The following is a 228,371-nucleotide window of genomic DNA, read 5'->3' as shown; positions in this document are numbered from 1 at the left end:
GAGCGGGCCGGCGCCACGGTCGCCGCGATCGAGGTCGTGCTCGAGCTGGCCTTCCTCGAGGGACGCAGCCGTCTCGCGGGCCGGCCGGTCAACGCCATCCTCACCGTCTGATCACAGAGGGACCGCCTAGACTCTCTGCATGAGCGAGGACGTCCGCAACGAGCTGTCCACCCCGTCGCGGGTGCGCGCCCGTTTCGCCCGGTTCGGGGCCACCCGGCCGGCGGGCAACCCCGTGCTCGAGCCGCTCATGACGGCGGTGCGCCAGAACCACCCGAAGGCCGACCTCTCGGTCATCGAGCGGGCGTATGCCGTCGCCGAGAGCGCCCACGAGGGCCAGATGCGCAAGAGCGGCGACGCCTACATCACGCACCCGCTCGCCGTCACGACGATCCTCGCCGAGCTCGGCATGACGCCGCCCACCCTCGCGGCGGCGCTGCTGCACGACACCGTCGAGGACACGGCATACGGCCTCGACGAGCTGCGCCACGACTTCGGTGACGAGATCGCCATGCTCGTCGACGGCGTCACCAAGCTCGACAAGGTCACCTACGGCGAGGCCGCGCAGGCCGAGACCGTCCGCAAGATGGTCATCGCGATGGCGCGCGACATCCGGGTCCTCGTCATCAAGCTCGCCGACCGGCTGCACAACGCCCGCACGTGGCGCTACGTCAGCCCCGAGTCGGCCAAGCGCAAGGCCAACGAGACGCTCGAGATCTACGCCCCGCTCGCGCACCGCCTCGGCATGAACACCATCAAGTGGGAGCTCGAGGACCTCTCGTTCGCGACGCTCTACCCCAAGGTCTACGACGAGATCGTGCGTCTCGTCGCCGAGCGAGCCCCGGCCCGCGAGGAGTACCTCGCCGGGGTGCGCACCCAGGTCACCGAGGACCTCACGGCCGCCAAGATCAAGGCCGTCGTCACCGGCCGGCCCAAGCACTACTACTCCGTGTACCAGAAGATGATCGTGCGGGGCCGCGACTTCGAGGAGATCTACGACCTCGTCGCCGTCCGAGTCCTCGTCGACACGGTGCGCGACTGCTACGCGGCGCTGGGCGCCCTTCACTCGCGGTGGAACCCGGTCCCGGGCCGGTTCAAGGACTACATCGCGATGCCGAAGTTCAACATGTACCAGTCGCTGCACACGACGGTCATCGGACCCCAGGGCAAGCCGGTCGAGATCCAGATCCGCACGCACACGATGCACCGCCGCGCCGAGTACGGCGTCGCCGCGCACTGGAAGTACAAGGACCAGAGCAACGGCGGCGGCCCCGCCCGTCCCGGCGAGATCACGCCGCAGAACGACATGGCTTGGCTGCGCCAACTGCTCGACTGGCAACGCGAGACCGAGGACCCGGGCGAGTTCCTCGACTCGCTGCGCTTCGAGATGGGCAGCAGCGAGGTCTACGTCTTCACCCCGAAGGGCTCGGTCGTCGCGCTGCCGATGGGCGGCACGCCCGTCGACTTCGCGTATGCCGTCCACACCGAGGTCGGGCACCACTGCATCGGCGCGCGCGTCAACGGGCGCCTCGTGCCCCTCGAGTCGACCCTCGAGAACGGCGACGTCGTCGAGGTGCTGACGTCCAAGGCCGACGGCGCCGGCCCGTCGCGCGACTGGCTCCAGTTCGTCAAGAGTCCCCGGGCCCGCAACAAGATCAAGCAGTGGTTCTCCAAGGAGCGCCGCGAGGAGGCCATCGAGGCCGGCAAGGACTCGATCGCGAAGGCGCTGCGCAAGCAGAACCTCCCGCTCCAGCGGCTCATGAGCCACGAGTCGATGACCGCCGTCGCGACCGACCTGCGCTACCAGGACATCGAGGCGCTGTACGCCGCGGTGGGCGAGGGGCACGTCTCCGCGCAGCACGTCGTCGGCAAGGTCGTCGCGTCGATGGGTGGCGTCGACGGCGCCACCGAGGACCTCGCCGAGGCCACGGTCCCGACGCGGGCCGCGAGCCGGCGCAAGCCGGGCGACCCCGGTGTCGTCGTCGTCGGCACGGCGGACGTGTGGGTCAAGCTCGCCAAGTGCTGCACCCCGGTGCCGGGCGACCCGATCATCGGTTTCGTGACGCGCGGCAACGGCGTCTCGGTGCATCGCGTCGACTGCACCAACGCGGACCAGCTGACGGCCAACCCGGAGCGGCTCATCGACGTCGAGTGGGCGCCGAGCTCCGCCAGCGTCTTCCTCGTGCAGCTGCAGGTCGAGGCCCTCGACCGCAACCGCCTCCTCAGCGACGTGACCCGCGTCCTGTCGGACCAGCACGTCAACATCCTGTCGGCATCGGTCCAGACGTCGCGCGACCGGGTGGCCATCTCCCGCTTCACCTTCGAGATGGGGGACCCGGCGCACCTCGACCACGTCATGCAGGCGGTCCGCAAGATCGACGGGGTCTTCGACGTCTACCGTGTCAACGGTGGCAAGTCGACGATGTAGCCGTCGGCGTCTGGACACCGCACCACGCGGCACGCAAAAGGGCCCACCCGACGAGATCGCTTGTCGGGTGGGCCCTTTCGTGGGTGGGGCTGGTCGTCAGCCGCCGAACTCGGCGACGCCGGCGCGGGCCTGGTCGAGCCAGACCTGACGCGCGTCGAGCGCCTCGCGGGCCTTCTTGATCTTGCTCGCGCTGCCGGACGCCTCGGCCTTGGCGAGGTCGTCCTGCAGGTCCGCGACGGCACGCTCGAGCTGGTCGACCATGGCCCGGGCACGGGCCGCGACCTCGGGGTTGCTCGACTTCCACTTGCGGTCCTCGGCGTCCCGCACGGTCTGCTCGACGCGGCGCATGGCCTTCTCGACGCGCTCCATGTCGGACCGTGGGACCTTGCCGGCGGCATCCCACTTGTCCTGGATGACGCGCAGCTGGCCCTTGGCCTTCTCGAGGTCGGTCACGGGCAGGATCGCCTCGGCCTCGACGAGCAGGGCCTCCTTGACGGTGAGGTTGCCGCGGTACTGCTCCTCCTCGGCAGCGACGACCTCGTCCTTCGCCGTGAAGAAGGTGTCCTGCGCCGCCTTGAAGCGCGCCCAGAGCTTGTCGTCGTCGGACCTGCTGGCCCGACCGGCGCGGCGCCACTCGTCCATGAGGCGCTTGAACGCCCCTGCGGTGGCAGCCCAGTCGGTGCTCGTCGCGAGCTTCTCGGCCTCGGCGACGAGCCGCTCCTTGGCACCCTTGGCGTCGGCATGCTGCGCGTCGAGCCCGGCGAAGTGGCTGCGTCGTGCCTTGTCGAAGCCGTTGCGGGCGCTGCTGAAACGCTGCCACAGGTTCGACTCCGTCTCGCGGTCGAGGCGGGTGGCGGAGCGCTGGTGCGCCTTCCACTCGTCGAGCAGCTCACGCATCCGGGCGCCGCTCGTCTTCCACTGGATCCGGTTCTCCGGCTGGCCGGCGATCGACTCGGCCTCGGCCACGATCTTCTCGCGCTCGGCCGTGGCGGCCACCCGCGCCTCGGCGCGGTGCTGCTGCTCGACGTTGCGCTTGGCGGCGAGGCCGGACTGGATCTCGTCGAGCTTGGTGGCTAGGGCGTCGAGGTCGCCGACGACGGTCGCGTCCTTGACCTGTGCCGCGAGGGTCTTGAGGCCCTCACCGACGTCCTTCGACGGGACCTCGGGCTGCGACAGGCGCTGCTCGAGCAGCACCGCCGATGCGAAGAGCTCGTCGTACTTGCGCGCGAAGTAGGTCAGTGCCTCCTGGTCGCTCGCGCCGGGATAGGAGCCGACCTCCTGCTCCTCGCCGTCCTTGGTGCGGACGAAGACCGTGCCGTTCTCGTCGACGCGTCCGAAGGCCGCCGAGGCCGAGTGGTCGGTCGTGATCGGCGCCGGCGCGGCGGGAGTGACCGTCGGGTGCGGGACGGCCTTGGCGAGTGCCGCCGGTGTCGGGATCGACGAGGGCTTGGGGATGCTCCCCGGGGACGGCGCAGCGGGTGCCGCGACCTCCTCGCCCTCCGCGGCCTCCGTGGCCTCCGTGGCCTCCGTGGCCTCCGCCGGTGCCGCGGTCTCCGCCGGTGCCGCAGTCTCGCCGGCGTCACCGGACTCGGTGCTGCTGACCGACGCCGCGGCCTCCGCGGTCTCGACCGCGGCCGCCGCCGGCTCGTCTGCCGTCATCGCGACGGGCTCGGCCACGGCCGACTCGCTGGCCTCGGGCGTGGCGACGGGCGCCTCGGCCGCTGCCTCCGGGGCGGTGCCGGCCGGCTCGGAGCTCTCCGGCTCTGCCACGGCCACCGGCTCGGGCTCGACCACGGGCTCGACCACGGTCTCGACGACGGGCTCGACCACGGGCTCGACGACGGGAACGGCCTCGGCATCAGCCTCGACGCTCTCGGTCGTGTCGCCGGACTCGGTGGCCTCCACCGAGGCGACGGCCTCGGCCGTCTCGGTCGTCGCCGCAGGCTCGGACGGGGTGGAAGCGTCGGCCGTGTCGGCCGGCGCGGTGTCGTCGACCGTCTCGACGGTGTCGGCCGTGTCGGCCGGCTTGGTGTCGTCGACCGTCTCGACGGTGTCGGCCGTGTCGGCCGGCTTGGTGTCGTCGACCGTCTCGACGGTTTCCACGGTGTCGGCGTTCTCGGCCGCCGGTTCGATCGCGGCCTCGCTGGGCTGCTCCTCCGTCGCGGTGGCGGTGGTGTCGTCCGGCTCGGGCTGCTTGATGTCGGTCATGCCTTCTTCTCCGTCACGCTGACGCTGAGGATGCTGATCGGGGAGACGGGGGTTCCGTCCGTCGGGCTGGGGGGCAGGGCCTTGTTCGCGGCGATCTTGTCGACGATGTCGAGGCCCTTGGTCACCTTCCCGAAGATCGTGTAGCCACCGCCGTCGGTGGGCAACTGGGTTTCCTTGTAGGTGATGAAGAACTGGCCGCCGTTGCTGTTCGGGTCGGAGGTGCGCGCCATGGCGAGCACACCGGTGGGGTACTTCCCGTCCTTGGGCGCGTTCTCGATGCCGAAGGTGTAGCCCGGGCCGCCCTGACCGGTGCCCGTGGGGTCACCGCACTGGAGGACGTAGATGCCCTCGGTCGTGACGCGGTGGCACGGGCTCGGGGCCCAGAAGCCGGTCTTGGCCAGGTTGATGAACGAGGCGACGGTCTGCGGCGCCTTCGTCCCGTCGAGCTCGAAGGTGAGGTCGCCGCACGTGGTCCTGACCGTGGCGACGAAGGTCTTGCCGGCAGCCGTGGCCTTGGCCGGGACCTGCTTCTGCTGCTTCGGGGTGGTCTGGTTCGCCGGGGGAGCGGTGCAGCCGGCCGCGAGCTTCTGGCCCGCAGCGAGCCCGCCAGAGCTCGTCGGGGTGCTGGCAGGGGTCGTCGACCCGGCCGCGGGGGTGGCGGTGTCGGAGCTGCCGACGAGCTTGGGCACGACGATGGCCGCAGCGATGACGAGGATGACCGCGAGGATCACACCGAAGACCTGCTTGTCGCGCGTCGAGTCGCTCACCGGCGGCTTGGCGGTCTTCTGCTGTTCCTCGTGGCGGCGGCGCGCACGTGCGCGTTCCTGCTCTTTGGTCACGAACCTCTCCTCGTACGGGCCACATGGGCTGTCCCCGGGCGTTCGGTCATTTTATGGAACGACTGCGGCGCGCACGCAGCGGGACGGGTCACGAGTCCGTGACATCTCCCCTCCGACGCGCGGATTTGCGCCCGGAAGCCCTGCGGACGGCATACCCAGTGTGTCGGTCCCGAGTCCCGAGGGCGTATGCCGTCCGCCCCGGTGGGGGTGCGTCGCTAGGCTCCCAGCGTGCTGACCATTGCCTTCCCCGCCCAGGCGTTCGACACCAACTGCTACGTGCTCGCCGCGGGTGCCGGGGAGGAGTGCGTCATCGTCGATCCCGGGATCGGCGTGGAGGAGACGTTGCGCGAGGTGCTGACGGAGCACCGGCTGAGGCCGGCCGCGGTGCTGCTCACGCACGGGCACGTCGACCACGTCTACTCGGTGACCCCCGTCTGCGGCGCCGACACGGCTGCCTACATCCACGCGGACGACCGCTACCGCCTGCACGACCTGCTCGGACGCAGCAACCCGGGCCTCGTCGCGATGCTCGAGCAGCAGTTCGGCGCCGCGGCGACGTGGACCGAGCCGACCAACGTCGTCGAGATCACCGACGGCACCCGGCTGACGCTCGCGGGCATGGAGTTCGACGTGCTCCACGCCCCCGGCCACACCGAGGGCTCGGTCATGTTCGGCATCGACCGGGTGCCCGACGGCATCCGGGACCAGGTCGACGTCGACCGGACGATGGTGACCGGTGACGTGCTCTTCGCCGGCTCGGTGGGCCGCACCGACCTGCCGGGCGGCGACCCGGCCGCGATGCAGCGCAGCCTGCGCGACGTCGTCCTGCCGCTGCCTGACACGACGCTCGTGCTGCCCGGCCACTACCAGGCGACGACCATGGCCCACGAACGCGCCACCAACCCCTACCTGAGAGACTTGCCCGCGTGAGCACCCCGCAGCCCAAGGCCGCCAAGGTCATGCCGATCAGCGGCTTCCCCGAGTACCTCCCGTCCGAGCGCATCGTCGAGCAGCGCTTCCTCGACGTCATCCGGGAGACCTTCGAGCTGCACGGCTTCTCCTCGGTCGAGACCCGGTCCATCGAGCCGATCGAGCGACTCAGCGCGCAGGGCGAGGACGCCGACAAGGAGATCTACGCCGTGTCGCGCCTGGCCGGCGGCAGCGACGACGACGCGCGCTGGGGCCTGCACTTCGACATGACCGTGCCGTTCGCGCGCTACGTCCTCGAGAACGCCGGCAAGCTCGCCTTCCCCTTCCGCCGCTACCAGATCCAGAAGGCGTGGCGTGGGGAGCGACCCCAGGAGGGGCGCTACCGCGAGTTCACCCAGGCGGACATCGACGTCGTCGACGTGGGGCAGCTCTCGCCGCACTTCGAGGCCGAGATGCCGCTCGTCATCGCCGACGTCTTCAGCCGGTTCCCGGTGGGCGACTTCGTCATCCAGGTCAACGACCGCAAGATCCCCAACGGCTTCTACCAGGGGATCGGCATCACCGACGTCATCGGGACGCTGCGCATCGTCGACAAGCTCGACAAGATCGGTCCGGAGAAGGTCAAGGTGCTCCTCGTGGAGTCGGGCACGACGGACGAGCAGGCCGACCAGTGCCTCGCCCTCGCCGCGATCCGCTCGGCCGACCTCGGCTTCGTCGAGCAGGTCCGGGCCCTCGGCGTGGAGCACCCGCTCCTCGACGAGGGGCTCGACTCCCTGGCCAACGTCATCCGCACCGGCATGGCCCACGCCCCCGGCAAGCTCGTCGCCGACCTGCGCATCGCGCGCGGCCTCGACTACTACACCGGCACCGTCTACGAGACCCAGTTCGTCGGGCACGAGTCGTGGGGGTCGTTCTGCTCCGGCGGCCGCTACGACGCCCTCGCCAGCGACGGGAAGAACACCTATCCGGGCGTCGGCATCTCCATCGGCGTGACCCGCATCCTCGGCCTGCTCATCGGCCGCGGGCTCGTCACCGCGTCACGCTCGACGCCTGCCGCCGTGCTCGTCGCCCTGACCGACGACGAGTCGCGCGAGGGTGCGGTCGCCGTGGCCACGGCCCTGCGCCGCCGCGGGATCGCCTGCGAGGTCGCACCGTCGGCAGCCCGCTTCGGCAAGCAGATCCGCTACGCCGAGCGTCGCGGCATCCCCTACGTGTGGTTCCCCGGGGCGGGGGAGTCCGGCGACGAGGTCAAGGACATCCGCAGCGGCGAGCAGGTCCCGGCCACCGCCGACGCGTGGACCCCGCCGGCTGACGACCTCGTGCCGCAGGTCACGCGAGCCGACTGACCCGAGGTGCGCGACCGACCGCGTGCGGAGGTCAGGTGCCGGGCGGCGGGCGCAGGCCCTGGTCACGCAGCTCGAGCAGGGCGAGCTCCCGAATGACCTCACGGTCCTGGCGCCGCCACGCCCCGGCGGGGTCGTCGGAGACGCGGGCCAGTGCACGCATCGGCTGCGTCGCCATCGCACGGAGGGCGAAGAGGTCGAGGTCCTCACCGGCATCGATGAAGCGCTGCGACTGGGTCGCGTTGCGCACGAAGCGAACCCGGACGTAGAGCCAGACCGCGAGGACGAGGACGATCGGCACGAGCGCCAGGGCGATCCCGAGCCCGAGGGCGAGCGTGTCGACCGTGTCGGCCATCGACGTCCCGGCCTGCTGGAGCGTCGTGCCGGACCCGGCGGCCTGGGTCAGCCACGTCTTCAGCTGGTCACCCACGAGCGGCAGCTGCCCGGCCTGGTCGCCCGCGCCCGTGAGGGCCCCGTTGACGGACTTCCCGGCCGACGTGATCGAGTCCGCAGGGGCACGCAGCTGCTCGACCGTGTCGTGGACCTGGCGACCGGCATACACCCAGAGGCCGATCCACAGGAGCATGAGCACGTCGGACAGCAGCTGTCGGGTGCGTCGGGCGGGGGTGTCTGCGTAGAGCTTCACGGGCCCATGTTGGCGAAGACGACGACGAAGAACACGACGAGGGCGATGAAAGCGGCGAATCCTCCCACCAGGGAGGCCACGAGGAAGCCCCCCGCGAACGAGCGAAGTGCCGGGAGAGCCGTGGCCGCCGCCGCGACCGCGAGGCCGATCACGAGCAGCACGAACGCCTCGGGTGGCTCCACGCCCTGGAAGATCGGCCCCCAGACGGCTGCCACGGCGAAGAGCACGCCGGCGACGACGCCCTGGCGCCGCGTCAGCACGATGGCGCCCCCGCCCGGCCACCGCGCGGGCCTCCGCTGCCTCGGCGGCCGTGAACCGGCCGGCGCCACCGGCCAGCTGTATCCCTCGTGCGCCGGCGGATCGGTCACGGCCCCTCCTTCTCCGAGCTCGTCGGCCGCGGATGGCGGTGACCACACTGTGGCACGAGGCCGGGCCGGTCAGCGGCAGTTGCAGGAGGTCGTGACCGGGCCGTGACACCCATGGATACAGTGGGCTCGCGGCCCCTGCGGGCCTCTTCTCACCACGGCAACGGCGCCATGGTCGAGTCAGTCCGGAAGGAAGTGCAGCAGCATGAAGGTCGGCATCCCCCGCGAGGTCAAGAACCACGAGTACCGCGTGGCCATCACCCCCTCAGGCGTCCACGAGCTCACCGAGAACGGTCACGACGTCATCGTGGAGAAGGACGCCGGTGTCGGTTCGCAGATCAGCGACGACGACTACGTCGCGGCAGGCGCCCGCATCCTCGGCTCCGCCGACGACGTCTGGGGCGAGGCGGAGATGGTGCTCAAGGTCAAGGAGCCCGTGGCCGAGGAGTACCACCGGATGCGCGAGGGCCTGACCCTCTTCACGTACCTGCACCTCGCGGCCGACAAACCGCTCACCGAGGAGCTCGTCAAGCGCAAGGTCACCGGCATCGCCTACGAGACCGTGCAGCTGCCATCCGGGGCCCTGCCGCTGCTCTACCCGATGTCCGAGGTGGCCGGCTGTCTCGCCCCGCAGGTCGGTGCCCACGCGCTGATGCGCGCCCAGGGCGGCCGCGGCGTGCTCATGGGCGGCGTCGGTGGCGTGGCCAACGCCAAGGTCGTCATCCTCGGTGCCGGCGTGTCGGGCCAGAACGCCGCCAACATCGCGCTCGGCATGGGTGCCGACGTCACGCTGCTCGACACCGACCTCGACAAGCTGCGGATGTCCTTCTGGCGCTACGAGAACCAGGTCCACGGCCTCGCGTCCAACCGCCTCACGGTGCAGCAGCAGGTCCAGGAGGCCGACATGGTCATCGGGGCCGTGCTCATCCCCGGTGCGGCCGCCCCCAAGCTCGTCTCCAACGAGCTCGTCTCCCAGATGAAGCCGGGCTCCGTGCTCGTCGACATCGCCATCGACCAGGGCGGCTGCTTCGAGGACAGCCACGCCACGACGCACGCCGACCCCACCTACACGGTGCACAACTCGGTCTTCTACTGCGTCGCGAACATGCCCGGCGCCGTGCCCAACACGTCCACCTACGCGCTGACGAACTCGACGCTGCCGTATGCCGTGAAGCTCGCCAACCAGGGGTGGCGCGACGCGCTGCGCGCCGACCACGCGCTCGGACTCGGTCTCAACACGCACGACGGGCACGTCACGTACGCCGGCGTCGCGGAGGCCCACGGCATGACGTCGGTTGGTCTCGACGAGGCCCTGTCCTGACCGAGCAGGTCGTCACCGAGCCACCCGCGGCACGGCCCTCGCGCCTCGAGCGCGACGTCCGCGGGTGGCTCGACCACGTCCGCGTCGAGAAGGGCGCGTCCGACAACACCCTCAAGTCCTACGCCCGCGACCTGCGCTCCTACGCAGCGTTCCTGGCGGCCAAGGGGATCGACGACCCGAGCCGGGTCACCGAGGCCGACGTCACCGACTTCCTCGCCTCCCTGCGCGAGCGCGGGCTCGCGGCCTCGTCCGCGGCCCGCACGCTCGTCGCCGTGCGCGGCTTCCACCGGTTCCTCGCGCTCGAGGGCGAGGTCGCCGGCGACCCGGCGGCCAACGTCGCCCCGCCCAAGCCACCCGCCCGGCTGCCCAAGGCGATCCCGATCGAGGCCGTGGAACGGCTGCTCGCGGCGGCATCGGTCGGCGACACGCCCGAGTCACTGCGCGACCGTGCCCTCCTCGAGGTCCTCTACGGCGTCGGCGCCCGCATCAGCGAGGCCGTCGACCTCGACGTCGACGACATCGAGACCGCCGGACCCGCAGACGGCTCCGGGACCGCCCCGAACGGCGGGGGAGTGGCGTCCGTCCGGCTGCACGGCAAGGGTGGCAAGGAGCGCGTCGTCCCCGTCGGCCGCTACGCGGTCGAGGCCGTGACGGCATACCTCGTCCGGGGCCGTCCGGCCCTCGCCACGCACGGACAAGGGGGGCCGGCGCTCTTCCTCAACCAGCGGGGGGCGCGCCTCTCGCGGCAGTCGGCCTGGGCGATCATCCGCCGCGCCGCCGAGCGGGCCGACCTCACCGAGCACGTGTCGCCCCACACGCTGCGCCACTCCTTCGCCACCCACCTGCTCGACGGCGGGGCGGACGTCCGCGTCGTCCAGGAGCTGCTCGGGCACGCCTCCGTGACCACCACCCAGATCTACACGATGGTGTCGGTCCACCGACTCCGCGAGGTCTATGCGGGCGCCCACCCCCGTGCCCGCTGATAAGGTCACACGTGATCAGCGCGAGGCTGACCGCAGCATCCCAGGGCAAGGCCGAGCGGAGTGGAACACCCGGTGAACGAGGAGTCACACGACACCATGCAGTCCGTGCCGTCCGAGGACCTCGACCAGCCCCGACAGAGTCCGGTCGGTGCCGCCCCGCGGGTCGCCCACCTGCCCGGCACCGAGTCCGCCGGCTCCGGGGCCATGGGCCCGACCGGCCGTCCGCTGCCCGACTTCCCGACCCCCGTGCCGCTCTCGAGCCACGGGCCCGCGCGCATCATCGCCATGTGCAACCAGAAGGGCGGCGTCGGCAAGACGACGACGACGATCAACCTCGGTGCCGCGCTGGCCGAGCTCGGTCGCAAGGTCCTCGTCATCGACTTCGACCCGCAGGGTGCGCTCTCCGTCGGTCTCGGCGTCAACGCGCAGGAGCTCGACACGACGATCTACAACCTCCTCGTCGAGCGCGGCCACGAGATCCACGACGTCATCCAGCAGACGCGCACGCCCAACCTCGACCTCGTGCCGGCCAACATCGACCTGTCCGCGGCCGAGGTCCAGCTCGTCGGTGAGGTCGCCCGCGAGCAGATCCTCGCCCGCGTCCTGCGCCCCGTCGTCGACGAGTACGACCTCGTCCTCATCGACTGCCAGCCGTCGCTCGGCCTGCTCACGGTCAACGCCCTGACGGCCGCGCACGGCGTCATCATCCCGCTCGAGTGCGAGTTCTTCGCGATGCGCGGCGTCGCCCTGCTCATCGACACGATCGACAAGATCACCGACCGGCTCAACCCGCGCCTGCAGGTCGACGGCATCCTCGCCACCATGTACGACAGCCGGACCCTGCACAGCCGGGAGGTCGTGCGCTCGGTCGTCGACCACTTCGGCGAGCAGGTCTTCCACACGGTGATCAGCCGCACCGTGAAGTTCCCCGACGCGACCCTGGCCGCCGAGCCGATCACGTCCTACTCGTCCGAGCACTCCGGTGCCAACGCCTACCGCCAGCTCGCCCGTGAGCTCATCGCGCGCGGCGGCGCGGCCTGATCCGCAGTGATCTGATGACCGAGCAGGACACCGTCGACCGCCCCGCGGTCGACGCCGACGACGCTGCCGTGCCCCCGGACCCGATGGTCGAGGTAGCACCAGCCCAGGAGCTGACGCCCGGCGGTGTCATCACGCGACGCTCTGCAGCCCCCTTCGAGGTGCACCTCGACGTCTTCTCCGGGCCCTTCGACCTCCTGCTCGGCCTCATCAGCAAGCACAAGCTCGACATCACCGAGGTCGCCCTCGCCAAGGTCACCGACGAGTTCGTCGCGCACATCAAGACCGCCCAGGCAGCCAACAGCGACTGGGACCTCGGCCAGGCCTCGGAGTTCCTCCTCATCGCGGCGACCCTGCTCGACCTCAAGGCCTCGCGCCTGCTCCCGCAGTCGGGCCCCCAGGACGACGAGGACCTCGCGCTCATCGAGGCGCGTGACCTGCTCTTCGCCCGGCTCCTGCAGTACCGCGCCTACAAGGACATCGCGGCCACCTTCCGTGAGCGGATGGCCACGGCCGGCCGCATCACCCCGCGCCAGGCCGGTCTCGAGCCGGAGTTCGCGGCACTGCTGCCCGAGCTCGTCATCGCCATCACACCCGAGCAGTTCGCGATGATCGCCGCCCGGGCGATGACGCCGAAGGTGGCGCCCACCGTCGGGCTCGAGCACCTCCACGCACCGCAGGTCAGCGTCCGGGAGCAGGCGGCGATCATCGTCGAGCGCCTGCGCCACCGCGGACAGGTCTCGTTCCGCAGCCTCGTGGCCGACGCCGACAGCACCCTCGTCATCGTGGCGCGCTTCCTCGCCCTGCTCGAGCTGTTCAAGGAGGCGGCGATCGCCTTCGAGCAGGCCGAGGCGCTCGGCGAGCTCGACATCCGCTGGACGGGCACCGACGACGGCGACATCGCCATCGACGACGAGTTCGACGAGGACGACGAGGACGACGAGAACGAGGACGACGTCGAGGGCGCCGAGGGTGACGCGCCGACGCCGGACACCGAGCAGACGGGTGGCGACGCCACCTCACGAAGAGGAGCAGACGATGAGTGACCAGTCGGCGCAGGGGCCCGACGCGACCGTCGAGCCCGAGGTGCTCGGCGACCGCGAGGGTGCCGACGAGCAGATCGCCTTCGACATCAACGACTTCCCGGGCGGAGCCCGCTCGGCGCTCGAGGCCGTGCTCATGGTCGTCGACGAGCCGGTGACCGAGGTCGCCCTCGCGTCGGCACTCGAGCTGCCCGTCGACGACGTGCGGGTCCATCTGCACGCCCTCGAGGAGGAGTATGCCGCCGCGCAGCGCGGGTTCACCCTCCGCAGCGTGGCGGGCGGATGGCGCGTCTACAGCCGGTCCGACTTCGCGCCCGTGGTCGAGAAGTTCGTCCTCGACGGCCAGCAGGCCAAGCTGACCCAGGCCTCGCTCGAGACGCTCGCCGTCATCGCCTACCGCCAGCCGGTCTCCCGCGCCCGCGTCAGTGCCGTCCGCGGCGTCAACGTCGACGGCGTCGTCCGCACGCTGGCGTCGCGCGGCCTCATCGAGGAGGTCGAGGACGTGGGCGAGAGCGGTGCCATGCTCTTCCGCACGACCCCCTACTTCCTCCAGCGGATGGGACTGTCGTCGCTCGACGACCTCCCGGCGTTGGCGCCCTACCTCCCGGACGCCGACGTCATCGACGAGCTCATCGAGGAAGGACACGCATGAGCGAGTACTCCAGGTCCCCCCGCCAGCCGCGCAAGAAGGGGTCCGGGCCCACCGGAGGCCCCGGAAGCGTCGGCGGCGCCCGCCGTGGCGGCCGACCCGTGGCGGGCGGCAAGAGCGCCGGCGGCAAGACCGGCGGCAAGGGCTCCGGCCCGCGCTTCGCAGGCTCGACGAAGGCCAGCCAGCCCACCAGGCTGCCCGACCGCAAGCCCGCACCCGAGATCGACGTCCACGACCCCGACGGCGTGCGCCTGCAGAAGCTCATGGCCGCCGGCGGCGTCGGCTCGCGGCGTGTCTGCGAGAACCTCATCGAGCAGGGGCGCGTCGAGGTCGACGGCCAGATCGTCACGGAGCTCGGCGTGCGCATCAACCCGCAGACCCAGGTCGTCCACGTCGACGGCGTCCGCGTCAACCTCGACGAGGACCGCGTCTACCTCGCCTTCAACAAGCCCAAGGGCGTCGTGACGACGATGCACGACGAGCTCGGCCGCATCTCGCTCGAGGACTACGTCGGCAACCGCGAGCAGCGCCTCTTCCACGTGGGGCGTCTCGACGCCGACACCGAGGGTCTGCTCCTGCTCACCAACGACGGCGACCTCGCCCACCGGCTGCAGCACCCGGCATACGGCGTCCTCAAGACGTACGTCGCGACGATCCGCGGCCCGGTGCAGCGCGACGTCGGCAAGCGCCTGCGCGAGGGCGTCGAGCTCGAGGACGGTCCCGTCAGCGTCGACTCCTTCCGGATCGTCGACCACCAGCCGGGCAAGGCCATGGTCGAGGTGGTGCTCCACGAGGGCCGCAAGCACGTCGTGCGCCGCATGCTCGAGGCGGTCGGGCACCCGGTTCTCGAGCTCGTCCGCACCGAGGTCGGCCCGATCCGTCTCGCCGACCTCAAGTCCGGGCGCACCCGACGCCTCAACAAGGCCGAGATCGGGGCGCTCTACAAGGCCGCCGGTCTGTGATCCGGACGTCCCGGACCCGGGACGACCGGCTCGCTACGCTGACGGGGTGAGCACGCACGTCCGCATCGTCGGCGCTGGGCTGATCGGGACCAGTCTCGGGATCGCGCTGTCCAACAACGGATTTCGGGTGTCGCTGGACGACCCGTCACCGACGGCCGTCCAGCTGGCGCGCGACCTCCGGGCGGGCGAGATGGCCGAGGACGTGACGGACGCCCCGGACGTCGTCGTCGTCGCGGCGCCGCCCGACGTCGCCGCTCGCGTCGTCGTCGACGCGCTGGGCCGGTGGCCCGACGCAGTCGTCACCGACGTCGCCTCCGTCAAGGAGTCGGTGCTCCGCGTCGTCCTCGACTCGGGCGCCGACGCGAGCCGCTACGTCGGGTCACACCCGATGGCCGGTCGCGAGCGCTCGGGCGCCGCAGCCGCCCGGGCCGACCTCTTCGACGGCCGGGCGTGGGTCGTCGTGCCGCACGAGGCCTCGACCGACGCGGCGGTGCGTCGCGTGAGGGAGCTCGCCCTCGCCGTCGGCTCCGCCGTCCGGGTCATGCCGGCCCACGAGCACGACGAGGCCGTGGCAGCCGTCTCGCACGTGCCCCAGCTCGCGGCGAGCATCGTCGCCGCGTGCCTGCGCGAACTGCCCGAGTCCGCCGTCGGTCTCGCCGGCCAGGGACTGCGCGACGTGACCCGGATCGCGGCGAGCGACCCACGGCTGTGGACCCAGATCCTCGCCGGCAACGCACCCGCCGTGCGCGACGTCCTGCGCCACGTCCGCGACCAGGTCGACGACGTCGTCGGGGCCCTCGACACCCTCGTGGACGCCGACGGCGCCGGCTCGCTCGGCACGCTGAGCCGGGTCCTCGAGGCCGGCAACCTCGGCCACGCACGGATCCCCGGCAAGCACGGTGCGGCTCCCGCCGCGTACGAGGTCGTCTCCGTCGTCGTCCCCGACGAGCCGGGATCACTGGCCCGGCTGCTCACGGACGTCGGCCATGCCGGCATCAACCTCGAGGACCTCCACCTCGAGCACGGGCTCGGGCAGGCCGTCGGCGTCGCCGAGATCTCGGTCGTGCCCGCGTCCGTCGAGCCGTTGCGAGCCGAGCTGGCCCGCCTCGGCTGGCGCGTGCACGACTGACGGCGCCGCCCCTCGGGCGGGGCCGGGGACGGCCCGGTCGAGGCACTATCCTCGTCCGCATGTCGCAGACCCCCGAGGACCCCCTGTCCGGTTTCGTCATCGCTGTCGACGGTCCCTCGGGGTCCGGCAAGTCGAGCGTCAGCAAGCAGGTGGCCCGGTCCCTCGGCTACGGCTACCTCGACACCGGCGCGATGTACCGCGCCCTCACGTGGTGGTGCCTCCACGAGGGTGTGGACCTGACCGATGCCGACGCGATCACCGCTGCGGCGCAAGGCTTTCCGCTGTCCATCGGCACGGATCCCGACGCGCCTACCGTGGAGGTCGGCGGCACCGACGTCGCCGGTGCCATCCGCGAGACGGGGATCTCGACCAGCGTCTCCGCGGTCGCCACCGTCATCCCCGTGCGCGAGATCCTGCGGGTCCTCCAGCGCCGCCTCATCTCCGAGGCTGCCGCGGCCACCGGTGGCGTCGTCGCCGAGGGACGGGACATCACGACTGTGGTCGCCCCCGACGCGCCCGTGCGCATCCTGCTCACCGCGTCCGAGGAGGCCCGCCTCGCACGACGCTCGACCGAGCTGCACGGGGCCGCCGACGCCGACGCCGTCGCGGCGACCCGGTCGCAGATCGTCGACCGCGACAAGGCCGACTCCGCCGTGTCGGAGTTCACCGTGGCCGCCGACGGCGTCACGACGATCGACACGTCCCACCTCGACTTCGAGGGCTCGGTCGAGGCGGTGCTCCAGGTGGTCGAAGCGGCCCGGGCATGAGCCAGGCGGTCGCTCCCCATCCGAACCGGGCCCGGATCGGCCGCCCGATCGGCAAGGTCATCTTCAGCACCCTCTACCGGGGCCTGGCCCTGCACCCCGAGCGGGTGCCGCTCACGGGGCCGGTCATCCTCGTCGCCAACCACGCGGCGTTCCTCGACGGGCCCCTCGTCTTCGGCCTGGCGCCGCGCGCCGTGAGCTTCCTCGTCAAGCAGGAGGCCTTCTCGGGCTTCTGGGGCTGGACGATCCGCAACGTCGGCCAGATCCCCATCGACCGCTCCGTCGGGGACCGCGCGGCGTTGGCCTCGGCCAGCGCCGTCCTCGAGGGCGGGGGTGCGGTCGGGATCTTTCCCGAGGGCAACCGCGGTGACGGTGAGGTCCACCAGGTCAACCACGGGGCCGCCTGGATCGCGCTGCGCACCGACGCGCAGATCGTGCCGGTCGCGGTCAGCGGGACGCGCATCCCGGGCGCGACGAAGGACGACTGGCCGGCCTTCCGGTCGCGGCTTGTCGTCGACTTCGGGGACCCGTTCCGGCTCGTCGTCGACCCCTCTGCGCCCGGTCGGGACCGTCTCCGGCTGGCCAGTGACCACCTGCGGGACGCCCTCGCGTCACATGTACGCCGCTCGCGGGTGGAGAATGGTTCCTCAACAGACGTTCACTGATTCGAGGACACCGTGACTGACGAGACCGCCCGCCCCATCGACGAGGGCGCTCCGATCTCGACCGCCGACCCCTCCGTCGACGACGCCGCCGTGGAGCGCGCCCTGCGCGCCGGGCTCGACGACTTCGAGCTCAGCCCCGAGGACCAGGCGCTGCTCGACGCCCAGGGGCCGATCTCCGACGACGGCGCGGGGCAGGGCCCGCTGCCCGTCGTGGCCGTGGTCGGCCGACCCAACGTGGGCAAGTCGAGCCTGGTCAACCGCATCCTGCGGCGCCGCGAGGCCGTCGTCGAGGACGTGCCGGGTGTGACGCGTGACCGCGTCTCCTACGAGGCCGAGTGGGGCGGGCGCCGCTTCACCATCGTCGACACCGGCGGCTGGGAGGCGGACGCCACAGGCATCCACCTGCGCGTCGCCGAGCAGGCCGAGATCGCGATCGACCTCGCCGACGTCGTCATGTTCGTCGTCGACGCCACGGTCGGCGCGACGGACGACGACGAGGCGGTCGTCAAGCTGCTGCGCCGCTCCGGCAAGCCGGTGGTGCTCGTGGCCAACAAGGTCGACGACCAGCGCGGCGAAGCCGACGCGGCGATGCTGTGGAGCCTCGGCCTCGGCCAGCCGTTCCCGGTGTCCGCCGTGCACGGCCGCGGGAGCGGCGACGCCCTCGACGCCGTGCTCGAGGTGCTGCCCGACGTGTCCGCGCACGGCGCGTACGCCCAGGGTGGTCCGCGGCGGGTGGCGCTCGTCGGGCGCCCCAACGTCGGCAAGTCGAGCCTGCTCAACCGTCTCGCGGGGTCCGAGCGCGTCGTCGTCGACAACGTGGCCGGCACCACGCGTGACCCGGTCGACGAGCTCATCGAGCTCGGCGGCAAGACCTGGCGCTTCGTCGACACCGCCGGCATCCGGCGCCGCGTCCACCAGAGCCGGGGCGCGGACTTCTACGCGTCGCTGCGCACCCAGACGGCTTTGGAGAAGGCCGAGGTGGCCGTCGTGCTCATCGACGCCGAGGAGCCCATCGCCGAGCAGGACATCCGTGTCGTGCAGCAGGTCATCGACTCGGGCCGAGCCCTCGTCATCGCGTACAACAAGTGGGACACCCTCGACGAGGAGCGCCGCTACTACCTCGAGCGCGAGATCGAGAAGGAGCTCGTCCAGGTGCCGTGGGCACCCCGGGCCAACGTCTCCGCGCGCACGGGTCGTCACATGGACCGCCTCGTGCCCGCCATCGAGACCGCCCTCGAGTCGTGGGACACCCGTGTCCCCACCGGCCGGCTCAACGCCTTCCTCGGCGAGATCGTGGCCGCCCACCCGCACCCGCTGCGTGGTGGCAAGCAGCCCCGCATCCTCTTCGCGACCCAGGCCTCGACGCGTCCGCCGCGCTTCGTCATCTTCGCGTCGGGCTTCATCGAGGCCGGCTACCGCCGCTTCATCGAGCGTCGCCTGCGCGAGCAGTTCGGCTTCGAGGGCACGCCGATCGAGGTCTCGGTCCGCGTCCGCGAGAAGCGCCGGCGCTGACCTGCCGCTGTCCCGACGGGGCACACGGCCGCTCCCGGGGGCCGATTGGGACCAGCGGCATCCGGTGCGCTAATGTTCCTTTCGCCCCGAGGGGCATTCGGGCTGTGGCGCAGCTTGGTAGCGCACTTGACTGGGGGTCAAGGGGTCGCAGGTTCAAATCCTGTCAGCCCGACCGAACGACGAAGGGCCGCACTCTCCACGGAGAGGGCGGCCCTTCGTCGTGCCCTCGCTCGCGTGCTGGTCGCGCGTGCCGTCGACGGGGTCTGAATCTGCTTGTTGTGCAAGGTGTCCCGGCCGTCACTGCAAGGTCTCCGCCGTGGCCACAAGCAACCCGCAAGGTATGCGCAACGTTGTCCGAGGTGCCCCTGAATCGGCCGAAACGCGTGTCACTGTTCCCTCAGCAGCACACCAAGAACCGGTAAAGCCACTCGAGGGAAGGTCATGGGGATCACCATGCGCACTCAGAAGAAGTCCAGCTCCAAGAAGAAGAAGTCCGCAGCCTTCCTCGCAGCCGGGGTCATCGGCCTCGCAACCGCCGGCGGCGCCTACGCCTACTGGACGAGCCTTGGTGGCGGAAGCGGCACGGCCTCCACGCGGGCCGGCGCCGACAACGTCTTCCTCGTCACCGGCGGCAGCGCGACGGCGATGTTCCCCGGCGACTCGGCGCAGACGATCACGGCGACGGTCAAGAACACCGGCACCGAGAACTACAAGATCCAGGCGGTCAAGGCCTACGTCACGACGAACAAGTCGAACTGCGACGGCAGCGACTACAAGCTGAACGGCGCCGTGGCCCCGCTCACCGAGGCCACGGCCGTGTCGCTCTCCGTCGTTCCCGTCGACCTCGCGCCGGCCGCGACGACGACCGTCGACTACACCCTGCAGTTCAACAACAAGGCGACGAGCCAGGACGCCTGCAAGGGCGCCACGGTGACCATCAACTACATCGCCAGCTGAGACCCGGAAGGGGTGGGACGCCGCATCGACCCCGGCGCCCCGCCCCTTCCGCGTCCCTCGCAGGACCGCACAAAGCGCTGGCCCGCACCGACCACGACCGGGGGAGTCCCATGAAGACGCCGACGAACGCCAGGCACACCGCCCTGGCGCTGCTCGGCGTCTTCGTCGCGCTCCTCGTCACGGTCCACGGGATGCCCCGTGCGGCCTCGGGTCAGTCTGTCGTCAGCCCCGTCATCACCTCGCGTCCGGCCGACCCGTCAGCCAGCACGACGGCGACGTTCGCCTTCGCGGCCCTGTCGGGTGCCGCCTTCCGGTGCGCCCGCGACGGGTCCACCTTCACGGCGTGCGCGAGCCCGGTCACCTACACCGGCCTCACGCAGGGCAGGCACACCTTCAGCATCGTGACGGTCGTTGCCGGCACGGAGAGCATCCCCACGGCCTACGACTGGGTCGTCGACACCGTGGCACCGCCCGCTCCCGTGCTGACCACGGTGCCGGCGAACCCCACGAGCAACGCCACGAACACCGCGAGCTGGACCAGCGCCGAGGCGGGGGCCGCGTTCCGCTGCTCCCTCGAGAACGGCCCCTGGACCACGTGCACGTCGCCGCTGACGTGGGTCATCGACACCTCGAACAACGGACAGCACCAGCTCGCCGTCCAGGCCGTCGATGCAGCGGGCAACGTCTCCGCGACGACGGCCTACGCGTTCAAGTACCAGAAGGGCCTGCCCGAGAGCGGCGTGCCCTTCACCGTCGCGGGGAGCGTCGGTGACCTCGTGCCGGGCGTGTGGCGTCCCCTCTCGGTGACGGTCACGAACCCGAACCCCGTCACCATCAGGGTCTCGGCGCTGACGGTCGCCGTCGCGGCCGACAGCACCCCGCCCGGCTGCACCTCGGCAGCGAACCTCGAGCTGCGCCAGCCCTCGGTCACGACGAGCTCCGTGCTGCTCGTCGCGTCCCGCGGCTCGGTCACCCTTCCCGACCAGGGAGTGGCGACCGCGGAGATCCGCCTGCGCAACCTGCCGACCGTCAACCAGGACGTCTGCAAGAACAAGAGCTTCGCGCTCACGTGGTCGGGCACGGCGAGCAACTGATGCCTGCCCCGACACCCCCGAAGACGCGCGCACGCCGTGCAGCCCCGAGCCGCGGCGTGCGCGCCCTCCACGTCACCGTCCTGCTGGCGGTGCTCATGACGGTGTCCGGCACTGCCTGGGCGTCCTGGACCGTGACCGGACGCGGCGCCGGCACGGCCCCGACGGCAACCCTCACGGCCCCGACGTCGGTCACGGCCACGGCAGCCGCCGGGGCCACGACCGTGTCCGTCGCATGGTCCGCGCCGACGACGGGGGTGGCCCCCACGGGCTACCGCATCGACCGCACCGACGTCGGCAGCGCTGCCACCGTCGCCGCCTGCGGCACGTCGCCCTCCTCGCTCCTCGCCACGACATCCTGCAACGACGCGTCGGTGCCTGACGGGAGCTACCGCTACACCGTCGTCGCCGTGCGCTCCGGGTGGACGGCGACGAGCGCATCGAGCGCCTCCGTGACCGTCCTGGCCTCGGTTGGCACGACCACCTCGGTGACGTCGTCGGCCAACCCGTCGGTGGTGGGCCAGTCCGTGACCTACACCGCCACCGTCAGCGCGGCCTCCGGGACACCGACCGGGGCGGTCGCGTTCCGCGACGGCGGCTCCGCGATCACGTGCGCCGGCGGCTCCCAGACGCTCAGCTCCGGCACCGCGACGTGCACGGTGCCCCAGGCGTCCGCCGGCACCCGGTCGATCACGGCGGCGTATGCCGGGTCGGCACCGTACGCGGCATCGTCGTCGTCCTCGCTGTCGCAGGTCGTCGCCCCGGCATCGACGACGACGTCACTCACGTCGTCGGCGAACCCTTCGGCCGTCGGTCAGCCCGTGACCTACACGGCCAGCGTGTCGGTGTCCGCGCCCGGAGGCGGCGCCCCGAGCGGGACGGTCACCTTCAAGGACGGCTCGACGCCCCTGGCCTGCGCGGGCGGCACGCAGACCCTCGGCTCCGGATCGGCGACCTGCGTGGTGACCCACACCGCTGCCGGGACGCGCAGCGTCACCGCCGTCTACTCCGGCTCGGCCGACCACCTCACGTCCACCTCGCCGACCGTCAACCAGGTCGTCGGGCCGGCGGCCACGACGACCACCCTGACGACCTCGGCGCAGACGGTCCGGAGCGGCCAGAGCGTCACCTACACCGCGACCGTGGCGGCCACGGCTCCCGGCGGGGGAGTGCCGACCGGCACCGTGACCTTCAAGGACGGCTCGACCGTGATCAGCTGCTCGTCCGGCACACAGACCCTCAGCGCGTCGGGTGTCGCCACCTGCACGACGACCTTCACGACGACCGGCACCCGGTCGGTCACGGCGGCGTATGCCGGCACGACGAACCACTCGGCGTCGACGTCCGCATCGCTGAGCCAGGGGGTCGTCAACGGCCAGGCGGCTGGGCTCGTCTTCTCGAACGTCACCGTGGGTGGCACCTCGGTGACTCCGAGCTGCACCGGCACGGTTGGCTCCTCGTACAGCTGCACGGTGCCCGGCGGCAACAACGCGGTCGTCGTGGCGAACGTCGGGTTCGCGAGCAGCACGCAGGCGCCGGTGCCCTACAGCGGCGCGACCGAGAGCATCGGCTGGACCTCGTCGGGCAAGACCGCCGGCGCAGGGACCGTCACCGTGGCCCCGAACGCCACGACCTCGTCCGCCACGGTGACGGCGACGAAGAACGGCGTGAACCCCGCCTCCGTCACGGTGACGTTCACCGAGGCCGGTGGGTCGACGTGGACCGCGGTGCTGACGGTCTCCTGAGCGTCAGCCTCCCCGGAGTCCCCGGAGTCCCCGGAGTAGTCCGAGTCCCCGAGGGCTCAGGCGCGACGGGTCAGCGCGTCGGCCCTGGCCCGGACGGCCTTGAGGCTCCGGCGCGTGCGTCGGCGGGCGCCGGCGTAGATCTCGCGGCTCCGTGACGGCCTGCTGCCGGGGTCGACGGTCAGGGTCCAGTAGTCGGTCGACTTCTTGACCGAGGCCACGGTCGGCTTCCGGTAGGGCGGGTCGAGGGTGAGGTGCGGGCGCTCCCAGGCCACGTTCCGCTTGACGACCTTCGCCGGTGAGCCCGCGCCGACGACGTTGTTGGGCAGGGACCGCGTCACGACCGAGCGCATGCCGACGACGGTGCCGTCGCCGATGGTCACGCCACCGAGGACGCAGGCGCCGAGGCCGAGCCACACGTGGTTGCCGATGACGATCGACCTGGCCGCGTTGACGCGCTTGCCGGTGCGGACGTCGAAGATGGGGTGGCCGTCGTCGGCGCGGATCTGGATGTCGGACGCGATCATGACGTCGTCGCCGATCGTGATCGACGTGCCCTCCGCCGTCGACATGGCCACCGTCGTCGTCGACGACACGTTCTTGCCGATGCGCACCTGGCAGCCGTCCCCGACGCGGATCGCCGCGCGCAGACCCGGCACGCCGCGGCTGCTGCCGATCTCCACGAGGCCGTCGTCGCAGTCGAAGTCGACGAAGAGCTGGGCGATGTTCTGCTGGCTCGCGACACGCAGGACGTTGTTGCGTCCCTTGAACTTCACCCGGATGTTCTTGTCGACGCTCCCGCTGAACTCGATGCGGTTCCCCCGGTCGTCGTCGTACGCCTCGAGGGTCGTCACATGGTTCATGGCGGCGAGCCTAGTGGTTGCTGAGAACTGGTTGAAAGCCCGACGAGCGCGGGCAGACTCGAGCTGCGAGGTGACCTGCGCAGATGCCCGTCGCGGGTGGTGCCGGTCCCTCGGTGACGGCACGAACCGGTCAGGAGGAGGACATTCTCGAGCGTGCCTCGGCCCGCGTCGTGGGTGCCGGCGGCCCGCTCGCAGCCCGGACGAGGTCACCCGCGGTGGGGCCCTGGTGCTCCGACTCGTCGACCGTGCGCGGCTCACCCCGGCCGCGTCCGTCGCCGTCCACCGGCGCACGCGTCCGCGCTGCACCGACGGTGAGGGCCGCGACCGCCGTCGTGACGGGTACGGCGAGCACGAGGCCGATGGCGCTGGCGAGCGTGCGCACGATCTCCTCCGAGAGCGACTCCGTCTGGAGCATCTCGAGCACAGGCCGCTCGTAGAGGAAGAGGAGGAGCAGCACGGGTAGCGCCGCACCGGCATACGCGAAGACGATCGTGTAGATCGTCGAGGCGATGTGGTCGCGCCCGATGCGCATGCCCGACTGGAAGAGCGCCCGTCGCCCCATCGAGGGGGCCGCCGCACGCAGCTCCCACACGGCCGAGGACTGCGTGATCGTCACGTCATTGAGGACGCCCAGACCGGCCACGATGATCGCGCACGTCAGCAGCTCGCGCGGGTTCATCGTCGTGACGAAGGAGGCCAGGGTGGCGCCCTCGTCGTTGGCGACCCCGCTGAGGCGTGCCAGGTCGACGGCGAGCAGACCCAGACCGGCCGTGACCGCGACGCCGAAGAGCGTGCCGGCGAGGGCCGTGCTCGTCCGCACCGAGAGCCCGTGGGCGAGGTAGAGCACGACGAACATGATCGCCGAGGAGCCGATGAGGGCCACGAGCAGCCCCGACTGGCCCTCGAGCAGGGCCGGCAGCATGAACTTGACGACGACGAAGCCGCCGAAGACGAGACCGGCGAGAGCCAGGATCCCGCGCCACCGCGCGACCACCGCCACGACGACGAGGAAGAGCGCGAGCATGAGCGACAGGGGAGCCCCGCGCTGCACCTGGAGGAAGGAGTACGTCTCGGGCTGGGTGTCCTGTGGCGGGGTCCGCAGCAGCATGACGGTGTCGCCCTCGCGCAGGCCCGACGTGGAGACCGTGGGAGGCACCGAGACGGACACGACCGGACGCACGTCGCCGGACGTCGCGGTGGGTTGCTCGAGCTGCACCGTGATCGCGCCGCAGGTCGGGTTGCCATCGACGACGTCACCGCCCTGACCGCCGGCGGGGCCGGCCGCCGTGCTGCCCTCGGCACCCTCGCAGACCGGGAGGACCCGCTGGACCTCGGCGACGGGAAAGGTCACCCCGGGAGCCGCGAAGTCGGACGTGCCCACCCGGACGGCCGCCTGCGACTCCGCCGGCCAGTAGCGCACGAGACCGAAGATCGTGGCCGCGGCAGCGAGCGTGATCAGGAGGGTGAGGCCGACCCGGGCCAGCGTGCTGACGGCGACGGTGCCGGACGCTGCACGGGCTCCGTGGGCATGGCTGTGTGAGTGTCCGCCGGGCATGGTGCCGAGTGTGCCAGAGCAGACCGGCGGGGACGCACCCGCGGCACCGCCCCTCGCACGTTCCGCGCGGACTCCGTCCTCGCTCGACGAGGGGTCGTGTCCGGATCGATGCCGGGCACGCATCTCGGCCCCTCCGGACGCCCGTTAGGCTTGCCGCCGTGGAGGTCGAGAGAGCGGGGGAGCGCGAGCACGTCGTGACGGAGCGCCTGATGACGATCCCCAACGTGCTGTCGGTGCTTCGGCTTCTCGGCGTGCCCGTCTTCCTCTGGGCGATCGTCTCGGAGCGCGACGGGCTGGCCTTCTTGCTGCTGTTGTTCTCGGGCGTCACCGACTACCTCGACGGCAAGATCGCCCGTCGGTTCAACATGGAGAGTCGCCTGGGCCAGTTCCTCGACCCCATCGCCGACCGGCTCTACATCCTCACGACCCTCGTCGGGCTCATGTGGCGCGAGATCATCCCGGTCTGGCTCGTCGTCGTGCTCCTCGCCCGCGAGGTCGTCATGGCGCTGATGCTGCTCTACCTGCGCAGCAAGGGACAGCTCGGCCTGCCCGTTCACTTCGTCGGCAAGGCCGCGACGTTCAACCTGCTCTACGCCTTCCCCCTGCTGCTCCTCGCGCACCGTGACGACTGGCTCGGCGACCTCGTCCGCCCCATCGGCTGGGGCTTCGCGTGGTGGGGCGTCGTCCTCTACTGGCTCGCCGCCGTGCTGTATGCCGTCCACGCCCGCCTCGTGCTGGCGCAGCGCCCCCGGGTGGTGACCCCGTGAGCCCCGAGAGACGTCCGGACGAGTCGATGACGCTGCTGACCACGATGATGGAGCGGCCCCTCGACGCGGGCTACCAGGAGGCCGCCGACCGACGGGTCGCGGCCGGGCTGCCCGGAGCCACCTCTACGCGCACCGTCCTCGTCGTCGTCCTGGCGATCCTCACCGGCTTCCTCTTCGCCGTGGCGGCGCAGTCGCTGCGTCCGAAGCCGACCGCTGCCGCGGCCGTGAAGAAGGAGCTCGTCACGCGCATCGAGGCGCTGCAGAAGCATGGGACCGACCAGGAGGCCAAGGTGGCCGCCCTCGGCAAGCAGGTGCGTGACTACGAGGCCCTCGCCCTCCAGCAGTCGGGCGGCACCGACCTCACGAGCACCATCAAGGACCTCGAGGTCCAGGCCGGAGCCGTGCCCCTCACCGGGCCCGGGCTGACGCTGACCCTCGACGACGCCGCCTCGACCGACGCCGGCGCCGACGCGGGGAGCCGCCCGAGCAGCGGGTTCCAGGAGGGACGGGTGACCTCCGGCGACCTCCAGATCATCGTCAACGGCCTCTGGGGGGCCGGAGCCGAGGCCATCTCCATCAATGGGCACCGGCTCAGCTCCACGGCCGCCATCCGGTTCGCCGGACAGGCGATCATCGTCGACTTCCGACCGCTGTCACGGCCCTACGTCATCACCGCCCTCGGCGACTCCCAGGGCATGCAGCAGCTCTTCGAGCCCTCGTTCGCGGGGCTCTACCTCTCGCAGCTGACCGACGAGTACAAGATCCGGTCGATCATGGCCGGGAGCGACTCCCTGACCGTGCCCGGAGACTCGGCCGTGCGGCTCGAGGTCGCAGAACCCGTCGGTCCGCCCGTAGGCTCGACCGCGCCGGGCGCCACGACGCTGCAGCAGGGCACGACTGCCCCGAAGCGGAGCGCGGGTGCGGGTGTGGCCCCGACCGGCACGGGCACGTCGACGACGCGCTCGCCCTCGGACACCCCGAGCGGCACCACCGACTCCGGCACCGGCAGCCCGGCGTCACCGACCAGTCAGGAGAACCCTTCGTGATCCCAGTTCTCGGCCTTCTGGCCGGACTCGCGGTGGGGCTCTTCCTCGATCCCTCGGTGCCTGTGTGGCTCCAGCCCTACCTGCCGATCGCGGTCATCGCCGCTCTCGACGCCGTCTTCGGTGCCATCCGCGCGATCCTCGACGGCATCTTCAACGACAAGGTCTTCGTCGTCTCCTTCCTGTCCAACGTCGTCGTCGCCGCGTTCATCGTCTTCCTCGGCGACCAGCTCGGCGTCGGGTCGCAGCTCTCCACCGGTGTCGTCGTCGTCCTCGGCGTGCGGATCTTCTCCAACGTGGCCTCGATCCGCCGGCACCTGTTCAAGGCCTGAACATGGGCAAGCGCAAGAAGGGTCGTCCCGCTCCCACTCCTGTCGACCGGCCGGAGCCGCTCGTCGACGCCGCAGAGGGGAAGGCCACCGACAGCGCCCCGGCTCCGGAGACGCCGACCGAGCCGGTTCGTGAGTCGCTTCGTGAGTCGACTCCCGAGGCCACTCCCGAGCCGCCGACCGAGCCCGCGCTCGAGTCGCCCTTGGAGCCGTCAGCGCAACCAGCCGTGGTTCCGGCTCCCGTGCTCGACGCCGGTGCCGGCGATTCACGGTCGCCCGACGCACCGTCGTCCGAGGCGCCCTCGCTCGAGATCACGTCATCCGGCGCGCCCGAGACCGGGACGAGCCGGGTGCCCGTCGAGGGGCAGGCCGCGTGGACGCGCCTGCTCAAGATGAGCAGCCCGCGCGCCACCCGGGCCAACCTGCTGGCGGCCCTGCTGGCCGTGCTCCTCGGTGCCGGCATCGCGGCCCAGGTGCAGCTGACCAACCAGCGCGGGCTCGACGAGCTGAGCCAGACCGACCTCGTCCGGGTGCTCGACGACATCTCGCTGCGCTCCTCCCGCCTCGACCAGCAGGTGCGCGAGCTCGAGTCCACCCGCGACCGGCTCAAGAACGGCACGGGCACCGCGGCCGAGGCCCTAGAGCAGGCACAGAAACGCGTCGACACCCTCGGTATCCTGGCCGGCACCCTCGCGGCCAAGGGTCCCGGCATCACGCTGCGCATCACGGACCCGACCAACGCCGTGACCGGTCCGATCGTCCTCGACATCATCCAGGAGCTCCGGGACGCGGGCGCCGAGTCGATCGACGTCGGCGGTGTCCGCGTCGTGGCCTCGTCGTTCGTCGGCGACCGGGACGGCGAGATCCTCGTCGACGGGGTGCAGGTGACCCGGCCCCTCGTGATCAAGGTGATCGGTGACTCGAAGACGCTCTCGTCGGCGATGACGATCCCCGGCGGCATCGTCGAGTCCGTGCGGCAGAAGGGCGCCGAGGCCAGCGTCACCGAGTCGAGCCTCGTCGAGATCACCTCGCTGCACCGACCGGCCGAGATGACCCACGCGAAGCCCGTCGAGTGACGGCACCGGGGCGCCGGCGACGACGCGCGACCAACCGCTGCGGCACTCAGTGGGGCCCACTTCCTGCGCTCGTCGCGCGGGCATGGCATCCTCTCAGGTGCCACCGCATCGCCGGCGACACCAGCGCCCAGCAGCACGCGCATCCACCGCGACCCCGACCGGGGCCGTCCACTGACGAAGGAGCGACATGAGCGACCTGGACTACCCCTCCGACCTGCGCTACACCAGCGACCACGAGTGGGTCCGCGTCGGCGACGACGGAGTGGTCCGCATCGGCATCACGTCCTTCGCCCAGGACGCGCTGGGCGACGTCGTCTACGTGTCCCTGCCGGCCGTCGGCGACACCGTGACGCCCGGGGACTCGTGTGGCGAGGTCGAGTCGACGAAGTCGGTCAGCGACGTCTACGCCCCCCTCGAGGGCGAGGTGACGGCCACCAACGCCGCCCTGGACTCCTCACCCGAGCTGATCAACTCCGACCCCTACGGTGAGGGCTGGATGTTCGAGCTACGCCTGGCCGACCCCTCGGCCGTCGAGGGGCTCTTGGACGCCTCGACGTACACCGCGTCGCTGTCCTGACGCCCGACAGCAGCCTGTCCGCCGCCGTGCTGGGGCAGGCTCCGACCCGTCCGGGTCAACTAGAGTGGATGGACCCGAATCCGCCCGCACCACAGAGGAGGACCGCATGTCGAGCGACCTGCCCGACCCCGACGACATGAACGTCGAACCCCGCACCATGCGGTTCCAAGGCGTGCCGTCGCTGGACAGCGACCACGTCGACACCGTCGACGCCCGGGGCCTCACGGCCGAGGACCAGGCCACCATCGAGGCCCTGCGACCCGGGACCGCCCTGCTCGTCGTGCTCCGCGGTCCCAACACGGGCGCCCGCTTCCTGCTCGACGACCAGGAGGTGGCCGCCGGCCGACACCCGGACTCCGACATCTTCCTCGACGACGTCACCGTGTCGCGCAAGCACGCGGCGTTCGTCGCGCAGGGTGGCGGCTACGTCGTCCGCGACGCCGGCTCCCTCAACGGCACCTACGTCAACCGCGAGCGGATCGACGAGGCGCCCCTGCACCAGGGTGACGAGGTCCAGATCGGCAAGTTCCGCCTCGTCTACTACTCGTCCGGAGCGCCCCAGCAATCACCCGCATGACCGCAGCCACGGTGGCCGGCGACGGGGGAGCGCCGACACCCCGCCGTCTGACGATCGGCAAGGTGCTGGCGGCCCTCTCCGAGGACTTCCCCGACGTCACCGCGTCGAAGATCCGCTTCCTCGAGGCCGAGGGTCTGGTGCTGCCGCACCGCACAGCATCGGGCTACCGCACCTACACCGACGACGACGTGCGCCGGCTGCACTACATCCTGTCCGCGCAGCGCGACCGCTACTGGCCGCTCAAGGTCATCCGGGAGGCGCTCGACGCGCTCGACCGTGGTCTGTCGGATCCCGGCGGGGAGTCGGGTGGCCGGCCCCGGCCGCCCGCGCCCTCGGCCGACCCCGAGGTCCCGACACCGCACGACCTGGCGGCTCGAAGCGACGTGTCGCTCACGGGCCCGGAGCTGCGCGAGGCGACCGGCATCGACCGCGACACGATGCTCGCCCTCGAGACGTACGGACTGCTCCAGCCCGACGAGAAAGGCCACTTCGGCCACGATGCGCTGGCGATCGCCGCCGCAGCCCGGACCCTCGCCGGACACGGCCTCGAGGCGCGTCACCTGCGTCCGTTCCGCACCGCCGCCGACCGCGAGATCGGCCTCGTCGACCAGGTCCTGGCCACGCGTTCCGGGAGCGGCACGCGGGAGGAGCGAGCGGGCGAGATCGCTTCTGCCTGCATCGCGTTGCACGTCGCGCTGGTCCGCGCCGGCCTGTCCCGCTGAGGCCGTCCCCACCGTCCACGTGCCGGGGTACGGTGGAGGAGTGAGAGAGGTCGATGTCCTGGGCGTACGCGTCGAGATGCCCACGAACCAGCCGATCGTCCTGCTGCGTGAGCGGGACGGCGGGCGCTACCTGCCGATCTGGATCGGTGCGGCCGAGGCCGCGGCGATCACCTATGCCCAGCAGGGTGTCGTGCCGCCGCGACCGCTGACCCACGACCTCATGCGCGACGTCCTGTCGGTGCTCGGTCACGAGCTGACCGAGGTGCGGATCGTGGCCCTCAAGGACTCCGTCTTCCACGCGGCGCTCATCATCGACGGCAAGGCCGAGGTCAGCTCGCGAGCCAGCGACGCCATCGCTCTCGCCCTGCGCACGGGCGCCAAGGTCCTCGTCGAACCAGGCATCCTCGACGAGGCGGCCATCGTCGTCTCCTCGGAGGAGGACGACGAGGTCGAGCGCTTCAAGGAGTTCCTCGACCACGTGTCCGCAGAGGACTTCGAGGGCCCCGCGCCCGAGGAGGAGCAGGGCGACCGTCCCGACCTGCCGGATCGGCCGGACTGACCGTCGAGCCAGCACTCCGGTGAGACCTTCACCTTCACGTAGTACCTGAACGTTGCCGACGGCTTCTCGACACGCCGTCGGCTCGTGCCCGGGGTGATTGACCGAACGGGGGTAGCGGCCTACCGTCAGGAGAACGACGTGACTGTAGTTATCCGGTTGTCGTCTGCGCGCACGCACCACCGCGGCTCGCAGCCTGAGCAGGAGGAGGACGGCATGGCCGCCATCGAGGACGCGCACGACGCCGGTCGGGTCATGCCCGCCGGGTCCCAGGGCCTGCTGTTCACCGACGACCTGCCCGAGCTGTCCGAGGACACCGGCTACCGCGGTCCGACCGCCTGCAAGGCCGCCGGCATCACCTACCGACAGCTCGACTACTGGGCCCGCACGGGTCTCGTCGAGCCGTCCGTCCGCAGCGCGACCGGCTCCGGCACCCAGCGCCTCTACGGCTTCCGCGACATCCTCGTGCTCAAGGTCGTCAAGCGACTGCTCGACACCGGGGTCTCGCTGCAGCAGATCCGTGTCGCCATCAGCCACCTGCGCGAGCGCGGCGTCGAGGACCTGGCGCAGATCACCCTGATGAGCGACGGCGCCTCGGTCTACGAGTGCACCTCGGCCGACGAGGTCATCGACCTCGTCCAGGGAGGCCAGGGAGTCTTCGGCATCGCCGTCGGTCGGGTGTGGCGCGAGGTCGAGGGCGAGCTCGCCCAGCTGCCGAGCGAGCGGGCCGACGACGACACGCCGGCCGACCACCCCGACGACGAGCTGAACGCGCGCCGCCAGGCCCGGCGACTGGCCTGACCCGGGCACCTCGCCGACGACCGTTCGACACGGCCCGACCGGACACTCCGGCCGGGCCTCGTCCGTGCCGGGACCCCGGCCACCTGCTGGTAGATTCGGGGGTGCCGATCGACCCTGCGTGGGAGAGTCCTCGGGGTGCCCAGCACCTGCGAGGCGCCGAAGGGGCAACATCCCCGGAACCTCTCAGGCGCCAGGACCACGCGGGCGAGGCAACTCTGGAGGCACCCCTACGGTGCTCGACAGACGGGGAGCGTGTGTCGTCCGCTCGAACCCGTCAGGAGCCCGCATGTCGATCGACCAGCTCGTGCCCGTCACCACCGGAACGTCCACCGAGACCGTGATGGCCGACTTCGTCAGCCGTCACGTCGGCCCAGCCGGCGACGACGTGCGCCACATGCTCGAGGTCGTCGGCCAGCCGAGCCTCGACGCGATGTGCGACCGCGCCATCCCCGGTGCCATCCGGTCCGAGTCGCCCCTGCGCATCGAGGCGGCCGCCAGCGAGAGCGCCGTCATCGAGGAGCTGCGTGGGTTCGCCTCCCGCAACACCGTCCTCACCTCGCTCATCGGCCTGGGCTACTACGGCACCGTGACCCCGCCGGTCGTGCGCCGCAACGTGCTCGAGAACCCTGCCTGGTACACCGCCTACACGCCCTACCAGCCCGAGATCTCCCAGGGCCGGCTCGAGGCCCTGCTCAACTTCCAGACGGTCGTCACCGACCTGACCGGCCTCGACGTGGCGGGGTCCTCCCTCCTCGACGAGTCGACCGCCGCCGCCGAGGCGATGTCGCTCATGCGGCGTGCGAGCAAGGCGCCGGCCGACGCCGTCGTGCTCGTCGACGAGCGGCTCTTCCCGCAGACGATCGCCGTGATGCGCACCCGCGCCGAGGCGCTCGGGCTGCCCCTCGCCGTGGCCGACCTCCGAGCCGTCAGCGACGGCGACTCCCTCTCTGCAGCAGCAGGCGGCCGCGCCGTCGTGGGGGCGATGGTGCAGTACCCCGACGCCACCGGCGAGCTCGTCGACTGGGCCCCGCTGACCTCCGCCGTCCACGAGGCGAAGGGCCTCGTCACGGCCTGCGCCGACCTGCTCGCCCTGACCCTGGCCAGCGCGCCGGGGGAGTGGGGCGCCGACATCGCCGTCGGCAGCGCGCAGCGTTTCGGCGTCCCGATGGGCTTCGGCGGCCCGCACGCCGGCTACATGGCCGTCCACCGCGGCCTCGAGCGCCAGATCCCCGGTCGCCTCGTCGGAGTCTCGGTCGATGCCGAGGGGCACCAGGCCTACCGCCTCGCCCTCCAGACGCGTGAGCAGCACATCCGCCGCGAGAAGGCGACGTCCAACATCTGCACCGCGCAGGTGCTCCTCGCCGTCATGGCGAGCATGTATGCCGTGTGGCACGGTCCCGCGGGCCTCGTGGCCATCGCGCAGCGCATCAGCGGTCTGACGGCCGCGCTGCGTGGCGCCCTCGTCGACGGCGGGCTCGACGTCGAGACGACGGCGTTCTTCGACACCCTGACGGTCGTGCTGCCCGGTCGGGCCGACGAGGTCACGACGACCTTCGCCGACCGGGGCATCAACGTCTGGCGCGTCGACGCCGACCGTGTGTCGATGAGCCTCGACGAGACGTCCACGCCGGCAACGGTGCTCGCGGTCATCGACGCCTTCGGGGTGACGCCGTCGGACGACGTCACCGCCGGCGTGAGCGCGACCGGGGCACACGGCATACCCCAGGCGCTGACGCGCACGTCCGAGTTCCTCACGCACCCGGTCTTCCACGCGCACCACTCCGAGACGGCGATGCTGCGCTACCTGCGCCGTCTGTCCGACCGCGACTTCGCCCTCGACCGGGGCATGATCCCGCTCGGGTCGTGCACGATGAAGCTCAACGCCACCACCGAGATGGAGGCGGTGACCTGGCCGGAGTTCGCCAACCTGCACCCCTTCGCCCCGGCCGAGCAGACCGTGGGCATCCGCGCCCTCATCGACGACCTGTCGTCGTGGCTGTGCGAGATCACCGGCTACGACGCGGTGTCGCTCCAGCCCAACGCCGGCTCCCAGGGCGAGTTCGCGGGGCTGCTCGCGATCCACGCCTACCACCAGGCCAGGGGTGAGGGGCACCGCCGCGTCTGCCTCATCCCCGCCAGCGCGCACGGCACCAACGCGGCCTCGGCCGTCATGGCGGGCCTCAGGGTCGTCGTCGTCAAGACCGCTGCCGGCGGCACCGTCGACATGGACGACCTGCGCGCCAAGGTCGAGGCGCACCGCGACGACCTCGCCGCGATCATGGTGACCTACCCGTCGACGCACGGCGTCTACGAGGACACGATCACCGAGCTGTGCGAGCTCGTCCACGAGGCCGGCGGCCAGGTCTACGTCGACGGCGCCAACCTCAACGCCCTCGTGGGCCTCGCCCAGCCCGGCACGTTCGGCGCCGACGTCAGCCACCTCAACCTGCACAAGACCTTCTGCATCCCGCACGGTGGCGGCGGTCCCGGGGTCGGCCCGGTGGCCGTGCGCGCGCACCTCGCCCCGCACCTGCCCAACCACCCGCTCGCGGCGGAGGCCGGGCCCGAGTCCGGGGTCGGTCCCGTCTCCGCGGCCCCCTACGGCTCGGCGAGCATCCTGCCGATCTCGTGGGCCTACGTCCGGCTCATGGGCGGCGAGGGCCTGCGGCACGCCACCCAGATGGCCGTCCTCGGCGCCAACTACATCGCCGCCCGGTTGCGCGAGCACTACCCGGTGCTCTACTCCGGCCACGACGACCTCGTCGCGCACGAGTGCATCCTCGACGTGCGCCAGATCACGGCCGAGACCGGCGTCACCGTCGACGACATCGCCAAGCGCCTCGTCGACTACGGCTTCCACGCGCCGACGATGAGCTTCCCGGTCGCGGGCACGCTCATGGTCGAGCCCACCGAGTCCGAGAACCTCTACGAGCTCGACCGCTTCTGCGACGCGATGATCGCGATCCGCGGCGAGATCGAGGCGATCCGAGCCGGTGAGGTCGCCGTCGGCGACAGCATGCTGCGGCACGCGCCGCACACGGCCCTCAACATCGCGGGGGAGTGGGACCACCCCTACGAGCGCACCGAGGCCGCCTTCCCCGTCGGCATCAACGCCGCCGACAAGTACTGGCCGCCGGTCAGCCGCATCGACGGCGCCTACGGCGACCGCAACCTCGTCTGCTCGTGCCCGCCGCCGGAGGCCTTCGAGGGCTGAGCAGCCCCGCACGACACTGGTCACCACGGGGCCGAGGACCGGCCCCGTGGTGACCAGTCCGTGCGCGCCTCTCGCGCCGGGACCCCGAGTGTGGTTGTCTCGGCACGTGGGAGCCGACGTCGAGCAGGCCAGGTACACACGCGAGCAGCGGCAGCAGTACCGGGAGAAGGTGCGCCGCGACCTCGACGTGTTCGAACGCATGCTCGGCAAGAGCGAGTTCGAGTTCGACCGGCCCATGACGGGTCTCGAGATCGAGCTCAACCTCGTCAACGAGGACCTCGGGCCCAAGCTCGACAACAAGACGGTGCTCGAGCAGATCGCCGACGAGGACTACCAGACCGAGCTCGCGCGCTACAACATCGAGCTCAACGTCCACCCGCGCCCCCTGCCGGGCGACTCGGCCATCGAGCTCGAGCAGCTGCTGCGCGAGTCCCTCAACCGGGCCTCCGCCAAGGCCGCCGAGGCCCACGCGGGCATCGTCGCCATCGGCATCCTGCCGACGGTCATGCCCGAGCACTTCGAGGGCGACTGGATCAGCGAGAACATCCGCTACGCCGCCCTCAACAACGCCGTCCTCGACGCCCGCGGCGAGGACGTCTGGCTCGAGCTCGAGGGCCCGACGGGCGAGCGGATCGCCCGCTACTCCGACAGCCTCGCACCCGAGTCGGCGTGCACCTCGATCCAGCTGCACCTGCAGGTCCAGCCGGAGCGCTTCGCCGACCACTGGAACGCCGCCCAGGTCCTCGCTGGACCGCAGCTCGCCCTCGGCGCCAACTCGCCCTTCTTCCTCGGGCAGCGGCTCTGGGCCGAGACGCGCATCCCGCTCTTCACCCAGGCCACCGACACGCGGTCGGTCGAGCTGAAGAACCAGGGCGTGCGGCCCCGGGTCTGGTTCGGCGAACGGTGGATCACCTCGATCTTCGACCTCTTCGAGGAGAACGTCCGCTACTTCCCGGCCCTGCTGCCCGAGCTCTACGACGAGGAGCCCGAGGAGGTCTTCGAGCGGGGCGAGGTGCCCGAGCTCCGCGAGCTGCGCCTGCACAACGGCACGGTCTACCGCTGGAACCGCCCGATCTACGACATCGTCAGCGGCCGCCCGCACCTGCGCGTCGAGAACCGCGTCCTGCCGGCGGGTCCGAGCATCGCCGACGTCATGGCCAACGCCGCGTTCTACTACGGCACGATGCGGGTGCTCGCGGAGGAGGACCGTCCGGTGTGGACCCGGATGAGCTTCTCCGCCGCCGAGTCGAACTTCGAGGAGGGCGCCCGGCTCGGCATCGACGCCCGCACCTACTGGCCCGGCCTCGGCGACGTGCCCGCCACCGAGCTCGTCCTGCGGCGCCTGCTCCCGATGGCCCACGAGGGCCTCGAGCGGTGGGGCGTCTCGGCGGCCGTGCGGGACCGCTTCCTCACGATCATCGAGCAGCGCTGCCTCACCGGTGTCAACGGCGCGTGGTGGCAGACCGAGTGCGTGGCCCGCCTCGAGGCACGCGGCCTGACGCGTGACAAGGCCCTGCGCGAGATGCTGCGTCACTACATCGAGGGCATGATGGCCAACGAGCCTGTGCACACCTGGGAACTCCCCCGGGACTGACCGCAGCGGCGGGTCCCACTGCGCCACGGCGCAACCCGCGTATGCCGCGTGCCCGGGGACGCGGCATACGCCCTCCTTGCGCAGCGCTCAGTCGGAGAGCAGGCGCCAGGGGGAGAGGTTGTACATCCCGAGGCACCGGGTGGACCGGTGGTGCGTCAGCACGCTCATCGAGCCCGCGTCGAGGATGAGCTGCTGGCCGAACCGCGGGTCGAGCCCGAGGTAGGTCGCGGTGAGGACGCGCAGCGCGTGGCCGTGCCCGAAGAGCGCGACGTCGCCGTGCTCGAGGTCGGGCCAGACCTTGTCGATGACCTGCTGGGCCCGCGCCGACACCTGCTCGACCGTCTCACCGGGGGTGACTCCGGGCTGCACGCCGTCGACGAACACCTCCCACGGGTGGCCGATCTCGGCGCTGATCTGCTTCGTCGTGATGCCCTCGTAGGCGCCGTAGTCCCACTCGCGCAGCAGCGGCTCGACCTCGAAGTCCCCGAGGCCGGCGAGCTCGGCCGTGCGCTTGGCGCGCTGGAGGGGGGAGACGAGGACGCGCTCGAACCGGTGCTTGCGCAGCACGTCGGCGAGCTCACGTGCTGCGGCCTCGCCCTCGGGCAGGAGCGGGAGGTCGGTCGTGCCGGTGTGCTGTCCGCTCAGCGACCACTCGGTCTCGCCGTGCCGGAAGAGGTAGATGTTGCCGGGGACGACACCGTCGGGAGAGGCCATGCCGCCACAGTATCGGCGTGGCAGGCCCTTCGACCCTGCCGTCCGGGCCGGCGCTCGGGCACACTCGGGTGCATGGACCTGCCCTTCCACCTGCTCAACGTCTTCTCCATCGAGGGGGAGCCCTTCTCGGGCAACCCGCTGTGCGTCTTCCCCGAGGCGGGTGGACTCTCCGACGACGAGATGCTCGCGTGGGCGCGACAGTTCAACCTCAGCGAGTCGACCTTCGTGACGTCGCTCGGCGAGGGATCCACGACGGGTGACGCGGCCGTGCGCATCTTCACTCCCGGTCACGAGATGCCCTTCGCGGGGCACCCCACCCTCGGCACCGCGGAGGTTGTCGCGACGTTGGGCGGCGGCCTCGACAGCGTGCACCTCAGCATGCCGGCGGGACGCATCCCCGTGGGGCGGGTCGACGGCGGCTGGCGCCTCGCAGCCCGGCCGGCAACGGTGCGCGAGGTGACCTCGAGCGGCGCCGAGCTGGCCGAGGCGCTCGGCATCGACCGCATGCTCGTCGTGCGCTCGGACGCGTCCTGGGTCGACGCCGGGGTCGAGCAGCTGCTCGTGCGCCTCGACTCCGTCGACGCCGTGCGGGCCTGCGACCCCGACGCACACCTCATGGCCGTGCACATGACGTCCCCGCCGCGGGCACCGCACGTGTACGCGTGGGCGTGGACCGGGCCCAAGAGCATCGAGGCGAGGCTCTTCTACACCCAGGGTCAGGCGGTCCTCGAGGACCCAGCGACCGGGTCGGCGTGCGCCAACCTCGGTGGCTGGCTCGTCTCCCAGGGCGCCCGCAACGTCTCGGTGGTCGTCAGCCAGGGCACGGCCGTCGGACGCCCCTCGCGCCTGCTGCTCGACATCGACTCCGACGGGGCCGTCCACGTGGGAGGACGCGTCGAGACCGTCGGCCGCGGCACCTGCTCGCTCGGCGCGGTGGGGGCCTGACGTGCCGGTGTGGATCGGGTTCCTCCGCGCCGTCAACGTCGGCAAGCGGCAGGTGCGCATGGCGTCGCTGCGCACACTGCTCGAGGCGGACGGCTACGAGGACGTCGAGACGCACATCCAGAGCGGCAACCTCAAGGTCCGCTCGTCCACGCGGAGTGCCGCCAAGGTCGAGGCCGACCTGCGACGGGCCATCAGCGCCGAGTTCGGTTTCGACGTGCCCGTCGTCGTGCGCACGCCGGCGCAGCTGCGGACGCTGGCCGACGAGGCCGAGGCCCTCGACTCGCCCATCGCCGCGGACGCGAAGCGCTACGTGACGTTCATGACGGGCGACCTCGACCCCGAGGGCGTCGCCGCCCTGCACGAGTGGGACGTCGCCACCGAGGGCGCACGCGTCGTCGGCAACGACGTCGTGCTCTTCCTCTCCGACGGCGTGCAGGCGGCCAAGCTGTCCAACACCCGCATCGAGAAGCTGACGGGCGCGGTCGGGACGGCGCGCAACATCACCGTCGTCCGGGCCCTCGCCGAGAAGTGGGGCGGCTGACGCGGTCGCGTCAGAGGCGCGCGCGGCGGACGAGCTCGAAGCAGACGACCGCAGCCGCGGCCGAGACGTTGAGCGACTCGACGCCGGCGGCCATCGGGATCGACACCCACGTGTCGACGAGCTCGGCCACCTCGGGCGTCAGCCCGGCCGTCTCGCTGCCGAGTACGAACGCGACGGGCTCGGGCAGGTGGGCGGCGAAGAGGTCGTCGTCGCCGCCGGCATCGAGCCCGACGACGTGGAAGCCGGAGCGCTTGAGGTCGCTCACGGCCTCCGCCGCGGTGAACGCCTTGAGGATGGGCGCCCGGAACGCGACGCCGGCCGAGGCCTTGACGACGAGCGGGTCGAGGGAGGCGACTCCCTTGCGGGGGACGACGATGCCGTCGACGCCGGCTGCCGTGGCCGAACGCAGGATCATGCCGACGTTGGCAGGTGTCGTCACGCCGTCGAGCACGAGCACGGCGCGCAGCGAGCCGGCGTCCTCGGTGAGCGCCGACTCGAGAGGACGCATCCGGGGCGCGACGACGTCGGCGAAGACGCCCTGGTCCTGCCGTCCGTTGCCGGCGAGCTTCTTGACGCGCTCGGCGCTCGCGTACTGCACCTCGACGCCCCGGCGGCGAGCCGCCTGCTGGATCTCGCGCAGGCCGCTGCCACGGGCACCGTCGGCGATGACGACCTTGTCGACGAGGAGGTCACCGTCGAGGAGCACCTCGTGGACCGGGTTGCGGCCGTAGACCGTGATGAAGCGGTCCTTGGGGGAGATCTCAGCGCTCACCGCGACAGGATCCCACAGCACCGGCGGCGTGCCGGACCGCCCGGGAATGGGGGAGCCCCCCTCGATGTTCAGTATGATTGAATCGTCAATCAAAAGGAGCTGGGACACATGCAGTTCGGGATCTTCACCGTCGGCGACGTGACCACCGACCCCACGACGGGCCGTACGCCGACCGAGCACGAGCGGATCGAGGCCACCGTCGCCATCGCCAAGAAGGCGGAGGAGGTCGGGCTCGACGTCTTCGCGACCGGACAGCACCACAACCCGCCGTTCATCCCGTCGGCCCCGACGACGACGCTCGCGTACATCGCCGCCCAGACGGAGCGGATCATCCTGTCCACGTCGACGACCCTCATCACGACGACGGACCCCGTGCGGATCGCGGAGGACTACGCCACCCTGCAGCACCTGAGCAACGGGCGCATGGACCTCATGATGGGCCGCGGCAACACCGGCCCGGTCTACCCGTGGTTCGGCAAGGACATCCGCGACGGGATCCCGCTCGCCATCGAGAACTACGCGCTGCTCCACCGGCTGTGGCGCGAGGACGTCGTCGACTGGCAGGGGAAGTACCGCACCCCGCTCCAGGGCTTCACCTCGACGCCGCGCCCGCTCGACGGCATACCGCCGTTCGTCTGGCACGGCTCGATCCGCAGCCCCGAGATCGCCGAGCAGGCGGCCTACTACGGCGACGGCTTCTTCTCCAACCACATCTTCTGGCCGGCCAGCCACACGAAGCAGATGGTCCAGCTCTACCGCCGCCGCTTCGAGCACTACGGCCACGGCAGCGCCGACCAGGCGATCGTCGGGCTCGGCGGGCAGGTCTTCATGCGGAAGAACAGCCAGGACGCGGTGCGCGAGTTCCGTCCGTACTTCGACAACGCCCCCGTCTACGGCCACGGTCCGTCGCTCGAGGAGTTCACGAGCCAGACCCCGCTCACCGTCGGCAGCCCGGAGGAGGTCATCGAGAGGACGCTCGGCTTCCGCGAGTACGCCGGCGACTACCAGCGACAGCTGTGGCTGCTCGACCACGCCGGCCTGCCGCTCAAGACCGTCCTCGAGCAGCTCGACATCCTCGGCGAGGAGGTCGTGCCGGTCCTGCGCAAGGAGTTCGCCGCGCTCAGGCCCGCCCACGTCCCGGACGCCCCGACCCACGCGAGCCAGCTCGCCGCCGCAACCCCCGAGAAGGAGCTCATCCCGTGACCACCTTCCACCTCGCCGTCATCACGGCCGGCATCACGCAGCCGTCGTCGACGCGCCTGCTCGCCGACCGCCTCACCGAGGCCACCGTCCGGGCGCTCGCCCGGCACGACGTCGGCGAGGTCGTCGTCGAGGTCGTCGACGTGCGCGAGGTCGCGCACGACCTGACGAACCACGTCCTGACCGGCTTCGCCTCGCCCGACCTGCAGGTACGTCTCGACGCGATCACCGAGGCGGACGCGGTCGTCGTCGCCACCCCGGTGTATGCCGCGTCGTACAGCGGGCTGTTCAAGATGCTCATCGACGTGCTCCCCAAGGACGCGCTGCGCGACACCCCGGTGCTGCTCGGCGCGACCGGTGGCACGGCCCGCCACTCCCTCGCGATCGACCACGCCCTCCGCCCGCTCTTCGCCCACCTCGGCGCGCTCGTCGCGCCGGTGGCGGTCTTCGCGGCCAGCGAGGACTGGGGGAGCGTCGACGCCGGCCGGCTGGGCGAGCGGATCGAACGCGCAGGTGCCGCCTTCGCGGCCCTCGTGAGCGGTTCGCCGCGGGCCGATCGGGTCGACCCGTTCGAGCAGGTCACGCCCTTCGAGTCGATGCTCACCGACCTCCGCGCACGATGACGCGAGCACCCGGTCGGCCCTCCGGGGCCTGACCGGGTGTCGTCACGTCCGCAGCGACGCGACACGCTGGGGAGTCCTCCCCATGGCCCCGCCGGGCGGCTCCCACCTACCGTGGGGCCCACCGTCGACAGGAGGCCGCCGTGCTCTACCGCAAGGGTGCAGACCCCGAAGTCCTGGAGCGCACCGCTCGCGAGCTCACGGCGTGCGCCACCGAGGTGGACGGCATCCGTGCGACCGGGACCCGGGCGCTCGCGGTCATCGGCCGCTCGTGGGGTGGCGACGACGCCCAGTCGGCCCAGGAGAGCTGGCGCTCCACCTCGGCGGCCCTGGCGGACCTCGGCTCGACACTCGAGACGATGTCGCGGCGCCTCACCGACAACGCGCGGGCGCAGCGAGGCACGAGCGGCGCCGACGGGGTGCTGCCCGGCCCGATCGGCTTCCCACCCCCGTTCCCAGGCCTGGGCGGGTCGGGCTCCGTCGGAGCCGACGCCACCGCCGAGCCGACCCCGCTCGGTGAGCAGGTGCGCGGGACGTCACCACAGGCCATCGACCTCGAGCTCGCCCACGTGGCCGACAACGTCTACCACCCGAGCGCGGTCGACGGCTGGACCCCGCTCGACGCCGACGCCCTCGAGGGGCTCGGCATCGACCCGGACACCCTCCACCGCCGCGACGGCTTCGACGCGGCCGTCTATCGCAACGACGAGGGCCAGTACGTCCTCGCCTTCGCCGGCACGTCCTCCCTCGCCGACTGGGGCACCAACCTCCAGCAAGGGGTCGGGGCGCTCAGCGGTCAGCACCTCCAGGCGATCGCGCTGGCCCAGGGCCTCGCCGGGGCGGTGGGCAGCGAGAACCTGGTGATCACCGGTCACTCCCTCGGTGGCGGTCTCGCGAGCACCGCCTCCGTCGCCACCGACATCCCCGCCGTGACGTTCAACGCCGCGGGCGTGCACCCCAACACCGTGCTGGCCGCGGGCGCCCTCGGCACGGGGGACGCCGGCTACTCCCCGGGCCAGATCCGCAACTACCACGTGCGCGGGGAGCTGCTCACGACGCTCCAGAACCCGCTCGGCTCCTTCGTCGACCACGTGCCCTTCGTCGGCGACGACCCGCTTCCGAACGCCTTGGGCACCCAGATCGCGGTCGACCCCACCCACGGGCCCGAGATCACGGTCTCGAAGTGGGCGGGGCTCGCTGGCACCTTCGCGCCGGCCGTCGTCGGCATCGATGCCGGGCTCGACGTCATCGGTTGGTCCAAGGACGCCCATGGAGGCGACTCCGTCGTCGACGCCATGGAGGCGAGCACCTACTTCGGCAAGCAGTGACCGACCACCACCGAGGCGGGACGGCGGCCCTTCAGCCGAGGTCGAGCCGGTCGACGACGAGGTCCGCGATGGCGAGCGATGCGGTCGCTGCCGGCGACGGCGCGTTGCGGATGCACAGGACGGAGCCGACGCGACTGAAACGGAAGTCCTCGACGAGCGCACCGTCCCGATCCATCGCCTGCGCCCGGACGCCGGCAGCAGCCGGCACGACATCTGCGTCGCCGATCGCAGGGACGTAGCGCCTGACCCGCTCGACGAACGCGTGACGGCTCAGCGACCCCAGGACCTCGTGCACGCCTGTCCGCAGGTTGGCGCGGGCGAACCGCAGGAACCCGCGGGACGAGACGAGCTCCCGGACGACGTCCAGGTCGACGTCGCGACGGCGGTAGCCCTCGCGAGCGGTCGCGAGCACGGCGTTCGGACCGAGCAGCACGCTGCCGTCGACGCGCTTCGTCAGATGGACCCCGAGGAACGGGTAGCGGGGGTCGGGTACCGGGTAGACGAGCCCGCGCACGAGGTGCTCGGCCGACGGCACGAGCCGGTGGTACTCGCCGCGGAACGGCACGATCGACGGGCTGGGGCCGTCGCCGGCCAGTCTCGCGAGACGGTCGGCGTGCAGCCCACCCGCGAGGACGACGCGGTCGGCGACGATGCGCCGCCCGTCGGCGGCACGCACGTCGACGCGAGTGCCGCGGTGGTCGAGTCCCGTGACCTCGAAGCCCGTGACGACCACGGCGCCGGCGGACGCCGCGTCCGCGAGCAGGGCCGCGGCGACGAGGGCGAAGTCGGTGATGGCCGTCGTGGGGGAGTGCAGCGCGGCGAGCCCCACGACGTGCGGCTCGACCTCACGCAGCTCACCCGGCCCGAGCCGACGCAGACCCGGCACACCATTGGTCCGGGCGCGTGCCTCGATGGTGCGGAGACCCTCGTCCTCGGCCTCGTCGAGTGCGACGACGAGCTTGCCCACCTCGTCGTACGGCAGACCCCGGTCGGCGCAGTAGCGGCGCAGACGCCGGACGCCCTCACGGGAGAGCGCCGCCTTCGCGGAGCCGGGCGCGTAGTAGAGACCGGCATGGACGACACCGCTGTTGCGGGACGTCTGGTGCCGACCCGTCGCCATCTCCTTCTCGACGACGGTCACCTCGGGGCGCGGCGTCGACAGGGTGAGCCTCCGGGCCACTGCCGACCCGACGATGCCGCCCCCACGACGACGACGTGGGGGCGGATCACCCGTCGCTCACCCTGCGGCCGCCGCCGCCCGCTCGGCCGCGTCGACGTCTGCCCGCGTCGGCGCAAGCACGTGGGCGGCATACGGATCCGGGTGACGGCGGAGGTAGACCTTGATGTACGGACACAGCGCGACGATGGATCGGCCCGACGCGAGCGTGGCGTCGAGGGCGTACGCGGCGAGGCGCCCGGCGAGGCCCTGGCCTTCGTACGCCGGACCGACCTCGGTGTGGAAGAAGACGACGCGTGCGGGCACCCCTGGTGTGGCACCGGGGACGACGGCGTAGCTCGCCACCCCGATGACACGGTCCCCGTCGCGCAGCTCGAAACGCCCGCGGTCGGGGTTGTCGGACACCTCGATGCCGTCGTGCGCGCCGTCGCCGGCCACCCAGCCCTCACCCGTCTGCTCGCTCATGGCCCCAGCATGGCAGGGTGGCCCCATGGCGAAGTACTTCGACGTGCACCCGGTGGACCCCCAGCCACGGGCGATCGGACAGGCGGTCGACATCCTGCGGTCCGGTGGGCTCATCGCCTACCCCACCGACTCCTGCTTCGCGCTCGGCTGCTCCCTCGACAACCCGGAGGGCAAGGAGCGCATCCTGCGGATCCGGCACCTCGACGACAAGCACCACTTCACGCTCGTCTGCTCGGACTTCGCCCAGCTGGGCCAGTTCGTGCACCTCGACAACTCGGTGTTCCGTGCCATCAAGGCCGTGACCCCCGGCCCGTACACCTTCATCCTGCCCGCGACGAAGGAGGTGCCGCGACGCCTGCTGCACGCGAAGAAGAAGACCGTGGGTGTGCGCATCCCCGAGCACCCCGTCGTCCGCGAGCTGCTCAGGGAGATGGGTGAGCCGATCCTCTCGAGCACGCTGCTCATGCCCGACGACGACGAGCCGATGACCGAGGGCTGGGAGATCAAGGACCGTCTCGACCACGTCATCGACGCCGTCATCGACTCGGGGGAGTGCGGCCTGGAGCCGACGACCGTCGTCGACTACTCCGATGGCTTCCCCGTCGTGACCCGCGTCGGGGCCGGGGACCCGAGCCCGTTCGAGTGACCTGCCCACGATGACGCCAGCGTGCCCCTGTCGCGCAGACGCCGGGTGCTGTTCAATCGGGCCATGAGCGACGCTGCGCACGACGTCCGACCGACGACGGAGTCGGTGAACTCGCTGCTCGCGGGGCTCGACGACCACGACCGCGAGACCATCGAGCTGAGGCTCGAGCGCTGGTCCGACGACCTCGTCGCGGCACTCATGGTCCTCTACCCCGAGCACGACGTCTCGGCGCTCGCGCTGCGCCTCGTCGAGAGCGCCGTGGCCGGCTACCGGCAGCGGTCACCCGAGCTGCGACGCCTGGACCAGCGCCGGCTGCTGCGGCCCGACTGGCTCCAGCAGCCGGACATGTTCGGCTACGCGTGCTACACCGACCGGTTCGCCGGCGACCTCAACGGCCTGCGCGGCAGAGTGGGCTACCTCCGCGACCTCGGTGTCAGCTACCTGCACCTCATGCCGCTCCTCCAGCCCCGAGAGGGGGACAACGACGGCGGCTACGCCGTCCAGGACTACCGCACCGTCCGGCCTGATCTCGGAGATGTCGAGGACCTGCGCCGGCTCGCGAGCGACCTTCGGGGGCAAGGCATCTCGCTGGTGCTGGACCTCGTGCTCAACCACGTGGCGCGCGAGCACGAGTGGGCCCGGCGTGCCCGGGCGGGGGAGTCGCACTACCGGGACTACTTCCACGTCTACCCCGACCGCGTCATGCCGGACGCGTACGAGCGCACACTGCCCGAGGTGTTCCCGGACTTCGCCCCCGGCAACTTCACGTGGGACGAGAAGCTTCGCGGCTGGGCGTGGACGACCTTCAACGAGTGGCAGTGGGACGTCAACTGGGCCAACCCCGACGTCCTCGTCGAGTACGCCGACATCGTCCTGTACCTGGCCAACCTCGGCGTCGAGGTGCTCCGGCTCGACGCCATCGCCTTCACGTGGAAGCGGCTCGGCACGAGCTGCCAGAACCAGCCGGAGGTCCACGCCGTCACGCAGGCGCTGCGTGCGGTGGCGCGCATCGCGTGCCCGGCGCTCGCGTTCAAGGCCGAGGCGATCGTCGGACCGCGTGACCTCGTGCAGTACCTCGGGCAGGGCGAGCACGCCGGCCGGGTCAGTGATCTCGCCTACCACAACAGCCTCATGGTGCAGGTCTGGTCGATGGTCGCGACGGGCAGCACCGGACTCACCAAGCAGGCCCTCTCGGCGCTCCCGACGACCCCACCGAGCGGCACGTGGATCTGCTACGTCCGGTGCCACGACGACATCGGGTGGGCCATCGACGACGGGGACGCGGCGTCAGCGGGTCTCGACGGCTATGCGCACCGCCGGTTCCTGTCCAACTGGTACTCGGGCGACCACCCCGGGTCCTGGGCGCACGGTCTGGTCTTCCAGCACAACGCTGCGACCGGCGACAAGCGGATCAGCGGCACGGCGGCATCGCTGACGGGGCTGGCCGACGCGGAGGCACGCGACGACGGGGACGGGATCGGTCAGGGACTGGCCCGCCTCTTCCTGGCCCACGCGGTCGTCGCCGGCTGGGGAGGTGTCCCCGTCGTGTGGAGCGGCGACGAGCTCGGCCTGCCGAACGACCCCGACTGGGCGCGCGAGCCCGGTCACGAGGACGACAACCGGTGGGCGCACCGGGAGCGGCTGGACTGGGCCGTCGCAGCGCGGCGCGGCGACCTCGACACCGTCTCCGGGAAGGTCTTCCAGGGCCTGCGCCATCTGGCGGGCGTGCGCGCGGGGCTGCCGCAGCTGCACGCCTCCGCGCAGACGAGGGTGATCCTCGAGACCGACGACGGGGTGCTGGCGGTCGTCCGCACGCACCCGAGCGGCTCGATGGTCTGCGTCTACAACGTCACGACGTCGTGGCAGACGGTCGAGGTCCGCCACTTCGCCGACGTCGGCATCGCGCACCCCTTCGACGCGCTCGGCGGCTACCCGGTCTTCGGTGGGGCGGACGGGCTGGCGTCCTTGAGCCCGTATGCCGCGTGGTGGATCGTCGAGGCCCCCGTGGACGTCGTGCACACCTGACGATCGAGCGCTCTTGATAAAGGTTGTGCGTTAACCTTTACCAAGGAGGTGTCATCGACATGGACACGACGTGGCCCGCGCTCGGCTCGACGACGGTCCGTTGGCAGCCCGTCGAGGGCCTGCTCGACCTCTCGCGACGCGCCCAGCGGTCCACACCGGCCACGTTCGAGGCGGCCGTCGTGCCCCCGATCGCCGGGGCCGGGCTCGTGCTGCCCGGAGACCTCGCCGCCGACCTCGACGAGGCCACCCGGCTGCTCGCCACCTTCGACGCCGGGGGAGCGGGGGAGATCGCCCCGTTCGCCTCGGTGCTGCTGCGGTCCGAGAGCGCGGCCAGCTCGCAGATCGAGAACCTCACCTCGTCCGCACGGGCCCTCGCCGAGGCCGAGATCGGCGAGGGCAACCGTGCCAACGCCGCCGTCATCCTCGGCAACGTCCGCACCATGCAGGCCGCGCTCGACCTCGCCGGGCGACTCGACGAGGAGGCTGTGCTCGCGATGCACCGGGCTCTCATGGCGCAGCAGTCGCTGCACCCGGCCGGCCGCTGGCGTGAGCAGCAGGTCTGGGTGGGTGGGTCTCCCCTCCACCCGGGGGAGGCGCAGTACGTACCGCCCGTGGCCTCCGACGTGCCGGCCCTGATGGCCGACCTCGTGACCTTCATGGACCGTGACGACCTGCCGCCGCTCGCGCACGCCGCCCTCGCGCACGCCCAGTTCGAGACGATCCACCCGTTCACCGACGGCAACGGCCGCACGGGTCGGGCGCTGCTCCACTCGGTCCTGCTCCACACGGGGGCGATCCGACGGGTCACCGTCCCGATCTCGGCCGGCCTCCTCGCCATCCGCGACGACTACTTCGACGCACTCACGGCCTACCGTGGGGGAGAGGTGGAGCCCATCCTGCGATGCGTGGCCGAGGCCGCGCGCAACGGCACCCACATCGGCGAGGGACTCGTCGTGACACTCCGACAGGTGCGCGCCGACTGGGCGTCGAAGGTCACGGCGAGAGCCGGCTCCGCGGCCTGGTCGATGCTCGACCTGCTGCTGCGCCAGCCCGTCGTCACGGCGCGGGTCGTCGTGCGCGAGCTCGGGGTCTCGGCCCCCACGGCACAGGCCGCCCTGCAGCGGCTCGTCGACGACGGCATCCTGCTCGAGTCGACCGGGCACCGACGCAACCGCGTCTACCGCGCCCCGACGGTGCTCCGCGCGCTTGATGCGTACGCCGCGGGTCTAGGCCGCCGCATGCGTTGATGAATTCCGTTGCAGCACAATGCAATTCGCCCATAATCGACATTATGCAAACCAGTCGTGAGGTGCGTCCCGGCGTCGAGCAGGTCGACGCCGGGGACGCACTCGGCTCAGAAGGCCTTCGGGACGAGCGGGATCTTGACCGCCTCGACGCGCTTGACCTGTCCCACCGTGCCCGCGGTGGCCCCGTCCCTGACCGACAGCTGCCAGCCGACGTCCTGCACGTTCGCGCGGTACTCGACGTGACCGGCGAAGGGCAGGCGAGCCGTGGACATCCGCAGGGCCTCGAGAGGCAGGGTCAGCTGGGGGATGGTGGCAGCGAGGCGTCGATCCACGCACCATGCGGGTGACAGGTCCCGAGGACCGTGGGAGGGAGCGCGTGTCCGTGGCGCCAGCGCTGCAGGCCGAGCACGGTGTTCCCTTCCACGGGAAACTCGGGCCCGTCGAGGCCCGGAACGCACCCGCCCGGCTCGGCGGTGAGCCACGACAGGTGGGAGACGGTCCCGGCCAGCTCGTCGAGGACCGCGGCCAGGTCGCGACGACGCGGTGCGGGGAGGTAGGTCATCGCCCACGAGCTGAGGACCACGACGTGCGCGCCGTCGCCGGCGTCAGTGCGCGCGAGCGTCACCGCGTCGGTCAGTCGGTCGACCATGTCGCCACGGAGCACCGTGGGGGGGTCGGGGCGGAGCAGGTCGGCAGCCGCGCGGAAGCGCTCGATGCGGCCCGGGACCTCCGGCCAGAGGCACGCCTCGAGCCAGCGCACCTCGTCGACGGACGCGAGGTCGACGGGCTCGAGATCCACGCCGACGCGACCACGCACGGCGGGCAGCGCAGCCCCGGCCGCCGTGAGCAGCGCCCCGACGCCGGAACGGTCCTCACCCGAGCACCGGACCGCAGAGGCGCCGTCGCCCAAAAGTGCCGACCCGGTGGGCGAGGACAGCTCGACGGCGTACTGGTCGACGCCGAGCAGCAGGCCGGCGCTCGCACCGAGCTCGACGATGGCGAGCGGGACGTCGCCGGAGTCGACTGTCGCCGCAGCGAGCCCTACGGCGACGTAGACGGCTCGGTTCACCTCGTTGGTCTGGGTGCCGTGCGTCGCAATGAGCCGGGTCAGCTCGTCGACGTGGTCGAGGACCGTCCGCCGCACGTCGGGCCACGGATCGCCCGTCGCAACGCTCGCCGCCCCGGTGACACTCGGATACCACCGGGCCGCAGGCAGATCCGGTTTGCACAGGACGAGGTGGTGCAGGGCGGCGAGCCAGAGAACGGGACGAGCCTGCCCGGGCCTGGCCGCGAGCAGCAGCGACGCGGTCTCGTCGTCGTGGGCGACGTGTCGGCAGACGGTCGAGTAGAGCGGAAGAGCGGCATACTCCGTCGCGAACTCGCTGAAGCGCCGCTGGATCCTCGCCAGCCGAACGGGGTCCGGTGACGATCGCACCGGGTCAGGCACCGGTGGCACCGTCGACGCGCTCACGCACGAGGTCGGCGTGGCCGTTGTGCCGGGCGTACTCACCGATGAGGTGGAGGTAGACGAAGCGCAGCGAGAAGGGGTCGCCCCCGGACTCGACGACGACCGACCGCTCGACCAGCTGCTCGCCCGTCAGGCCCGAGCACTTGGACAGCAGCGTCGAGCGGTGCCAGGCGAGCATCTCGGGCAACATCTGCGCCTCGGGCGCGACGAGGGAGCCACCCGGCCGCTCGACGTCCGGCGCCGTCCAGGGAGTCTCGGGTTCACCGGTCACGTCGACACGCCTCCTGACGCGGAATCGACTGACTGAGAACGTGATTCACGCTCGAGCAGGACGATGACCTCATGGTGCGACGTCTGGGGGAACATGTCGAAGAGACGCGCCTCGCGAGCCCGGTAGGACGGCATGCGAGCCAGGTCACGGGCCAGGCTGTCGACGTTGCAGCTCGAGTAGGTCACGTGCGTGGCGCCGGAGCCCTCGAGCCATCGGGTCAGGTCCGGGCCGATCCCGCGACGCGGCGGGTTGACGACGACCATCGTCCGGTCGGATCCCGGCAGGTCCCGGTCGAGCGCCTCGACGTCCGTGGCGTCGCCGGCACGGAACTCCAGCCGGCCGAGGTCAGGGTGTTCGGCGCGCAACCGGGACGCACTGGTCTCGGCGCTGCGCACGGCCTCGGCCGAGACCTCGACGCCGATGACGTGGGAAGCGCCTGCTCGCGCGCAGTGCAGCGCGAATCCGCCCACGCCGCAGTAGAGGTCGAGGACCGTGGTGGGGTCGACGGTGCGCGTCCAGGCCTGCGCCTGGTGGTAGAGGCCGGCGGCGACCGTGGTGTTGGTCTGGAAGAAGCTGTTGGGGCGCAGGTGGAGGACCACGTCGCCGACGGGCATCGCGAGGTCATCGCTCTCGGTCAGGACGATCTCGGTGTCACCTTCGAGGACGGCCTTGTGCTCCGGCTGGAGGTTCACCGTGACGACCGACACCTCAGGCAGCCGGGTCCGGAGCGACGACAGACGAGACTCGAGCAGGGCCAGGTGACGGCGGGACCGCAGGACGAGCCGGAGCATGACGTCCCCGGTGGGGGAGAGGGTGAGGATGAGGTGCTTCAGCTCGCCGCGGCCGGCGGCCACGTCGTACGGCTCCAGGCCGATCTCGTCGACGGCGGACGCGAGCCGGGGGATGAGGCGCTGAAGCGGCGGCTCGTACAGACCGCAGCCACGCAGGTCGACGCCGTTCGCGTCGGCGTCGAGGATCCCGACGGTCACCGCGCCGGTGACGCCACCGACGACGAGCTTGGCCTTGTTGCGGAAGGCCGACTCGGCGCTGGGGAAGGGGTCGAGCCATGCGACGTCTGGGGCCACGTCGGCGAGGGCGCGTCGGCAGCGCTCGTCCTTGTCGGCGAGCTGGACGGCATACGGCACACCCATGAGGGCACAGGAGCGGCAGCGGCCGGCGTCGAAGTAGTCGCACTGCATCACGAGCAAGGCTACGGCGCAGCAGCATGGTCCAGGACCACGGGTGGAGCGCGGTCTCCGGGGAGGGCCTTCTCCAGCCAAAGTGACATAATGTCGATTATCGGCGTTATGGGGGAAGCAGCGAGAGCGCTTCGCCTTGGACCGGCACACCAAAAAGGAAGGAGCGTCGCGCGCTTCCTTCCACTTCCAACGTATAGCGCACCCGGGGTCTTGCGGCAAGACCCCCGTCGTCACCGAGAATCACTGGCCGACACCAGAAACCTCGGGACGGAGCCCACTGCGTGAACCCGCTGACGACCAGCGCCTTCGACCTTCGCGACCACCTGGCACCCAAGGCCGACCCGGCCCTCATCGCCCACGACGACCTCCACTTCGCCGCGATCGCCGAGACCCTCGACGCGACGGTCGCCGAGCTGTCCGACCGTCTCGACGCAGCCCGTCGGGCACCGGCACGCACCGGCCAGGCCGCGCTCGACCGTGACCAGGAGGTCCACCGCCTCACCGCCCGCCTGCGGACGCTGCGCCGCTACGGCATCGACCTCTGCCTCGGTCACATCGTCCCCGAGAACGATTCTCACCCTGTGTACATCGGCCGTCTCGGGCTCTCCGACACCGCCGGACGCCGGCTGCTCCTGGACTGGCGCTCCCCTGCAGCCGAACCGTTCTTCGGCGCCACCCACGGCAACCCCATGGGTCTCGCGAGCCGCCGCCGCTACCGCTGGACCCGGGGACGCGTCAGCGACTACTGGGACGAGGTGTTCACCACCGATGGTCTGCACGGACGCGTGGCCCTCGACGACGAGTCCGCCTTCATCGCCTCGCTCGGCGCGAGCCGCTCGCCGCGCATGCGGGACGTCCTGAGCACCATCGCGGCCGACCAGGACGCCATCATCCGCGCGGGCTCCCGAGGCGCGCACGTCGTCGACGGAGGCCCGGGCACGGGCAAGACGGTCGTCGCGCTCCACCGGACGGCATACCTGCTCTACTCCGACCCGCGCCTCGGCCACCGCCGGGGCGGCGTGCTCTTCGTCGGCCCGCACGAGCCCTACCTCGCCTACGTCTCCGACGTGCTGCCCAGTCTCGGCGAGGAAGGTGTGCAGACGTGCACGCTGCGCGACCTCGTTCCCGAGGGTGACGCGGCGGCCCCCGAGACCGACCCGGAGGTGGCCCGGCTCAAGGCGTCCATGGACCTCGTCCGGGCCATCGAGCCGGCCGTGGCGCTCTACGAGGAGCCGCCGACCCGCGGCATGGAGGTCGTGACGCCGTGGGCGGACGTGTGGCTCTCCCCTGCCGACTGGGCCGAGGCCTGCACCGCAGCTCTCGGCACGCCGCACAACGAGGCCCGCGACGACGTGTGGGAGGCGTTGCTGACGATCCTCGTCGAGCGGCACGACCTCGAGGACCGGATCGACGACGACGGCGCCGACGTCGAGCTCGAGGCCACCCCCGCCATGGTGCGGCGCTCGCTCGAGCAGAACCGGGAGCTGCGCACGCTGTTCGACCGGACGTGGCCGCTCCTCGATGCCGCGGACCTCGTCGGCGACCTCTGGACCGTCCCCGCCTACCTGCGTCGGTGCGCCCCCACCCTGACGGTCGAGCAGGTGCGCCGGCTGCAGCGCGCCGAGCCGGACGCGTGGACGGCGTCGGACCTCCCCCTGCTCGACGCGGCCCGGATGCGGCTCGGCGACCCGGAGGTCTCGAGACGCCGACGACAGCGTGAGGCGGCCCTCGCGGCGGAGCGCGCCGAACGCGCCACGGTCGTCGAGCACCTCATCGCCTCGGACGACTCCGACATGCACGTCATGTCGATGCTGCGAGGTGACGACCTCCGCAGCGCCCTCGACGACAACGACGGGACGACCGTCGACCCCGACCTGCTGGCCGGCCCGTTCGCCCACGTCGTCGTGGACGAGGCCCAGGAGCTGACCGACGCGGAATGGCAGATGCTCCTGTCCCGCTGCCCGTCGCGGAGTCTCACCATCGTCGGCGACCGCGCCCAGGCCCGGCACGGGTTCACGGAGACGTGGCAGGAGCGACTGAGTCGCGTGGGTCTCGACCGGGTCACGCTGTCGTCACTCACCATCAACTACCGCACTCCGGAAGAGGTCATGCTCGAGGCCGAGCCCGTCATCCGTGCCGCGCTCCCGGACGCGAACGTGCCCACCTCGATCCGCGAGAGCGGCGTGCCCGTTCAGCACGGCCCGGCCGCCGACCTCGAGGCGGTGCTCGGGACGTGGCTCGACGCGCACCCAGACGGAACGGCCTGCGTCATCGGCGCCCCCGGCCTCGAGGAGCGGGCTCGGGTGCGGTCGCTCAGCCCGACGCTCTCCAAGGGACTCGAGTTCGACCTCGTCGTGCTCGTCGATCCGGACGCCTTCGGTGACGGCATCGAAGGCGCCGTCGACCGCTACGTCGCCATGACACGCGCGACCCAGCAGCTCGTCGTCCTCACTCAGGGGTGACCTCGCCCGGGTCGGCCCGGCCGCCCGGCTCGAGCACGGCGAGCCACGCGCGCAGCAGCTCCTCCAACCCGGCGCGCTGCCGAGGTTCGAGACCGGCCAGCAGGGACTCGTCGCCGGCCATGACGTCCGCGAAGATGCCGTCGAGCCGGGCGAGTCCCTCCGGGGTGAGCTGCACGTGCACGGTGCGCCGGTCCGGCTCCTCCCGGACTCGCTCGACGAAGCCGAGCACCTCCATGGCCTGGACGCGCTGCGTCGTCGCGCCGGCCGTGACGCGGCAGCGCCGGGACAGCTCGCCCGCGGTGAGCCGGAACGGCGCGCCACTGCGTCTCAACGTCGCGAGGACGTCGAGGTGGCTCTGCTCGAGGCCGTGGGTGGCCAGCACGTGGGCCCGGTGGTCCATGACGATCGCGGCGAGCCGCACGACCGGCGTGATGATCCCGATCGACGACACGTCCACGTCGGGCCTCTCCCGCTGCCAGGCCTGGATGATCCGCCCCACCTGGTCACCCGACGCGCTTCCCATCCCAATACTTTAGGGCTAAACGAGAGGCCCCGCTCCGATCGACGGTGGGACGATTCCGTGAGGGAAAGGAAGCCGCATGGACCTCTCCACGTTCTATGCCGTCGTCTCGGCCACGTGCTTCACGCTCGTCGGGCTCTGGTGGTCCGCCCTGGACCGCCGGCGTGAGCTGCTCGCCGGGGAGGAGACCCGTCGGCTCGTGGGCGGCGTCTACCTCACCTTCCTGCTCCCCGGCCTCATGGGCCTCTTCGCGCAGGTCGCACCCACCCAGCCCTGGCTCTGGCGCTCGACCTTCGGGCTCGTCGCCCTCGTCGGTGCCTGGTCGACCCTGCGGCTCGTCCGCGCCGACCGCGGCCCCCTCGGGTCGGACGGCTCGGGACTCCGGGGCCCCTTCCGGCGGCACCGCTGGCTGGTCGCGGTGCTCTACGCCGTCATCGTCCTGGTCGCCGCTGCGCCCGAGCTGGGCGGCGCCGTCGGTCTCAGTGGGCTGCAGACGGCCGCCCTCGCCGTCGTCTGCCTCGTCGTGCTCGCACACGGTCTGGCGTGGGAGCTGCTGACGACGACACCCGACGTCCAGCAGCACCCCCTCCCCTCCCCTGCCACGGACTGAGCAGGGGAGGCGGAAGAGCGGGGGGCTCAGGTGGTCGCCTAGGCCGTGTCGTCGTTGACGAAGGACGTCTGGGCCAGCGGGTGACGACCTCCTGACGCCCGCGAGGTCGACCGCTGAGAGGGCGTATGCCGTCCGCTGACCCCGGGCGCCCGACGCTGCGGCGTGTTTCGGCCTCTCCCCCTGCCCGCGTGCCGCCCCGTGTGGGACAGTCCTCGCATGTCCAACGCCGTCGTCAACGCCGCGCGACCGGAGACTCGGGAGCAGCGGGCCTGGTACTGGTACGACTGGGCCAACTCGGCCTACGTCACGACCACTGCGACGGTGCTCATGAGCCCGTACCTCACGTCCGTGGCGGAGCAGGCGGCCTGCCCCGGGCTGCCGGACGGCCAGGACTGCACGACCAACCTCTCGGTGCTCGGCATCCCGGTGGCGCCGGGCTCGCTGTGGTTCTTCACCGTGACCTTCACGACGATCCTGTCGGCGATCGTCCTCATCTTCATCGGCGCCATCGCCGACCGCAGTCCCCGACCGACTCGGCTCTTCGCCGGCTTCGCGTGGGCGGGCGCCCTGGCGGCGAGCCTCATGTTCTTCGTCGCCGGCACGAACTGGCAGCTGGGCGCCGTCCTCGTCGTCGTGGCCGGCATCTGCCTCGGGTCCTCGCTCGTGATCTACGACTCGATCCTGTGCCGCATCGCCAACGAGAACGAGCGCGACCGGGTCTCCTCGAAGGGCTGGGCGTTCGGCTATCTCGGCGGCGGCATCCTGCTCGCGCTCAACTTCGCCCTCGACTTCTTCCACGAGGACCTCGGGCTCGACCGAGCCCTGTCCACACGCATCAGCATCCTGTCCGCGGGTCTCTGGTGGGCCGGCTTCACGATCATCCCGTACCTCGGACTGCGCCACCTGACCGGCACGGTCGAGACCCCCGTCGAGCGTTCGGCCGGCATCGTCCGCGGCAGCATCGCGCAGCTGCGCAGCACCTTCCGCGACCTCGCCAACTACCCGCAGACGAAGCTGTTCCTCGTCGCCTACCTCTTCTTCAACGACGGCATCCAGACGGTCATCGGCAGCTCGAGCGTCTACGGGTCCAAGGAGCTCGGCTTCTCCGAGACGACCGTGCTCGGCGTGTTCCTCTTCGTGCAGTTCGTCGCGTTCCTCGGTGCGCGGCTCTTCGGCCGGGTGGCCGCCTCGATCGGGGCCTGGCGCACGATCCTCTACGGCATCGGCCTCTGGACGGTCGTCGTCGTCTTCGCCTTCCTCCTGCCGTCGAAGTCGCTCGTCATCTTCCTCGCGCTCGCCCTGCTCATCGGCCTCGTGCTCGGCGGCACGCAGGCCCTGTCGCGGTCGCTCTACAGCCAGCTCATTCCCCGCGGCCGCGAGGCGGAGTACTTCAGCCTCTACCAGGCCATGGAGCGCGGCACGAGCTGGTTCGGGACGCTCATCTTCGGCCTCGTCTACCAGTTCACCCTCAGCTACCGCTGGGCGATCATCGCGCTCATCGTCTTCTTCGCGATCGGCGGCGTGCTCCTGTCGAAGGTGCGGATGCGCGAAGGCATCGTGCAGGCCGGCAACCCGGTTCCCGCCGTCATCTGAGAAACGCCTACAATTCGCCGCCCGCCGGGGAACAAGTCAACCGTTCCGCTCGTTCAAGCGTCTGTGAGGGTAAGACACCAGCGAGGTGTCACAAGGGCATACGTCTTGGAGGGGTCCACATGGCCGATCGAGCACTACGCGGTTCCAACCTCGGCGCGAGGAGCATGGAGTCCGACGAGAACGTCGTCCCGAGTGAGCGTCAGCTCACCGTCTACGTCTGCGCCGACGGTCACCGCACCGAGCTCCCGTTCTCGATCGAGGCCGACGTGCCTCCCACGTGGGAGTGCCGCTGCGGACTCGACGCGAAGCTGCAGGGCGGCGGACCCGAGCCGGAGGCCAAGCCGGTCAAGCACCAGCGCACGCACTGGGACATGCTCCTCGAGCGTCGTTCCATCCCCGAGCTGGAGGAGCTCCTCGAGGAGCGCCTGACGCTCCTGCGTGAGTCGCGTGGCGAGAAGCCGCGACGCCGCAAGACCGCCTGACCTCCCCAGAGCGCACCACCGAGGAGCCCGCCCCGTTCGTGGAGGCGGGCTTTTCGCTGCCCGCAGGCTCTGAGCCCGGCTTCTCGCGTGCCGCAGGCCGTATGCCGTCGTCCCCGGTTCGAGATCGTGCCAGCGAGGTGCGTGGCGGGATCACCTCGAACCCGGCGACGCAGAGGGACGAGCGCGCGGGGCTCAGTCCTCGTCGTCGATGATCTCGCCCTCGACGACCTCGTCGCTCGTCGACGAGCGCTGCGGGCCATGGGGTGTCTGCTCCTGCTCCCAGGCGGGCGTCGCGGGCTGTCCGGACACCGTGGGCCCGGCGAACCGCTCGGTCTGGGCGAGCAGGCGGCGTGAGATGACCGCAGCGAGCATGCTGCGCGCGACCGGCCGCGTGAACGGGAGCACGAGGACGAGGCCGAGCACGTCGGTGACGAAACCCGGCAGGACGAGCAGGCTGCCGCCGACGAGCACGACGACGCCGTCGGCGATCTCGCGGGCCGGCATCCGGCCACTGCGCACAGCCTGCTCGAGCGCGCGCCAGGCCCGGCCGCCCTCGCGACGGATCAGCCACGCCCCGAGGAGCGAGGTCGCGACGAGCAGCAGGAACGTCGGCCAGCCGCCGATGGCCTGGCCGACGGCGACGATGACGACGATCTCGATGACCGGCAGGAGCAGCAGCGCGACGACCGCCAGACGCGTCAGGCGCACCCGCCTGACCCGTGACGGACCGCGAGACGAGCCAGTGGGGCCGGTGGGGCCGCTCACGACCGGTCCCCGACCGGCTCGCGCCCACGCACCCGACCGGCGACGGAGCGCAGCTGGCCCACGCGGTGCTCGATGCCCCACCTCGTGACGCTGGTCAGCGCCTCGCGCACGATGTCCTGGCCCATCTTCGACACGCCGACCTCGCGCTCGACGAACGTGATCGGCACCTCGACGACGGTGAGCCCGGCGCGCACGGCACGCAGCGTCAGGTCGATCTGGAAGCAGTAGCCCTGCGACTCGACGCCCTGAAGCCCCATGGCCCGCAGCGCACTCGCGCGGTAGACGCGGTAGCCCGCCGTCGCGTCGTTGACCGCCATCCCGAGCAGCACCTTGGTGTAGAGGTTCGCACCGACCGAGAGCACCTTGCGGCGAGCCGGCCAGTTGCGCACCTCGCCGCCCTTGACCCAGCGGGCACCGATGACGAGGTCTGCCTCGCCGAGCGCGGCCAGCAGCGACGGCAGCTGCTCGGGGAGGTGCGAGCCGTCGGCGTCCATCTCGACGGCGGCGTCGTAGCCGCGCTCGAGGACGATGGCGAAGCCGGCGAGGTAGGCCTTGCCGAGGCCCTCCTTGGCGGCGCGGTGCACGACGTGGACCTGCGGGTCCGCGGACGCGAGGTCGTCGGCGACCTGTCCGGTGCCGTCGGGAGATCCGTCGTCGAGCACGAAGACGTCGGCGGCGGGCACGTTCGCGCGCACCCGCGCGACGATGCCGGGCAGGTTGTCCCGCTCGTTGTACGTCGGGATGAGCACGGCCACTCGGGTCACCGGCTCACGCTGCGTCGTCGTCATCCTCTTCCTTCGTTGTCTCCGGCGCTGCCGGGCGGCCGCTGCGAAGACCCAGGGCGAGCATCGTCAGCAGTGCGGCGGCGGCGACCCACTCGGGGGCCTCCCCCACCCGGGTCGCCAGCGTCGTGGCGTCCCGCAAGGGTAGTGCTCCTCTGACCACCGCCTGTGTGAACAACGACGTCACCTGGTGGGCGGTTCCGTCGGGCGTGATCAGGGCGCTCTGGCCGACCGTCGACACGTGCACGACGGAGCGGCCGAACTCCATGGCTCGCAGTCGGCTGATGGCGAGCTGCTGGGGCGACTCGGCGGTGTAGCCGAAGGTCGCGTTGTTCGTCTGGACCACGAGGACGTTGGCGCCGGTCTGCACGGCGTCGCGCATGATGTCGTCGTAGGCCACCTCGAAGCAGATGGCGAGGCCGGCCCGGATCTGCCGGCCCGAGGCCGTCGTGACGTGGAAGACGCCGGGCGCGGGGCCCTGGACGAAGTCGCGCGTGACGAGGTCGACCTCCGCGCTGAAGTTCCGCCAGAAGGACCGGTTCGGGATGTACTCGGCGAACGGCACCGGGTGGCGCTTGACGTAGCGGTCCGTGTTGCCCTTGCCGGGCTCGAAGAGCAGGGCCACGTTGGAGACGAACCCGACGGGCTCCTCGAGCAGGCCCCCGACGATGAGGGGTCGCTTCAGCGCGTCGACGGTCTCCAGGATGAGGTCCTTGGCGTCGGCGTTGCGCAGCGGGTCGATGTCCGAGGCGTTCTCGGGCCAGACGACGAGGTCCGGGGCCGGGGCGCGCCCGGCGTCGACGTCGTCCTGGGCCTTGAGCGTCGCCGCGACGTGGTTGTCGAGGACCTGGCGGCGCTCGGCGTTGAAGTCGAGACCGGGCCGCGCCACGTTGCCCTGGACGCCGAGGAACTGGGCGGTCGGGCCGTCGGTCGGTAACGGGACCGCCAGCCCCACGAGGCCGAGCGCGAGCGCTCCCACGGCGGGCAGCACGAGGCGACGGGACGGCATACGCGATCGCGGCGTGGTGGTGGCGCCGCTCCCCCGGCGCTCGGCAGCGGCTGACAGCGCGTGCTGGGCGGCGAGCGCGAGGAGGCCACCGCTGAGCGCGATGACGAAACCGACGAACGGCGCGCCCCCGAGTGCCACGAGCCGGCCGAACGGCGAGTCGGCCTGTCCGAAGGCCAGCTTGAGCCAGGGAAAGCCACCGTAGGGGGCGCGGGCCCGGAAGCCCTCGGCCACGACCCACCCGAGCGCGAACGCCAACGGGCGGACGCTCCCCTGGCGGCTCAGCCAGCCGTAGAGCCCGCCCGCCACGCCGACGAAGAGGGCCTGCAGCGTCGCGAGGGCGAGCCACGGCAGCGCGCCGACGTAGATGCCCGACCAGCTGAGCGTCGGCACGAAGAAGACGAGCCCTCCGGCGAGACCGAGCAGGAAGCCTCGACGGCCCCCGGAGCCGGCCCAGGCCCACGCCCACAACGCGAGGGCCACCGGTGCGGTCACCCAGACGTCGAAGGTCGGGAACGCGAGGCAGAGCAGTCCGCCGCCGAGCAGGGACACGAGGAGACGCCGCACGGGGTTCACCGTATGCCGTGCGGCCGGGACGTCAGCGCTCAGGGCACGACGACGACGCCACGAGCGGTCGTGGCGACGATCGGCGGGTCGAGCATCTCGGCCGCCGACTCCCCGCGCTCCTGGTTGCCGCGCCCGACGACGCGCACCTCGAAGTCCATCTCCCGGGAGCGGGTGCCGACGCGGACGATCTCGGCCGAGATCTCGATGACGTCGCCGGCCGTGATCCGCGAACGGAACTGGACGTCGCTGTAGGAGGCGAAGAGGCCCTCGTCACCGTCGGTGACGATGCACATCTCGGTGGCCACGTCGCCGAAGGCGGCCATCGAGTAGGCGCCGTCGACGAGGTTGCCGGCGTAGTGGGCGTGACCGTAGGGCACGTAACGGCGGTGCGTGATGCGCAGCCCGACCTTGGCCTTGGTCAGCGTGGCCGGCGTGGTCGTCGCCGTGGCCGGCGTCGTGGGCGCGGTGGCCGAGAGGGGCTCGGGCGCCGTGGGGTCGGTGGTGGTCTCGCTCATGGCTTCTTCCCCTTCCGGAGGCTGATCTCGTGGACCAGGTAGCTGGCGACCTCGCCCGGGGTCGTGCCCCGGCCGAAGATCCGGTCGACGCCCAGGGCCTTCTCGGAGCCGTCCTCGAAGCGCGGGCCGCCGGCGATGAGGATCGGCACCTGCCCGGCCGGGTAGGCCTCGCGGAAGGCCGCGGACATCTGGGTGGTGTTGTGGATGTGGGCGTCCTTCTGGGTGACGACCTGGCTGACGAGGACGGCGTCGGCCTTCTCGGCGCGGGCCCGGGCGACGAGCTCGGGCACGAGCACCTGGGCGCCGAGGTTGACGACCTTGATCTCGCGGTAGTACTCGAGGCCCTTCTCGCCCGCGAAGCCCTTGATGTTGAGGATCGCGTCGATGCCGACGGTGTGGGCGTCGGTGCCGATGCAGGCACCGACGACGACGAGCTTGCGGCGCAGCTGCTTCTTGATCGTCAGGTTGGCGTCCTTGGCGGACAGCAGGGGGTACTCGCGCTCGACGACGTGGACGTCGTCGAGGTTGACGAGGTGCGTCGAGCTGCCGTAGACGACGAAGAAGGTGAAGTCGGGACCCATCGCCTTCGCGTGCACGAGCAGGGCCGGGTCGAGGCCCATCTTCCGGGCGAGCTGGAGCGCGGCGCCCTCGGCCTTCTTGTCGTGCGGCAGCGGCAGGGTGAACGACATCTGCACCATGCCGTCGCCGGTCGTGTCGCCGTAGGGCCGGATGATGTTTCCCTGCGCGGCCGCGGACGCGGCTGCCTGCTCGGACTGCTGCTTCGCGGCGCTCATCGGCCGGTCTCCTTCGCCGGCGGGGTCCACGCGTCGAGGGCGGTGGTCGCCGGGTTGTCGTAGTCGTCGGCGCGCTCGCTGACCCCGTCGAGCCCCTTGCCCCCCGTCGCCGGTCGCTTCATGAGTCCGAAGGTGCCGTCGGCGATGGCCGCGAGGAGCGGCGCGTCGCCGGCGGCGTCGGTGTCGCTGACGATGCGGTCGAGCAGGTCGACGGCCTCGGAGAGCACCTGGCGCGCGCGGGTCTGGATGTAGCCGTCGCGCGGCGGGTGGAAGTCCTCGGTCAGTCCGCTCGCGGCGTTCATGACGTAGCGGACGTTCTGCAGCGCGAGGTCGCGGTCGGAGAGGAACGGCGTCACGACGGCCTCGGTCATCATGCCGACGAGCAGGATGCCCTGACCGGTCATGGCGCCGACGAGGTTGAAGAAACCGTCGAGCAGGTAGCCGCGGAAGACGTCGCCCGTCATGTGCTTCGTCGGCGGCATCCACTTCAGCGGTGCGTCGGGGAAGAGCTGTCGGGCGAGCATCGCGTGGGCGAGCTCCATCCGGAAGCTGTCGGGGATCTCGGGGTTGATCTCGAAGGCGTGGCCCAGGCCCAGCTGCCAGTCCTCGAGGCCGGCCTCCTTGGCGAAGCGCTCGTTGAGCAGCTGGCTCACCGTGACCGTGTGGGCGGCCTCGACCGCGTCGGCGGTCGTGAGGTAGTTGTCCTCACCGGTGTTGATGATGATCCCGGCACGGGCGTGGACCTGACGCGAGAAGCGCTGGTCGACGAAGGTGCGGATCGGGTTGATGTCGCGGAAGAGGATGCCGTACATCGAGTCGTTGAGCATCATGTCGAGACGTTCCATGCCGGCGAGGGCCGCGATCTCGGGCATGCACAGGCCCGAGGCGTAGTTCGTCAGCCGGACGTAGCGACCGAGCTCCTTGCTCACGTCGTCGAGCGCAGCACGCATGAGGCGGAAGTTCTCCTGCGTCGCGTACGTCCCGGCGAAACCTTCGCGCGTAGCACCCTCGGGCACGTAGTCGAGCAGCGACTGACCCGTGGAGCGGATGACGGCGATGATGTCGGCGCCCTCACGCGCGGCCGCCTGGGCCTGCGGGATGTCCTCGTAGATGTCGCCGGTCGCGACGATGAGGTAGATCCACGGCTTGGTCTTCGGGTCGCCGTGACGCGTGATGAGACGTTCGCGCGTGGCGCGCGAGCGGTCGATGGTGCGCAGACCTGCACCGACCCCCTTCGCGGCGGCACGGCGGGCCGCCGTGGCCTCGCGCCCGGAAGGCAGGCGGAAGGAGACGTTGCCGCTCGCCGCCTTCTGGGCGAGCGTGGTCAGGTCGGGCGCCTCGCCGCGGAGCAGGGCGTCGTAGACCGGCGTCGTGACGCCGTGCTCGAGGCCGACCTCGTCGCGGACCGCCGTCACGAGGTGGTTGACCCACGGCACGCGCTCGTGGTCCGCGCCGGCCAGACCGGCCAGGCGCAGGGTCGCGCGCTCCACCGACACCGTGGTGTGGCTGCGCGCGATCTTCACGACGGGAGCGGCGGCCTTGCGGGCGAGCGAGCGGGCCCGACGCACGACGGCCGGGTCGAGCTCGAGCATGGCGTTGGGGCGGGTCATGCGTCAGATCCTGCCTTCTCGGTGGCGAGGCGGCCCTCGAAGAGCGCCCGCACGGCCGGGACGTCCCGGAGGAGGCGCAGCGCCGTCTCGGCGTGGCCGGGGACATAGCCGTTGCCGACGAGCATCCGCACGTCGGCGGCGAGGCCCTCGGCCCCGAGGGCGGCCGCGGCGAAGTTCGTGGCCATGCTGAAGAAGATGATGGTGCCGCCCTGCGCGGTCGCGAGGATCGCGGGCTGCTCGCAGCCGGGCACGTCGACGCAGACCACGGTGACGTCGGCCGGTCCCCCGGCGGACTCGACGGCTGCCGCCAGGCCGAGAGGCGACCGCGCGTCGGCGAGGACGACGGCGTCGGCGAGGCCGCTCCCCTCGAGAACCGTGCGCTCGCGCTCGACCGGGACGACGCCGATGGTCCGGGCGGCGCCGGCGGCGCGAGCGGCCGCCAGCGACAGCGAGCCGGACTTGCCGGCCCCGCCGAGGACGGCCACCGTCGGCGCGACGCCGCGGGCGGCATACTCCCCCACGACGCGCTCGACGAGCGCCGGCGCGCCGCACACGTCCATGACCATGAGCGCCAGGTGCGGGTCGAGGTCGGTGGGCAGGGTGGCAGCGATGCTGCGGCCGAAGAGGATCGCGTGGCCTTCGGCAGGCACCTGCTCGGAGAGGCCGTCCCAGCGGGCCAGGCCGTCGGTGATGGCGAGCGGGGTCAGGGACAGCGACACGAGGGTGGCGACGCGGTCGCCGACCGCGAGACCGAGCGTGCTGTCCGGTCCGACCTCCTCGACCGTGCCGATGAGCATCCCGCCCGAGCCGGTCACGGGGTTCTGCATCTTGCCGCGCGTCGCGACGATGTCGAGGACCTCGGCGCGCACGGCTCCCCCGTCGACGGTGCCGTCGGTGCCGTGCTTCTCGGCGAGCTGCCGGTAGGACGCCGCATCGAGGTTGAGCGTCTCGACCGCGATGCGGACCTCGTCGGGCCACAGCTGCGGGCTGGCGTCGAGTCGGCGGGCCGCCTGCGGGAGGGTGATGGCGTCGCCGGTGGGCTCGAGCACACGGTGCAGGCCGACGGGCGACGACACGCGGGCGGCGTCCGTGCGATCCGGGGTGGCCGACGTCGGGTCTGACACGTTCACAAATCCTTCTGTATGTACGGACGGAAACCGAAGATCTTGCGTCAGCATAGGGGTACGTCGGCGGTATCTTCACAATTTCGTGAGCCGGACGTGTTTGAGCGAGACGGCCCCTGACGTTACTGTTCTCGGCATGAGCAAGGTTGAGCAGCCCTACGCGTACCGCCGACGAGAGCTCGTCGAGCCCGACTGGACGCGTTTCCCGGGCTGGGCGAGCATCACCCAGGCCGACTGGGACAGCGCACAGTGGCAGCGGGTCAACTGTGTCAGGAACATCAAGCAGTTGCGAGCCCTCATGGGTGACCTGCTCGACGACCGCTTCTACGACGACCTCGCCAAGGACCAGAGCGAGCGGGCGACGATGTCGATGCTCGTCCCGCCGCAGATGCTCAACACGATGGTCCCGTCGACGGACTCGCCGATGCCGTCGGCCGGCCACGACTTCACCGAGGCCTTCTACGCCGACCCGATCCGCAACTACATGCTGCCGGTCTTCTCCGACCGCCGCACCGACTGGCCGTCGCACCCGCACGCGTCGCGCGACTCGCTGCACGAGCACGACATGTGGGTCGCCGAGGGGCTGACGCACCGCTACCCCACCAAGGTGCTCGCCGAGCTGCTGCCCACGTGCCCGCAGTACTGCGGCCACTGCACCCGCATGGACCTCGTCGGCAACTCGACACCACAGGTCGCCAAGCTGAAGTTCGACCTCAAGCCGGTCGACCGCTACGCCGCGATGCTCGACTACCTCCGCACGTCGCCCGTCGTGCGTGACGTCGTCGTCTCCGGTGGCGACGTCGCCAACATGCCGTGGAAGAACCTCGAGGCGTTCATCGACCAGCTCCTCGACATCGAGAACATCCGCGACATCCGACTCGCGACGAAGGCCCTCATGGGTCTGCCGCAGCACTGGTTCGCCGAGGACGTCGTCGAGGGCGTGGCCCGCGTCTCGGCCAAGGCCCGCTCGCGCGGCGTCTCGCTCGCGATCCACACGCACGTCAACAACGCCCAGTCGCTGACCCCGTCCGTCGCCCGCGCCTCGAAGGCCATGCTCGACGCCGGCGTCCGCGACGTGCGCAACCAGGGTGTGCTGATGCGCGGCGTCAACGACACGACCGAGCAGCTGCTCGACCTGTGCTTCGGCCTCGCCGACGGCGCCCAGATCACGCCGTACTACTTCTACATGTGCGACATGATCCCCTTCGCCGAGCACTGGCGGCTCTCGCTCGCCGAGGCCCAGCACCTCCAGCACTCGATGATGGGCTACCTCCCCGGCTTCTCGACCCCGCGCATCGTCTGTGACGTGCCCTTCGTCGGCAAGCGCTGGGTGCACCAGGTCGAGGAGTACGACACCGAGCGCGGCATCTCCTACTGGCGCAAGAACTACCGCACGTCGATCGAGGGCGACGACACCGAGGCGATGTCGCGCGAGTACGTCTACTACGACCCGATCTACACGCTGCCCGAGGCCGGCCAGCAGTGGTGGCACCAGTCGGTCGACCACGAGTCGGTTCTCGCCGAGGCGACCGAACAGGCTGCGACGAGCCGCGCCGCCGCAGAGTCGCAGCTGCTCGTCTGACACCGCGCACGAGCACGTATGCCGTGTGGCTCGGGACCGTCGCGGTCCCGGGCCACACGTCGTCCCGGGCCCGGGTCCGGACGTAGAACTGCGTTGTCAGCCTGACCCATCGCCACCTAGCGTGGCTCCCGTCCACGTGCATCGACCGAGCGGAGACGAGCGCCCGATGACCAGCAACCTCATCGAGCTCTGCATCGACGCGGACGACCCGGTGCGCCTCGCGGCCTTCTGGGCAGGGCTAGTGGGCCGGGAGACCGATGCCCACGACGTCGTGCTCGCGGGTGAGGAACCCGCGTTCGCGATCCGGTTCCTGCTGGGGCGTGAGCGCAGGACCGGGCCCAACCAGATCCACCTGCACCTGACCAGCACCACGCCCGAGCAGCAGCAGTCGACGGTCGACCGGGCCCTGCGGCTCGGGGCCCGACACCTCGACGTCGGCCAGACACCGGAGGAGGGGCACATCGTGCTCGCGGACCCGGAGGGCAACGAGCTCTGCGTCATCGAGGCGGGCAACACCTTCCTCGCCGACACCGCGTTCCTCGGGGAGCTCGCCTGCGACGGGACCCGCGAGGTCGGCCTCTTCTGGAGCCTGGCCCTGGACTGGCCGCTCGTCTGGGACCACGACGGGGAGACGGCCATCCAGTCGCCCCGCGGCGGCGCGAAGATCGCCTGGGGAGGCCCGCCCGTGCGTCCGAGGTCGGGGCGCAACGTCATGCACCTCCACGTGACCCCGACGACACGCGACGACCTCGACGCCGAGGTCGAGCGCCTCCTCTCGCTCGGGGCCACGCGGCTCGACGCCGGCCACGGGGACGCCTGCGGGGTCCCCCTCGCCGACCCCGACGGCAACGAGTTCTGTGTCATGGAGCCCCGCGAGGGCACCCGTAGACTGCGCCGGTGACTTCCCGCTCCCCCGGCACCCGCGTCCGCATGCCTCGCGCCGAGCGGGAGGCGCAGATGCTGGCGGTGGCCGAGCAGGTCTTCTCGGCCCGCGGCATCCAGGCCGCCACGATGGACGAGATCGCCGAGCTCGTCGGCGTCACCAAGCCCCTCATCTACGACTACTTCGGGTCGAAGGAGGGTCTGCTGGCGGCGACGATCGAGCGGGCCCGTGGGCAGCTGCTCGCTGCCCTCATCGACTCGTGGGTGGCCCAGCCGGCCGCACCGGCCCGCGACCGGGTGCGCGGCGTCGTGCACGCGTTCTTCTCCTTCATCGACGAGCACGACCAGGCGTTCGCGCTGCTGCGCACCGAGGGAGCCCTCATCGGCGAGGCCTCGGCGTCCGTCGAACGCATCCGCCAGCAGACCGCCAAGGCGTTCGCCGAGGGCCTGCGGACACTGCCGGCGTTCGAGGCCCTCGAGTCGCGCCGGGTCACCGTCATGGCCGAGATCCTCATCGGCGGGTGCGAGCGCCTCGCGGTCTGGCGCAGCACCCACCCGGGCACGACGGCCGACGAGGCCACCGACCTCGTCGTCACGACGATCTGGGACGGGCTCGCGTCCGTCGGCGACGCCTGATGGCCAAGCAGCGCGCAGCCGACGGTCCCTCGACCCCGGCCACCGTCGCCCTCGACCGCGCGGGCGTCCCGTACACCCGCCACCCCTACGAGCACGACCCCGCGGCAGCGAGCTACGGCCTCGAGGCGGCGGCCGCGCTCGGCGTCGAGCCCTCTCGCGTCTTCAAGACCCTGCTCGTCGACACCGGCGCGACGCTGGCGGTGGGCATCGTGCCGGTGGACGGCCAGCTCGACCTCAAGGCCGTGGCCGCGGCCATCGGTGTCAAGAGCGTGACGATGGCCGATCCCGCAGCGGCCGAGCGCAGCACCGGCTACGTCGTCGGCGGCATCTCCCCCGTCGGGCAGAGGCGCGCGCTGCCCACGGTCCTCGACGAGACGGCATACGGCTTCGGGACGGTCTACGTCTCCGGCGGCCGACGCGGCTTCGACATCGGCCTGGCGCCCGAGGACCTCGCGTCGGTCACCCGAGCCCGTCGTGCCCGGATCGGTCGCGCATGACGCTGACCCACGAGGCGTCCCGCGACGCGCCGGCGCGAGCGCGCGTGCCGCAGCTGCAGCTCGTCCTCGTCCTCGCGGCGCTGACGATGGTCGGGCCGTTCACGATCGACGCGATCTTCCCGGCGTTCGAGGTGATGACCCACGACCTCGGCGTCGACAAGGTCGCGATGCAGCAGACCGTCAGCGTCTACCTCGTCGCCTTCGCGGTCGCGAGTCTTTTCCACGGGTCACTGTCCGATGCCCTCGGTCGTCGTCCCGTCATCCTCGCGGGCTGCGCGCTGTATGCCGTCACCAGCGCCCTGTGCGCGCTGGCACCGAGCATGCCGCTCCTGCTGGGCGCCCGCGGCGCCCAGGGCCTCGTCGCCGGCGCCGGGATGATCGTCGGGCGCACGGTGGTGCGCGACCTCTTCGACGGCGCGCACGCCCAGCGGTTCATGAGCCACATCTCGATGATCTTCGCCATCGCGCCGGCGCTCGCGCCGATCGTCGGCGGCGCCATCCTCGGCTGGGGGTCGTGGCGCACGATCTTCTGGGTGCTCGCGGCCTACGGAGTGCTCCTCGTCGTGCTGACGCTGACCTCGCTGCCCGAGACGCACCCGGCCGCTGAGCGGGTCCCGTTCCGGCCGCGGCCGTTGCTCACGTCGTTCACGTCCGCCGCGGGCGACGGCGCGGTGCTGCGCCTCAGCGCCGCCATCGCCCTCAACTTCGGCGCCCTCTTCCTCTACATCTCCTCGGCGCCCGCGATCGTCGTCGACCACCTGGGGCTCGGCGAGCGCGACTTCGGCGTGCTCTTCGTCCCGCTCGTCGTCACCATGATGATCGGCTCGTTCCTCACGGGGCGCCTGGCCGGTCGCGTGCGACAGGGGGCCTTCGTCCTCGCCGGCTTCCTCGTTGCCCTCGCCGGCGGCGTGTTCGCGGTCGCCTACCAGGCGCTCGTCGACGTGCCCACGCTGCCGTGGACCGTCGTTCCCGTGGCCGCCGCCTCGCTCGGCGTGTCCCTCGTCTTCCCCATCCTCACGATCGCGCTGCTCGACCTGCGGCCGCGGGAGCGTGGCGCCGTCTCCTCGTTCCAGTCCTTCCTCAGCACGTGCGTCAACGCGCTCGTGGCCGGGGCGGTCTCACCGCTCGTGAGCGGCTCGCTGACGACCCTCGCCGTCGTGGCGGGGTCGATGACGCTCTCCGCGCTCCTGCTCTGGGCCTGGCACCGACGGCGTATGCGTGCCCGAGCCGGCGCTGCCCACGCACCGGTCGACGTCGTGGTGCCGTCACCCGCTCCCGAGCCGATCGAGCAGCTCTGAGGGGTCCCGGCCGACTCGTCGGGCGAGGGCCGGCGCTCGTCGAGGCAGTCGTCAGGGGGTCTCGCGCGGCATGGCCGACGCGCTGCGGGCCTCCCAGGGCGTCGACAGCACGACGGTGGTGCGCGTCGCGACGTTGGCCGCCGAGCGGATGCGCGCGAGGAGGTCCTCGAGGTTGCCCGGCGTGGCGACCCGCACCTTGAGGATGTAGCTCTCGATGCCGGCGACCGAGTGGCAGTCCTCGATCTCGGTGATGTGCCGCAGCCGCTCGGGCACGTCGTCAGGCGCGCTCGGGTCGAAGGGCGTGACCGAGATCAACGCCGTGAGCGGCAGTCCGAGCGACTCCGGCGACACCTGAGCCGTGTAGCCCGTCACGACGCCACGCTCCTCGAGCCGCCGGACGCGCTGGTGCACCGCGGACGTCGACAGGCCAGTGGCCTTGCCGAGGTCCGTGTAGCTCATCCGTCCGTCCGCGAGCAGCAGGCCGACGAGGCGACGGTCGAGATCTTCCATGGCCGAAGGGTAGACCAGGGGTTACCCGGAGGGTGGTCCATTCCTCATGCCGGTACGCCCACCCGGGACGGGCGGGCGAACCGGCGAGACGAGGGAGGCTCAGGGGAACGACGTGACGGTGCTCGGCACCCCGACGGAGGCCGAGCTGACCGGCGCGCCGGTGTCGTTGACGACGTGGTCGAGCGTCCCCGCTCCCAGCTGGACGGTGAGCAGGGAGTGCAGGCGCACACCCGGGGTGACGGGCACCTCGAAGCCCCGCGTCGCGTGGATCGTCGGGTCGACGTTCGTGAAGATGTAGCTGCCGCCGCCCCACAGCTCGTGGGTGCGCACCTTGTCGGCGACCTTGTAGCCGGCCCACCCGAGGACACCGTCGTGCTGCCACGCCGCCTGGTTCGGCGCGTCGTAGGGCAGCTCGTTCTGGTAGAACACCGTGCGGCCGCGCTCGCCGTTCCACACGGTGTTGTAGGCCCGGAAGTGCTCGGAGAAGAGGCCTGTGGCGGTGACGTCGTCGCCGTTGACGACGACGCCGTTCTCCGCAGGGTTGACGGTCCACCCGACGCCCTGGCCGTGGTCGGCGCGCCAGGCCCAGATGTCGTCGAGCAGGGCGTGGTCGCTGTTGACCTCGAGGCCCACGGTGGCGCGCCCCGCGAAGGGGCCACCGACGCGGAGGAAGACGTCGAGCAGGGTCGTGGGGTTGCCGGCGTCCGACCGGGTCGCCGCGCGCCCGGTGCCGACCCGGACGAGCGCCGGCGAGTTCACCGGGCCGGCGTCGACCATGAGGCCGGCCACGACGACACCGGGCACGTCACCGATGACGAGCGGCACCGCTCCCCCGCGGGCCGTGAGGCTGGCGAGTCCCATGGCGATGACGACGGTGTCGGCGCGGCGCACCGTGATGCTGCGGTCGACGTCGTAGACACCGGGCGTCAGCAGGAGGTGCTTGCCCCGGGCCAGCTGGCTGTTGATCGTCGTCACCGAGTCGGAGGGGCGGGCGACGTAGAAGTCGGAGAGCGGGACCGAGCGCCCCGGGGTCTGGCCGTTCGCCCACGACACCCCGGACGAGTCAGCCGTGGCCGAGGGGACCCGCACCTGCCACGTGCCCGCGTCGTCGACGTAGAGGAAGGGACGCTCGCGGCTGACCGGAGTCGCGTCGAGCGTCGTGTAGGGCGGGCTGGGGTACGACGTCGCCGGCGCACCCTGGACCCCGGAGAAGACCTGGTTCCAGACGCCGTTGGACCAGCCACCGATCTGGCTGTTGCGCACGAGGTACTGCTGCTGCGAGCCGTTGACGACGAAGCCGGTGCGTGAGTCGGCGATGAACCCGCCGCTGGCGAACTGCGGTCCCGCCGTGCAGTAGTCCATGAGTGTCAGGTTGCCGCCGACGATGTTGACCCGGCGCATGGGCGACGCCTGCGAGGCGGCCCAGAAGTTGCCCGAGGACCGGCAGTCCGTGAGGCCCACGACGTTGATCGTCAGGTTGGACAGCGATCGCCAGAAGTTGTCGAGGGCGATGCAGTTGTCGGGCGCCAGGCAGCGGTTGTAGACGTCGACGTGGCCGTTGATGACGACGTCGGTGGGCAGGGCGCCGAGTCCCGCGACCTCGGTGTAGTAGCCGACGCGCACGATGAGCGGGTCGGCGGCCGTGCCGTAGGTGCCGGGCTTGAAGAGCAGCGTGTAGCGCGAGGCGCCCATCTCGTTGTCGACCTGCCGGGCGTAGACGGCGTCGACGCTCGCGCGGATGTCGGCCACCGACATGCTCGGGTCGTAGATGCGCACGTTCGGGCCCAGGTCCGGCCCGGGTGGCGGTGGTGGTGCCGCCGACGCGCTGCCGGGACCCACGAGGGCGACCGCCGCGGCGATCGCGACGAGGACGGCCGAGGCGCGACGCGCCCAGCCTCCGCGGGTGGGTGTGGACAGGGGGCCAGCACTGCGAGACGTCATCGTCGTCGACTCTCCACGATGGGCTGCGCTCCGGGTGGTCGCGCTCTCACGCCATCATCGTGGGCCGACCGGGCGGCGGCAAGGTGCGCTCTCGTCGCGGGCCGGTACCCTCTCGCGTATGCCGTCCCGAGCCCCCAGGATGCTCCTGCTCGACTCCGCGTCGCTCTACTTCCGCGCCTTCTTCGGCGTGCCCGAGGTGATCGGGCCGAGCGGCGTGCCGACCAACGCGGTCCGCGGGCTGCTCGACATGATCGCCTCGCTCGTCGAGCGGGGTCGCCCGACGCACCTCGTCGCGTGCTGGGACAACGACTGGCGCCCGGCGTTCCGGGTCGAGGCCATCCCGTCGTACAAGGCCCACCGGGTCGCCGAGCCCGGGCCCGACGAGCTCGCCGGCGAGACCGTTCCGGAGGCCCTCGGCGTCCAGGTGCCGATCATCGTCGACGCGCTGACGGCGCTCGGCATCGCCCGGGTCGGCGTCGACGGCTACGAGGCCGACGACGTCATCGGCACGCTGGCCACCGCGTTCAGCGGCCGGATGCCCGTCGACATCGTCACCGGCGACCGCGACCTCTTCCAGCTCGTCGACGACGCGAACCACGTGCGCGTCGTCTACACGGCCCGCGGCGGTGTGCGCTCCCCCGACCTCGTCGACGAGGCGTTCCTGGCGGAGAAGTACGGCGTGGCCACCGGACCCGCGTACGGCGACATGGCGGTCCTGCGGGGTGACACGAGCGACGGGCTGCCCGGCGTGGCGGGCATCGGCGAGAAGACCGCGGCCAAGCTCATCACGACCTACGGCACCCTCGAGGCCGTCCGGGCCGCCATCGCTGACGGCGACCCCGCCATCAAGGGCGCCCAGCGTGCCCGGCTCGAGGCTGCCAGCGACTACCTCGACGCCGCCCCACGCGTCGTGGCCGTGGCCAAGGACGCCGCCGTTCCCGACATCGACCTTGCCGCACCAACGGCCGTCGCCGACCCTGCCCTGATGTCACGCCTGGCCGTCGAGCACGGCCTGACGTCGTCCTTCGACCGGGTCATCTCCGCCCTCGGGATCGACTGACCCTGAGCACCGGGAACGGACCGTCCGACCGGTCACGGTACGGTCACCTTTCGGTCGGCCCGACGCACGCCTGAGCGTCCGAGGACTACCCGCGGGTCACCACCAGGCCCCGGAAAGGCGCATACTGAAGGGTGCCCACCCATGGAACGCCCGACCGCCGTCGCCACCTCTCCAGCAGCCCGTTCAGGCCGGCCCCTGCGCCGGACATCGAGGAGTTCTCGGTCGGAGACCGGGTCTCACACCTGCGTCACGGACTCGGTGTCGTCGTCTCGTGCAGCCCCGCCACGGTGACCCTGAAGTTCGAGTCCGGCGTGGTCCGCGTCAACAGCCCGTTCGAGCGTGTGACCCGGCTCTGAGCACCGCCTGAGCGCGACGCTCACCCCCACGTTCGGCCGCCACACCGGCGTGGCCCTCGGGCCCAGCTCGGGTGATCGGGGCGTGTCGGGGTCCTCGGAGGCGCCCGGCAGGCACGGCACGACTCGAACCCGGCATGACGAAAGGCCGGTCCCCGAGGGGACCGGCCTTCGTCGTGCGGACTGTGGGTCCGACGAGATCAGCGAGCGATCAGAGAGCGCGGACGCGCATCGCCTGCGGGCCCTTGGGGCCCTGCTCGACGTCGAACTCGACGGCCTGGTTCTCCTCGAGGCTGCGGTAGCCGTTGCCCGTGATCTCCGAGTAGTGGACGAAGACGTCGGGACCCTCGGTCGGGGCGATGAAGCCGAAGCCCTTCTCCGAGTTGAACCACTTGACGGTTCCCTGTGCCATGTTTTTCTCCTTTGGGTGGAAGTGAGTCGTTGCTTGTCAGCGACCCCCGGTCGGCAGAGACGCGACCACTTTCCAGAAACCCTGAAGAAACAGTTGCGCTCGCAATGGCGTTCCTTGCGAGCGTGTGAAGACACGAGCACCAAAAACGTCGACCGGTGCCCCAACCATAGCCGACCCGGTGCTCGCGACGACAATCGTCAGGCTGGGCCGCAGGCCCGGTCGACGCACCGGCCGGTCAATCCAGACGGTCAGCGGCGACGACGCCGCGCAGCACGCCGTCACTCGCGCGACGTGCCGTCGCCGCCAGGTCCGGGTCCGCCGCGTCGGTCAGCTGGCCCAGCAGGTCGATGACCTGCTTGCACCGGCGGACGAAGTCACCGGCGGCGAGGTCGGTGCCCCGCAGCACGTCCTCGAGACGCTGCCCGCTCGCCCACCGGTGCATGGCCCACGCGAGGCCACCGTCCGGCATACCCGTGCGCGGCAGCGCCAGGGCGCCCTCGGCGTCCTCGAGGTCGGACCAGATCCTGATCATCCGGTCGTACGCCTCGCGCACGTCGTCGTTGGGCCAGCGGGGGGTGAGCCCGGTCTCCTCCCGTCGCGGCTCGTGCACGAGCGTCGAGACGATGGCGGCCAGCGACGGTGGGTCGAGACGGCGCCAGACCCCTTCGCGCAGCGACTCGGCGGCGAGCAGGTCCTTCTCGGTGTAGAGCTGGCGCAGGCGGTCGCCGTCAGCGGTGACCGTCTGACCGCCGACGCCGAGGTAGCCCATCTCGACGAGCAGCTCGCAGATGCGGTCGAACGTCTTGGCGACGGAGTTGGTGCGGCCGTCGATCTTGCGCTGGATGCCGTCGGTCTCACGCCGGAGGCGCCACCAGCGCTCAGCCCAACGGGCGTGGTTCTCGCGGTCCGGGCAGCGATGGCACGGGTGCGCCTTCATCTGCCGACGCAGCTCGTCGACGCGGTCGTCCGACGGGTCGACGTCGGCCTGACGGCGACGCGGCGGCGGGTCGTGCGGCATCGTCGCGCGCAGGGTCGCCGCCAGGTCACGACGGGCCTTGGGGTTGCGGGCGTTGAACTGCTTGGGCACGCGCATCGAGCCGAGCGGCTCCAGGGGCGTCGGGACGTCGTGCAGGGTCAGCCGGCGCAGCTGGTGGTCCTCGGTGACGACGGCCGGCGAGGCCGACTCCCCCTTGCCACCGCGGTTGGGCATGACGACGACGGCCAGACCGCTGTGGCGTCCGGCGGGGATGCGCACGATGTCGCCGATCTTCAGCGACTCCAAGGAGATCGCGGCGGCCGTGCGCATCGACGCGGACCGGGCCTTGACCCCCTCCTTCTCGACGTCGCGGATCTCGTTGCGGATCGCGGCGTACTCGGAGAAGTCGCCGAGGTGGCACGTCATCTGCTCGGCGTAGCCGGCGAGGGCCTCCTCGTTCCGGCGCACCGTGCGGACGAAGCCGACGACGGCACGGTCGGCCTGGAACTGCGCGAAGGACGTCTCGAGGATCTCGCGGGCGCTCTCGCGGCCGAACTGACGCACGAGGTTGACGGCCATGTTGTAGGTCGGCCGGAAGCTCGAGCGCAGCGGGTACGTGCGCGTCGACGCGAGGCCCGCGACCGCCGCGGGGTCGAGGCCACGGTTCCAGAGGACGACGGCATGACCCTCGATGTCGATGCCGCGGCGACCGGCGCGCCCGGTGAGCTGGGTGTACTCAGCGGCCGAGATGTCGACGTGGTTCTCGCCGTTGAACTTCACGAGCTTCTCGAGCACGACGGTCCGCGCCGGCATGTTGATGCCCAGGGCCAGGGTCTCCGTCGCGAAGACGGCCCTGACCCGGCCGGCGGTGAAGAGCTCCTCCACGATCTCGCGGAACGTCGGCAGCATGCCGGCGTGGTGGGCGGCGAACCCACGGGAGAGACCGTCGACGAAGTCCCAGTAGCCGAGCACCGACAGGTCCTCCTCGGCCAGGCCCTGGATGCGCTCCTCGACGAGCCGGCGGTTGGCCTCACCCTCGGACTCGGGGATCAGGCGCATGCCACTCGAGAGCAGCTGCCCGACGGCGCCGTCGCAGCCCGCGCGGCTGAAGATGAAGGTGATGGCAGGCAGCAGGCCCTCGCGCTCGAGGCGCTCGATGACCTCGGCGCGGGTGGCCCCGCCACCGGGTCGACCACCGCGGGCGAAGCCTCGGCCACCATCGCCGCCTCCGGGCCCACGGCCTGCGGGTGCGTCAGTGCCGCGCCGACCCCGCCCGGCCCAGTCGTCCCGTCCACCGCGGCCGCCGCCCCCGGACCCACCGCGCGCACCCTTGCCACGCGGACGACCCTTGTCGCGACCGCCGCGCGAGCTGACCCAGTGGGAGTCCCACGCCCCACGACCCTCGGTGCCTCGGATGGCGTGCACGAGGTCGGGGTTGACGCTCACCGAGTAGCGCCCCGGTGCGGCCACGAAGTGCTCGTCGTCCTCGCGGCCGTCGCGCTCCTCGACGAAGAGGTCGAAGAGGGTCTGGCCGACCATCATGTGCTGCCACAGCGGCACCGGACGGTGCTCCGAGACGATGACCTCGGTGTCGCCGCGGACCTCCCCGAGCCAGGCCCCGAACTCCTCGGCGTTGCTCACCGTCGCCGACAGCGACACGACGCTGACGTCCGGGGGCAGGTGGATGATGACCTCCTCCCACACCGCCCCGCGGAAACGATCGGCGAGGTAGTGGACCTCGTCCATGACGACCCAGCCCAGCCCGCGCAGGGTCGTCGACCCGGCATACATCATGTTGCGCAGGACCTCGGTCGTCATGACGACGATGGGGGCCTCGCCGTTGATCGAGGCGTCACCGGTCAGCAGGCCGACGCGATCGGCGCCGTGGACGCGCACGAGGTCGGCGTACTTCTGGTTGGACAGCGCCTTGATCGGCGTCGTGTAGAACGCCTTGCGTCCGGTCGCGAGGGCCAGGTGCACGGCGAACTCGCCGACGATCGTCTTGCCGGCACCGGTGGGTGCCGCCACGAGGACGCCACGGCCCTCCTCGACCGCCCGGCAGGCCTCGGTCTGGAAGTCGTCGAGGGGGAAGTCGAGACGGGCGGCGAACTCGGCGAACCTCGGCCACGTGGCGATCACGCGGGCACCTCCATCGGGGTCACGACGTGCAGGGCACCGGGCACGACCTCGGCGTCGATCGGTAGGTCGGCGAACGTCTCGCCATCGGCCTGTGACTGGATACCGCTCGCCTCCAAGCGAACTCGCCGGGCGCGATGGATCTCGACGGCCGGGTGGGTGGTGTGGGTTCCGGAGTAGACCTTGGGGAAGACCCGGAGGAACGACGGGATCGACAGCGCGTGGACGATCATGACGTCGAAGAGGCCGTCGGTGACGTCGGCATCGGGACACACGCGCATGCCCCCACCGAAGGACGTCGTGTTGGCGACGGCCACGAGCATCGCCCGCGTCTCGAGGCGGTGACCGTCGAGCTCGACGGCATACGGGATCGGTCGGAAGACCGGGAGCTCACGCAGGACCGCGAGGTTGTAGCGCATCTGCCCCCGCGGCCACGTCATGCGCTGGGCGCGGGCGTTGACGACGGCGTCGAACCCGGCGCCGAGGACGCCACCGAACCACGTCTCGCCGGCCACGCCGTGGGTGACCCGACCGAGGTCGATGTCGCGCGTGCGCCCCTCGGTGAGCAGCGCGACCGCCGACCGGGCGTCACGCACCGGCAGGCCGAGGTTGCGGGCGAAGTCGTTGCCCGTGCCGGCCGCCACGACGGCGAGACGCGACGTCGTGCCGGCACAGAGGTTGACGCCGAGATGGACCATGCCGTCGCCCCCGACGACGACCACCGTGTCGACGCCGTCGACGACGGCCTCGCGGGCCCGCGTGCGGGCCTGCTGGTAGTCGCTGCCCGACACGTCGACGACGTCATGACCGGCCTCGTGGAGCAGCCTGCGCGTCTCCTCGCCCAGCTGTCGGCCGACGCCCTTTCCCGACGTGGGGTTGACGATCAGGGCGACACGCTGGGACACACCCGAACGCTACAGGGCAGAGGCCTGGTCGTCGGGGACGTCCAACCAGTCGGGCTTGTGCTCCTGCTTGCGCCGGTCGAGCAGGAAGGCGATCCCGACGGAGGCGAAGTAGAGCAGCACCATGGGACTGGCGAGGAAGAGCATGGTGTAGGCGTCGGGCGTGGGCGTCATGATCGCCGCGAAGACGAGGATGATCATGACGGCCGGCCGCCAGCCCTTGAGCATCGCCTGCGCCGGTAGGACGCCCACGACGTTGAGCGCCACGAGGAAGACCGGGAGCAGGAACGCACAGCCGAAGGCGACGATGAACTTCAGGACGAAGTTGAGGTACTGCGACCCGTCCTGGAGGTTGTAGGCGCCCTCGGGCGTGAAGCCGAGCAGGACCGCGACGGCCTTGGGCACCATGATGAAGGCGAAGAAGCACCCCGCGAGGAAGAGCGGCACCGCGGCGACGACGAAGAGCCGCGCGATGAGCTTCTCCTTCTTCGTCAGGCCGGGGACGATGAAGCCCCAGATCTGGAAGAGCCACACCGGCGACGCGAGGATGAGCCCGACGAAGAGTGACGTCGTCAGCTGGAGCGCGAAGGCGTCCGTCATGCCGGCGAAGTTGATGTTGACGACGCCCTCGCGACCGACCTGCAGCTCACGCAGGGGCTTGGTCAGGGCGTTGATGACCTGGTCGTAGTAGATCCAGCCGAGGACCCCGCCGATGATGATGGCGATGGCGCTGATGGTGATGCGGTTGCGCAGCTCACGGAGGTGATCGCCGAGCGACATCCGCCCCTCGGGGTCGCGCTGGCGTCGCAGTGACGGCATTCAGGGAGCTCCGTGTGATGGGGTCGGGATCCGACCCACTCAGAACGTCGTGTCGCGACGGATGTCGTCGGCGCCCGACGTCGGCGTCGTCGTCGGGCTCGGGGTCGCGGCACGGAGGCGGTCGGCCTCGGCGCGGGCCTCGGCGGCCCGGCGCTCGGCGTCGGCGAGACGGGCCTCGGTGGCGCGGCGCTCGACATCGGCGTCCACGACGTCACCCGGCACGGTCGTCTGCGATGCGTCGCTCGGGACGGGCTTGCCGTCCTTCTTCAGCTCGTCCACCTCGGACTTGAAGACCCGGGCGGAACGGCCGAGGCTGCGGGCCATGTCGGGGAGCTTCTTCCAGCCGAACAGGGCGATGAGCACGACCGCGATGATGATGAGTTCGGGGGCACCCAGGTTGGGCATGGTTACGTCTCCTCGTCGAAAGCCGGTCCGGATCCGAACCGTCATGGTGCAGCCTCGGTGCTGCAGGTGTCCAGCATACGTGCGCCCGGTGAACCTGGACCGTGCGGCGCCCGTGAGAACGGCCAACTGACCGCTATGTGGGCACCCGTGGTCACCTGATGGACACAGGTTCCCCGGCCTCGACACCGTCGGCGCGTCGGGTGCTCAGCCGTTCGGGCCGTAGGCCGCCAGCGCGGACCGGGCCTCGACGGCGACGGCATCGACGAGCTCGGGCGGCTCGAGCACGCGCGCCTCTCCCCCGAGACGCAGCACGAGCCGACGCACGAGCGCGGGGTCGGCCACCTTGAGCGTGACCCGCAGCGACCCGTCCGGCCCGCGCTCCACGCCCTCGTTGGGGTAGTAGTCGGCGATCCACGCCGCCCACCGGCTGGCCTCGATGACGACGGTGACGTCGTTCTCGCCGGGGACGAAGACGTCGTCGAGGTCGCGCGGACGGGCGTCGGCGGGCGGCGTGCCGTCGAGGTCGAGCACCGACGCGTCCTCGATGCGGTCGAGCCGGAAGAGCCGGACGTCCTCGGCGCGGTGGCAGTAGCCCTCGACGTACCACTGCGCGTCGAGGTTGAGGATCCGCATGATGTCGACGTCACGCTCGGTCGACTCGTCACGCGTCGCGACGTAGTAGCGCAGGTGGACCCGACGACCGCGGGCGAAGGCGCCCTTGAGGGTCGCCATGGCCGTGTGCTGGCTCCCGTCGTCGAGGTCGAGGTCGATGCGGCCCGTGGGCTCGCCGACGGTCGTCGCGGCCGCGGCGCGGATCTTCCCGAGGGTGCGCTCGGCGACGTCGGAGCCGACGAGCGTCGACCCCAGGGCCTGCAGTCCGGCGGTCAGGGTGACGGCCTCGTCACGCGTCAGGCGCATCGGGGCCGCGATGTCGTCGGCGTTGTCGAGGTAGATGTGGCCGCTGTCCCACTGCGCGTCGATGAGCTCGGCATGGCCGTAGCCGGGGGTCCCGCAGACGAAGAGCAGCTCGAGGTCCTCGACGACCTGGTGCTCGTCGACCCCGAACTCCTGCGCCGCCTCGGCGATCGACACGCCCCGGTGCTGGAGGAGCCACGGGACCATGTCGAGCAGCCGACCGAGGCGCTGCGTGGCGGTCTCGGGCACGCGGCGTGCCGCCGTGCGTCGTGTGGCGCTCATGCGTGCTCCCCCGTCCGGACCGGAACGTCGTCGGGCCGGCCACCCTGCCCCGCCGGCACCGTCTGTGCGTCCAGCACGGCCCGGAGCGCGGACCTCACCCCGTCGACGAGCTCGGGCGGCGAGACGGCGACGGCGTGCGTGCCGAGGGCGACGACGTCGCGCTCGGTCGTGCCGCGGCGGTAGGGCACCTCGATCTCGGCCCACCGCTCGTCGACCTCGGTCGTGCGCTGGGCGTACCGGCGCAGGGTGTGGCCCCTCCCGTGCCGCACCCGCACGACAGCGGTGCCCTCGGGCTCGGGCAGCTGCGCCTCGAGGGCCACCTCGGGCACGTGGTCGGACGGGACGGCATACGAACCCGGACGTCCCTTGCGACGGACGGTGCCCTCGAAGCGGCTCAGACGGAAGGCGCGTTCGTCGCCACGGTCGACGTCGAAGCCGGTGAGGTACCAGCGTCCGTGCCAGTTCTTCAGCGCCCACGGCTGAACGTGACGGGTCGTCAGCTCCCCGTCGTTCTTGCGGTAGTCGAAGGTGATCGGCTGCAGGGCCGACACCGCGGCGTGGACGGCCTCGAAGGCCGGCTCCTTGGTGCGGATGCGCGGCTCGGCACCCGCGGCCACGGACTCGTCGATCTCGACGCCCGAGAGGCGCAGCTTGCGCAGGCCCGCGGACGCGGCACCCGAGATGCTCGCCGTCGACCACGCGCGGGCGGCCAGCGCCAGGGCGGCGACCTCGTCGGCCTCGAAGCTGATCGCCGGCAGCGTGGTCTCGCTCGCGTCGATGCGGTAGCCGACCTCGTCGTCGAAGAGGACGTCGAGGACCGTCGTCGTGATGGGGATGCCCATCTCGCGCAGCTCGTCCTTGTCCCGCTCGAACATCCGGTCGAAGGCCTCGTCGGAGGTCGCGGCGGCGTAGGCCGGCAGCGACTCGCGGATCTTCTGCTTCGACACCGGTCGCCGCGCGGACTTCAGCGCGAGGATGAGGTTGAGCAGCCGTTCGGTCTTGTCGGCCGAGGCAGACGCAGGGCTCATCGAGACCTTCCTGAAGGGGCGCGGCGCGTGGGGGGCAGTCCGACGCTACCCGAACATGCGATCGAATAGGGTCACCCCATGATCCAGTGGCGCCGGGGTGTCGTGGTCGAGGTGCGGTCCCGCTGGGCGGGCGCGGTCGAGTATGCCGTCCGGCTGCCGCCGGGTGAGGTCGTCCGGGCGCTCGGCTACGTCGACGTCGTCGGCGACCTCAACCCCGGGACCGCCGTGCTGCTCAACACGACCGCCCTCGAGCGAGGGCTGGGCACCGGCGGGCTGGCCATCGTCGTCGCCGCCCCCGACGCGCTCCCCCGTCCCGTCGACGACGTCACGGCCGTGCCGGGCCACGTCGTCAAGGCGCGCTACACGCCCTCCCAGACGATGGTCCTCGGCGTCGACGAGCAGGACAGCGAGCACCACGCCGTGCTGGCCGACGCCGACGACGTCGACGGTCTTCCGGTCGTCGTGGCCGACCTCCACTCCGCCCTGCCGGCGGTGCTCGCGGGCGTGCGTGACGCCGCGCCGTCCCTGCGGGTCGCCTACGTCATGACCGACGGTGGCGCGTTGCCCATCGACTTCTCCCGAACGGTGGCCGGCCTGCGGGAGGCCGGCTGGCTCGAGGCGGCGATCACGGTCGGGCAGGCCTTCGGAGGCGACCTCGAGGCGGTGAACGTCCACACCGGCCTGCTGGCCGCGCACCATGTCGTCGGCGCCGACGTCGTCGTCGTGTCGCAGGGGCCGGGCAATCTCGGCACGGGCACGCGGTGGGGCTTCTCCGGCACGTCGGCAGGCGAGGCCGTCAACGCCGCGGGGACCCTCGGCGGCCGCCCTGTCTGCTCCCTGCGGATCTCGGAGGCCGACCCGCGCGAGCGGCACCGCGGGGTCTCGCACCACAGCCTGACGGCATACGGCCGCGTGTCGCTCGTGCCCGGCGACGTGCCCGTGCCCCTGCTACCCGGCGAGGTGGGCGTGCGGGTGCTCGAGCAGGCCCGGGCCCTGTGCGCCTCGAGCCGGGGACGGCTGACGCTCCACGAGGTGGCGACCGACGGGCTCGACGCGGCGCTGCGCGACACACCGGTGCCGCTGCGCACGATGGGGCGCGGATACGACGACGACCGCGCCGGATTTCTCGGCGCGGCCGTCGCGGGGCGGTATGCCGCCGGGCTGGTTCGGCGCGCGTCCCGCCTGGACTGACGAGCGATGCGAGCGCAGCGAGCGAGTCGAGGAGGGAAGGCGTGACGTCAGGCGCGCCGAGCCCGGCGAGCGAAGCGAGCCAGTGCTATCTGACGTCGTCGAGGTCGACGACGAAGATCAGCGTCTCACCGGGCTTGATGGCAGCGCCCGCGCCACGCTCGCCGTAGGCGAGGTGGGCCGGGATCGTCAGCTTGCGCCGACCGCCGACCTTCATGCCCTCGATGCCCTTGTCCCAGCCGGGGATGACCATGCCGACGCCGAGACGGAAGTCGAGGGCGCTGCCGCGGTTCCAGGACGAGTCGAACTCCTCGCCCGTCGAGTGCGCGACGCCGACGTAGTGCGCGCTGACCGTGTCACCGGCCTTCGCCTCGCGGCCGTCACCCTCGATGAGGTCCTCGACGACGAGGTCGGCGGGCGCGTCACCCTCCGGGAAGTCGATCTCGGGCTTCGTGCGGTTCGGGTCGAGTGCCATGCTGCGTGTTCCCTTTCGTCGGTGAACTCGGTCGGTGGTGCGGTCGGTACCGCGGTCAGTACGCGTCGAGGATGTCGACGACGAAGACGAGCGTGTCGGTGCCGGAGATCTTGGGCGCGCTGCCGGCCTTGCCGTAGCCGTCCGCCGGCGGGATGACGAGCAGCACGCGGCTACCCACCTTCTTGCCCACGAGCGTCTTGTCCCAACCGGGGATGACGCCGCCGACGCCGATCGGGAAGTCCGCGGCCGCGCCACGCTGCCACGAGGAGTCGAAGACGCTGCCGTCCTTCCAGAGGACGCCGTGGTACTGGGCGCTGATGGTCTGGCCCTTCTGGACCGTCGCGCCGGTGCCCTGGATGAGCGTGGCCTGCTGCGTCGTCGTCGGGGCCGTCGTCTTGGGCACCGTGACGGTGGGCTCCTTGGTCGGGCCGTTCTTGAACTCGACGGTGGGCAGGCCCGCGGGTGCGGCCGTCTGGGTGCCGTCGACCTGCGTCAGGGGCGTGTGGACGTCCTGGATGTCGGCGACGACGACGATGGTGTCGGTGCCCTTGACGCCGAGCTGGTCGTTGCCGGCGGTGCCGAAGCCCTTCTCGGGCGGGATCGTGAAGGCGATGCGGCCGCCCTTGGTGGCACCGACGAGGCCCTCGGTGAAGCCGGCGACGATGTCCGTGCGGCCGAGGCGGTAGGCCTCCGCGGACCGGCCGGCGGCGTAGCCGTCGTCGATGAGCTTGCCGCTCGTGCCGTTGTAGATCTGGGCGCGCAGGCGCACGGTGTCGGCCTTGGTCGCGGCCTTGCCGGTACCCGGGGTCAGCACCTTGTGCTCGACGGCCTTCGAGCTGATCGGCGTCGCACCGAGGGCGACCTTCGGGGCCGTCTTGAGGTCGACGGCGCCGGTGGCGGTGACGCCCTTGAGGGCAGCCGAGGCCGCGACGGTCGTCGTGGCGGAGCCGGAGGAGCCGGACGAGCTGGACCCGCAGGCGGCGAGGGTGGTCAGGCCGAGGGCAGCGATCAGGGCAACGGCCGTGCGAGCGGCCGGACGGTTGGGGCGCACAGGGGAAGACTTTCGGTCGGGGCGGGCGGGCGTGGAGGTCCCGCAGGGCAAATCCCAGCCACTGTAACGCTCACCCTTGTGCGCGCTTCACAGCGCACTGACAGGTCCGCACAGGTCCGGTCGGCACCCGTGGGTCAGAGCGGTCGCTGGATCGTGGGCGACCGGTCGATGGTCTCCATGAGGCGCTCGACCCGCTCGTCCACCGAGCGGAACGGGTCCTTGCACAGCACGGTGCGCTGCGCCTGGTCGTTGAGCTTGAGGTGCACCCAGTCGACCGTGAAGTCCCGGCCGTGGGCCTGCGCGGCACGGATGAAGTCGCCGCGCAGCTTGGCCCGCGTCGTCTGCGGCGGGCGCACCTTCGCCTCGAAGATCTCGACGTCGGAGGAGACGCGGGCCGTCCGCCCGTGGCGCTGGAGCAGGTAGAAGAGGCCGCGTCGCCGGTTGATGTCGTGGTAGGCGAGGTCGATCTGCTGGATCCGCGCGTCGGTGAGCGCGAGCCCGTGCTTGGCGCGGTAGCGCTCGATGAGGCGGTACTTGATGACCCAGTCGATCTCGGTGTCGATCGCGGCGAGGTCACCCGACCCGATGGCGTCGAGGGCCCGGCCCCACAGGTCGATGACCTGCTTCGTGTCGGGGCTGTCCATGCCTTCGCGGTCGACGAACTCGATGGCCTTGTCGAGGTACTCGCGCTGCATGTCGAGGGCCGACAGCTCGCGGCCGTTGGCGAGCCGGACGGTGGCCCGTCCCGTCGGGTCGTGGCTCATCGTCCGGATCGCGCGGATGGGGTTCTCCATGGAGAGATCGCGCATGACGACGCCCGACTCGATCATCCGCAGGACGAGGTCGGCACTGCCCACCTTGAGCAGGTTGGTCGTCTCGGACATGTTGGAGTCGCCGACGATGACGTGCAGGCGGCGGTACTTCTCGGCATCGGCGTGCGGCTCGTCCCGGGTGTTGATGATGGGCCGGCTCCGGGTCGTGGCCGACGACACGCCCTCCCAGATGTGGTCGGCGCGCTGGCTCACGGCGAAGCTCGCCCCGTGCGCGGTGGCGACGACCTTGCCGGCGCCGCACGTGATCTGACGGCTGATGAGGAACGGGATGAACATGTCGGAGACGCGCTGGAAGTCGCCCGACCGGCCGTAGCAGTAGTTCTCGTGGCAGCCGTAGGAGTTGCCGGCGGAGTCGGTGTTGTTCTTGAAGACGAAGATCTCGCCCTCGACGCCGTCGTCACGCAGCCTGCCCTGGGCGTCCTCGACGAGGCCCTCGAGGATGCGCTCCCCCGCCTTGTCCTGGATGACGAGCTCGCGCACCGAGTCGCACTCGGCGGTGGCGTACTCCGGGTGGGACCCCACGTCGAGGTAGAGCCGGGCGCCGTTGCCGAGGAAGACGTTGCTCGACCGGCCCCAGGCGACGACGCGGCGGAAGAGGTAGCGGGCGACCTCGTCCGGAGTCAGCCGACGCTGGCCCTGCGTGGTGCAGGTGACGCCGTACTCGTTCTCGATCCCGAAGATCCGCCGCTCCATGAACCAACTCTAGGCGGCGGGTCCCGCGGCCGTCGGGCACGACCACCCGTCGGCGCGGCTGCTCGCGCCCATCCGGGCGCGAGCAGACCTGCCGAGCCACCCGCCCGAGGCGCCGACACGACCCTCCCAGGGGGTTCCGACGGGCGCGGGGCCGGTCCGTGTCTCGGTGTCGCGACGATCGTTCCGGCACGGTGTCCCACAGGCCGACGTCTGTGATAGTCAGTCTGGTGTGGCTGTCACAATGGCCGCTGTCCCCTCTTGCCGTACCCCTCCACGATCCCCTGCATTGGACGGAAATGATCGACAGACCGCACTTCAAGTTCTCCCGCCGCGGCTACGAGCCCGAAGAGGTTGACTCCTTCATCGAGTCGCAGAACCGCACCCTGCAGGCGGCCAAGAAGGATGCCGCCGAGCGGAGCGTCGAGCTGACCAAGCTCAACGCCGCCCTCACCGACCTCCGGGGACAGCTGGGTCAGCAGTCGCGGGTCATGGCCGACCTCAAGAAGAACAGCTCGCCCGCCCCGGCCCAGACGTTCGCCGACCTCGGTGAGCGCATCGCCCAGATCCTGGCGCTCGCCGACCAGGAGGCCGGCGAGATGCGCACCCGGGCCAACGGCGAGGCCGACGAGATCCGCGAGCGCGCCAACCGGGCCGCCTCCGAGCTCAAGGCGACGACCGCGACCTACGCCGAGCAGGCTCGCGCCCGCGCCGACGAGGAGGCCGTCCGCATCATCGCGCAGGCCAACCGCGAGGCTCAGGCCATCGTTGCCGAGGCCCAGAGCGTCACCGCGGCCCAGCGGCAGGAGGCCGCGGCGGAGTACGAGTCGCACCGCCTCAAGGCCTCCACCGCGTCCGCCGAGCTCGAGGTCAAGCTCGCTGCGCGCCGTGAGTCGGCCGACGCCGAGTTCGAGGCTCGTCGCCAGCAGCAGGAGGCCGCGCTCAACGAGAGCGAGTCCCGCCTGCGTCAGCTGACCGAGCGTGCCGAGCACGACGCGCACGAGATGCGCGCCAGGGCCGAGCGCCTGCTCGAGAACGCCCAGGCCCAGTCCGACCAGATCGTGTCCGAGGCGCGCGACCACGCCTCACGCCTGCGTGAGGAGTCCGACCGCGAGCTCGCCGCCGCGACGGCCCAGCGCGACAGCATCACCGCGCAGCTCGGCAACGTCCGTCAGATGCTCGCCACCCTCGGCGGCGGTGCCCTCATGGACACGCTCGGCGCCCCGGACAAGCCGGCGCAGCCGCCGCAGGTGGCCGACGTCCAGCAGCCCGTCCCGGCCGTCCAGCAGGCCTCGGATGCCGACGACGAGAGCGCCGAGCAGACCTCCCCCGAGGCTGTCTCGTCCGACGCCGAGAAGGCCGAGCAGGCCGACGAGGACGCTCAGCCCGCGGCCGACGCCGACGCCGAGCAGGGCGACGAGGAGCAGGACGACGCAGCGGGCGAGAGCTCGTCGTACGGCTCGGACCAGTCGTCGTACTACCAGCGCAGCGCCTCGAGCGACCGGGTCGGCGCGCAGCGCCGCTGACGCACCGTGGTGGCCCCAGAGCCGGGGTCACTGCACACCGCGCGACACGAAGGCCGCCCACCATCTCGGTGGGCGGCCTTCGTCGTGTGCACCTCGGTGCGATTGCCGGCTCGTCAGGAAGGCGGTGTCGGGGATCCGGGACCGTCCGCGGGGCTCGCCGAGCTCGCCGAACCACCCTCTCCCGCAACGGTCTCCGTCGACCCCGGACCGGCGGTGGCCTCAACGGCCCCAGGCGCCTCGACGAGCAACCGCGTCAGCAGCGGACCGACGATGCGCCGGAACGAGCGCCGGGGACGGTCGCGGTCGAGCACCGCCACCTCGAGCTGGCCCTCGTCGAGGGCGCGGCGCTCGCCGTTCTCGCCGGCACCGAGCACGTCGACGGCCAGTCGCAGGACCTCGGCCAGGGTCATGCCCGGCCGCCAGCCCGTGCCGAGACGCTCCTCGGCGGCGTCGCTGGCGCCGCCCATCGCCACGAAGCCCTGCTCGTCGGCGACCGACCCGTCGTAGGTGAGCCGGAAGATCTGGTCGGTGTCGCTGTCGACCCCGACCTCGGCCACGACGATCTCGATCTCGAACGGCTTGGACTCCTGGGTGAACACTGCCCCGAGCGTCTGGGCGTACGTGTTGGCGAGGGCCCGAGCCGTGACGTCGGTGCGGTCGTAGGAGTAGCCGCGCAGGTCGGCATAGCGGATGCCGGCGACCCGCAGGCTCTCGAACTCGTTGTAGCGACCGACCGCGGCGAAGGCGATGCGGTCGTAGATCTCCGACACCTTGTGCAGGGCTCGCGAGGGGTTCTCGGCGACGAACGCGATGCCCCGGTCGTAGCCGACGACGATGACCGAGCGTCCACGCGCGATCCCCTTGCGCGCGAAGTCGGCCCGGTCCTTCATGACCTGCTCGGGCGGGACGTAGAACGGCATGCTCATCGGGCGCCTCCCGGGTTGTCGCGACGGGCGGCCACGACGCGCTGCACGTGTCCCTCGAGGACGTCGGACGCGACGAACCGGGCGCCGGAGTGGTCCACCACGGCGACGGTCGGCCAGATCTGGCGGCCGAGGTCGGGGCCACCGGTGGCGGAGTCGTCGTCGGCGGCGTCGTAGAGCGCCTCGATGGCGACCGACACCGCCTGCTGCTCCTCGAGACCCGGCCGCCACAGCTTCTTGAGGGCGCCGCGGGCGAAGACGGATCCCGAGCCGGTCGAGTGGTGACCACCCTCGATGTAGCAGCCGCCTGTGACGTCGTAGGAGTAGATCCGCCCGGTGGCCGACTCGAGGTCGAAGCCGGCATAGGTCGGGACCACGGTGAGGCCCTGCATGGCGAGGGAGAGGTTGCCCCGGATCATCGAGGCGAGTCGGTTGGCCTTGCCCTCGAGCGACATGATGGCGCCCTCGATCTTCTCGTAGTGCTCGAGCTCGACCTGGTAGAGCCGGACGAGCTCGATCGCGATCCCGGCCGTGCCGGCGATCCCGACGACGCTGTAGTCGTCGGCGGCGAAGACCTTCTCCATGTCCCGGTTGGCGATGACGTTGCCCATCGTGGCGCGGCGGTCGCCGGCCATGACGACTCCCCCGTCGAAGAGCAGCGAGACGATGGTCGTGCCGTGCGGCGCCTCGATGCTCGCCCCGGACGGCAGGCGCCGACCCGAAGGCAGCAGCTCAGGACGGTAGGCGGAGACGAACTCGCTGAACGACGAGGACCCCGCGCTGAGGAAGGCGTCGTCGAGCCGCCGAGGCCGCCCCGGGGACCACTGGGTCACTGGCCGCCCTTCTGCACGAAACCGCGGACGAACTCCTCGGCGTTCGACTCGAGGACACCGTCGATCTCGTCGAGAACGCTGTCGATGTCGTCGGACAGGCCCTCCTTGACGGCAGCGCCGGCGGGCGCGGTCGGCGGTGCCTCCGGTGTCTCCGGCGGCTCCTCGTCACGACGCTGCGGCTTGACGTGCTCCTGACCCGGCATGGCTACCTCCCAGACGTGAACGACCTCGTCCCCCGACCCTAACCCGTGTGCGCCCCGCGGTCCGAGCACCCACCGCCGACGGTGGACGCGCCTCTCCCCCGGCGCTGCTCACGACGGCGCCCGGGAACCGACGGCCACCGGCGGACGGCGCCGACCGACACGGTCGGCAACCGCTCGGCGAGATGTCTCCAGGACACACGGGGTGGGCCCGGACGAGATCGGACTGGCACCGCCCCTTGAGGGGCTGAGACTGCGGGCGGTCGTGCTGCTCGGCCGCGACGCCCGCGCACACGGGAGCCGGCGCGACTGCGGCCGCTCGACGTCCTCGACCGTCGGGACCGACCGGGTCCGGCTGGGCCCCCCCGGGCTCACGCTGTGGGACGCCGCGGCCGGCAGGGCCGGGCGCGGTGAGCTCCTCGCCGCGGCCCTGCGCGAGCACGGACCGTATCCGAGGCTGCCGGTCTCGTGGACCGCGCCGTGGAGGCGCTCGTGCACGCTGGGGTGCGCAGGGCCGAGTAGGCCGTGGCGTTGCCTACTCGGGCGTGGCCAGGCCGCGGAGCAGCTCGCCCACGTCGGCGCTCTGCTCGAGCAGCGTGCCGACCTGCGCCCGGGTGCCGCGCTCCGGCTCGAGGATGGGGACCCGCTGCAGACTGGCCCGACCCGGCACGTCGAAGACGACCGAGTCCCAGCTGGCCGAGAAGACCTGGCCGGTGAAGCGGCGGACGCACTCGCCACGGAACCACGCGCGGGTGTCCTCCGGTGGCGTCGTCTGGGCCGCCTTGACCTCCTCGGGCGTCACGAGGTCACGGAGCAGCCCGCGGTCACGCAGCCGGTGCACGAGCCCCTTCTCGGGGCGCACGTCAGCCCACTGGATGTCGATGGCCGCAAGTCGGTGGTCGTCCCAGGCGAGGCCGTCACGGGCCCGGTAGCCCTCGAGGAGCTGCAGCTTGGCGACCCAGTCGAGCAGGGGCGCACACGACATGACGTCGCGCCCGAGACCGGTGAGGACCTCCTCCCACAGGGCCATGACCTCGGAGGTCGCCTCGGCCTCGGGGTCGTCGCCGCGCCGGTCGAGCCAGACGCGGGCGGCCTCGAGGTACATCCACTGGAGGTCGAGCGCCGTGACGCTGCGTCCGTCGACGAGCTCGACGGTCGCGATGAGCGTCGGGTCGTGCGAGACGGTCTGGAGTGCGGCGACCGGTCGGCGGACCGACCAGTCCTCGGTGAGGTGGCCGTCCTCGATCATCCCGAGCACGAGCGACGTCGTGCCGGTCTTGAGCAGGGTCGCGACGTCGAGGTGGTTCGCGTCGCCGATGATGACGTGGAGGCGCCGGTAGCGGTCGGCCACGGCGTGGGGCTCGTCGCGGGTGTTGATGATCGGGCGCTTGAGGGTCGTCTCGAGGCCGACCTCGGTCTCGAAGAAGTCGGCGCGCTGGGAGATCTGGTAGCCCGCTCCCCTGCTGTCGACGCCGATCCCGACCCGGCCGGCACCGCAGACGACCTGACGCGTCACGAAGAACGGGATGAGGTGCCGCACGATGTCGGGGAACGCGGTGCGCCGTGGCATGAGGTAGTTCTCGTGCGTGCCGTAGGACTGGCCCTTGCCGTCGGCGTTGTTCTTGTAGAGGTTGACCGGCGGCTGCCCGGGACGACCGGCGAGCAGGCGCACCGACTCGAGCGCGATCGCGTCACCCGCCCGGTCCCAGGTCACGGCGTCGCGCGGCAGGGTGACCTCGGGAGAGCTGTACTCGGGGTGGGCGTGGTCGACGTAGTAGCGGGCGCCGTTGGTCAGCACGACGTTGGCCAGCGTCGGGTCCTCGATGTCGGTCAGCTGGCTCGGGTCGGCGGTCTGCCGGTCGAGCTGCCAGCCGCGCGCGTCGCGCAGCGGGTCCTCGAAGGCGTAGTCCCAGCTCGACTGGTTGGACCGGATCCCCTGCGCGGCGGCGTAGACGCTGATGACCTGGCCCGACAGAAACATCGGGTTGGCCATCGGGTCGCCGGGCACGGAGATGCCGTACTCGGTCTCGAGCCCCATGATCCGCCGCACCGTCATGGCCCGACGATAACCGTCCCGACCGCGCGCGCCGCGTCCGGTCTCGTCCGGACCGAGGGCGTATGCCGTCCGGCCCGGCTAGATGGCCCCGACCTTCTGCAGCCGGTTGAGCGAGAACCACCCGAACGGGATCGGCAGCCAGTAGGTCGCGAGCCGGTAGAGCAGGACGGACGAGACGGCGGTGCCGCTGTCGACGCCGATGGAGATGAGCCCGAACGACATCGCGGCCTCGATGCCGCCGAGGCCACCGGGCGTCGGGACGGCCGAGCCGACGATGGCGCCGGCGAAGTAGACGACCGCGATCGATGCGACGGGCGCATCGGCACCGAAGGCCCTCGTGGCGCACACGAGCGCGGCGACGAACGACATGTCGAGCAGGAGCGCCCCGGCGAGCAGCTGGGTGAGCTTGGCTGGATGCTGGAGGACGGCGAGGACCTGCGGGACGGCCGACTTGACCTGCGGGAGCACGCGGTCGGTGAGCAGGGCCCGGACCTTGGGCAGCGCGAGCAGCCCGAGGGCGAGGATGACGACGACGAGGATCGCCGCGACGAGCACCGGGGACGGGCTGAACGAGACCGCCGGGCCGGTGCCGGCCAGGACACCGGAGATGACGAGCAGGACGAAGTACGAGCAGAACTGGGCCACCTGCGCGACGCCGACGCTGGCACCGGCGATCGTCGGGGACAGGCCGGAGGTCTGCAGGTAGCGGGTGTTGAGCGCGATGTTGCCGACGGCCGCCGGGGCGACGAGGCCGCTGAACGCCACGGCGAGCTGCGTCATGTAGGTCCGGATGAACCTGAGGTGGATCTGGACGGCGCCGGCGAGCGCGATGGAGGCACCGGCGAAGGTGGCGGCCGCGAAGAGCAGCAGCAGGGCGGCCCAGCGCCAGTCGGCCGTGCTGACGACCTGGCCGATGTCGACCTGGGCCAGCTGCGTCAGGAGCAGGTAGCCGGCGATGCCCCCACCGAGCAGGGTGACGACGCCGCGCGCCGAGATGCGACGCAGCTGGACGGGCTCGACGGCCTCTGCCTTGGGGCGCAGCGCGACCAGCCGCTCGCGCAGCTCCCCCATGACCGACTTGGACTCCTTGAGCGCCACCCGCGCGTCGGGACTCAGGGCGACCGGCTGGAGCACCGGAACGGCCCGAAGGACGGCGTCCTCGCCGAGGGCTGCGACGGCCGAGTCCACGGTCCGCTCGGGGCCGACGGCCAGTGCCACGGTCGTGAGCAGCTGGGCGAGGTCGATGCGCAGGCTGATGTCGTCGGCCGCGACGTCCCCGCTGCCCAGCCGGGACAGGGCGACCCGCCCGTGGTCGTCGACGAGGATCGTCGACGGTCCGAGCTGCCGGTGCACGAGGCGACGTCGGTGCAAGGTGGCGGCCAACCGCCAGATCGCGGCGAGCCGGGCGTCGTCGAGGTCCCCGTCGACCTCGGTCAGCGGGGTGCCCCGCGGTTCGTCGTAGGCGATGACGGCCGAGAAGGGACCGACCTCGGACACGGCGACCGGCCGAGGGGCACGGATGCCGGCGTCGTGCAGGGCCAGACCCATCAGGGTCCGGTGCTCGATCTCGGAGCGCAGCGTCAGCGCCGGCGGTCGAGTGAAGCCGCTCCGCAGCCGCAGCACGCGCAGCAGGCGTCGACCCGAGGCGAGCCCGAAGGTGTCGCGGTCGATGACGTGGACGTCGAGCGTCCCGTCGTGGGTGGTCCCGATGTAGCGGCGGTCACCGGCGTCGTTGGCGTCGATGAGCTCGAGGCGGGTCAGGGGCACACCGCCCGCGACGAGCACCGCGGCGACCTCCACCCCGGGTGGACGGGTGGAGGTCACGCCGAAGGCGAGGCGGAAGGCGAGGCCGACGATCCAGCCGAGCAGGAGCGAGCTGACGAGGGCCGCGAGGGTCATGGCCCCCGAGAGCAGGGTCGTGACGAGCGTCGCGATGACGACGACCGTCGCGATCGGCGAGATCCACTTGCGGCCGGAGATGTCGGCGACGGTGAGCAGCGCGACCATCGAGACGATGACGATGTCGAGCGGACCGGTGCGGCCCGTCGGGGTGGGTCGGGTCAGCACGTCGGTGACGAAACCGCCGTTGCCCGAGTGGACGAGCACGGCGAGGACGATGACGAGGACACCGCCGACGACAGCGGCACCGAGCGCCTGGATGAGCTGCATGGGGCGACGGCGCACGAGCAGATCCGCGCCCACGCCGATCGGCAGGAGCAGGACGCCGATGCCGCTCATCCAGCCGAGCAGCGTGAGCAGCAGCCGGGGAAGCCCGCTCGTCGCATCGGTGAGGTCCTGCTCGACCGCACCGCGCGTGCCCGAGGCGACGTCGGCCGCGACGAGACCGAGCACGAGCAGGACGACGGCAGCGGCCAGACGGACGCCGTCGGCGGGACGGCGCACCCGTTCGGGGATGGGCGGCTCGATGACCTCGCCGGCCTCGGTTCCGGCCTCGGTTCCGGCCTCGGTTCCGGCCTCGGTTCCGGCCTCGGTTCCGGCCTCGGTTCCGGCCTCGGTTCCGGCCTCGGTTCCGGCCTCGGCGACCGGCTCCCCCGCCGTCGCGTCGGCGCGCTCCTCACGCTCCCCGGTCTGGTCCTGCACGTGCTCCGCCGTCCGGCGCATGGTCTCCCCCGTGGTGTCGTCCGATGCCTCGGCGGGTCCGGAGACGGCCCCGTCCGTGGGGGGCTGCGTCCTCTCCGAGTCGCCGGGCATGGGCCAATCCTGCCTGAGGCGCGGCCCGAATGGCCGCAGCGTCGCCGCGCGGGCGTGCAGGCGCCCGGTGCGCCGACCATCAGGAAGCGGTGCGAGACTGACGCCGTGACGGTCACCGACTCGTGGGACATGCCCCTGCGCACCAAGCTGCTCGCCCGCGTGCTGAGCCGCACCCGCGACGGTTCCCGGATGCTCTCCGGTGACGAGATCGCCCGCAGCAGAGCGTGGTTCGCCCCTGCGCGGCTGCCCTTCACGTGGGTCACGGGTCCGGTACCGTCCGGGGTCGAGATCGCGGAGACGACCTTCGCCGCCCGGGACGGCCACCCCGTCGCCGTCCGCACCTACCGTCCGAAGGACGCCGCGGGTGAGGCCCTTCCCGCACTGCTGTGGTTCCACGGAGGTGGCTGGGTGCTCGGCAACACGAGGGGTTACGACCCGATCTGCGCCTGGATCGCCGACCGCACCCGGGTGGCCGTGCTCAACGTGGACTACCGCCTCGCCCCGGAGCACCGGGCACCCCAGGCCGCCCACGACTGCATCGACGCCACCCGCTGGGCCGCCTCCGACGCCGCCGGTGACGGCGTCCGGCACACCGGTCTCGGTCTCGCGGGCGACTCGGCCGGCGGCAACCTCGCGGCCGTGGCCGCCCAGGTGCTCCGTTCCGAGGGTGGTGCCGACGTCGCCTACGAGGCCCTCGTCTACCCGGCTGTCGACGCGACGATGAGCTCGCCGTCCGTGGCCCAGCACTCGGCCGCACCGATCCTCACCCGCAGCGACATGGACGCGTTCCTCGCGCACTACCTCGGCGACGCCGACGACGCCCTCGACCCGCTCGACCCCCTCGTCTCACCGCTGCACGCCGATGACCTCACCGGACTGCCCGCCACGCTCGTCCAGACGGCCGACCTCGACCCGCTCCGCGACGAGGGGACGGCCTACGCCGAGGCCCTCCGCGCAGCAGGCGTCGAGGTGCAGCACACCAACTACCCCCGGGTCCCGCACGGCTTCATGAGCTTTCCCGGGGCCACCCGGGTCGGCGGCGCCGCTCGCGCGGAGCTCGCCCAGTGGGTCGCCCGGCACGCGCGACCGGGAACGGTCGGATAGTCTGCGAACGCACGCGAGTCTCGTGAGGGATGGTCTCGAAGTGAACGATGTCGTCGTGTTCAGCGGCTCGGCGCACCCCGCCCTGGCCGACCGGATCTGCTCGCATCTCGGGGTGACCCGGTCCCCCGTCGACATCAAACGGTTCAGCAACGACTGCCTGCAGGCACAGCTGCTCGCCAACTGCCGCCAGCGCGACGTCTACATCGTCCAGCCGCTCGTGCCGCCGACGCAGGAGCACCTCATGGAGCTGCTCCTCATGATCGACGCGGCGCGTGGCGCCTCGGCGGCTCAGATCACCGCGGTCATGCCGCACTACGCCTACGCCCGCTCCGACAAGAAGGACGCCTCGCGCATCTCCCTCGGCGGACGGCTCGTGGCCGACATGATCTCGACGGCCGGCTGCCACCGGGTCCTGACCATGGCCCTCCACGCTCCCCAGGTGCACGGCTTCTTCTCGACGCCTGTCGACCACCTGACGGCGATCGGGGTCCTCGCGGACCACTTCCGCGACAACGACCTCGACAACTCGATCGTCGTCAGCCCCGACCTCGGCAACGCCAAGGTCGCGACCCAGTTCGCCCGCCTGCTCGGGCTGCCCGTCGCGGCCGGCTCGAAACAGCGGGTGGCCGACGACCGCGTCGTCATCGACTCGATCGTCGGCGACGTCTCGGGTCGCCGGGCGATCATCCTCGACGACGAGATCGCGACGGGCGGCTCGATGCTCGAGCTGATGGACCGCCTCAAGGACGCCGGCGCGACCGAGGCCGCGATCGTCTGCACCCACGGCCTCTTCGCCGGCAAGGCCGTCGAGCGGCTGCGTGACCACCCCTTCGTCACCGAGGTCGTCACGACCGACACCGTCCCGGCGCCGGACGGCTGGCCCGAGCTCAAGGTGCGGTCGGTGTCGGCCCTCTTCGCCGAGGCGATCAGCCGCATCCACCACGGCCGCTCGGTCAGCTCGCTCTTCGAGGGCGTCGACCCCACCCACGCACCGCCGCAGGCCAAGCTCCCCTTCGACACGCCCTCATGAACCGACCCGTCTGGTGGCGCCGCCCCGCGGTCGCGCTGCTCCTCGACGTCGTGCTCGTCCTCGTCTTCGCCGCGGTCGGTCGCGCGAGCCACGACGAGTCGAGCCCGGTGCTCGGCGTCCTGTCGACGGCCTGGCCCTTCCTCGTCGGGACCGGCCTCGGCTGGCTCGTCGTGCGGGTCGTGCGCCGGTCATGGCCGCTCGACGTCGCCCCCGGCGTGACCGTGTGGTTCGCGACCGTCCTCGTCGGCATGCTGCTGCGGCACGCGGTCGGGTCGGGCACGGCCGTCAGCTTCGTCGTGGTCGCCTCGGTCGTGCTGGCGCTCTTCCTGCTCGGCTGGCGTGCCCTCGGGGCGTATGCCGTCCGCCGCGCCCGCTCGTCACCGCGCCGCGCCTGACCCCACCCGGCCCAGACCCGTCGAGAGGCCTCGTGTGGCCGGGACGCGTCCCGGCCACACGGCACACGCCTCGGGTCAGAGGTACTGGCCGGTGTTGGCCGTCGCGATGGACCGGCCCGGCTCGGTGCCGTCCTTGCCCTTGAGCAGCGTGCGGATGTAGACGATGCGCTCGCCCTTCTTGCCGCTGATCCGCGCCCAGTCGTCGGGGTTGGTCGTGTTGGGCAGGTCCTCGTTCTCCTTGAACTCGTCGACGCAGCTGTTGAGCAGGTGCTCGACGCGGATGCCCTTCTGGCCGGTCGTCAGGAAGTCCTTGATCGCGAGCTTCTTGGCCCGGTCGACGATGTTCTGGATCATCGCGCCCGAGTTGAAGTCCTTGAAGTAGAGGATCTCCTTGTCGCCGCCCTGGTAGGTCACCTCGAGGAAGCGGTTCTCCTCCATCTCGGAGTACATTCGCTCGACGGCGGCCGTGATCATCGCCTCGACGGTCGCGTCGCGGTCACCGCCGTTGACGGCGAGGTCGTGCTCGTGGAGTGGCAGCGACTCGGTGAGGTACTTGCTGAAGATGTCACGCGCGCTCTCGGCGTCGGGGCGCTCGATCTTGATCTTGGCGTCGAGACGGCCCGGTCGCAGGATGGCGGGGTCGATCATGTCCTCGCGGTTGGAGGCGCCGATGACGATGACGTTGTCGAGGCGCTCGACGCCGTCGATCTCGGCGAGCAGCTGCGGCACGATCGTCGTCTCGACGTCGCTGGAGACGCCCGATCCGCGGGTGCGGAAGAGCGAGTCCATCTCGTCGAAGAAGACGACCACGGGCGTGCCGTCGGAGGCCTTCTCACGGGCCCGCTGGAAGATGAGCCGGATGTGCCGCTCGGTCTCGCCGACGTACTTGTTGAGCAGCTCGGGGCCCTTGATGTTGAGGAAGTAGCTCTTCTCGGTCTGCTTGCCCGTGCGAGCGGCGACCTGGCGGGCGAGGGACGCGGCGACCGCCTTGGCGATGAGCGTCTTGCCACAGCCGGGAGGACCGTAGAGCAGCACGCCCTTCGGCGGCTTGAGCGCGTGCTCCTTGTAGAGCTCGGGGTGCAGGAAGGGCAGCTCGACGGCGTCCCGGATCGCCTCGATCTGGCCGGCGAGGCCACCGATGTCCTCGTACTCGACGTCGGGCACCTCCTCGAGGACGAGCTCCTCGACCTCGAGCTTGGGCACGACCTCGTGGACGAAGTTGGACCTCGGGTCGAGGGTGAGGGAGTCGCCGACGCGGAAGTGCTCGCCGAGCAGGGGCGTCGCGATGCGGCACACGCGCTCCTCGTCGCCGTGCGTCACGACGACGACGCGGTCGTCGTCGAGACGCTCCTTGACCGTGACGACCTCGCCCACGCGCTCGTAGCCGTGGACGGAGACGACGTTGAGGGCCTCGTTGAGCATGACCTCACGGCCGAGGCCGAGCTCCAGCTGGTCGACCGACGGGCTGATGGCGACGCGCATCTTCCGGCCACCGGTGATGATGTCGATCGAGCCGTCCTCGGGCGGGTCGACGACGAGGCCGTAGGTGCTCGGCGGCTGCGCGAGACGGTCGACCTCCTTCTTCAGCGTGACGATCTGCTCGCGCGCGTCCTTGAGCGTGCGCACGAGGCGCTCGTTCTGGGACGACAGCGTCGACAGGCTCGTCTGGACGTGGGCCAGCCGCGCCTCGAGCTCACGGGTGCGCTGGGGCGAGTGTCGCGCCACCTGGCGCAGCGACTCGACCTCGGCGCGCAGGGCTGCGAGCTCGCGGTCCCCCGCTCCGGGGACTCCGGCGCCGGCGGCACCTTCGGGGTCTGGGTTGCGGACGTCATCAGACATCTCGGCCTCCTCAATCCGTCACTCGCACATAGTGACGATTCGACCCTAACCCCGTGTCAGCCGATGTCGTCGGACGTTTCAGCCAGTGATCGGCGGACGCGTCGGATCGTCTTGTCGCTCTTGATGCGTTCGCCGAGCGCCTCGGGTGTCCACGCGTCCGCAGGGATGTCCGTCGAGGCCGTCGAGCCGGCGACGGGCGTGGGGGCACCCGCCGGGGCGTCCGGGCCGTCGACGGACGTCGTGCCGGCGTCACCCGAGTCGCCGTAGGCGCCCTTGGCCGGACGACGCTTGCGCTCGGGCGGGACGACGCCGGGAGCGAGCCGACGCGTCGTGATGAGGAAGCCGGTGTGCCCGTGCATCCGGTGCTGGGGACGCACGGCGAGCCCCTCGAGGTGCCAACCGCGCACGAGCGACTCCCAGGCGGAGGGCTCGGTGAAGCCGCCGTGGGCGCGGATGCCCTCGGCCACGCGGCTCAGCTGGGTCGTCGTGGCGACGTAGCAGATGAGCACGCCGCCGGGGATGAGCGCGTCGGAGACGGCGTCGAGGCACTCCCAGGGCGCGAGCATGTCGAGCACGACCCGGTCGACGGTCCCGGCCTCGGCGACGGACGGGAGCGACTCGACGAGGTCACCGACCGTGACGGTCCAGGCCGGGTGGTCACCGCCGAAGAACGCGCGGCCGTTGCCGCGGGCGATCTCCGCGAAGTCCTCGCGACGCTCGAACGACAGCAGGCGGCCGCGCTCACCGATGGCGCGCAGCAGCGACATCGACAGCGCACCGCTGCCGACGCCGGCCTCGACGACCGTCGCCCCCGGGAAGATGTCGGCCATCTGCACGATCTGGCCCGAGTCCTTCGGGTAGACGACCGCCGCGCCGCGGGGCATCGACATGACGTAGTCGCTGAGCAGCGGCCGCAGGGCGAGGTACTCGACCCCGGCGGTGTTCGTCACGACGGAGCCGTCGTGGGAGCCGATGAGGTCGTCGTGGCGCAGGAAGCCGCGGTGCGTGTGGAACTCGCGCCCGGGCTCGAGCGTGATCGTGTGCAGACGACCCTTCGGGTCGGTCAGCTGGATGCGCTCCCCCACCTCGAAGACGCCACGGCGGTCGTGCGCGCCCGGGACGTCGGACCGCTCCGGACCCCCGCTCGTGTCGGGCTCGGCGTCGGGCTCGGCGTCGGGCCTGGCGTGCTCGGCGTCGGGCTGCTCGGCGTCGGTCGTGGGAGCGGTCATGGGAGCACAGTCTAGGTGCCGGCGCGACCTCCTCCGGACACCCTGCGGAGGGCCGTCGCCTCGACCTCGTAGCGGCTCTGGCGACCTGCCGCCCCGCCGAAGAACCGCCGACGGAGCGCGCCCTCGACCTCGACGACGTCGCCCCCGCGCAGACGGAGCGCGCTCCGACGGGTTGCCGCCGTCCAGCACACGACGTCGATGGTGTCGACCGTCGCCCGCCTGGGCTCGTCGGCGGTCGCGCGGCGGCGCCCGGGCGGCGGCTCGCGAGGCACGACGACGCGCAGCGTCGCGATGCGGTCACCGCTCGGCAGCTCGCGCTCCTCCGCCTCGGCGCCGAGCCGCCCGCTCAGGACGACCTCGTTGCGCCCCGGCACCGACGCGGCGTCCGGCGTCGCCTCGTCGGCGGTCCCCTCGGGCGCACGTCGACGTGGGCTCCTCGCGGACCGGGACGCGACCGCGCCAGTGCCCGTCGTCGTCTCGCTCCGGCTCGTCCTCATGGTGCCTCCCTCCGGCCCGCTCGTCGGGCCCTGCGCCAACGGTGACGCGTCCGTGCCGGGCTCGCTGCCGAGCGCGCCACCCCTGTGGACGACCGGCCGAGCCGACGAGGGGGTGTGGACGGCGGACGGCATCGAGGCGCTCGCCGGGAAGACGAGCGTCACGGGACATGCCTCGGGAACCGCGCCCGACGGCATACGCCCTCGGCACCGGCATCCAGCGGCGACTTCGTGGACGCGCGTCAGCGACGACCGCGACGGGCCAGCTCGGCGCCGACGACCGCGTTGATGCGCTCCGCGCTCGCCAGCCCGCGGATGTCGCGGGTGGCCTCGTCGACGACGACGGCGAGCGAGAGCTCGCGATCGCTCATGACCCGGATGAGGTCGGTGAGCACGGCCTCCGGCGGCAGGGCGACGACCCACGACGCCGGCTGGGCCAGCGTGACCGACGCGATCGCCGTGCGCGCCCGGCTGTCGACAGGCACGCCGGCCGCGGAGTCGGCGTCGACGACACCGAGCGGCCACCCCGTCGGGTCCGCTGCAGCCACCCACGCCCCGGAGGCCACCGCGGTCTCGACCTCGGCCACGGTCGCCGTGCCCGCGACGAGGGACAGCGGCTCGAGCACGTCGGTCGCGCGCCCGGCGGTCGCCTCGTGGATGTGACCGGCCCGGATCGCCCCCGTCGCGCCCTGCCAGAGGAAGAAGGCGATGGCGAACGGCCAGACGAGGTCGAAGATCTCGGGCGCCCGGCCCTCGGCGAGGGGACGCAGGGCGAACCACGCGACGGTCAGCACCGCGACGACGCGTCCGAGCCACCCCGCCGTGACGAGGCCGCGCCCCTTGCTCCCCGTGGCGCGCCACACGAGGGCGCTGACGATCTGGCCGCCGTCGAGGGGCAGGCCCGGGAGGAGGTTGAAGACGCCGACGAGGACGTTGGCGAAGGCGACGATGCCGAGGAGGGTCAGGGCGGTCTCGTTCGTCGTCAGAGCCCGCAGGCCCCAGACGACCCCGGCGAGCGCGAGGTTGGACAGCGGCCCGACGACGGCGACGATGGCCGTCGTGCTCGGCGAGGTGCGGGTCGCGTCGTAGACGGTGTGACCGCCCCAGACGTCGGCGACGATCCGGCTGACCGGGTGTCCTCGCCACCGGGCCGCGAAGGCGTGGGCAGCCTCGTGCACGAGCACCGAGACGAGCAGCAGCACGGCGTAGGCCGCGGCGAGCAGGTAGCCGTAGGACGCACCGCGGTCGGACCTCGACAGGTTGGGCCCGAAGACGACGACGATGAGCACGGCGATGACCGGCCAGGACCGACCGAGGTAGACCGGGGTCCCCGCTAGGCTGCCGATCCGCCACCCGTGGGAGGTGTCCGGGCGGGCGGGAGTGCTCATGGGCTCGACCCTATGCCCTGCCTGACCCGCCTCCCTGTGCCGGTCCCGTGCGTGGGCTGTGGGTGCCGGCCGTGCGGTGTCGGCCCCGCGGCATACAGTCGCCCCATGGTTGCAGCGCTGTCCCCCAGTCGGGCCTCCGACTTCATGTCGTGCCCGATGCTCTATCGCTTCCGGGTCATCGACAAGCTCCCGTCGGCGCCCACGCAGGCGACGGCCCGGGGCACGCTCGTCCACGCCGTCCTCGAGCGGCTCTTCGACCTCCCCGCGACCGAGCGCACCATCGACGCCGCGGTGGGGCTCGTCCCCCAGGAGTGGGAGCGCCTCGCCGAGGAGGAGCCGGCGATGCTCGACCTGCTCGCCGAGCACGGCGGTCGCACCGACGAGTGGTTCGCCGGCGCAGCGACGCTGCTCCAGACGTGGTTCGGTCTCGAGGACCCGACGCGGCTCGAGCCGGCCGAGCGCGAGCTCTACGTCGAGACCGAGGTCGACGGGCTCGTCCTGCGCGGCTACGTCGACCGGCTCGACGTGGCCCCGGGCGGAGCGATGCGCGTCGTCGACTACAAGACGGGCCGCTCGCCTTCCGAGCACTTCGAGGCCAAGGCCCTCTTCCAGATGAAGTTCTACGCGCTCGTGCTCTGGCGCCAGCGCGGCGTCATCCCCAAGCGCCTCCAGCTCGTCTACCTCGGCAACGGCGAGATCGTCGCCTACGAGCCCGACGAGCAGGACCTGCTCGGCACCGAGCGCAAGGTCAAGGCGCTCTGGCAGGCCATCGAGCGAGCCGCGTCGACGGGTGACTGGCGTCCCAGCCCGAGCCGGCTGTGCGACTGGTGCGACCACCGCGCGCTGTGCCCGGCGTGGGGTGGCACTCCCCCGCCGCTGCCCGTCGACGCCGCCCAGCGCGCCGTCGACCCGTCCGTCACCGGGCTCGTCGAGCTCGACGCCTGACCCCACTCGACGACCGAGCACGTATGCCGCCGGGCGGGCCCGGCGGCATACGTGCGCCCTTGGCGTCGGCTGGAGGCGAGAGCCTTCAGACGGTGAACTCGTCGGCGACGTCGAGCGCCTCGTCGAGCACTGCCAGCCCCTCTTCGGCCTCCGCCGGGGTCGTCGTGCACGGGGGCACGACGTGGGTGCGGTTGAAGTGGGTGAACGGCCAGAGCCCGCGCTCCTTGCAGGCCGCGGCGAAGGCCGCCATCGGCGCGGCCGCCTCACCCGAGGCGTTGTAGGGCACGAGCGGCTCACGCGTCTCGCGGTCGCGCACGAGCTCCACGGCCCAGAAGACGCCCAGGCCGCGGACGTCGCCGACACTGGGGTGCTTCGCCGCGATCTCGCGCAGGCGCGGGCCGATGACGTCGGTGCCGAGGCTCCGGGCGTTCTCGATGATGCCCTCCTCGCGGAACGCGTTGATCGAGGCGACGGCCGAGGCGCAGGCGAGCGGGTGACCCGAGTAGGTCAGTCCGCCCGGGAAGGCGCGCTGGTCGAAGGTCGCCCGGATCTCGTCCGAGATGACGACGCCCCCGAGCGGGACGTAGCCGGAGTTGACGCCCTTGGCGAAGGTGATGAGGTCGGGGCGGATGCCCCAGTGGTCGACGGCGAACCACTCGCCGCACCGCCCGAAGCCGGCCATGACCTCGTCGGCGATGAGGATGATCCCGTGCTCGTCGCAGAGGTCACGGACGCCCTGGAGGTAGCCGTCCGGCGGGACGAGGATGCCGTTGGTGCCCACCACGGTCTCGAGGATGATCGCGGCGATCGTGTGCCCACCCTCGACCATGATCGTGTCGCGCAGGTGCGACAACGCACGGTCGCGCTCCTGCTCCTCGGACTCGGAGTGGAAGGCCGAACGATAGGTGTAGGGGCCCCAGCAGTGGACGATCCCCGACAGGCCGGGCTCCGAGGGCCAGCGCCGCGGGTCGCCGGTCAGGGTGATCGAGCCGCCCGTGGCGCCGTGGTAGCTGCGGTATGTCGCGAGCACCTTGTGCCGGCCCGTGTGCAGCCGGGCCATCCGGATCGCGTTCTCGTTGGCCTCGGCCCCACCGTTGGTGAAGAAGACCGCGGACAGCCCGTCGGGCGCGACCTCGGTGATGAGCCGGGCGGCCTCGCTGCGGGCGTCGTTGGCGAAGGACGGCGCGATCGTCGCGAGACGGGCCGCCTGCTCCTGGATCGCGGCGACGACCTTCGGGTGGTTGTAGCCGATGTTGACGTTGACGAGCTGGCTGCTGAAGTCGAGGTAGCGCTTGTCGTCGTAGTCCCAGAAGTAGGAGCCCTGGGCCCGGGCGATGGGCAGCGGGTCGATGAGTCCCTGGGCCGACCACGAGTGGAAGACGTGGTCGCGGTCGAGGGTGCGCACCTGCTGCTCCGTCATCCCGTCGAGGAGGTCGGCGATGACGCTGCGCTGGTCGAGGTCGGTCATGGGTGGGTCCTTCTCTCTCAGCGGGTGCGCGGGAAGCCGAGGTCGACGGTCGAGGTGGCCGGGTCGGGCCACCGCTGCGTCACGACCTTGCCGCGCGTGTAGAAGTTGATGCCCTCGGGTCCGTACATGTGGGTGTCGCCGAAGAGCGAGTCCTTCCAGCCGCCGAAGGAGTAGTAGGCGACCGGGACGGGGATCGGCACGTTGATCCCGACCATGCCGACCTCGACCTCGTTCTGGAAGCGGCGCGCGGCGCCACCGTCGCGGGTGAAGATCGCGGTGCCGTTGGCGTACGGGTTGCGGTTGATGAGCGCCAGACCCTCGTCGTAGGTGGCGACGCGCACGACCGACAGGACCGGCCCGAAGATCTCGTCGCGGTAGACGGTCATGTCCGGCGTCACGTCGTCGAGCAGGGTCATGCCGAGGAAGAAGCCGTCCTCGGGGACGTCCTGCTCGCGTCCGTCGACGACGACCGTGGCCCCGGCCTCCGCTCCGGCCGCCACGTAGCCGGCCACCTTGTCGCGGTGCTCGCGGGTGATGAGCGGACCCATGTCGGTGCCCTCAGCCGAGCCCGGCCCGACGGTGAGCTTCGGCAGGCGGCTGGAGATCGCGGAGACGAGGTCGTCACCGACGTCACCGACGGCGACCGCGACGGACAGGGCCATGCACCGCTCCCCCGCGGCGCCGTACGCGGCGGAGACGATGGCGTCGGCCGCCAGGTCGATGTCGGCGTCGGGCAGCACGAGCGCGTGGTTCTTCGCGCCGCCGAGAGCCTGGACCCGCTTGCCGTTGGCGGTGCCGCGCTCGTAGATGTACTTCGCGATGGGGGTCGAGCCGACGAAGCTGACCGCCGCGATGTCGTCGTGGTCGAGGAGCGCGTCGACGGCCTCCTTGTCGCCGTGGACGACGGTGAAGACGCCGTCGGGAAGGCCGGCCTCCTTCCAGAGCTCGGCGAGGAAGAGCGCGGCCGAGGGGTCCTTCTCGCTGGGCTTGAGCACGAAGCTGTTGCCGCAGGCGATGGCGTTGGCGCACATCCAGAGCGGCACCATGACGGGGAAGTTGAAGGGCGTGACGCCGGCGACGACGCCGAGCGGCTGGCGGATGCTGTAGACGTCGACACCGCTCGCGGCCTGTTCCGAGAAGCCGCCCTTGAGCAGCTGCGGTACACCGGTGGCGAACTCGACGTTCTCGAGGCCGCGGGCGATCTCGCCGACCGCGTCGGAGAGTACCTTGCCGTGCTCTGCGGTGACGATCGCGGCCAGCTCGTCGGTGCGCGTGTGCAGCAGCTCGCGGAAGGCGAAGAGGACGGCAGCCCTCCGCGACAGGGAGCTGGTGCGCCAGTCGCGTCCGGCGGCGACCGCGGTCTTGACGGCGTCGTCCACCTCGGAGGTGGAGGCGAGCGGCACCTCGCCGGTCTGGCGGCCGGTCGCCGGGTCGTGCACCGGGGCGGTGCGCCCGGAGGTGCCGGGCACGCGGGCGCCGGAGATCCAGTGGTCGATGGACGTCACGGTAGGGGTCGTCATGCACCTCACGTTACGTGCCACTCTGACCCCATACAAAGCATCGATTGCTATGTTACGAACATGCGTGCCGTCATCTCCTCGATCGAGGAGCGCCTCGACGCCCCGACCGCCAAGGGCCTCGCGCAGGCCGTTTCCCGGGCGATCCGCGACGCCACCCTCGTGCCGGGCGACCAGCTGCCCCCGATCCGCCGGGTCGCCGAGGAGCTGATGATGTCGCCGACGACCGTGAGCGCGGCCTGGCAGCTGCTCGCCCGCTCGGGGACCATCCGGTCGGACGGCCGCCGGGGCACGACCGTGGCGCCCACGGCCCGAGGCGGCGAGCGCTACACGCGGGCGCTGCGGCACGAGTCGCCGGTGAGCCTCGACCTGTCGACCGGCATCCCCGACAGCGCCCTGCTGCCCCCGCTCGTGCCGGTGCTGTCCGCACTGACCGACCCGACGACGCCGAGCAGCTATCTCGACGACCCCGTGCTCGACGAGCTACGGCAGGAGCTCGTGCGCGACTGGCCGTATGCCGCCGACGACCTCCTCGTCGTCGACGGCGCGATGGACGCGCTGGACCTGCTCACCCGGGCACTGCTGCGCCCGGGTGACCTCGTGCTCGTCGAGAACCCGGGGTTCCCTCCCCTGCTCGACCTGCTCGAGGACCGGGGGGTCGCGGTCGTCGGCGTGCCGCTCGACGAGACGGGCCTCGACCTTGACGCCGTCGAGTCCCTGCTGCCGCGCCGACCCGCAGCGGTGGTCATCCAGCCTCGAGGACAGAACCCGACCGGCGTGTCCATGTCGCCGACCCGGGCGCGACGACTCGCTGCGCTGCTCGAGGGCCGTGACTGCATCGTCATCGAGGACGACTCGAGCGGCCCGATCTCGACGTCGGCCGCGACCAGCCTCGGTCGGTGGATCCCCGACCAGGTGCTGCACATCCGCAGCTTCAGCAAGTCGCACGGTCCAGACCTGCGGATCGCCGCGCTGAGCGGCCCGGACGCGCTGCTCGCCCCGGTGCGGCACGCGCGGGCCATCGGGCAGGGCTGGACGAGCCGGCTGCTCCAGCGGGTCCTCGCCGGCCTGCTCCGCGACGAGGTCTGCGCGCGCGGGATCGCATCGGCCGGTGCCGAGTACGCCCGTCGTCGGGAGCTCGTCGTCGGTCGCCTCGCGGAGCACGGCATCGAGGTGCCCGGCACCGACGGGCTCAACATCTGGGTGCCGGTGCGCGACGAGGCCGCAGCGGTGCTCCGGCTCGCGAGCCAAGGCATCGCGGTGACCCCGGGGTCACCGTTCTCGGTCGAGCACGTCGCCGGACCCGAAGGCCACGTGCGCGTGACGACCGGGCTCGTCCGTGAGAACCACGCCGAGGTCGCCGACCTCATCGCCGAGGCGGCGAACGCCGGGGCCTGGACGGCCCAGCACCGCTGAGCTCGGCACGGAGTCCCTGCCACCCAGCAGAATCAGTCCCGCCCGCGCTGTCCGATCCGGACCGAGGTGTTCGTAGCAGAGGTGAGAGCCCGCCCGCGATGGGCGGCCCGAGGCACAGGAGATGATCCGACATGCAGTACCTCGTATCCGTGATCGACGACGGCACCGGCCCCGAGACCGCCACCGAGGAGGCCGCCGTCGACGCCTTCAACGACCGGCTCCGGTCCGAGGGGTACTGGGTCTTCGCCGGGGGCCTCGGCTCCCCGGACCCAGCGACGGTCGTCGACAACCGAGGGAGCGAGGCAGTCTTCACCGACGGACCCTTCGTCGAGTCGAAGGAGTACCTCGCCGGCTTCTGGATCCTCGAGGCGCCGGACCTCGACGTGGTGCTCAGGCTCGCCGCCGAGGGCTCCCGGGCGTGCAACCGCAAGATCGAGGTGCGTCCGTTCCTGTGAGCCCACCCGACGTCCGCGACGAGCTCACCCGGGCCCACCACGACGAGTGGGCCCGGGTCGTCGCCTCCCTGACCCGGCGGTTCGGTGATCTCGGCCTCGCCGAGGACGCCGCGGCCGAGGCGTTCGCGACCGCCGTCGAGCGGTGGCCCGCCGAGGGCACACCCCCGAACCCGGGCGCGTGGCTGACGACGACCGCCAACCGCAAGGCGATCGACCGGATCCGGCGCGAGAGCAAGCGTGACCACAAGCACCAGGAGGCAGCCATGGTGCACGACGACCACGAGGCCGAGCCGCTCGGCGTCCTCGACGACGACCGGCTCCGACTCGTCTTCACGTGCTGTCACCCCGCGCTCGCGATGGAGGCGCGGGTCGCCCTGACGCTGCGAATGGTCGGTGGCCTGACCGTGCCCGAGATCTCGAGGGCCTTCTTCGTGCAGGAGTCCGCGATGGCTCGGCGCCTCACCCGGGCCAAGGCCAAGATCGCGGCCGCGCGCATCCCGTACCGGGTGCCGACCGCGGAGGACCTGCCGACTCGGGTCTCCGGCGTGCTCGCTGTGCTCTTCCTCGTCTTCAACGAGGGCTACCTCACCTCCGGTGCGGACACCGATCCGATCCGCCAGGACCTCACCGGCGAGGCGATCCGGCTCACCCGGATGCTGCGCGACCTCCTGCCCGAAGACGGCGAGGTGGCCGGCCTCCTCGCCCTGATGCTGCTCACCGACGCCCGCCGGAGTGCCCGGGTCTCACCGGGCGGTGAGCTGGTCCCCCTCGACGAGCAGGACCGCAGCGTCTGGGACCGGGCCCTGGTCGCCGAGGGCCACCGTCTCGTGCGTGAGCGACTCGATGCTGGGGCGGCTCCGGGTCGCTACCAGGTCATGGCCGCCATCAACGCCGTGCACACCTCGGCTCGCACCATGCGCGACACCGACTGGTCACAGGTCGTCGCCCTCTACGACCAGCTCCACGACCTGGAACCCTCGCCGGTCGTCGCCCTGAACCGGGCGGTCGCCCTCGCCGAGCTCGACGGACCGCAGGTGGCGCTGGCCGTCGTCGAGCCTCTCGGGGAACCGCTGTCCGGCTATCACGCCTACCACGCGGTCCGGGCCGACCTGCTGCGCCGGATGGGTCGCGGCGAGGAGGCGCGGGCGGCGTACACCCGGGCGATCGAGCTGGCGGGCAACACGGCCGAGTCGGCCTCCTTGACGCGTCGCCGCGGCGAGCTGACCTAGGGCCGGCCACCGTCCCGGAGGGTCTCGACCACCTGCGACAGTCGCCGCTCGCGGGTCTCGTCGGTCCTGGCCGAGGACACGGCGAGGGCATGCGCCTTCTGCTTGCTGGCGGACAGAGCCGTCCAGGCGGCCGTGAGAGCGGGGTCGGCGTCGAGGACCGCCCGGAGCGCCTGGGGCACCTCGACCTCGCGCGGTGCGTCGTCGACCTCGAGCCGGACCTCCACCTCGTCACCGGCGCCACGCCCGGTCGCGGCCCGCGTCTCGGCGTTGAAGGACACGAGGAAGTGACCGCCCATGGAGGCGATCGAGGTCCGGTACGTGTAGCCACCGTCCACGGTCACGGATACGGGCACCCGCTTGCCGCGGGCGAAGGCCGCCATGACTTCGTCAGGGACCACGATGCCCACGTTGTTGCCACCCGTGGCCTCGAGGGTGGTGCGGAACGTCCGGACCGTCTCGCTCATGGGATCAGGGCCGTCCGGTGTCGCGTGCCTTGAGGCGCGCGTCCTCGGCGCGGACCTGCGCGAAGATCTCGCGCTCGGCCACGAGCCAGGCGGGCATCTCGTCGATGACGGCCTTGATCTCGTCGGTCGTCAGGTGCTCTCCGACCCCGCCGCGGGTCAGGCCCGAGTTGGAGATGCCGAGTCGCCGGGCCGTCTCCTGGCGGGTGTGGGGTCCGTTGCGGCGCAGCGTCGCGAGCCACTCCGGCGGCTCGGCCTGCAACGCGTTGAGGTCGGTGCGGCTGACGACGCCCTCCTGGAAGTCGGCGGGGGTCTCGGACAGCAGGACGCCGAGCTTCTTCGCGGCCGTCTGGGGTTTCATGGTCTGCGGCTTCGGCGTGGGCATGGGTCCAGCCTAGGGCGTCGCCCGACCACGCCTGCCCGCTCTCGCCCGGCCTGTCCCCGGCCCGTGGCCCGCCACGGGTGTCGCACGGCGTCCGGCGGTGTCCCCTCCGCACGTCGGGCGACATGTCCACGTGGACTAGCCTCGGGAGCGACCTGCCCCGACCGCGAAGGCACACCATGACGGATCCGTTCCGCGTCGAGTTCGTGCCCGGCGTGACGCCGGACAAGTGGCTGCGCGTGTGGGGCCAGCGCCTGCCGGACTCTCCCCTCGAGGCGGCACCCGTCGAGGACGCCGATGCCCTGGCCCACCTGCGCGACGGGACATCGTCCATGGTCCTCCTGAGGCTGCCGGTCGACCGCGACGGTCTGCACGTCATCCCCCTCTACGAGGAGGTCCCGGTCGTCGTCGTGGCCAAGGAGCACGTCATCGCCGCGTTCGATGAGGTCGACGTCGCCGACCTCGGCGAGGAGGTCCTCATGCAGGACCCCGCGCTCGTCCCCGAGTGGACGGCCGTCGCGACGCCAGAGACCCGAGACCGGGCCACAGCCATGCCGCCCATGACGACGAAGCAGGCGGTGTCCGTGGTGGCCACCGGCTCCGGGATCGTCGTCGTGCCGATGTCGGTCGCCCGCCTGCACCACCGCAAGGACGTCGTCCACCGCCCCGTGACCGGGGTCGCACCCTCACGGGTCGGCCTTGCCTGGAGGGTCGACGACGACGACCCGCGCATCGAGGACTTCATCGGCATCGTCCGCGGCCGCACGGAGCGCAGCACCCGTGGCGGGCCGTCCGACGCGGCCTCGCCGTCCGGCTCGGACGGGCCGACCGAGCAGCGCGGACACGCCAAGCCCGCCAAGACCTCGAAGACCGCCAAGAGCTCGGCCACGTCCCGCGCCCACGGCACTTCCCGGCGCGCCCAGCAGACCGGGCGCAAGGGCGCGCCGCGTGGAGGTGTCCCGAAGCGCAAGGGCCGCCGGTGAGCACCGGCTCCGTCCGCGGACCCGCGGAGCGCGACGGGCTCCCTTGGCGCTGGGGCGAGTTCGGCGCATCAGCCCTCCCGGGCCACCTGGTGGGCCATGCCGGTCCCGTCGTCAGCCGTGCGGTGACGGTCCGTGCCGAGCCCGCGGTCGTCTTCCGTTGGCTCTGCCAGCTGCGCGTCGCGCCCTACAGCTACGACCTCGTCGACAACCTCGGGCGCCGGAGCCCACGCGCCCTGACGCCCGGACTGGAGAGCCTCGCCGTCGGGCAGCGCTTCGCGACGATCTTCACCCTCGTCGACTGGGTGCCTGACGACCTGCTCGCCCTCGAGATCACCGCGCCGACCGGCATACGCCTCTTCGGGCGGCTGCCGCTCGTCTACCAGACGGTCCCGCTCCCAGGCGGGCCGGAGGCCAGGACGACCTTGCGCGGCGACATCGCACTCCCCCGGGCCGAGTCGGCCCTCTCGCGGGCGCGGTCGACCGCTCTCGCCTGGGGCGACCTCGTGATGATGCGGCGTCAGCTGCGGACGCTGGCGCGCCTCAGCGAGGAGAGCGCAGGCGCGACACGATCGTCGTGAGGTCGGCCGCACCGACCCCGGCGAGCGTGTCGAGATGGACGGCACCGTCGATCGCGGGCACGGGCACGACGTGCGGGATGGCGATCGTCGGCACCCCGGCGGCGGTCGCGGACCGCACCCCGGCAGGCGAGTCCTCGATGGCGATGCAGTCCGCCGGGTCGGCCCCGACGAGGCGGGCCGCCGCGAGGTAGGGCTCCGGGTGCGGCTTGCCGTGGCTGACCTCGTCCCCGGTCACGAGGTGGTCGAAGGCGCCCTCCGGCAGGCGCCTCACGACCGTGTCGGCGAGCGAGCGCCACGACATCGTCACGAGCAGGGACGGCACCCCGAGGTCGCCGAGCTCGAGCAGCAGCTCACGCGCTCCGGGACGCCACGGGACGCGCCGCTCGACCTGGGCGATGACCCGCTCGAGCAGGGCATCGATGATCTCGGGCACCGTCAGCGAGATCCCCGACTGGTCGATGATCAGCTGTGCCGAGACCTCGAGTGCGTTGCCGACGAGCTGGTGAGCGAACTCGTCGTTCCAGACACCCCCGTGGGCCGCGACGAGCTCGTGCTCCGCCTGGATCCAGTAGGGCTCGGTGTCGACGAGGGTGCCGTCCATGTCCCACAGGACGGCCGCCGGCAGGGCCGGCACCGTGCGGTCGGGGTCGGCGGTGTGCGAGAGGGTCACCGGGTCAGTCCTCCGGGTCGTAGGCGAGGTTCGCGGACAGCCAGCGCTCGGCCTCGGCCAGCGTCCATCCCTTGCGGTCGGCGTAGTCCTGCACCTGGTCGCGGCCGAGCCGGCCCACGACGAAGTACTGCGACTGCGGGTGCGAGAAGTACCAGCCAGAGACCGAGGCGCCGGGCGCCATGGCCATGCTCTCCGTCAGGGTCATGCCCGTGTTGGCCTCCACGTCGAGCAGGCGCCAGAGCGTCTCCTTCTCGGTGTGCTCGGGGCAGGCGGGATAACCGGGCGCCGGGCGGATGCCGGCGTACTGCTCCTTGATGAGCGCGACGTTGTCGAGGTGCTCGTCGGGCGCGTAGCCCCAGAACTCCTTGCGGACCCGCTCGTGCATGCGCTCGGCGAACGCCTCGGCGAGGCGGTCGGCGAGCGACTCGAGCAGGATCGCGTTGTAGTCGTCGAGGTCGGCCCGGAACGCCGCGACCCGCCCGGCGCCGCCGAGACCGGCCGTGACCGCGAAGCCACCGACCCAGTCCTGCGTCCCCTTCGGGGCGACGTAGTCGGCGAGCGAGCGATTGGGCACACCGGCGCGGTGGTCCCCCTGCTGGCGCAGGTGGTGCAGCACGGCGAGGGGCTCGGTGCGGGCGTCGTCGAGGTAGACCTCGACGTCGTCGCCCACGGAGTTGGCCGGGAAGAAGCCGATGACGCCGTTGGCGGTCAGCCACCGCTCCGCGATGAGCTGGTCGAGCATGGCCTGCGCGTCGTCGTAGAGCTTGCGCGCGGCCTGGCCGCTGGCCGGGTTGTTGAGGATGTCGGGGAAGCTGCCCTTCATCTCCCACGCGTTGAAGAACGGCTGCCAGTCGATGTAGCGACGCAGCTCACCGAGGGGATAGCTGCGGAACACCTTGACGTGCTGCGAGATCCGGTGCGAGCGGGTGATCGAGGAGACGTCGTGGTCCTGCTGGAGCAGCAGGTGCGGGTGCGGCGGACGGTAGCCGGACCAGTCGACCGGCGTGCGTCGCGACCGGGCGTCCTCGAGCGCGAGCAGCGGCCGGTCCGCCTTGCCCGCGTGACGGGCCCGCAGCGAGTCGTAGTCCTCCTTGACCTTGGCCATGAGGGTGGGCCGCAGCTCGTCGCTGAGCAGGGCCGCGGCGGTCGGCACCGAGCGCGAGGCGTCCTTGACCCAGACGACCGGACCGTCGTACTTCTGGTCGACCTTGACCGCCGTGTGGGCGCGCGAGGTCGTCGCGCCACCGATGAGGAGCGGGATGGTCAGGCCCTGGCGCTGCATCTCGGCGGCGAAGCCGACCATCTCGTCGAGCGAGGGCGTGATGAGCCCCGAGAGCCCGATGATGTCGGCGTCGTGCTCGCGCGCCGCGTCGAGGATCTTCTGCGCCGGGACCATGACGCCCAGGTCGATGACCTCGTAGTTGTTGCACTGGAGCACGACCCCGACGATGTTCTTGCCGATGTCGTGGACGTCGCCCTTGACCGTGGCCATGACGATCGTGCCGTTGGTGTCCTTCTGCGTCGCCAGGGAGGGGTCGTCGATCTTCTCCTGCTCGATGAACGGGATGAGGTAGGCGACGGCCTTCTTCATGACGCGCGCGCTCTTGACGACCTGCGGGAGGAACATCTTGCCGGCGCCGAAGAGGTCTCCGACGACGTTCATGCCGTCCATGAGCGGACCCTCGATCACCTCGATGGGCCGGCCGCCGCGCTCGGCGATCTCGGCGCGGAGCAGCTCGGTGTCAGCCTCGACGTGCGCGTCGATGCCCTTGACGAGCGCGTGCGTGATGCGCTCGCCCAGCGGCAGGGCGCGCCACTCCTCCTCGCTGACCTCCACCGCCTGACCGACCTTGTTGTACTCCTCCGCGATCTCGAGCAACCGCTCCGCGGCGTCGGGGCGCCGGTTGAGCACGACGTCCTCGATACGGTCACGCAGCTCCGCGTCGACCTCGTCGTAGACCGCCAGGGCGCCCGCGTTGACGATGCCCATGTCGAGGCCTGCGGCGATCGCGTGGTAGAGGAAGACGGCGTGGATCGCCTCGCGCACGGGATTGTTGCCGCGGAAGCTGAACGACACGTTGGAGATGCCACCGGACACCTTGGCCCCGGGGAGGTTCTCCTTGATCCAGCGCGTCGCCTCGATGAAGTCGAGGCCGTACGAGGCGTGCTCCTCGATGCCGGTGGCGACGGCGAAGACGTTGGGGTCGAAGATGATGTCCTCGGCCGGGAAGCCGACCTCATCGGTGAGCAGGCGGTAGGCGCGCGAACAGATCTGCTGGCGGCGCTCGAGCGAGTCGGCCTGGCCGTCCTCGTCGAAGGCCATGACGACCGCGGCGGCGCCGTACTTGCGCACGAGCCGGGCCTGCCGGAGGAAGGGTTCCTCGCCTTCCTTGAGGGAGATCGAGTTGACGATCGCCTTGCCCTGCACGCACTTGAGCCCGGCCTCGATGACCTCCCACTTCGAGGAGTCGACCATGACGGGCACGCGGCTGATGTCGGGCTCGCTCGCGACGAGCTTGAGGAAGCGGTCCATGGCCGCGACACCGTCGATCATCCCCTCGTCCATGTTGACGTCGATGACCTGGGCGCCGTTCTCGACCTGCTGCGCGGCCACGGACAGGGCGGTGTCGTAGTCGCCGTCCTTGATGAGCGTGCGGAAGCGAGCCGAGCCGGTGATGTTGGTGCGCTCTCCGACGTTGACGAAGAGGCTGTCGTCGGTGATGGTGAACGGCTCGAGCCCGGACAGCCGCATCGCGGGAGCGTTCGTCGCGAGCTCGCGGACGGGCTTGCCGTCGACGGCCCGCGCGATGGCTGCGATGTGGTCGGGGGTCGTCCCGCAGCAGCCGCCGACGAGGTTGACGAGACCCGCCTCGGCGAACTCGCCGACGATGCCCGCGGTCTCGTCGGGCGCCTCGTCGTACTCGCCGAAGGCGTTGGGCAGACCGGCGTTGGGGTAGCACGAGACGAACGAGTCAGCCAGACGGGCCATCTCGGCGATGTAGGGGCGCATCTCCTTGGCACCGAGGGCGCAGTTGAGCCCGACGGCGAGCGGTGACACGTGCCGGATCGAGTCCCAGAACGCCTCGGTCACCTGGCCGGACAGGGTGCGCCCGGACGCGTCGGTGATGGTGCCGGAGACGACGACCGGCCAGCGGCGACCCTGCTCCTCGAAGAGCGTCTCGACGGCGAAGATCGCAGCCTTGGCGTTGAGCGTGTCGAAGATCGTCTCGATGAAGATGAGGTCGCTGCCGCCGTCGACGAGCCCGCGGGCCGCCTCGAGGTAGGCCGCGACGAGCTGGTCGTAGGAGACGTTGCGCGCACCGGGGTCGTTGACGTCGGGTGAGATCGAGGCCGTACGCGTCGTCGGCCCGAGCGCCCCTGCGACGTAGCGCGGCCGGTCGGGCTCGCGCTCCGTCATCGCGTCGGCTTCGCGGCGGGCCAGCGCGGCGGCCTCGAAGTTCAGCTCGTAGGCGAGCTCCTCCATGCCGTAGTCGGACAGCGAGATCGCGTTGGCGTTGAAGGTGTTCGTCTCGATGATGTCGGCGCCGGCCTCGAGGTACTCGCGGTGGATCCCGGCGATGATCTCTGGCGCAGTCAGCGTCAGGAGGTCGTTGTTGCCCTGGACGTCGCTCGGCCAGTCCGCGAAGCGCTCCCCGCGATAGCCGGCCTCGTCGGGCCGGTCGCGCTGGATGGCCGTGCCCATGGCGCCGTCGAGGATCATGATGCGCTGACCGAGGGTGGCGGTCAGGCTCTCGGTGGCGTCGGGTCGCTGCTGCGACTGGGACAACGTGGCTCCTCTCGGCGGCACGGGTTTCGTGCCGAGTGACGGGACCGGCCCGATTCTACGGACCTGCCGTGTCCGGCGCGTCGCCGCCCGCACTGCGGTCACGCGACGCCAGCGCACGGCATACCCCGTCCGGCCTCACGCGTGGGGCGCGCCCGCCGGCGGGACTCCGGCGCATCGGTGGCGCCAGGTCCTAGGCTGGAGGTGTGGACGCGAGCGCGCCCACGGTGAAGGAGACATGGTGCTGGAGTTCGAGGATGTGCCGGAGCTGACCGATCCGGTGCTCATCGCGGCCTTCGAGGGCTGGAACGACGCCGGCGAGGCCGCCACGAGCGCGGTCCGCCACCTCGCGGAGGTCTGGGACGCGGAGGTCGTCGCGGCCTTCGACCCCGAGGACTACTACGACTTCCAGGTCAACCGCCCCCGCGTGTCGCTCGAGGAGGGTCGGCGCATGCTGGCCTGGCCCACGACGCGCATCCTCGTCGCGACCGAGACCGGCTTCGACCGGGACGTCGTGCTCGTGCAGGGCATCGAGCCGTCCATGCGCTGGCGGGCCTTCTCGATCGAGCTGCTCGAGCTCGCCGACCAGCTCGGCGTCACGACGATCGTCACCGTCGGAGCCCTGCTCGCCGACGTGCCGCACACGCGACCGATCCCGGTCACGGCCACGGCCGAGGACGAGGCGGCGATCCACCGCTTCGACGTCGAGGCCTCGCGCTACGAGGGCCCCACCGGCATCGTCGGCGTGCTGACCCACGCGGCCTCCGACGCGGGCATCCCGACGGTCTCCGCGTGGGCCGCGGTGCCGCACTACGCCGGTGGCGCCCCGTCACCCAAGGCGAGCCTCAGCCTGCTGCGCCGCATCGAGTCGCTCCTCGGCATCACCGTGCCGCACGGCGAGCTCGAGGAGAACGCCCGGGCGTGGGAGCGCGGCGTCGACGAGCTCGCGCAGTCCGACGAGGAGGTCGCCGAGTACGTCCAGTCCCTCGAGGAGGCGCAGGACACCGCCGAGCTGCCCGAGGCGAGCGGCGACGCGATCGCGCGCGAGTTCGAGCGCTACCTCCGCGGGCGCGACGACGACCAGACCGGGCGCTGACCCTTCCCCCCCGCGCAGCCGTCGCCAGCCGGAGCGCGTATGCCGCCCGGCCCCTCGACTGCCCGGTGCTCGCGTCCGAGGGACCTCTGGCCTGCAGGCCTCGCCCTTCAGTCCTGGGAGCTCTAGGGAGTCCGGGGAGTTCTACGGGATCGCCTGTGAGGCTTGCTGGGCGGACTGCCGATGGTTGTGCGCATCCGGCTCTGGTGATGGGCGAACGCTCTCGCCGGTCCCGGTTTGCGCCGTCACACCACATTTGAACGTTTCGCCCGTGAGTGTCCGGCTTTGTCGATACGTTGCCCCTCGCCCGCTGCGATTGGCGCGGGAACATCCCCGCGGTCTGATCTTGTTGGTCCCGCGGTTCATGCAGGGGGTTGTCTATGGGCGCTAGGCGCCGATGTGTTGTAGCTGCCGTTGTCGCTTTTGCGCTGGCCGCTCCGGCGTCCGCGTTCGCCGCGGATGAAGGTGGCTCGCTCAGCAGCAAGAAGGAGCAGCTGGAGCAGAAGCATGCTGTCGCCTCTTCGGGGCAGAAGACGGTGGCCGGGTCCGCGGGAAGGTCCCGTCTCGGCGCGCTGGCCGTTCAGGCGGACCCCGGCCGGGTGGTGGTGTCGGTGAAGATGCGGTCCGGGTCGAGGTCACTGAGCTCGCTGCGCGACGTGACGCAGTCGGCCAAGGCCTTGGGAGGTGTTCAGCGCCGCGCCCTGACCCAGCTCGGGACCGTCTCGCTCGAGGTTGCCAAGGACCGCGCGGACGGGCTCGTCAGTCAGCTGCGGCAGCGTCGCGACGTCGCCCGAGTGGACGTCGTGCAGCGCCGAACCCTGTCGTTCGTGCCGAACGACGAGCAGTACGCAGTGACTGCGCCCTATCTCGACGCCGTCGCCGCTCCGGGCGGGTGGGACGTACAGCGCGGAAGCGCCGACGTGCGTATCGCCGTGGTTGACAGCGGCGTGGACGTTTCCCACCCGGACTTGACGGGGCGGGTTGCCAGCTCGTACAACGCGGTCGACCAGACCAGTGACGTTTCCGACGAGATCGGCCACGGCACCTTCGTCGCCGGGATCGCCGCCGCCACCGGGGACAACGGCGTTGGTGTCGCCGGCGCCTCCATGGGTGCCAGCGTCCTGGCCGTGAAGGTTGCCGACCCGTATGGGCAGGTGTGGGGCGACGCTGAGGCTGCTGGCATCATCTGGGCCGCTGACCACGGCGCGAACGTCATCAACCTGAGTCTGTCCGGTGACACTCCGGACCAGGTGGAATCCGACGCCGTCGCATACGCCGTCAGCAAGGGCGCCCTCGTGGTCGCCGCTGCCGGGAATGACGGCACCACCACGCCGCAGTATCCGGCCGCCTATCCGAACGTGGTCGCAGTCGGCGCTACCGATGCGGGTGGCAACCGGGCGCCGTTCTCGCAGTATGGGTCGTGGGTGAGCGTGGCTGCGCCCGGCACGGGAATCCGGAGCACGTCCCCAGTCGCTGGAAGCACGTTCTTCCAGCCGGACTACGACACGAGCGACGGCACCTCGTTCTCGACGCCGCTGGTCGCTGCCGAAGCCGCCCTGCTGTTCTCGCGCAGCCGCACCGCGAAGGCCGCTGACGTGCGAGCAGCCATCGTCGGCACGGCGCACGGATACGTCGGCCTGGGCCTCGGCACGGGACAGGTGGACTTCAAGGCCGCTCTCGATGGCTTCACGCCCAACTCTGTCCCGGCCATCACCAGCCCGACTGACGGGTCATCGGTGAACGGCTCGGTGACAGTGACGGCCGCCTCGACCGCGCCGAAGGTTCGCTTCTACGTCGATGGCACGCCGCTCGGGTCGGCCGTCACCACCGACAGCGCAACCGGAACAGCCAGGACCACGTGGTCGACGTGGGGTCTGGGCAACGGCAGCCACACCCTTCGGGCCGTGGACTGCAGCCTCACCACCCTCTGCGCCTCCGATGGTGCCCAGGTCGGGGTGACCGTCACGAACGCTGCCCCCGTCATCACCTCACCTCTGCCCTCGCAGCTGGTGTCGGGTTCGGCCGCGTTCACCGCGACCGCTCCCGGCGGCGCCGTCGGCTTCTTCATCGACGGGGTGCGTCGCGGCGTTGACACCAGCGCACCGTTCGCGTTCACGTTCGAGGTCAGCGCCTTGGCGGACGGCACTCACACCGTCACCGCGGTCAGCTGCTCGACTGCGACGGTATGCGCCGGGCCGGCGTCGGCTGCGGTGTCCTTCCGAAACCAGTCGCTGCACCCGAAGTTCACAGCCCTCAGTCCCAGTGTGTTCAGCCCGAACGGTGACGGCAGGTCCGACACGACGAAGCTGACCTACTACCTTCCCGACACCGAAGCGGTGAAGTGGCAGGTTCGCAACTCCGCCGGCACGGTCGTGCGCGGACCTTCCAGTCTGGGCACGCTAAGCGCGGGCACACGCTCCTTCGTCTGGAACGGACTGACGAACAGCGCTGCCCGCGTCACGAGCGGCACCTACCGTGTCGAGCTTGTCACGAGCCGGGCGACGAACGCGGGAACCTTGCGGGGCGCTGCCGCCATCAGTGTCCGCGTCGACCAGGTCGCCCCGACGATGAGTTCCATCACGGGAAACGGGACTGGTTTCTACCCCTACCCCGACACCTACAGGGACACGTTCTCTCCCGCCCTCACCCTCAGTGAATCCGCAACGGTCACCCTGACCGTGCGCACCGGCGGAGGCAGCGTCGTCCGGTCGATGACGGGCAACCGCGCCGCCGGCCGGGCCAGCATCACCTGGAACGGCCGGAACACGGCAGGTTCCCTGGTCGGTGCCGGCACCTTCTACTGGACGCTGACTGCGCAGGACGCTGCCGGTAACCGCCGCAGCACGGCGAAGTACTCCGTCGTGGTCAGCAGCAAGCGGCTCGTGACCAAGACCGCGACGTTGGACAAGCGAGGCAGCCAGTTCTACTCCGCCGGGGGAAGTGACGACTCCTGTGCTTGGACGAGCCTGGGCTCCTCCTACTTCTACCCGTACGGGCTGTGGCTGGCCAACACGTGCGACTCCTACTACGGGTTGGAGATTGCTGGCGGGGTTTACCGGTTCACGCTGCCGGCGGCCGTCAGCTACAGCTCGCTGAAGCTGCAGAGCTACGGCTTCTCGATGGACACCTCGAAGCTCGCGTCGGGGTTCACGAAGTGGGGGACGAGCAGCTACGCGTTCACGCCCGAGATCTACACCAGCCCCACGATCGCGTGGCGCACCCTGGGGTCGGTCGCGCCCGCAGGAGTCGTGAACTCGTCCCGTGTGGTGGAGACCACGGTGTACGTCCCCAACCGCTACTACGACAACGACTACGACATCAGCTACGTCCGTCTGGTCGTCACCTACAAGGTCCTCGCCTGACCTGAAGTGGACCCACTGGGGCCCCGGTCGCTTTGCGACCGGGGCCCCTGCAGGACGACGCGCCGTACCAATGCCGCGATCCGCGCGTTCGTGCCGATGACAGGATGCGGTTCGAGGAGAAATAGTTGGCCTAGCCCGGATTCCAGCAGGCATCATCATGAGGCTCATGAAGTCGACTACGGGATGAGGCACCCACACGGGGGCACGCTCTTGACCTTGCGGCTCGACCATCGGAGACGATGGTCAGAGACGCACGCCGAGAAGCGCATCCAGCGCGCGTCCGAGCACACCGGGAGCACCCGGGTCGTCGCCCCCGCGGGTCAGCGACTGGCTGGCCCAGCGGTCGACGGCCTCGAGGGCCCTTGGGCTGTCGAGGTCGTCGGCGAGGGCCGCCCGGATGTCGTCGACCGTCTGGTCGGCGACGGGTCCGCCGTTGCCCGACAGCGCCTCGCGCCACGTGGCGAGCCGTTGCTGCGCCTCGACGAGCTGGCCGTCGGTCCACATCCAGTCGTGCGCGTGGTGGCGGGCGAGCAGCGCCAGCCGGATCGCCATCGGGTCGACCCCGTCGCGACGCAGCTGTGAGACGAGGACGAGGTTGCCCTTGCTCTTGCTCATCTTCTCGCCGTCGAGGCCCACCATCCCCTGGTGCACGAAGGACCCGGCGAACGACTCGGAGCCGCTGAGCGCACGACCGTGCGCCGAGCTCATCTCGTGGTGCGGGAAGACGAGGTCCGTGCCGCCACCCTGGACGTCGACGGGGATGCCGAGGTGGTCGAGCGCGATGCAGGCGCACTCGATGTGCCACCCGGGACGACCGGAGCCGAGGCTGCCGCCGTCCCACTCGGGCTCGCCCTCGCGGTGCGCGCGCCACAGCAGGGCATCGAGGCGGTTGCGTTTGCCTTCACGGTCGGGGTCGCCGCCGCGCTCCGCGAAGACCTCCATCATGCCGGCCTCGTCGAGGTGGCTGACCGAGCCGAAGCGAGGGTCGCGGGCCACGTCGAAGTAGTGGTCCTGCGCACCCTCGCGTGAGGCGTCCGGCGCCGGCACGGCATACGCCCAGCCGTCGGCGACGAGCTTCTCGATGGGACCGACGAAGGTGGGGATGCTCTCGACGGCGCCGAGGTACTCGTCGGGCGGGATGACGGCCAGGGCGGTCATGTCCTCGCGGAAGAGCGCGATCTCGCGGGTCGCGAGGTCTCGCCAGTCGACGCCGTCGCGCTCGGCCCGCTCGAGCAGCGGGTCGTCGATGTCGGTGATGTTCTGGACGTAGCGCACCGCGTGCCCGCTGTCGCGCAGGACCCGACCGAGCAGGTCGAAGGTGACGTAGGTCGCCGCGTGACCCATGTGGGTGGCGTCGTAGGGCGTGATGCCGCAGACGTAGAGGGTGACGAGGTCACCGCGGGCGGCGGGCACGAGCTCTCCGGATGCCGTGTCGCGGACTCGCACCTCGGGTGCACTGCCGGGAACCTTGGGGACGAACGGCATCGGCCAACTTCTCACGCGCAGACTCTATCCCGGCGCGCGTGACCCGTCGGGACCGGTCGGACGCGGCGCGGTCGACCACGCGCACGGCGACGCGCGCACCTCACAGCGGCGGCCACGGGACCGAGGGCCAGTCTGGGCTGGGAAAGGGGTGCACGCCGCGGTCGAGGAGCCGCCGGACGCGCTGGGCCAGGGCGTCCACGTCGTCCTCCGGGAGCAGCGCGAGGAGCCGCTGCCGCGGCTCGTCCTCGGCGAGCGCGTCCCGCAGGCGCTTCAGGCGCAAGAGGTCGTCCTCGACGATCGGCTCCCCGGCCCACCCCCACAGCACCGTGCGCAGCTTCGGGGTCGGCGAGAACGTCACGCCGTGGTCGATGGCCCAGAGGCGTCCCTCCCGGTCCCGGAGGCAGTGCGAGCCCTTGCGGTCGGAGTTGTTGAGGGCGGCGTCGAGCACGGCGAGGGACCGCACGTCGTCGGCGCCCGAGTGCACGACGGTCACGGCCGAGCCGCCGGGTGTCTCGCCGTCGAAGACCGCGTGCCAGCCGTCGGGTGTGCGCCCCTCGGGCACGAGGTCCACGACGACGTCGTCGTCGACGGGGTCGAACGGGTCACCGATCCACAGCTGCACCGAACCGGGACCGAGCGGGCCGTCGCGCAGCACGGTCGAGGGCACGACGTGCCAGCCGCCGAGCTCCGAGACCACCTGCGCCGCCACCTCCCGGCCGGCCAGCGTGCCGTCGGGGAAGTCCCACAGCGGTCGCTCGCCCCGGACCGGCTTGTAGATGACGTGACCGCCGGGGACGCTCGCGATGCGGGCGACGACAGCGAGGTTCGAGGACTCGGTGATGCGCCCGAGGACCTCGAGCTCGCCGGTCAGGTCGACCGACGGCGGGGTGCCGTCAGCGCTTGTAGCCATTGGCCCGCGGGCAGATGTGGCCCGTGGGATCGAGCGGGCTGCCGCAGAACGGGCACGGCGGGCGGCCGGCAGCGACGAGCGCGTTGCTGCGCCGTGCGAAGGCGCGGGCCTCGGCCGGCGTCAGGGCGACCCGGATCGAGTTGCGCCCGAGCGGACCCACCTCGTCGTCGGCGTCCTCGTCGACCTCGTCGGGGTCGTGGTCGTGGCACTCGATGACGACCTTCTGCGCCTCCTCGTCCCAGGCGAGGGAGAGGGTCTGCACGTGCCAGTCCTCGTCGAACGGCGTCTGCAGCGGGTCGGTGTCCTCGGGCGCCCCACCGGGCTCGCCCGGCTCGACGGCAGCGGCGGGCGCGAGCTGGTCGAGCACGTCGTTGACGCGGTCGGCGAGGATCGAGACCTGCTGCTTCTCGACGCCGACGGTGACGACGAGGGGGCCGGTGCTCGCCTGGAGGTAGAAGGCCCGCTGGCCGGCCGGGCCGACCGTCCCGGCGACGAACCGGTCAGCGGGATCGAAGTCCTGGACCGTCATGCGCTCGACCCTATCCGACACTTCCGGGTGTCCCGGCGCCCCCGCCCACGACGGCGTCGCCCTCCTCGGCGGCCGGCTTCTCGGGCGGTCGCAGCCCCGTCAGGTCGCCCCCGACGTCGTTGAGCCGCAGCACGAACGGCTTGCGGCTCGTGTAGCGCACGACGCTCACCGAGGCCGGGTCGACGTTGATCCGCTGGAAGTCGTCGAGGTGGGCGCCGGTGGCGTGCGACAGGATCGACTTGATGACGTCACCGTGCGACACCGCGACCCAGACCGCGTCCTTGCCGTGCGTCTCGAGGATGCGTGCGTCGATCTCCCGGACCGCGCGCAGCGCCCGGTCCTGCATCTCCACCATGGACTCGGCGGGGTATGCCGCCGAGTCGGGGAAGCGCGCCTCGCTCGGTCGGTCCTGCACGACCTTCCAGAGCTCCTCCTTGGCGAGCTCCGCGATGGGTCGCCCGGTCCACGCGCCGTAGCGGCACTCCCCCAGTCCCTCGTGGATGCTGCGGGCCACGTGGTCCGGGAGCGGGGCGGCCAGCAGGTCGGCGGTCTGCACGCACCGGTCGAGCGGTGAGCTGACGACCTCGACGACGGGCAGCTCTGCTGCGGCGAGCCGCTGGCCGACGGAGGCGGCTTGCGCCTCTCCGGTCTCGTCGAGGAAGACCCCGGGCATCCAGCCGGCGAGCGTACCGGCGGTGTTGGAGGTGGAGCGCCCGTGGCGCACGAAGATGACGGTGGGCACGACCGCCACCCTAGCCCGCCCCTGCACCCTCGCCCGGCGGCATACGCCAGCCTGCGAGACGTCGGCGAGCGGACGTGGTGAAGTAGGAGATGTGATCGTGGACAAGGCCATCTACCGCAACGGCCGGCGGCAGGGTTGCGGCGACCTCAGCGATGAGCTCGACGTGCTGCGCCTCACTCAGGACGGCTTCCTCTGGATCGGTCTCAAGGACCCGACCGACCAGGAGTTCGACCTCGTCAACGAGGAGCTGCACCTGCACCCGCTCGCCGTCGAGGACGCGGTCAACGGACACCAGCGGGCCAAGATCGAGAAGTACGAGTCGTCGGTGTTCGTCGTCCTCAAGACGCTGCGCTACATCGAGGCGACGAGCGACATCGAGACCGGTGAGGTCATGCTCTTCATCGGCGACCGCTTCGTCGTGACCGTCCGGCATGGTGAGGGCAACCCGCTGGCCGGCGTGCGCCAGCGCCTCGAGACCGAGCCCGAGCGCCTCGGCCACGGCGCCATGACCGTGCTCCACGCCGTCATGGACTCCGTCGTCGACAACTACCTCGTCGTCGACCGGGAGGTGCGCCGGGACCTCGAGCAGATCGAGGAGCAGGTGTTTGCCTCCCACCTCGGCGGTGACGCCAACACGATCTACCGCCTCAAGCGCGAGGTCCTCGAGTTCCGCCGGGCCAGCCAGCCGCTGGCCGACACCCTGACGCAGTTCATGGAACGCGCGCGGGGCCGTGGCCTCACGGAGGAGATGCTGCCCTTCTTCCGTGACGTCGCCGACCACCTGCGCCTCGTCAACGACCACGTCGAGTCCTACGACCGCCTCCTGACCGACGTGCTGTCGGCCCATCTCGCGAGCGTCTCGGTCAAGCAGAACGAGGACATGCGCCGGATCTCTGCCTGGGTCGCGATCGCAGCCGTGCCCACGATGATCGCCGGCATCTACGGCATGAACTTCGAGCACATGCCCGAGCTGACCGCGAGCGTCCATCTCGGCCACGGGGAGTTCCAGTACGGCTACTTCCTCGTGCTCGGGGTCATGGCGGCCGCGTGCATCGGCCTCTACCGCGCGTTCAAGCGCTCGGGCTGGCTCTAGCGACGGCGAACGGCCGTCTCCCCCGCGGGGAAGTCGGCCGTTCGTGGTCTGCGAGGGACGTCAGGTCGCGGTGATGACACCGCCCGCGAGGACGCCGGCGAGCACCACGGCGAGCGCGATGCGGTACCAGACGAAGGGCAGCAGGGTGTTGCTCGCGACGAAGCGCAGCAGCCAGGCGATCGTCGCGTAGGCCACGACGAAGGCGACGACGACCCCGACGACCACGGGGCCGACCCCCAGCGCCGAGAGGCCGTCCTTCTCCTCCACGGCCTGGAAGAGGCCCGCGGCCGTCAGTGCCGGGATCGCGAGGAAGAAGCTGAGTCGGGTGGCCGTGACGCGGTCGATGCCGCGGGCGATACCCGCGGAGATCGTCGCGCCCGAGCGGGAGACACCGGGGATGAGCGACAAGCACTGGACGAGTCCGATGACGACGCCGTCGACGGGACGCACCGAGTGCTCACCCCGGATCTCGCCGCGGGCCTCGTGGCCGGCGTAGATCCGCTCCGCGACGACCATGGCGATGCTCCACAGGAGCAGCGCGACGGCCACGACCCAGAGGCTGCGCAGGGCGCCCGAGATGAGGTCGCGCGCAAGGAACCCGACGATGCCGACCGGGATCGAGCCGATGACGACGGCCCACGCGAGGCCGTAGTCGGGATCCTTGCGCGCACCCGTGGACGTGAGGCCCCGGAACCAGGCGACCGCGAAGCGGACGATGTCGCGGAAGAAGTAGAGGAGGGTCGCCGCGATCGCGCCGAGCTGGATGACGGCGGTGTAGGCCGTCACGGCGGGGTCGTTCACCTCGAGCCCCAGGAGCTTCTCGGTGATGGTCAGGTGGGCGGTCGAGGAGATCGGAAGGTACTCGGTGAGGCCTTCGACGACGCCGAGGATGATGGCGTCGAGGTAGCTGAGGTCAGCCATGGGTCAGGGTGGGCCTTCTGCGCAGGAGGGACGGGACGGGTCGCCACCCGAAAGGGTGCGACGGCCGCTGGGCACAATGTCGCACCCTATCGACAACGCCGGCTGGGAGGCCTCGAGGAGGGCGGCGCGGAGACGAATCCCTAGGGAACGTCCGGGGCCGGCTCGTCCGACGCCCTGGCGGGCTCGAGGGCGGCGATCCCGGCGACCACCTGCAGCGTCGCGAGGGCCTGGTCGCGGGTCATGCCCCCGCCGACGGCGACGGCGAGGGTCGTGACTCCCGCCTCCTCGTAGCGACCGAGTCGTCGGGCGATTCGCTGCGGCGACCCGAGCAGCGCCGTCTCGTCGATGAACTCGAGCGGCACGGCGGCGGCGGCCTCGCGGTGGCGGCCGGCGAGGTAGAGGTCCTGGATGCGCGCCGCGTCCTCCTCGAAGCCCATCCGGCACGCGAGCTGGTTGTAGAAGTTCTGCTCGCGCGAGCCCATGCCGCCGATGTAGAGCGCGCAGTAGTCGCGCACGTGGTCCGCCGCCTCCGCGACGTCGTCGACGAGGACGACAGGCGTCGTCGCGACGACGTCGAAGCCCGTCATCGGTGCGTCCACAGGCCCTCGTCCACCCCGGCGCCGGCCCGTCTCGAGGGTGGCGAGCAGGTCGGCGGCGTGCTCGGGGCTGAAGAAGATCGCGAGCCAGCCGTCGGCGATCTCGCCGGTCAGCTCGAGGTTCTTGGGGCCGACCGCCGCGAGGTAGACCGGGAGGTCGGGGCGCACGGGCCGCGCGGAGAGCTTGAGCGGCTTGCCCGGTCCGCCCGGGAGCGGGAGCGGGTAGTGCGGGCCGGCGTGGGTCACCGTGTCGCGGCGGAGCGCGGCGCGCACGATCTCGACGTAGTCGCGCGTGCGGCCGAGCGGGCTGCGGAACGGGACGCCGTGCCAGCCCTCGCTCACCTGCGGACCGGACACCCCGAGCCCCAGCCGGAACCGTCCGCCGGACATCGTGTCGATCGTCGCCGCGGTCATCGCCGTCATCGCCGGGGTCCGTCCCGGGATCTGCATGACGGCCGAGCCGAGGTCGACGTGCTCGGTCAGCGCCCCGATCCACGCGAGCATGGTCGGGCTGTCCGAGCCGTACGCCTCGGCCACCCACACGCTGTCGTAGCCGAGCCGGTCGGCGGCCTGCGCCACCGCCACCTGGTCCTGCCCCGTCGTGCCGCGTCCCCAGTAGCCGAGATTCACACCGATCCTCATGGATCGCAGGCTATCGGCGCGGTCGCCGACGTGGCGGCCGCTCGGGGTGCGGCGTCGCCCACTACCGTTCGAGGCATGCGCAGGCGTCTCGGCTCGTCCGGTCTCACGGTCACCCCTCTCGCCCTCGGGACGATGCTCTGGGGCAACGCCGTCGACCGCCACGAGGCCGGTGACCACCTGCGTGCGTTCGTCGAGGCGGGCGGCAACCTCGTCGACACGGCCTACGGCTACGGCGGCGGAGACGCCGAGACCATCCTCGGGGGCCTGCTGGACGGCACGGTCCCTCGCGACGACCTCGTCATCTGCACCAAGGCGGGCATCTCCCGGGCGGGTGGCGAGCGACGGGTCGACGTGTCGCGGCGCGGGCTCATGGCCCAGCTCGACACGTCACTGCGCCGCCTCGGCACCGACCACGTCGACCTCTGGCTCGCGCACACGTGGTCCGACGACGTGCCGCTGGCCGAGACGCTCTCCGCGCTCGAGTGGGCGGCCGCATCGGGCCGGGCCCGCTACGTCGGCGTCTCCAACTACTCCGGCTGGCAGTCCGCGCGCGCCTTCAGCCTGCTCGAGTCGGCCCGAATCCCTCTGGTGGCCAACGAGATCGAGTACTCCTTGGTATGCCGTACCCCCGAGCACGAGGTCGTGCCGGCCGCGACGTCGCTCGGCTTCGGGCTGCTCCCGTGGTCACCGCTGGGACGCGGCGTGCTGACCGGGAAGTACCGCAACGGCATACCGTCGGGATCGCGCGCGGCGTCGAGCGACTTCCCGGGATTCGCCGAGCGCTTCCTCGACGAGCAGACCACGCGCGTCGCCGACGCGGTGGCGATGGCCGCCCGAGGCCTCGGGGCCAAGCCCGGGGAGGTTGCCCTGGCGTGGCTGCGCGACCGGCCCGGCGTGGCGGCGCCCATCGTCGGCGCCCGCACGGCAGCTCAGCTGCGCTCTGCGCTCGCAAGTCTCGAGCTTGCCCTGCCGTCGGAGATCGTCGCCGCCCTGGAGGACGTCTCGGCCTGACGCCGGGACCCTGCTCGCGATCAGGCGGGGTGACCGCTCTCGCCGGAGCGTCGCGACGGGTCAGGCTCGCGTGTCGGAGCTCTCGGTCACGCCGCCGTCGACGTGGCCCTCGTCGTCGTCGTCCTCGTAGTCGTCGTCGTCGTCGTCGTCATCGTCGTCGTCATCGTCGTCGTCGTCGTCATCGTCGTCGTCCTCGTCGTCCTCGTCGTCCTCGTCGTAGTCGTCCGAGTCGAGCCCGGCGTAGACGCGGCCCTCGGTCCCGTCCTCGTCCTCGTGCCCGTCGAAGTCGTCGCCGTAGATCGCGAGGGGCGTCGCGACCTCGGTGGCCTCGTAGAGCGCCTCGTCGTAGTCGTCGAAGGCCTCGGCGAGGTCCTGCGCCGCTGCCATCACCATGGGGTGGTCGGGGTCTCGGCTCGCGTTCGCGGCCTCGAGGTGGCGTTCGAGGGCGACGATCAGCTGCTCGAGGGCGGAGCGGGGGTCGACGGTCATGCCTCGACCGTAGTCGACCCGCACGACCGAAGGCACCGATTCCGGGCCCGGAAACGCCCGGAAACACAGCGATCCCGCAGCGAACCGGGCTCGCTGCGGGACCGTTCACGCGTGGTTGGCGGGCCGTTCACCCGTCGCCGACGTGGCCTGTCATGCCTGCCTCACATGGGCGCCTTGACGGTGTCAGAGGCCGGCGGGGCGGTGATGTCGACCGGCTCGCCGTACTTGCTCATCGTCATCTCGGCCTTGACGCCGGAGAGGTCGAAGGTGACCTTGCGCAGCTGGTTCTTCTCGTCGAGCCACGCGGTGTACGTGATGGTGGCCGGCATCTTCGTCTTCTCGGCGGCGGGCAGCTGGGCCTGCATCGCCGTGGTGTCGAGCGTCAGGTCGTACTTCCACGTCTTCTCGCCGTCGACGGTGTCCTCACCGACGTACTTGACGTCCTGCACGGCCGCGCCGAACTGGTCGTACATCTTGGTCGGGTCGGCCTGGTCGAGCGACTGCGAGAGCTGCTTGCCGAGCGTCGAGCTGCTGTCGATGACGGCCCACTTGCCCGCGGCGAGGCCCGGGAAGCCCTTCATGTAGACCTTCTTGTCGACGAGGACCATGTCGAGCTTCATCGAGGGGCCCATGTCCATCGTCATCTTCATCGCCGGGTTGCTCGCGTCGACCTTCGTGTCACCGGTGATGGCGATCTTCTGGCCGGCGGCGTCCATCGCCATCGTGACGTGGGCGGTCGTGGCGTTCTTGCCCGCGGCCTTCATGGCGGCGACGAACGACGCCTTGTCCTTGTACGGCTGACCGGCGGCCGGCGCATCGCTCGTCGCGGCGGCCGAGCTGGCCTGAGTCTGCCCCGTCGCGGGTGCCGGGGTCTCGCTCTTGCCACAGGCCGCCACTCCGAGGACGGCCGGTAGGACGATGGCTGCTGCCGCGATGCGGCGGGTGTTCCATTTCATGTGTGTTGACCTCCTGGGCCCTTGACGCCGGGCTGTGCCAGGCGGTTCCCCTGCTCGCCGCGCGGACCACGCAGGTCCGGTTCGCGGCCGGATGACCCAGCGACGGTACCGCGGTCGCGTGACCGCCACGCCGCGCATACGGTCTCGGAGGGGTCACGGTTGGTGCCAGAATGGACGGCGATGACGGAGTACGAGTACCGGGTCCTCACGTTCGACCGCCACACGTCGAAGGCCCAGGCCAGACAGGCGGTGCGTGAGCACGCCGAGTACGGCCGTTGGGAGCTGTCGCGCACCGTCATCTACGAAGGTGGCGTGCGTCGGATGTGGCTGCGCCGCCGGATCATGCGCGTCGAGCGCACGGCCTGACCGACGCGTCCGCCGCGACCCTCAGCAGGAGCGCAGGAAGTCGCCGAGCACCCGCGCCCCGAAGCGAAGCGACGCCGTGGGCACCCGCTCGTCGATGCCGTGGAACATCGGCGCGAAGTCGAGGTCTGCCGGCAGCCGCAGCGGCGCGAAGCCGTAGCCGCTGATCCCGAGCCGGCCCAGCGCCTTGTTGTCGGTGCCGCCCGAGAGGCAGTAGGGCAGGACGACGGCCTCGGGATCCTCACGCAGCAGCGCCTGCTTCATCGACTCGACGAGGTCACCGGAGAACGGTGCCTCGATGGCGACGTCACGGTGCACGACCTCGACCTCGACGTGCTCGCCGGCCAGCTCGCGGATCGTGGCCATGAGGGCGTCCTCGTGGCCGGGCAGGAAGCGGCAGTCGACGGCCGCCGTCGCCGTCTGCGGGATGACGTTGTGCTTGTAGCCGGACTCGAGCATCGTGACGTTGGCGGTGTCGCGCAGCGTGCCCCGCACGAAGCCCTGGGCCCCGCCGAGGGTGGCGAGCAGCGGCTCGAGGTCGTCGTCGGTCGACGAGAGCCCGGTCAGGCTGCCGAGCGTGTCGAGCAGCTCACGGACCGAGGCGATGTACTCACGCGGCCACTCATGGGCGGCGATCCGGCCGATGGCGGCGGCGAGGCGGACGATGGCGTTCTCGTCGTTGGGTACCGACCCGTGCCCGGCACGTCCGTGTGCGCGCAGCCGCAGCCAGGCGATGCCCTTCTCCGCGGTCTGGAGGAGGTACGCGCGCTGCTGGCCCCCCGGCGTCGGCACGGTGACGCTGTAGCCGCCGACCTCGCTGATCGCCTCGGTGACGCCCTCGAACCAGTGCGGGTGGTGGTCCACGAGCCAGTGGCTGCCGTAGGTGCCGCCGGCCTCCTCGTCGGCGAAGAAGACGAACGTCGTGTCGCGGGCGGGCTTCGTGCCGGTGCGAGCGAAGTGACGGATGTTCGCGAGGATCATCGCGTCCATGTCCTTCATGTCGACCGCTCCGCGGCCCCAGATGCAGCCGTCGCGCTCCTCCGCGGCGAAGGGGTCGACCTGCCAGTCCGCGGCGTTCGCCGGCACCACGTCGAGGTGGCCGTGGACCGCGAGGCCAGGGCGCGAGGAGTCCTCGCCCTCGAGGCGGACGACGACCGTCGCACGGCCCGGCTCGCTCTCGAGCAGGGTGCCCTCGAGGCCGACCGCGTCGAGCTGCTCCATGACGTACTCGGCCGCCTTGCGCTCCCCCGGACCCGACCCGTCACCGTAGTTGGAGGAGTCGATCCGGATGAGCTCGGCGCAGATCCGCGCGACCTCCTCCTCGGGCGTCACGGCAGTCTGTGCCGTGGTCGTCACGGTGCGGTCGGCGTCGTCGTGGCTCATGCCGATCAGCGTATGCCGCCGCCTCCCGACGCCAGCTGCCGCCCGTTTGGTCTTTTGGTCGGGCCCCGTGTAACGTTTCGCCTCGCCGCAAGGGATTCCCACGAGCCCCTTGCAACACCTTGTCGGGGTGGCGGAATGGCAGACGCGCTAGCTTGAGGTGCTAGTGCCCTTAACGGGCGTGGGGGTTCAAGTCCCCCCCTCGACACCATGAGACCCCCGGGTTCCTGCAGGCCAGGACCCGGGGGTCTTCTCGTACCCGGGCGGCTGCGTCCGGAGGTCAGGCTCCGGTTTCTCTGGTCACCCCTCTGCGACAGACGTAATCTTCGATCGTGAGCGACGAGAAGGTGGCTGGGCTGGCGGACGACCTCTACGACGTCATCGGGCTGCTGCGACGCCGGTCGCGACGCCTCGTCGGCGCTCCGCTGCCCGAGCTCGCCCTGTCCGGGGCCCAGCTCGAGCTGCTCCGCGTCGTGCGGCGCAACCCCGGGATCACCGTGGCCGAGTCGGCCCGGGTCCTCGGTCTCGCCGCCAACACCGTCTCGACCCTCGTCGGCCAGCTGCTCGCCCTCGGGGTGCTCGTGCGTGAGCGCGACTCGAGCGACAGGCGTGTGGCGCGGCTCGACCTCACGCCCTCGGCCCGGGCGGGCCTGGAGCAGTGGCGCGACCGTCGCGCGCAGTCCACCGCAGTGGCGCTCGCGGAGCTCCCGGCCGCCGACCGCGCCCGCCTGGCTGCGGCGCTGCCGACCATCGCCCGCATCGCAGCGAACCTGCCGGAGACGCACGACGTCGCCGCGCCGCACACCTCCGAGCCGGCCGTCACCGTGGCCGCGGCGCTCGACCTCCCGGACGGGTCGGCTGCCGGCGACCGACCATGACCTCGGCCATCGACATCCGGGGCCTGGGCTACAGCTTCGGGACGCACCGCGCGGTCGATGACCTCACCTTGGCCGTCGAGCCGGGTGAGTGCTTCGGCCTGCTCGGGCCCAACGGGGCCGGCAAGACGACGACGATCCGGTTGCTCAACACCCTGCTGCCGCTGCAGGCCGGGCAGGTCGAGATCTTCGGCCGCTCGGTGCGCACCGAGGCGATGGCCGTGCGGCGGCTGCTCGGCTACGTGCCCCAGCAGCTGTCGATCGAGGGCGCTCTCACGGGTCGCGAGAACGTCGAGTGGTTCGCCCGTCTCTTCGACGTCCCCCGGCGCGAGCGCAGGACTCGCGTCGACGAGGTGCTCGACATGGTCGACCTGCGCGGCGACGAGTCACGCCTCGCCTCGACCTACTCCGGCGGCATGGTGAGGCGTCTGGAGCTGGCCCAGGCGCTGGTGAACCGCCCCGCACTGCTCGTCCTGGACGAGCCGACGGTGGGCCTCGACCCCGTCGCCCGCGACAGCGTCTGGCTGCGGGTGGCGCAGATGCAGCGAGACCACGGCATGACCGTGCTGCTCACGACCCACTACATGGAGGAGGCGGACGCGCTGTGCGACCGCGTCGCCCTCATGCACCGCGGGGCCCTGCGCGCCCTCGGCTCCCCCGACGAGCTCAAGGCCGCCGCTGGGGAGGGTGCCAGCCTCGAGGACGTCTTCCGTCACCACACCGGCGAGGCGCTCGACGAGGTCGAGGGCGAGAAGGGAGGGCTGCGCGGTGTCCGAGCAACTCGTCGAACCGCCCGCCGTCTGGGCTGACCGGCGCAGCCGCACCGGGGTGCGGCTCCTCGTGTCGCGCATCGCGACCTTCTGCCTCGTCGAGCTCCAGAAGCTGCGCCACGACCGCAGCGAGCTGATCACCCGGGCGATCCAGCCGATCCTCTGGCTCGTCATCTTCGGCACGACGTTCAGCCAGATCCGGGCCATTCCCACCGGGGGCCTCGACTACCTCGACTTCCTCGCGCCGGGCGTCATCGCCCAGTCGGCCCTCTTCGTCTCGATCTTCTACGGCATCCAGATCATCTGGGAGCGCGACGCCGGTGTGCTCACCAAGCTCCTCGTGACGCCGACGCCGCGAGCAGCGCTCGTGGCCGGCAAGGCGTTCGCCGCCGGGGTCAGGTCCGTCGCCCAGGCCGTCATCGTCGTCGTCGTGGCCGCGCTGATGGGCGTGGCGATGACGTGGAACCCCGTGCGGCTGCTCGGCGTGGTCGTCGTCGTGATGCTCGGCGCCGCGTTCTTCTCGTGCCTGTCGCTCAGCATCGCCGGCGTCGCCCTCAAGCGCGACCGGCTCATGGGGATCGGCCAGGCGATCACGATGCCGCTCTTCTTCGCCTCGAACGCGCTCTACCCGATCGAGATGATGCCGGGCTGGCTCCAGGTCATCAGCCACGTCAACCCGCTGACCTACGAGGTGTCGGCCCTGCGCGGCCTGCTGCTCGGCACGCCGACGAACTACTGGGTCGACTTCGGGGTCCTCGCCGGCAGCGCGATCGCCGGCATCGTCTGCGCCGCGGCCCTCATCGGGCGACTCGCGCGCTGACCGCTCCCGTCGCCGGGCACCGCACGGGTGACCGTACGCTGTGCCGCGTGACCTTCCTGCGCGCCCTGTTCACCCTGCTCCGGGGGCGCGGGTTCCGTCGGCTCTTCGTCAGCCGGGTCACGTCGTCGTTCAGCGACGGTATCTTCCAGGTCGCCCTGGCCAGCCACATCCTCTTCAACCCCGAGAAGGCCGCCGACGCGCGCGGGATCGCCATCGCCTTCGCGATCGTGCTGCTGCCCTACTCGGCGCTGGGGCCGTTCGTCGGAGTGCTCCTCGACCGGTGGCCGCGCAAGCGCGTCATCGTCGTCAGCCAGGTCATCCGGGCCACGGCGATCCTCGGCGTCTCCGTCCTCGTCACCGGAGCCGAGACCGGCCCGGCGTTCTTCGGCCTCGTGCTCCTCGTCTTCTCGGTCAACCGCTTCATCCTCGCCGGGCTCTCCTCGGCCATGCCGCACGTGGTGCCGCGCGAGGACCTCGTGAGCGCGAACTCCGTCGCTCCCACGTGCGGGTCCCTGGCATACCTCCTCGGCGGCGCGGTAGGCACCGGGATCAGGGCCCTCGGGGGCAGCGACGTCGTCGACGTGCTCCTCGCCGCCGCTGGCGTCCTCGTGGCCGCCTGGGCGGCGACCCGGCTGCCGTTCATCGGCCCCGACGACACGAGCGGCGCGCCCTCGGTCGGGCAGATCACCCGGTCCGTCGTGACGGGCCTCGTCGAGGCCGTGCACACCCTGCCGCGCCGCGCACGCCTCCTGCTCACCCTCGTCTTCATCACCCGGCTCCCGTTCGGCTTCCTCCTGCTGCAGACCCTGCTCCTCTTCCGCGGCCCGTTCGAGTCCGGCCACGGCGCGCAGGGCTTCGGCATCGCCGCAGGCGCGTCCGCACTGGGATTCGCCTCCGCGGCCTTCGTCACCCCGTGGCTGGCCCCACGCCTGACCGCCGTGCCGTATGCCGCCCGGATGCTCGCGCTGGGCGCGGTCGTGTGCGCCGTGCTGGGACCGTTCCTCACGCCGTGGAGCATCGTCGTCGTCGGCTTCGTCGTCTCCTTCACCTCCCAGTGCGTCAAGATCACCGTCGACTCGCTCCTGCAGGCCCACGTCGACGACCACCTGCTCGGCCGCGCCTTCTCCGCCTACGACGTCGTCTACAACGCCGGCATGGTCGCGGCGGCGGCCCTCGGCGCGCTCGTCCTCCCCGAGAGCGGGCTCGCCTGGTGGCCGCTCGTGGCCTTCGCCTGCCTCTACGGGGCGAGCGCGATGCTGCTCGGCCGGCTCTGGACGCGGGCCACGGTGCTCGACCACGAGCGGCCACTAGGCTGACGGCGTGCTTCCCGAGCTGACCGCCACCCGCTACGTGACGCCGCTCAAGGAGGGTGGGTCGCTGCCCGGCATCGTGGAGGCCGACGACGACGGCACCTACGTCCTGAAGTTCCGCGGCGCCGGTCAGGGGCTCAAGGTCTTGGTCGCCGAGGTGCTCGTCGCCGGGATCGCCCGGCTGCTCGAGGTGCCGGTGCCCGACCTCGCCGTGGTGCGCCTCGACCCGCGCATCGCGAAGTACGAGGCCGACGAGGAGGTGCAGGACCTGCTCACCGCCTCGGTCGGGACCAACCTCGGCGTCGACTTCCTGCCGGGTTCCCTCGGCTACGACGGCTCGAGGCCGCCCGACGCCGACCTCGCCGAGCGGATCATCTGGCTCGACGCGCTGACCGCCAACGTCGACCGCACGTGGTCCAACCCCAACCTGCTCGTCTGGCACGGACGCACGTGGGCCATCGACCACGGAGCAGCCCTCTACTTCCACCACTCGTGGCCGAGCAAGGCACCGGCCCCGGAGCGCTTCGCGGCCCAGCCGTTCGACGCGAGCCGCCACGTCCTGCGCGACGTCGCGGGCGACGTGGCCGCGCGCCACGACGAGCTCGCGGCGCGCCTCACGCCCGAGGCCGTCGAGGCCGTCGTCGCCGAGGTGCCCGAGGAATGGATCGAGCCCACGCCCGAACTCGCCGACGCACCCGCGGTGCGGACGGCATACGCCCGGATGCTGCGGGCCCGCCTCGACGGGCCGCTCACCTGGGTGCCCACGGGCGTCGCCGCGTGAACGCGTACCAGTACGTCCTGCTCCGGCTCGTCCCCCGCGTCGACCGGGAGGAGTTCATCAACGTCGGTGTCGTGCTCTACTCGCAGGACGCGGGCTTCCTCGACGCCGCCTGGGAGCTCGACGAGCGCCGTGCGGACGCGCTGTCACCGACGTGCGACCTCGAGGGCGTGCGCTCGATGCTCGAACGCGTCCGGGCCGTGTGCCGCGGCGAGACGGGCCGCGGCCTGCCGACCCTCGACAAGCCGGGCCAGCGGTTCGGCTGGATCATCGCACCGCGCTCGACCGTCGTGCAGCCCGGACCGGTCCACGGGGGCCTGTGCGACGACCCTGCCGTCGAGCTCGAGCGCCTGCTCGACCGGCTCGTCCGGGCCTGACGGACCCGACTGGCTCGACCGGCCCGGTCAGCCCTGGGGCCGCGGGCGCAGCGCCCACATCGCGACGGCGCTGGCCGCGGCGACGTTGAGCGAGTCGACGCCTCCGGCCATGGGGATGCGCAGGGTGAGGTCGGCGTCGGCGACGGTCCGGTGCGACAGGCCGTCGCCCTCCGTGCCGACGACGAGCGCGAGCCGCTCGGGTGGGCCGCTCTCGAGGTCGTCGAGCGAGACCGAGTCGTCGGACAGGGCCATGGCCGCGACGGTGAGACCGGCGTCGTGGAGCAGGGCCATGCCCTGCGGCCACGGGTCGATCCGCGTCCACGGCACCTGGAAGACCGTGCCCATGGAGACGCGGATCGAGCGCCGGTAGAGGGGGTCGGCGCACCGGGGCGTGATGAGGACGGCGTCGACCCCGAGCGCAGCAGCCGACCGGAAGATCGCACCGACGTTCGTGTGGTCGACGACGTCCTCGAGGACGATGACGCGGCGCGCGTCGGCGATGAGCGACTCGACGGTCGGCAGGGCGGGGCGCTGCATCGCAGCCAGTGCGCCGCGGTGGAGGTGGAAGCCGGTCAGCTGCTCGATGACGTCGTGCTCCGCGAAGTAGACCGGCACCCCGTCGGCCTCCGCGTCGGCGACGATGTCGGACAGGTCGTCGAGCCAGCGCCTGGCCATGAGGTAGGACCGCGGTCGGTGCCCGGCTCGAAGCGCACGGCGGATCACCTTCTGGCTCTCCGCGATGTAGAGGCCGCGCTCTGGCTCGTGCCGCCTCCGCAGCACGACGTCGGTCAGCGACACGTAGTCGGTCAGCCGCGGGTCGGTGGGGTCGGTGATCTCGATCGGCACGCCCGACAGGCTAGTGCCGGTCGCACCTTCATCCGGCATCGTGGCCCGGGGGCGGGGCCGGGGCCGGGGTCAGGCTGCGAAAGGCGTCAGGGGAACCAGACGAGCTTGACGACGGCGACGAGGCCGATCGCGATGATGAGGCCCCGCAGGACGTTCGGCGGGATCCGGCGGCCCACCCGTGCCCCGATGATGCCGCCCACGAAGGCGCCGACGCCGATGAGGAGGACGATGAGCCAGTCGATCTGGTCGCGTGCGAAGAGGATGAACACCGCGGCCGCGACGACGTTGACGACGAGGGAGAGCACGTTCTTGTAGCCGTTGAGCCGCTGCAGGGGCTCGAGGCTCAGCGCACTGAGCAGGCCCATGAGCAGGACGCCCTGGGCCGCGCCGAAGTAGCCGCCGTAGACGCCCGCGGCGAAGACCCCGGCTGCCATCGCCGGCGCGTGCCAGCGCGGCACCGCCCCCTCGACCCCCTCCGGGTGGACCCGGGCCTGGATGCGCGGGCCCGCAACCACGAGCACGAGCGCGATGAGGATGAGCACCGGCACGATCGCCCGGAACGCCGCGGCGGGCAGAACGAGCAGCAGCCCCGCCCCCACGACCGAGCCGACGAACGACATCGGCATGAGCCGGCGAAGGGTGCGCGCCTGGCCGTCCAGCTCCCTGCGGTAGCCCCACGCCCCGGTCACGCCACCGGCGACGAGGCCGATGTTGTTCGAGACGTTGGCGACGAGCGGGTTGACCCCGAAGAAGAGCAGGGTCGGGAACGTGATGAGCGTGCCCGACCCGACGATGGTGTTGATGACGCCGGCCCCGGTCCCGGCCAGCGCGATGGCGACGGCGGACCAGAACGACACCCGGTCACCCTACAGAGGGTGACCGGGTGTCGTCGGGGCGGTGTCGCCGGGGTGTCGGTCAGCGTCCGGTCGGGGGCTCGGGCGGTGCGTCGGCCAGGTCGTCCGCGGACGCCGGGGGCGTGACCGGGGGCGTGACCGGGGGCGTGACCGGCGGCGCCGCAGCGGGGGGCGGGGGCACGTCGGCCCCCGAGCGCAGCGGGGGCTGCTGGCGACCCATGGGCGCGGCGTGCTCGGTCGACTCGGCACTCGCCTGCGCGGCCTGGCCACGGGCCTCGGCCAGTGCCTTGGCCGGGTCCTCGAGCACCGTCTCGGCAAAGGCGTTGTCGTCGGCGTCGCCCGTGTCGACCCACTGCTCCTCGTCGTCGCCGCCCATCGGGCCCTGCTCGCTGCCGCCGAGCGCGTTGCCGATGCCCTTGAGGGCGTCGGTCAGCTCGGACGGGATGATCCACATCTTGTTGGAGTCGCCGCGTGCGAGCTGCGGCAGCACCTGGAGGTACTGGTAGGCGAGCAGCTTCTGGGTGGGCTTGCCGCGATGGATGGCCGCGAACACCTGCTGGATGGCGCGGGCTTGGCCCTGCGCCTCGAGGATGCGGGCCTGCGCCGAGCCCTCGGCTCGCAGGATCTGGCTCTGCTTCTCACCCTCGGCCGTGAGGATGGCCGACTGCTTGAAGCCCTCGGCGGTGAGGATCGCGGCACGACGGTCACGCTCGGCGCGCATCTGCTTCTCCATCGTCTCCTGCACCGAGCGCGGCGGGTCGATGGCCTTGAGCTCGACACGGTTGACGCGGATGCCCCAGTTGCCCGTGGCCTCGTCGAGGACGCCGCGCAGCTGGCCGTTGATCTGGTCGCGGCTCGTCAGGGCCTGCTCGAGGTCGAGGGAGCCGATGACGTTGCGCAGCGTGGTGACCGTCAGCTGCTCGATGCCTTGGATGAAGTTGGCGATCTCGTAGACGGCGGCCTTCGCGTCGGTGACCGAGTAGTAGATGACGGTGTCGATGTTGACGACGAGGTTGTCACTGGTGATGACGGGCTGCGGCGGGAAGGTGACGACCTGCTCACGCAGGTCGATGTTGGCGCGGACCTTGTCGACGAACGGGATCAGGAAGTGGATACCTGCCGTCAGCGTCTTGTTGTAGCCGCCGAGTCGCTCGACGATCTGTGCCGTCTGCTGCGGCACGATGCGCACGGTGCGCAGCACGACCACGAACGCGACGACGACGATGAGTATCGGAATGATGAGTACCGGGTCCACGACCTTCTCGACCTTCTCCCTGTGCGGTCCGTGCTCCCCCGGGGAAGCGCGGTTGGTGCGGGCGGATCGGACGATCCGCTCGTTGGTTCGGTGGCGTCGCCGGGCGCGGGGCCGGAGGCCGGCTCAGCTCCCCACGACGCGGGCGCGGCTCACGATCGCGGTGGCGCCGTCGATGGAGTCGACGACGACCTCCTCGCCGGGCTCGATGTCGTCGCCGAGCGTGCGCGCCGACCACGTCTCGCCGGAGAGCTTGACCCGCCCTCCGGCCGGGTTGACACGGTCGATGGCGACGGCCGAGCGGCCGACGTGGGCGGCGGCGCCCATGAGCTGTTGCGGCGTGCTGGCCGAGAGGCGGTTCTTGAGCCACGGACGCACGATCGCGAGGAGGGCCACGGCAACGAGGGCCGCGACGATGGCCTGCACCACGGGGGGCGCCCCGAAGGCCGCGGCGATCGATGCGCCCACGGCACCACCGGCGAGCATGAGGAAGGTGAAGTCGACCGTGACCGCCTCGATGGCGACGAGGACGAGAGCCACTGCCACCCAGACCATCCAAGCCTGTCCCTCGACCACGTGCCCCCACCCTGCCTTCGTCCACCTCGGCGACGGGCCCCGATGTCCCGTGCGTCACTCCTGTGACGTTCTCGATTCTGCCTCAGTTCCCTCTCGGGACCTACGGATCAAGGGGTCGGGACGGTTGCGATCAGGACTCGGCCCGCGCCGACCAGCGCTCGCCGTGCTGCTCGAGCACGAGGGGCAGACCGAACGTCGCGCTGAGGTTCTCGGCCGTCAGCGTCAGCGGGATGGGGCCGGCGGCGACGACCTTGCCGTCGCGGATCATGAGGACGTCGGTGAACGACGGAGGGATCTCCTCGACGTGGTGCGTCACGAGCACCATCGCGGGCGCCTCCGTGTCGGCGGCCAGGTCGGCGAGCCGGCGCACGAGGTCCTCGCGACCGCCGAGGTCGAGACCGGCGGCCGGCTCGTCGAGCAGCATCAGCTCGGGGTCGGTCATCAGCGCCCGGGCGATCTGGACGCGCTTGCGCTCGCCCTCGCTCAGCGTGCCGTAGGCCCGGTCGGCGAGGTGCTCGGCGCCGAGCGTCCTGAGCAGCTCCATGGCGCGCACGTAGTCCACGTGGTCGTACGTCTCGCGCCACCGGCCGATGATGCCGTAGGAGGCCGTCACGACGACGTTGCCGACGAGCTCGTCGCCGGGGATGCGCTCGGCCATCGAGGAGCTCGCGAGGCCGATGCGCGGCCGCAGCTCGAAGACGTCGACGGCGCCGAGCACCTCGCCGAGGACGCCGGCGACCCCCGCGGTCGGGTGCAGCCGCGCCGCGGCGATCTGGAGCAGCGTCGTCTTGCCGGCACCGTTGGCGCCCAGCACGACCCAGCGCTCGCCCTCCTCCACCTCCCACGTGACGTCGTCGAGGAGCGTCGAGGCACCGCGACGAACGGTGACTCCGGCGAAGGCGAGGACGTCGCTCATGGCTCGACCCTATGACAAGGCCTCCGGAGCCGCCGCGGCGGCGCACCCTACGATGACGGGGTGTCCGAGCTGCCCGCGTCCGTGCGCCTCGCGCTGTGGGTGACGGCCTCGTGGCGTGGTGATCTCGCGACGACGGAGGCGTTGGCCCGGGCCTTCCCGGACCTCGACCACGTCGCCGGTGACCTGGCCCGGCTCGACGTCTGGCGGGACCTCGGCGAACGCGCCCTGTTCGTGGCGCTCCCCCGCCCCGGCGACCTGAGCCGTATGCCGCGTGGCTCGTCCGCGGCGACCGCGCACGCTGCGGACGCCGGGGAGTGCGTCTTCGTCGCGGGCATCGGCGGGGTCCTCGTGCCGACGCTCTCGGAGTTCGGCCCCGAGGGCGACGTGGGCGTCCGTGCGGACTGGACGGCCTACGAGGCGGACCCGCTCCCCCGGCACCGGATGGAGATGCTGGACCTCCGGGACATCGAGCGCGACCTCATGGGCCGCCTCCGCGACCACACGCAGCGCTTCGACGAGGTGGGGGGCCACCCCTGGGGTGACGAGGCGCGCGCCGAGGCGCAGGCCGACCTCGACACGACGCTGTGGGGCATCCCGCCGGCGACGTCCGGACGCGCCCTACGGATCATGGCCCTGTCGGCCAACCTCTCCCGCGTCGCCCACCGCAACGCCGGCCGGACCTCGCTCGGGTCGAGCGGTCTCGACGCGGTGACCACGGCGAACCGGACGCGGCTGTTGCGCGACCTCGCCGCGGACGCCGACACAGCACTGGCCGACGCGACCAACGTCGCCGTCATGTCCATCGCCGGCTGGCGCCCCGCCTGAGTGCCGGTGCGCTCGGCCGCGCGGCTACGCCTCGGGGGCGGACGTCTCGAGCTGCGCGAGCACCGCTCGCGCGTAGGCGCGTTCGGCGTCGATGTCGGCATGGCGCCCGACCGCGCCGTCACGCCCGCGGGCCGACACGGCATACCCGCCCTCGAGCTGTTCGAGCGAGACGAAGGACTCACCGAGCAGGTCACGCAGCTGGTCCTCCCTCGGGAGCCACACGGCCTTGTCCTGCTCGACGCTGTCGAGGGCCCACTCGGTCGTGCCGTTGAAGCCGATGACGTCGCCCGTCGTGAAGTGGTGGACGTCGACCGTGATCTCGCTGATCACGAAGACGTCGTCCTCCATGCCGCTGACGGCCACGACGAAGCGGTCGCCCGAGACGGGCTTCCACGTCAGTCCCGCGTCGGAGAGCCGGCGGGCGAGCTCGAGGGTCAGCATGTTCCCCATCGTCACATCCCCCCGGGACTTCGCCAAGCAACCCTAGATTTGGTCCATGACGGAGCACCCAGACCTGCAGCCACTCGACGAGAGCACCTTCGAGACCGTTCTCTGCGTCGTGGCGCATCCCGACGACCTCGAGTACGGCACGGCCGCCGCCGTCGACCGGTGGGTGCGGGCCGGCAAGACCGTGACCTACCTGCTGGCCACCCGCGGCGAGGCGGGGATCGACACCCTGCCGCCCGAGCAGGCGGCCCCGCTGCGCGAGCAGGAGGAGCGGGACGGGGCTGCCCAGGTCGGCGTCGACGTCGTGGAGTTCCTCGACGGCTTCACCGACGGGGTCGTCGAGTACGGCCTCCCGCTGCGGCGCGCCATCGCCCGCGAGATGCGGATCCGCAGGCCCGACCTCGTCATCACGTCGACGTACGCCGACCGTTTCCCGGGCGGCTTCGCCAACCAGGCCGACCACCGGGCGGTGGGTCTCGCCGTCGTCGACGCCAAGGCAGACGCGGGCAACCGCTGGATCTTCCCCGACCTCGTGGACGAGGGGCACGAGCCGTGGCAGGTCGCCCGGCTGCTCATCGTGGCCGACCCCGAGCCGACGCACTTCGTCGACGTCTCGGAGCACTTCGACGCGGCGGTGGCGTCGCTGTCGGCGCACGACGCCTACCTCGCGGCGCTCGGATCGGACTATCCGAAGCCGGCCGAGCTGCTCGGCATGATCCTCGGCGGCCCCTCGGAGGTCGTCGGGGTGCCGTATGCCGTGACGGGCCGTCTCGTCGGCGGCTGACCTGCGTCGGGCCCGAGGCTCTAGCCCAGCGCTCCCACCGCCGTCCGGATGGCTGCCAGGTCGTCGGCGGTGACGCCCTCGGGACGCATCACGGCGTTCCAGGCGTCGACGTACTCCGTTGTGTACTTGTGCCCGTGTCCTGCGGGGACGCCGGTCGAGAACGGGAGGTCGGCCGTCACCTGCCAGAAGGTCACGAACGGCATCCAGAACATCCCCTGCAGCACGTCCTTGCCGGCCGCCTCACCGATCCAGTCGGGCTCGTTGAACACGAGGTGGGGGCTCCACCACACGATCGGGTCGGACGGGTGCATGAGGTAGAGGACGCGGGTGCCGTCCCACGGCTGGCCCTCGGGCGGGATCGAGGCCGCCGGGTCGGTCGCGAAGCGCACGGTCCGCCCGTTCTTGTAGACGGGTTGGATCTCGGGACTGCCGACGTCGCGGTGGTCGCTGAACTCACGGAACAGGGTGTTGAAGTTCGGCGGCCCCGCGAAGACCGTGCCGGCGGTCCGGTTGCGCAGGTCGTACTCGCCGCTGAAGGCGGTCTCACCGCCGAACGTCCCGAGGCTCTCGCCCGACACGTACAGCTTGGGCCTGGAGTCCTGCGGCAGCCGGGACCAGCGGTCGTAGACGGCGTCGAAGAGTGCCCGTCCCGCCTCGCGGGCCTTGGACTGGTCGACGAGGAAGGAGAGCCACGACGGCAGGTACGAGTACTGCATCCCCACAGTGGCTGCGTCGCCGCCGGTCAGGTACTCGAACGGGGCGACGAGGGCCGGGTCGACCCAGCCGCTGCCGGTCGTCGTCACGACGAGGAGGTTCGTCCGCTTGAACCCTCCGGCCCGCTCGAGGTCGTCGACGGCCAGGGCAGCCCGCTGTTCGGCGTCGTCGGCCGAGTCGAGGCCGGCGTAGGTTCGGATCGGTTCCTCCGCGGGGTGGTGGACGACCCCCTCGATGTCGCTCGCGGTCGGACCGCCTGCCACAAAGGTGCGGCCCTCGCGACCGAGCGACTCCCAGGGGACCATCGAGCCCGGCCCGCCAGACCGGAGGCCGGTCGCGGGCTTGACGACCCCCTCCTGCGTGACGGTGTTGCCCACAGAGAAGGCCTCGTCCATGGCACCCACGAGACCGTCGATGAGGACGCCGCTGATGACGAGGTAGGTCATCGTCGTGACGAGGATCCAGCCCGTCGCGCCCGCGGCCCGCCGCCCGAACCTGCGGCTCAGCAGGTCCGCGACCCAGTGGTAGACGCGTCGGATGCCACGGCCGATGAGCAGGAATACCGCGAAGAAGAACACGGCGACCACGGGCGAGAGGACGACGAGGGCGATGTTGTACTCCGTCACTCCCATGAGGCTCCGGATCTCGTGCTGCCAGTACTGGCCGAGACCGAAGAAGACCACGAGCAGCACTCCGCCGCCGATGAACAGGGCCCGCCACGACGAGGGCTTGGGCTCTCGTGGCTCCCGATCCGCGAAGGCGCGCCACAGCCATGCGCCGAGGACTCCGAGCCCGTAGCCGATGGATGCGGTGATCCCGCAGACGAGGCCCTGGATGAACCCGCCACGCGGGAGCAGCGACGGGGTGAACGACAGGGCCGCGAAGAGGACCGCGCCCCAGCACCCCGGGACGGTGAAGTGGAGCAACCCCCGGAGGCGTCCGGAGCGCCGCTCCAGCCCGTCCGCCTCGTCGACCGACCCGTGGTCGCCGGCGGTCAGCGCATCGTTGCCAGCCACGTCAGTTGCCATCTCAGCTCGTTCCGGTCAGCGGGACGGGGGTGCACTCACGTGGAACGCTCCCACACGTGGCGGTCGCGGGCACGCGAAACGCCGTACGCGCGACCGGACCCCGAACCCCGGGATCAGCGCCGGACGTCGGGTTGCGACTCCTCGCGGAGTCGAGGCTCCGTGCGCCGCTCGGGGTGGATCCCACGCTTGTCGCGGTAGAACGCCCGCACCGTGTCCATGTCGGCGACCACGTCGGCCGTGGCGGTCATGGTGGGGCCGAATCCGGCTGTGCGAGAAGGTCCGTCGATGAAGGCGAGGGCGATGGGCAGACGGGTCGACCGCCCGATCCGCCAGAAGCCGGACTTCCAGTAGCCGCCCTTCGAACGGGTGCCTTCCGCAGCCAGGATCAGCAGGAACGGCTCCCCGCTCCGGGCCTCCCGCACGAGTCCCCGCACGACCTCGCCGGGGTTGTCGCGGTCGATCGGGATGCCACCGAGCCGCAGCAGGAGCCACCCGAGCGGGCCACGGAAGAGCTCCTTCTTGATGAGGACGCGCGGTGTGACGCCGCCCCGCCACATGACCAGGAGCATCATCACGAAGTCCCAGTTGGACGTGTGCGGTGCACCGACGACGATGCCGGTGCGAGGCACGTCGCCCACCGCGGTCCACCCGATGAGGCGTAGCACCAGGCCGGCCAGTCGACTCCTCATGGCGTTTCCTCTCGGGCTGTGGCGGTGGTCCGCCTCCACCAACCTACGCGAGGCGCCGTGCGTCAGATGTCCAGGACCGAGCGGTAGACCTCGAGCGTGCGGTCGCCGATGGAGGCCCACGAGAACGAGTCGACCGCCCGCTGCCGGCCGGCTCGACCGAACGCGTGGGCCCGGTCGACGTCGGAGACGGCGTCGGTCAGCGCGGCGGCGAGGTCGGCGACGAACCGGTCGGGGTCGACCGGCGTCCCGGTGCCGTCCTGCACCTGCTCGATCGGCACGAGCCACCCGGTCTCGCCGTCGACGACGACCTCGGGGATGCCGCCGGTGGCGGTGGCGACGACGGCGAGCTCGCACGCCATCGCCTCGAGGTTGACGATGCCGAGCGGCTCGTAGACGGACGGGCAGGCGAAGACGGTGCCGTGGCTCAGCAGGGCGACGACCTCGTTGCGCGGCAGCATGTCGGGGATCCAGACGACGCCCTCACGCTGCGCCCGCAGCTCGTTCATGAGTCCCTCGACCTCGGCGAGGATCTCCGGAGTGTCGGGGGCACCCGCGCAGAGGACGATCTGGACGTCGGGGGGCAGCAGCGCGCAGGCCCTCAGCAGGTAGGGCAGGCCCTTCTGGCGGGTGATGCGGCCGACGAAGACGACCGACCGCAGGTCGGGGTCGACGCCGTGACGCCGGACGATCTCGGTGGCCTCCGGGGAACGGTCGGCCGACCACAGCTGCGAGTCGATCCCGTTGTGCACCACGTGAACCCGCGCTGGATCGAGCGAGGGGTAGCTCTTGAGGATGTCCTCGCGCATGCCCGCGCTGACCGCGACGACGGCGGCAGCCGACTCGTACGCGGTGCGCTCGGCCCACGAGGACACGCGGTAGCCGCCGCCCAGCTGCTCCGCCTTCCACGGGCGCATCGGCTCGAGCGAGTGTGCGGTCACGACGTGTGGCATGCCCCCCAGGAGCGACGCGAGGTGGCCGGCCATGTTGGCGTACCAGGTGTGCGAGTGGACGAGGTCGGCTCCGACGCAGTCGCCGGCCATGCTGACGTCGACGCCGAGTGTCTGCATCGCGGCGTTGCCGGCCGCGAGCTCGGGGAGATCGGCGTATGCCGTCGTCCCGGCCTCGTCACGCGCGGCGCCGAAGCAGCGCACCCGGACGTCGATGTCGCCGCGGTCGCGGAGCGCCCGGACGAGCTCTGCCACGTGAACACCCGCGCCTCCGTAGATGGCCGGCGGGTACTCCTTGCTGAGGATGTCGACGCGCACGTTCCGACCCTAGTGCTGCAGCCATCCCGCGGAGCGGAAAGCTCGGCCGATCTTGCGTGCTGAACCTGTCGGCGACCGGACGCCTGCCCTAGGGTGGCGCTCATGGCCCGACGAAGCCCAGCTGCTGGTCCGAAAGTCCTCGCGATCGTGCTCGCTGGCGGTGAGGGCAAGCGGTTGATGCCGTTGACCGCCGACCGGGCCAAACCCGCCGTGCCGTTCGCCGGCATCTACCGTCTCATCGACCTGGCCCTGTCCAACGTCGTCAACTCCGGCTACCTCCAGGTCGTCGTGCTGACGCAGTACAAGTCGCACAGCCTCGACGCGCACGTGACGAAGACATGGCGCATGTCGACGCTCCTCGGCAACTACGTCACGACCGTCCCGGCGCAGCAGCGCGTCGACAAGAACTGGTACCTCGGCAGCGCCGACGCGATCTACCAGAGCCTCAACCTCATGCACGACGAGCGGCCCGACATCGTCGTCGTCGTGGGCGCCGACCACGTCTACCGCATGGACTTCAGCGCGATGGTCGAGCAGCACATCGAGACGGGTGCGGCCTGCACCGTCGCGGCCATCCGCCAGCCGATCTCTCTCGCCAACCAGTTCGGCGTCATCGAGGTCGACGACGCCGACCCGTCCAAGATCGCCGCCTTCCTCGAGAAGCCGAACGACCCCAAGGGCCTGCCGGACAACCCCGACGAGGTCCTGGCGTCGATGGGCAACTACGTCTTCACCGCCGCAGCCCTCGAGGCGGCTGTCATCGCCGACCACGACAACGAGTCGAGCAGCAACGACATGGGCGGCGACATCGTGCCCTACTTCGTCGGCCGCGGAGAGGCCGGCGTCTACGACTTCAAGGACAACGAGGTGCCCGGCGCCACCGACCGCGACCGCGGCTACTGGCGCGACGTGGGGACCATCGAGTCCTATTACGACGCCCACATGGACCTCATCTCGATCCACCCGGTCTTCAACCTCTACAACTACGACTGGCCGATCTACACGAGCCACAGCCCCTACCCGCCGGCGAAGTTCGTCCACGGCAGCGGCGACCGCATCGGCGAGGCGCTCAACTCGGCGGTCTCCCCGGGCGTCGTCGTGTCGGGTGCGCACATCTACGCCTCGGTGCTCTCCCCCCTCGTCAAGGTGCACTCCTACGCGAGCATCCAGGGGTCGGTCCTGCTCGACGGCGTCGAGGTGCACCGGCACGCGCAGATCCGCCGGGCCATCATCGACAAGAACGTCGTCATCCCGGAGGGGTGCCAGATCGGCATCGACCACGAGCACGACCGGGCACGCGGCCTCCACGTCACCGAGACCGGCATCGTCGTCGTGGGCAAGGGCCAGATCGTCACCCGATGAGCACCCCGATGAGCCCCGCCCGATGACATCTGTGAGGGTCTTCCCATGACGTCCACCGCCACGAATCCCCCGGTCAGCGCGACGGACTCACGGCCGGCGCGGGTCGGGATCCAGATCCCGCCGCAGCACGCGACGTGGGCCCAGATCCGACGCACGGCCTCGACGCTCGAGGAGATGGGTGTCGACGTCCTGCTCAACTGGGACCACTTCTTCCCGCTCAGCGGCGACCGCGGCGGCCAGCACTTCGAGTGCTGGACGATGCTCGGCGCGTGGGCCGAGTCGACCGAGTCCGTCGAGATCGGCGCCCTCGTGACGTGCAACAGCTACCGCAACCCCAGCCTGCTCGCCGACATGGCGCGCACCGTCGACCACGCGAGCGAGGGGCGCCTCATCCTCGGGATCGGCTCGGGGTGGGCGCAGCTCGACTACGACGAGTACGGCTACGAGTTCGGCACCGCGGGCGGGCGTCTCGACGACCTGGCGCGCGACCTGCCGGTCATCCGCGACCGGTGGAGCCGGCTCAACCCCGCCCCGACGCGCGACATCCCCATCCTCATCGGCGGCGGCGGCGAGAAGAAGACGCTCCGGATCGTCGCCGAGCACGCGGACATCTGGCACGGCTTCGGCGGCCCCGAGGAGATCGCGCACAAGCACCGCGTCCTCGACGAGTGGTGCGCCCGCCGAGGCCGGGACCCCCTCGAGATCGAACGGTCGGCCGGTGTCGCCTTCGTGCCGGGCCGCAACCCCGACCAGTCGGGCGACTACGCGAGCAACGCCCAGCAGCTCCACGACGTCGGGACCCGGCTGTTCACGGCGAGCGTCGCCGCGGCCGACCCCGACCTCGCCCGCGTGCGCGACCTGCTCCAGTGGCGCGACGAGGTCAACGGGGTCAGCGCGTCGTGACGTGCTGACCGCGACCTTCTGGGGACTCGTCGGTGGCGCCGCCCTGCTCGTCGGCGCGCTCCTCGGGCTCTATGCCAGAGCCTCGTACCGCGTCATCGGCCTCGTCATGGCCTTCGGCGCCGGCGTGCTCATCAGCGCGGTCGCCTTCGAGCTGACCGAGGAGGCGTTCCACTCTGCCGGCGCGGCGCCCGTCGTCGTCGGGCTCGTCAGCGGCTCGGTCGTGTTCTTCGTCGGCGACTGGTTCATCGACCGTCGAGGTGGCCACCGGCGCAAGAGCCCGACCGGGGGCCCGCAGCAGGGTGCGGGCGCGATGGCGCTCGTCCTCGGGGCCCTGCTCGACGGCATACCCGAGTCGGCGGCGATCGGCGTCAGCGTCCTCGGCGGCGGTGACGTCGGGATCGCGATGGTCGCGGCGGTGTTCCTCTCCAACGTGCCCGAGTCCATGTCGGCGAGTGCCGGCCTCAAGCGGGCCGGGCGCTCCGCGCGCCAGATCCTGCTGCTGTGGCTCGTCGTCATGCTCGTCTCGGGCCTGGCCGCCGGTCTCGGCTACGTCCTGCTCGAAGGCGCCTCCCCCGCCGTGGTGGCCGGGATCCAGACCTTCGCGGCCGGCGCCATCATCACGATGCTCGCCGACACGATGATGCCGGAGGCCACCGAGCACGCCGGACGCCTGGTGGGTCTCGTGACGATGCTCGGCTTCGCACTCGCGTTCCTGCTCAGCGCCCTCGGCTGACTCCCGCACGACGCCGGCGGACGGCATACGCCCTCCGGCATGACGGACGTCACCGGCCGAATGCCGGAAGGTGACGCGGGAGCGCACGCGCGCTCACTACCCTGACGCGGGTGACCGCAGTGAACAGCACGGACGGAACGGACATCCAGACCCTGAGCGTCACCGTGACGGGCGACGACCGACCAGGTGTGACGGGGACGCTCCTCGGGGCGCTGTCGGGAGTGGACGCAGAGGTCCTCGACATCCAGCAGGTCGTCGTGCACGGTCACCTCACCCTGACCGTCCTGTTGAGACCCGGCGCCCATGTCGACCAGCTGCGCGACGCCGCCGCCGTCGCCGCCCACCGCCTCGGCCTCGCCCTCACGGTCGTCGAGGGCACCGGCGTCAACGCGCGCTCGCGGCAGGGACGGGCGGCCGTCGTCGTCCTCGGCGCCCCGCTCAGCGCCGACGCCGTCTCGCTCGTCACGACCCGGATCGCCGACCACGGCGCCAACATCGACCGCATCCGCCGGCTCTCGCGCTACCCCATCACGACGGTCGAGTTCGACATCTCCGGCGCCGACCTGCCGTCCCTGCGCACCGAGCTCGCCCTCGTGGCGACGTCGGAAGGCATCGACATCGCCGTCGCACCCGGCGGGCTCGCCCGGCGCGGTCGGCGACTCGTCGTCCTCGACGTCGACTCGACGCTCATCCAGCAGGAGGTCATCGAGCTGCTCGCCGCCCACAGCGGCCGGGAGGCGGAGGTGGCCGAGGTGACGGCGCGCGCGATGGCGGGAGAGCTCGACTTCGAGGAGTCCCTGCGCGCCCGGGTGGCGACCCTCGCGGGCCTGCCCGAGTCGGTCCTCGACGAGGTGCGCGAGTCGGTCCAGCTGACCCCCGGCGCCCGGACGCTCGTGCGCACGCTCAAGCGGCTCGGCTTCACCGTGGGACTCGTCAGCGGTGGGTTCATCGAGATCGTCGGCGAGCTCGCGGACGACCTCGGCATCGACCACGCCCGCGCCAACCGGCTCGAGATCGAGGACGGCCGCCTCACCGGACGTGTCGTCGGCGAGGTCGTCGACCGGGCGGGCAAGGCGCGCGCCCTGCGCGAGTTCGCCGAGCAGGAGGGCCTTCCGCTGAGCCGTACCGTGGCCATCGGCGACGGCGCCAACGACCTCGACATGCTCGACGTCGCCGGCCTCGGCGTCGCCTTCAACGCCAAGCCGATCGTCCAGGAGCAGGCCCAGACCGCGGTCAACGTGCCCTACCTCGACTCGGTGCTCTACCTGCTCGGCATCTCCCGCGAGGAGATCGAGGAGGCCGATCTCGACGACGGCACGCCGACCCAGGCTCCGCCGGTCCCGCACGCCGGTCACTAGGCTGGCGCGATGCAGTCCGTGGCCCCTTCGTCCGTAACCCCGAACGCGAACGGCGTCCGCCGCACGCTGCTCATCATCGGCGGTGCCGAGGACCGGATCGGGCGGTCGGTCGTGCTCAAGCGGTTCGTGAAGCTCGCGGGCGGCCGGCGGTCGCACATCGTCCTCATCCCCACGGCGTCGTCGTACGCCGACGAGGTCTCCGAGGCGTACCGCGACGTCTTCACCCGGCTGCGGGGCGGCGACTACTCCGTCGTCCACCCCGAGACCCGCCGCGACGCCAACGACCCTGCGATGGTCGAGGCGCTCGACACCGCGACCGGCGTGTTCATCACCGGTGGCAGCCAGGTCAAGCTGGCGCAGAACATCGTCGGCACGCCCGTGGGCGACGCCGTCGTGCGGGCCTACGAGCGCGGCGCCGTCGTGGCCGGCACGTCGGCCGGCGCCTCGATCATGAGCCGATACATGATCTCGCTCGGCGAGGAGGGGCTGACGCCCAAGCAGCGAGCGAGCCAGATCTCGGCCGGCCTCGGGCTCGTCGAGGACGTCATCATCGACCAGCACTTCGACCAGCGCGGCCGCTACGGCCGGCTCATGTCGATGGTCGCCGCCTCGCCGAACCTGCTCGGCATGGGGATCGACGAGAACACGGCGGCCGAGATCCGTGGCGGCACGGTCATGTCGGTCATCGGGGCCGGCTCGATCTTCGTCGTCAACGCCCGCAACGCCATCACCGACGCCCCCGACGCGCGTCGCGGTGCGCCCCTGCTCGTTTCGGGCGCGGTCGTGCACTCGCTGCCCACGGGCAGTACGTTCGACCTGGACCACGTCGAGCTGACCGCGTTCGTCGAGCGTCACCCCGACATCGAGGGTGCGGTCGTCCCGGCCAAGGTCCGCGCGGCGCGCTCGTCGACGAGCAGCGCCGCTCACTGAGTCCCGTTCGTCCAGCCGCACCGCACGCACCGCACCAACGGTCGACGGGTATGCCGCACGGCACGTCCCGCACGACCCCGTAGGAGGAGATCCATGGCCGTCGAGGTACCCACCCCCACAGGCCCGGCCCGACCGGACCTGAAGATCCTCGAGACCCGGATCTACCGCGGCCCCAACGTCTGGTCCTACCAGCAGGCCGTCCACCTCGTCGTCGACCTCGGCAGCCTCGAGGAGTACCCCACGGTCTCGCTGCCCGGCTTCACCGACCAGCTCGTCGAGCTCGTCCCCGGGCTCGAGCGCCACACCTGCTCGCTCGGCCGACGCGGCGGGTTCATCGAGCGGCTGCGCGAGGGCACGTGGCTCGGCCACGTCGCCGAGCACGTCGCGCTGCAGCTGCAGACCCTGGCCGGCCACGACTCGCGCCGCGGCAAGACGCGTGCGGTCAAGGGCAAGCCCGGCCAGTACAACGTCGTCTACAGCTACACCGACGAGACCGTCGGGGTCGCCGCGGGCAAGCTCGCGGTGCGCCTCATCAACCACCTCGTCCAGCCCGAGGACGGCTTCGACTTCGAGACGGAGTTCAACGCCTTCCTGCGCCAGGCCGAGCGGGTCGCCTTCGGTCCCTCGACGGCCGCCATCCTCGAGGAGGCGGCCTCGCGCGACATCCCGTACATCCGCCTCAACTCCGCCTCGCTCGTCCAGCTCGGCCAGGGCGTGCACGCCCAGCGCATCCGGGCCACGATGACCTCCAAGACGGGCGCGCTCGCCGTCGACATCGCGAGCGACAAGGACCTCACGACCAAGCTCCTCGGGTCCGCCGGCCTGCCCGTGCCCAAGCAGGAGGCCGTTCGCACCGTGCGGGGAGCCGTCGAGGCAGCGCGCCGCATCGGCTTCCCGGTCGTCGTCAAGCCGCTCGACGGCAACCACGGCCGCGGCGTGTGCCTCAACCTCATGAGCGACGAGGACGTCGAGAAGGCGTACGACATCGCCAAGGCCGAGTCGCGTCGCGGCACGATCATCGTCGAGTCCTTCGTCACCGGTCGCGACTACCGCTGCCTCATCGTCGGTGGACGGATGCAGGCGATCGCCGAGCGCGTCCCCGCGCACGTCATCGGCGACGGCACCCACACCGTCGCCGAGCTCGTCGAGATCACCAACGCCGACCCGCGTCGTGGCGTCGGGCACGAGAAGGTGCTGACGAAGATCAAGGTCGACGCCAACGCGCTCGAGATCCTCGCGGGCCAGGGCCACACGACCGAGTCGGTGCCGGACGAGGGCGAGATGGTCAAGCTGGCCCTGACCGGCAACATGTCGACCGGTGGCATCTCGATCGACCGCACCTTCGACGCCCACCCGGACAACGTCGAGATCGCCGAGGAGGCGGCCCGCATGGTCGGGCTCGACGTCGCCGGCATCGACTTCATCTGCCCGGACATCACCTATCCCGTGCGTGAGACGGGTGGCGCGATCTGCGAGGTCAACGCGGCTCCCGGCTTCCGCATGCACACGCACCCCACCGTCGGCGAGCCGCAGTTCATCGCCAAGCCGGTCGTCGACCTGCTCTTCCCACCGGGCGCGCAGTCACGCGTGCCGATCGTCGCCGTCACCGGCACGAACGGCAAGACGACGACGTCGCGCATGATCGCCCACATCTTCAAGGGTCTCGGACGCAAGGTCGGGATGACCTCGACCGACGGCGTCGTCATCGACGAGCGGCTCGTGATCAAGGCCGATGCCTCGGGTCCGCGCTCGGCCCGGATGGTGCTCCAGAACCCCCGCGTCGACTTCGCCGTCATGGAGGTCGCCCGGGGCGGCATCCTCCGCGAGGGCCTCGGCTACGACCGCAACGACATCGCGGTCGTCACCAACGTCGCCCCGGATCACTTGGGACTCAAGGGGATCGACACCCTGCGCCAGCTCGCCGACGTCAAGGCCGTCATCGTCGAGGCCGTGCCGCGCGACGGCTTCGCGGTGCTCAACGCGGACGACCCGAACGTGCGCAACATGCGCCGACGCTGCTCGGGCGGCATCGTCTGGTTCTCGATGGCCGAGCCCGGCAGCGAGACGCGCGAGTTCGTCGACGACTACTGCCGCCGCGGCGGCCGTGCCGTCGTGCTCGAGCCGAGCGAGCGTGGCGAGATGATCGTCATCAAGCACGGCCGGCGCAGCATGCAGCTCGCCTGGACCCACCTGCTCCCGTCGACGTTCGGTGGTGCGGCACGCTTCAACGTCGCCAACTCGCTCGCCGCCGCGGGCGCCGCCTTCGCCGCAGGAGCCCCGCTCCACGACATCCGACAGGGCCTGCGGACCTTCGCGACGACGTACTACCTCTCCCCCGGTCGCCTCAACCTCGTCCAGGTCAACAACGCCGACGTGTTCGTCGACTACTGCCACAACGCGGCCGGCATGAAGGAGCTCGGCGCCTTCGTCGACCGCTACGCCGACCAGAAGCAGCGCCAGGCCGACCTCGGCAAGACCTCGCGCATCGGCATGATCGGCGCTGCGGGCGACCGACGCGACGACGACATGCGCGAGCTCGGAGCGGTCGCGGCCCAGCACTTCGACGTCATCGTCATCCGCGAGGACGAACGCCTGCGCGGCCGCAAGCCCGGCGAGACGGCCGAGCTCGTGGCCGAGGGCGCGCGTGCCGCGATGAAGGAGGGCGCCCGCTGCCGTCAGGTCGAGATCGTCCTCGACGAGCTCGACGCCACCCGGCACGTGCTCGCCCGCACCAACCCGGGCGACCTCGTCGTCATGTGCGTCGACCAGCACGCGCTCGTCGTCGCCGAGCTCGAGGAGCGCACCAAGCACGCCCAGGCGGGTGCCCGCATCGGCACGGCCGCGGCGGCCACGAGCGACCCCGACCTCGACCCGAGCACTCTCACCGAGACCGCCGAGGCCGAGGGCGACGAGGCCGAGGAGGAGGCGCTCGGCGCCCTCCCGTCGGAGTCGCAGCCCGACCACGCCGACGACACCGCCATCTGACACGAGTCGAGGCTCGCACGCGATACGGCCGGGAAGTGCGCCACGGCGCGCTTCCCGGCCGCGTGGGCGTTCGAGGGGCGACACGACTGCGCCATGGCGCGGTTGCCGACCTGGCCCAGGCGCCGAACCGGGCACAACTGCGCCGTGGCAGGGTTGCCGACGGCGCCCGGGCGCATCACCGGCAGAAGTGCGCCGTGGCGCGTCTGCGGCCGTGCTGACTATTCGGTGACGGGAGCCAGCTCGTCGGCGTACGCCCGCAGAGCCCGGCGGTAGGCCTGGGTGTCGACGTCGGTCGTCGCCTCGAGCGTCGACCGGATGAGGTCGGCGAGGGCCTGCCGCTCCTGGCCGAGATCGGCCTGGACGAGCGCCTTGAGCATGAGCGCCGCCGTGTTGTGCGGTCGCGCCTCGAGGACGTCGGCAACGAGGCCCTGCGCCTCGGCGGTCCGGCCCACGACGCGCAGGCTCGAGGCGAGCTGGAGCTGCGCCCGGTGCCGGTGCGGCTCGCGCAGGCCACCGGCCAGCGCCTCCTCGTAGAGACCGATGGCGCCCTGCTCGTCGCCCATCGCGTCCTTGACGCCGGCGAGCTCGAAGACGAGGCGCGGGTCGCCCGGGTGGCCGTCGACGAGCTCCTGGGCGGCAGCGAGCCGCGCCGGCTCGTCGTCGCCCTCCCACAGCGCCGCGATCTCGGCCTCGAGCTCGTGCTCGCCGCGCGCGGCGACGACCTTGCGGCGGATCGCGCGGGCGTCGTCGACCTTGCCGCCGTGCTCGCGGATCCAGCCGTTGACCTCGGTGCGCTCGGCGTGGCACATGAGCGCGATGACGTCGCCGTCGAGCGCGTGCGGCACGAGGGCCTCGAAGGACTCGAGCTCCGTGTCGTAGCCGGGCACGTCGAGCACGCCGACCTTGGCCAGGCCGTCGCGGAAGAGACCGAGCAGGTCCTCGGGCTCGCGCCCGCGCAGGTAGTGGCGCGCGACCTTGAGGACGACCTCCTCGGCGCCGCGGCCGGCGATCTCCCCCATCGCGACGATCGCCTCGTCGGCGCGGTCGCCCGCGCACCCGAGGCCGAGGCGCACGGCTCCGCCCGGCGCGGCGAGCCCACGGGCGACGTCGAGCAGGGCCTCGAGGCCGGCCTCGTTGTGGGCCATGTCCATGATGACCGTCGCCTTGCCGCCGCTCGGCAGCGGCAGCGAGTACGTGTTGAGCCGGCCCCAGTTGTGCTCGGGATCCGGCGCGAAGGTCCGCAGACCCTCGACGACGGCCGAGCGCGGGACACCGAGCCCCAGCGCGGCCGCGGCACCGGCCAGCGCGTTGGCGATGTTGTTGCGGGACAGTCCGCTCAGCGTCATGGGGACGTCGACGATCTTGACGAGGCGGTCCGGGTCACCGTTGGGCGACAGGACGACGATCTCGCCGTCGAGGACCGTGATGCCGCGGCCACCGGAGTTGATCGACTCCCAGAGCGCGGGCGAGGCGGGGTCCAGGCTGAAGGCCCACGGCTTGGCCTTGATGCCGAAGCGCATGGCCCACACGCGAGGGTCGTCGCCGTTGAGCACGACCCAGCCCTGTGGCTTCGTGACGGTCGTGACGATGGCCTTGACCTCGGCCAGCTGGTCGAGGGTGTCGATGCCCTGCAGGCCGAGGTGGTCCGCGCTGACGTTGGTGACGACGCTGACGTCGTTGGCGGTGACCCCCATGCCCTTGAGGAGCATGCCGCCACGGGCGGTCTCGAGGATCCCGATCTCGAGGCCGGGCGTCTCGAGCACACCGCGCGCACCCGCCGGGCCGGAGAAGTCGCCCTCCTCCTTCGTCTCGCCCATGACGACGACGCCGTCGGTCGAGCTCCAGGCGGTCTTGAGACCGGCGCTCATGCACATGTGCGCCATGAGACGGGTCGTCGTCGTCTTGCCGTTGGTGCCGGTGACGGACGCGACCGGCACCGTCGGCGTCAGCACGCTGGGGCCCGGACCGTCGGGCGCGGCCAGGATGACGGCCGCGGCCGCCTCGATGACCTCGTCGGCGCTCCGGGAGCGGTCGAGCAGGCCGGCCATGACGGCACCGAACTGCTCCCCCGCGACGCGGCCGCGGGTGCGATGCACCCACGGGAAGGCGAGCACGACGTCCTCGACGGTCTGACCCGCCCGCACGCGTACGCCCAGGCGCCCGGCGCCGATCTCGGTGCCGACGCGACGCGTCACGGTGCGGATCACCCGCATGACGAAGCGCTGGCGCAGGGCCGTGCCCCGCTTGCCCGGGCGGGCCGAGCGCATGCCCAGTCGGCGGGCCAGGGCCTCGGCGTCGGTGCGCTTGAGCTCGAGGAAGCCGGGCACGTGCAGGATGACCTTGATCGCCGGGCGGGCGAAGTAGAGGTTGGGCCCGTCGAGCACCCTGACCTCGTCGACCCGCACCTGTTCGGCAGGCACCGACGCGGCCACGGGGTCGGTCGTCGTCAGGGGGCTGGACTCGGTCCCGGCGTGAGGCATGGGCAGGACTCTAGCGAGAGGATCAGTGGACCTGCGCGCTCACTGCCCCATCGCGTGGACGCCGCCGTCGACGTGGACGATCTCACCGGTCGTGGCAGGGAACCAGTCGGAGAGCAGCGCCGCACAGGCCTTCGCCGCGGGCTCCGGGTCGTTGACGTCCCAGCCGAGCGGTGCGCGGTCGTCCCAGACCTTCTCGAACTGCTCGAAGCCCGGGATGGACTTGGCCGCCGTCGTGCGGATCGGCCCGGCGGCGACGAGGTTGCAGCGAACGGCCTTGGGGCCGAGGTCGCGGGCGAGGTAGCGGTTCGTCGACTCGAAGGCGGCCTTGGCCACACCCATCCAGTCGTAGACCGGCCACGCGAACTTCGCGTCGAAGGTGAGCCCGACGACGCTGCCGCCCTCGGTCATGAGCGGCAGGGTCGCTACCGCGAGCGACTTGAGGCTGTACGCCGAGATCTGGAGGGCCGTCGAGACGTCCTCCCACGTGCCCTCGAGGAAGTTGAAGGCGCCCTGCGGCGCGAAGCCGATCGAGTGCAGCACCCCGTCGAGGCCGTCCACGTGCTCGCGCAGGCGGTCGGCGAGGCTGTCCAGGTGCTCCTGGTCGGCGACGTCGAGCTCGATGACGACGGGCGTCTCGGGCAGCCGCTTGGCGATGGTCTGGGTGATCTTCATCGTGCGGCCGAACGAGGTGAGGATGACCGTCGCACCCTCCTGCTGGGCGATCTTCGCGACGTGGAACGCGATCGAGCTGTCCATGAGGACACCGGTGATGAGGAGCTTCTTGCCTTCGAGGATTCCCATGCCTGCGACTTTCTCGTGTGGGTGGGCACGCTTGCTGCACAACGCTCGTGACGGCATACCAAGGTATGCCGTGGGGTGGGCTCAGTGCCCCATGCCGAGCCCGCCGTCGACGGGGATCACCGCGCCGGTGATGTAGCCGGCGTCGTCGCTCGCGACGAAGCGCACGACGGACGCGACCTCCTCGGGGGTGGCGAACCGGCCCGCGGGGATGGTGGCGAGGTAGGACTTCTTCTGCTCGTCGGGCAGCACGGCCGTCATCTCCGTGTCGATGAAGCCGGGTGCGACGACGTTGGCGGTGATGCCACGGCCGCCGAGCTCGCGCGAGATCGAGCGGGCGAGCCCGACGAGGCCGGCCTTCGACGCCGCGTAGTTGGTCTGGCCGGGCGACCCGTAGAGGCCGACGACGCTGCTGATGAGGACGATGCGGCCACGGCGCTTGCGGATCATGCCGGTGGCGGCGCGACGCGCGCACCGGAAGGCTCCCGCGAGGTTCGTGTCGATGACGGAGTCGAACTCGTCGTCGCTCATCCGCATGAGCAGGGTGTCTCGGGTGATGCCGGCGTTCGCGACGAGGACCTCGACGGGGCCACCGAAGATCTCCTCGGCGGCGGTGAAGGCCGCGTCGACGGAAGCCGAGTCGGTGACCTCGCAGATGACGCCCTGCAGGCCCTCGGGCGGCTCACCGGAGCGGTGGGTGATGACGACGTTGTCGCCGGCGTCGGCGAAGGCCCTGGCGATCGCCAGGCCGATGCCGCGGTTGCCTCCGGTCACGAGCACGTTGCGCGCCTCGGTCGTTGACACTGTGCGTTCCTCCGTCCGTCCGGCCTCTGCCGGGTCGCTGCCTTGCCCCGAAACCTAACGGACTACCGAACGGTAGACAGCACGGTGCCGCGGGCGTGGGACGGGCTTATGGTTGAAGGGTGCCAAGAGCCAAGAACGAACCGGTCGTCTACTCCGTCACCTCGGCGTCGACCTCCACGACGGACGACCAGGACAAGCGCGTCCGCCGCTACCTCACGATGATGGGCATCCGCATCGTGTGCTTCGGCCTGGTCTTCGTCACCTCGGGCTGGCTGCGCTGGACGGCCATCCTGGCCGCGGTCTTCATCCCCTACGTCGCCGTCGTGCTCGCGAATGCCGTGAGCCCGCGCCAGCCGGGCAGCATCCAGTCGGTCGTGCCCCGCGACGACACGCAGCGCCTCGAGCAGTGAGCGGTCCGCTCTCCCTGTCGCCCACGGGCGAACCTGACGTCGAGCACGTCTGCAGCGCCAAGGGCTGCCGCGCGACGGGCGTTCACGCGGTCATCTGGAACAACCCGAAGCTGCACGCCGCGGACCGACGCAAGGTGTGGCTGGCGTGCGACGACCACGAGAAGTCGCTCGCTGACTTCGTGGCGCTGCGGGGCTTCCTCATCGAGGTCGTCCCTGTCGAGGCCCTCACCGACGCCGACGGCTGAGTGCCGCATCCTTTCCTGGAGCGGGTCAGTGCGGGGGTTCAGGCTGCCCTGCAGGACCAGGCGTCCCACCGGTCCCGGTCTCCGAGGGGCTCCACCCCCCCGTCGGGGGCGTCGCCGCCCACCACGCGGGCCCGCGTCGAGGCAGGGCAACACACGAACCGTCTATCCGGCCTCCGCGATCCCCCGATGGTAAGTTGCGCCGAAACGCTGCCCGACCGAGGAGCTCGCACATGTCGGATCGACTGCTGGACGTCTTCTCCAAGGGGCTGAACCTCCCCGCGTCTCAGCTCAGCGACGAAACGAGTCCGTCCAACACGCCCACGTGGGACTCTCTCGCCGCGATGGAGATGGTCGTCCTTCTCGAGGACGCCTTTGACGTCCGGCTCAAGACCTCCGAGATCATGAAGATGCGCTCCATCGGCCTCGCGCGGAACGTCCTGCGCAGCAAGGGCGTCGAGGACATCTGAGTCACCAGCGACGGGCGAGCCCACCATGATCGGCATCATCGCGAGCTTCACCCCGCACCTGCTGGTCGCGCCGCTGCTCGCCGCCGCACCAGCAGGGTCCGAGGTGTGCCTGGCCGACTTCAACCAGGTGCACCAGTCGCTCCTCGACGTCGAGTCCAGCTTCGAGCAGCCGCCCGACCAGCTCGTCGTGTGCTGGCGCATCGAGGACGTCTTCGGACCGGCGCTCGTCGACTGGGTCGTGCGCGAGTCCGACCCCGCGGGGCTGCGTGAGGACGTCCGCCAGCTGGGACTGCTCGTCGGGCAGGCGGCCGCCACACACGGCATACCGGTCGTGGCGTGCACACCGCCGACGCCGACGTTCGTCTGGCTGGACCCGCTCGACGCCCGGAGCAGCGTGCGGCTCGCCGTCCTGCACGGCCAGCTCGTCCAGGCGTTCGTGGAGGGCATCGGCCAGGCGCCTGTCACCCTCGTCGACCTCGCCGCCCTGCTTCAGCTGCACGGGACCGAGCGCGCCTACGACTCCCGCAACGACCTGATGTACCACCAGCCGCTCACGCGCCCGTTCGCGCAGGCGCTCGGCACTCTCCTCGGCGACGCCCTGGGCTCGCTCGGTCGCCCGACCCCGAAGGTGCTGGCCGTCGACGCCGACAACACGCTGTGGCTGGGCATCGTCGGCGAGGACGGACCCGACGGCGTCGTCATCGGCGACAGCTTCCCGGGCAGCGGCTACCGCGCGTTCCAGCAAGGCCTGGTCTACCAGGCCGCCCACGGCGCGCTCATCGCCCTGGTCAGCAAGAACAACGCCGCGGACATCGAGGAGATCTTCGCCCGCCGTGGCGGCGACATGGCTCTCAGCTCGGAGCACCTCGCGGCACAGCGGGTTGACTGGAACAGCAAGGCCGACAACCTCAACGCCATCGCCGACGAGCTAGGCCTCGGCGTCGACAGTTTCGTCTTCATCGACGACAACGACGTCGAGCTCGACGAGGTACGCCAGCGCTTGCCCCATGTCGACCTCGTCAAGGTCAGCGACGAGCCGGAGGAGGTCGCCGAGATCACCCGACGACTCACCGCTTTCCGCTTCGCACGCGTCTCCGGCGAGGACCGCGTTCGCACCCAGATGATGAAGGGCGAGAGCGATCGGCGTGCCGCGGCCGCGGGCGCGCCGTCGCACGCCGACTTCCTCGCCTCTCTCGGGATCAGCGTCCACGTCTTCGAGCCGGGGCCCGCGCACGTCGGTCGCGTCACCCAGCTCATCAACAAGACGAACCAGTTCAACCTCACGACCGTGCGCCGCGACGAAGCCGCGGTAGCCGCGCTCGTGACCTCGCAGGCCCACCGGGTGTATGCCGCCGAAGTGACCGACCGCTTCGGCGGCTACGGCCTCGTCGCCGTCGCCGTGGTTGATTGCGGCATCGACGCCTGGGAGATCGAGACGCTGCTCATGAGTTGTCGCGTCCTGCGTCGGGGCGTGGAGGACGCCATCCTCCAGTGCATCGGGGACGACGCCGTGACGGCGGGGGCGTCGATGCTGCGCGGGTCCTACCGTCCGACTTCAAAGAACGGCCAGGTCGCCGCCTTCTACCCCGACCGCGGCTTCACGGCTACCGGCGAGGGACTCTACGAGGTATCGCTGCCGTTGTCAGTGGCGCCCGAGCACGTTGTGGTGCTGCGAGATGCTTGACGGGGATCCCTTCGCCTACTTCTCGGACCTGCTGGTCCTCATGGTGGTGGCGGTCCCGCTCTACTTCCTGCTGCCGTGGGCATGGGCACGCCGTCTCCTGCTCGGCCTGGCGGGCGCCTACCTCCTCTACCTCATCGCGCCGCGGCTGCTCGCCTTCTACGTCCTCTTCTGGCTCGGCGTCTACGTCCTGCAGCTCGCCGCCACCCGATGGCGCGACCGCCCGTCGAGCTGGGTGCTCACGACCACGCTCGTCCTGCTGACCCTGGCCCCGCTCGTCGTGTGGAAGTTGCGCCCCGAATGGGCGGTGCTCGAGTTCAACGTCGGTATGAACGGGCTCGTCGACGGGCTCAGCCCATGGGTTGGAGCCGTCGATCGGGTCCGCGACCTCATCCTGCCCATCGGGCTCAGCTTCGCCACGTTCCGGGCCATCGACCAGATCGTCAAGGTGCGCCTCGAGATCGTGCCGCCACTGCGGCCGCTCCACCAGCTCGCGTACGGCTTCTTCCCCACCGTGCTCATCATCGGTCCCGTCATCGAGTACACCGAGATCGACCGGCGCCTCGACGAGCGGGCCCGGTGGGACCCGAACGACACCCTGAGCGGGATCCTCACCATCGGTCTCGGCGCGCTCAAGGTCTTCGTCCTCGCCTACCTCCTGCGCGGCAGCCAGGACGTCTTCTCCCTCTCCACGCGCAGCGGCTCGCCACTCGACTACTGGCTCGAGCTCGTGATGTTCGCCTTCTACTTCTACTTCAACTTCTCCGGCTTCTCCGACATGGCCATCGGGTCGGCACGCATCTTCGGCTTCCGGCTCGCCCCCAACTTCAACAACCCCTACCTCAAGACGAACCCCCAGGCGTTCTGGAATGCCTGGCACATGAGCGTGACGAGGTTCGCCCAACGCAACGTCTTCGTGCCGCTCGGGGGAATGCGCGCGCGGACCCAGTACGTCGCCATCGTCGCGACGATGATGGTCATCGCCCTGTGGCACGACCTCACCATCCCCCTCGTCATCTTCGGCCTCTACCACTCCGCGGGGCTCATCGGTCATCGTTGGTGGGTGGCCCGCCACCCAGTCCCCGACCACCGCGGCCTGGCACGCCGGGCGGGTGCCAACGTCCTGCTCTTCGTCTTCTACCTGCTCAGCCTGCCCCTGCTCATGGTCGAGCTCGGGTCGCTGGGCGACTTCTACGGGAGGTTGCTGTGATCCTCGCCGACCGTCTGCTCGCGTTCCTGCACGACCGGGTCGGCTTCGACGTGACCCGCTGGTCGATCGTGCGCATCGCGACGTTCGCCGTCGCCGCCCTCGTCGTAGCCGGCATCGTCGTGGAGCCGCGCCCCGGACAGCGGGACGACCAGGCCCTCGCGACCCGGCAGGTGCGCAACGTGTCCCTGGCGTTCGGTGACCCCCGCGGCTTCGATCCGACGCCGAAGGGCAAGAACTTCAAGGTGGCCTGGATCGGCGGGTCGGAGACCCAGGCGGTAGGGCCCAAGACCCGCGCCTTCATTCCGGGACTGGTCAGCGAACGCCTAGGGCGCGTCGATGGCAAGGTCGTCTCGACCGACCTCTACTACCTCGACGCGATCAGGCTCCTCGATGAGGTCAGCGCGCTGTCGTCGGCTCTCGCGAGCAAGCCCGACCTCGTGGTCATCAGCCTCAACCCCGTCTGGGTGCTCAACGATCTCGCGCCGCAGCAGTGGGACTACCTCGACGGCGCACTCGCCCGGGGCAGCCTCTGGCCCCCGTCGCGATGGGTTCTCGCAGCGTCCTTCCTCAGCCCCGGTGACGTCGGCTGGCGCGTGCTGTCCGCCGCCAGCCCGCCATTGGTCGGCGACCGCTTCGAGTGGGGCCTCGACCTGACGGAGCAGACCTCCACGCTCTCGTTCCTCGACGTCGTCCAGACACCGAAGTCACGCGCCACTGGGCTCGCCGCACTCGCGGAGCGCCGGCCCGTGGACTTCTGGGCCTCGCGCTTCGCCTCCAGCCGACCGACGAAGGATCTCGCGAGCATCCAGCTCAACACCATCGAGCGCGAAGTGGTGTCGCGGTCGTCACTCAACACCGCCGCCCTCCAGCAGATGTTCGAGATGGTGCGCACAGCCGGCGTCCCGACGTACTTCTACGTCCACGGCATCAACCCGACGGTCTACGCACAGCCCGACGCCCGTGACTACGTCGACCAGCTCCGTGCCCAGCTCGCCGCGGCGACGGCCGGGCAGACCACGAGCAGCGTTCGCTTCGACCCGCAGGGACTCCAGGACCGGGTGCCGCCGACGAAGTACCGCGACATCGTCCACGTCTATGACGGCCGCAACGAGGCTGCCGTCCTCAGCACCGACCTGTGCGCGCTGCTGCGCTCCACGGGCCGGCAGGCAGACTGTGAGGCACCATGAGCGACACCCCGACCCCCGAGGCGCCGGGGGCTGACTCGGTGGACGACGGTGGCTCCGAGACCGCCGTACCCACCGGGGGTAGCCGCCGCGCTACCCGGCTCGCGAGCCGACTGGCCGTCGAGCTGGCGATCGGACTCGGCATCGCGGCCGTGCTCGTCGTCGTGGCATGGGCCTCGAGCAACGCGATCCGCTTCGTCTACGGTGGCTACTGATGGAGCGCGACGTCTCACAAGGCCTCGACCCGACGCCGCGACTGCACCACGTCGGCTATGTCGTCGCCGCGATGAAGGGTGCGATCAGACGCTTCGAGGACGCGGGGGGCCGGCTCGTCGTCGGCCCGACGGACGACCCGACCCTCGGCGTCATCTGCGCACTGATCCGGCTTCCCGAGGGGGTCGACATCGAGCTCGTGGCCCCGCTCGAGGGTGCGGACTCGCCGGTCACCTCACGGCTCCAGCGCGGTGGGGGTCTCGACCACCTGTGCTTCTGGGTCGAGGACCTCGACGCCTCACTCGCCCGCGAGCTCGACCACGACGCGCTGCTGCTCGTCCCGCCGACGTATGCCGTGACGTTCGATGCCACCATCGCCTTCGTCCAGCGCCGGACCGGTCTCGTCGTCGAGCTCATGGGCGCCAAGCGGTGACGGTCAGGCGCCCGCCTTGGCCAGGACGTACGCCACGTTGATCGGCAGCTGCTCGTCGCGGGACTGATCGAGGGTCTTGCCCTCGTAGGGCAGCCGCAGCGGCTCGACGATCGAGAGCCCGCTGTCGGAGATCATCGACTCGAGCTCGTCCGTCGTGCGCCACAGGTAGATGTGGTCGACCGCCGGCGCGTTGACGCACGTCGTGACGAAGATGAACGCTCCCGGTTTCGCAAGGTCCGCGATCCGCCGGAGGAACACCTCGGGCTGCTCGACGTGCTCGAGCACCTCACCCATGACGACTGCGTCGAAGGACGACGGCGCGAGGTCGTCGGCGGTGAGGAAGTCGCGCAGCTCGACGCGCACCGGGGCGTCGGGGTGGAAGTGTTCGACGATCGTCCTGGTCTGCTCGACGCTAGCGGGCGACAGGTCGACACCCAGGAAGTCGTCGAAGGACCCGGTCTCGATCGCCGCCATGAGCAGGAACCCGTGGCCCGGACCCACCTCCAGGTAGCGGCCGCCACGGTCGCGGGGCAGCGACCGCCGCAGGAAGCGCGACATCTCGACGTGGTTGGGCCAGAGGAACGTGGTGATGGCCAAGCCGTACATGTAGCGGTCCATGTAGTCACGGTCGTGGTAGACCGACTCGGCCACGTCGGCGAACGTCGAGTGTCGGTAGTGCCCGTGCCGTCGGAAGTACTCCTGCTCGTCAAGGGTGTCCCCGAGGATCGTCAGGTAGCTCTCGGCGAGGTACTCGAGCGACAAACCCTTGGACAGGCAGAAGCGCAGGTAGCTGCCGAGGCGGTCGCGCTCGTCCTCGGTGGCTCCTTCGACCGCCTGCTCCAGGAAGCCCCGGTGGACGGGGAACTGGTCGATGACGCTGTCGACGAGTTTGCCGACCAACTGTTGTGAGTCACTCATGGACGGTCACGCTAGCGTCGTCCGGCGCGAAATCGGGGCCGACGCGACCGCTCCACGTGCCACGCCCGTGAGGGGGACTGGAGCAGGTCCCGTCAGCCGCCGATGGCGGACATGGGTCGGTCGGGCTGGACGAAGTCCGGGTCGCCGATCCCGTGGCCGCGGCGCTTGCGCCACATCTCGCCCCGGATCAGGCCGAGCAGCTCGTCGTCGGTGGCGCCCTCGCGCAGGGGCCTACGCAGGTCGGTCTCGGTCGTCGAGAAGAGGCAGTTGCGCACCTGTCCGTCGGCGGTGAGCCGCGTGCGGTCGCAGGCCGCGCAGAACGGCGCACTGACGCTGGCGATGATCCCGACGGTCTCGGGGCCGCCGTCGACGAGGAACCGCTCGGCGGGGGCACTCCCCCGGTCGGCGGCCGGCAGGGGCGTCAGCTCCCAGCGCTGCGACAGGCGCTCGCGGATCTCGTCGGCGGAGATCATCTGCGTCCGGTCCCAGGCGTGCTGGGCGTCGAGCGGCATCTGCTCGATGAAGCGCAGCTCGTAGCCGCGCTCGAGGCACCACGCGAGCACGTCGGCGACCGACTCGTCGTTGATGCCGCGCATCGCGACCGCGTTGACCTTGACCGGCGTCAGGCCGGCGTCCGACGCGGCCTTGAGGCCCGCCTCGACGTCGGCGAGGCGGTCGCGACGGGTCAGCTGCGTGAAGGTCTCCGAGTCGATGGTGTCGAGGCTGACGTTGACCCGGTCGAGGCCGGCCTCCTTGAGCCCGATGGCGACGCGCTCGAGGCCGACGCCGTTCGTCGTCATCGCGATCTTGGGACGCGGCTCGAGGGCCGCGATGCCGGCGACGAGCTCGACGAGCGATCGGCGCAGGAGCGGCTCGCCTCCGGTGAGGCGGACCTGCGTGATGCCGTCGCGCACGAAGACGCCGATGACCCGCAGCATCTCCTCGTCCGTCAGCATCTCGGTCTTGGGCATCCACGGCAGGCCCTCGGCGGGCATGCAGTAGGTGCAGCGCAGGTTGCAGCGGTCGGTGACCGACACGCGCAGGTCGCGGGCCCGGCGCCCGAACTGGTCGGCCAGCCCTGCCGGTCGGACGCTCGGGTCGGGAAGGCGGGTCATGTGCTCCACTCTAGGCCGGGTATTGCTGCGACCCGGTCTGCTGGTGATGCCGATGTTGCCCCAGGCCACTGAACTGCGCTGATGTGACGTCTGGCTCGTTGGTCAGGCCGACGGCGCCGGGCCGCTGTCGGAGCTCCTGCGGACTCGTTGCGGACTGCACGGTGCGTCAGCCCGAGACCAACGGCGCCGCTGCCGTCATTGCCCAGCGTCCCTGATTCCTGGTGGAGCTCTGCTACGGCGACGGGGGCATGAGGGAGGCGATGTTGCCATAGGCGCGCATCGCGTCGATCCGATCTGCCGACAGGTCGTAGGCGACGCAGAAGGGAATGCGTTCCCCGCCGTCGGTGCCGGCGCACGTTCCTTCGAGGTAGGCGACGCCCTGGGCGGACACCAGTCGACGTGTGCTCAGATCCGGCATGCGAGCGTGCAACCCGTTGATGGCCTCTTCCACGGCCCCAGCACCGCGGACTACCGCGCCGCTCTGAATCGTGGTCCACGTGACGTCGTCGGTGAAGAACTGCTGGAAGCGGCCCGTACCGAGGGCTGTGAAGTAGGCGGACATCGTCTGGCTCGTGTCGTCGGTCGACATCCGGGCTCCCTGCTTCGGGAAATGATGGAAGGGCCCACTCAGTGTGCTCCGGCTACTGCTGCTCCGCCACAGTCCGCTGCGCCCGAAGCCATCTGGGGTGCCTGACCACGTACCGATCGTCGCGCGTGCGATCGCGAGGGACGAGAGGCGGCGAGGTGCTCGTGTCACGTCGGTCGTCCGCTGAACAGCACCGGCTGGTGCTACGGCTGCCAGTCCGCACGTGGCGCGCTGTGGTCCCCGCCTGTCAGCCGAGGGACGGAGTGTGTCGGGTTGATCTGCGCGGCCTCCAGCGACGTGTCAAACCCGAGCAGCGCCTCCGCAGCGGCCGGGGACGCAGCGGCCGTTCGCGCCGCGGCTTCGAGCACGGAAGCACCATACGTGGTGGTGTCCGCACGATGCTTGCCCGCGGGCTCGGGCGCGCTTCCAGGTGCTCCGCCCGGCCGTCGGAGAACTCGCAGCAGGTACACCGGGTCGTCGTCCTGCGCGCGGGCGGCGGCGCGGGCCAGCTCTTCCGGGTCAGCGCTCGTCGGCCTGTGCTCTTCGGGCACGTCACGACACAGGCGCCGGTACACCGCTTCACGCGTGGCGACGGGGAGCTGAGCGAACACCTCGGCGTGGACGAGGTCGAACACCTGCGGCGTTGAGACTCGGAGCAAGTACTTGTACTTGGCCATGTCCAGGGCCACCTCGGCCTCTGATCCGCTGTCGTCGGACGGGTGTGGAATCAAGCGCCGCAGCCTGCCTTGAAGGTTCATGACCGCTCCTTCAGCTCGTCGTGCCAGCCTACCCGCGCGCCTCTGACGACGGGCCTCGATCCACGGCGCGGCATCGGTGAGCTGCGCGTCCGAGCTCGGTCTCGGCCGGGTCGAGGTCATCCGCCGCCCTCTCTGACCAGGAGCGGGCGCTCAGACGTGAACACGCCGAGAAACTCATCGAAAGGAACGTATTGAAAGATCCCTTTCGAAAGAGTAGTTTCATCACATGCCACCGACCCGCCGCCGCGTCACCGATGCCGACGCCCTGAAAGCGCTCGCCCACCCCCTCCGGATGGCCCTGCTGGGCGCCTTGGTCACCGAGGGGCCGCTCACTGCCAGCCAGGCGGCGGCGCTGCTCTCGGAGTCTCCGTCCAACTGCTCCTGGCACCTGCGCAAGCTCGCCGAGCACGGCTTCGTCCGCGAGGCCCGCGGCGGCACCGGCCGCAACCGGCCTTGGCAGGCGGTCAGCGACGGGCTCGAGTGGGGCGACGACGTGGAGGGCGTGACGGACCCCGACCCCACGGACCGGATGGCCGCGGACGCCCTCACCGACATGGTCCTCGAGCGGGAGCTGCAGCGCTTCCGGGCGGCCCGCGCGGCCCGAGACAGCGAGCCGGCGCCCTGGCGCGACGCCACCGGGCTGGTGCAGTCCCAGCTCTGGCTGACGGCCGAGGAGGCGCAGGGGCTCAAGCGGGAGCTCACCGACCTGCTGCAGCGGCACCTCGACCGGTCCGGCCATCCCGAGCACCGACCCGACGACGCCCGGTTGGTGTCCCTGGTCGGCTGGCTGGTGCCGAGCGGCCCGCACCGTCTCCGGCCGGTCCCGGCCGACGGCGCCACGCCGCCCGAGCCGTCCCGCACCACCGCACACACCCACTCGAGCGAGGAGACCACGCGATGATCCGGACCACCTTCCGCACACCCGGGTTCGGCCGGCTCTTCGCCGGTCTGACCGCCAGCATGTTCGGCGACTCGCTGATGCTGATCGTGCTGAGCATGTGGGTGAAGACCCTCACCGGCTCGAACGGAGCAGCTGGGCTGACCTTCCTGTGGATGACGGCCCCCGCCCTGCTGGCACCCCTGTTCGGGTACATCGTGGACCGGGTCGCCCGGCGCACGTTCCTGGTGGTCGCCAACGTCGCGTCGGCCGCGATGATGCTGCCCCTGCTCCTGGTGCACGACGCCGGCGACGTGTGGATCGTGTACGCCGTCGCCTTCTGCTACGGCACCTCCTTCGTCGTGGTGCCCGCCGCACTCAACGGCCTGCTCAAGGAGATGCTCGCCGAGGACGTGCTGGTGGAGGCGAACGCGTCGCTGAGCGTGACCCGCGAGGCGCTGCGTCTGGTCGGTCCGCTGCTGGGAGCCGCCACCTTCGCATTCGTCGGGGGCGGCGCGGTGGCGATGGTCGACGCGGCCACCTTCCTGTGCGCGGCCGTGGCCATCGCCGGGCTCCGGGCGGGCGACCGGCCCGAGCCGGCAGGGCAGCCGCAGCACTGGCGCGCGGAGGTCGTCGAGGGGGCGACCTTCATCCGCCGGACCCCGGTGCTCCTGCACACCACGCTCGCGCTGGCCCTGGCGCTGCTGGTGATCGGGTTCGCCGAGTCCGCGGTGTACGCCGTCGTGGAGGCCTTCGACAAGCCGGTCACCTTCGTGGGCCCGCTGCTCACCGTGCAAGGGGCCGGCGCGGTCGCCTCCGGACTCTTGGCCAGCAGGATCGTCCGGCGGTTCGGCGAGCCGGCCACCGTGATCGTCGGTCTGCTGGTCACCTCCCTGGGCCTCGCCGGGGTCGTGGCGGCGCAACAGACCTGGGAGCTCCTGGTCACCGTCGCCGTCCTCGGTGCCGGTCTCCCGCTGGTCATCGTCGCGTTCAACACCCTGCTCCAGAAGCGCACCCCGGGCCGGCTGATGGGGCGGGTCAGCACGTCGGTGGAGGTGCTGACCACCACCCCACAGGCCCTCTCGATCGCCACCGGTGCCCTGCTCGTGACGCTGCTGGACTACCGCACCATCTTCGCGCTGATGACCCTTGGCACGTTCGTCGCCGCCGGGTACCTCGCACTCACGTTGCGGGGCCGGCTGACCATGACTGCAGGTTCCGAGGCGCCCGCGGACCCGGACGTCGTCGCGGGCACGGTGCTGGCGGACCCGCCTACCGTCACCACGCTGCTGCCGGACCAGGAGGTCGCCGACGAGACCAGTTGGGCGACCGGCCGGCAGCCAGAACCCTCGCGCTGAGCGCCAGGCTCCGGCGACCGGACGCGTGACACCGTCGCCGTGGCCGTTGGCCCTCCTGGGGAGGCTCTGCGGACCGGGAGCGGCCGCGTGACGTCACCGCAGGTCAGAGACGGGCCGGTACTCGGGTCCGCCCCTGGGCCGGGTACCGTCGATTCGTGCTTCGACTCTGGCTGACGCGGCGCTGGCTGCTCTGGACCCTCGTCGCGGTCCTCTTCGGGGTCGCCTGCTTCTACCTCGGCCTGTGGCAGTGGCACCGCCATGTCGAGCAGCGGACCAAGGTCGATGCCATCGCCCGCAACTACGGCGCTGCACCGGTCGCCTTCGCTCCCCCCATGGTCGAGACGCCGATCCCGGCGGAGCGGCAGTGGACCCGGGTCGCGCTGACGGGCACGTATGCCGCCGGCCCGGACCTGCTCGTCCGTAACCGGACGCTCGACGCGACGGTGGGTTTCGAGGTGCTGACGCCGATGCAGACTGGCGACCTGACGCTCCTGGTCGACCGAGGCTGGGTGCCCAACGCGGACGACGCCGAGACCAGTCCGCCCGTCGACCCGCCGCCCTCCGGCCCGGTGCAGATCACCGGGTGGCTGCGCACCGGCGAGGTGAGCCTCGGCCGCGACCTGCCTCGGCCCCAGATGGCGAGCATCAACATCGCCGACGCGCGGACGCAGGTGCCGTCGCTGAGCCCGGTGGACGCGTACGTCGTCCTCGGCGCGCAGGTGCCGACCGCAGGCGCGGGCGAGCACCCGCTGCGTCTGCTGCCTCGCCCCGAGGAGGACCTGGGTCCCCACCAGGCGTATGCCTACCAGTGGTGGCTCTTCATGCCCGGCGGGGTCGTCTTCATCTTCTTCGCCATCCGGCGGGAGGCTGCGACCCGGCGCGCCGGGACGGCCGGACCCGACGCGGCTCCGGTCAAGCCGAAGAAGGTGCGCATCTGGGACGAGGAGGACGCCTGAGGACGAGCCCTCCCCCGCGCAGAGCCTCCCGGATGAGAAGGTCGACGTCCGAGCACGCCGTCACACCTTCAGAGGAGCCCGCATGGACATGCGCCTGGAACTCGTCCCGCTTCCGACCACCGACGTCGACGCCAGTTTGGCGTTCTACACCGAGGGCATGGGCTTCGTCCTCGACCACGACGTCGAGCCGGGCAACGGCATGCGCGTCGTGCAGCTGACGCCGCCGGGGTCGAGCTGCTCGATCGTCATCGGCGTCGGGATGAGCGCGCCCGACGCGCCGCGCGTGCAGAACCTGCACCTCGTCGTCGATGACATCGACGAGGCGCGGGAGATGCTGACCGGCAACGGGGTCGACGTCTCAGAGGTCCAGGACATGGGTGGCGTCAAGTACGCACACCTCAGCGACCCGGACGGCAACACGTGGGCGCTCCAGCAGCTCTCGCGATGAGCGGGCCCGCGGCACGACGATGACCACCGGCGACTCCGCGCCTGACCACCTCCGGCTGCTCGCCCGACCGACCGTCGCCGAGCGGCGGGCCCAGCTGCCCGGCGACGCCCTCGTGCCCGCCGACGTCGTCATGGACCGGGCCTTCACCGTGTCGGGCTCGCCCGAGCGGGTCTGGCCGTGGCTCCTCCAGCTCGGCAAGCGGCGCGCCGGCTGGTACCTCCCGCGGACCGTCGAGCGAGCCGTCCCGCGGTCGCGCCGGGCCGTCCGTCACCTCGACCCAGCCCTCCAGGCGCTCGCGGTCGGCGACGTCATCCCCGACTGGGGCGGTGCCGACGCGACCTTCACGGTCGTCGAGCTCGAACCGGCCTCACACCTGCTCTTCGCCTCCACCCGAGGCCGCACCGACCTGACGTGGTGCCTCCGGCTGCAGCGGGCCGGCGGCGACCGCACCCGGGTCCACCTGCGGCTCCGCCTCGGCCCGGTGCGTCACCGGCGGCTGGCCCGAAGCCTCGGCGGCCTCGTGGACCTCGTCACCGTGGCCGGCCTCGCCGTCGGACTCGAGGAACGGCTGGTGCGCCACCGCGCCTGACCCGACGGCAGTGTCAGACGTGGTCGAGCGCGTCGCGCTCCAGCGCCGTGAGCTCACGCTCGGCTCGCCCGGGCCGCTCGACGGTCTGGTCGTCGAACTGCGTCGCGTGGAGGTCGGCGTACAGGCCACCCGCCGCGAGCAGCTCGGAGTGCCGGCCGGTCTCGACGACGCGGCCGTGGTCGAGCACGACGATGAGGTCGGCCTGGCGGATCGTCGAGAGCCGGTGGGCGATGACGATCGAGGTGCGCCCCTCGAGGGCCGCGTCGAGCGCCCGCTGCACCGCGACCTCCGACTCGGAGTCGAGGTGGGCCGTCGCCTCGTCGAGCACGACGACGTCGGGCGCCTTGAGCAGCAGGCGCGCGATGGCGAGCCGCTGCTTCTCGCCGCCGCTGAGCCGGTGACCGCGGTCGCCGACGACGGTGTCGAGACCCTCCGGGAGCTCCGCGACGAGGTCGCTGATCTGGGCGGCCCGGAGGGCCGCGTGGATCTCGTCGTCGGTGGCGTCGGGCCGGGCGTAGAGCAGGTTGGCCCGGATCGTGTCGTGGAAGAGGTGGGCCTCCTGGGTCACGACCCCGACGCGGTCGCGCAGCGAGGTCATCGCGACGTCACGCAGGTCGAGGCCACCGATGCGCACGACGCCCTCGCTCGGGTCGTAGAGCCGGGACACGAGCGACGTCAGGGTCGTCTTGCCGGCACCCGAGGGTCCGACGAGCGCGACGAGGTGGCCGGAGGGAGCCGAGACGGTGACGTCGTGGAGCACGACGCCGCTGCCGCGGCGGTCACCCGACGCCACGGACTCGAGGGAGGCGAGCGACACCTCGTCGGCGGACGGGTAGCGGAACGCGACGTGGTCGAGCTCGACCCCGAGGGGTCCGCTGGGCAGGTCGACGGCACCGGGCCGCTCCTTGACGAGCGGCTCGAGGTCGAGCACCTCGAAGACGCGCTCGAAGGAGATGAGCGCCGTCATGATGTCGACCCGGACGTTGGACAGCGACGTCAGCGGGCCGTAGAGGCGGGCGAGCAGCGCGGCCAGGGCCAGCAGCGTGCCGACGGAGAGCGTGCCGTTGACGGCCATGACGCCACCGAAGCCGTAGATCATCGCGGTGGCCAGCGCCGCGACGAGGGTGAGGGCGGCCATGAAGATCGTGCGGTTGAGCGCGATCTGGATGCCGATGTCGCGGACCCGGCCGGCGCGCTCGGCGTACTCGGCCCCCTCACGGGCGGGATTGCCGAAGAGCTTGACGAGCAGCGCACCGGCGACGTTGAAGCGCTCGGTCATCCGCGTGCCCATGTCGGCGTTGAGCGTCATCTGGCGGTGCGCGAGGCTCGCGAGCCGCTGGCCCATGAGCTTGGCCGGGATGAGGAAGAGCGGCACGAGCAGCAGCGAGCCCAGCGTCAGCTGCCACGACAGGGCGAGCATCGCCGCGATGACGAGCACCACCGACACGATGTTGGAGACGACGTTGGACAGCACGGACGTGAACGCCTGCTGGGCGCCGACGACGTCGTTGTTGAGCCGGGAGACCAGCGAGCCGGTCTGCGCGCGGGTGAAGAAGGCGATCGGCTGGCGCAGCACGTGTGCGAAGACCTGGGTGCGCAGGTCGTTGATCAGACCCTCACCGATGCGGGAGGAGTACCACCGCGAGATGACCGTCAGGACGGCGTCGGCGATGGCGATCACCGCGACGACGAGCGAGAGCCGGACGACGACGGACGAGTCCTTGGGGATGACTCCGTCGTCGACGAGGCTCTTGATCAGCAGCGGCACCGTGACGACGAGCACCGAGTCGACGACGACGACCGCGAGGAACGCGATGATCGCGCGGCGGTACGGCGCGGCGTACGTCAGGACCCGGCGACGGGTGCCCGGCGACAGGGTCCGTTCGGCCACCGACGAGTCGCGCGACATCGATCGCATCGCCATCCACGGCTGCATGCCCACGGCACAGACCTCCTTCAGTCCCTTGATCCAACCCCGAGGGACCGACAGCGATTCCCCCGGGGCCGGGATCAGCCGGGGCCGGGGCGCGACTCAGGCGCCGAAACCGCCGAGCATCGCCTGGAGCAGCCCCGTCTGGGCCTCCCGCTCGCGGGCGAGCTGCCCGTCGCGGTCTCCGTCCATCGCGCCCCGCAGCAGCGGCTTGAGCGCTCGCAGCGCGGGTGCCGGCGCTGCGAGCAGCGCCTCGACGAGGGAGCCGGTCACCTCCTCGAGGTCGGCCGCCGGTGCGAGCGTGCCGACGAGTCCGATGCCGTGCGCCTCGGGCGCCGAGACCTTGCGCCCCGTCGCACAGATCTCGAGGGCCCGGGCGTAGCCGACGAGGTGGACGAGCGGGCCGGTGCCCCCGAGGTCTGGCACGAGACCGAGGCTCGTCTCGCGCATGGCGAACCACGCGTCGAGCGCCGCGACGCGCAGGTCGGCCGCGAGCGCGAGCTGGAAGCCGGCGCCGATCGCGTAGCCGTGCACCTGCGCCACGACGACGGCCGGGCACTCCGCCCACGCGGTGAAGCCCTCCTGGTAGGCCGCGATCCCGCGCTGGACGGCCTCCGGGCCTCCCGCGGCGAGCTGGGCGACGCTCTCCTCCCCGGGCACCCCCTCCGGGGTGAACATGGCGGTGTCGATGCCGGCGGAGAAGGCGTCACCGGCCCCGCGGAGGACGACGACGCGTACGTCCTCGGGGACCGACCGCGCCTCGTCGGCGAGCGCCGCCCACAGTGACGGGGTCTGCGCGTTGCGCTTCTCCGGGTGGTCGAGCGTGAGGGTGCGGACAGGTCCGTCGGTCTCGACGACGAGGTGCGGATGCGTCATGGACGCAGGCTACCCGTGGGTCACGGCGAGGTCGTCGGGCTCAGGCCGCGACCGCCGGAACGACCCCGCGACCGACCGTCGCCGGCGGGACGACGCGCAGGACACCCCATCCAGTCACGGACGCAGGCTGGACCAGCTCGACCCGGAAGACGCGCGCACAGTCCAGGCACGACCACGCGGAGGTGGGGTCCGGGAACGGCGTCAGGTCCTCGCCCGAGCAGTACGGGCAGGTGAGGTGGTGGTCGCTGGGCATGGCACACAGTGTCCCGATCGACCCACCCAGATACAATAACCGTCCATTATGTGAGCCCAACTATTTGCTTATGTATGCCGGAGGCGGGCTCACTGCCCCAGGGCACCCACCGCTCGAGCCACGACGAGCAAGGACGTGAGCAGCGCGGCCGTCGCCTCGAGACCCATGAGGGACTTGGCCCGGGCCGACAGCGGCATCGTGTCGGTGGGGCTGAACGCGCTCGAGTTCGTCAGGGACACGTAGAGGTAGTCGACGAGCTCCGGCCGCCAGTTGCTCCGGGCGCTCGAGGTCGCGGCGACCTCGGTGATCGCGTCCTGGTTCTCGTCCTGCGAGAAGCGCCAGTCGGCCGGCGGGAGCCGGTCGCGCACGACCGTGTGTCGCGCGACCGGTCCCCCACGGTCGATCTCCCAGAAGAGCAGGCCGAAGCCGATGACGTTGGTCAGCCACACCTGCATGCCGGCCAGCAGCAAGGGCAGGCCGCCCGGCTCGGACGAGGTGAGGCTCCGCACGAGCATGCCGAGCGCGAAGAGGTTCGTCGCGATGACCACGCACGCGAGGGCGATGGAGACGCCGCGGGACCAGCGCGTCTGACGGACCAGGCGGCGAGGGTTCGTCACGACGAGCGCGCCGAGCAGCACGAGCTCGAGGGCGGGGATAGCCAGCCGGGGGCCGACGAGAAGGCTCTCCGGCAGCACGGCGTACGCCAGCGCTGCCACGACGACCGCGAGCGCCGGCCACAGGCGGTTCTCGCCGGCGCTCGAGCGTGGCTCACGCCGCCGTCGTCGCCCCGCGCTCGGTGTCATGGCGCCAACGTAGCCAGTGGCGCCCCGCGACGGGTGCCGACAGGCTCAGGCGAGCGAGATGAGGTCGAGGTAGTCCGGTCCCCAGAGGTCCTCGACGCCGTCGGGCAGCAGCAGGATGCGCTCGGGCTCGAGTGCCTCGACGGCCCCTTCGTCGTGGGTGACGAGCACGACGGCACCCTCGAAGGTCGACAGGGCCCCGAGGATCTCGGCCCGCGAGGCAGGGTCGAGGTTGTTCGTGGGCTCGTCGAGGAGCAGCACGTTGGCCGCCGAGACGACGAGCAGGGCGAGCGACAGGCGCGTCTTCTCGCCGCCCGAGAGCACGCCCGCGGGCTTGTGGACGTCGTCGCCCGAGAAGAGGAAGGAGCCGAGCACCTTGCGCACCTCGGTCTCGCCGAGCTCGGGCGCCGCCGACTTCATGTTCTCGAGGACCGTGCGACCGACGTCGAGGTTCTCGTGCTCCTGGGCGTAGTAGCCGAGGCGCAGCCCGTGACCGGGCTCGACTTCGCCGGTGTCGGGGGTGTCGACGCCGGCGAGCATCCGCAGCAGCGTCGTCTTGCCGGCACCGTTGAGGCCGAGCACCACGACCTTGCTGCCGCGGTCGATGGCGAGGTCGACGTCGGTGAAGACCTCGAGCGAGCCGTACGAGCGGGAGAGCCCCGACGCGCGCAGGGGGGTCTTGCCGCAGGCGGCCGGCTTGGGGAAGCGGAGCTTGGCCACCTTGTCCTGGACCCGCTCGCCCTCGACGCCGGCGAGGAGTCGTTCGGCGCGCTTGGCCATGTTCTGGGCCGCCGTCGCCTTGGTGGCCTTGGCGCGCATCTTGTCGGCCTGCGCCATGAGCGCGCCGGCCTTCTTCTGGGCGTTCTGCAGCTCGCGGCGGCGGCGCTTCTCATCCGTCTCGCGTGCCTGGAGGTAGGTCTTCCAGCTGACGTTGTAGACGTCGAGGGCCGAGCGGTTCGCGTCGAGGTGGTAGACCTTGTTGACGACGGCGTCGAGCATCTCGGCGTCGTGGCTGATGATGATGAGCCCGCCCTTGTAGGCGCGGAGATACTCCCTCAGCCAGATGATCGAGTCGGCGTCGAGGTGGTTGGTCGGCTCGTCGAGGAGCAGGGTCTCGTTGCCGGAGAAGAGGATCCGCGACAGCTCGACGCGGCGACGCTGGCCACCCGAGAGGGTTCCGAGCGGTTGGCCGAGGATCCGCTCCTCGAGGTTGAGGGCGCTGGCGATGGACGCGGCCTCGGACTCGGCGGCATACCCGCCCTGGGCCTCGAACTCCACCTCGAGCCGGGTGTAGGCCCGCATCGCCTTGTCGCGAACCTTCTCGTCGTCACTGCCCATCCGCTCCTCGGCCTCGGCCCGCTGGCGCACGATGGCGTCCAGGCCGCGGGCGGAGAGGATGCGGTCGCGGGCGAGCATGTCGAGGTCGCCGGTGCGGGGGTCCTGCGGCAGGTAGCCGACGGCGCCCGTGCGGGTCACCGTGCCCGCGGCCGGCTGGCCCTCCCCGGCGAGCACCTTGGTCAGGGTGGTCTTGCCGGCACCGTTGCGTCCGACGAGGCCGATGCGGTCGCCCGCGTCGATCCTGAAGCTGGCGTCCTCGACGAGCAGGCGCGCCCCAGCGCGCAGCTCGATCCCGGTGGCGACGATCACGGCATTCCTCCTATCGGTGCCGCACTACGTCAGCGGCCGGACAACCCCTCCAGTCTAGGAGCCGCGAAGGGGTGCTCTCGACGCGTTATCCGTGCGGCGACCTCGTGGCAGGCCGCGCACCCGCACGTGCGGGAGGCGTGCATCGTGCCGACGTTCCGCTGGGTGCCGGGCTCCCAGAGCTGCTCGCGTATGCCGCCGGGCGAGGTCACGGTCGGCAGCAGCGTCGGGGTCGGGTGGGGGTCGGCCGAACCGGTCCGGCAGCACCGGCACGGCGTGTAGCCGCCGTTCCCGGGCTCGTGCCACGCCTGCTGGTGGCCGCAGCCGCGGCACAGGTGGACGAGGACGCTCATGCCGGGTCGGCACCCTCTCCGTTCGAGGTGATCGCGTCAGGCACGTCGGTGACGCCATCACCTCGAACCAGGGGCGCGACGGGCATGAGGACGGAGAAGCCCGCCCCGTCACCGCGGATCGCCAGGGGGCGGTGCGGACCGTCGAGCACGAGCGTCGGCCGGGCGCCCGCGACGGCGAGCGCCTCGTGGAGGAACTCGGGGTCGACGAAGACGGCTGCGTCACCGGCACCGACGCCACGCGGCTCGGCCACGTGGACCGAGCCGTCACGCACGACGAGGCCGACCGTCTGCGCCTCCACCGGCAAGCGAGCCTGCAGGCCGTCGGCGTCGACGGCATCCCGACCCGCGTCGGTGGCCACGATGCTGCGGTAGTCGGGGAACGAGCCGGCGACCACCGGGGTCGCGGCCAGCTCACCGTCGACGAGCGCACCCACCTGCCCCGGGCGCACGTCGAGCTCGACCACGGCGTCCGCGTCGATGCGGCCGCACCTCTCGGCGACCCGGTCGGCCCAGCCGAGCGGGACGACGGCGGACACCGGGTGGTCCGGCGAGGCCGTCGGTGGGATGACGACGGGAGCCCACCCGACGGCGAGGCGGTAGCGGTCGGTGGCGACGCACCGCACCTCGGCGCCGCACACCTCGACGAGGATCCCCGTCAGGACGCGCAGGTCCACCCCGTCGGGGGCGCCCGCCACCGGCTCCCCCGGCGCCACGGCGAACCGGACCGCGCCCAGGGCCGCGGCGAGATCAGCGGCACGGACCGTGACCCGACAGGCCTCCGAGCCCGCGTGGTCGCGCTCGGCGAGGAGGGCCAGGGTGCGCACGATCTCGCGCCGGGCATCCGCCAACCCGTCGACGAGGCGCTGCTCGTGGGCGGTGACGACGTCCGCGGCAGCTCCGGACGCACCCCGCGCGTCCTCGTCGAGCACGAGCGCGACCTCGGCGAGCGGCATACCGACCCGGCGCAGCGACGCGAGGAGACGGGCGGCGCGCACCTGCGCGACGGCATACCTCCGGTAGCCCGTCAGGGCGTCCACGTCGGCCGGGACGAGGACGCCCTCTCGGTCGTAGAAGCGCAGCGCGCTGGCGGTGAGGCCACTCCGACGGGCGACCTCCCCGATCGTCAGGAGGCGGTCGTCGACGGCAGCGGGCTCGGGCTCGGCGGGCATGACGAGAAGACTGGGCCCTCGACCGGGTCGAAGGTCAAGCGGTCAGTGGGTCGAGTCGGCGACGGCGTCCGCGACGGCGTCCGCGTCCGCCCGTCGTCCATCCGTCACCGTCGTGGCCCCCACGACGACGGCCCCGGCGAGCGAGATGCCGGCGGTCACCCAGGCCGCGACGTTCCAACCGGCCACGAGCCCCGACGCCCCCGAGCCGGTCCCCGCGTGCGCCGCGACGACGACGGCGACCACCGTGACCCCGATGGACGAGCCGAGGTAGCGGGCCGTGTTGTTCGCGCCGCTACCCATCCCGCCCCGCCCCGGCGGCACGCTCGCGACGGCCTCACGCCCGAGAGCGGCGTTGAGGACCCCACTACCCACCCCGGCGACGAGCAGCCCGGGCAGGAACCGGGCCCAGGAGGACCCGGGCGTGATCCCCGACAGCGCGAGCTGACCTGCGGCCACGACGACCAGCCCACCCGCCAGCTGCGCCCTGCCGGACCACCCGGCCGGCAGCCGCCGGGCCAAGAGGGCGAACACGACGCTCGTCCCGGACCAGGCGAGGAAGAGGACGGCGGAGGTCGTCGGGGGCAGACCGAGAGCCAGCGCGAGGAATCCGGGGAGGAACGACAGCAGGCCGATCGCGCCGGCACCGGTCGCGAGCGCAGCCGCGCTCGCGGCGACGAACCGGCCGTCACGGAAGAGGGACGGGTCGACCATCGGGAAGGACGTGCGCCGCTCGGCCACCACGAACGCGGCAGCCGAGGCCGCGCCGAGACCGAGCAGGACGAGGACCTCCGGCCGGCCCCACCCGTTGCGCCCTTCGACGAGCGCCGCGAGGAAGCCCGTGGTCGCAATGGCGAGCAGCGTCGCGCCCCACGCGTCGAGCGGTCGACGTTCGTGCGACCGGGTCTCGTCCAGCCGGCGTCGTGCGACTGCGGCCAGGCCGAGCGCCGCCACGGCGAGGACGACGTACGTGTCGCGCCACGACGCCCAGCGGTCGAAGGCGCTCGCGACGAGCGGGCCGAGGGCGATGCCGCCTCCGACACTCGCACCCCACACCCCGCTCGCGGCCGCCCGGGCCGCCCCGGGCTCGAACCAGTGGGCGACGAGGCCCAGGCTCGCCGCGATGACCGCCGCGGCGCCGATGCCCTGGCCGACCCGGGCGAGGACGAACACGAGCGTGCCTCCGGCGAGAGCGGCGGCGAGGCTCGATGCCGCAAGGACGACCAGGCCACCCACGAGGACGCGACGCCGACCGCGGTCGTCGGCCAGGGTCCCTGTCGTCAGCAGTGCCGCCCCGAGCCCGATGCCCATCGAGCTGAGGATCCACGTGCGTCCGGCGACGTCCGACCCGAGCGCCGCGGTGACCGAACCGACCGTGGCCAGAGGGGCCGTGAAGGCGACGAGGGCCAGGACGGTGCCCACCGCGGCCACGGCGAGCGCCCGCCGGGCCTGCTCTCCGGTTCGGGGCGCGGTCGCCCCGCGCGTCGTCGTATCGGGTGCTGCCTGCCGGGTGCGGCTCATGACGTCCTCCATGGTCTCGATTGGTCTGTTGAACAGACCAAGGCGTACCTTCATTCCATGGCACTCGGGACGGACTACAGCGGACAGGACTGCTCGCTCGCCAAGGCACTCGAGGTCGTCGGCGAGCGGTGGTCGCTGCTGCTCGTTCGCGACGCCTTCCTCGGCGTCACCCGTTTCAGCGACTTCCGGCGCCGCCTCGACATCTCCAAGGCGGTCCTCAGCCAACGGCTCGGATCGCTCGTCGAGGCCGGCGTCCTCGAGCGCCGGATGCACGGCGGACACGACGCATACGTCCTCACCCCCTCCGGCGAGGCGCTCTGGCCGGCCGTCCACGCCCTCACGCGCTGGGGGGACGCCACGACGTCCACGCGGGGGCCGCGGCGGCTCTTCCGCCACGTGCCCTGCGACGCCGACGTCGACGTGTTCGGTCGCTGCCCCGTCTGCGGAACGACACCACCCGCGGCCGAGCTCGAGACCCGGCCCGGACCGGGAGCCGGCACGGACCCGCCCGCCAACCCGCTGTCCGCGAGGCTCCGGGAGCCCCACCGCCTGCTGGCGCCGCTGCGCGAGTGAGGGGGCGTAACGCGGGAGACACATCGATGCAGCACGATGTTCCCCATGAACAGCCCCCTGCCCCCGGGTGAACCGCTCAGTGCGGAGCACGCGCGGCTCATCGACTCCCCCGGCCACGACGCCCCGTGGCGCCTCTGGGGCCCCTACCTCTCCGGCCGGCAGTGGGGCACGGTCCGCGAGGACTACTCGGCCGAGGGCAAGGCGTGGTCGGAGTTCCCCTTCGACCAGGCCGTGTCGCGCGCCTACCGCTGGGGCGAGGACGGGCTCGGAGGCATCAGCGACCGCTTCGGCTTCCTCAACTTCTCCGTCGCCCTGTGGAACGGCAAGGACCCGATCCTCAAGGAGCGCCTCTTCGGCCTGACGAACGAGGAGGGCAACCACGGCGAGGACGCCAAGGAGTACTGGTGGGCCCTCGACGGCACCCCGACGCACTCGTGGATGCAGTGGCTCTACCGCTACCCGCAGGCCGAGTTCCCCTACGAGCAGCTGCGGCGCGAGAACCGCGAGCGCACCCGCGACGAAAGGGAGTTCGAGCTCGGCGACACGGGCATCCTCGACGACCACGAGTTCTTCGACGTCACGATGACCTATGCCAAGGCCGAGGCCGACGACATGTGCATCCGGATCTCGGCGACCAACCACGGGCCGGCTGCCGCGCCGCTCCACGTGCTGCCGACGATCTGGCTGCGCAACACCTGGTCCTGGGGCGTCGACGACCGCGTCACCGAGCTGCGCGAGATCCGCCGCAACGGTCGCCCGACGCGTGGCTACCGCGCCGCCGAGGTGACGCACGGCTTCCTCGGCCGCTACGTCCTTGCGGCGTCCGGCTCCCCCACGACGCTCTTCTGCGACAACGAGACGAACGCCCGGCACGTCTTCGGCGACCGGGCGCTCGCGAACCAGTCGCTCTACCCGAAGGACTCGATCAACGAGCGGGTCGTCCACGGCCGCACCCAGGCCGTCAACCCCGGCGGCTACGGCAGCAAGTGCTCGTTCTGGTACCGGTTCGACGCCGTCGAGCCGGGTGAGACCGTCACGGTCGACCTGCGCCTCGCGACCGGCGACCCCGGGATCGAGTGGTTCGGCGAGCCGTTCGAGGAGGTGCTCGGCTCCCGGTCGGCCGAGGCCGACGAGTTCTACGGGCACGTCATCGACGCCTCTCTCGACGAGGCCGACCGCCACGTCGCGCGCCGGGCGTACGCCGGCCTCCTCTGGGGCAAGCAGCTCTACCGCTACGACGTGCGCCAGTGGGTCGACGGCGACCCCGTCGGCCCGGCGGTGGCCGAGTCGCGCAGGAAGGGCCGCAACGAACACTGGAAGCACCTCGCCCTCGCCGACATCATCTCGATGCCCGACGAGTGGGAGTACCCGTGGTTCGCCGCGTGGGACCTCGCGTTCCACACGATCCCGCTCGCCCACGTCGACCCGGAGTTCGCCAAGGAGCAGCTGCTCCTCATGTGCCGCGAGTGGGCCATGCACCCGAACGGCCAGCTCCCGGCGTACGAGTGGGAGTTCGGCGACGTCAATCCGCCGGTCCACGCGTGGGCGGCCTGGCACGTCTACCGCATCGACGGCTACCGGGACCGCGAGTTCCTCGTCCGCGTCTTCACCAAGCTGCTGCTCAACTTCGCGTGGTGGGTCAACCGCAAGGACGCCAACGGTTCCAACCTCTTCGAGGGCGGCTTCCTCGGGATGGACAACATCGGCCTGTTCAACCGCTCCGCTCCCCTGCCGCCGGGCTTCCGCCTCGAGCAGTCCGACGCGACGAGCTGGATGGCCTTCTACTGCCAGCAGATGCTCAAGATCGCCCTCGAGCTCGCGCGCACCGACAAGGCGTGGGACGACGTCGCGACGAAGTTCCTCGAGCACTTCCTCTCGATCGCCCAGGCGATGCGGCACTTCGGGTCCAGCGACAAGTCGCTGTGGCACGAGGAGGACGGCTTCTACTACGACGTCCTCGTGCAGCCCGACGGGCGCGCGCCGCACATGCGGGTGCGCTCGATGGTCGGCCTGCTGCCGATCCTCGGTGCGACGGAGATCCCATCGTGGGTCGTCGACGAGTGCCCCGACGTGACGAGCCGCTTCCAGTGGCTCCAGCAGCGCCGGCCCGAGCTCGTCAAGCCGATGCTCGCCCGCGAGGACGGCAAGATGCTGCTCACGCTCGTGCCGCCGAAGCGCCTGCGCCGCATCCTCGAGCGGATGTTCGACTCAGAGGAGTTCTTGTCCCCCTACGGGATCCGGTCGCTGTCCGCCGCGACGCGCCAGGCCGTGACGGCGACGCTCGGCAGCGAGACCGTCTCGATCGAGTACGAGCCGGGCGAGTCGCGCACCGGCATGTTCGGCGGCAACTCCAACTGGCGCGGGCCGGTCTGGTTCCCCACGAACGTCCTGCTCGCGGACAAGCTGCGCACCTACGGCCGCTACTTCGGCGACGACTTCCGGATCGAGATCCCGACCGGCTCGGGCGACTGGCGCACGCTCGACGAGGCGGCCGACGTCATCGACGGCGGCCTGACGGCGCTCTTCCGCCCCGTCGACGGCCGCCGCCCCTCCGACGGCAAGCGCATCGAGTCCTCGCCGGACCCGCTGTGGTCAGCGCACCCGACGTTCTCGGAGTACTTCGACGGCGACACCGGCGAGGGCCTCGGCGCGACGCACCAGACCGGGTGGACCGCCCTCGTCGCGCACCTGCTCAACCCGCGGCTGCCCCCCGACCCGCGCACCATGGGCTGGGCCTGAGCGACACGGCATACGTCCTCGGTCGGTCCGGGCGTGCCCGGCGGGTCGCAGAGGGCGTATGCCGTCCGGCGGGCGAGGCGTGTCGGGTGACCCGCCGCGCTCGGGTAGCGTGAGCCAGCGTGAACGCGCCCATCTCCGTTCGTGACATCTCCGCAGCCGAGCACCTCGCCTGGCTGCGATCCCAGCCCTCGGCGAGCTTCCTCCAGACGCCGGCCTGGGCCGACGTCAAGAAGGAGTGGCGCGCCGAGTCGGTCGGCTGGTTCGAGGGCGAGGAGATGGTCGGCGCCGCGCTCGTGCTGCACCGCTCGCTCCCACGCCTGAAGCAGTCGCTGGCCTACGTGCCCGAGGGTCCGTGCATCGACTGGGCCTCACCGCGTCTCGTCGAGCTGCTCCGCGCGCTCCGCGACCACCTCAAGGCCAAGGGTGCCTTCGCGCTGAGGCTCGGGCCGCCCGTGGCGACGCACCGCTGGCGCACGGCCACGATCAAGGCGGCCATCGGCGACCCGGACATCCGCCGCTACGACGACGCGACGCCCGACGTCGTCGAGCCGGTGGGCACAGCGGTCGTCGCCGAGCTGCAACGGCTGGGCTTCCGCCACCTCAGCCCCGACGACGGCTTCGCCGCCGGTCAGCCGGAGTACGTCTTCCAGGTGCCGCTCGCGGGCCGCACCGAGGCCGACGTGCTCGCCGGCATGAACCAGCTGTGGCGCCGCAACATCAAGAAGACCGCGAAGAACGGCGTCACGGTCCGGGTCGGGGACGCCTCCGACCTGCCGGCCTTCCACCGCACCTACGTCGAGACGGCCGAGCGCGACCGCTTCACGCCGCGTGGTCTCGCCTACTTCGAGCAGATGTACGCCGCGCTGTCGGCCGAGGACCCCGAGCGGATCCGCGTCTACCTCGCCGAGCACGAGGGCGACGTCCTCGCGGCGACGATCTTCATCCGGGTCGGAGAGCACGCCTGGTACTCCTACGGCGCGTCGACCTCGGCCAAGCGAGAGCTGCAGGGCTCGACGGCCATCCAGTGGCGGATGATGCAGGACTCGATCGCAGCCGGCGCCGGCGTGTACGACCTGCGCGGCATCACCAACACCGTCGACGAGGCCAACGCGCACATCGGGCTCATCCGCTTCAAGGTCGGCACCGGTGGCGAGGCCGTGCGGCTGGCCGGCGAGTGGGACCTGCCGCTGAACCGCTTGCTCTACAAGGCTTTCGACCTCTACATGAAGCGGCGGTGATCGGCCGTGTCCTTCGTCCTCCACGTCGACGGTGAGCGCTGGCGTGCCGGCCACGACCGTTTCGTCGCCGAGCACCCCGGCGTCGTCCCCGTCGTCAAGGGCAACGGCTACGGCTTCGGTCGTGACCTCCTCTGCGCCGAGGCCGCCCGCCTCGGGGTGCCGATGGTCGCGATCGGCACCTACGCCGAGCTGCCTTCTGCGCTGGGCGCGTTCGGCGGTGACGTGCTCGTCATGGAGCCCTACCGTGCGGCCGTCCACGCCGACCTGCCCGACCTCGCGAACCGCCGCGTCGTGCACACCGTGACGACCGAGTCCGACCTCGGGAGCCTTCGCGAGGTGCTTTCGGACGCACGGGTCGTCGTCGAGGGCCTGACGTCGATGAACCGCTACGGCACGCCCGTCGCCGACGTGGCCGGTCTGGCCGGCGCCGCCGACGCGGTCGGGGTCACGCTGCACCTGCCGCTCGGGACCGGCCACGTCGAGGAGATCTCGCGCTTCATCGCCGCGGTCCCCGGCGTGCGCACGTGGTTCGTGTCGCACGTCTCGCCAGCCGAGCTCGCCGCTCTCGCAGCGCGTTTCCCCGAGCACGAGTTCCGGCCGCGCATCGGCACCGACCTCTGGTACGCCGACAACGGCTCCTACGAGGTCCGCGCGCAGGTGCTCGACGTGCGCCCCGTCACCAAGGGCACGCGAGTCGGTTACCGACAGCGAGCGGTCGCCGCGGGCCACCTCGTCGTCGTCAGCGGCGGCACGTCGCACGGCGTCGCCATGGAGAGCCCGTCGTCGGCCGCCACGGCACGGTCGCGTGCCATCGCCGTCACCGAGGGTGTGCTCGAGGCAGCGCACCGGGTGCGGTCGCCCTTCACGGTGTCGGGCGTCATGCCGCGCTTCGCCGAGCCGCCGCACATGCAGTGCAGCCTGCTCGTGCTGCCGGCCGGCGTCGCTCCCCCACGGATCGGCGACGTCGTCCCGGTCCGGATGCGCCTGACGACGACGAACCCGGACGCCGTCGTCGTCTCCTGACATGGCACAGCGACGGCAGGAGGGACGTCTCGCGGACGTCCCGCGGACGCCGACGCGTCCATGCGGGTCGGAACTAGGGCCGCGCCGTCGTCGGGATCGTGAGGACCTCGGCGCCGTCGTCCGTGATGGCGATCGTGTGCTCGCTGTGGGCCGTGTGGCTGCCGGTGGCGCTCCGGAGCGTCCACCCGTCGGCATCGGTCACGAGCTCGGCGGTGCCGGCCATGACCCAGGGCTCGAGGGCGAGCAGGAGTCCGGGGCGCAGCGTGTAGCCGCGGCCCGGGCGGCCGGTGTTCGACACGTGCGGGTCCTGGTGCATCGTCGACCCGACGCCGTGGCCGCCGAACTGCGTGTTGATCGGGTAGCCCGCGTCGGAGAGGACCGAGCCGATGGCATACGAGAGGTCCCCGACGCGGGCGCCCGGCCCGGCCGCGGCGATGCCGGCGGCGAGCGCACGCTCGGTGGCCCCGATCATCGCGACGCTCTCCGGAGGCCGGGACCCGCCCACGACGAAGCTGATCGCGGAGTCGGCGACGACCCCGCCCAGGTTCACGGCGAGGTCGAGCGACAGCAGGTCGCCGTCGGCGAGCGACCGGTCGTGAGGCAGCCCGTGGAGCACGGCGTCGTTGACCGAGGTGCAGATGTAGTGGCCGAACGGGCCCCGCCCGAAGGACGGCGCGTAGTCGACGTAGCAGGACGCGGCTCCCGCCTCGAGGATCATGGCCTTCGTCCAGCCGTCGATGTCCAGGAGGTTCGTGCCCACGGCAGCGCGGCCCTTGAGGTCTTGCAGGATGTCGGCGACGAGAGCTCCGGCGGCCCTCGCGCGGGGCAGCTCGGAGGGGCTGAGGATCTCGATCATGCGGCGCCTTTCGATGCGACTGCGGTGCGACCAATAACTATCCCGGCCATGTTATCCCGGTCTAGGATCGTGGTCATGGTCAGGTTGCCGCTCACGCCCGCGGAGGTCGAGCGCGGACAGCGCCTCGGCGCCCTGCTGCGTCGGGCCCGCGGGGATCGCACGATGCTCGAGACCGCCCTCGAGGCACGGATCTCCCCCGAGACCCTCCGCAAGATCGAGTCCGGCCGCGTGGCCACCCCGGCCTTCCCGACGATCGCAGCGATCGCCGAGGTCCTCGGCCTGTCCCTCGATGCCGTGTGGGCCGAGATCAGCCCACCCGAGGCCGGCGCCGCCCCACGGGGCTCCGGTCCCGACCGTCGGGACCGCATCGCCTCGTAGGCCCTCGTGCCGACGACCGCCGGTCCTGCCATGCTGTCGGCATGGAACGCGTCCTCGGCATCGGCGGCTACTTCCTCAGGGCTGCGGACCCCACGGCCCTCAGCACCTGGTACCGCGAGGTCCTGGGACTGGACTTCGACGCCAACGGCCTGTGGCAGCAGGAGGCCGGGCCGACCGTGTTCGCCGCGTTCCCGGCCGACACGGACTACCTCGGCGCCCGCACCCAGCAGGTCATGCTCAACGTCCGGGTCGGCGACCTGGACGCCATGCTCGCCCAGCTGCGCGCCGCCGGGGCGGAGGTCGACGCCGAGAGCCAGGACCTGGCGGGCGTCGGGCGGTTCGGCTGGGTGACGGACCCGGAGGGCAACAGGATCGAGCTGTGGCAGCCCAGCTGACGACGGCTCGGGCCACAGGTCAGGCGCCCTCGCTCCCCTCGATGACGTCGAGGTCGCGCACGGCGTAGCGGTGGTGCTCCCACTCCTCCTCGAGGAGCGTGTGCAGGCACGAGAGCACCGTCTCGGGGTGGGCGGGGTCGTGCGGGTTCGGTCGGGACGACGCGAGCAGCTCGGGCGTGACGCCCGCGATGACGTCGCGCACCATCGCGACGCGGCCTGCCCGCGCCTCGAGGACCTCGCCGTAGGACGGTGCGTCCTGCGCGAGCACCGTCACGTCGAAGCCGTCGTCCGCGGTCGCAACGTCGATCAACCCGTAGGGGTGGTAGGGCTGCTCCTCCCCGAGGATCGCCTTGCGCAGCCACGTGTCCGTCGCCAGCACGAGGTGCCGCAGCGTCTGGGCGAACGACCACTCGCCGGCCACCGACACGTCCACCGTGCCGGACGGCATGGTGTCGACACGCGCGAGCGTGGCGGCCCAAGTGTGCTCCAGCCGGTCCCAGGCAGTGGCGAGTCCCTCCGGATCGGTCGCCCGCCGGTCGGCACGTCCGGGGAAACGACGGTTGAGCTCGGCATCGACGAGCGGGACCACGTCGACGCCGTTGACGAGCAGGACGTTCTCGCCGTCGAAGAGCCACGGCGCATCGATCTCCACGCCCTCCGCCTGCACGCCGCGCATGACGACGCCGGAGATGTCGGCGCCGACGAAGCGCGCGCCGCGCAGGTCCGTGTCGACGAACTCCGCTCCGTGCAGGTCGTCGGTCGAGCCGAAGGTTGCCATGACGTCTCCTCGTCGTACGCCGCGCAGGACGGCTCAGACTACCGATCGAGCGCGGCTCGGCTCGGGATCGGACCCACCTCGACGAGCTCGACCGTCACCGCCGGGCGATATCGTCGTCCCGGACGGTCGGCGTCCGGGAGGTGAGAGGTGTGCGGTACGACACGAGTCCCACGGCACGGGCCCTTCTCGCCCTAGAGGCCATCCAGGACAGCCCCGGCATCACGGCGGAGCGGCTCGGCGACCACCTCGGGGTCTCCGAGCGCGCCGCCCGTCGCTACGTCGCGATCCTCCGCGAGGCCGACCTGCCCATCGAGTCGGTGACCGGCCCACACGGCGGCTACCGGGTCGGCCGTGGGCTCCGTCTGCCGCCACTGATGTTCACGGCCGCCGAGGCGCTCGGCCTCGTCATGGCCGTGCTCGAGGGCCACCGCGGCGCCGCTGACCCGACCGAGCTCGTCGGGGCCGCCCTGTCCAAGATCCTGCGCGTGCTCCCCCAGCAGGTCGCCGAACCGGTGCGGGCGGTCCGCCGGGTCACCGGGCCCCCTCCGGACCCGAGCCTGCGCGTCGACCCTGCCGTGACGGCCCAGCTCGTCGAGGCGTGCACGAGGTCGCGCCGGGTGCGCCTCGACTACCGCCTCGAGGACGGCCGGCAGCGGCCCATGGAGATCGATCCGTGGGCCGTCGTCCTGCGTCACAGCCGGTGGTACCTCCTCGGCTGGTCGCAGACGAGCGACGCCCAGCGCGCCCTGCGCGTCGACCGGGTCCGGTCGGTCTTCACGACGTCGGTGACCTTCGACCCCCCGGAGGACCTGGACGCCCTGCGGACGCTGGAGGAGCACCTCCCCCAGGGCTGGCGCCACGACGTCGACGTCCTCCTCCGGGCCGACCTCGACGAGGCCACGCGATGGATCCCGCGCAGCCTCGGACGGCTCGAGCCGGTCGAGGGCGGGGTCCGGCTGAGGGCCACGACCGACGAGCCCGAGTGGTACGCCCGCCAGCTCGCCGTCACCCCGCTGACCTTCGAGGTGGTCGGGTCCCCCGCGCTCGTCCAGGCCACCGAGGACCTTGCCGCGCGGCTCGTGAAGTCGGCGGGCGCCGTCGACGCCACCCCCAACGATCCCGCCGATCGCTGACCCGCCCCCAGCGGGTACGACACCGTCACGGCGGCCCGTGCAGCAGCCGACGTCCACAGGTCCCCGCGCACTAGGGTGATCTCGACCGGACCGGGGAGGCCCCCGGTCCCGACCCGAGGAGCGGCAGATGAGCTTCAACGACAGCGCCCAGCTCGACACCTCCCAGGTGCAGAGCGGCGGCAGCGGAGGTGGCGGCGGAGGCGGAGGCTTCCCCGGCGGCATCCAGGTCGGCGGAGGCATCGGCGGCCTCATCCTGCTCGTGCTCATGCTCATCTTCGGCGGAGGCAAGATCCTCGGTGGCGGCGGTGACTCCGCCACCGGCGCCGGTGGCCTCCCGTCCCAGCAGCTCGAGAGCAGCCAGGTCGCGGCCGCGGGCCAGGTCGACCAGGGCGAGTTCTCCCAGTGCAAGACCGGCGCCGACGCCAACAAGAACGACGTCTGCCTCATCATCGCGACGGTCAACAGCGTCCAGGACTACTGGGGCAAGACGCTGCCGAAATACCAGATGAACTACGAGCCGGTGAAGACCGTCATCTACCAGGGCCAGACCCCGTCGGGCTGCGGCACCGCCAACTCGCAGGTCGGCCCGTTCTACTGCCCGCTCGACGCCAAGGTCTACGTCGACGCGAGCTTCTTCGAGGAGCTGCAGAGCAAGTTCGGCGCCGACGGCGGCCAGCTCGCCAAGGAGTACGTCATCGCGCACGAGTACGGCCACCACGTGCAGGACCTCCTCGGCATCCTCGACCGGGCGCAGCAGGACCCCCAGGGCCCCAACTCCGGCGCCGTCCGCATCGAGCTCATGGCCGACTGCCTCGCCGGCACGTGGGTCAAGCACGCGACCGAGACGACCGACGCCGACGGCACCCCACTGCTCAAGCCCATCACCGAGCAGGACATCACGTCCGCGCTCTCGGCCGCGTCAGCCGTCGGAGACGACCGCATCCAGAAGAAGATGCAGGGTCGCGTCACTCCCGAGAACTGGACGCACGGCTCGTCGGAGGCCCGCCAGAAGTGGTTCCTGCAGGGCTACCAGACCGGCGACCTCAACCAGTGCAACACCTTCGGCGTCGAGACCGTCAGCTGACGCCACCCGGCGGCGCCTCGTCCAGCTCGATGCGCACGGCTCGCCCACGGCGCAGCGCGGTCTCGAGCACGTCGCGCTTCGGGTCGGGCAGGTCGTAGAGCTCCCGCATCGGCAGCCCCGCCAGGGCCCGCAGGGCTCCGGCGTCGAGGACCTCGCGCACGAGCGTGCGGTCCCCGCCGACGACCAGAGCATGAGGTATGCCGTCTGCTCCCGTCGCCGGTGACTCGTCGTCCCCGAGGAGCACCCGTCGCGCGTGGCCGACAACGGCATCGACGAGCTCGTCGGCCTGCTTCCCCCGTCGGCGGGCGAAGCGCTGCTGCGACCACCCACCCGCTGCGGTGCGTGACTGCACGTGGCGCGTCCCGACCTTCGAGGCGGTGAAGGCACCGGCGGAGGCCAGCCCCACGGCATACCCACCGCGCCTGACGAGGATGACACCGAGGGGCTCGTGGGCGAACGGCGTTGCCACGACGGTGGATCCGTCGGCGGCGCGGGCGGACACGACGACGCCGCCGGGAGTGGACTCCTCGGCGGCGTCGTAGGTGCCGTGCCGCTCGGCGAAGCCCGCCATCCAACGGTCGAACCGCACGGGGTCGACCTCGATGACGCGCGTCGTCACGAGCGCGGGTGCTGCTGGCTCAGAGGTTGAAGCCGAGGGCGCGCAGCTGCTCGCGGCCGTCCTCGGTGATCTTGTCGGGACCCCACGGCGGCATCCACACCCAGTTGATGCGGTGCGTGGTGACGAGGCCCTCCAGCGCCTGAGCGGTCTGGTCCTCGATGACGTCGGTGAGGGGGCACGCGGCAGACGTCAGCGTCATGTCGATGACGGCGTGCGACTGGGCGTCGACGGTGATGCCGTAGACGAGGCCGAGGTCGACGACGTTGATGCCGAGCTCGGGGTCGACGACGTCGCGCATGGCCTCCTCGACGTCGGCCACGTTGGGCGGGGTGGTGGTCTGGGTCATGACGAAACTCCTTGGGGGGAGGTGGAACTCGTGGAAGAGATGTCGACACCGGCTCGGGCGAGGGCATCGGTGAAAGCGGACCAGCCGAGCAGGGCGCACTTGACGCGCGCGGGGTACTTCGAGACGCCGGCGAAGGCGACGCCGTCACCGATGACGGTCTCGTCACCGGCCACCTGGCCTCGGGAGGTCAGCATGGCGCGCATCGCCTCGAAGGTCTCGAGGGCCTCGTCGACGCGGTGGCCGATGACCTCCTCGGCGAGGACGGACGCGCTCGCGACGGAGATCGAGCAGCCCTGCGCCTCGTAGGAGACGTCGGTCACGACCGCCTCGGCACCCGTGCCGGAGACGTCGACCCGAAGGGTCACCTCGTCGCCGCACGTCGGGTTGATGTGGTGCACCTCGGCGTCGAACGGGTCGCGCAGGCCCGCGTGGTGCGGGCGCTTGGAGTGCTCGAGGATGAGCTCCTGGTAGAGGTCCATCAGCTCGCCTCCCTCTCGGTGTCGAGCCCGAAGACGACGGGCACCCGGTCGAGCGCCGCGAGCAGCGCCTCGACCTCGGCGACGGTGTTGTGGACGGCGAACGACGCACGGGTGGTCGCGGTGGCCCCGAGAGCCCGGTGCAGCGGCCACGCGCAGTGGTGGCCCACGCGTACGGCCACCCCGGCGTCGTCGAGCACCTGGCCCACGTCGTGGGCGTGCACGCCGTCGACGACGAACGCGACGGCACCGCCGCGTGGCGTGCCGACCGCAGGACCCACGACACGCACCCACGGGCGCTCGGACAGACCGCGCTGGAGCAGGTCGACGAGAGCGGCCTCGTGCGCGTGGATGCGGTCGATGCCGAGACCCTCGATCCACCGGACGGCGGCCGCTAGGCCGACCGCCTGGGCGGCGTTGGGCACGCCGGCCTCGAACTTCTGCGGCGCCGGGGCGTAGGTCGACCGTTCCATCGTGACGAGCTCGATCATCGAGCCGCCCGTGAGGAACGGTGGCATGACCTCGAGCAGCTCGGCGCGACCCCAGAGGACGCCGACCCCCATCGGGCCGTACATCTTGTGGCCGCTGAAAGCGATGAAGTCCGCGCCGAGCGTGGCCACGTCGACCCCGAGGTGCGGCACCGACTGGCACGCGTCGACGACGACGAGCGCTCCCACGGCGTGTGCGCGGGCGGCGAGGTCGGCGACCGGGTTGACCGTGCCCAGCACGTTGGACACGTGCGTGAACGCGAAGACCTTGGTGCGCTCGGTGAGCAGCTCGTCGAGCCCGGACAGGTCGAGTGCGCCGTCCGCGTCCACCGGGACCCAGCGCAGGGTCGCACCCGTGCGACGGGCGAGCTCCTGCCAGGGCACGAGGTTGGCGTGGTGCTCCATCTCGGTGACGAGGATCTCGTCACCGGCACCGAGCACGAACCGCTCGTCCTTGGGGTCGTCGGTCGGGGCCGCGTTGGAGAAGGCGTACGCGACGAGGTTGAGCGCCTCGGTGGCGTTCTTCGTGAAGACGACCTCGTCAGCAGGCGCCCCGATGAACGACGCGACGGTCGCGCGGGCGGCCTCGAAGTCGTCGGTCGCCTCCTCCGCGAGCTGGTGCGCGCCGCGGTGGACCGCGGCGTTGTGCTGCTCGTAGAACGCGCGCTCGGCGTCGAGGACCGGCGTCGGCTTGTGCGACGTCGCCCCCGAGTCGAGGTAGACGAGCGGCCTGCCGTCGCGCACCGTGCGCGTCAGGATCGGGAAGTCGCCGCGGATCGCGGCGAGCTCCCCGTCCGTGAAGGGCAGGACGTCGGCCATTCGGCTCAGGCCTCGACCGCCGCGGCCGGGGCCGCGGTGAGGTAGCGGTCGTAGCCCTCGTCCTCGAGGCGGTCGGCCAGCTCCGGGCCACCCTCCTCGACGACCTTGCCGTCGACGAAGACGTGCACGAAGTCGGGCTTGATGTAGCGCAGGATGCGCGTGTAGTGCGTGATGAGCAGGACGCCGAGGTCGCTCGAGTCCTTGGCCCGGTTGACGCCCTCGGAGACGATCTTGAGCGCGTCGACGTCGAGGCCGGAGTCGGTCTCGTCGAGGATGGCCACCTTCGGGCGCAGCAGCTCCATCTGGAGGATCTCGTGGCGCTTCTTCTCGCCACCGGAGAAGCCCTCGTTGACGTTGCGCTCGGCGAACGCGGGGTCCATGCGCAGGTTGCCCATGGCGGCCTTGACGTCCTTGACCCACGTGCGCAGCTTGGGCGCCTCGCCGTCGATGGCCGTCTTGGCGGTGCGGAGGAAGTTGCTCACCGTGACGCCGGGGACCTCGACGGGGTACTGCATCGCGAGGAAGAGGCCGGCACGGGCGCGCTCGTCGACCTTCATGGCGAGGACGTCCTCGCCGTCGAGCGTCACGGTGCCGCCGGTGACGGTGTACTTCGGGTGGCCGGCGATGCTGTAGGCCAGCGTCGACTTGCCGGAGCCGTTGGGCCCCATGATCGCGTGCGTCTCCCCCGACTTCACGGTGAGGTCGACCCCGCGCAGGATCTCCTTGGGGCCGTCCTCGGTCTCGACCGAGACCGTCAGTCCCTTGATCTCGAGCGTGCTCATGGGTCAGTTCTCCTTGTTCGTGATGCTGGGCGTGTGCTGGGTGGGAGCGGCGTAGGCCGTCGACGCGAGCTCGTCCTCGATCGCCGCGGTGATCTCGTCCCGCAGGTCGGCGAGCGGGATCTCGCGGATGATGTCGGCGAAGAAGCCGCGCACGACGAGGCGCTTCGCCTCGTCCTCGTTGATGCCGCGCGACTGGAGGTAGAAGAGCTGCAGGTCGTCGAACCGGCCTGTCGCAGAGGCGTGTCCGGCACCCTCGATCTCGCCGGTCTCGATCTCGAGGTTCGGCACCGAGTCGGCGCGGGCGCCGTCGGTCAGCACGAGGTTGCGGTTGAGCTCGTAGGTGTCGGTGCCCTCGGCCTCGGCGCGGATGAGCACGTCGCCGACCCACACCGTGCGCGCGGTCTCACCCTGGAGCGCACCCTTGTAGGTGGCCCGGCTCTTGCAGTGCGGTGCGTTGTGGTCGATGTACGAGCGGTGCTCGAGGTGCTGGCCGGCGTCGGCGAAGTAGACGCCGAGCAGCGTCGCGTCGCCACCCGGGCCGGCGTAGCGCACGTTGGCGTTGACCCGGACGACCTCGCCGCCGAGCGACACCGAGAGGTGCTTGAAGCGGGCGTCGCGCCCGACGAGGGCGTCGTGCTGGGCCAGGTGCTGGGCGTCGTCGGCCCAGCGCTGCACCGACACCACGGTGAGGTCGGACCCGTCACCGGTGACGACCGAGACGAGCTGCGCGTAGCGGGCTGAGCCCGTGTGCTCGACGACGACGGTCGCCTTGGAGAAGCGGCCGGCGCGCACGACGAGGTGACCGTGCACGGGCTCACCGCCACGGCCGACGAGCGACAGGCGTACGGGCTCGTCGAGCTCGGCCTCGGCCGGGATGTCGAGCAGCACGGCACCGCCCGCGGCCGCGCCCGCCACGACGGCTGCGCGGTCCTGCGGCGGCAGGACGCCGAGGGCCTGGGCCTGCTCGGAGGTGATCGTCGACGTCGTGACGCCCTCGGGGAGCGACGTGCTCCAGTCGAGGCTGCCCGTCGCGCCCTCGGCCAGCAGGGCGGCGAGCTTCTTGACGGGCGTGAAGCGCCAGTCCTCCTCGCGACCCGACGGGATCGGGAAGGCGGCGACGTCGAAGGACGCCGTGCGCTCGGCACGCGACTGGTCGGGCACGAAGGCCGCGGCGGAGTCGGTGTGGGCGGCCGCGCCGGGGGCAGCGACGGTGGTGGTGGGGGCGGCGTCGGGCACCGTGGTCTCGCTCTGCTGGGTCTCGGGGATGTCGGTGGTCGTGTCAGCCAGAAGGCTCATCAGCCGACGGCTCCTTCCATCTGCAGCTCGATGAGGCGGTTGAGCTCGAGGGCGTACTCCATGGGCAGCTCGCGCGCGATGGGCTCGATGAAGCCGCGCACGATCATCGCCATGGCCTCGTCCTCGGCCATGCCGCGCGACATGAGGTAGAAGAGCTGGTCCTCGGACACCTTCGAGACCGTGGCCTCGTGTCCCATCGAGACGTCGTCCTCGCGGATGTCGACGTAGGGGTAGGTGTCGGATCGGCTGATCGTGTCGACGAGCAGGGCGTCACAGCGCACGGTCGAGGCCGAGTGCGACGCGCCCTCGAGCACCTGCACGAGGCCGCGGTAGCTCGCACGGCCGCCGCCACGGGCGACCGACTTGCTGATGATCGAGCTCTTCGTGTTGGGAGCCGCGTGGACCATCTTGGAGCCGGTGTCCTGGTGCTGGCCCTCGCCGGCGAAGGCGATGGAGAGCGTCTCGCCCTTCGCGTGCTCGCCCATGAGGAAGACGGCGGGGTACTTCATCGTCACCTTGGAGCCGATGTTGCCATCGACCCACTCCATCGTCGCGCCGGCCTCGCAGGTCGCGCGCTTCGTGACGAGGTTGTAGACGTTGTTGGACCAGTTCTGGATCGTCGTGTAGCGCACGCGGGCGTTCTTCTTGACGATGATCTCGACGACGGCCGAGTGGAGCGAGTCCGACTTGTAGATCGGGGCGGTGCAGCCCTCGACGTAGTGCACGTAGGAACCCTCGTCGGCGATGATCAGCGTCCGCTCGAACTGGCCCATGTTCTCGGTGTTGATGCGGAAGTACGCCTGGAGCGGGATGTCCACGTGGACACCCTTGGGGACGTAGATGAACGAGCCCCCCGACCACACGGCGGTGTTGAGCGCGGCGAACTTGTTGTCGCCGGCCGGGATGACGGTCGCGAAGTGCTCGCGGAAGAGGTCCTCGTGCTCCTTCAGGGCCGTGTCGGTGTCGAGGAAGATGACGCCCTGGGCCTCGAGGTCCTCACGGATCTGGTGGTAGACGACCTCCGACTCGTACTGGGCTGCGACACCGGAGACGAGGCGCTGCTTCTCGGCCTCCGGGATGCCCAGACGGTCATAGGTGTTCTTGATGTCCTCGGGCAGGTCGTCCCACGTGGCGGCCTGCTTCTCGGTCGACTTCACGAAGTACTTGATGTTCTGGAAGTCGATGCCGGTGAGGTCCGAGCCCCACGAGGGCATTGGCTTCTTGCCGAAGAGGCTGAGGCTCTTCAGGCGCAGCTTCGTCATCCACTCCGGCTCGCTCTTGCGGGCCGAGATGTCGCGCACGACGTCCTCGTTGAGCCCTCGACGCGCCGTGGACCCGGCCACGTCGCTGTCGGCCCAGCCGTACTCGTAGGTGCCGATGCCCTTGAGGCCGGGGTTCAGCTCTTCGATGTGCGTGGTCATGAGGAACCTTCCTTGACGTGCGTGAGCGTGTCGGTGGTGCTCGAACGAGGTGGGGCAGCCTCCGGGTCAACACCCGAGGGCTGCGTGGTCTTCCGGGGGCGGGAGCCGATCCCACCGGTCGGGACGAACGTCGTGCAGACGTGGTGTCCGCCCGCGAGGGTCGCGAGGCGCTGGACGTGCACCCCGAGCAACCGGGAGAACGCGTCGGTCTCGGCCTCGCAGAAGGCCGGGAACTCGGTGGCGACGTGCTGCACCGGGCAGTGGCCCTGGCACAGCTGGACGCCGGTCAGGCCGCCGGCGCCGACGGGCCGGGCGGTGGCGGCGAAGCCGTCCTCGCTCAGCGCCTCGACGAGGGCCTCGGTGCGCGCGGCGGGGTCGTCGCCGGCGGCGGCGAGCCGGGCGGCATACCGCTCCTCGAGCGCGCCGACGCGGCTGCGGGCGAAGTCGCCGACGGCCGCGGGTCCCGCGTGCTCCTGGAGGTAGCGCAGCACCTCGACGGCGAGCGAGTCGTAGTCGGCCTCGAGGGCGTTGTGGCCGGCGTCGGACACGACGTAGGCGCGAGCAGGGCGTCCACGGCCGCGGCGACCACCGGTGGGCTCGTGCGGGACGACGGCGCCCTGCTCGACGAGCGCGTCGAGGTGACGACGCACGGCAGCCGGTGTCAGGTCGAGATGACGCCCGAGCTCGGCGGCCGAGATCGGGCCGTCGGCAGAGACCATGTGGAGCACCCGCGAGCGCGTGCGCGACTCGAGCGGCGAGACGTGCTGGCCGTCCTCGCCGTCCTTCGTCTCACGCGGGGCGTGCGCTCCGATAAACACCACACCATTGTGACGTAATTGGGGCTGCGACTCCAGTTAGGTCGTCCTTACCGCCAGGTAGCGCGATCGGCGTCGTCGTCCCCGTCGTCCCCGTCGTCATCGTCGTCGTCATCCAGGTCGGGCGGCATGATGACCGATGGCATCCGCGTGCGCGGCGGCGCGACGGCGTCCTCCCCGAACCAGCGCCTCCGCAGCGGGGCCGTGACCCAGCCCAGGGGGCAGGTGAGCACGTAGCCGTACGCGAGCGCCATGCCCGTCGCGCCGGGGAAGAGCGCGAGCCCCAGCGCGATGACGATGCCGAGGGGGATCGTGATCCGCAGGTGGCGCGGCGACAGCAGGTCGCGGAAGGAGCGGAAGCGGAACGACGAGGCCATGAGCGCGGCCGGGACCACCCCGGCCGCGACCGGCACGAGGGGCGCCCAGTCGTAGAGGGGCTCGCCGATGGCGAGCACCGTCGAGATGACGACGCCCGCGGCACCGGGGCTCGCGAGACCGACGAAGTAGCGCTTGTCGGCCAGCGGGTCGATGGTGACGTTGAAGCGGGCCAGTCGGTAGGCCGCGCAGGCGAGCCAGAACATCGCCCCGGCCCAGGCCCAGACCGGGTAGGCCGGCAGCGCCCACGTGTAGACGAGCACGGCGGGTGCGATCCCGAACGAGATGAGGTCGGCGAGGGAGTCGAACTGCAGGCCGAACGGCGTGATGGCACCGACGGCACGGGCCACCGCGCCGTCGCAGATGTCGAGGACGATCGAGATGCCGACGAGCACCGCGGCCGCGCGGAAGTGCCCCTGGAACGACAGGAGCACCGACGAGAAGCCGCACAGCATGTTGCCGAGCGTGAAGAGGCTGGGAAGGGTCGCCCGCGCACGGACGCGCGGGTTGAGCCGGTCGAGCGGGATGACCCGGGCGCCGGTGGCCGACACGAGCCGGATGCGCCGGCTCACGCGGTCGCGCCGGCGGGGCCGATCGTCGGAGGCGGAGGCCGCGTCGCCGCTCACGAGGCGTCCGCCGCGGGGAAGCGGCCCAGCACGGTCTCCCCACCGATGGCGCGCTTGCCCTTGCTGACCTCGAGCTGCACCTCCGGCGGCACGAAGACGTCCATGCGCGAACCGAACTTCATCAGGCCCATGCGCTCGCCGGTGCCGATCTCGTCACCGGGCTCGATGCGGGTGACGATGCGGCGCGCGAGCTGGCCGACGAGCTGGCGGTAGACGATGCGGCGCGGGCGGCCCGCGACGACGCGCTCCACGATGATCTCGCTGCGCTCGTTCTTCGTGGCGCTCTCGGCGCGGTAGGCGGCGAGGAAGCGGCCCGGCGTGTGGGTGACGTCGATGACGCGGCCGCCGTAGGGCGAGCGGTTCATGTGCACGTCGAGCAGCGACAGGAAGATGCTGACCTGCTGCCACTCACCGGGCGGGGCGATGCCCGGCTGCGGCTCCCCCACGTGCATGACGATCCCGTCGGCCGGGGCCAGTACCACGTCGGGGTCGGACACGGGCGAGCGGTCCGGGGTGCGGTCCGGGTCGCGGAAGAAGAGGGTCACCCCCGCAGTGAGCAGGCCGAGGGCGGCGGTCGTGCGCGGTCGGCGGGCCAGCGCGGCGATCACCGTGGGCACGGCGGCCATCGCGGTGAAGGGCTTGGCGGCTGGGTCGATCTTCACGGGTCGGGGTCTCCGTCAGGTTCGAGTGTGGTGAGCAGGTCGAGTGGGGCGGGCGGAGCAGAGACGGCGTGAGGGGTACGCCGGTGGCGACCGAGGTGCGGTGACCGGGGTCGTCGGCACCGAGCCTAGACTCATGAGCCATGACCGATGCGGTGACACTGTCCGACCTCCGCCGCACCTTCGGTCAGGTGTCTGCCCTCGACGGCCTGACGTGGACGGCCCCCGCCGGCCGCATCACCGCGGTGCTCGGTCCCAACGGTGCGGGCAAGACGACCGCCATCGAGTGCGCGGTCGGTCTCGGGCGGCCCGACGGCGGCACGGTGCGCGTCCTCGGCACCGACCCGTGGCAGGCGGACGCCGACCACCGCGCCCGCGTCGGCGTCATGCTGCAGGCGGGCGGTCTGCCCAACGGAACGAAGCCGCTGCGTCTGCTCCACCACCTCTCCCGCCTCTACGCCGACCCGCTCGACGTCGACGCCGTCGCGCGGCGGCTCGGCGTCACGGACTTCGCCTCGACGACGGTGCGTCGCCTCTCGGGTGGCCAGAAGCAGCGCCTCGCCCTCGCGGCGTCGCTGCTCGGGCGCCCCGAGGTGCTCTTCCTCGACGAACCGGCGGCCGGGCTCGACCCGCACGGACGGCTCGACGTGTGGGAGCTCGTGGCCGAGCAGCGTGACGCCGGCACGACCGTCGTCGTGACCACCCACTCGTTCGAGGAGGCAGAGCGTCTCGCGGACCACCTCGTCATCATGAACGCGGGACGCACCGTCGCCGAGGGGACACCGGCCTCGGTGACCGGCGGCCGCTCCCTCGAGGACGTCTACTTCAGCCTGACCCGCAAGGGAGCCGCGTGAGCACCTCAGCCACCCCGACGACGCCGACCGCCGCTGGAGCGGCCGCTCCGCGCCGTCGGGTCCTCGCCCAGGCCGGCTTCGAGGTCGGCAGCCTGCTGCGCAACGGTGAACAGCTGCTCGTCTCGCTCGTCCTGCCCGCCCTGGCGCTCGTCGGTCTCAGCGTCACGACGTCGCCGTCGCTCGGTCCGGGCACGCGCATCGACGTGGCGACACCGGGCATCATCGCGCTCTGCGTCATCTCGGCTGCCTTCACGTCCCAGGCGATCTCGACCGGCTTCGACCGCCGCTACGCCGTGCTGCGCTACCTCGGTGTCACCCCGCTCGGGCGCGGTGGGCTCGTCGCAGCCAAGGTGGCGGCGACCCTGGCCGTCGAGGCGATCCAGATCGCCGTCATCGCCGTGCTCGGTCTCGCGCTCGGGTGGCGACCGGAGGTCGCCGGAATCGCGTATGCCGTCCTCTTCGTCGTCCTCGGCACGTGGGCCTTCGTGGCCCTCGCCCTCCTGCTCGCCGGCACCCTGCGGGCGGAGGCGGTGCTCGCGATCGCCAACCTCGTGTGGGTGCTGCTCCTCGCGGTCGGCGGTGTGGTCGTCCCGCGGAGCGAGCTGCCGGCCGGGGTCTCGCACGTCGTGGCCTTCCTGCCGTCGGCGGGTCTGGCGGACGGGCTCAGGTCGGCCCTGGTGGACGGGACGCTGAACCTGCTCGCGCTCGGGGTCGTCCTCGCGTGGGGAGTGGTCGCAACGGTTCTCGCGGCGCGTCTCTTCCGCTTCGACGACTGAGCGGACGAGACTGGCCGCAGCACCACCGCTCGACCGCTCCCACCGCTCGACCGCTCGACCGCACGCCCGCACGACCGCACGAAGAAGCCGCACCACACCCCACGACCCCGACCGGCCCGGAGGCGACGTGTTCGACTACATCTTCGGTCTTCCGATGCACGCCCTCGTGATCCACGCGGTCGTCGTCCTCGTCCCCCTCTCGGCGCTGTGCGCGATCGCCTACGTGGTGCGCCCCGGGTGGCGGCGGCTGCTGCGCTGGCCGACGGCTGCCGGTGCCGTCATCTCGGGTGTCTCGGCGTTCGTCGCGGCCGAGAGCGGTGAGGCCCTGCAGCGCCGGGTGTCGCAGGTGCGTGCCAGCACGACGGACTTCGACCTGCTGCGCAACCACACCGAGTGGGGCGACCGCGCCAAGCTCATCTGCGTGCTCTTCATGGTCCTCACCCTCCTGGCCCTGTGGTTCGTCCGACCGCCCGAGGAGGAGTCACCGCAAGGCCACGCGTTCGACGTGCTCATCGGCACGCTCGTCGTGCTCTCCGCCGTGGCCGCGATCATCACCGTCGTGCTGGCCGGTCACGCGGGATCCCTGGTGGTCTGGAACGGCCTGGCCTGACCCGGCCACGCGTGCCCCGGTCCCGGCCGGGCCACGGCCCGTCCTCAGGGTCCCGACGACACGGGGCGATGCGGGGTGACCCGGCTCGGCGGCATACCCTTGCGGGGTGTCCTCCACGCCTCCCGTGACCGACGACGCCCCCGTGACCGGCGCGAGCCGTCTCGCCCGGGCCACCGGTCGCCTCCCCGCCGTCCGGCCCAGCTGGGTGCGGCCCCTGCTGCTCGCCAACCTCGTCGGCGAGGTCGGCATCGTCGTCACCGGCGGCATCGTGCGCCTCACGGGCAGCGGTCTCGGGTGCAGCACCTGGCCGGAGTGCCAGCCCGGCTCGTTCACCCCCGTCCGGACGCCCGAGAGCGAGTTCCACGACCTCGTCGAGTTCGGCAACCGCACCCTGACGAGCGTCGTCACGGTGCTCGCACTCGCCTCGCTGTGGGTCGTGCTGAGGCACTGGCCGGAGCGCCGGCGGCTGCACCGGGTCGCCATCGGCGTCCTCGCCGGCATCCCCGCGCAGGCCGTGCTCGGCGGCATCACCGTCCTCACGGGGCTCAACCCGTGGACCGTCATGTCGCACTTCCTCCTCTCGATGGTCCTCGTCTCCTTGTCGACCATGCTCGTGCGCGGCGCCCGAGACGACGTCTCGGGCCCGGGTGAGTTCGTCGTGCACCCGCTCGCACGGACGCTCGCCCTGGGCACGAGCGCCGTCGGCGCAGTCGTGCTGCTGCTCGGCACGATCGTCACCGGCTCGGGGCCGCACTCGGGCGACGCCGACCGGCCCGCGCGCACGGGCTTCGACCCGCGGTTCGTCTCGTGGATGCACGCCGACGCCGTCATGCTCTTCTGCGGTCTCGTCATCGCCACCCTCGTCGCCGTGAGCATCACGGCGACCACCGACGAGGCCCGCCGCGCCTGGACCGTGGTGCTCGTCGTCACCCTCGCGCAGGGGCTCATCGGCTACGTCCAGTACTTCACGAAGCTGCCCGAGCTGCTCGTGCTGCTCCACATGCTCGGGGCCAGCCTGCTCGTCGTCGCCCTGACGTTCGGCGTCCTCGCGACAAGGCGCCATCCGGTCTGACGACCGTCCGCCGACGTCACCGGACCGCAAGGACTTTCGCCGTCGCCGACGGCCCGTCGCTGCCTAGGCTGGGGACGTGCCCACCGTCCTCGTCGTCGACGACGACCCCACCCTGCGCGAGGTCGTGTCCGGCTACCTGACCCGTGCCGGGCTCGACGTCCTCGAGGCGCAGGACGGCCATGCGGCGCTGTCCGTGGCCCGCGACCGCTCCCCCGACCTCGTCGTGCTCGACCTCACCCTCCCCGGTCTCGACGGTCTCGAGGTCTTCCGCCGGCTGCGCGCCGAGCGCGGCGACCTGCCGGTCGTCATGCTGACCGCCCGGGGCGAGGAGTCCGACCGCGTCCTCGGCCTCGAGATCGGTGCGGACGACTACGTGACCAAGCCGTTCAGCAGCCGTGAGCTGGTGCTGCGCATCCAGTCGATCCTGCGCCGTGCCGCACCGCCCGCCGCACCGCCCGCCGCGACGACGCTCGTCGACGACGACCTGCGCGTCGACACCCGACGCCACCAGGCCTGGCTCGGGGACGGTCTGCTCGCCCTGACCAGCCGCGAGTTCGACCTCCTCGCCCACCTCATGGCCCACCCGGGGACCGCGTTCTCCAGACGCGAGCTGATGGAACAGGTGTGGGGCTGGGAGTACGGCGACGAGTCGACGGTCACGGTCCACGTCCGCCGACTGCGCGAGAAGGTGGAGACCGACCCGGCGCGGCCCGTCCGGCTCCAGACCGTGTGGGGCGTCGGCTACCGGTGGGACGGCGCGGCCCCCGCGACGGCGGCCGGGACGTGATCGCCGAGGCAGCCCTGCTCGCTGCGCTCGCGGCGGTCGCCGTCGGCACGGTCGGGGCGCTCGTCGTCCGGGCGCTCGCCGCCCGCTCGCTCGTCGCCGCCGCAGTGCTGGCACCTGTCGTCGTCATCCTCAGCGTCGCCCTCGGCGTGGTCGTGACGGCGCACGCGATGTTCATCAACGAGCACGACCAGGCCGTCGTCCTCGTCGTGACGGCGACCTCCCTGCCCATCGCGGCGGTCTTCGGCTGGCTCATCGCCCGGCGCGTGCAGGAGCTGATGCGCGCCTCCGCCGAGGAGGCCGCCGAGCGCGACCGCGACCGACAGGTCGAGGAGAGCCGCCGCGAGCTCGTCGCCTGGGTGTCGCACGACCTGCGCACCCCGCTCGCCGGCATCCGCGCGATGGCCGAGGCCATCGAGGACGGCCACGCGCCCGCCGACGGCAGCTATCCCGCACGCATCCGGTCCGAGGCCGACCGCATGTCCGACATGGTCGGTGGGCTCCTCGCGCTGTCGCGGCTCCAGTCCGGCACGCTGAAACTCGATCGCGCCCCCGTCGACCTCGGCGACCTCGTCTCCGACGCCCTCGCGTCAGCACGCGTCCTCGCGGATCGCCGGGGGGTGCACGTGGGCGGCTCCGCCCCGGCCGAGTCCGTCACGGCCTCGGCCGACGCGGGTGAGCTCTCACGCGCTCTCGCCAACCTCGTGACGAACGCGCTGACGCACACGGACCCGGGCGGCCGGGTCGACATCTCCCTCACCGCCGACCACGACGTGGCCCGCGTCAGTGTCGCGGACGGCTGCGGCGGCATACCTCCCGACGAGCTCGGCCGGCTCTTCGACCCGGGCTGGCGCGGGACGAGTGCGCGGACGCCGGCCGCGGGCGTGGGCGCCGGCCTCGGTCTCGCCGTCGCGCGCGGGATCGCCCGGGCCCACGGGGGTGACGTGACCGTGGCCAACACGGGTCCCGGGTGCCGGTTCGAGCTGGCCCTGCCCCTCGCCGGCCCCCTCGGCGAGCCCGTGCCCGGCGGTCATCCCTAGGCTGGGGAGGTGACCGACCAGCCGACGCTCCGTGAGGGCGAGCTCGTGCTGCGGCCGTGGACGATCGACGACAGCGACGAGACCCGGCCCCTCCACGACCGCGAGATCGCCCGGTGGTTCGACTTCCCCGCCGTCGAGCCACCGGCCGACGAGCACCGGACCTGGATCGAGCGCACCCACACCGAGTGGTCCGATCGGTCCAAGGTCACCTACCTCGTGCAGTGGCGCGGGCGGGCCGCCGGCATTGTCGACGTCCGCGTGCAGGACCCCGGTGTCGGTGTCCTGTCCTGGGCGGTCTTCGCCCCCTACCGCGGACAGGGTCTCGCGTGGCGGGCCGTGCGCCTCCTCGTCGAGTGGGCCTTCGACGCACTCGACCTCGAGCGCGTCGAGGCGCACGTCAACCCCGACAACCGGGCCTCCGTGCGCACCGCCCTGCGAGCCGGGCTGCGCCGGGAGGGACGGCTGCGCGGGAACGCGACCCTCGCCGGCGTGCGCCAGGACACCCTCGTGCTCGGGCGGCGGCGCGACGACGCACACCCGGACACCCGTGAGGGCTTCACGGCGATGCTCGACTCGACCCTCCCGACCAAGCGCGCCATCGCCCAGGGCGTGCTGCGCTCCGGCACTGGGCAACTGCTGCTGTGCGAGCTCGTCTACAAGCGCGAGTGGGACCTCCCCGGCGGGGTCGTCGACCGGCACGAGTCCCCCGCCGCGTGCGTCGTCCGCGAGGTCCGCGAGGAGCTCGACATCAGCGTCACGGCCGGGCCGCTGCTCGCGGTCAACTGGCTTCCTGCCCTGCACGGATGGGGCGACGCGACGGTCTTCGTCTTCGACCTCGGCACCGTCGACGCCGACGTCGTCGAGCGGGCGCACCTGCAGCAGCGCGAGATCCTCGGCGTCCACTGGGCCGGCCCCGGGGACTGGGCGGGGCGGGTCGCCGCCTACAACGAGCGGCTGCTCGACGCGCTGCACGCGCACGACGGCGGGACGCTCTACCTCGAGGACGGCATGCCGACCCTCTGACCGCGCCACACCGCACAAGCCATGGGTGTGGCGTCCCCGGTCAGGAGAAGAACGGCAGCGGCAGGTGCCAGATGGGGTCGAGCGCGACTCCCACGAAGAGGATCGTGAGGTACGTGATCGAGAAGTGGAACAGGCGCATCGGCTTGAGGACGTCCTCGGCCGCACCGGCCTTCGCCCTGACGAGGAGGCGGTGCGCCTCGGTGAGGAAGAGCGCCCCGGCGACCACGGCAGCGGTGGTGTAGACCCAGCCGACCTGCTGGACCGGCACGAGCGCCAGTGACGTCAGCACCATGGCCCACGAGTAGGCGACGATCTGGCGCGCGACGACGACGAAGCGCTCGACGACCGGCAGCATCGGCACGTGCGCCGTGGCGTAGTCGTCCTTGTAGCGCATCGACAGCGGCCAGTAGTGCGGCGGCGTCCAGAAGAAGATGACCATGAAGAGGATGAACGCCGACCAGCTGAGCGAGTCGGTGACGGCCGACCAGCCGATGAGCACCGGCATGCAGCCGGCGGCGCCGCCCCAGACGATGTTCTGGGCCGTGCGGCGCTTGAGCAGCAGCGTGTAGCCGAAGACGTAGAAGAGCAGCGCACCGAGGGCGAGCCAGGCGCTCAGCCAGTTGACGAGCAGGCCCAGCCAGACGGTCGATCCGACGGCCAGCGCCACCCCGAACACGAGGGCGCCCCGTGGGCTGACCGTGCCGGTGACGAGAGGCCGACGACTCGTGCGGTGCATGACGGCGTCGATGTCGCGGTCGATGTAGCAGTTGAGGGTGTTGGCCGCACCGGCGGACAGCGTGCCACCGACGACGGTGACGACGACGAGCCAGAGGTCCGGCACGCCCTGCTCCGCCAGGAACATCACGGGGATGGTGGTGATGAGGAGGAGCTCGATGATCCGCGGCTTCATCAGCGAGACGTACTGTCCGAGGAGGAACTTCAGCCCACTGCCGTCGGGACCGTGCAGCGCCGAGAGGTCGGCGCGGGGGTCCACCGTTGTCACTGAGATCCTCACCGCTGGTACGTCGCTCCGACCCGCTGGGTACGTGAGCATTGCGTCGCAAGTCTAGACCGTCGCCGCCGACGGCCGGCACCGCACCTGCAGATGGCCGTTCCGACCGCCGGGCGAGGTGTCGTCCCTCACAGCGCGGGCACTAGGCTCGTGGCCGTACGTGATCAACCCTTGTTGAAGGAGACCCGTTCCGTGCCCACTGCTGCGTCCAGCACCGCCACGAAGGCGAAGAAGCCCACCCGATCCGGCACCACGCGGACCGCGACGACGAAGGGCCTGCTGGCACAGCGCGACCCGGGTCTGCCGCTGCCCGTGGCGAAGAAGGCCGGCTGGAGCGATCTCGACGTCCGCGCGGTCGACACCACGCGACTGCTCGCCGCCGACGCCGTGCAGAAGGTCGGCAACGGCCACCCCGGCACGGCCATGTCGCTCGCGCCGCTCGCGTACCTCCTCTACCAGAACGTCATGACGCACGACCCGTCCGACCCGGCCTGGCTCGGGCGCGACCGGTTCGTGCTCTCCTGCGGGCACTCGAGCCTCACGCAGTACATCCAGCTCTACCTCAGCGGCTACGGCCTCTCGCTCGACGACCTCAAGTCGCTGCGCACGTGGGGCTCGCTGACGCCCGGCCACCCCGAGGTCCACCACACCCCCGGCGTCGAGATCACGACCGGCCCGCTCGGTTCGGGCCTGGCCTCGGCCGTCGGCATGGCCATGGCGCAGCGTCGCCAGCGCGGCCTCTTCGACCCCGACGCCAAGCTGGGCACGAGCCCCTTCGACCACCACGTCTACGTCATCGCCTCCGACGGCGACATGCAGGAGGGCGTCTCCCACGAGGCCTGCGCCCTGGCCGGCCACCAGGAGCTCGGCAACCTCACCGTCGTCTACGACGCCAACCAGATCTCCATCGAGGACGACACCGACATCGCGTTCAGCGAGGACGTCGCGGCGCGCTTCGAGGCCTACGGCTGGCACGTCGCCCGAGTCGACTGGCGCAAGGACGCCGACGGCGCGACCTACGTCGAGGACGTCGACGCGCTGCTCGCCGCGATCCGCTCCGGCGACAAGGTGACGGACAAGCCGACCCTCGTCGTGCTGCACACGATCATCGCGTGGCCCGCGCCGACGAAGCAGAACACCGGCAAGTCCCACGGCTCGGCCCTCGGCGACGAGGAGATCAGCGGCACGAAGGAGCTGCTCGGCTTCGACCCGAAGAAGACCTTCGCCGTCGAGCCCGCGGTCCTCAAGCACGCCCGCGACGTCGTCAAGCGCGGCAAGGCGGCCCACCGCGAGTGGGACAAGGCGTACAAGGCGTGGCGCAAGGCCAACCCCGACCGCGCGGCCCTGCTCGACCGCATCCTCGCGGGCCAGGCCCCGGCGGGTCTCGCCAAGGCGATGCCGACCTTCCCCGCCGACGAGAAGGGCGTGGCGACCCGCGCCGCCTCCGGCAAGGTCCTCACGGCCATCGCCGACGTCATGCCCGAGCTCTGGGGCGGCTCCGCCGACCTCGCCGAGTCCAACAACACGACGATGGAGGGACAGCCGTCCTTCATCCCCAGCTCGAAGCAGACGTCGACGTGGAAGGGCGGCCCGTTCGGCCGCACGCTGCACTTCGGCATCCGCGAGAACGGCATGGGCATGATCCTCAACGGGATCGCGCTCGAGGGCCTGACCCGTCCCTACGGCGGCACCTTCCTCGTCTTCTCCGACTACATGCGCCCCGCCGTGCGCCTCGCCGCGATCCAGCAGGCACCCGTCACGTACGTCTGGACGCACGACTCCATCGGCCTCGGTGAGGACGGCCCGACGCACCAGCCGATCGAGCACCTCGCGGCCCTGCGCGCCATCCCCGGCCTCGACGTCGTCCGCCCCGCGGACGCCAACGAGACCGCCGCCGCCTGGGCCCAGATCCTGACGAAGACCGACGGCCCGGCCGCCCTCTGCCTCACGCGCCAGCCGGTCCCGACGTGGGACCGCTCGACGTACGGCAAGGTGAGCGGCGTCGCCAAGGGCGCCTACATCCTCGTCGAGGAGTCGCGTGCCGGTGACCCCGACGTCGTCATCGTCGCGACCGGATCCGAGGTGCAGCTCGCGGTCCAGGCCGCCGAGCGCCTCGAGAAGTCGCGCATCGCGACGCGCGTCGTCTCGATGCCCTGCCGGGAATGGTTCGAGAAGCAGACCCGTTCCTACCAGGACAAGGTTCTGCCGCCGGCAGTCCGGGCCCGCGTCAGCGTCGAGGCGGGGATCTCGATGGGCTGGCACGACGTCGTCGGCGACGCCGGGCGCATCGTCAGCATCGAGCACTTCGGCGCCTCCGCCGACCAGGCCACCCTGTACCGCGAGTTCGGCATCACCGCCGACGCCGTCGTCAAGGCCGCGAAGGACTCCATCAAGGCAGCCAAGGGCTCCGCGACGAAGGCCCCGGGGGTCACCGAGACCAACCCGGCCCGCGCCGCCCAGAGCGCCTCCACCGACGTCATGGGTGGCGACGCGCAGACCGGCAGCGGCAAGGCCGCCCACGCGGCCGCCGCATCCGCTACGAGCAAGGGGAAGTGACCAGCATGACCAACCCGAACACCCAGGCGCTCTCAGAAGCAGGCGTCTCCATCTGGCTCGACGACCTCTCCCGCGAGCTCATCGAGACCGGCAAGATCTCCGAGCTCATCACCGAGCGCAACGTCGTCGGTGTCACCTCGAATCCCTCGATCTTCCAGGCGGCGCTGTCGAAGGGCGACCGCTACAACGACGACCTGGCCGCCCTGACGAAGGCCGGCAAGGACGTCGAGGAGGTCGTCCACGAGCTGACGACGGAGGACGTCCGCGACGCGTGCGACCTCTTCCTGCCGCTCTACACGTCGACACGTGGCGTCGACGGCAGGGTCTCCATCGAGGTCGACCCACGCCTGGCGCACGACACCGACAAGACGGTCGAGCAGGCGAAGCAGATGCACGGTGACGTGGCCCGCCCGAACGTCCTCATCAAGATCCCCGCGACGAAGGCCGGCCTCCCGGCGATCACGGCTACCATCGCCGAGGGCATCAGCGTCAACGTGACGCTGATCTTCTCCCTCGAGCGCTACCGCGCCGTCATGAACGCCTACCTCGAGGGGCTCGAGAAGGCGCACGCCAACGGGCACGACCTGTCGACGATCCACTCGGTCGCCTCGTTCTTCGTCTCCCGCGTCGACACCGAGATCGACAAGCGGCTCGACGCCATCGGCACCGACGAGGCCCGCGCCCTCAAGGGCAAGGCCGGCCTCGCCAACGCCCGCCTCGCCTACCAGGCCTTCGAGGAGGTCTTCTCGACGCCGCGCTGGGGCTCGCTCGCCGAGGCCGGCGCCAACGTGCAGCGCCCGCTCTGGGCGTCGACCGGCGTCAAGGACCCGGCCTACCCCGACACGATGTACGTCACCGAGCTCGTCGCCGCCGACGTCGTCAACACGATGCCCGGCAAGACGCTCGAGGCGACCGCCGACCACGGCGACATCCACGGCGACACGGTGACCGGCGGCTACGAGCTGGCCGGCAACGTGCTCGACGACCTCGAGGGCGTCGGTGTCTCGTACAGCGAGGTCGTCGACCTGCTCGAGACCGAGGGCGTCGACAAGTTCGAGAAGGCGTGGGGCGAGCTGTTGGACGGCGTCACCGCGGAGATGGAGAAGGTGACGGCATGAGCTCGCTGTCCGTCAGCGCAGCAGGAGCAGCGGCGGACGCGATCGGGAGGCACGTGCCGAGCCTCGTCGACGACTCCGTCGCGAGCCGTCTCTTCGCCCGGGACGCCACGCTGTGGGGTCCTGACGCCGAGTCCGAGTCGCGGGTCCGCCTGTCCTGGGTGGGCCTCCCGCGATCCTCGCGCCCCCTCGTCGGCGAGATCGCGGCGCTGCGCGACTCCTTCGCCGAGCAGGGCCTGACCCACGTCGTGCTCTGCGGCATGGGCGGCTCCTCGCTCGCGCCGGAGGTCATCTGCGCCACGGCCGGCAAGCCGCTCGTCGTGCTCGACTCGTCCGACCCCGACTACGTCCGGCGTGCCCTCGGCGACGACCTCGACCACACCGTGGTCGTCGTCTCGAGCAAGTCCGGCTCCACGGTCGAGACCGACTCCCAGCGCCGTGCCTACGAGCAGGCGTTCGCCGACGCCGGCATCGACCCCGCGTCGCGCATCGTCATCGTCACCGACCCGGGCAGCCCGCTCGACAAGGAGTCCCGCGCCAAGGGCTACCGCGTCGTCAACGCCGACCCCGACGTCGGTGGCCGCTACTCGGCGCTGACCGCCTTCGGTCTCGTGCCGAGCGGCCTCGCCGGCGTCGACGTCGAGGCCCTCCTCGACGAGGCCGAGTCCGTCGCCGACCTGCTGGCCGCCGACGACGACGCCAACCCCGGTCTGCGCCTCGGCGCCGCCATGGGGGGCACCTACCCCCTGCGTGACAAGCTCGTTCTCGTCGACGACGGCTCCGGCATCGTCGGGTTCGCCGACTGGGCCGAGCAGCTCATCGCCGAGTCCACCGGCAAGAACGGCACCGGGGTCCTGCCGGTCGTCGCCGGTGGGGACGAGGACCCCGAGGTGGCCTGGCCCGCGGCCGACGTCACCGTGGCGCGTCTCGTGGACGCCGACAGCGAGGCGGCTCCGTCGGGCGACGTCGCGTCGGAGGTACGCGTGGGCGGCGCCCTGGGTGCCCAGCTGCTCCTGTGGGAGGTGGCCACCGCCGTCGCCGGGCGCCTGCTCGGCATCAACCCCTTCGACCAGCCCGACGTCGAGAGCGCCAAGAAGGCCGCCCGCGCCCTGCTCGACCAGGGAACCGGCTCGAGCACGGACCCCGCCGCGACGGACGGCGCCATCGAGATCCGCACGCTCGGTGGGTCGGGCGACTGGCTCGGCGACGCACGGACCGTGCCCGCGGCCCTCGACGCGCTCTTCGCGCAGCTCGACCCGGAGCACGGCTACGTCGCCGTCATGGCCTACCTCGACCGGCTGGCCGACGCCGACCTCGCCGAGTGCCGCGTCCCGCTCGCCCGTCGCACGGAGCGTCCGACGACGTTCGGCTGGGGCCCGCGCTTCCTGCACTCGACCGGCCAGTTCCACAAGGGCGGCCCGGCGGTGGGCGTCTACCTCCAGATCACGACGGCACCCAAGGAGGACCTCGCGATCCCCGGACGCGAGTTCACCTTCGGTGACTTCATCGCCTCGCAGGCGGGCGGCGACGCCGCGGTCCTCGCCGACCACGGTCGTCCCGTGCTGCAGCTGCACCTGACCGACCACGACGCAGGGCTCGCGCAGCTGCGCGCGGTGCTCTTGGCGGGAGGTCGTGGGTGAGCCCGGCACGCATCGCGCACGGGAACAACCCGCTGCGCACCGCCGAGGACAAGCGCATCCCCCGCATCGCGGGACCGTGCGGTCTCGTGCTGTTCGGGGTGACCGGCGACCTCGCCCGCAAGAAGCTGATGCCGGCGATCTACGACCTCGCCAACCGCGGACTGCTGCCGCCGGGCTTCTCGCTCATCGGCTTCGCGCGGCGCGACTGGGCCGCCCAGGACTTCGGCCAAGTGGTCCACGACGCCGTCAAGCAGCACGCCCGCACCCCTTTCAGCGAGGACGTGTGGCGCAACCTGTCCGAAGGATTCCGTTTCGTGCCAGGCACGTTCGATGACCCTGCGGCGTTCGACCTTCTCGCCAAGACGGTCGAGGAGCTCGACCAGGACCGCGGCACCGGCGGCAACCACGCCTTCTACCTCTCGATCCCGCCGGGCTTCTTCGCGACGGTCTGCGAACAGCTCCAGCGATGCGGCCTGACGACCGCCGAGGGCGACAGCTGGCGACGGGTCATCATCGAGAAGCCGTTCGGTCACGACCTCAAGAGCGCCCAGCAGCTCAACGAGATCGTCGAGGGCGTCTTCCCCGCCGACTCCGTGTTCCGCATCGACCACTACCTCGGCAAGGAGACGGTCCAGAACCTCCTCGCCCTGCGCTTCGCCAACCAGCTCTTCGAGCCGGTCTGGAACGCGAACTACGTCGACCACGTGCAGATCACCATGGCCGAGGACATCGGCATCGCGGGTCGGGCTGGCTACTACGACGGCATCGGCGCGGCTCGCGACGTCATCCAGAACCACCTGCTCCAGCTCCTGGCTCTCACGGCCATGGAGGAGCCGGTCTCCTTCGACGCCAAGGACCTTCGCGCCGAGAAGGAGAAGGTGCTCTCGGCGGTCCGCCTCCCTGCAGACCTCGACAAGGGCGCCGCTCGGGGGCAGTACGCCGGTGGCTGGCAGGGGGCCGAAGAGGTCGTCGGCTACCTCGACGAGGACGGCGTCGACCCGAACTCGGTCACCGAGACCTTCGCCGCGGTGACGCTCGAGGTCGACACCCGCCGCTGGGCCGGAGTCCCGTTCTACCTCCGCACGGGCAAGCGTCTCGGCAAGCGCGTGACCGAGATCGCGGTCGTCTTCAAGCGGGCGCCGCACCTGCCTTTCGAGCACACCGCCACGGAGGAGCTCGGCCAGAACGCCATCGTCATCCGGGTGCAGCCCGACGAGGGGATCACGCTCCGCTTCGGTTCCAAGGTGCCAGGCGCCCAGATGGAGGTCCGCGACGTCACGATGGACTTCGGCTACGGCTCGTCGTTCACCGAGGCCTCGCCCGAGGCGTACGAACGCCTCATCCTCGACGTGCTGCTCGGTGACCCGCCGCTCTTCCCACGGCACGAGGAGGTCGAGTCGTCCTGGCGCATCCTCGACCCGCTCATGAAGCACTGGGCCAAGGCCGGCAAGCCGGAGCAGTATCCCGCAGGCACCTGGGGTCCACCCTCGGCGGACCACATGCTCGAACGCGACGGACGAACGTGGAGGATGCCGTGATCCGCGACCTGACCGACACCACGACAACGGGGATCAGCAAGACCCTCGTGCGCCTGCGCAACGAGGTCGGCGCGCTGGCCCTGGGGCGGGTGCTGACGCTCGTCGTCGTCGTCGAGGACACCGACGCCGGGCACGCCATCGAGGTCGCCAACCAGGCGAGCCGCCAGCACCCCTGCCGCATCATCGTCGTCATCCCCGGCGACCGGCGGGGCAAGAACCGCCTCGACGCGCAGATCCGCCTCGGCGGTGACGCAGGCGCGAGCGAGATCGTCGTGCTCCGGCTCTACGGCGCGCTCGCCAACCACGGCCCGAGCGTCGTCGTGCCGCTGCTGCTGCCCGACTCCCCCATCGTGGCGTGGTGGCCCGGTCAGGCGCCCGCGGACGTCGCCAAGGACCCCATCGGGGCGATGGCCCAGCGTCGGATCACCGACGCCGCCGAGCACCACAACCCGCGACTCATGCTCAAGAAGCGTGCGGCGAACTACGCGCCGGGCGACACCGACATCGCATGGACGCGGCTGACCCGCTGGCGCGGTCTGCTCGCGGCCGCGCTCGACCAGCCGCCCTACGAGCCGATCACCGGCGCCGTCGTGAGCGGTGCGCCCGACTCGCCGTCGTCCGACCTCCTCGCGGGCTGGCTCTCGCGGCGGCTCAAGGTGCCCGTGCACCGGGTCTCGACACCGCGTGGCTCGGGGATCAGCTCGGTGCGGCTCGAGCGCAAGAGCGGTCCGATCGACCTCGTGCGTCCCGGCGACGACGTCGCCACCCTCTCGCAGACCGGTCAGCCCGACCGGCGGATCAGCCTGCCGCGACGCGAGCTACCCGAGTGCCTGGCCGACGAGCTGCGCCGCCTCGACCCCGACGACGCCTACGAGGACTCGCTCCTGCACGGCATCCCGGCGCTCCAGCCGGTGCGCCTCACCGCGGCCGCAGCGGCCAAGGCAGGCAAGGCTCCGGATCCCGCCGAGTCGCGTCGCCTCGCGGCCCGCCTCGGCCGCGACGAGTCGGCGCAGGAGGCCAGCGCGATGATCACCGCTCCCCCGGCGCCCGAGCACGCCGAGACCGCCGACGTGCACGCGGCCACCGTCCGCAAGCTCGCCGGCAAGCGGACGCCCCGCGAGAAGCAAGCCGCCAAGAACCGGAAGAAGGCGGCCGGGACCGAGTCGACGAGCCCGGCCACGACGGCGGCCAGGACGGCGTCCCCGACCAAGCCAGCGACTGCCAAGCGGGCCACTGCCAAGCAAGCCACCGCCAAGCGGGCGACGACGAAGGCGGCCGCGACGTCGGCCACCCGGAGCGCCGCGACGAAGGGTGCGTCGAAGACGGGCGCGGCCCAGAGCACGACGAAGGCCGCGTCGCGGACGACGGCGGGCACCCGCAAGGCGACGGCTCGCAAGGCCACCACGGCCACGAAGGCGGCGAGCGGGACGGCGACCTCGTGACCGCCGAGCCGCGCGTCGTCGTCCACCCGGACAAGCAGTCCCTGGCCGACGCCGCCGCGGCCCGGTTCGTCACCGCGTTGATCGACGCCCAGACCCGCAATCCCGAGGCCCAGGTGGCTCTCACCGGCGGGTCCATGGGATCGGCGATCATCGCCTCCGTCCTGACGACGCCGGGCCGCTCGGCCGTCGACTGGTCACGGGTACGCGTGTGGTGGGGCGACGAGCGCTACCTGCCGGCGGGTGACCCCGACCGCAACGACACCCAGAACGACGAGGCGGGTCTCAGCGCGCTGGGACTCGACCCGGCGAAGGTGCACCGGGTGGCCGGTCCCGACGCCTCGGAGAGCGCCGAGGCCAGCGCCGTGGCCTACGCCCGCACGATCCGCGAGCACGGCCAGAAGGCGTGGGACGTCGTGCTCTTCGGAGTGGGCCAGGACGGTCACGTCGCCTCGCTCTTCCCGCACCACCCGGCCCAGCGAGTGACCGACGCGATCGCGATCGCCGTGCACGACTCGCCGAAGCCGCCACCGGACCGGGTGAGCCTCACCTTCGAGTGCTTCGAGCGCTCCCACGAGGTGTGGTTCCTCGTGTCCGGAGCCGACAAGGCCGAGGCGGTCGAGACCGCGCTCGTCCCGGGTGCAGACCGCTGGGACGTCCCCGCGGCCGGACCTGCCGGCACGGACGCGACCCTGTGGCTCGTCGACGCCGACGCGGCCTCGGCCCTCGACTGACCGACGCGGCCGGTCGCGCAGCACCGGACGGCATACGACACGACGAAGGGCCCGGGAGGATCTCCCGGGCCCTTCGTCGTCAGGTCACCCACCGGTGACCCGAGGGGTCACTGGATGAGGCCGCGCTCGCGCAGCGTGCTCAGGGCCTCGTCGAGGATGGCGGCGCCGTCGGCGTCGCTGCGACGCTCCTTCACGTAGGCCAGGTGCGTCTTGTAGGGCTCGACCTTCGGCGGGGCCGGGGGGTTGTCCTTGTCCTGGCCGGCCGGGAACCCGCATCGCGGGCAGTCCCACGTCTCGGGCAGGACCATGCCGGGCTCCTCGGCGAAGCTCGGACGGGTCTCATGCCCGTTGGAGCACCAGTAGGAGATGTGGACGCGAGGGGCGGCGTCGCCGCGCTCCGCCTCGCCCATCGGGCCGGCGCCGACCCGGCTTCCACGAATGGCGTTACCGCTGGCCATCTGTTCCTTCTCTCAGCTCGCGAAACGGGCCAGGAGGCCCAGACCGATGATCGCCGTCGCCCAGACGAGCGCCACGGCCACCGTGAAGCGGTCGAGGTTGCGCTCGGCGACCGATGAGCCACCGAGCGACGTGGACATGCCCCCGCCGAACATGTCGGACAGGCCGCCACCCTTGCCCTTGTGCAGCAGGATGAAGAGGGTCAGGACCATGCTGGACAGCACCAGCAGGACCTGAAGCACGATGCGAACCGCATCCACGTGGTCACTCCAAATCGTCGGGATCTCGGGGGTCGTCGGGCCGGACGGCCACTCCCCCGCGTGTTCCGGGGCTCGGGTAAGGATACCTGCCCGAGGGCCCTTCGGCCGAACGGCCCCGTGGGATCCGTCCGGCCGAAGGGAAGGTATCAGGACGTGCCGACGTGGTCGCGGTAGCGACAGATCGACGCGAACTCCGTCGGGTCGATCGACGCACCACCGACGAGGGCGCCATCGACGTCCTCCTGGGCCATGATCGCGGCGACGTTGCCCGACTTGACGCTGCCGCCGTAGAGGACGCGTACGCCGTCGGCGACGTCGCCGCTGTAGAGCTCGGCGAGCAGCGTGCGGATGGCCGCGCAGACCTCCTGCGCGTCGTCGGGCGTGGCGACCTCGCCCGTGCCGATGGCCCAGATGGGCTCGTAGGCGATGACGACCGATGCCGCCTGCTCCTTGGTCACCCCGTCGAGGTTCTCGCGCAGCTGGGCGACGACGTGCTCGACCTGGCGGCCCTCCTTGCGCACGTCGAGCGCCTCGCCGCAGCAGAGGATCGGTGTCAGGCCGTGGGCGTAGGCCGCCTTGACCTTGGCGTTGACGAGGGCGTCGGTCTCGCCGTGGCCCTCGCGCCGCTCGCTGTGCCCGACGGTGACGTACGTGCAGCCGAGCTTGGCGAGGAAGGCGCCCGAGATGTCACCGGTGTAGGCACCCGAGGTGTGCGGTGACAGGTCCTGCGCGCCGTACCTGAGGTCGAGCTTGTCGCCCTCGATGAGCGTCTGGACCGAGCGCAGGTCGGTGAAGGGCGGCAGCACGGCGACCTCGACGGCCGCGTGGTCGTGCTTCGCGTCGCGCAGCGTCCAGTCGAGCTTCTGCACGAGGTGCGTCGCCTGGAGGTGGTCGAGGTTCATCTTCCAGTTGCCGGCCATGAGCGGGACGCGCCCGACCGGCTTGGTGTCCTTGGCCATCAGGCGTCGCCCTCCTCGAGCACGGTGAGTCCGGGCAGCTCCTTGCCCTCGAGGTACTCGAGGCTGGCGCCGCCGCCGGTGGAGATGTGGCCGAAGTCGGAGTCGGCGAAGCCGAGCTGGCGCACCGCCGCGGCGGAGTCGCCGCCACCGACGACGGTGAGGGCGCCCTGGGCGGTGATCTCGACGAGCGCCTGGGCCAGCGCCTTGGTGCCGGCCGCGTAGGGCTCCATCTCGAAGGCGCCCATCGGGCCGTTCCAGAAGACGGTGCGGCAGTCGGCGAGCTTCTCGGCGAAGAGCGCGCTCGACGCGGGCCCGATGTCGAGGCCCATCCGGTCGGCCGGGATGGCGTCGGCCGAGACGACCTCGTGGGCCGCGTCGGCGCTGAACGCGTCGGCGGCGACGACGTCGACCGGAAGCACGATCTCGACGCCCTCCTTCGCGGCCCGCTCGAGGTAGCCCTTGACCGTGTCGATCTGGTCGGCCTCGAGCAGGCTCTTGCCGACCTCGTGACCCTGCGCGGCGAGGAAGGTGAAGACCATGCCGCCACCGATGAGGAGACGGTCCGCCGTGCCGAGGAGGTTGCCGATGACGCCGAGCTTGTCGGACACCTTCGCGCCACCGAGGACGACGGCATACGGGCGCTCGGGGTCCTTCGTCAGGCGGCGCAGGACGTCGACCTCGGTGGAGACGAGGTCGCCCGTGGCGTGCGGCAGCAGGCGCGCGACGTCGTAGACGGAGGCCTGCTTGCGGTGCACGACCCCGAAGCCGTCGGAGACGAAGACGTCGGCGAGAGAAGCGAGCTCGGCCGCGAAGCCGGTACGCTCGTCGTCGGTCTTGGCGGTCTCGCCGGCGTTGAAGCGGAGGTTCTCGAGGAGCAGCACCTGGCCGTCCTGGAGCGCCGCCGCCTTGGCCTTGGCGTCGTCACCGACGGTGTCGTCGGCGAAGACGACGTCGGTGCCGAGCACCTCGCTGAGTCGCTGCGCGACCGGCGCGAGGGAGTACTTGGCCTCCGGGGCGCCCTTGGGGCGGCCGAGGTGGGCGCAGACGATGACGCGGGCGCCGGCGTCGGCCAGGCCCTTGATCGTCGGGGCCGAGGCGCGGATGCGGCCGTCGTCGGTGATCGTCGCGCCGTCGAGCGGCACGTTGAGGTCGGACCGGACGAGGACGCGCTTGCCGCGCAGGTCCCCGAGATCGCTGGTGGTCTTCACGCGGGATGCCTCTTCGTCAGTTGGGAATGGGGCGGGCACGGGTGACAAGGGTGCGGCCACCGCCCGGGGTGCTCGGGAGAGCGCCGGGGGCGGTGGCCGAGTGGCTCAGAGCGACGAGCCGACGAGCGCGACGAGGTCGACGAGGCGGTTGGAGTAGCCCCACTCGTTGTCGTACCAGCCGACGACCTTGACCTGGTTGCCGATGACCTTGGTGAGACCGGCGTCGAAGATGCACGAGGCGGGGTCGGTCTCGATGTCCTTGGAGACGATCTCGTCCTCGGTGTAGACGAGGAAGCCCTTCATCGGGCCCTCGGCGGCCGCCTTGACGGCGGCGTTGACCTCTTCGACGGTCGTCTCGCGACCGGCCTCGAAGGTCAGGTCGGTGGCCGAGCCGGTCGGCACCGGCACGCGGAGCGCGTAGCCGTCGAGCTTGCCCTTGAGCTCGGGCAGCACGAGGGCGACGGCCTTGGCGGCGCCGGTCGTGGTCGGGACGATGTTGAGGGCGGCAGCGCGGGCCCGACGGAGGTCCTTGTGCGGGGCGTCCTGGAGGTTCTGGTCCTGCGTGTAGGCGTGGATGGTCGTCATGAGGCCCTTGACGATGCCGAACTCGTCGTTGAGGGCCTTGGCCATCGGCGCGAGGCAGTTCGTCGTGCACGAGGCGTTGGAGATCACCGTGTGTGCGGCGGGGTCGTAGAGCTCGTGGTTGACGCCCATCACGATCGTGATGTCCTCGTTCTTGGCCGGGGCCGAGATGATGACCTTCTTGGCGCCACCGTCGATGTGGGCCTTGGCCTTCTGGGCGTCGGTGAAGAAGCCGGTGGACTCGACGATGATGTCGGCGCCGACGCCGGCCCAGTCGATGTTGGCGGGGTCGCGCTCCTCGAAGACACGGATGGCCTTGCCGTCGACGATGATCGACGTGTCGTCGTAGGTGACCTCACCGGGGAAACGGCCCAGGATCGAGTCGTACTTGAGCAGGTGGGCGAGGGTCTTGTTGTCCATGAGGTCGTTGGTGGCCACGACCTCGATGTCGGCTCCGGACGCCACGATGGCGCGGAAGAAGTTGCGGCCGATGCGGCCAAAGCCGTTGATACCAACGCGAACGGTCACTGCTGTGCACCTCTTCGGTGAGACTGTGTGTCGGACGAAAATGCCAGACCTTGGGCCGCCCCGTTGCGACCTCGATCACACCACACCCTAGTGCGTCGCCTGCGACGCCGAAGCGGCAGTCTCAGGGCTTGGTGAGCACGCGCTCAGCACGCGCCGCCCCCGCCGCGCGGGCACCCGAGCGACGGCGTCGGACGCCCCGGTTCAGCTCTCGAGCATGTCGGCCGTGAGGTTGGCGTCGGTGCCGGCGACCCCGAGCTCCTCGGCCCGCTTGTCGGCCATGGCGAGCAGGCGCCGGATGCGACCGGCCACGGCGTCCTTGGTCATCGGCGGCTTGGCCAGCTGGCCGAGCTCCTCGAGGCTGGCCTGCTTGTGCTCGAGACGGAGCACCCCGGCCTCACGCAGGTGGTCGGGGATCTCCTCGCCGAGCAGCTCCATGGCGCGCTCGACCCGGGCCCCGGCAGCGACGGCGGCCCGTGCGGAACGGCGCAGGTTGGCGTCGTCGAAGTTGGCCAGGCGGTTGGCCGTGGCCCGCACCTCGCGGCGCATCCGCCGCTCCTCCCACGCCATGACGGCGTCGTGGGCCCCGAGACGCGTCAGCATCGCGCCGATGGCGTCGCCGTCGCGGATGACGACCCGGTCGACGCCGCGGACCTCGCGGGCCTTGGCCTGGATGCCGAGGCGGCGTGCGGCGCCGACGAGGGCGAGGGCGGCCTCGGGACCGGGGCACGTCACCTCGAGCGCCGACGAGCGCCCCGGCTCGGTGAGCGAGCCGTGCGCGAGGAACGCGCCCCGCCAAGCGGCCTCGGAGTCGCACGTCGCGGCGCTGACCACCTTGGGCGGCAGGCCGCGGACGGGACGCCCGCGCGTGTCGATGAGCCCGGTCTGCCGGGCGAGGGTGGCGCCCTCCTCGACGACCCGGACGACGTAGCGCGAGCCACGGCGCAGACCGCCGGCGGCGAGGACGAGCACGTCGCTCTTGTGCCCGTAGACCTCGGCGATGTTGCGGCGCAGGCGACGTGCGGCGTTCGCGGTGTCGAGCTCGGCCTCGACGACGATCTGTCCCCCGATGATGTGCAGCCCGCCGGCGAAGCGGAGCATCGTCGAGACCTCGGCCTTGCGACAGCAGGGTTTGGTCACCTCGAGGCGTGAGAGCTCGTCCTTCACCTTTGCTGTCATGGCCATGGGCGACATCCTGCCACCCTGATCAAGCACCCTCGCGCCGGAGCCCCGGCCCGCTCTGCGAACGGCAGCGCCACGAGCTCAGGAGATGACGTCGCGCAGCGCCGCCGCGAGCCGCAGCGGGTCGTGGACCCCGGGCTCGCCCCGGGCCGCCACCGGCGCGACGACGAGCTCGGCCCCGAGCTCGGCGGCCGCCGCCCGCAGCGACGCACCGTCGGGGACGACGCTCGGGTCGGCGAGCACGACGTCGAGCCGGAGGTCGGGAGCGTTGGCGGCGAAGGACGCGAGGTGGTCCTCGGCCCGGAAGTCGCGCGTCTCCCCCTTGTGCACCTCGAGGTTGAGGTTGAGCAGTCGCTTGGCCGGCGTCGAGACGAGCGCGTCGACGAGGTCGGGCACGAGCAGGTGCGGCATGACGGACGTGAACCACGACCCGGGTCCGAGCATGACCCAGTCGGCGTCGCGGACGGCGGAGAGCGCCTCGTGGCAGGGCTCCGGACACGTCGGCACGATGCCGATCGACGACACGATGCCCGGCGACGACGCGACCCGGTGCTGCCCGCGCACGTCGACCGTGGCATCGGGGCGGGCCGGGTCATGGCCGCGGATCTCGGCCACGATCTCGAGCGGCTCGGCTGCCATCGGCAGCACCCGGCCCCGCGCGCCGAGCAGACGCCCCACGAGGTCGAGCCCCTGCACCGTGTCGCCGAGCAGCTCCCAGATCGAGACGATCATGAGGTTGCCGAGCGCATGGCCCTTGAGGTCCCCCGTGCCGGCGAAACGGTGCTGGAGCACGTCGCGCCAGGTGTGGCCCCAGTCGCTGTCGTCGCACAGCGCCGAGAGCGCCATCCGCAGGTCGCCGGGGGGCAGCACGTCGAACTCCTCGCGGAGCCGCCCGCTCGACCCGCCGTCGTCGGCGACGGTGACGACGGCGGTGACGTTGTCGGTGAGCAGCCGCAGCGCGGTCAGCGCCGCGGCCAGGCCGTGACCACCACCGAGCGCGACGATGCGCCGGTGGTGCGAGGAACCGAGGGGCAGTCGCTGGGTCGTCACCGCGGTCGTCCCGGTCACTCCCGACCCAGGTCGCGGTGGACGACGAACGTGTCGACGCGGTCCCGGCCGCCGAGCCGCCCGCTCAGCGCCTCCGCGATCGCGACGGACCGGTGCTTGCCGCCGGTGCAGCCGACGGCCACGGTGACGTAGCGGCGCCCCTCGCGGACGTAGCCGTCGATCATCGTGTCGAGCAGGTCACCGGCGCGGTCGAGGAACTCGTCGGCGCCCTCCTGCTTCATGACGAACTCGCTGACGGGAGTGTCGCGCCCGGTCAGCGCCCGCAGCTCGGGCACCCAGTAGGGGTTGGGCAGGAAGCGCATGTCGAAGACGACGTCGGCGTCGAGCGGCAGGCCGTACTTGAAGCCGAACGACATGACCGCGATGCGCAGCTGGACGCGCCGGTCGCCCGCGAAGAGCGAGGAGAGCTTGGCGCTCAGCTGGTGGACGTTGAGGCCCGAGCTGTCGATGACGACGTCAGCCGACGAGCGCAGGTCGAGGAGCAGCTCGCGCTCGCGCTGGATGCCGTCGAGGAGCCGACCCTCGCCCTGGAGCGGGTGCGGTCGGCGCACGCTCTCGAAGCGGCGGACGAGCGCCTCGTCGGTGGCGTCGAGGAAGACGAGGCTGGGACGCTCGCCGCGCTCGCGGGCCGCACCGATGGCGCCCTCGAGCTGGGCGAACCAGCCACGCGAGCGCACGTCGACGACGACGGCGACCTGCTGGAGGTGGGCCTCGGGGTGCTGGGCGCGGGCCTCGTCGCGCAGCTCGGCGAGGTGCGTGAGCAGCTGCGGTGGCAGGTTGTCGACGACGAGCCACCCGAGGTCCTCGAGGACGTTGGCGGTCGTGCTGCGTCCGGCCCCGCTCATCCCGGTGACGATGACGATCGGAGCATCGGCCAAGGGCGTCTGCGGTGTGCGCCTGGTGTCGGCGGTCATTCGAGCACTTCTCCCGTCGTGAGGTTCACGGCTGGCTCCTGGGGTGCTCCCTCAGCCAAGTGGTTGACGACGGCCGAAGCAAGCGACCGGCCGAAGCCGGGTACGGCCATGATGTCCGTTGTGTCCGCCGCGCGAAGGCGTTTGACCGAACCGAAGTGGCGCAGCAGCGCCTTCTGACGGCTCGCGCCGAGCCCGGGTATGCCGTCGAGCTGGGAGGTCGTCATCGCCTTGGACCGCCGCTGCCGGTGGAAGGTGATCGCGAAGCGGTGGGCCTCGTCGCGCAGCCGCTGGAGCAGGTAGAGCCCTTCGCTGGTGCGGGGCAGGATGACCGGGTGGTCGTCGCGCGGGACCCACACCTCCTCGAGGCGCTTGGCGAGCCCGACGAGCGCGACCTCCTCGATGCCGAGCTCGTCGAGCACGGCCTGGGCGGCGTTGACCTGCGGCAGGCCGCCGTCGACGACGACGAGGCTGGGTGGGTAGGCGAACCGTCGAGGCCGTCCGGTCTCAGGGTCGATCGGACCGGAGGCGGACGGCCCGTCGTCGTCGTCCGACGGACCCGTCGCGTCGGGGCCGGCCGCGCCGTCGGTCGCCCCGCCGACGACCCCCGTCGAGAGGTCGAGGTCACCCGCCCCCTCGGCGTCCTCGAGGTAGCGCCGGAACCGGCGGGTCAGCACCTCGCGCATCGCGGCGGTGTCGTCGACGGTGACCGGCTCGCCGTCCTCGGTGGCCGCGCCCCGGACGATGAAGCGGCGGTACTCGCTCTTGCGGGCCAGTCCGTCCTCGAAGACGACCATCGACGCGACGACGTTGGTGCCCTGGACGTGGCTGACGTCGTAGCACTCGATGCGCAGCGGTGCGTCGTCGAGGCCGAGGTAGTCCTGCAGCTCCTGCAGCGCCTTGCTGCGCAGCGTCAGGTCGCCGGCGCGGGCCACCTTGTGCCGGGCCAGCGACTGCTCGGCGTTGCGCCGGACCGTCTCGCTCAGGGTGCGCTTGTCGCCGCGTTGCGGCACGCGGACGCTGACCGCGGAGCCGCGCACCGACGACAGCCACTCGGTGACGGCCTCGGGGTCGGCCGGCAGGCTCGGGACGAGCACCTCGCGCGGGATCGCGTCGCGCTCGGCGTCGCCGTAGACCTGCAGCAGCAGGTGCTCGACGAGGGTCGCGATGTCCTCGCTCTCCTTCTCGACGACCCAGCCCCGCTGGCCGCGGATGCGTCCACCCCGGACGTGGAAGACCTGGACCGCGGCCTCGAGGTCGTCGTCGGCGAGGGCGAAGACGTCGGCGTCGGTGGCGTCACCGAGGACGACGGCCTGCTTCTCGAGCGCCTTGGTCAGGGCCCCGATGTCGTCGCGCAGCCGGGCGGCCTGCTCGAAGTCGAGCTCCGCGGCCGCTTCCTTCATGCGCGTCTCGAGGCGCTTCGCGAAGCGCGTCGTGTTGCCGCCCATGAAGTCGCAGAAGTCCTCGGCGATGGCCCGGTGCTCCTCGGGGGTGACGCGGCCGACGCACGGGGCCGAGCACTTGTCGATGTAGCCGAGCAGGCACGGTCGACCGCTCGCCGTCGCGCGCTTGAACACGCCGGACGAGCACGTGCGCAGGGGGAAGACCCGCAGCAGCAGGTCGAGGGTCTCGCGGATCGCCCAGGCATGGCCGTAGGGCCCGAAGTAGCGAGTGCCCTTGCGCTTGGCGCCGCGCATGACCTGGGCCCGCGGGAACTCCTCGCCCATCGTCACGGCGAGGAAGGGGTAGGACTTGTCGTCGCGGTACTTGACGTTGAAGCGCGGGTCGAACTCCTTGATCCAGGAGTACTCGAGCTGCAGGGCCTCGACCTCGGTGCGCACGACGGTCCACTCGACCGAGCTCGCCGTCGTGACCATCGTCGCGGTGCGCGGGTGCAGGGCCGTGATGTCCTGGAAGTAGGACGACAGCCGCGGGCGCAGCGACTTGGCCTTGCCGACGTAGATGACCCGGCCGTGCGCGTCGCGGAAACGGTAGACGCCCGGGTCGGTCGGGATCTCTCCCGGCTTGGGTCGGTAGGTCGTCGGGTCCGCCACGTTCCCACCCTATGTCGGCCCGCCGACGCCGCCGCAGGGCGTCCTCGCGTATGCCGTGTCGGCGGATCCGTGACCGCGCCCGGAGGGTGCTGGGCCCGGACGCACGACGCCCGGCCGGGCGCCGAGGGGGCACCGACCGGGCGGCATACGACAGCGGGTGACGCTCAGCTGACGGTGAACGTGTCACCGGTGACGGTGATGGTCTTGGCGGTCAGGCCGGTGGGTGCCGGGCCGGACACGCGGTCGCCGGTCGTGGCGTCGAAGTGGCTCTGGTGACAGGGGCAGATGATCTGGCCGCCCTCGACGGAGGCGACGGTGCAGCCCTGGTGGGGGCACACCGCGTCGAACGCCTTGAACGTGCCCGCCGCCGGCTGGGTGACGACGGTCTTGGTGTCGGCGAAGATCTTGCCGCCGCCGACGGGGATCTCGGACGTCGGGGTGCCACCGGCGGCGGCCGAGCTCGCCCCGGCGGACGGGGCCGCCGCAGCGCTGCTCGACGACGAGTCGGCCGGAGCCGTCGGGACGGGCGGGCTGCTGCAGGCGGCGAGCGCCCCGGCCCCGACGACGACCCCGGCGACCCGGAGGACGCCGCGGCGGTCGGTGAGCACGGAGATGCGGTCGCCGCGGCTCGGCTCGGCCGTGCCGCTGGACGGGCCGGTGGACGGGCCGGCGGCTGGGAGGTCGGACGGAGTGGTGGGCGGAGTGTCGGAGGTGCTCGTGCTGCTGGTCGGCTCGGTGGTGCTGGAGTGCGTGCGCTGGGTCATGCGTTCCTCTTCCGGGTCGTGGTCGACCTCGTCTTGCTCACGGTGGTGCTCGACGTGGTCTTCTTCGCAGCGGCGGTGGTGGCACCTCCTCGTGCGCGTCCGCTCGCCTTCGGTGCCGTGGCTGCCTTCGTTGCCTTCGTCGTCGTCTGTGCCTTCACGGTGCGCGCCGTCGATGTGCCCGCGCCGTCAGCGCGCTGTGAGCCGGCCGAGCCCGCCGCGCCCGCAGAGGCCAGGGCCTTCTTCGCGCGGGTGCGTGCCGGGCCGCGGCTCGTCGTGCGGGCCGTCCGCTCGAGGATCGGCTTGAGGAACCGGCCGGTGTGGCTGGCGGCCACCTCGGCGACGTCCTCGGGCGTGCCCTCCGCGATGACCATGCCACCGCCGGAGCCGCCCTCGGGCCCCATGTCGATGATCCAGTCGGCGTTCTTGATGACGTCGAGGTTGTGCTCGATGACGATGACGGTGTTGCCCTTGTCGACGAGGCCCTGGAGCACGTCGAGGAGCTTGCGGATGTCCTCGAAGTGCAGGCCGGTGGTCGGCTCGTCGAGGACGTAGATGGTGCGTCCGGTGGAGCGCTTCTGCAGCTCGCTGGCGAGCTTGACGCGCTGGGCCTCACCACCGGAGAGGGTCGGCGCCGGCTGGCCGAGGCGCACGTAGCCCAGGCCGACGTCGTTGAGGGTCTTGAGGTGACGCGCGATCGCGGGGACCGCCTCGAAGAACGTGGCGGCCTCCTCGATCGGCATGTCGAGCACGTCCGCGATCGTCTTGCCCTTGAAGTGCACCTCCAGCGTCTCCCGGTTGTACCGGGCCCCGTGGCACACCTCGCACGGGACGTAGACGTCGGGCAGGAAGTTCATCTCGATCTTGATCGTGCCGTCGCCGGAGCACGCGTCACAGCGGCCGCCCTTGACGTTGAAGGAGAACCGGCCCGGCTGGTAGCCGCGCACCTTGGCCTCCGTCGTCTCGGCAAAGAGCTTGCGCATGTTGTCGAAGACGCCGGTGTAGGTCGCGGGGTTCGACCGGGGGGTGCGCCCGATCGGGCTCTGGTCGACGTGCACGACCTTGTCGAGATGGTCGAGGCCCGTGACGGACTTGTGCCGTCCGGGCACGTGGCGGGCACCGTTGAGCTTGTTGGCGAGGACGTTGTAGAGGATGTCGTTGACGAGCGTCGACTTGCCGGAGCCCGACACGCCGGTGACGGCCACGAGGTTGCCGAGCGGGAAGTTCACCGAGACGTTCTGGAGGTTGTTCTCGCGGGCGCCGTTGACGGTGATCTGGCGTCCGTCGTGGCCGCGGCGCACGTCGGGAGACGGGATCTCGCGACGGCCCGAGAGGTACATGCCGGTCAGCGAGTCGGGATGCTCGAGCAGTCCCTTGACGGTGCCGGAGTGCACGACGTGGCCGCCGTGCTCACCGGCACCCGGGCCGATGTCGACGACCCAGTCGGCCGTCGCGATGGTGTCCTCGTCGTGCTCGACGACGATGAGCGTGTTGCCGAGGTCACGCAGGCGCGTCAGCGTCTCAATGAGGCGGTGGTTGTCGCGCTGGTGCAGGCCGATCGAGGGCTCGTCGAGGACGTAGAGCACCCCGACGAGGCCGGAGCCGATCTGGGTCGCGAGCCGGATGCGCTGGGCCTCGCCACCGGACAGGGTGCCGGCGGGGCGGTCGAGCGAGAGGTAGTCGAGGCCGACGTCGAGCAGGAAGCCGAGCCGCGCGTCGATCTCCTTGATGACGCGCTCGGCGATCTGCTTCTCGCGCGCCGTGAAGTCGACGGTGTCGAGGAAGCCGGCCGCCTCGTTGATGGCGAGCCCGCAGACCTCGGAGATGTTCTTGCCACCGACGAGCACGGCCAAGGACTCGGGCTTGAGGCGCGCGCCCTTGCAGACCGGGCACGGGACCTCGCGCATGAAGCCCTCGTAGCGGTCGCGGCTCCACTCGGAGTCGGTCTCGGAGTGGCGGCGCTTGATGAAGGGCACGACGCCCTCGAAGCCGGTCGTGTAGGAGCGGTCGCGGCCGTAGCGGTTCTTGTACTTGACGTGGACCTTGTAGTTCTGGCCGTGCAGCAGCGCCTCCTTGGCGCGGGCCGGCAGCGCCCGGAACGGCGCGTCCATCGAGAACTTCATGTCCTCGCCGAGCGCGCCCATGACGCGCTGGAAGTACTCGGCCGAGCCCGACCCCTGCGCCCATGGGGCGATGGCGCCCTCGGCGAGCGACAGGTCGTCGTCGGGCACGACGAGCTCGGGGTCGACCTCGAGCTCGGTGCCGATGCCGGTGCACTCGGTGCAGGCGCCGAACGGCGAGTTGAAGGAGAACGAGCGCGGCTGGATCTCGTCCATGCCGAGCGGGTGGTTGTTGGGACAGGCCATCTTCTCGGAGAAGCGGCGCTCGCGGTCCTTGTCCTTGGCGTCGCGGTCGACGAAGTCGATGATGACCACGCCGCCGGCGAGGCCGAGGGCCGTCTCGACGGAGTCGGTGAGGCGACGCTTCGAGCCGGCGTCGTCGCCCTTGGCGACGAGGCGGTCGACGACGACCTCGATCGTGTGCTTCTTCTGCTTCTCGAGGGCGGGGGGCTCGGCGAGGGACACGACCTCGCCGTCGACCCGGGCGCGCGAGAAGCCCTTCGTCTGGAGCTCGGCGAAGAGGTCGACGAACTCGCCCTTGCGGCCCTGCACGACGGGCGCGAGCACCTGGAAGCGGGTGCGGTCCTCGAGGGTCAGGAGCTGGTCGACGATCTGCTGCGGCGACTGCCGGGTGACGGGCTCACCGCAGACGGGGCAGTGCGGCCGGCCCGCGCGGGCGAAGAGCAGGCGCAGGTAGTCGTAGACCTCGGTGATGGTGCCCACGGTCGAGCGAGGGTTGCGGTTGGTCGACTTCTGGTCGATGGAGACCGCGGGCGAGAGCCCCTCGATGAAGTCGACGTCGGGCTTGTCCATCTGCCCGAGGAACTGCCGGGCGTACGCCGACAGCGACTCGACGTAGCGACGCTGCCCCTCCGCGAAGATCGTGTCGAACGCGAGGCTCGACTTGCCCGACCCCGAGAGCCCGGTGAAGACGATGAGGCTGTCGCGTGGGAGGTCGACGGACACGTCGCGCAGGTTGTGCTCGCGCGCGCCGCGGACGACGAGGGAATGGGCGTTGCCGGTGGGCGTAGCAGTCACGCGCAACATGCTAGGTGGGGTGACCGACAGTCCCCCCATCGGCGGCTCAAGGCTGGACATGACTCGGACGTACCCACCCCGCCACACGCCCGGGCGACGGGAGCGCCGGACCCGGCAGGACGGCATACTCGCAGTCATGAGTGAGCCCGTGCCCACCCCGATCGAGGACTACGCCGTGCTCGGCGACCTCGGCACCGCCGCCCTCGTGAGCCGCAAGGGCTCCGTCGACTGGCTGTGCCTCCCCCGTTTCGACTCGCGCGCCTGCTTCTCGGCGCTGCTCGGCACGCCGGACCACGGTCGCTGGCTCATCACGCCGGTCGACCCGGACGCGGTCACGACCCGCCGCTACGTCGGCAACTCGTTCGTCCTCGAGACGATCCACGAGACGCCCACCGGCCGGGTCCGCGTCACCGACGTCATGCCGCTCGGCGACGGTCGCTCCGACCTCCTGCGCCGCATCGAGGGCGTCGAGGGCACGGTCCGGATGGTCCACGAGTGGACGGTGCGCTTCAACTACGGCCGCACCCGCCCGTGGGTGATGCGCCACACCGAGGACCGCGAGGACCACACCGACGAGATCATCACGGCCATCGCCGGCCCCGACATGCTCGTCCTGCGCGGCGCGCGGCTCCCCCACGCCCAGGACGGCCACCACGTCGACGAGTTCGACGTCGTAGCCGGGCAGACGTTCACCTTCTCGACGACGTGGTTCCGCAGCCACGAGGAGATTCCGCCGCCGCTGCGGGTCCGCGCCCGGATCGACGAGACGATCGCGCTGAGCGAGGAGTACGCCTCCCGCAGCGACTACGCCGGCCCCTACGAGGACGCGGTCACGCGCTCGCTGCTCGTGCTGCGCGGCCTGACCCACCAG

Annotated in this window: 218 protein-coding genes, 2 tRNA genes and 1 riboswitch (2 of these 221 only partly in view); of the genes, 114 read left to right on the top strand and 106 right to left on the bottom strand. The window is 71.4% G+C overall.

The annotated features are described in order from the left end of the window. Together ASH01_RS14925 and ASH01_RS14920 are read left to right on the top strand one after the other, a co-directional pair. Nucleotides 1-111 carry the 3' end of an adenine phosphoribosyltransferase gene (locus ASH01_RS14925; RefSeq protein ID WP_082619858.1) on the top strand. Its footprint begins 414 nt before the window's first position, so 111 of the gene's 525 nt are visible here — the last part of the coding sequence; its start codon lies off the left edge, out of view; the stop codon is at nt 109-111. 28 nt (nt 112-139) lie between these two features. Further along, complete coding sequence (locus ASH01_RS14920; RefSeq protein WP_020144302.1) at nt 140-2,425, top strand: RelA/SpoT family protein; 2,286 nt, start codon at nt 140-142, stop codon at nt 2,423-2,425. A gap of 96 nt (nt 2,426-2,521) precedes the next feature. On the opposite strand, the gene ASH01_RS22590 is transcribed toward ASH01_RS14920, so the two are convergent. Together ASH01_RS22590 and ASH01_RS14910 are read right to left on the bottom strand one after the other, a co-directional pair. Beyond that, nucleotides 2,522-4,633, bottom strand: a complete 2,112-nt coding sequence (locus ASH01_RS22590) for a DUF349 domain-containing protein (protein ID WP_082619857.1) — start codon at nt 4,631-4,633, stop codon at nt 2,522-2,524. Continuing rightward, the gene (locus ASH01_RS14910; protein ID WP_056777202.1) at nt 4,630-5,472 is read right to left on the bottom strand and encodes a peptidylprolyl isomerase; all 843 of its coding nucleotides are present in this window, start codon (nt 5,470-5,472) and stop codon (nt 4,630-4,632) included. The genes ASH01_RS22590 and ASH01_RS14910 overlap by 4 nt, the downstream gene beginning before the upstream one ends. A gap of 228 nt (nt 5,473-5,700) precedes the next feature. Between ASH01_RS14910 and ASH01_RS14905 the strand changes: the two genes are divergently transcribed. Beyond that, on the top strand, nt 5,701-6,402 hold the full coding sequence (locus ASH01_RS14905; RefSeq protein ID WP_056777199.1) for an MBL fold metallo-hydrolase: 702 nt from the start codon (nt 5,701-5,703) through the stop codon (nt 6,400-6,402). Further along, nucleotides 6,399-7,748, top strand: a complete 1,350-nt coding sequence (gene hisS / locus ASH01_RS14900; RefSeq protein WP_082619856.1) for a histidine--tRNA ligase — start codon at nt 6,399-6,401, stop codon at nt 7,746-7,748. Before ASH01_RS14905 ends, hisS begins: the two co-directional genes overlap by 4 nt. 31 nt (nt 7,749-7,779) lie before the next feature. On the opposite strand, the gene ASH01_RS14895 is transcribed toward hisS, so the two are convergent. Beyond that, nucleotides 7,780-8,391 (bottom strand): hypothetical protein, encoded by a 612-nt coding sequence (locus ASH01_RS14895; RefSeq protein WP_056777197.1) that lies wholly within the window; start codon nt 8,389-8,391, stop codon nt 7,780-7,782. Continuing rightward, complete coding sequence (locus ASH01_RS14890) at nt 8,388-8,759, bottom strand: hypothetical protein (RefSeq protein ID WP_156415580.1); 372 nt, start codon at nt 8,757-8,759, stop codon at nt 8,388-8,390. Before ASH01_RS14890 ends, ASH01_RS14895 begins: the two co-directional genes overlap by 4 nt. A 202-nt stretch (nt 8,760-8,961) precedes the next feature. Here ASH01_RS14890 and ald point away from each other — a divergent pair, with 202 nt between their 5' ends. The 14 genes from ald (at nt 8,962) to ASH01_RS14820 (ending at nt 22,615) form a co-directional block, all read left to right on the top strand. After that, a complete protein-coding gene (gene ald / locus ASH01_RS14885; RefSeq protein WP_056777190.1) occupies nt 8,962-10,077 on the top strand; it encodes an alanine dehydrogenase in 1,116 nt (371 codons plus the stop codon). Beyond that, nucleotides 10,074-11,060 (top strand): site-specific tyrosine recombinase XerD, encoded by a 987-nt coding sequence (gene xerD / locus ASH01_RS14880; protein WP_056777801.1) that lies wholly within the window; start codon nt 10,074-10,076, stop codon nt 11,058-11,060. Before ald ends, xerD begins: the two co-directional genes overlap by 4 nt. 204 nt (nt 11,061-11,264) lie before the next feature. Next, the gene (locus ASH01_RS14875; RefSeq protein ID WP_200959089.1) at nt 11,265-12,101 is read left to right on the top strand and encodes a ParA family protein; all 837 of its coding nucleotides are present in this window, start codon (nt 11,265-11,267) and stop codon (nt 12,099-12,101) included. Between the two features lie 14 nt (nt 12,102-12,115). Next, nucleotides 12,116-13,144 carry a segregation and condensation protein A gene (locus tag ASH01_RS14870; protein WP_082619855.1) on the top strand — a complete coding sequence of 343 codons (1,029 nt, stop codon included), beginning with the start codon at nt 12,116-12,118 and terminating at the stop codon, nt 13,142-13,144. Next, nucleotides 13,137-13,793, top strand: a complete 657-nt coding sequence (scpB, locus tag ASH01_RS14865) for an SMC-Scp complex subunit ScpB (protein WP_056777184.1) — start codon at nt 13,137-13,139, stop codon at nt 13,791-13,793. The genes ASH01_RS14870 and scpB overlap by 8 nt, the downstream gene beginning before the upstream one ends. After that, nucleotides 13,790-14,752, top strand: a complete 963-nt coding sequence (locus tag ASH01_RS14860) for a pseudouridine synthase (protein WP_056777181.1) — start codon at nt 13,790-13,792, stop codon at nt 14,750-14,752. Before scpB ends, ASH01_RS14860 begins: the two co-directional genes overlap by 4 nt. A gap of 46 nt (nt 14,753-14,798) precedes the next feature. Then, nucleotides 14,799-15,881: a prephenate dehydrogenase gene (locus ASH01_RS14855; protein WP_056777178.1), complete on the top strand. Its 1,083-nt coding sequence runs from the start codon at nt 14,799-14,801 to the stop codon at nt 15,879-15,881. Between the two features lie 59 nt (nt 15,882-15,940). Next, on the top strand, nt 15,941-16,648 hold the full coding sequence (cmk, locus tag ASH01_RS14850; RefSeq protein WP_056777177.1) for a (d)CMP kinase: 708 nt from the start codon (nt 15,941-15,943) through the stop codon (nt 16,646-16,648). Further along, the gene (locus ASH01_RS14845; protein WP_056777173.1) at nt 16,645-17,310 is read left to right on the top strand and encodes a lysophospholipid acyltransferase family protein; all 666 of its coding nucleotides are present in this window, start codon (nt 16,645-16,647) and stop codon (nt 17,308-17,310) included. The genes cmk and ASH01_RS14845 overlap by 4 nt, the downstream gene beginning before the upstream one ends. A gap of 12 nt (nt 17,311-17,322) precedes the next feature. Then, nucleotides 17,323-18,822: a ribosome biogenesis GTPase Der gene (gene der / locus ASH01_RS14840; protein WP_056777170.1), complete on the top strand. Its 1,500-nt coding sequence runs from the start codon at nt 17,323-17,325 to the stop codon at nt 18,820-18,822. Between the two features lie 98 nt (nt 18,823-18,920). Further along, nucleotides 18,921-18,994 (top strand) — tRNA-Pro (locus ASH01_RS14835). 281 nt (nt 18,995-19,275) lie between these two features. After that, the gene (locus ASH01_RS14830; RefSeq protein ID WP_156415579.1) at nt 19,276-19,779 is read left to right on the top strand and encodes a hypothetical protein; all 504 of its coding nucleotides are present in this window, start codon (nt 19,276-19,278) and stop codon (nt 19,777-19,779) included. A 110-nt stretch (nt 19,780-19,889) separates the two neighbouring features. After that, on the top strand, nt 19,890-20,873 hold the full coding sequence (locus ASH01_RS14825) for a hypothetical protein (RefSeq protein WP_056777164.1): 984 nt from the start codon (nt 19,890-19,892) through the stop codon (nt 20,871-20,873). Beyond that, nucleotides 20,873-22,615 carry an Ig-like domain-containing protein gene (locus ASH01_RS14820; RefSeq protein WP_156415578.1) on the top strand — a complete coding sequence of 581 codons (1,743 nt, stop codon included), beginning with the start codon at nt 20,873-20,875 and terminating at the stop codon, nt 22,613-22,615. Before ASH01_RS14825 ends, ASH01_RS14820 begins: the two co-directional genes overlap by 1 nt. Before the next feature lie 56 nt (nt 22,616-22,671). Here ASH01_RS14820 and ASH01_RS14815 read toward each other — a convergent pair whose 3' ends face one another. Continuing rightward, complete coding sequence (locus ASH01_RS14815) at nt 22,672-23,475, bottom strand: acyltransferase (RefSeq protein ID WP_304437916.1); 804 nt, start codon at nt 23,473-23,475, stop codon at nt 22,672-22,674. 130 nt (nt 23,476-23,605) lie between these two features. After that, nucleotides 23,606-25,030: a YibE/F family protein gene (locus ASH01_RS14810; RefSeq protein WP_056777156.1), complete on the bottom strand. Its 1,425-nt coding sequence runs from the start codon at nt 25,028-25,030 to the stop codon at nt 23,606-23,608. Between the two features lie 158 nt (nt 25,031-25,188). Between ASH01_RS14810 and ASH01_RS14805 the strand changes: the two genes are divergently transcribed. The 11 genes from ASH01_RS14805 (at nt 25,189) to ASH01_RS14755 (ending at nt 36,286) form a co-directional block, all read left to right on the top strand. Next, on the top strand, nt 25,189-25,797 hold the full coding sequence (locus tag ASH01_RS14805) for a CDP-alcohol phosphatidyltransferase family protein (protein WP_235508646.1): 609 nt from the start codon (nt 25,189-25,191) through the stop codon (nt 25,795-25,797). Next, on the top strand, nt 25,794-26,843 hold the full coding sequence (locus ASH01_RS14800) for a DUF881 domain-containing protein (protein WP_056777151.1): 1,050 nt from the start codon (nt 25,794-25,796) through the stop codon (nt 26,841-26,843). The genes ASH01_RS14805 and ASH01_RS14800 overlap by 4 nt, the downstream gene beginning before the upstream one ends. Beyond that, a complete protein-coding gene (locus ASH01_RS14795; RefSeq protein ID WP_028785606.1) occupies nt 26,840-27,172 on the top strand; it encodes a small basic family protein in 333 nt (110 codons plus the stop codon). The genes ASH01_RS14800 and ASH01_RS14795 overlap by 4 nt, the downstream gene beginning before the upstream one ends. Before the next feature lie 2 nt (nt 27,173-27,174). Then, nucleotides 27,175-28,245 (top strand): DUF881 domain-containing protein, encoded by a 1,071-nt coding sequence (locus tag ASH01_RS14790; protein WP_056777148.1) that lies wholly within the window; start codon nt 27,175-27,177, stop codon nt 28,243-28,245. Between the two features lie 187 nt (nt 28,246-28,432). Then, complete coding sequence (gene gcvH, locus ASH01_RS14785; RefSeq protein ID WP_056777145.1) at nt 28,433-28,822, top strand: glycine cleavage system protein GcvH; 390 nt, start codon at nt 28,433-28,435, stop codon at nt 28,820-28,822. A 106-nt stretch (nt 28,823-28,928) separates the two neighbouring features. After that, nucleotides 28,929-29,399 carry an FHA domain-containing protein gene (locus ASH01_RS14780; RefSeq protein ID WP_056777143.1) on the top strand — a complete coding sequence of 157 codons (471 nt, stop codon included), beginning with the start codon at nt 28,929-28,931 and terminating at the stop codon, nt 29,397-29,399. Next, the gene (gene ftsR, locus ASH01_RS14775) at nt 29,396-30,121 is read left to right on the top strand and encodes a transcriptional regulator FtsR (protein ID WP_056777140.1); all 726 of its coding nucleotides are present in this window, start codon (nt 29,396-29,398) and stop codon (nt 30,119-30,121) included. Before ASH01_RS14780 ends, ftsR begins: the two co-directional genes overlap by 4 nt. A gap of 40 nt (nt 30,122-30,161) precedes the next feature. Then, on the top strand, nt 30,162-30,680 hold the full coding sequence (locus ASH01_RS14770; RefSeq protein ID WP_056777139.1) for a bifunctional nuclease family protein: 519 nt from the start codon (nt 30,162-30,164) through the stop codon (nt 30,678-30,680). Nucleotides 30,681-30,893: 213 nt separating this feature from the next. Further along, entirely contained in the window at nt 30,894-31,478 is a 585-nt protein-coding gene (locus ASH01_RS14765) for a MerR family transcriptional regulator (protein ID WP_056777137.1), read from the top strand. A gap of 109 nt (nt 31,479-31,587) precedes the next feature. Next, a riboswitch (glycine riboswitch) is annotated at nt 31,588-31,687 on the top strand. Nucleotides 31,688-31,764: 77 nt separating this feature from the next. Further along, complete coding sequence (gene gcvP / locus ASH01_RS14760; protein WP_082619853.1) at nt 31,765-34,692, top strand: aminomethyl-transferring glycine dehydrogenase; 2,928 nt, start codon at nt 31,765-31,767, stop codon at nt 34,690-34,692. 106 nt (nt 34,693-34,798) lie between these two features. Beyond that, entirely contained in the window at nt 34,799-36,286 is a 1,488-nt protein-coding gene (locus tag ASH01_RS14755; protein ID WP_056777134.1) for a hypothetical protein, read from the top strand. Nucleotides 36,287-36,373: 87 nt separating this feature from the next. On the opposite strand, the gene ASH01_RS14750 is transcribed toward ASH01_RS14755, so the two are convergent. Then, a complete protein-coding gene (locus ASH01_RS14750) occupies nt 36,374-37,000 on the bottom strand; it encodes a histidine phosphatase family protein (protein ID WP_056777132.1) in 627 nt (208 codons plus the stop codon). Nucleotides 37,001-37,072: 72 nt separating this feature from the next. Between ASH01_RS14750 and ASH01_RS14745 the strand changes: the two genes are divergently transcribed. Both ASH01_RS14745 and ASH01_RS14740 read left to right on the top strand, forming a co-directional pair. After that, nucleotides 37,073-37,945 (top strand): PhzF family phenazine biosynthesis protein, encoded by an 873-nt coding sequence (locus ASH01_RS14745; protein ID WP_056777129.1) that lies wholly within the window; start codon nt 37,073-37,075, stop codon nt 37,943-37,945. 1 nt (nt 37,946) lies between these two features. Then, nucleotides 37,947-38,486 (top strand): DUF1697 domain-containing protein, encoded by a 540-nt coding sequence (locus ASH01_RS14740; RefSeq protein ID WP_056777126.1) that lies wholly within the window; start codon nt 37,947-37,949, stop codon nt 38,484-38,486. 10 nt (nt 38,487-38,496) lie between these two features. On the opposite strand, the gene ASH01_RS14735 is transcribed toward ASH01_RS14740, so the two are convergent. Next, on the bottom strand, nt 38,497-39,258 hold the full coding sequence (locus ASH01_RS14735; RefSeq protein WP_056777122.1) for a TrmH family RNA methyltransferase: 762 nt from the start codon (nt 39,256-39,258) through the stop codon (nt 38,497-38,499). A gap of 108 nt (nt 39,259-39,366) precedes the next feature. Between ASH01_RS14735 and ASH01_RS14730 the strand changes: the two genes are divergently transcribed. The 3 genes from ASH01_RS14730 (at nt 39,367) to ASH01_RS14720 (ending at nt 42,406) form a co-directional block, all read left to right on the top strand. Beyond that, on the top strand, nt 39,367-40,461 hold the full coding sequence (locus tag ASH01_RS14730) for an LLM class flavin-dependent oxidoreductase (protein WP_056777118.1): 1,095 nt from the start codon (nt 39,367-39,369) through the stop codon (nt 40,459-40,461). Beyond that, nucleotides 40,458-41,081, top strand: coding sequence for a CE1759 family FMN reductase (locus ASH01_RS14725; protein ID WP_056777115.1), 624 nt, complete (start codon nt 40,458-40,460; stop codon nt 41,079-41,081). Before ASH01_RS14730 ends, ASH01_RS14725 begins: the two co-directional genes overlap by 4 nt. A gap of 140 nt (nt 41,082-41,221) precedes the next feature. Beyond that, entirely contained in the window at nt 41,222-42,406 is a 1,185-nt protein-coding gene (locus tag ASH01_RS14720) for a WXG100 family type VII secretion target (RefSeq protein ID WP_056777110.1), read from the top strand. 31 nt (nt 42,407-42,437) lie between these two features. Here ASH01_RS14720 and lhgO read toward each other — a convergent pair whose 3' ends face one another. Continuing rightward, the gene (lhgO, locus tag ASH01_RS14715) at nt 42,438-43,586 is read right to left on the bottom strand and encodes an L-2-hydroxyglutarate oxidase (protein WP_235509620.1); all 1,149 of its coding nucleotides are present in this window, start codon (nt 43,584-43,586) and stop codon (nt 42,438-42,440) included. A 57-nt stretch (nt 43,587-43,643) separates the two neighbouring features. Continuing rightward, nucleotides 43,644-44,048 (bottom strand): GNAT family N-acetyltransferase, encoded by a 405-nt coding sequence (locus ASH01_RS14710; RefSeq protein WP_056777105.1) that lies wholly within the window; start codon nt 44,046-44,048, stop codon nt 43,644-43,646. Nucleotides 44,049-44,073: 25 nt separating this feature from the next. Between ASH01_RS14710 and ASH01_RS14705 the strand changes: the two genes are divergently transcribed. The 3 genes from ASH01_RS14705 to ASH01_RS14695 all read left to right on the top strand — a co-directional run bounded on the left by ASH01_RS14705 (nt 44,074) and on the right by ASH01_RS14695 (nt 47,966). Further along, nucleotides 44,074-44,694: an L-threonylcarbamoyladenylate synthase gene (locus ASH01_RS14705; protein WP_056777102.1), complete on the top strand. Its 621-nt coding sequence runs from the start codon at nt 44,074-44,076 to the stop codon at nt 44,692-44,694. Between the two features lie 63 nt (nt 44,695-44,757). Continuing rightward, nucleotides 44,758-46,719, top strand: a complete 1,962-nt coding sequence (locus tag ASH01_RS14700; RefSeq protein WP_056777794.1) for an amylosucrase — start codon at nt 44,758-44,760, stop codon at nt 46,717-46,719. A 59-nt stretch (nt 46,720-46,778) separates the two neighbouring features. Further along, nucleotides 46,779-47,966 (top strand): Fic family protein, encoded by a 1,188-nt coding sequence (locus ASH01_RS14695; protein ID WP_056777100.1) that lies wholly within the window; start codon nt 46,779-46,781, stop codon nt 47,964-47,966. 107 nt (nt 47,967-48,073) lie between these two features. On the opposite strand, the gene ASH01_RS22585 is transcribed toward ASH01_RS14695, so the two are convergent. Genes ASH01_RS22585 through ASH01_RS14680 form a run of 4 tightly spaced genes read right to left on the bottom strand, consistent with a single transcriptional unit; the run spans nt 48,074 to nt 50,904 of the window. Then, nucleotides 48,074-48,238, bottom strand: coding sequence for a hypothetical protein (locus ASH01_RS22585; protein WP_082619852.1), 165 nt, complete (start codon nt 48,236-48,238; stop codon nt 48,074-48,076). Nucleotides 48,239-48,261: 23 nt separating this feature from the next. After that, nucleotides 48,262-49,401 (bottom strand): DUF2332 domain-containing protein, encoded by a 1,140-nt coding sequence (locus ASH01_RS14690; RefSeq protein WP_235509619.1) that lies wholly within the window; start codon nt 49,399-49,401, stop codon nt 48,262-48,264. A gap of 4 nt (nt 49,402-49,405) precedes the next feature. Next, the gene (locus tag ASH01_RS23855; RefSeq protein WP_056777095.1) at nt 49,406-49,705 is read right to left on the bottom strand and encodes a mycothiol transferase; all 300 of its coding nucleotides are present in this window, start codon (nt 49,703-49,705) and stop codon (nt 49,406-49,408) included. Further along, the gene (locus ASH01_RS14680) at nt 49,702-50,904 is read right to left on the bottom strand and encodes a methyltransferase domain-containing protein (protein ID WP_056777791.1); all 1,203 of its coding nucleotides are present in this window, start codon (nt 50,902-50,904) and stop codon (nt 49,702-49,704) included. The genes ASH01_RS23855 and ASH01_RS14680 overlap by 4 nt, the downstream gene beginning before the upstream one ends. Nucleotides 50,905-51,185: 281 nt before the next feature. Between ASH01_RS14680 and helR the strand changes: the two genes are divergently transcribed. Further along, the gene (helR, locus tag ASH01_RS14675; RefSeq protein ID WP_056777092.1) at nt 51,186-53,366 is read left to right on the top strand and encodes an RNA polymerase recycling motor ATPase HelR; all 2,181 of its coding nucleotides are present in this window, start codon (nt 51,186-51,188) and stop codon (nt 53,364-53,366) included. Here helR and ASH01_RS14670 read toward each other — a convergent pair. Further along, complete coding sequence (locus tag ASH01_RS14670) at nt 53,353-53,889, bottom strand: MarR family winged helix-turn-helix transcriptional regulator (RefSeq protein WP_056777090.1); 537 nt, start codon at nt 53,887-53,889, stop codon at nt 53,353-53,355. The two genes, helR and ASH01_RS14670, sit on opposite strands and share 14 nt — an antisense overlap. Nucleotides 53,890-53,965: 76 nt before the next feature. Between ASH01_RS14670 and ASH01_RS14665 the strand changes: the two genes are divergently transcribed. From ASH01_RS14665 to ASH01_RS14655, 3 genes are all read left to right on the top strand, one after another. Continuing rightward, nucleotides 53,966-54,496, top strand: coding sequence for a hypothetical protein (locus ASH01_RS14665; RefSeq protein ID WP_056777087.1), 531 nt, complete (start codon nt 53,966-53,968; stop codon nt 54,494-54,496). A 216-nt stretch (nt 54,497-54,712) separates the two neighbouring features. Then, nucleotides 54,713-56,089 carry an MFS transporter gene (locus ASH01_RS14660; RefSeq protein WP_056777083.1) on the top strand — a complete coding sequence of 459 codons (1,377 nt, stop codon included), beginning with the start codon at nt 54,713-54,715 and terminating at the stop codon, nt 56,087-56,089. Between the two features lie 119 nt (nt 56,090-56,208). Beyond that, nucleotides 56,209-56,571: an RNA polymerase-binding protein RbpA gene (locus ASH01_RS14655; RefSeq protein ID WP_028785601.1), complete on the top strand. Its 363-nt coding sequence runs from the start codon at nt 56,209-56,211 to the stop codon at nt 56,569-56,571. 192 nt (nt 56,572-56,763) lie between these two features. On the opposite strand, the gene ASH01_RS14650 is transcribed toward ASH01_RS14655, so the two are convergent. The 7 genes from ASH01_RS14650 to ASH01_RS14620 are packed head-to-tail and all read right to left on the bottom strand — an operon-like array spanning nt 56,764 to nt 63,734. Beyond that, nucleotides 56,764-57,279: an FxsA family protein gene (locus ASH01_RS14650; RefSeq protein WP_056777081.1), complete on the bottom strand. Its 516-nt coding sequence runs from the start codon at nt 57,277-57,279 to the stop codon at nt 56,764-56,766. A 53-nt stretch (nt 57,280-57,332) separates the two neighbouring features. Next, on the bottom strand, nt 57,333-58,124 hold the full coding sequence (locus ASH01_RS14645; protein WP_056777078.1) for a polyprenol monophosphomannose synthase: 792 nt from the start codon (nt 58,122-58,124) through the stop codon (nt 57,333-57,335). Continuing rightward, on the bottom strand, nt 58,105-59,691 hold the full coding sequence (lnt, locus tag ASH01_RS14640; protein ID WP_235509618.1) for an apolipoprotein N-acyltransferase: 1,587 nt from the start codon (nt 59,689-59,691) through the stop codon (nt 58,105-58,107). The genes ASH01_RS14645 and lnt overlap by 20 nt, the downstream gene beginning before the upstream one ends. Nucleotides 59,692-59,729: 38 nt before the next feature. Further along, the gene (locus tag ASH01_RS14635) at nt 59,730-60,206 is read right to left on the bottom strand and encodes a hotdog domain-containing protein (protein ID WP_235508649.1); all 477 of its coding nucleotides are present in this window, start codon (nt 60,204-60,206) and stop codon (nt 59,730-59,732) included. Beyond that, complete coding sequence (locus ASH01_RS14630; RefSeq protein ID WP_056777786.1) at nt 60,203-61,000, bottom strand: OAM dimerization domain-containing protein; 798 nt, start codon at nt 60,998-61,000, stop codon at nt 60,203-60,205. The genes ASH01_RS14635 and ASH01_RS14630 overlap by 4 nt, the downstream gene beginning before the upstream one ends. Next, the gene (locus ASH01_RS14625; RefSeq protein WP_056777072.1) at nt 60,997-62,610 is read right to left on the bottom strand and encodes a lysine 5,6-aminomutase subunit alpha; all 1,614 of its coding nucleotides are present in this window, start codon (nt 62,608-62,610) and stop codon (nt 60,997-60,999) included. Before ASH01_RS14625 ends, ASH01_RS14630 begins: the two co-directional genes overlap by 4 nt. Further along, complete coding sequence (locus tag ASH01_RS14620; protein ID WP_235509617.1) at nt 62,607-63,734, bottom strand: L-erythro-3,5-diaminohexanoate dehydrogenase; 1,128 nt, start codon at nt 63,732-63,734, stop codon at nt 62,607-62,609. The genes ASH01_RS14625 and ASH01_RS14620 overlap by 4 nt, the downstream gene beginning before the upstream one ends. 136 nt (nt 63,735-63,870) lie before the next feature. On the opposite strand from ASH01_RS14620, the gene ASH01_RS14615 reads away from it, so the two are divergent. The 5 genes from ASH01_RS14615 to ASH01_RS14595 all read left to right on the top strand — a co-directional run bounded on the left by ASH01_RS14615 (nt 63,871) and on the right by ASH01_RS14595 (nt 68,629). Beyond that, entirely contained in the window at nt 63,871-65,316 is a 1,446-nt protein-coding gene (locus tag ASH01_RS14615; protein ID WP_056777069.1) for a KamA family radical SAM protein, read from the top strand. 166 nt (nt 65,317-65,482) lie between these two features. Further along, nucleotides 65,483-66,217 carry a VOC family protein gene (locus tag ASH01_RS14610; RefSeq protein WP_056777067.1) on the top strand — a complete coding sequence of 245 codons (735 nt, stop codon included), beginning with the start codon at nt 65,483-65,485 and terminating at the stop codon, nt 66,215-66,217. Beyond that, a complete protein-coding gene (locus ASH01_RS14605) occupies nt 66,214-66,834 on the top strand; it encodes a TetR/AcrR family transcriptional regulator (RefSeq protein ID WP_056777064.1) in 621 nt (206 codons plus the stop codon). The genes ASH01_RS14610 and ASH01_RS14605 overlap by 4 nt, the downstream gene beginning before the upstream one ends. After that, nucleotides 66,834-67,331: a Cys-tRNA(Pro) deacylase gene (ybaK, locus tag ASH01_RS14600; protein WP_056777062.1), complete on the top strand. Its 498-nt coding sequence runs from the start codon at nt 66,834-66,836 to the stop codon at nt 67,329-67,331. The genes ASH01_RS14605 and ybaK overlap by 1 nt, the downstream gene beginning before the upstream one ends. Next, entirely contained in the window at nt 67,328-68,629 is a 1,302-nt protein-coding gene (locus ASH01_RS14595; RefSeq protein ID WP_056777059.1) for a multidrug effflux MFS transporter, read from the top strand. The genes ybaK and ASH01_RS14595 overlap by 4 nt, the downstream gene beginning before the upstream one ends. A gap of 51 nt (nt 68,630-68,680) precedes the next feature. On the opposite strand, the gene ASH01_RS14590 is transcribed toward ASH01_RS14595, so the two are convergent. Both ASH01_RS14590 and ASH01_RS14585 read right to left on the bottom strand, forming a co-directional pair. Further along, nucleotides 68,681-69,139: an Lrp/AsnC family transcriptional regulator gene (locus ASH01_RS14590; RefSeq protein WP_056777054.1), complete on the bottom strand. Its 459-nt coding sequence runs from the start codon at nt 69,137-69,139 to the stop codon at nt 68,681-68,683. A 99-nt stretch (nt 69,140-69,238) separates the two neighbouring features. Next, the gene (locus ASH01_RS14585) at nt 69,239-71,080 is read right to left on the bottom strand and encodes a hypothetical protein (protein ID WP_056777052.1); all 1,842 of its coding nucleotides are present in this window, start codon (nt 71,078-71,080) and stop codon (nt 69,239-69,241) included. 118 nt (nt 71,081-71,198) lie between these two features. Between ASH01_RS14585 and ASH01_RS14580 the strand changes: the two genes are divergently transcribed. Together ASH01_RS14580 and ASH01_RS14575 are read left to right on the top strand one after the other, a co-directional pair. Further along, entirely contained in the window at nt 71,199-72,140 is a 942-nt protein-coding gene (locus ASH01_RS14580) for a 5'-3' exonuclease (RefSeq protein WP_056777049.1), read from the top strand. A 131-nt stretch (nt 72,141-72,271) separates the two neighbouring features. Then, nucleotides 72,272-72,496 carry a hypothetical protein gene (locus ASH01_RS14575; RefSeq protein ID WP_056777046.1) on the top strand — a complete coding sequence of 75 codons (225 nt, stop codon included), beginning with the start codon at nt 72,272-72,274 and terminating at the stop codon, nt 72,494-72,496. 208 nt (nt 72,497-72,704) lie between these two features. On the opposite strand, the gene ASH01_RS14570 is transcribed toward ASH01_RS14575, so the two are convergent. From ASH01_RS14570 to ASH01_RS14540, 7 genes are all read right to left on the bottom strand, one after another. Continuing rightward, nucleotides 72,705-72,905 carry a cold-shock protein gene (locus tag ASH01_RS14570; RefSeq protein ID WP_020144233.1) on the bottom strand — a complete coding sequence of 67 codons (201 nt, stop codon included), beginning with the start codon at nt 72,903-72,905 and terminating at the stop codon, nt 72,705-72,707. Nucleotides 72,906-73,140: 235 nt separating this feature from the next. Beyond that, nucleotides 73,141-76,020: a DEAD/DEAH box helicase gene (locus tag ASH01_RS14565; protein ID WP_056777043.1), complete on the bottom strand. Its 2,880-nt coding sequence runs from the start codon at nt 76,018-76,020 to the stop codon at nt 73,141-73,143. Continuing rightward, nucleotides 76,017-76,922 carry a diacylglycerol kinase gene (locus tag ASH01_RS14560; RefSeq protein WP_056777040.1) on the bottom strand — a complete coding sequence of 302 codons (906 nt, stop codon included), beginning with the start codon at nt 76,920-76,922 and terminating at the stop codon, nt 76,017-76,019. Before ASH01_RS14560 ends, ASH01_RS14565 begins: the two co-directional genes overlap by 4 nt. Before the next feature lie 9 nt (nt 76,923-76,931). Continuing rightward, a complete protein-coding gene (gene tatC, locus ASH01_RS14555) occupies nt 76,932-77,738 on the bottom strand; it encodes a twin-arginine translocase subunit TatC (protein ID WP_235508651.1) in 807 nt (268 codons plus the stop codon). 39 nt (nt 77,739-77,777) lie between these two features. Continuing rightward, nucleotides 77,778-78,143, bottom strand: coding sequence for a Sec-independent protein translocase subunit TatA (tatA, locus tag ASH01_RS14550; RefSeq protein ID WP_056777035.1), 366 nt, complete (start codon nt 78,141-78,143; stop codon nt 77,778-77,780). A 204-nt stretch (nt 78,144-78,347) separates the two neighbouring features. Then, entirely contained in the window at nt 78,348-79,340 is a 993-nt protein-coding gene (locus tag ASH01_RS14545) for a helix-turn-helix transcriptional regulator (RefSeq protein ID WP_056777031.1), read from the bottom strand. Then, nucleotides 79,337-80,368, bottom strand: a complete 1,032-nt coding sequence (locus ASH01_RS14540; protein WP_056777028.1) for a helix-turn-helix transcriptional regulator — start codon at nt 80,366-80,368, stop codon at nt 79,337-79,339. The genes ASH01_RS14545 and ASH01_RS14540 overlap by 4 nt, the downstream gene beginning before the upstream one ends. A gap of 78 nt (nt 80,369-80,446) precedes the next feature. On the opposite strand from ASH01_RS14540, the gene ASH01_RS14535 reads away from it, so the two are divergent. Then, nucleotides 80,447-81,559, top strand: a complete 1,113-nt coding sequence (locus ASH01_RS14535) for a DUF3866 family protein (protein WP_056777024.1) — start codon at nt 80,447-80,449, stop codon at nt 81,557-81,559. Between the two features lie 85 nt (nt 81,560-81,644). On the opposite strand, the gene ASH01_RS14530 is transcribed toward ASH01_RS14535, so the two are convergent. The 3 genes from ASH01_RS14530 to pafA form a co-directional block, all read right to left on the bottom strand. Beyond that, nucleotides 81,645-82,031, bottom strand: a complete 387-nt coding sequence (locus tag ASH01_RS14530; RefSeq protein WP_020144225.1) for an FKBP-type peptidyl-prolyl cis-trans isomerase — start codon at nt 82,029-82,031, stop codon at nt 81,645-81,647. Nucleotides 82,032-82,086: 55 nt separating this feature from the next. Next, nucleotides 82,087-83,082: an FKBP-type peptidyl-prolyl cis-trans isomerase gene (locus ASH01_RS14525; RefSeq protein ID WP_056777022.1), complete on the bottom strand. Its 996-nt coding sequence runs from the start codon at nt 83,080-83,082 to the stop codon at nt 82,087-82,089. Nucleotides 83,083-83,216: 134 nt separating this feature from the next. Continuing rightward, nucleotides 83,217-84,608, bottom strand: coding sequence for a Pup--protein ligase (gene pafA / locus ASH01_RS14520; RefSeq protein ID WP_056777019.1), 1,392 nt, complete (start codon nt 84,606-84,608; stop codon nt 83,217-83,219). A 296-nt stretch (nt 84,609-84,904) separates the two neighbouring features. Between pafA and ASH01_RS14515 the strand changes: the two genes are divergently transcribed. Continuing rightward, entirely contained in the window at nt 84,905-86,131 is a 1,227-nt protein-coding gene (locus ASH01_RS14515; protein ID WP_056777017.1) for a hypothetical protein, read from the top strand. Between the two features lie 113 nt (nt 86,132-86,244). Here the strand turns inward: ASH01_RS14515 and prcA are convergent, their stop codons facing one another. The 5 genes from prcA to ASH01_RS14490 form a co-directional block, all read right to left on the bottom strand. After that, complete coding sequence (prcA, locus tag ASH01_RS14510; protein WP_056777014.1) at nt 86,245-87,057, bottom strand: proteasome subunit alpha; 813 nt, start codon at nt 87,055-87,057, stop codon at nt 86,245-86,247. Next, a complete protein-coding gene (prcB, locus tag ASH01_RS14505; protein ID WP_056777011.1) occupies nt 87,054-87,887 on the bottom strand; it encodes a proteasome subunit beta in 834 nt (277 codons plus the stop codon). The genes prcA and prcB overlap by 4 nt, the downstream gene beginning before the upstream one ends. Further along, nucleotides 87,884-88,090 (bottom strand): ubiquitin-like protein Pup, encoded by a 207-nt coding sequence (locus ASH01_RS14500; protein WP_056756869.1) that lies wholly within the window; start codon nt 88,088-88,090, stop codon nt 87,884-87,886. The genes prcB and ASH01_RS14500 overlap by 4 nt, the downstream gene beginning before the upstream one ends. 532 nt (nt 88,091-88,622) lie before the next feature. After that, nucleotides 88,623-90,143 (bottom strand): depupylase/deamidase Dop, encoded by a 1,521-nt coding sequence (gene dop, locus ASH01_RS14495; RefSeq protein ID WP_056777008.1) that lies wholly within the window; start codon nt 90,141-90,143, stop codon nt 88,623-88,625. A 78-nt stretch (nt 90,144-90,221) separates the two neighbouring features. Beyond that, nucleotides 90,222-92,855: a lysylphosphatidylglycerol synthase domain-containing protein gene (locus ASH01_RS14490; protein ID WP_056777006.1), complete on the bottom strand. Its 2,634-nt coding sequence runs from the start codon at nt 92,853-92,855 to the stop codon at nt 90,222-90,224. A 105-nt stretch (nt 92,856-92,960) separates the two neighbouring features. Between ASH01_RS14490 and ASH01_RS14485 the strand changes: the two genes are divergently transcribed. Genes ASH01_RS14485 through ASH01_RS14475 form a run of 3 tightly spaced genes read left to right on the top strand, consistent with a single transcriptional unit; the run spans nt 92,961 to nt 95,384 of the window. Then, nucleotides 92,961-93,959 carry an alpha/beta hydrolase gene (locus ASH01_RS14485; RefSeq protein WP_056777003.1) on the top strand — a complete coding sequence of 333 codons (999 nt, stop codon included), beginning with the start codon at nt 92,961-92,963 and terminating at the stop codon, nt 93,957-93,959. A gap of 40 nt (nt 93,960-93,999) precedes the next feature. Further along, nucleotides 94,000-94,989 carry a ribose-phosphate diphosphokinase gene (locus tag ASH01_RS14480; protein WP_056777002.1) on the top strand — a complete coding sequence of 330 codons (990 nt, stop codon included), beginning with the start codon at nt 94,000-94,002 and terminating at the stop codon, nt 94,987-94,989. Then, nucleotides 94,986-95,384 (top strand): DUF3054 domain-containing protein, encoded by a 399-nt coding sequence (locus ASH01_RS14475; RefSeq protein WP_056776999.1) that lies wholly within the window; start codon nt 94,986-94,988, stop codon nt 95,382-95,384. The genes ASH01_RS14480 and ASH01_RS14475 overlap by 4 nt, the downstream gene beginning before the upstream one ends. A gap of 75 nt (nt 95,385-95,459) precedes the next feature. Here the strand turns inward: ASH01_RS14475 and arc are convergent, their stop codons facing one another. The 4 genes from arc to ASH01_RS14455 form a co-directional block, all read right to left on the bottom strand. Further along, nucleotides 95,460-97,223 carry a proteasome ATPase gene (gene arc, locus ASH01_RS14470; RefSeq protein WP_056776996.1) on the bottom strand — a complete coding sequence of 588 codons (1,764 nt, stop codon included), beginning with the start codon at nt 97,221-97,223 and terminating at the stop codon, nt 95,460-95,462. 56 nt (nt 97,224-97,279) lie between these two features. Beyond that, entirely contained in the window at nt 97,280-98,452 is a 1,173-nt protein-coding gene (locus ASH01_RS14465) for a tRNA (adenine-N1)-methyltransferase (protein ID WP_082619849.1), read from the bottom strand. 11 nt (nt 98,453-98,463) lie between these two features. After that, nucleotides 98,464-99,111: a single-stranded DNA-binding protein gene (locus tag ASH01_RS14460; RefSeq protein WP_235509616.1), complete on the bottom strand. Its 648-nt coding sequence runs from the start codon at nt 99,109-99,111 to the stop codon at nt 98,464-98,466. A 77-nt stretch (nt 99,112-99,188) separates the two neighbouring features. Continuing rightward, the gene (locus tag ASH01_RS14455; RefSeq protein ID WP_056776994.1) at nt 99,189-100,334 is read right to left on the bottom strand and encodes a site-2 protease family protein; all 1,146 of its coding nucleotides are present in this window, start codon (nt 100,332-100,334) and stop codon (nt 99,189-99,191) included. 105 nt (nt 100,335-100,439) lie between these two features. On the opposite strand from ASH01_RS14455, the gene ASH01_RS14450 reads away from it, so the two are divergent. After that, on the top strand, nt 100,440-101,279 hold the full coding sequence (locus tag ASH01_RS14450; protein ID WP_056776992.1) for a RecB family exonuclease: 840 nt from the start codon (nt 100,440-100,442) through the stop codon (nt 101,277-101,279). A gap of 85 nt (nt 101,280-101,364) precedes the next feature. On the opposite strand, the gene ASH01_RS14445 is transcribed toward ASH01_RS14450, so the two are convergent. Then, complete coding sequence (locus ASH01_RS14445) at nt 101,365-102,747, bottom strand: aspartate aminotransferase family protein (protein WP_200959069.1); 1,383 nt, start codon at nt 102,745-102,747, stop codon at nt 101,365-101,367. A gap of 17 nt (nt 102,748-102,764) precedes the next feature. After that, entirely contained in the window at nt 102,765-104,267 is a 1,503-nt protein-coding gene (locus ASH01_RS14440; RefSeq protein WP_056776989.1) for a CoA-acylating methylmalonate-semialdehyde dehydrogenase, read from the bottom strand. A gap of 60 nt (nt 104,268-104,327) precedes the next feature. On the opposite strand from ASH01_RS14440, the gene ASH01_RS14435 reads away from it, so the two are divergent. From ASH01_RS14435 to ASH01_RS14425, 3 genes are all read left to right on the top strand, one after another. Then, entirely contained in the window at nt 104,328-105,680 is a 1,353-nt protein-coding gene (locus tag ASH01_RS14435; protein WP_056776986.1) for an aminotransferase-like domain-containing protein, read from the top strand. 131 nt (nt 105,681-105,811) lie between these two features. Continuing rightward, nucleotides 105,812-106,135, top strand: a complete 324-nt coding sequence (locus tag ASH01_RS14430; protein WP_020144205.1) for a YciI family protein — start codon at nt 105,812-105,814, stop codon at nt 106,133-106,135. Beyond that, complete coding sequence (locus ASH01_RS14425) at nt 106,132-107,364, top strand: RNA polymerase sigma factor (RefSeq protein ID WP_056776983.1); 1,233 nt, start codon at nt 106,132-106,134, stop codon at nt 107,362-107,364. The genes ASH01_RS14430 and ASH01_RS14425 overlap by 4 nt, the downstream gene beginning before the upstream one ends. Here ASH01_RS14425 and ASH01_RS14420 read toward each other — a convergent pair. Together ASH01_RS14420 and ASH01_RS14415 are read right to left on the bottom strand one after the other, a co-directional pair. Further along, nucleotides 107,361-107,828, bottom strand: coding sequence for a YdeI/OmpD-associated family protein (locus tag ASH01_RS14420; protein ID WP_056776981.1), 468 nt, complete (start codon nt 107,826-107,828; stop codon nt 107,361-107,363). The two genes, ASH01_RS14425 and ASH01_RS14420, sit on opposite strands and share 4 nt — an antisense overlap. A gap of 4 nt (nt 107,829-107,832) precedes the next feature. Further along, nucleotides 107,833-108,210 (bottom strand): DUF5997 family protein, encoded by a 378-nt coding sequence (locus ASH01_RS14415; protein ID WP_056776978.1) that lies wholly within the window; start codon nt 108,208-108,210, stop codon nt 107,833-107,835. 176 nt (nt 108,211-108,386) lie between these two features. On the opposite strand from ASH01_RS14415, the gene ASH01_RS14410 reads away from it, so the two are divergent. Next, nucleotides 108,387-109,190, top strand: a complete 804-nt coding sequence (locus ASH01_RS14410; protein WP_056776974.1) for a LysR substrate-binding domain-containing protein — start codon at nt 108,387-108,389, stop codon at nt 109,188-109,190. After that, nucleotides 109,187-109,768 (top strand): hypothetical protein, encoded by a 582-nt coding sequence (locus ASH01_RS14405; protein ID WP_056776971.1) that lies wholly within the window; start codon nt 109,187-109,189, stop codon nt 109,766-109,768. Before ASH01_RS14410 ends, ASH01_RS14405 begins: the two co-directional genes overlap by 4 nt. On the opposite strand, the gene ASH01_RS14400 is transcribed toward ASH01_RS14405, so the two are convergent. Beyond that, complete coding sequence (locus ASH01_RS14400) at nt 109,731-110,438, bottom strand: HAD family hydrolase (RefSeq protein WP_082619848.1); 708 nt, start codon at nt 110,436-110,438, stop codon at nt 109,731-109,733. The genes ASH01_RS14405 and ASH01_RS14400 overlap by 38 nt on opposite strands. Before the next feature lie 4 nt (nt 110,439-110,442). Further along, nucleotides 110,443-114,225, bottom strand: coding sequence for a methionine synthase (gene metH / locus ASH01_RS14395; RefSeq protein WP_156415577.1), 3,783 nt, complete (start codon nt 114,223-114,225; stop codon nt 110,443-110,445). A gap of 238 nt (nt 114,226-114,463) precedes the next feature. Between metH and ASH01_RS14390 the strand changes: the two genes are divergently transcribed. Both ASH01_RS14390 and ASH01_RS14385 read left to right on the top strand, forming a co-directional pair. After that, nucleotides 114,464-115,318: a PAC2 family protein gene (locus ASH01_RS14390; RefSeq protein WP_056777770.1), complete on the top strand. Its 855-nt coding sequence runs from the start codon at nt 114,464-114,466 to the stop codon at nt 115,316-115,318. A 377-nt stretch (nt 115,319-115,695) separates the two neighbouring features. After that, nucleotides 115,696-118,677, top strand: coding sequence for a S8 family serine peptidase (locus tag ASH01_RS14385; protein WP_082619846.1), 2,982 nt, complete (start codon nt 115,696-115,698; stop codon nt 118,675-118,677). Nucleotides 118,678-118,920: 243 nt separating this feature from the next. On the opposite strand, the gene mshC is transcribed toward ASH01_RS14385, so the two are convergent. The 4 genes from mshC to ASH01_RS14365 form a co-directional block, all read right to left on the bottom strand. Further along, nucleotides 118,921-120,177 carry a cysteine--1-D-myo-inosityl 2-amino-2-deoxy-alpha-D-glucopyranoside ligase gene (gene mshC, locus ASH01_RS14380; RefSeq protein ID WP_082619845.1) on the bottom strand — a complete coding sequence of 419 codons (1,257 nt, stop codon included), beginning with the start codon at nt 120,175-120,177 and terminating at the stop codon, nt 118,921-118,923. An 85-nt stretch (nt 120,178-120,262) separates the two neighbouring features. After that, nucleotides 120,263-121,072, bottom strand: coding sequence for an SCO1664 family protein (locus ASH01_RS14375; RefSeq protein ID WP_056776959.1), 810 nt, complete (start codon nt 121,070-121,072; stop codon nt 120,263-120,265). Continuing rightward, the gene (locus tag ASH01_RS14370; protein WP_056776955.1) at nt 121,056-121,601 is read right to left on the bottom strand and encodes a DUF3090 domain-containing protein; all 546 of its coding nucleotides are present in this window, start codon (nt 121,599-121,601) and stop codon (nt 121,056-121,058) included. The genes ASH01_RS14375 and ASH01_RS14370 overlap by 17 nt, the downstream gene beginning before the upstream one ends. Before the next feature lie 10 nt (nt 121,602-121,611). Then, a complete protein-coding gene (locus ASH01_RS14365) occupies nt 121,612-122,343 on the bottom strand; it encodes an MSMEG_4193 family putative phosphomutase (protein ID WP_056777768.1) in 732 nt (243 codons plus the stop codon). A gap of 91 nt (nt 122,344-122,434) precedes the next feature. On the opposite strand from ASH01_RS14365, the gene corA reads away from it, so the two are divergent. Continuing rightward, nucleotides 122,435-123,436, top strand: coding sequence for a magnesium/cobalt transporter CorA (gene corA / locus ASH01_RS14360; protein WP_056776952.1), 1,002 nt, complete (start codon nt 122,435-122,437; stop codon nt 123,434-123,436). 60 nt (nt 123,437-123,496) lie between these two features. Here the strand turns inward: corA and ASH01_RS14355 are convergent, their stop codons facing one another. Both ASH01_RS14355 and ASH01_RS14350 read right to left on the bottom strand, forming a co-directional pair. After that, a complete protein-coding gene (locus ASH01_RS14355) occupies nt 123,497-124,357 on the bottom strand; it encodes an undecaprenyl-diphosphate phosphatase (RefSeq protein WP_056776949.1) in 861 nt (286 codons plus the stop codon). A 140-nt stretch (nt 124,358-124,497) separates the two neighbouring features. Beyond that, nucleotides 124,498-125,595: an LLM class F420-dependent oxidoreductase gene (locus ASH01_RS14350; RefSeq protein WP_056776946.1), complete on the bottom strand. Its 1,098-nt coding sequence runs from the start codon at nt 125,593-125,595 to the stop codon at nt 124,498-124,500. A gap of 75 nt (nt 125,596-125,670) precedes the next feature. On the opposite strand from ASH01_RS14350, the gene ASH01_RS14345 reads away from it, so the two are divergent. Beyond that, nucleotides 125,671-126,606 (top strand): aldo/keto reductase, encoded by a 936-nt coding sequence (locus ASH01_RS14345; RefSeq protein WP_056776944.1) that lies wholly within the window; start codon nt 125,671-125,673, stop codon nt 126,604-126,606. 60 nt (nt 126,607-126,666) lie between these two features. Here ASH01_RS14345 and ASH01_RS23460 read toward each other — a convergent pair whose 3' ends face one another. Together ASH01_RS23460 and ASH01_RS14335 are read right to left on the bottom strand one after the other, a co-directional pair. Continuing rightward, nucleotides 126,667-127,095: a hypothetical protein gene (locus tag ASH01_RS23460; RefSeq protein WP_056776941.1), complete on the bottom strand. Its 429-nt coding sequence runs from the start codon at nt 127,093-127,095 to the stop codon at nt 126,667-126,669. Nucleotides 127,096-127,256: 161 nt separating this feature from the next. Then, on the bottom strand, nt 127,257-128,051 hold the full coding sequence (locus ASH01_RS14335; RefSeq protein WP_056776938.1) for an LppX_LprAFG lipoprotein: 795 nt from the start codon (nt 128,049-128,051) through the stop codon (nt 127,257-127,259). A 180-nt stretch (nt 128,052-128,231) separates the two neighbouring features. On the opposite strand from ASH01_RS14335, the gene ASH01_RS14330 reads away from it, so the two are divergent. Further along, nucleotides 128,232-128,417, top strand: coding sequence for a DUF5703 family protein (locus ASH01_RS14330; protein WP_034770947.1), 186 nt, complete (start codon nt 128,232-128,234; stop codon nt 128,415-128,417). A gap of 21 nt (nt 128,418-128,438) precedes the next feature. Here the strand turns inward: ASH01_RS14330 and ASH01_RS14325 are convergent, their stop codons facing one another. Then, the gene (locus ASH01_RS14325; protein WP_056776934.1) at nt 128,439-129,797 is read right to left on the bottom strand and encodes a M20/M25/M40 family metallo-hydrolase; all 1,359 of its coding nucleotides are present in this window, start codon (nt 129,795-129,797) and stop codon (nt 128,439-128,441) included. A 121-nt stretch (nt 129,798-129,918) separates the two neighbouring features. Here ASH01_RS14325 and ASH01_RS14320 point away from each other — a divergent pair. From ASH01_RS14320 to ASH01_RS14290, 7 genes are all read left to right on the top strand, one after another. Continuing rightward, nucleotides 129,919-130,005, top strand: a tRNA-Leu gene (locus ASH01_RS14320). Nucleotides 130,006-130,126: 121 nt separating this feature from the next. After that, the gene (locus ASH01_RS14315) at nt 130,127-130,672 is read left to right on the top strand and encodes a MarR family winged helix-turn-helix transcriptional regulator (RefSeq protein WP_056776932.1); all 546 of its coding nucleotides are present in this window, start codon (nt 130,127-130,129) and stop codon (nt 130,670-130,672) included. Beyond that, nucleotides 130,669-131,478 carry an ABC transporter ATP-binding protein gene (locus ASH01_RS14310; protein ID WP_056776929.1) on the top strand — a complete coding sequence of 270 codons (810 nt, stop codon included), beginning with the start codon at nt 130,669-130,671 and terminating at the stop codon, nt 131,476-131,478. The genes ASH01_RS14315 and ASH01_RS14310 overlap by 4 nt, the downstream gene beginning before the upstream one ends. Then, complete coding sequence (locus ASH01_RS14305; RefSeq protein ID WP_056776926.1) at nt 131,438-132,259, top strand: ABC transporter permease; 822 nt, start codon at nt 131,438-131,440, stop codon at nt 132,257-132,259. The genes ASH01_RS14310 and ASH01_RS14305 overlap by 41 nt, the downstream gene beginning before the upstream one ends. Before the next feature lie 47 nt (nt 132,260-132,306). Continuing rightward, nucleotides 132,307-133,575 carry an MFS transporter gene (locus ASH01_RS14300; protein WP_056776923.1) on the top strand — a complete coding sequence of 423 codons (1,269 nt, stop codon included), beginning with the start codon at nt 132,307-132,309 and terminating at the stop codon, nt 133,573-133,575. 4 nt (nt 133,576-133,579) lie between these two features. Then, nucleotides 133,580-134,350, top strand: a complete 771-nt coding sequence (locus ASH01_RS14295; RefSeq protein WP_056776920.1) for a HipA family kinase — start codon at nt 133,580-133,582, stop codon at nt 134,348-134,350. Further along, nucleotides 134,347-134,724 (top strand): DUF3037 domain-containing protein, encoded by a 378-nt coding sequence (locus ASH01_RS14290; RefSeq protein ID WP_020144179.1) that lies wholly within the window; start codon nt 134,347-134,349, stop codon nt 134,722-134,724. The genes ASH01_RS14295 and ASH01_RS14290 overlap by 4 nt, the downstream gene beginning before the upstream one ends. A gap of 27 nt (nt 134,725-134,751) precedes the next feature. Here ASH01_RS14290 and ASH01_RS14285 read toward each other — a convergent pair whose 3' ends face one another. The 5 genes from ASH01_RS14285 to ASH01_RS14265 all read right to left on the bottom strand — a co-directional run bounded on the left by ASH01_RS14285 (nt 134,752) and on the right by ASH01_RS14265 (nt 139,168). Beyond that, the gene (locus ASH01_RS14285; protein WP_056776917.1) at nt 134,752-135,570 is read right to left on the bottom strand and encodes a TrmH family RNA methyltransferase; all 819 of its coding nucleotides are present in this window, start codon (nt 135,568-135,570) and stop codon (nt 134,752-134,754) included. A gap of 86 nt (nt 135,571-135,656) precedes the next feature. Continuing rightward, the gene (locus ASH01_RS14280; RefSeq protein ID WP_056776914.1) at nt 135,657-136,427 is read right to left on the bottom strand and encodes a sulfite exporter TauE/SafE family protein; all 771 of its coding nucleotides are present in this window, start codon (nt 136,425-136,427) and stop codon (nt 135,657-135,659) included. Nucleotides 136,428-136,485: 58 nt separating this feature from the next. Next, nucleotides 136,486-137,679 carry an SPFH domain-containing protein gene (locus ASH01_RS14275; RefSeq protein WP_056776912.1) on the bottom strand — a complete coding sequence of 398 codons (1,194 nt, stop codon included), beginning with the start codon at nt 137,677-137,679 and terminating at the stop codon, nt 136,486-136,488. 123 nt (nt 137,680-137,802) lie between these two features. Next, nucleotides 137,803-138,231 carry an NfeD family protein gene (locus ASH01_RS14270; protein ID WP_056776910.1) on the bottom strand — a complete coding sequence of 143 codons (429 nt, stop codon included), beginning with the start codon at nt 138,229-138,231 and terminating at the stop codon, nt 137,803-137,805. A 151-nt stretch (nt 138,232-138,382) separates the two neighbouring features. After that, nucleotides 138,383-139,168, bottom strand: coding sequence for an ABC transporter ATP-binding protein (locus ASH01_RS14265; RefSeq protein ID WP_056776906.1), 786 nt, complete (start codon nt 139,166-139,168; stop codon nt 138,383-138,385). Between the two features lie 60 nt (nt 139,169-139,228). Between ASH01_RS14265 and ASH01_RS14260 the strand changes: the two genes are divergently transcribed. After that, nucleotides 139,229-139,993 (top strand): hypothetical protein, encoded by a 765-nt coding sequence (locus ASH01_RS14260; protein WP_056776902.1) that lies wholly within the window; start codon nt 139,229-139,231, stop codon nt 139,991-139,993. 24 nt (nt 139,994-140,017) lie between these two features. Here ASH01_RS14260 and ASH01_RS14255 read toward each other — a convergent pair whose 3' ends face one another. Further along, nucleotides 140,018-140,434, bottom strand: a complete 417-nt coding sequence (locus ASH01_RS14255; RefSeq protein WP_056776900.1) for a hypothetical protein — start codon at nt 140,432-140,434, stop codon at nt 140,018-140,020. 55 nt (nt 140,435-140,489) lie between these two features. Here ASH01_RS14255 and ASH01_RS14250 point away from each other — a divergent pair, with 55 nt between their 5' ends. Beyond that, nucleotides 140,490-141,224, top strand: coding sequence for a PIG-L deacetylase family protein (locus tag ASH01_RS14250; protein ID WP_056776896.1), 735 nt, complete (start codon nt 140,490-140,492; stop codon nt 141,222-141,224). A gap of 20 nt (nt 141,225-141,244) precedes the next feature. On the opposite strand, the gene ASH01_RS14245 is transcribed toward ASH01_RS14250, so the two are convergent. From ASH01_RS14245 to glgA, 3 genes are all read right to left on the bottom strand, one after another. Then, nucleotides 141,245-142,966, bottom strand: coding sequence for an alpha/beta hydrolase (locus ASH01_RS14245; protein WP_200959170.1), 1,722 nt, complete (start codon nt 142,964-142,966; stop codon nt 141,245-141,247). A 113-nt stretch (nt 142,967-143,079) separates the two neighbouring features. Beyond that, nucleotides 143,080-143,655, bottom strand: a complete 576-nt coding sequence (locus ASH01_RS14240; protein WP_056776893.1) for a 1-acyl-sn-glycerol-3-phosphate acyltransferase — start codon at nt 143,653-143,655, stop codon at nt 143,080-143,082. A gap of 62 nt (nt 143,656-143,717) precedes the next feature. Beyond that, a complete protein-coding gene (glgA, locus tag ASH01_RS14235) occupies nt 143,718-144,920 on the bottom strand; it encodes a glycogen synthase (RefSeq protein ID WP_056776890.1) in 1,203 nt (400 codons plus the stop codon). Between the two features lie 102 nt (nt 144,921-145,022). On the opposite strand from glgA, the gene glgC reads away from it, so the two are divergent. The 6 genes from glgC (at nt 145,023) to cphA (ending at nt 153,191) form a co-directional block, all read left to right on the top strand. Beyond that, the gene (glgC, locus tag ASH01_RS14230) at nt 145,023-146,282 is read left to right on the top strand and encodes a glucose-1-phosphate adenylyltransferase (protein WP_056777761.1); all 1,260 of its coding nucleotides are present in this window, start codon (nt 145,023-145,025) and stop codon (nt 146,280-146,282) included. 45 nt (nt 146,283-146,327) lie between these two features. Further along, entirely contained in the window at nt 146,328-147,185 is an 858-nt protein-coding gene (locus ASH01_RS14225; RefSeq protein ID WP_056776886.1) for an LLM class F420-dependent oxidoreductase, read from the top strand. A 1-nt stretch (nt 147,186) separates the two neighbouring features. Further along, complete coding sequence (locus ASH01_RS14220; RefSeq protein ID WP_056776883.1) at nt 147,187-147,918, top strand: ZIP family metal transporter; 732 nt, start codon at nt 147,187-147,189, stop codon at nt 147,916-147,918. Nucleotides 147,919-148,028: 110 nt separating this feature from the next. Beyond that, nucleotides 148,029-149,276, top strand: a complete 1,248-nt coding sequence (gene serB / locus ASH01_RS14215) for a phosphoserine phosphatase SerB (protein WP_443081145.1) — start codon at nt 148,029-148,031, stop codon at nt 149,274-149,276. Between the two features lie 9 nt (nt 149,277-149,285). Continuing rightward, nucleotides 149,286-150,206 carry a cyanophycinase gene (locus tag ASH01_RS14210; RefSeq protein ID WP_056776878.1) on the top strand — a complete coding sequence of 307 codons (921 nt, stop codon included), beginning with the start codon at nt 149,286-149,288 and terminating at the stop codon, nt 150,204-150,206. A 93-nt stretch (nt 150,207-150,299) separates the two neighbouring features. Further along, nucleotides 150,300-153,191 carry a cyanophycin synthetase gene (cphA, locus tag ASH01_RS14205; protein ID WP_056776876.1) on the top strand — a complete coding sequence of 964 codons (2,892 nt, stop codon included), beginning with the start codon at nt 150,300-150,302 and terminating at the stop codon, nt 153,189-153,191. A gap of 218 nt (nt 153,192-153,409) precedes the next feature. On the opposite strand, the gene ASH01_RS14200 is transcribed toward cphA, so the two are convergent. The 3 genes from ASH01_RS14200 to ASH01_RS14190 all read right to left on the bottom strand — a co-directional run bounded on the left by ASH01_RS14200 (nt 153,410) and on the right by ASH01_RS14190 (nt 157,273). Next, nucleotides 153,410-155,671 (bottom strand): tetratricopeptide repeat protein, encoded by a 2,262-nt coding sequence (locus tag ASH01_RS14200; RefSeq protein WP_082619841.1) that lies wholly within the window; start codon nt 155,669-155,671, stop codon nt 153,410-153,412. Nucleotides 155,672-155,710: 39 nt separating this feature from the next. Then, nucleotides 155,711-156,472, bottom strand: coding sequence for an enoyl-ACP reductase FabI (gene fabI / locus ASH01_RS14195; protein ID WP_056776872.1), 762 nt, complete (start codon nt 156,470-156,472; stop codon nt 155,711-155,713). Between the two features lie 81 nt (nt 156,473-156,553). Then, complete coding sequence (locus ASH01_RS14190) at nt 156,554-157,273, bottom strand: beta-ketoacyl-ACP reductase (protein WP_056776869.1); 720 nt, start codon at nt 157,271-157,273, stop codon at nt 156,554-156,556. Between the two features lie 119 nt (nt 157,274-157,392). Between ASH01_RS14190 and ASH01_RS14185 the strand changes: the two genes are divergently transcribed. From ASH01_RS14185 to ASH01_RS14150, 8 genes are all read left to right on the top strand, one after another. Further along, entirely contained in the window at nt 157,393-157,683 is a 291-nt protein-coding gene (locus tag ASH01_RS14185; RefSeq protein ID WP_056776866.1) for a DUF3099 domain-containing protein, read from the top strand. Then, nucleotides 157,680-157,928 (top strand): hypothetical protein, encoded by a 249-nt coding sequence (locus ASH01_RS14180; protein ID WP_056776864.1) that lies wholly within the window; start codon nt 157,680-157,682, stop codon nt 157,926-157,928. Before ASH01_RS14185 ends, ASH01_RS14180 begins: the two co-directional genes overlap by 4 nt. 230 nt (nt 157,929-158,158) lie before the next feature. Further along, nucleotides 158,159-158,395, top strand: a complete 237-nt coding sequence (locus tag ASH01_RS14175; RefSeq protein WP_056776862.1) for an acyl carrier protein — start codon at nt 158,159-158,161, stop codon at nt 158,393-158,395. 25 nt (nt 158,396-158,420) lie between these two features. Beyond that, entirely contained in the window at nt 158,421-160,079 is a 1,659-nt protein-coding gene (locus tag ASH01_RS14170; protein WP_056776859.1) for an HAD-IIIC family phosphatase, read from the top strand. After that, entirely contained in the window at nt 160,072-161,286 is a 1,215-nt protein-coding gene (locus ASH01_RS14165; protein ID WP_056776855.1) for an MBOAT family O-acyltransferase, read from the top strand. The genes ASH01_RS14170 and ASH01_RS14165 overlap by 8 nt, the downstream gene beginning before the upstream one ends. After that, nucleotides 161,283-162,473, top strand: coding sequence for a hypothetical protein (locus ASH01_RS14160; RefSeq protein WP_056776852.1), 1,191 nt, complete (start codon nt 161,283-161,285; stop codon nt 162,471-162,473). Before ASH01_RS14165 ends, ASH01_RS14160 begins: the two co-directional genes overlap by 4 nt. Next, nucleotides 162,470-162,685: a hypothetical protein gene (locus ASH01_RS14155; protein WP_056776849.1), complete on the top strand. Its 216-nt coding sequence runs from the start codon at nt 162,470-162,472 to the stop codon at nt 162,683-162,685. The genes ASH01_RS14160 and ASH01_RS14155 overlap by 4 nt, the downstream gene beginning before the upstream one ends. Next, nucleotides 162,685-163,116: a VOC family protein gene (locus tag ASH01_RS14150; protein ID WP_056776847.1), complete on the top strand. Its 432-nt coding sequence runs from the start codon at nt 162,685-162,687 to the stop codon at nt 163,114-163,116. The genes ASH01_RS14155 and ASH01_RS14150 overlap by 1 nt, the downstream gene beginning before the upstream one ends. Before the next feature lie 3 nt (nt 163,117-163,119). Here ASH01_RS14150 and ASH01_RS14145 read toward each other — a convergent pair whose 3' ends face one another. From ASH01_RS14145 to ASH01_RS14130, 4 genes are all read right to left on the bottom strand, one after another. Continuing rightward, nucleotides 163,120-164,034 (bottom strand): class I SAM-dependent methyltransferase, encoded by a 915-nt coding sequence (locus ASH01_RS14145; RefSeq protein WP_082619839.1) that lies wholly within the window; start codon nt 164,032-164,034, stop codon nt 163,120-163,122. A gap of 92 nt (nt 164,035-164,126) precedes the next feature. Next, nucleotides 164,127-165,149: a GTP 3',8-cyclase MoaA gene (gene moaA / locus ASH01_RS14140; RefSeq protein ID WP_056776842.1), complete on the bottom strand. Its 1,023-nt coding sequence runs from the start codon at nt 165,147-165,149 to the stop codon at nt 164,127-164,129. A gap of 232 nt (nt 165,150-165,381) precedes the next feature. Further along, nucleotides 165,382-165,738: a nuclear transport factor 2 family protein gene (locus ASH01_RS14135; protein ID WP_056776839.1), complete on the bottom strand. Its 357-nt coding sequence runs from the start codon at nt 165,736-165,738 to the stop codon at nt 165,382-165,384. A gap of 200 nt (nt 165,739-165,938) precedes the next feature. Beyond that, nucleotides 165,939-166,493, bottom strand: coding sequence for a hypothetical protein (locus ASH01_RS14130; protein WP_056776838.1), 555 nt, complete (start codon nt 166,491-166,493; stop codon nt 165,939-165,941). A gap of 226 nt (nt 166,494-166,719) precedes the next feature. Between ASH01_RS14130 and ASH01_RS14125 the strand changes: the two genes are divergently transcribed. The 5 genes from ASH01_RS14125 to ASH01_RS23455 all read left to right on the top strand — a co-directional run bounded on the left by ASH01_RS14125 (nt 166,720) and on the right by ASH01_RS23455 (nt 170,721). After that, complete coding sequence (locus ASH01_RS14125; protein ID WP_056776834.1) at nt 166,720-167,394, top strand: winged helix-turn-helix domain-containing protein; 675 nt, start codon at nt 166,720-166,722, stop codon at nt 167,392-167,394. Next, nucleotides 167,391-168,728, top strand: a complete 1,338-nt coding sequence (locus tag ASH01_RS14120) for an MFS transporter (RefSeq protein WP_056776832.1) — start codon at nt 167,391-167,393, stop codon at nt 168,726-168,728. The genes ASH01_RS14125 and ASH01_RS14120 overlap by 4 nt, the downstream gene beginning before the upstream one ends. Before the next feature lie 155 nt (nt 168,729-168,883). Continuing rightward, nucleotides 168,884-169,684: an SURF1 family cytochrome oxidase biogenesis protein gene (locus ASH01_RS14115; RefSeq protein ID WP_056776829.1), complete on the top strand. Its 801-nt coding sequence runs from the start codon at nt 168,884-168,886 to the stop codon at nt 169,682-169,684. Nucleotides 169,685-169,766: 82 nt separating this feature from the next. Then, the gene (locus ASH01_RS14110) at nt 169,767-170,132 is read left to right on the top strand and encodes a VOC family protein (protein WP_056776826.1); all 366 of its coding nucleotides are present in this window, start codon (nt 169,767-169,769) and stop codon (nt 170,130-170,132) included. 19 nt (nt 170,133-170,151) lie between these two features. After that, a complete protein-coding gene (locus ASH01_RS23455) occupies nt 170,152-170,721 on the top strand; it encodes a hypothetical protein (protein WP_056776823.1) in 570 nt (189 codons plus the stop codon). A gap of 13 nt (nt 170,722-170,734) precedes the next feature. Here the strand turns inward: ASH01_RS23455 and ASH01_RS14100 are convergent, their stop codons facing one another. The 8 genes from ASH01_RS14100 to ASH01_RS14065 all read right to left on the bottom strand — a co-directional run bounded on the left by ASH01_RS14100 (nt 170,735) and on the right by ASH01_RS14065 (nt 179,264). Continuing rightward, entirely contained in the window at nt 170,735-172,657 is a 1,923-nt protein-coding gene (locus tag ASH01_RS14100) for an ABC transporter ATP-binding protein (protein WP_056777755.1), read from the bottom strand. 96 nt (nt 172,658-172,753) lie between these two features. Further along, nucleotides 172,754-173,527 (bottom strand): enoyl-CoA hydratase/isomerase family protein, encoded by a 774-nt coding sequence (locus ASH01_RS14095; RefSeq protein WP_056776821.1) that lies wholly within the window; start codon nt 173,525-173,527, stop codon nt 172,754-172,756. A gap of 40 nt (nt 173,528-173,567) precedes the next feature. Continuing rightward, nucleotides 173,568-173,780, bottom strand: coding sequence for a hypothetical protein (locus ASH01_RS14090; protein WP_056776819.1), 213 nt, complete (start codon nt 173,778-173,780; stop codon nt 173,568-173,570). Nucleotides 173,781-173,869: 89 nt separating this feature from the next. Further along, nucleotides 173,870-174,583: a hypothetical protein gene (locus ASH01_RS14085; protein ID WP_082619836.1), complete on the bottom strand. Its 714-nt coding sequence runs from the start codon at nt 174,581-174,583 to the stop codon at nt 173,870-173,872. Nucleotides 174,584-174,628: 45 nt separating this feature from the next. Next, nucleotides 174,629-176,227, bottom strand: coding sequence for an ABC-F family ATP-binding cassette domain-containing protein (locus ASH01_RS14080; protein WP_056776817.1), 1,599 nt, complete (start codon nt 176,225-176,227; stop codon nt 174,629-174,631). A 29-nt stretch (nt 176,228-176,256) separates the two neighbouring features. Continuing rightward, a complete protein-coding gene (locus tag ASH01_RS14075; protein ID WP_056776814.1) occupies nt 176,257-176,577 on the bottom strand; it encodes a hypothetical protein in 321 nt (106 codons plus the stop codon). Further along, the gene (locus ASH01_RS14070) at nt 176,574-177,746 is read right to left on the bottom strand and encodes a DNA polymerase III subunit beta family protein (RefSeq protein ID WP_056776811.1); all 1,173 of its coding nucleotides are present in this window, start codon (nt 177,744-177,746) and stop codon (nt 176,574-176,576) included. Before ASH01_RS14070 ends, ASH01_RS14075 begins: the two co-directional genes overlap by 4 nt. 42 nt (nt 177,747-177,788) lie before the next feature. Further along, a complete protein-coding gene (locus ASH01_RS14065; RefSeq protein WP_056777750.1) occupies nt 177,789-179,264 on the bottom strand; it encodes an MFS transporter in 1,476 nt (491 codons plus the stop codon). 57 nt (nt 179,265-179,321) lie between these two features. On the opposite strand from ASH01_RS14065, the gene ASH01_RS14060 reads away from it, so the two are divergent. The 4 genes from ASH01_RS14060 (at nt 179,322) to ASH01_RS14045 (ending at nt 184,837) form a co-directional block, all read left to right on the top strand. Beyond that, the gene (locus tag ASH01_RS14060; protein WP_056776808.1) at nt 179,322-179,837 is read left to right on the top strand and encodes a winged helix-turn-helix transcriptional regulator; all 516 of its coding nucleotides are present in this window, start codon (nt 179,322-179,324) and stop codon (nt 179,835-179,837) included. A 45-nt stretch (nt 179,838-179,882) separates the two neighbouring features. Continuing rightward, complete coding sequence (locus ASH01_RS14055) at nt 179,883-182,576, top strand: MGH1-like glycoside hydrolase domain-containing protein (protein WP_056776805.1); 2,694 nt, start codon at nt 179,883-179,885, stop codon at nt 182,574-182,576. Nucleotides 182,577-182,695: 119 nt separating this feature from the next. Next, nucleotides 182,696-183,814, top strand: a complete 1,119-nt coding sequence (locus ASH01_RS14050; protein ID WP_056776803.1) for a lipid II:glycine glycyltransferase FemX — start codon at nt 182,696-182,698, stop codon at nt 183,812-183,814. 6 nt (nt 183,815-183,820) lie between these two features. Next, nucleotides 183,821-184,837 (top strand): alanine racemase, encoded by a 1,017-nt coding sequence (locus ASH01_RS14045; RefSeq protein ID WP_056776800.1) that lies wholly within the window; start codon nt 183,821-183,823, stop codon nt 184,835-184,837. A gap of 73 nt (nt 184,838-184,910) precedes the next feature. Here ASH01_RS14045 and map read toward each other — a convergent pair whose 3' ends face one another. Beyond that, nucleotides 184,911-185,693 carry a type I methionyl aminopeptidase gene (gene map / locus ASH01_RS14040; protein ID WP_056776798.1) on the bottom strand — a complete coding sequence of 261 codons (783 nt, stop codon included), beginning with the start codon at nt 185,691-185,693 and terminating at the stop codon, nt 184,911-184,913. A 75-nt stretch (nt 185,694-185,768) separates the two neighbouring features. Between map and ASH01_RS14035 the strand changes: the two genes are divergently transcribed. Next, nucleotides 185,769-186,071 (top strand): helix-turn-helix domain-containing protein, encoded by a 303-nt coding sequence (locus ASH01_RS14035; RefSeq protein WP_056776796.1) that lies wholly within the window; start codon nt 185,769-185,771, stop codon nt 186,069-186,071. A 41-nt stretch (nt 186,072-186,112) separates the two neighbouring features. Continuing rightward, the gene (locus ASH01_RS14030; protein WP_056776794.1) at nt 186,113-186,466 is read left to right on the top strand and encodes a VOC family protein; all 354 of its coding nucleotides are present in this window, start codon (nt 186,113-186,115) and stop codon (nt 186,464-186,466) included. A gap of 19 nt (nt 186,467-186,485) precedes the next feature. Here the strand turns inward: ASH01_RS14030 and ASH01_RS14025 are convergent, their stop codons facing one another. Further along, nucleotides 186,486-187,244 carry a DinB family protein gene (locus ASH01_RS14025; protein ID WP_056776790.1) on the bottom strand — a complete coding sequence of 253 codons (759 nt, stop codon included), beginning with the start codon at nt 187,242-187,244 and terminating at the stop codon, nt 186,486-186,488. A 149-nt stretch (nt 187,245-187,393) separates the two neighbouring features. Between ASH01_RS14025 and ASH01_RS14020 the strand changes: the two genes are divergently transcribed. After that, nucleotides 187,394-188,377 carry a helix-turn-helix transcriptional regulator gene (locus ASH01_RS14020; RefSeq protein ID WP_056776786.1) on the top strand — a complete coding sequence of 328 codons (984 nt, stop codon included), beginning with the start codon at nt 187,394-187,396 and terminating at the stop codon, nt 188,375-188,377. Between the two features lie 127 nt (nt 188,378-188,504). After that, nucleotides 188,505-189,461 (top strand): KPN_02809 family neutral zinc metallopeptidase, encoded by a 957-nt coding sequence (gene ypfJ, locus ASH01_RS14015; RefSeq protein WP_056776783.1) that lies wholly within the window; start codon nt 188,505-188,507, stop codon nt 189,459-189,461. Here the strand turns inward: ypfJ and ASH01_RS14010 are convergent. Genes ASH01_RS14010 through ASH01_RS13965 form a run of 10 tightly spaced genes read right to left on the bottom strand, consistent with a single transcriptional unit; the run spans nt 189,454 to nt 198,186 of the window. Beyond that, on the bottom strand, nt 189,454-190,080 hold the full coding sequence (locus tag ASH01_RS14010) for an acVLRF1 family peptidyl-tRNA hydrolase (protein WP_056776780.1): 627 nt from the start codon (nt 190,078-190,080) through the stop codon (nt 189,454-189,456). The genes ypfJ and ASH01_RS14010 overlap by 8 nt on opposite strands. A 19-nt stretch (nt 190,081-190,099) precedes the next feature. Then, nucleotides 190,100-190,426 (bottom strand): metal-sulfur cluster assembly factor, encoded by a 327-nt coding sequence (locus ASH01_RS14005; protein WP_020144129.1) that lies wholly within the window; start codon nt 190,424-190,426, stop codon nt 190,100-190,102. After that, a complete protein-coding gene (gene sufU / locus ASH01_RS14000; RefSeq protein ID WP_056776777.1) occupies nt 190,423-190,905 on the bottom strand; it encodes a Fe-S cluster assembly sulfur transfer protein SufU in 483 nt (160 codons plus the stop codon). The genes ASH01_RS14005 and sufU overlap by 4 nt, the downstream gene beginning before the upstream one ends. Then, nucleotides 190,905-192,209: a SufS family cysteine desulfurase gene (locus tag ASH01_RS13995; RefSeq protein WP_056776774.1), complete on the bottom strand. Its 1,305-nt coding sequence runs from the start codon at nt 192,207-192,209 to the stop codon at nt 190,905-190,907. The genes sufU and ASH01_RS13995 overlap by 1 nt, the downstream gene beginning before the upstream one ends. Nucleotides 192,210-192,214: 5 nt before the next feature. Continuing rightward, nucleotides 192,215-192,991: a Fe-S cluster assembly ATPase SufC gene (sufC, locus tag ASH01_RS13990; protein WP_020144126.1), complete on the bottom strand. Its 777-nt coding sequence runs from the start codon at nt 192,989-192,991 to the stop codon at nt 192,215-192,217. Between the two features lie 3 nt (nt 192,992-192,994). Continuing rightward, the gene (gene sufD / locus ASH01_RS13985) at nt 192,995-194,278 is read right to left on the bottom strand and encodes a Fe-S cluster assembly protein SufD (protein WP_200961804.1); all 1,284 of its coding nucleotides are present in this window, start codon (nt 194,276-194,278) and stop codon (nt 192,995-192,997) included. Between the two features lie 8 nt (nt 194,279-194,286). Further along, nucleotides 194,287-195,708: a Fe-S cluster assembly protein SufB gene (gene sufB, locus ASH01_RS13980; RefSeq protein WP_020144124.1), complete on the bottom strand. Its 1,422-nt coding sequence runs from the start codon at nt 195,706-195,708 to the stop codon at nt 194,287-194,289. Continuing rightward, nucleotides 195,705-196,529, bottom strand: coding sequence for a helix-turn-helix transcriptional regulator (locus ASH01_RS13975; RefSeq protein ID WP_056776771.1), 825 nt, complete (start codon nt 196,527-196,529; stop codon nt 195,705-195,707). Before ASH01_RS13975 ends, sufB begins: the two co-directional genes overlap by 4 nt. Nucleotides 196,530-196,573: 44 nt before the next feature. Further along, entirely contained in the window at nt 196,574-197,470 is an 897-nt protein-coding gene (locus tag ASH01_RS13970; protein ID WP_235509614.1) for a CDP-alcohol phosphatidyltransferase family protein, read from the bottom strand. Between the two features lie 50 nt (nt 197,471-197,520). Further along, on the bottom strand, nt 197,521-198,186 hold the full coding sequence (locus ASH01_RS13965) for a phosphatidylserine decarboxylase (protein ID WP_056776764.1): 666 nt from the start codon (nt 198,184-198,186) through the stop codon (nt 197,521-197,523). Between the two features lie 140 nt (nt 198,187-198,326). Here ASH01_RS13965 and ASH01_RS13960 point away from each other — a divergent pair, with 140 nt between their 5' ends. The 7 genes from ASH01_RS13960 (at nt 198,327) to ASH01_RS13930 (ending at nt 204,342) form a co-directional block, all read left to right on the top strand. Beyond that, nucleotides 198,327-199,037, top strand: a complete 711-nt coding sequence (locus ASH01_RS13960) for an ABC transporter ATP-binding protein (protein ID WP_056776761.1) — start codon at nt 198,327-198,329, stop codon at nt 199,035-199,037. Then, the gene (locus tag ASH01_RS13955) at nt 199,034-199,813 is read left to right on the top strand and encodes an ABC transporter permease (RefSeq protein ID WP_056776758.1); all 780 of its coding nucleotides are present in this window, start codon (nt 199,034-199,036) and stop codon (nt 199,811-199,813) included. Before ASH01_RS13960 ends, ASH01_RS13955 begins: the two co-directional genes overlap by 4 nt. Nucleotides 199,814-199,940: 127 nt before the next feature. Beyond that, the gene (locus tag ASH01_RS13950; RefSeq protein WP_056776754.1) at nt 199,941-200,423 is read left to right on the top strand and encodes a DUF2231 domain-containing protein; all 483 of its coding nucleotides are present in this window, start codon (nt 199,941-199,943) and stop codon (nt 200,421-200,423) included. A gap of 142 nt (nt 200,424-200,565) precedes the next feature. Beyond that, nucleotides 200,566-201,495 carry a COX15/CtaA family protein gene (locus ASH01_RS13945; RefSeq protein WP_056776752.1) on the top strand — a complete coding sequence of 310 codons (930 nt, stop codon included), beginning with the start codon at nt 200,566-200,568 and terminating at the stop codon, nt 201,493-201,495. A gap of 76 nt (nt 201,496-201,571) precedes the next feature. Beyond that, nucleotides 201,572-202,282: a response regulator transcription factor gene (locus ASH01_RS13940; RefSeq protein WP_056776749.1), complete on the top strand. Its 711-nt coding sequence runs from the start codon at nt 201,572-201,574 to the stop codon at nt 202,280-202,282. Then, nucleotides 202,279-203,319 carry a sensor histidine kinase gene (locus tag ASH01_RS13935; protein ID WP_200961797.1) on the top strand — a complete coding sequence of 347 codons (1,041 nt, stop codon included), beginning with the start codon at nt 202,279-202,281 and terminating at the stop codon, nt 203,317-203,319. Before ASH01_RS13940 ends, ASH01_RS13935 begins: the two co-directional genes overlap by 4 nt. 9 nt (nt 203,320-203,328) lie before the next feature. Then, nucleotides 203,329-204,342: an NUDIX hydrolase gene (locus ASH01_RS13930; protein ID WP_056776743.1), complete on the top strand. Its 1,014-nt coding sequence runs from the start codon at nt 203,329-203,331 to the stop codon at nt 204,340-204,342. Between the two features lie 40 nt (nt 204,343-204,382). Here ASH01_RS13930 and ASH01_RS13925 read toward each other — a convergent pair whose 3' ends face one another. Further along, on the bottom strand, nt 204,383-205,357 hold the full coding sequence (locus ASH01_RS13925; protein ID WP_443081140.1) for a heme o synthase: 975 nt from the start codon (nt 205,355-205,357) through the stop codon (nt 204,383-204,385). A 189-nt stretch (nt 205,358-205,546) separates the two neighbouring features. On the opposite strand from ASH01_RS13925, the gene tkt reads away from it, so the two are divergent. Genes tkt through pgl form a run of 6 tightly spaced genes read left to right on the top strand, consistent with a single transcriptional unit; the run spans nt 205,547 to nt 214,376 of the window. Continuing rightward, complete coding sequence (gene tkt, locus ASH01_RS13920) at nt 205,547-207,910, top strand: transketolase (RefSeq protein ID WP_056776739.1); 2,364 nt, start codon at nt 205,547-205,549, stop codon at nt 207,908-207,910. Nucleotides 207,911-207,915: 5 nt separating this feature from the next. Further along, nucleotides 207,916-209,028, top strand: coding sequence for a transaldolase (gene tal / locus ASH01_RS13915; RefSeq protein ID WP_056777743.1), 1,113 nt, complete (start codon nt 207,916-207,918; stop codon nt 209,026-209,028). Next, a complete protein-coding gene (locus tag ASH01_RS13910) occupies nt 209,025-210,665 on the top strand; it encodes a glucose-6-phosphate isomerase (protein WP_056776738.1) in 1,641 nt (546 codons plus the stop codon). Before tal ends, ASH01_RS13910 begins: the two co-directional genes overlap by 4 nt. Further along, on the top strand, nt 210,662-212,203 hold the full coding sequence (gene zwf / locus ASH01_RS13905) for a glucose-6-phosphate dehydrogenase (protein WP_056776735.1): 1,542 nt from the start codon (nt 210,662-210,664) through the stop codon (nt 212,201-212,203). The genes ASH01_RS13910 and zwf overlap by 4 nt, the downstream gene beginning before the upstream one ends. Then, nucleotides 212,200-213,645, top strand: a complete 1,446-nt coding sequence (opcA, locus tag ASH01_RS13900; protein WP_200959166.1) for a glucose-6-phosphate dehydrogenase assembly protein OpcA — start codon at nt 212,200-212,202, stop codon at nt 213,643-213,645. Before zwf ends, opcA begins: the two co-directional genes overlap by 4 nt. After that, nucleotides 213,642-214,376, top strand: a complete 735-nt coding sequence (gene pgl / locus ASH01_RS13895) for a 6-phosphogluconolactonase (protein WP_056776730.1) — start codon at nt 213,642-213,644, stop codon at nt 214,374-214,376. Before opcA ends, pgl begins: the two co-directional genes overlap by 4 nt. Nucleotides 214,377-214,483: 107 nt before the next feature. Here pgl and ASH01_RS13890 read toward each other — a convergent pair whose 3' ends face one another. The 11 genes from ASH01_RS13890 to uvrA all read right to left on the bottom strand — a co-directional run bounded on the left by ASH01_RS13890 (nt 214,484) and on the right by uvrA (nt 227,509). Beyond that, nucleotides 214,484-214,834 (bottom strand): RNA polymerase-binding protein RbpA, encoded by a 351-nt coding sequence (locus ASH01_RS13890; protein ID WP_081633871.1) that lies wholly within the window; start codon nt 214,832-214,834, stop codon nt 214,484-214,486. Nucleotides 214,835-214,846: 12 nt separating this feature from the next. Next, nucleotides 214,847-215,092 carry a preprotein translocase subunit SecG gene (secG, locus tag ASH01_RS13885; protein WP_020144105.1) on the bottom strand — a complete coding sequence of 82 codons (246 nt, stop codon included), beginning with the start codon at nt 215,090-215,092 and terminating at the stop codon, nt 214,847-214,849. Nucleotides 215,093-215,238: 146 nt separating this feature from the next. Next, the gene (gene tpiA / locus ASH01_RS13880) at nt 215,239-216,051 is read right to left on the bottom strand and encodes a triose-phosphate isomerase (RefSeq protein WP_056776726.1); all 813 of its coding nucleotides are present in this window, start codon (nt 216,049-216,051) and stop codon (nt 215,239-215,241) included. After that, nucleotides 216,051-217,259: a phosphoglycerate kinase gene (locus ASH01_RS13875; RefSeq protein ID WP_056776723.1), complete on the bottom strand. Its 1,209-nt coding sequence runs from the start codon at nt 217,257-217,259 to the stop codon at nt 216,051-216,053. The genes tpiA and ASH01_RS13875 overlap by 1 nt, the downstream gene beginning before the upstream one ends. 105 nt (nt 217,260-217,364) lie before the next feature. After that, nucleotides 217,365-218,369: a type I glyceraldehyde-3-phosphate dehydrogenase gene (gene gap, locus ASH01_RS13870; RefSeq protein ID WP_056776721.1), complete on the bottom strand. Its 1,005-nt coding sequence runs from the start codon at nt 218,367-218,369 to the stop codon at nt 217,365-217,367. A gap of 201 nt (nt 218,370-218,570) precedes the next feature. Continuing rightward, on the bottom strand, nt 218,571-219,551 hold the full coding sequence (whiA, locus tag ASH01_RS13865) for a DNA-binding protein WhiA (protein ID WP_028785583.1): 981 nt from the start codon (nt 219,549-219,551) through the stop codon (nt 218,571-218,573). Nucleotides 219,552-219,629: 78 nt separating this feature from the next. After that, nucleotides 219,630-220,616, bottom strand: coding sequence for a gluconeogenesis factor YvcK family protein (locus ASH01_RS13860; protein ID WP_082619834.1), 987 nt, complete (start codon nt 220,614-220,616; stop codon nt 219,630-219,632). Further along, nucleotides 220,613-221,530 carry an RNase adapter RapZ gene (rapZ, locus tag ASH01_RS13855; RefSeq protein WP_056776719.1) on the bottom strand — a complete coding sequence of 306 codons (918 nt, stop codon included), beginning with the start codon at nt 221,528-221,530 and terminating at the stop codon, nt 220,613-220,615. Before rapZ ends, ASH01_RS13860 begins: the two co-directional genes overlap by 4 nt. Continuing rightward, entirely contained in the window at nt 221,527-223,581 is a 2,055-nt protein-coding gene (gene uvrC, locus ASH01_RS13850; RefSeq protein ID WP_056776716.1) for an excinuclease ABC subunit UvrC, read from the bottom strand. The genes rapZ and uvrC overlap by 4 nt, the downstream gene beginning before the upstream one ends. 164 nt (nt 223,582-223,745) lie before the next feature. Further along, nucleotides 223,746-224,345: a Rieske (2Fe-2S) protein gene (locus tag ASH01_RS13845; RefSeq protein ID WP_082619833.1), complete on the bottom strand. Its 600-nt coding sequence runs from the start codon at nt 224,343-224,345 to the stop codon at nt 223,746-223,748. Beyond that, nucleotides 224,342-227,509 carry an excinuclease ABC subunit UvrA gene (gene uvrA / locus ASH01_RS13840; RefSeq protein WP_056776713.1) on the bottom strand — a complete coding sequence of 1,056 codons (3,168 nt, stop codon included), beginning with the start codon at nt 227,507-227,509 and terminating at the stop codon, nt 224,342-224,344. Before uvrA ends, ASH01_RS13845 begins: the two co-directional genes overlap by 4 nt. A 127-nt stretch (nt 227,510-227,636) precedes the next feature. On the opposite strand from uvrA, the gene ASH01_RS13835 reads away from it, so the two are divergent. After that, nucleotides 227,637-228,371: the 5' portion of a glycoside hydrolase family 15 protein gene (locus ASH01_RS13835; protein ID WP_056776710.1), read on the top strand. It continues 1,116 nt past the right edge of the window; 735 of the gene's 1,851 nt are visible here — the first part of the coding sequence; its start codon is at nt 227,637-227,639; its stop codon lies off the right edge, out of view.

Source organism: Terrabacter sp. Soil811, from assembly GCF_001429655.1.
In the GTDB taxonomy this organism is placed as follows: domain Bacteria; phylum Actinomycetota; class Actinomycetes; order Actinomycetales; family Dermatophilaceae; genus Terrabacter.
Note: the sequence above shows the minus strand (reverse complement) of the source record. Positions and strands in the feature narration are given on the sequence as shown.

Bases quoted from the DNA above. Each gene is read 5' to 3' on its own strand.
- ASH01_RS14920 (WP_020144302.1), top strand. From the start codon at position 140: ATGAGCGAGGACGTCCGCAACGAGCTGTCCACCCCGTCGCGGGTGCGC.
- ASH01_RS22590 (WP_082619857.1), bottom strand. From the start codon at position 4,633: ATGACCGACATCAAGCAGCCCGAGCCGGACGACACCACCGCCACCGCG.
- ald (WP_056777190.1), top strand. From the start codon at position 8,962: ATGAAGGTCGGCATCCCCCGCGAGGTCAAGAACCACGAGTACCGCGTG.
- ASH01_RS14875 (WP_200959089.1), top strand. From the start codon at position 11,265: ATGGGCCCGACCGGCCGTCCGCTGCCCGACTTCCCGACCCCCGTGCCG.
- ASH01_RS14870 (WP_082619855.1), top strand. From the start codon at position 12,116: ATGACCGAGCAGGACACCGTCGACCGCCCCGCGGTCGACGCCGACGAC.
- scpB (WP_056777184.1), top strand. From the start codon at position 13,137: ATGAGTGACCAGTCGGCGCAGGGGCCCGACGCGACCGTCGAGCCCGAG.
- ASH01_RS14860 (WP_056777181.1), top strand. From the start codon at position 13,790: ATGAGCGAGTACTCCAGGTCCCCCCGCCAGCCGCGCAAGAAGGGGTCC.
- cmk (WP_056777177.1), top strand. From the start codon at position 15,941: ATGTCGCAGACCCCCGAGGACCCCCTGTCCGGTTTCGTCATCGCTGTC.
- ASH01_RS14845 (WP_056777173.1), top strand. From the start codon at position 16,645: ATGAGCCAGGCGGTCGCTCCCCATCCGAACCGGGCCCGGATCGGCCGC.
- ASH01_RS14830 (WP_156415579.1), top strand. From the start codon at position 19,276: ATGCGCACTCAGAAGAAGTCCAGCTCCAAGAAGAAGAAGTCCGCAGCC.
- ASH01_RS14825 (WP_056777164.1), top strand. From the start codon at position 19,890: ATGAAGACGCCGACGAACGCCAGGCACACCGCCCTGGCGCTGCTCGGC.
- ASH01_RS14820 (WP_156415578.1), top strand. From the start codon at position 20,873: ATGCCTGCCCCGACACCCCCGAAGACGCGCGCACGCCGTGCAGCCCCG.
- ASH01_RS14815 (WP_304437916.1), bottom strand. From the start codon at position 23,475: ATGAACCATGTGACGACCCTCGAGGCGTACGACGACGACCGGGGGAAC.
- ASH01_RS14810 (WP_056777156.1), bottom strand. From the start codon at position 25,030: ATGCCCGGCGGACACTCACACAGCCATGCCCACGGAGCCCGTGCAGCG.
- ASH01_RS14790 (WP_056777148.1), top strand. From the start codon at position 27,175: ATGGGCAAGCGCAAGAAGGGTCGTCCCGCTCCCACTCCTGTCGACCGG.
- gcvH (WP_056777145.1), top strand. From the start codon at position 28,433: ATGAGCGACCTGGACTACCCCTCCGACCTGCGCTACACCAGCGACCAC.
- ASH01_RS14780 (WP_056777143.1), top strand. From the start codon at position 28,929: ATGTCGAGCGACCTGCCCGACCCCGACGACATGAACGTCGAACCCCGC.
- ftsR (WP_056777140.1), top strand. From the start codon at position 29,396: ATGACCGCAGCCACGGTGGCCGGCGACGGGGGAGCGCCGACACCCCGC.
- ASH01_RS14765 (WP_056777137.1), top strand. From the start codon at position 30,894: ATGGCCGCCATCGAGGACGCGCACGACGCCGGTCGGGTCATGCCCGCC.
- gcvP (WP_082619853.1), top strand. From the start codon at position 31,765: ATGTCGATCGACCAGCTCGTGCCCGTCACCACCGGAACGTCCACCGAG.
- ASH01_RS14750 (WP_056777132.1), bottom strand. From the start codon at position 37,000: ATGGCCTCTCCCGACGGTGTCGTCCCCGGCAACATCTACCTCTTCCGG.
- ASH01_RS14745 (WP_056777129.1), top strand. From the start codon at position 37,073: ATGGACCTGCCCTTCCACCTGCTCAACGTCTTCTCCATCGAGGGGGAG.
- ASH01_RS14730 (WP_056777118.1), top strand. From the start codon at position 39,367: ATGCAGTTCGGGATCTTCACCGTCGGCGACGTGACCACCGACCCCACG.
- ASH01_RS14710 (WP_056777105.1), bottom strand. From the start codon at position 44,048: ATGAGCGAGCAGACGGGTGAGGGCTGGGTGGCCGGCGACGGCGCGCAC.
- ASH01_RS14705 (WP_056777102.1), top strand. From the start codon at position 44,074: ATGGCGAAGTACTTCGACGTGCACCCGGTGGACCCCCAGCCACGGGCG.
- ASH01_RS14700 (WP_056777794.1), top strand. From the start codon at position 44,758: ATGAGCGACGCTGCGCACGACGTCCGACCGACGACGGAGTCGGTGAAC.
- ASH01_RS14695 (WP_056777100.1), top strand. From the start codon at position 46,779: ATGGACACGACGTGGCCCGCGCTCGGCTCGACGACGGTCCGTTGGCAG.
- ASH01_RS22585 (WP_082619852.1), bottom strand. From the start codon at position 48,238: ATGTCCACGGCTCGCCTGCCCTTCGCCGGTCACGTCGAGTACCGCGCG.
- ASH01_RS14680 (WP_056777791.1), bottom strand. From the start codon at position 50,904: ATGCAGTGCGACTACTTCGACGCCGGCCGCTGCCGCTCCTGTGCCCTC.
- ASH01_RS14670 (WP_056777090.1), bottom strand. From the start codon at position 53,889: ATGGGAAGCGCGTCGGGTGACCAGGTGGGGCGGATCATCCAGGCCTGG.
- ASH01_RS14665 (WP_056777087.1), top strand. From the start codon at position 53,966: ATGGACCTCTCCACGTTCTATGCCGTCGTCTCGGCCACGTGCTTCACG.
- ASH01_RS14660 (WP_056777083.1), top strand. From the start codon at position 54,713: ATGTCCAACGCCGTCGTCAACGCCGCGCGACCGGAGACTCGGGAGCAG.
- ASH01_RS14655 (WP_028785601.1), top strand. From the start codon at position 56,209: ATGGCCGATCGAGCACTACGCGGTTCCAACCTCGGCGCGAGGAGCATG.
- ASH01_RS14645 (WP_056777078.1), bottom strand. From the start codon at position 58,124: ATGACGACGACGCAGCGTGAGCCGGTGACCCGAGTGGCCGTGCTCATC.
- ASH01_RS14635 (WP_235508649.1), bottom strand. From the start codon at position 60,206: ATGAGCGAGACCACCACCGACCCCACGGCGCCCGAGCCCCTCTCGGCC.
- ASH01_RS14630 (WP_056777786.1), bottom strand. From the start codon at position 61,000: ATGAGCGCCGCGAAGCAGCAGTCCGAGCAGGCAGCCGCGTCCGCGGCC.
- ASH01_RS14625 (WP_056777072.1), bottom strand. From the start codon at position 62,610: ATGACCCGCCCCAACGCCATGCTCGAGCTCGACCCGGCCGTCGTGCGT.
- ASH01_RS14615 (WP_056777069.1), top strand. From the start codon at position 63,871: ATGAGCAAGGTTGAGCAGCCCTACGCGTACCGCCGACGAGAGCTCGTC.
- ASH01_RS14610 (WP_056777067.1), top strand. From the start codon at position 65,483: ATGACCAGCAACCTCATCGAGCTCTGCATCGACGCGGACGACCCGGTG.
- ybaK (WP_056777062.1), top strand. From the start codon at position 66,834: ATGGCCAAGCAGCGCGCAGCCGACGGTCCCTCGACCCCGGCCACCGTC.
- ASH01_RS14595 (WP_056777059.1), top strand. From the start codon at position 67,328: ATGACGCTGACCCACGAGGCGTCCCGCGACGCGCCGGCGCGAGCGCGC.
- ASH01_RS14590 (WP_056777054.1), bottom strand. From the start codon at position 69,139: ATGGAAGATCTCGACCGTCGCCTCGTCGGCCTGCTGCTCGCGGACGGA.
- ASH01_RS14585 (WP_056777052.1), bottom strand. From the start codon at position 71,080: ATGACGTCTCGCAGTGCTGGCCCCCTGTCCACACCCACCCGCGGAGGC.
- ASH01_RS14580 (WP_056777049.1), top strand. From the start codon at position 71,199: ATGCCGTCCCGAGCCCCCAGGATGCTCCTGCTCGACTCCGCGTCGCTC.
- ASH01_RS14570 (WP_020144233.1), bottom strand. From the start codon at position 72,905: ATGGCACAGGGAACCGTCAAGTGGTTCAACTCGGAGAAGGGCTTCGGC.
- tatC (WP_235508651.1), bottom strand. From the start codon at position 77,738: ATGCCGTCACTGCGACGCCAGCGCGACCCCGAGGGGCGGATGTCGCTC.
- tatA (WP_056777035.1), bottom strand. From the start codon at position 78,143: ATGCCCAACCTGGGTGCCCCCGAACTCATCATCATCGCGGTCGTGCTC.
- ASH01_RS14545 (WP_056777031.1), bottom strand. From the start codon at position 79,340: ATGAGCGCCACACGACGCACGGCGGCACGCCGCGTGCCCGAGACCGCC.
- ASH01_RS14540 (WP_056777028.1), bottom strand. From the start codon at position 80,368: ATGAGCCCTGCGTCTGCCTCGGCCGACAAGACCGAACGGCTGCTCAAC.
- ASH01_RS14535 (WP_056777024.1), top strand. From the start codon at position 80,447: ATGATCCAGTGGCGCCGGGGTGTCGTGGTCGAGGTGCGGTCCCGCTGG.
- ASH01_RS14530 (WP_020144225.1), bottom strand. From the start codon at position 82,031: ATGGCACTCGACCCGAACCGCACGAAGCCCGAGATCGACTTCCCGGAG.
- pafA (WP_056777019.1), bottom strand. From the start codon at position 84,608: ATGGAGCGGCGGATCTTCGGGATCGAGAACGAGTACGGCGTCACCTGC.
- ASH01_RS14515 (WP_056777017.1), top strand. From the start codon at position 84,905: ATGATCGACAGACCGCACTTCAAGTTCTCCCGCCGCGGCTACGAGCCC.
- prcA (WP_056777014.1), bottom strand. From the start codon at position 87,057: ATGAGCATGCCGTTCTACGTCCCGCCCGAGCAGGTCATGAAGGACCGG.
- ASH01_RS14500 (WP_056756869.1), bottom strand. From the start codon at position 88,090: ATGCCGGGTCAGGAGCACGTCAAGCCGCAGCGTCGTGACGAGGAGCCG.
- dop (WP_056777008.1), bottom strand. From the start codon at position 90,143: ATGACGGTGCGGCGGATCATGGGGCTCGAGACCGAGTACGGCATCTCC.
- ASH01_RS14490 (WP_056777006.1), bottom strand. From the start codon at position 92,855: ATGCCCGGCGACTCGGAGAGGACGCAGCCCCCCACGGACGGGGCCGTC.
- ASH01_RS14475 (WP_056776999.1), top strand. From the start codon at position 94,986: ATGAACCGACCCGTCTGGTGGCGCCGCCCCGCGGTCGCGCTGCTCCTC.
- arc (WP_056776996.1), bottom strand. From the start codon at position 97,223: ATGTCTGATGACGTCCGCAACCCAGACCCCGAAGGTGCCGCCGGCGCC.
- ASH01_RS14465 (WP_082619849.1), bottom strand. From the start codon at position 98,452: ATGACCGCTCCCACGACCGACGCCGAGCAGCCCGACGCCGAGCACGCC.
- ASH01_RS14455 (WP_056776994.1), bottom strand. From the start codon at position 100,334: ATGAGCACTCCCGCCCGCCCGGACACCTCCCACGGGTGGCGGATCGGC.
- ASH01_RS14450 (WP_056776992.1), top strand. From the start codon at position 100,440: ATGGTTGCAGCGCTGTCCCCCAGTCGGGCCTCCGACTTCATGTCGTGC.
- ASH01_RS14445 (WP_200959069.1), bottom strand. From the start codon at position 102,747: ATGACCGACCTCGACCAGCGCAGCGTCATCGCCGACCTCCTCGACGGG.
- ASH01_RS14440 (WP_056776989.1), bottom strand. From the start codon at position 104,267: ATGACGACCCCTACCGTGACGTCCATCGACCACTGGATCTCCGGCGCC.
- ASH01_RS14435 (WP_056776986.1), top strand. From the start codon at position 104,328: ATGCGTGCCGTCATCTCCTCGATCGAGGAGCGCCTCGACGCCCCGACC.
- ASH01_RS14430 (WP_020144205.1), top strand. From the start codon at position 105,812: ATGCAGTACCTCGTATCCGTGATCGACGACGGCACCGGCCCCGAGACC.
- ASH01_RS14420 (WP_056776981.1), bottom strand. From the start codon at position 107,828: ATGAGCGAGACGGTCCGGACGTTCCGCACCACCCTCGAGGCCACGGGT.
- ASH01_RS14415 (WP_056776978.1), bottom strand. From the start codon at position 108,210: ATGCCCACGCCGAAGCCGCAGACCATGAAACCCCAGACGGCCGCGAAG.
- ASH01_RS14410 (WP_056776974.1), top strand. From the start codon at position 108,387: ATGACGGATCCGTTCCGCGTCGAGTTCGTGCCCGGCGTGACGCCGGAC.
- ASH01_RS14385 (WP_082619846.1), top strand. From the start codon at position 115,696: ATGGGCGCTAGGCGCCGATGTGTTGTAGCTGCCGTTGTCGCTTTTGCG.
- ASH01_RS14375 (WP_056776959.1), bottom strand. From the start codon at position 121,072: ATGGCTACAAGCGCTGACGGCACCCCGCCGTCGGTCGACCTGACCGGC.
- ASH01_RS14370 (WP_056776955.1), bottom strand. From the start codon at position 121,601: ATGACGGTCCAGGACTTCGATCCCGCTGACCGGTTCGTCGCCGGGACG.
- ASH01_RS14355 (WP_056776949.1), bottom strand. From the start codon at position 124,357: ATGGCTGACCTCAGCTACCTCGACGCCATCATCCTCGGCGTCGTCGAA.
- ASH01_RS14350 (WP_056776946.1), bottom strand. From the start codon at position 125,595: ATGAGGATCGGTGTGAATCTCGGCTACTGGGGACGCGGCACGACGGGG.
- ASH01_RS14345 (WP_056776944.1), top strand. From the start codon at position 125,671: ATGCGCAGGCGTCTCGGCTCGTCCGGTCTCACGGTCACCCCTCTCGCC.
- ASH01_RS23460 (WP_056776941.1), bottom strand. From the start codon at position 127,095: ATGACCGTCGACCCCCGCTCCGCCCTCGAGCAGCTGATCGTCGCCCTC.
- ASH01_RS14335 (WP_056776938.1), bottom strand. From the start codon at position 128,051: ATGAAATGGAACACCCGCCGCATCGCGGCAGCAGCCATCGTCCTACCG.
- ASH01_RS14330 (WP_034770947.1), top strand. From the start codon at position 128,232: ATGACGGAGTACGAGTACCGGGTCCTCACGTTCGACCGCCACACGTCG.
- ASH01_RS14325 (WP_056776934.1), bottom strand. From the start codon at position 129,797: ATGAGCCACGACGACGCCGACCGCACCGTGACGACCACGGCACAGACT.
- ASH01_RS14310 (WP_056776929.1), top strand. From the start codon at position 130,669: ATGACCTCGGCCATCGACATCCGGGGCCTGGGCTACAGCTTCGGGACG.
- ASH01_RS14270 (WP_056776910.1), bottom strand. From the start codon at position 138,231: ATGGTCTGGGTGGCAGTGGCTCTCGTCCTCGTCGCCATCGAGGCGGTC.
- ASH01_RS14265 (WP_056776906.1), bottom strand. From the start codon at position 139,168: ATGAGCGACGTCCTCGCCTTCGCCGGAGTCACCGTTCGTCGCGGTGCC.
- ASH01_RS14255 (WP_056776900.1), bottom strand. From the start codon at position 140,434: ATGCTGACCCTCGAGCTCGCCCGCCGGCTCTCCGACGCGGGACTGACG.
- ASH01_RS14250 (WP_056776896.1), top strand. From the start codon at position 140,490: ATGACGGAGCACCCAGACCTGCAGCCACTCGACGAGAGCACCTTCGAG.
- ASH01_RS14245 (WP_200959170.1), bottom strand. From the start codon at position 142,966: ATGGCAACTGACGTGGCTGGCAACGATGCGCTGACCGCCGGCGACCAC.
- ASH01_RS14240 (WP_056776893.1), bottom strand. From the start codon at position 143,655: ATGAGGAGTCGACTGGCCGGCCTGGTGCTACGCCTCATCGGGTGGACC.
- glgC (WP_056777761.1), top strand. From the start codon at position 145,023: ATGGCCCGACGAAGCCCAGCTGCTGGTCCGAAAGTCCTCGCGATCGTG.
- ASH01_RS14225 (WP_056776886.1), top strand. From the start codon at position 146,328: ATGACGTCCACCGCCACGAATCCCCCGGTCAGCGCGACGGACTCACGG.
- ASH01_RS14210 (WP_056776878.1), top strand. From the start codon at position 149,286: ATGCAGTCCGTGGCCCCTTCGTCCGTAACCCCGAACGCGAACGGCGTC.
- cphA (WP_056776876.1), top strand. From the start codon at position 150,300: ATGGCCGTCGAGGTACCCACCCCCACAGGCCCGGCCCGACCGGACCTG.
- ASH01_RS14200 (WP_082619841.1), bottom strand. From the start codon at position 155,671: ATGCCTCACGCCGGGACCGAGTCCAGCCCCCTGACGACGACCGACCCC.
- fabI (WP_056776872.1), bottom strand. From the start codon at position 156,472: ATGGGAATCCTCGAAGGCAAGAAGCTCCTCATCACCGGTGTCCTCATG.
- ASH01_RS14175 (WP_056776862.1), top strand. From the start codon at position 158,159: ATGTCGGATCGACTGCTGGACGTCTTCTCCAAGGGGCTGAACCTCCCC.
- ASH01_RS14170 (WP_056776859.1), top strand. From the start codon at position 158,421: ATGATCGGCATCATCGCGAGCTTCACCCCGCACCTGCTGGTCGCGCCG.
- ASH01_RS14165 (WP_056776855.1), top strand. From the start codon at position 160,072: ATGCTTGACGGGGATCCCTTCGCCTACTTCTCGGACCTGCTGGTCCTC.
- ASH01_RS14155 (WP_056776849.1), top strand. From the start codon at position 162,470: ATGAGCGACACCCCGACCCCCGAGGCGCCGGGGGCTGACTCGGTGGAC.
- ASH01_RS14150 (WP_056776847.1), top strand. From the start codon at position 162,685: ATGGAGCGCGACGTCTCACAAGGCCTCGACCCGACGCCGCGACTGCAC.
- ASH01_RS14145 (WP_082619839.1), bottom strand. From the start codon at position 164,034: ATGAGTGACTCACAACAGTTGGTCGGCAAACTCGTCGACAGCGTCATC.
- moaA (WP_056776842.1), bottom strand. From the start codon at position 165,149: ATGACCCGCCTTCCCGACCCGAGCGTCCGACCGGCAGGGCTGGCCGAC.
- ASH01_RS14135 (WP_056776839.1), bottom strand. From the start codon at position 165,738: ATGTCGACCGACGACACGAGCCAGACGATGTCCGCCTACTTCACAGCC.
- ASH01_RS14130 (WP_056776838.1), bottom strand. From the start codon at position 166,493: ATGAACCTTCAAGGCAGGCTGCGGCGCTTGATTCCACACCCGTCCGAC.
- ASH01_RS14125 (WP_056776834.1), top strand. From the start codon at position 166,720: ATGCCACCGACCCGCCGCCGCGTCACCGATGCCGACGCCCTGAAAGCG.
- ASH01_RS14120 (WP_056776832.1), top strand. From the start codon at position 167,391: ATGATCCGGACCACCTTCCGCACACCCGGGTTCGGCCGGCTCTTCGCC.
- ASH01_RS14110 (WP_056776826.1), top strand. From the start codon at position 169,767: ATGGACATGCGCCTGGAACTCGTCCCGCTTCCGACCACCGACGTCGAC.
- ASH01_RS23455 (WP_056776823.1), top strand. From the start codon at position 170,152: ATGACCACCGGCGACTCCGCGCCTGACCACCTCCGGCTGCTCGCCCGA.
- ASH01_RS14100 (WP_056777755.1), bottom strand. From the start codon at position 172,657: ATGCAGCCGTGGATGGCGATGCGATCGATGTCGCGCGACTCGTCGGTG.
- ASH01_RS14095 (WP_056776821.1), bottom strand. From the start codon at position 173,527: ATGACGCATCCGCACCTCGTCGTCGAGACCGACGGACCTGTCCGCACC.
- ASH01_RS14090 (WP_056776819.1), bottom strand. From the start codon at position 173,780: ATGCCCAGCGACCACCACCTCACCTGCCCGTACTGCTCGGGCGAGGAC.
- ASH01_RS14085 (WP_082619836.1), bottom strand. From the start codon at position 174,583: ATGACACCGAGCGCGGGGCGACGACGGCGGCGTGAGCCACGCTCGAGC.
- ASH01_RS14075 (WP_056776814.1), bottom strand. From the start codon at position 176,577: ATGAGCGTCCTCGTCCACCTGTGCCGCGGCTGCGGCCACCAGCAGGCG.
- ASH01_RS14070 (WP_056776811.1), bottom strand. From the start codon at position 177,746: ATGCCCGCCGAGCCCGAGCCCGCTGCCGTCGACGACCGCCTCCTGACG.
- ASH01_RS14065 (WP_056777750.1), bottom strand. From the start codon at position 179,264: ATGAGCCGCACCCGGCAGGCAGCACCCGATACGACGACGCGCGGGGCG.
- ASH01_RS14060 (WP_056776808.1), top strand. From the start codon at position 179,322: ATGGCACTCGGGACGGACTACAGCGGACAGGACTGCTCGCTCGCCAAG.
- ASH01_RS14055 (WP_056776805.1), top strand. From the start codon at position 179,883: ATGAACAGCCCCCTGCCCCCGGGTGAACCGCTCAGTGCGGAGCACGCG.
- map (WP_056776798.1), bottom strand. From the start codon at position 185,693: ATGATCGAGATCCTCAGCCCCTCCGAGCTGCCCCGCGCGAGGGCCGCC.
- ASH01_RS14035 (WP_056776796.1), top strand. From the start codon at position 185,769: ATGGTCAGGTTGCCGCTCACGCCCGCGGAGGTCGAGCGCGGACAGCGC.
- ASH01_RS14030 (WP_056776794.1), top strand. From the start codon at position 186,113: ATGGAACGCGTCCTCGGCATCGGCGGCTACTTCCTCAGGGCTGCGGAC.
- ASH01_RS14025 (WP_056776790.1), bottom strand. From the start codon at position 187,244: ATGGCAACCTTCGGCTCGACCGACGACCTGCACGGAGCGGAGTTCGTC.
- ypfJ (WP_056776783.1), top strand. From the start codon at position 188,505: ATGAGCTTCAACGACAGCGCCCAGCTCGACACCTCCCAGGTGCAGAGC.
- ASH01_RS14005 (WP_020144129.1), bottom strand. From the start codon at position 190,426: ATGACCCAGACCACCACCCCGCCCAACGTGGCCGACGTCGAGGAGGCC.
- sufU (WP_056776777.1), bottom strand. From the start codon at position 190,905: ATGGACCTCTACCAGGAGCTCATCCTCGAGCACTCCAAGCGCCCGCAC.
- ASH01_RS13995 (WP_056776774.1), bottom strand. From the start codon at position 192,209: ATGGCCGACGTCCTGCCCTTCACGGACGGGGAGCTCGCCGCGATCCGC.
- sufC (WP_020144126.1), bottom strand. From the start codon at position 192,991: ATGAGCACGCTCGAGATCAAGGGACTGACGGTCTCGGTCGAGACCGAG.
- sufB (WP_020144124.1), bottom strand. From the start codon at position 195,708: ATGACCACGCACATCGAAGAGCTGAACCCCGGCCTCAAGGGCATCGGC.
- ASH01_RS13960 (WP_056776761.1), top strand. From the start codon at position 198,327: ATGACCGATGCGGTGACACTGTCCGACCTCCGCCGCACCTTCGGTCAG.
- tal (WP_056777743.1), top strand. From the start codon at position 207,916: ATGACCAACCCGAACACCCAGGCGCTCTCAGAAGCAGGCGTCTCCATC.
- ASH01_RS13910 (WP_056776738.1), top strand. From the start codon at position 209,025: ATGAGCTCGCTGTCCGTCAGCGCAGCAGGAGCAGCGGCGGACGCGATC.
- ASH01_RS13890 (WP_081633871.1), bottom strand. From the start codon at position 214,834: ATGGCCAGCGGTAACGCCATTCGTGGAAGCCGGGTCGGCGCCGGCCCG.
- tpiA (WP_056776726.1), bottom strand. From the start codon at position 216,051: ATGGCCAAGGACACCAAGCCGGTCGGGCGCGTCCCGCTCATGGCCGGC.
- whiA (WP_028785583.1), bottom strand. From the start codon at position 219,551: ATGGCCATGACAGCAAAGGTGAAGGACGAGCTCTCACGCCTCGAGGTG.
- rapZ (WP_056776719.1), bottom strand. From the start codon at position 221,530: ATGACCGCCGACACCAGGCGCACACCGCAGACGCCCTTGGCCGATGCT.
- ASH01_RS13845 (WP_082619833.1), bottom strand. From the start codon at position 224,345: ATGACCCAGCGCACGCACTCCAGCACCACCGAGCCGACCAGCAGCACG.
- uvrA (WP_056776713.1), bottom strand. From the start codon at position 227,509: ATGTTGCGCGTGACTGCTACGCCCACCGGCAACGCCCATTCCCTCGTC.